Annotated in this window: 199 protein-coding genes and 2 pseudogenes (2 of these 201 only partly in view); 108 read left to right on the top strand and 93 right to left on the bottom strand. The window is 72.4% G+C overall.

What is annotated here, in order from left to right; translation table 11 throughout:
• The 8 genes in view from SD460_RS25835 to SD460_RS25870 are tightly spaced (at most 8 nt apart) and all read right to left on the bottom strand, a layout consistent with a single transcriptional unit that may run on beyond the window.
• Nucleotides 1-71 carry the 5' end (the start) of an L-fucose/L-arabinose isomerase family protein gene (locus SD460_RS25835; RefSeq protein WP_290059282.1) on the bottom strand. 1351 nt of this gene lie to the left of the window's left edge, so only the first 71 of its 1422 coding nucleotides appear in the window; it begins with the start codon at nt 69-71; its stop codon lies off the left edge, out of view.
• Between the two features lie 8 nt (nt 72-79).
• Nucleotides 80-2098 (bottom strand): bifunctional aldolase/short-chain dehydrogenase, encoded by a 2019-nt coding sequence (locus SD460_RS25840; protein ID WP_290059283.1) that lies wholly within the window; start codon nt 2096-2098, stop codon nt 80-82.
• 2 nt (nt 2099-2100) lie between these two features.
• Nucleotides 2101-3267: an L-rhamnose isomerase gene (gene rhaI, locus SD460_RS25845; protein ID WP_290059284.1), complete on the bottom strand. Its 1167-nt coding sequence runs from the start codon at nt 3265-3267 to the stop codon at nt 2101-2103.
• 5 nt (nt 3268-3272) lie between these two features.
• Entirely contained in the window at nt 3273-3608 is a 336-nt protein-coding gene (locus SD460_RS25850) for an L-rhamnose mutarotase (protein ID WP_290059285.1), read from the bottom strand.
• A complete protein-coding gene (gene rhaS / locus SD460_RS25855; protein ID WP_290059286.1) occupies nt 3608-4669 on the bottom strand; it encodes a rhamnose ABC transporter substrate-binding protein in 1062 nt (353 codons plus the stop codon). The genes SD460_RS25850 and rhaS overlap by 1 nt, the downstream gene beginning before the upstream one ends.
• A 5-nt stretch (nt 4670-4674) precedes the next feature.
• Entirely contained in the window at nt 4675-5673 is a 999-nt protein-coding gene (locus tag SD460_RS25860) for an ABC transporter permease (RefSeq protein ID WP_290059287.1), read from the bottom strand.
• The gene (locus SD460_RS25865) at nt 5666-6706 is read right to left on the bottom strand and encodes an ABC transporter permease (protein WP_290059288.1); all 1041 of its coding nucleotides are present in this window, start codon (nt 6704-6706) and stop codon (nt 5666-5668) included. The genes SD460_RS25860 and SD460_RS25865 overlap by 8 nt, the downstream gene beginning before the upstream one ends.
• Nucleotides 6703-8220 (bottom strand): sugar ABC transporter ATP-binding protein, encoded by a 1518-nt coding sequence (locus tag SD460_RS25870; RefSeq protein WP_290059289.1) that lies wholly within the window; start codon nt 8218-8220, stop codon nt 6703-6705. The genes SD460_RS25865 and SD460_RS25870 overlap by 4 nt, the downstream gene beginning before the upstream one ends.
• 150 nt (nt 8221-8370) lie before the next feature.
• Here SD460_RS25870 and SD460_RS25875 point away from each other — a divergent pair, with 150 nt between their 5' ends.
• Nucleotides 8371-9408, top strand: a complete 1038-nt coding sequence (locus tag SD460_RS25875; RefSeq protein ID WP_318306844.1) for a LacI family DNA-binding transcriptional regulator — start codon at nt 8371-8373, stop codon at nt 9406-9408.
• 68 nt (nt 9409-9476) lie between these two features.
• The gene (locus tag SD460_RS25880; protein WP_318306845.1) at nt 9477-11807 is read left to right on the top strand and encodes a glycoside hydrolase family 2 protein; all 2331 of its coding nucleotides are present in this window, start codon (nt 9477-9479) and stop codon (nt 11805-11807) included.
• 358 nt (nt 11808-12165) lie between these two features.
• On the opposite strand, the gene SD460_RS25885 is transcribed toward SD460_RS25880, so the two are convergent.
• Nucleotides 12166-12528, bottom strand: a complete 363-nt coding sequence (locus SD460_RS25885) for a DUF488 domain-containing protein (protein ID WP_290059291.1) — start codon at nt 12526-12528, stop codon at nt 12166-12168.
• 56 nt (nt 12529-12584) lie between these two features.
• Here SD460_RS25885 and SD460_RS25890 point away from each other — a divergent pair, with 56 nt between their 5' ends.
• Both SD460_RS25890 and SD460_RS25895 read left to right on the top strand, forming a co-directional pair.
• The gene (locus SD460_RS25890) at nt 12585-13175 is read left to right on the top strand and encodes a hypothetical protein (protein WP_290059292.1); all 591 of its coding nucleotides are present in this window, start codon (nt 12585-12587) and stop codon (nt 13173-13175) included.
• 235 nt (nt 13176-13410) lie between these two features.
• Nucleotides 13411-16386 (top strand): AfsR/SARP family transcriptional regulator, encoded by a 2976-nt coding sequence (locus SD460_RS25895; RefSeq protein ID WP_318306846.1) that lies wholly within the window; start codon nt 13411-13413, stop codon nt 16384-16386.
• A gap of 9 nt (nt 16387-16395) precedes the next feature.
• Here SD460_RS25895 and SD460_RS25900 read toward each other — a convergent pair whose 3' ends face one another.
• Entirely contained in the window at nt 16396-17601 is a 1206-nt protein-coding gene (locus SD460_RS25900) for a phospholipase D-like domain-containing protein (protein ID WP_318306847.1), read from the bottom strand.
• A gap of 122 nt (nt 17602-17723) precedes the next feature.
• On the opposite strand from SD460_RS25900, the gene SD460_RS25905 reads away from it, so the two are divergent.
• The 4 genes from SD460_RS25905 (at nt 17724) to SD460_RS25920 (ending at nt 22817) form a co-directional block, all read left to right on the top strand.
• On the top strand, nt 17724-19310 hold the full coding sequence (locus SD460_RS25905; protein WP_290059354.1) for an acyl-CoA synthetase: 1587 nt from the start codon (nt 17724-17726) through the stop codon (nt 19308-19310).
• Nucleotides 19311-19511: 201 nt separating this feature from the next.
• On the top strand, nt 19512-19733 hold the full coding sequence (locus SD460_RS25910) for a hypothetical protein (protein WP_290059356.1): 222 nt from the start codon (nt 19512-19514) through the stop codon (nt 19731-19733).
• A 107-nt stretch (nt 19734-19840) separates the two neighbouring features.
• Nucleotides 19841-21913, top strand: a complete 2073-nt coding sequence (locus tag SD460_RS25915) for a putative Ig domain-containing protein (protein WP_290059361.1) — start codon at nt 19841-19843, stop codon at nt 21911-21913.
• A 46-nt stretch (nt 21914-21959) separates the two neighbouring features.
• Nucleotides 21960-22817, top strand: a complete 858-nt coding sequence (locus tag SD460_RS25920) for a GNAT family N-acetyltransferase (RefSeq protein ID WP_318306848.1) — start codon at nt 21960-21962, stop codon at nt 22815-22817.
• On the opposite strand, the gene SD460_RS25925 is transcribed toward SD460_RS25920, so the two are convergent.
• Nucleotides 22742-23098, bottom strand: coding sequence for an MmcQ/YjbR family DNA-binding protein (locus SD460_RS25925; RefSeq protein WP_290059359.1), 357 nt, complete (start codon nt 23096-23098; stop codon nt 22742-22744). The genes SD460_RS25920 and SD460_RS25925 overlap by 76 nt on opposite strands.
• 55 nt (nt 23099-23153) lie before the next feature.
• On the opposite strand from SD460_RS25925, the gene SD460_RS25930 reads away from it, so the two are divergent.
• Complete coding sequence (locus tag SD460_RS25930; protein ID WP_318306849.1) at nt 23154-23918, top strand: fructosamine kinase family protein; 765 nt, start codon at nt 23154-23156, stop codon at nt 23916-23918.
• A gap of 134 nt (nt 23919-24052) precedes the next feature.
• Nucleotides 24053-24622 (top strand): GNAT family N-acetyltransferase, encoded by a 570-nt coding sequence (locus tag SD460_RS25935; protein ID WP_290062721.1) that lies wholly within the window; start codon nt 24053-24055, stop codon nt 24620-24622.
• Between the two features lie 61 nt (nt 24623-24683).
• On the opposite strand, the gene SD460_RS25940 is transcribed toward SD460_RS25935, so the two are convergent.
• Together SD460_RS25940 and SD460_RS25945 are read right to left on the bottom strand one after the other, a co-directional pair.
• Entirely contained in the window at nt 24684-25340 is a 657-nt protein-coding gene (locus SD460_RS25940; protein ID WP_290062720.1) for an HNH endonuclease family protein, read from the bottom strand.
• An 82-nt stretch (nt 25341-25422) separates the two neighbouring features.
• Complete coding sequence (locus SD460_RS25945) at nt 25423-26205, bottom strand: hypothetical protein (RefSeq protein WP_290062723.1); 783 nt, start codon at nt 26203-26205, stop codon at nt 25423-25425.
• Between the two features lie 146 nt (nt 26206-26351).
• Here SD460_RS25945 and SD460_RS25950 point away from each other — a divergent pair, with 146 nt between their 5' ends.
• From SD460_RS25950 to SD460_RS25965, 4 genes are all read left to right on the top strand, one after another.
• Complete coding sequence (locus SD460_RS25950; protein ID WP_290062719.1) at nt 26352-27191, top strand: urea carboxylase-associated family protein; 840 nt, start codon at nt 26352-26354, stop codon at nt 27189-27191.
• 85 nt (nt 27192-27276) lie between these two features.
• The gene (locus SD460_RS25955) at nt 27277-28884 is read left to right on the top strand and encodes a sigma-54-dependent Fis family transcriptional regulator (RefSeq protein WP_318306850.1); all 1608 of its coding nucleotides are present in this window, start codon (nt 27277-27279) and stop codon (nt 28882-28884) included.
• Between the two features lie 89 nt (nt 28885-28973).
• A complete protein-coding gene (locus tag SD460_RS25960) occupies nt 28974-30083 on the top strand; it encodes an NDMA-dependent alcohol dehydrogenase (protein WP_290060074.1) in 1110 nt (369 codons plus the stop codon).
• Nucleotides 30084-30094: 11 nt separating this feature from the next.
• The gene (locus SD460_RS25965; RefSeq protein WP_318306851.1) at nt 30095-30343 is read left to right on the top strand and encodes a hypothetical protein; all 249 of its coding nucleotides are present in this window, start codon (nt 30095-30097) and stop codon (nt 30341-30343) included.
• A gap of 42 nt (nt 30344-30385) precedes the next feature.
• Here the strand turns inward: SD460_RS25965 and SD460_RS25970 are convergent, their stop codons facing one another.
• Complete coding sequence (locus SD460_RS25970; RefSeq protein WP_290060076.1) at nt 30386-32119, bottom strand: pyruvate dehydrogenase; 1734 nt, start codon at nt 32117-32119, stop codon at nt 30386-30388.
• 71 nt (nt 32120-32190) lie between these two features.
• On the opposite strand from SD460_RS25970, the gene SD460_RS25975 reads away from it, so the two are divergent.
• Genes SD460_RS25975 through SD460_RS25985 form a run of 3 tightly spaced genes read left to right on the top strand, consistent with a single transcriptional unit; the run spans nt 32191 to nt 35111 of the window.
• Complete coding sequence (locus tag SD460_RS25975; RefSeq protein WP_290060077.1) at nt 32191-33084, top strand: LysR family transcriptional regulator; 894 nt, start codon at nt 32191-32193, stop codon at nt 33082-33084.
• A gap of 51 nt (nt 33085-33135) precedes the next feature.
• Nucleotides 33136-34230, top strand: coding sequence for a calcium:cation antiporter (locus SD460_RS25980; RefSeq protein ID WP_290060078.1), 1095 nt, complete (start codon nt 33136-33138; stop codon nt 34228-34230).
• Nucleotides 34227-35111: a cobalamin-binding protein gene (locus SD460_RS25985; protein ID WP_290060079.1), complete on the top strand. Its 885-nt coding sequence runs from the start codon at nt 34227-34229 to the stop codon at nt 35109-35111. Before SD460_RS25980 ends, SD460_RS25985 begins: the two co-directional genes overlap by 4 nt.
• On the opposite strand, the gene SD460_RS25990 is transcribed toward SD460_RS25985, so the two are convergent.
• Together SD460_RS25990 and SD460_RS25995 are read right to left on the bottom strand one after the other, a co-directional pair.
• The gene (locus SD460_RS25990) at nt 35098-37464 is read right to left on the bottom strand and encodes a SpoIIE family protein phosphatase (RefSeq protein WP_290060080.1); all 2367 of its coding nucleotides are present in this window, start codon (nt 37462-37464) and stop codon (nt 35098-35100) included. The two genes, SD460_RS25985 and SD460_RS25990, sit on opposite strands and share 14 nt — an antisense overlap.
• Nucleotides 37465-37468: 4 nt before the next feature.
• Entirely contained in the window at nt 37469-42019 is a 4551-nt protein-coding gene (locus SD460_RS25995) for a hybrid sensor histidine kinase/response regulator (protein ID WP_318306852.1), read from the bottom strand.
• 371 nt (nt 42020-42390) lie between these two features.
• Here SD460_RS25995 and SD460_RS26000 point away from each other — a divergent pair, with 371 nt between their 5' ends.
• Nucleotides 42391-43548, top strand: a complete 1158-nt coding sequence (locus SD460_RS26000) for an NAD(P)/FAD-dependent oxidoreductase (RefSeq protein ID WP_290060083.1) — start codon at nt 42391-42393, stop codon at nt 43546-43548.
• Here SD460_RS26000 and SD460_RS26005 read toward each other — a convergent pair.
• A complete protein-coding gene (locus tag SD460_RS26005; protein WP_290060084.1) occupies nt 43526-44497 on the bottom strand; it encodes a magnesium transporter CorA family protein in 972 nt (323 codons plus the stop codon). The two genes, SD460_RS26000 and SD460_RS26005, sit on opposite strands and share 23 nt — an antisense overlap.
• 86 nt (nt 44498-44583) lie before the next feature.
• On the opposite strand from SD460_RS26005, the gene SD460_RS26010 reads away from it, so the two are divergent.
• From SD460_RS26010 to SD460_RS26055, 10 genes are all read left to right on the top strand, one after another.
• A complete protein-coding gene (locus tag SD460_RS26010) occupies nt 44584-45519 on the top strand; it encodes an acyl-CoA dehydrogenase family protein (RefSeq protein ID WP_318306853.1) in 936 nt (311 codons plus the stop codon).
• On the top strand, nt 45516-46799 hold the full coding sequence (locus SD460_RS26015; protein WP_290063201.1) for a bifunctional PIG-L family deacetylase/class I SAM-dependent methyltransferase: 1284 nt from the start codon (nt 45516-45518) through the stop codon (nt 46797-46799). The genes SD460_RS26010 and SD460_RS26015 overlap by 4 nt, the downstream gene beginning before the upstream one ends.
• Nucleotides 46796-47506, top strand: a complete 711-nt coding sequence (locus SD460_RS26020; RefSeq protein WP_318306854.1) for a glycosyltransferase family 2 protein — start codon at nt 46796-46798, stop codon at nt 47504-47506. Before SD460_RS26015 ends, SD460_RS26020 begins: the two co-directional genes overlap by 4 nt.
• Before the next feature lie 115 nt (nt 47507-47621).
• Nucleotides 47622-48566: an AraC-like ligand-binding domain-containing protein gene (locus SD460_RS26025; protein ID WP_318306855.1), complete on the top strand. Its 945-nt coding sequence runs from the start codon at nt 47622-47624 to the stop codon at nt 48564-48566.
• A gap of 57 nt (nt 48567-48623) precedes the next feature.
• Nucleotides 48624-49385 (top strand): MoaF C-terminal domain-containing protein, encoded by a 762-nt coding sequence (locus tag SD460_RS26030; RefSeq protein ID WP_290062263.1) that lies wholly within the window; start codon nt 48624-48626, stop codon nt 49383-49385.
• An 11-nt stretch (nt 49386-49396) separates the two neighbouring features.
• The gene (locus tag SD460_RS26035) at nt 49397-49792 is read left to right on the top strand and encodes a nuclear transport factor 2 family protein (RefSeq protein ID WP_318306856.1); all 396 of its coding nucleotides are present in this window, start codon (nt 49397-49399) and stop codon (nt 49790-49792) included.
• Nucleotides 49789-50961, top strand: coding sequence for an ABC transporter substrate-binding protein (locus SD460_RS26040; protein WP_318306857.1), 1173 nt, complete (start codon nt 49789-49791; stop codon nt 50959-50961). Before SD460_RS26035 ends, SD460_RS26040 begins: the two co-directional genes overlap by 4 nt.
• Before the next feature lie 10 nt (nt 50962-50971).
• A complete protein-coding gene (locus SD460_RS26045; protein ID WP_290062260.1) occupies nt 50972-51832 on the top strand; it encodes a branched-chain amino acid ABC transporter permease in 861 nt (286 codons plus the stop codon).
• A gap of 554 nt (nt 51833-52386) precedes the next feature.
• Entirely contained in the window at nt 52387-54099 is a 1713-nt protein-coding gene (locus SD460_RS26050) for a branched-chain amino acid ABC transporter ATP-binding protein/permease (RefSeq protein WP_318306858.1), read from the top strand.
• Entirely contained in the window at nt 54096-54788 is a 693-nt protein-coding gene (locus SD460_RS26055; RefSeq protein WP_290062258.1) for an ABC transporter ATP-binding protein, read from the top strand. The genes SD460_RS26050 and SD460_RS26055 overlap by 4 nt, the downstream gene beginning before the upstream one ends.
• A 47-nt stretch (nt 54789-54835) precedes the next feature.
• Here the strand turns inward: SD460_RS26055 and SD460_RS26060 are convergent, their stop codons facing one another.
• Nucleotides 54836-55636 carry an SDR family NAD(P)-dependent oxidoreductase gene (locus SD460_RS26060; RefSeq protein ID WP_290062297.1) on the bottom strand — a complete coding sequence of 267 codons (801 nt, stop codon included), beginning with the start codon at nt 55634-55636 and terminating at the stop codon, nt 54836-54838.
• A 13-nt stretch (nt 55637-55649) separates the two neighbouring features.
• Nucleotides 55650-56348 (bottom strand): SDR family NAD(P)-dependent oxidoreductase, encoded by a 699-nt coding sequence (locus SD460_RS26065; protein ID WP_290062296.1) that lies wholly within the window; start codon nt 56346-56348, stop codon nt 55650-55652.
• A 113-nt stretch (nt 56349-56461) separates the two neighbouring features.
• On the opposite strand from SD460_RS26065, the gene SD460_RS26070 reads away from it, so the two are divergent.
• The 4 genes from SD460_RS26070 (at nt 56462) to SD460_RS26085 (ending at nt 61499) form a co-directional block, all read left to right on the top strand.
• Nucleotides 56462-58324, top strand: a complete 1863-nt coding sequence (locus SD460_RS26070) for a primary-amine oxidase (protein ID WP_318306859.1) — start codon at nt 56462-56464, stop codon at nt 58322-58324.
• An 11-nt stretch (nt 58325-58335) separates the two neighbouring features.
• The gene (locus SD460_RS26075; RefSeq protein ID WP_290062293.1) at nt 58336-59112 is read left to right on the top strand and encodes a MoaF C-terminal domain-containing protein; all 777 of its coding nucleotides are present in this window, start codon (nt 58336-58338) and stop codon (nt 59110-59112) included.
• Between the two features lie 3 nt (nt 59113-59115).
• Nucleotides 59116-60726: an amidohydrolase gene (locus SD460_RS26080; protein WP_318306860.1), complete on the top strand. Its 1611-nt coding sequence runs from the start codon at nt 59116-59118 to the stop codon at nt 60724-60726.
• Between the two features lie 185 nt (nt 60727-60911).
• Nucleotides 60912-61499, top strand: coding sequence for a TetR/AcrR family transcriptional regulator (locus tag SD460_RS26085; protein WP_290062291.1), 588 nt, complete (start codon nt 60912-60914; stop codon nt 61497-61499).
• A gap of 3 nt (nt 61500-61502) precedes the next feature.
• Here SD460_RS26085 and SD460_RS26090 read toward each other — a convergent pair whose 3' ends face one another.
• Both SD460_RS26090 and SD460_RS26095 read right to left on the bottom strand, forming a co-directional pair.
• Complete coding sequence (locus tag SD460_RS26090) at nt 61503-62432, bottom strand: alpha/beta hydrolase (protein ID WP_318306861.1); 930 nt, start codon at nt 62430-62432, stop codon at nt 61503-61505.
• On the bottom strand, nt 62429-63403 hold the full coding sequence (locus SD460_RS26095; protein WP_290060461.1) for a methyltransferase domain-containing protein: 975 nt from the start codon (nt 63401-63403) through the stop codon (nt 62429-62431). The genes SD460_RS26090 and SD460_RS26095 overlap by 4 nt, the downstream gene beginning before the upstream one ends.
• 228 nt (nt 63404-63631) lie before the next feature.
• Between SD460_RS26095 and SD460_RS26100 the strand changes: the two genes are divergently transcribed.
• Genes SD460_RS26100 through SD460_RS26120 form a run of 5 tightly spaced genes read left to right on the top strand, consistent with a single transcriptional unit; the run spans nt 63632 to nt 69515 of the window.
• On the top strand, nt 63632-65368 hold the full coding sequence (locus SD460_RS26100) for a dipeptide ABC transporter ATP-binding protein (protein WP_290060462.1): 1737 nt from the start codon (nt 63632-63634) through the stop codon (nt 65366-65368).
• Nucleotides 65365-66942: an ABC transporter substrate-binding protein gene (locus SD460_RS26105; protein ID WP_290060463.1), complete on the top strand. Its 1578-nt coding sequence runs from the start codon at nt 65365-65367 to the stop codon at nt 66940-66942. The genes SD460_RS26100 and SD460_RS26105 overlap by 4 nt, the downstream gene beginning before the upstream one ends.
• A complete protein-coding gene (locus tag SD460_RS26110) occupies nt 66939-67883 on the top strand; it encodes an ABC transporter permease (protein ID WP_290060464.1) in 945 nt (314 codons plus the stop codon). The genes SD460_RS26105 and SD460_RS26110 overlap by 4 nt, the downstream gene beginning before the upstream one ends.
• On the top strand, nt 67880-68785 hold the full coding sequence (locus SD460_RS26115; RefSeq protein ID WP_290060466.1) for an ABC transporter permease: 906 nt from the start codon (nt 67880-67882) through the stop codon (nt 68783-68785). Before SD460_RS26110 ends, SD460_RS26115 begins: the two co-directional genes overlap by 4 nt.
• A 10-nt stretch (nt 68786-68795) precedes the next feature.
• On the top strand, nt 68796-69515 hold the full coding sequence (locus SD460_RS26120; protein WP_438860847.1) for an alpha/beta fold hydrolase: 720 nt from the start codon (nt 68796-68798) through the stop codon (nt 69513-69515).
• Nucleotides 69516-69568: 53 nt separating this feature from the next.
• On the opposite strand, the gene SD460_RS26125 is transcribed toward SD460_RS26120, so the two are convergent.
• The gene (locus SD460_RS26125) at nt 69569-70489 is read right to left on the bottom strand and encodes an aldo/keto reductase (RefSeq protein WP_290060467.1); all 921 of its coding nucleotides are present in this window, start codon (nt 70487-70489) and stop codon (nt 69569-69571) included.
• Between the two features lie 45 nt (nt 70490-70534).
• Here SD460_RS26125 and SD460_RS26130 point away from each other — a divergent pair, with 45 nt between their 5' ends.
• The gene (locus SD460_RS26130) at nt 70535-71269 is read left to right on the top strand and encodes an SDR family NAD(P)-dependent oxidoreductase (protein ID WP_318306862.1); all 735 of its coding nucleotides are present in this window, start codon (nt 70535-70537) and stop codon (nt 71267-71269) included.
• Here SD460_RS26130 and SD460_RS26135 read toward each other — a convergent pair whose 3' ends face one another.
• Entirely contained in the window at nt 71270-72595 is a 1326-nt protein-coding gene (locus SD460_RS26135; RefSeq protein ID WP_290060470.1) for an amidohydrolase, read from the bottom strand.
• A gap of 23 nt (nt 72596-72618) precedes the next feature.
• On the opposite strand from SD460_RS26135, the gene SD460_RS26140 reads away from it, so the two are divergent.
• The 3 genes from SD460_RS26140 to SD460_RS26150 are packed head-to-tail and all read left to right on the top strand — an operon-like array spanning nt 72619 to nt 75549.
• Nucleotides 72619-73722 carry a zinc-binding dehydrogenase gene (locus SD460_RS26140; RefSeq protein ID WP_290060475.1) on the top strand — a complete coding sequence of 368 codons (1104 nt, stop codon included), beginning with the start codon at nt 72619-72621 and terminating at the stop codon, nt 73720-73722.
• Between the two features lie 10 nt (nt 73723-73732).
• A complete protein-coding gene (locus SD460_RS26145; protein ID WP_290060471.1) occupies nt 73733-74680 on the top strand; it encodes an aldo/keto reductase in 948 nt (315 codons plus the stop codon).
• Complete coding sequence (locus SD460_RS26150; protein WP_290060472.1) at nt 74677-75549, top strand: alpha/beta hydrolase; 873 nt, start codon at nt 74677-74679, stop codon at nt 75547-75549. The genes SD460_RS26145 and SD460_RS26150 overlap by 4 nt, the downstream gene beginning before the upstream one ends.
• Before the next feature lie 4 nt (nt 75550-75553).
• Here the strand turns inward: SD460_RS26150 and SD460_RS26155 are convergent, their stop codons facing one another.
• Nucleotides 75554-76990: a GMC family oxidoreductase gene (locus SD460_RS26155; protein ID WP_290060473.1), complete on the bottom strand. Its 1437-nt coding sequence runs from the start codon at nt 76988-76990 to the stop codon at nt 75554-75556.
• A 138-nt stretch (nt 76991-77128) separates the two neighbouring features.
• On the opposite strand from SD460_RS26155, the gene SD460_RS26160 reads away from it, so the two are divergent.
• The 6 genes from SD460_RS26160 (at nt 77129) to hpaD (ending at nt 84219) form a co-directional block, all read left to right on the top strand.
• Nucleotides 77129-78565, top strand: coding sequence for an aldehyde dehydrogenase family protein (locus SD460_RS26160; RefSeq protein WP_318306863.1), 1437 nt, complete (start codon nt 77129-77131; stop codon nt 78563-78565).
• Between the two features lie 72 nt (nt 78566-78637).
• Nucleotides 78638-80059, top strand: a complete 1422-nt coding sequence (locus SD460_RS26165) for a fumarylacetoacetate hydrolase family protein (RefSeq protein ID WP_290056211.1) — start codon at nt 78638-78640, stop codon at nt 80057-80059.
• Nucleotides 80041-80709 (top strand): GntR family transcriptional regulator, encoded by a 669-nt coding sequence (locus tag SD460_RS26170; RefSeq protein ID WP_290056209.1) that lies wholly within the window; start codon nt 80041-80043, stop codon nt 80707-80709. Before SD460_RS26165 ends, SD460_RS26170 begins: the two co-directional genes overlap by 19 nt.
• 17 nt (nt 80710-80726) lie before the next feature.
• Nucleotides 80727-81674, top strand: a complete 948-nt coding sequence (gene dapA, locus SD460_RS26175) for a 4-hydroxy-tetrahydrodipicolinate synthase (RefSeq protein WP_290056207.1) — start codon at nt 80727-80729, stop codon at nt 81672-81674.
• Complete coding sequence (gene hpaE, locus SD460_RS26180) at nt 81671-83179, top strand: 5-carboxymethyl-2-hydroxymuconate semialdehyde dehydrogenase (RefSeq protein ID WP_290056206.1); 1509 nt, start codon at nt 81671-81673, stop codon at nt 83177-83179. The genes dapA and hpaE overlap by 4 nt, the downstream gene beginning before the upstream one ends.
• Entirely contained in the window at nt 83176-84219 is a 1044-nt protein-coding gene (hpaD, locus tag SD460_RS26185) for a 3,4-dihydroxyphenylacetate 2,3-dioxygenase (RefSeq protein ID WP_290056205.1), read from the top strand. The genes hpaE and hpaD overlap by 4 nt, the downstream gene beginning before the upstream one ends.
• Here hpaD and SD460_RS26190 read toward each other — a convergent pair.
• Nucleotides 84197-85960, bottom strand: coding sequence for a S9 family peptidase (locus SD460_RS26190; RefSeq protein ID WP_290056204.1), 1764 nt, complete (start codon nt 85958-85960; stop codon nt 84197-84199). The two genes, hpaD and SD460_RS26190, sit on opposite strands and share 23 nt — an antisense overlap.
• A 95-nt stretch (nt 85961-86055) precedes the next feature.
• Between SD460_RS26190 and SD460_RS26195 the strand changes: the two genes are divergently transcribed.
• Nucleotides 86056-86517 carry an ATP-binding protein gene (locus tag SD460_RS26195; protein WP_290056203.1) on the top strand — a complete coding sequence of 154 codons (462 nt, stop codon included), beginning with the start codon at nt 86056-86058 and terminating at the stop codon, nt 86515-86517.
• A gap of 213 nt (nt 86518-86730) precedes the next feature.
• On the opposite strand, the gene SD460_RS26200 is transcribed toward SD460_RS26195, so the two are convergent.
• Nucleotides 86731-89580: an ATP-binding protein gene (locus SD460_RS26200; RefSeq protein WP_290056202.1), complete on the bottom strand. Its 2850-nt coding sequence runs from the start codon at nt 89578-89580 to the stop codon at nt 86731-86733.
• A gap of 260 nt (nt 89581-89840) precedes the next feature.
• Here SD460_RS26200 and SD460_RS26205 point away from each other — a divergent pair, with 260 nt between their 5' ends.
• A complete protein-coding gene (locus tag SD460_RS26205; protein WP_290056201.1) occupies nt 89841-91379 on the top strand; it encodes a S8 family peptidase in 1539 nt (512 codons plus the stop codon).
• Nucleotides 91380-91419: 40 nt separating this feature from the next.
• Here the strand turns inward: SD460_RS26205 and SD460_RS26210 are convergent, their stop codons facing one another.
• From SD460_RS26210 to SD460_RS26220, 3 genes are all read right to left on the bottom strand, one after another.
• Nucleotides 91420-92865: a trypsin-like serine protease gene (locus tag SD460_RS26210; protein WP_290056200.1), complete on the bottom strand. Its 1446-nt coding sequence runs from the start codon at nt 92863-92865 to the stop codon at nt 91420-91422.
• Between the two features lie 89 nt (nt 92866-92954).
• Entirely contained in the window at nt 92955-93380 is a 426-nt protein-coding gene (locus tag SD460_RS26215; protein WP_290056199.1) for a DUF6292 family protein, read from the bottom strand.
• 72 nt (nt 93381-93452) lie between these two features.
• Nucleotides 93453-94040, bottom strand: a complete 588-nt coding sequence (locus tag SD460_RS26220; RefSeq protein WP_290056198.1) for a TetR/AcrR family transcriptional regulator — start codon at nt 94038-94040, stop codon at nt 93453-93455.
• Nucleotides 94041-94136: 96 nt separating this feature from the next.
• On the opposite strand from SD460_RS26220, the gene SD460_RS26225 reads away from it, so the two are divergent.
• From SD460_RS26225 to SD460_RS26250, 6 genes are all read left to right on the top strand, one after another.
• A complete protein-coding gene (locus SD460_RS26225; protein WP_290056197.1) occupies nt 94137-95186 on the top strand; it encodes an aldo/keto reductase in 1050 nt (349 codons plus the stop codon).
• Nucleotides 95187-95233: 47 nt separating this feature from the next.
• Nucleotides 95234-96625, top strand: a complete 1392-nt coding sequence (locus tag SD460_RS26230) for an FAD-binding oxidoreductase (RefSeq protein WP_290056196.1) — start codon at nt 95234-95236, stop codon at nt 96623-96625.
• Nucleotides 96607-97902: an SAM-dependent methyltransferase gene (locus SD460_RS26235; protein ID WP_290056195.1), complete on the top strand. Its 1296-nt coding sequence runs from the start codon at nt 96607-96609 to the stop codon at nt 97900-97902. The genes SD460_RS26230 and SD460_RS26235 overlap by 19 nt, the downstream gene beginning before the upstream one ends.
• A gap of 90 nt (nt 97903-97992) precedes the next feature.
• A complete protein-coding gene (locus SD460_RS26240; RefSeq protein ID WP_086680104.1) occupies nt 97993-98196 on the top strand; it encodes a cold-shock protein in 204 nt (67 codons plus the stop codon).
• Nucleotides 98197-98545: 349 nt separating this feature from the next.
• The gene (locus SD460_RS26245; RefSeq protein WP_290056192.1) at nt 98546-99478 is read left to right on the top strand and encodes an acyl-CoA desaturase; all 933 of its coding nucleotides are present in this window, start codon (nt 98546-98548) and stop codon (nt 99476-99478) included.
• A gap of 55 nt (nt 99479-99533) precedes the next feature.
• Nucleotides 99534-100076, top strand: a complete 543-nt coding sequence (locus SD460_RS26250) for a polysaccharide deacetylase family protein (protein WP_318306864.1) — start codon at nt 99534-99536, stop codon at nt 100074-100076.
• On the opposite strand, the gene SD460_RS26255 is transcribed toward SD460_RS26250, so the two are convergent.
• A complete protein-coding gene (locus tag SD460_RS26255; protein ID WP_290056190.1) occupies nt 100066-101082 on the bottom strand; it encodes an endo-1,4-beta-xylanase in 1017 nt (338 codons plus the stop codon). The two genes, SD460_RS26250 and SD460_RS26255, sit on opposite strands and share 11 nt — an antisense overlap.
• A gap of 79 nt (nt 101083-101161) precedes the next feature.
• Here SD460_RS26255 and SD460_RS26260 point away from each other — a divergent pair, with 79 nt between their 5' ends.
• Complete coding sequence (locus SD460_RS26260; RefSeq protein ID WP_290056189.1) at nt 101162-102223, top strand: LacI family DNA-binding transcriptional regulator; 1062 nt, start codon at nt 101162-101164, stop codon at nt 102221-102223.
• A 715-nt stretch (nt 102224-102938) separates the two neighbouring features.
• On the opposite strand, the gene SD460_RS26265 is transcribed toward SD460_RS26260, so the two are convergent.
• The 4 genes from SD460_RS26265 to SD460_RS26280 are packed head-to-tail and all read right to left on the bottom strand — an operon-like array spanning nt 102939 to nt 109011.
• Nucleotides 102939-105863: a glycosyl hydrolase 115 family protein gene (locus SD460_RS26265; RefSeq protein WP_318307211.1), complete on the bottom strand. Its 2925-nt coding sequence runs from the start codon at nt 105861-105863 to the stop codon at nt 102939-102941.
• Nucleotides 105864-105923: 60 nt separating this feature from the next.
• Nucleotides 105924-106748: a carbohydrate ABC transporter permease gene (locus SD460_RS26270; RefSeq protein WP_290056187.1), complete on the bottom strand. Its 825-nt coding sequence runs from the start codon at nt 106746-106748 to the stop codon at nt 105924-105926.
• A complete protein-coding gene (locus SD460_RS26275; protein ID WP_318306865.1) occupies nt 106748-107719 on the bottom strand; it encodes a carbohydrate ABC transporter permease in 972 nt (323 codons plus the stop codon). The genes SD460_RS26270 and SD460_RS26275 overlap by 1 nt, the downstream gene beginning before the upstream one ends.
• A complete protein-coding gene (locus SD460_RS26280; RefSeq protein ID WP_290056186.1) occupies nt 107716-109011 on the bottom strand; it encodes an extracellular solute-binding protein in 1296 nt (431 codons plus the stop codon). The genes SD460_RS26275 and SD460_RS26280 overlap by 4 nt, the downstream gene beginning before the upstream one ends.
• Before the next feature lie 133 nt (nt 109012-109144).
• Between SD460_RS26280 and SD460_RS26285 the strand changes: the two genes are divergently transcribed.
• From SD460_RS26285 to SD460_RS26315, 7 genes are all read left to right on the top strand, one after another.
• Complete coding sequence (locus SD460_RS26285) at nt 109145-110155, top strand: LacI family DNA-binding transcriptional regulator (RefSeq protein ID WP_318306866.1); 1011 nt, start codon at nt 109145-109147, stop codon at nt 110153-110155.
• Nucleotides 110156-110187: 32 nt separating this feature from the next.
• Nucleotides 110188-112485, top strand: coding sequence for a beta-xylosidase/alpha-l-arabinosidase (locus SD460_RS26290; protein WP_318306867.1), 2298 nt, complete (start codon nt 110188-110190; stop codon nt 112483-112485).
• Complete coding sequence (locus SD460_RS26295; protein WP_318306868.1) at nt 112482-113705, top strand: SGNH/GDSL hydrolase family protein; 1224 nt, start codon at nt 112482-112484, stop codon at nt 113703-113705. The genes SD460_RS26290 and SD460_RS26295 overlap by 4 nt, the downstream gene beginning before the upstream one ends.
• A 236-nt stretch (nt 113706-113941) precedes the next feature.
• A complete protein-coding gene (locus tag SD460_RS26300) occupies nt 113942-114727 on the top strand; it encodes an Asp23/Gls24 family envelope stress response protein (protein ID WP_290056176.1) in 786 nt (261 codons plus the stop codon).
• A gap of 397 nt (nt 114728-115124) precedes the next feature.
• The gene (locus tag SD460_RS26305; protein ID WP_318306869.1) at nt 115125-116963 is read left to right on the top strand and encodes a ThiF family adenylyltransferase; all 1839 of its coding nucleotides are present in this window, start codon (nt 115125-115127) and stop codon (nt 116961-116963) included.
• Nucleotides 116960-117910, top strand: a complete 951-nt coding sequence (locus SD460_RS26310) for a 3-oxoacyl-ACP synthase III family protein (RefSeq protein WP_290057598.1) — start codon at nt 116960-116962, stop codon at nt 117908-117910. The genes SD460_RS26305 and SD460_RS26310 overlap by 4 nt, the downstream gene beginning before the upstream one ends.
• Before the next feature lie 39 nt (nt 117911-117949).
• Complete coding sequence (locus SD460_RS26315; protein ID WP_290057599.1) at nt 117950-118498, top strand: hypothetical protein; 549 nt, start codon at nt 117950-117952, stop codon at nt 118496-118498.
• Here the strand turns inward: SD460_RS26315 and SD460_RS26320 are convergent.
• From SD460_RS26320 to SD460_RS26340, 5 genes are all read right to left on the bottom strand, one after another.
• On the bottom strand, nt 118495-119049 hold the full coding sequence (locus tag SD460_RS26320) for a dihydrofolate reductase family protein (protein WP_290057600.1): 555 nt from the start codon (nt 119047-119049) through the stop codon (nt 118495-118497). The two genes, SD460_RS26315 and SD460_RS26320, sit on opposite strands and share 4 nt — an antisense overlap.
• A gap of 66 nt (nt 119050-119115) precedes the next feature.
• The gene (locus SD460_RS26325) at nt 119116-122184 is read right to left on the bottom strand and encodes a helicase HerA domain-containing protein (protein WP_290057601.1); all 3069 of its coding nucleotides are present in this window, start codon (nt 122182-122184) and stop codon (nt 119116-119118) included.
• Between the two features lie 2 nt (nt 122185-122186).
• Nucleotides 122187-122813, bottom strand: coding sequence for a hypothetical protein (locus SD460_RS26330; RefSeq protein WP_290057602.1), 627 nt, complete (start codon nt 122811-122813; stop codon nt 122187-122189).
• A complete protein-coding gene (locus SD460_RS26335; RefSeq protein WP_318306870.1) occupies nt 122810-124426 on the bottom strand; it encodes a CATRA system-associated protein in 1617 nt (538 codons plus the stop codon). Before SD460_RS26335 ends, SD460_RS26330 begins: the two co-directional genes overlap by 4 nt.
• A 3-nt stretch (nt 124427-124429) precedes the next feature.
• A complete protein-coding gene (locus SD460_RS26340; RefSeq protein ID WP_290057604.1) occupies nt 124430-124993 on the bottom strand; it encodes a toll/interleukin-1 receptor domain-containing protein in 564 nt (187 codons plus the stop codon).
• 181 nt (nt 124994-125174) lie between these two features.
• Here SD460_RS26340 and SD460_RS26345 point away from each other — a divergent pair, with 181 nt between their 5' ends.
• Nucleotides 125175-126149 carry an SEFIR domain-containing protein gene (locus SD460_RS26345; RefSeq protein WP_290057605.1) on the top strand — a complete coding sequence of 325 codons (975 nt, stop codon included), beginning with the start codon at nt 125175-125177 and terminating at the stop codon, nt 126147-126149.
• A 4-nt stretch (nt 126150-126153) separates the two neighbouring features.
• Here the strand turns inward: SD460_RS26345 and SD460_RS26350 are convergent, their stop codons facing one another.
• Both SD460_RS26350 and SD460_RS26355 read right to left on the bottom strand, forming a co-directional pair.
• A complete protein-coding gene (locus SD460_RS26350; RefSeq protein WP_290057606.1) occupies nt 126154-127197 on the bottom strand; it encodes a zinc-binding dehydrogenase in 1044 nt (347 codons plus the stop codon).
• Between the two features lie 54 nt (nt 127198-127251).
• Nucleotides 127252-127878 (bottom strand): TetR/AcrR family transcriptional regulator, encoded by a 627-nt coding sequence (locus SD460_RS26355; RefSeq protein ID WP_290057607.1) that lies wholly within the window; start codon nt 127876-127878, stop codon nt 127252-127254.
• An 80-nt stretch (nt 127879-127958) separates the two neighbouring features.
• Between SD460_RS26355 and SD460_RS26360 the strand changes: the two genes are divergently transcribed.
• The 6 genes from SD460_RS26360 to SD460_RS26385 all read left to right on the top strand — a co-directional run bounded on the left by SD460_RS26360 (nt 127959) and on the right by SD460_RS26385 (nt 134253).
• The gene (locus SD460_RS26360) at nt 127959-129248 is read left to right on the top strand and encodes a cytochrome P450 (RefSeq protein WP_290057608.1); all 1290 of its coding nucleotides are present in this window, start codon (nt 127959-127961) and stop codon (nt 129246-129248) included.
• Nucleotides 129245-130135 carry an alpha/beta fold hydrolase gene (locus SD460_RS26365; RefSeq protein ID WP_290057609.1) on the top strand — a complete coding sequence of 297 codons (891 nt, stop codon included), beginning with the start codon at nt 129245-129247 and terminating at the stop codon, nt 130133-130135. The genes SD460_RS26360 and SD460_RS26365 overlap by 4 nt, the downstream gene beginning before the upstream one ends.
• A complete protein-coding gene (locus SD460_RS26370) occupies nt 130119-130964 on the top strand; it encodes an SDR family NAD(P)-dependent oxidoreductase (protein WP_290057610.1) in 846 nt (281 codons plus the stop codon). Before SD460_RS26365 ends, SD460_RS26370 begins: the two co-directional genes overlap by 17 nt.
• A complete protein-coding gene (locus SD460_RS26375) occupies nt 130961-132436 on the top strand; it encodes a flavin-containing monooxygenase (RefSeq protein WP_290057611.1) in 1476 nt (491 codons plus the stop codon). The genes SD460_RS26370 and SD460_RS26375 overlap by 4 nt, the downstream gene beginning before the upstream one ends.
• 33 nt (nt 132437-132469) lie before the next feature.
• Nucleotides 132470-133336 (top strand): NAD(+)/NADH kinase, encoded by an 867-nt coding sequence (locus SD460_RS26380; RefSeq protein ID WP_318306871.1) that lies wholly within the window; start codon nt 132470-132472, stop codon nt 133334-133336.
• Nucleotides 133337-133518: 182 nt separating this feature from the next.
• Nucleotides 133519-134253: a DUF998 domain-containing protein gene (locus SD460_RS26385; protein WP_290057613.1), complete on the top strand. Its 735-nt coding sequence runs from the start codon at nt 133519-133521 to the stop codon at nt 134251-134253.
• On the opposite strand, the gene SD460_RS26390 is transcribed toward SD460_RS26385, so the two are convergent.
• Together SD460_RS26390 and SD460_RS26395 are read right to left on the bottom strand one after the other, a co-directional pair.
• Nucleotides 134181-134942, bottom strand: coding sequence for a hypothetical protein (locus tag SD460_RS26390; protein WP_290057614.1), 762 nt, complete (start codon nt 134940-134942; stop codon nt 134181-134183). The genes SD460_RS26385 and SD460_RS26390 overlap by 73 nt on opposite strands.
• Nucleotides 134943-134972: 30 nt before the next feature.
• The gene (locus tag SD460_RS26395) at nt 134973-135326 is read right to left on the bottom strand and encodes a DNA polymerase ligase N-terminal domain-containing protein (RefSeq protein ID WP_290057615.1); all 354 of its coding nucleotides are present in this window, start codon (nt 135324-135326) and stop codon (nt 134973-134975) included.
• Between the two features lie 105 nt (nt 135327-135431).
• Between SD460_RS26395 and SD460_RS26400 the strand changes: the two genes are divergently transcribed.
• The 5 genes from SD460_RS26400 (at nt 135432) to SD460_RS26420 (ending at nt 139676) form a co-directional block, all read left to right on the top strand.
• Nucleotides 135432-135869: a Fur family transcriptional regulator gene (locus SD460_RS26400; protein WP_290057616.1), complete on the top strand. Its 438-nt coding sequence runs from the start codon at nt 135432-135434 to the stop codon at nt 135867-135869.
• Nucleotides 135866-137377, top strand: a complete 1512-nt coding sequence (locus tag SD460_RS26405; protein ID WP_290057617.1) for a catalase — start codon at nt 135866-135868, stop codon at nt 137375-137377. The genes SD460_RS26400 and SD460_RS26405 overlap by 4 nt, the downstream gene beginning before the upstream one ends.
• A 73-nt stretch (nt 137378-137450) precedes the next feature.
• Nucleotides 137451-138419 carry a YdcF family protein gene (locus tag SD460_RS26410; RefSeq protein WP_290057618.1) on the top strand — a complete coding sequence of 323 codons (969 nt, stop codon included), beginning with the start codon at nt 137451-137453 and terminating at the stop codon, nt 138417-138419.
• A gap of 85 nt (nt 138420-138504) precedes the next feature.
• The gene (locus tag SD460_RS26415; RefSeq protein ID WP_290057619.1) at nt 138505-139338 is read left to right on the top strand and encodes a hypothetical protein; all 834 of its coding nucleotides are present in this window, start codon (nt 138505-138507) and stop codon (nt 139336-139338) included.
• Complete coding sequence (locus SD460_RS26420) at nt 139335-139676, top strand: winged helix-turn-helix domain-containing protein (RefSeq protein ID WP_290057620.1); 342 nt, start codon at nt 139335-139337, stop codon at nt 139674-139676. The genes SD460_RS26415 and SD460_RS26420 overlap by 4 nt, the downstream gene beginning before the upstream one ends.
• Nucleotides 139677-139688: 12 nt before the next feature.
• On the opposite strand, the gene SD460_RS26425 is transcribed toward SD460_RS26420, so the two are convergent.
• The 3 genes from SD460_RS26425 to SD460_RS26435 form a co-directional block, all read right to left on the bottom strand.
• Nucleotides 139689-140831, bottom strand: a complete 1143-nt coding sequence (locus SD460_RS26425; protein ID WP_318306872.1) for a DICT sensory domain-containing protein — start codon at nt 140829-140831, stop codon at nt 139689-139691.
• Between the two features lie 83 nt (nt 140832-140914).
• Entirely contained in the window at nt 140915-142411 is a 1497-nt protein-coding gene (locus tag SD460_RS26430; protein WP_290057622.1) for a cryptochrome/photolyase family protein, read from the bottom strand.
• 10 nt (nt 142412-142421) lie between these two features.
• A complete protein-coding gene (locus tag SD460_RS26435; RefSeq protein WP_290057623.1) occupies nt 142422-142880 on the bottom strand; it encodes a MarR family winged helix-turn-helix transcriptional regulator in 459 nt (152 codons plus the stop codon).
• A 54-nt stretch (nt 142881-142934) separates the two neighbouring features.
• Here SD460_RS26435 and SD460_RS26440 point away from each other — a divergent pair, with 54 nt between their 5' ends.
• The gene (locus tag SD460_RS26440) at nt 142935-143378 is read left to right on the top strand and encodes a nitroreductase family deazaflavin-dependent oxidoreductase (protein WP_290057624.1); all 444 of its coding nucleotides are present in this window, start codon (nt 142935-142937) and stop codon (nt 143376-143378) included.
• Nucleotides 143375-144571, top strand: a complete 1197-nt coding sequence (locus SD460_RS26445) for an FAD-dependent oxidoreductase (protein WP_318306873.1) — start codon at nt 143375-143377, stop codon at nt 144569-144571. Before SD460_RS26440 ends, SD460_RS26445 begins: the two co-directional genes overlap by 4 nt.
• Here the strand turns inward: SD460_RS26445 and SD460_RS26450 are convergent.
• Nucleotides 144541-145002 (bottom strand): SRPBCC family protein, encoded by a 462-nt coding sequence (locus SD460_RS26450; protein ID WP_290061977.1) that lies wholly within the window; start codon nt 145000-145002, stop codon nt 144541-144543. The genes SD460_RS26445 and SD460_RS26450 overlap by 31 nt on opposite strands.
• Nucleotides 145003-145079: 77 nt before the next feature.
• On the opposite strand from SD460_RS26450, the gene SD460_RS26455 reads away from it, so the two are divergent.
• A complete protein-coding gene (locus tag SD460_RS26455) occupies nt 145080-145505 on the top strand; it encodes a DUF4383 domain-containing protein (protein ID WP_290061976.1) in 426 nt (141 codons plus the stop codon).
• On the opposite strand, the gene SD460_RS26460 is transcribed toward SD460_RS26455, so the two are convergent.
• Nucleotides 145456-146673, bottom strand: a complete 1218-nt coding sequence (locus tag SD460_RS26460) for a glycosyltransferase 87 family protein (RefSeq protein WP_290061975.1) — start codon at nt 146671-146673, stop codon at nt 145456-145458. The genes SD460_RS26455 and SD460_RS26460 overlap by 50 nt on opposite strands.
• Nucleotides 146674-146769: 96 nt before the next feature.
• Between SD460_RS26460 and SD460_RS26465 the strand changes: the two genes are divergently transcribed.
• From SD460_RS26465 to SD460_RS26475, 3 genes are read left to right on the top strand one after another with little or no spacing between them, the layout of a single operon-like run.
• Nucleotides 146770-146997 (top strand): hypothetical protein, encoded by a 228-nt coding sequence (locus SD460_RS26465; protein ID WP_290061974.1) that lies wholly within the window; start codon nt 146770-146772, stop codon nt 146995-146997.
• Between the two features lie 55 nt (nt 146998-147052).
• A complete protein-coding gene (locus tag SD460_RS26470; protein WP_290061973.1) occupies nt 147053-148186 on the top strand; it encodes an acyltransferase family protein in 1134 nt (377 codons plus the stop codon).
• Between the two features lie 32 nt (nt 148187-148218).
• Nucleotides 148219-149421, top strand: a complete 1203-nt coding sequence (locus SD460_RS26475; protein WP_318306874.1) for a cysteine desulfurase-like protein — start codon at nt 148219-148221, stop codon at nt 149419-149421.
• A gap of 3 nt (nt 149422-149424) precedes the next feature.
• Here SD460_RS26475 and SD460_RS26480 read toward each other — a convergent pair whose 3' ends face one another.
• The 4 genes and pseudogenes from SD460_RS26480 to SD460_RS26495 all read right to left on the bottom strand — a co-directional run bounded on the left by SD460_RS26480 (nt 149425) and on the right by SD460_RS26495 (nt 154712).
• Nucleotides 149425-150345, bottom strand: a complete 921-nt coding sequence (locus tag SD460_RS26480; protein ID WP_290061971.1) for a M4 family metallopeptidase — start codon at nt 150343-150345, stop codon at nt 149425-149427.
• Between the two features lie 311 nt (nt 150346-150656).
• A pseudogene (locus SD460_RS46900) lies at nt 150657-150752 on the bottom strand (hypothetical protein); the annotation flags it as partial.
• 435 nt (nt 150753-151187) lie between these two features.
• Nucleotides 151188-152828 (bottom strand): PucR family transcriptional regulator, encoded by a 1641-nt coding sequence (locus SD460_RS26490; protein ID WP_318306876.1) that lies wholly within the window; start codon nt 152826-152828, stop codon nt 151188-151190.
• Nucleotides 152829-152906: 78 nt separating this feature from the next.
• Entirely contained in the window at nt 152907-154712 is a 1806-nt protein-coding gene (locus tag SD460_RS26495; RefSeq protein ID WP_318306877.1) for a hypothetical protein, read from the bottom strand.
• Nucleotides 154713-154842: 130 nt separating this feature from the next.
• Between SD460_RS26495 and SD460_RS26500 the strand changes: the two genes are divergently transcribed.
• From SD460_RS26500 to SD460_RS26510, 3 genes are read left to right on the top strand one after another with little or no spacing between them, the layout of a single operon-like run.
• A complete protein-coding gene (locus tag SD460_RS26500; RefSeq protein WP_290062106.1) occupies nt 154843-155196 on the top strand; it encodes a cupredoxin domain-containing protein in 354 nt (117 codons plus the stop codon).
• The gene (locus SD460_RS26505) at nt 155193-156416 is read left to right on the top strand and encodes a hypothetical protein (RefSeq protein ID WP_290062108.1); all 1224 of its coding nucleotides are present in this window, start codon (nt 155193-155195) and stop codon (nt 156414-156416) included. Before SD460_RS26500 ends, SD460_RS26505 begins: the two co-directional genes overlap by 4 nt.
• Nucleotides 156413-156577 (top strand): hypothetical protein, encoded by a 165-nt coding sequence (locus tag SD460_RS26510; RefSeq protein WP_290062111.1) that lies wholly within the window; start codon nt 156413-156415, stop codon nt 156575-156577. The genes SD460_RS26505 and SD460_RS26510 overlap by 4 nt, the downstream gene beginning before the upstream one ends.
• On the opposite strand, the gene SD460_RS26515 is transcribed toward SD460_RS26510, so the two are convergent.
• Nucleotides 156570-160160 carry a discoidin domain-containing protein gene (locus SD460_RS26515; protein ID WP_290062114.1) on the bottom strand — a complete coding sequence of 1197 codons (3591 nt, stop codon included), beginning with the start codon at nt 160158-160160 and terminating at the stop codon, nt 156570-156572. The two genes, SD460_RS26510 and SD460_RS26515, sit on opposite strands and share 8 nt — an antisense overlap.
• 192 nt (nt 160161-160352) lie before the next feature.
• Between SD460_RS26515 and SD460_RS26520 the strand changes: the two genes are divergently transcribed.
• Complete coding sequence (locus SD460_RS26520) at nt 160353-160787, top strand: SRPBCC family protein (protein ID WP_290062116.1); 435 nt, start codon at nt 160353-160355, stop codon at nt 160785-160787.
• A 142-nt stretch (nt 160788-160929) separates the two neighbouring features.
• Here SD460_RS26520 and SD460_RS26525 read toward each other — a convergent pair whose 3' ends face one another.
• Nucleotides 160930-161793: a MerR family transcriptional regulator gene (locus SD460_RS26525; RefSeq protein ID WP_318306878.1), complete on the bottom strand. Its 864-nt coding sequence runs from the start codon at nt 161791-161793 to the stop codon at nt 160930-160932.
• Between the two features lie 335 nt (nt 161794-162128).
• Between SD460_RS26525 and SD460_RS26530 the strand changes: the two genes are divergently transcribed.
• From SD460_RS26530 to glgC, 5 genes are all read left to right on the top strand, one after another.
• Entirely contained in the window at nt 162129-162515 is a 387-nt protein-coding gene (locus SD460_RS26530; RefSeq protein ID WP_290063027.1) for an STAS domain-containing protein, read from the top strand.
• A gap of 200 nt (nt 162516-162715) precedes the next feature.
• Nucleotides 162716-164170 (top strand): choice-of-anchor A family protein, encoded by a 1455-nt coding sequence (locus SD460_RS26535; protein ID WP_290063029.1) that lies wholly within the window; start codon nt 162716-162718, stop codon nt 164168-164170.
• Between the two features lie 145 nt (nt 164171-164315).
• Nucleotides 164316-165851, top strand: a complete 1536-nt coding sequence (locus SD460_RS26540) for a glycosyltransferase family protein (protein ID WP_318306879.1) — start codon at nt 164316-164318, stop codon at nt 165849-165851.
• A 96-nt stretch (nt 165852-165947) separates the two neighbouring features.
• On the top strand, nt 165948-167102 hold the full coding sequence (glgA, locus tag SD460_RS26545; RefSeq protein ID WP_290062623.1) for a glycogen synthase: 1155 nt from the start codon (nt 165948-165950) through the stop codon (nt 167100-167102).
• Nucleotides 167099-168316 carry a glucose-1-phosphate adenylyltransferase gene (glgC, locus tag SD460_RS26550; RefSeq protein ID WP_290062625.1) on the top strand — a complete coding sequence of 406 codons (1218 nt, stop codon included), beginning with the start codon at nt 167099-167101 and terminating at the stop codon, nt 168314-168316. Before glgA ends, glgC begins: the two co-directional genes overlap by 4 nt.
• Nucleotides 168317-168322: 6 nt before the next feature.
• On the opposite strand, the gene SD460_RS26555 is transcribed toward glgC, so the two are convergent.
• Complete coding sequence (locus tag SD460_RS26555) at nt 168323-168451, bottom strand: hypothetical protein (protein WP_290062626.1); 129 nt, start codon at nt 168449-168451, stop codon at nt 168323-168325.
• Between the two features lie 100 nt (nt 168452-168551).
• The gene (locus tag SD460_RS26560) at nt 168552-168701 is read right to left on the bottom strand and encodes a hypothetical protein (protein ID WP_290062627.1); all 150 of its coding nucleotides are present in this window, start codon (nt 168699-168701) and stop codon (nt 168552-168554) included.
• A 180-nt stretch (nt 168702-168881) separates the two neighbouring features.
• On the opposite strand from SD460_RS26560, the gene SD460_RS26565 reads away from it, so the two are divergent.
• From SD460_RS26565 to SD460_RS26575, 3 genes are all read left to right on the top strand, one after another.
• Nucleotides 168882-169916 carry an NADPH:quinone reductase gene (locus SD460_RS26565; RefSeq protein ID WP_318306880.1) on the top strand — a complete coding sequence of 345 codons (1035 nt, stop codon included), beginning with the start codon at nt 168882-168884 and terminating at the stop codon, nt 169914-169916.
• A 327-nt stretch (nt 169917-170243) separates the two neighbouring features.
• On the top strand, nt 170244-172109 hold the full coding sequence (locus tag SD460_RS26570; protein WP_290062985.1) for a serine/threonine-protein kinase: 1866 nt from the start codon (nt 170244-170246) through the stop codon (nt 172107-172109).
• Nucleotides 172106-173887 carry a serine/threonine-protein kinase gene (locus SD460_RS26575; protein WP_318306881.1) on the top strand — a complete coding sequence of 594 codons (1782 nt, stop codon included), beginning with the start codon at nt 172106-172108 and terminating at the stop codon, nt 173885-173887. Before SD460_RS26570 ends, SD460_RS26575 begins: the two co-directional genes overlap by 4 nt.
• Before the next feature lies 1 nt (nt 173888).
• On the opposite strand, the gene SD460_RS26580 is transcribed toward SD460_RS26575, so the two are convergent.
• A complete protein-coding gene (locus tag SD460_RS26580; RefSeq protein WP_290062081.1) occupies nt 173889-174839 on the bottom strand; it encodes an alpha/beta hydrolase in 951 nt (316 codons plus the stop codon).
• Between the two features lie 104 nt (nt 174840-174943).
• Between SD460_RS26580 and SD460_RS26585 the strand changes: the two genes are divergently transcribed.
• The gene (locus tag SD460_RS26585; protein ID WP_290062082.1) at nt 174944-175975 is read left to right on the top strand and encodes a helix-turn-helix domain-containing protein; all 1032 of its coding nucleotides are present in this window, start codon (nt 174944-174946) and stop codon (nt 175973-175975) included.
• Here SD460_RS26585 and SD460_RS26590 read toward each other — a convergent pair.
• Both SD460_RS26590 and SD460_RS26595 read right to left on the bottom strand, forming a co-directional pair.
• On the bottom strand, nt 175968-176927 hold the full coding sequence (locus SD460_RS26590) for a TIGR01777 family oxidoreductase (RefSeq protein ID WP_290062083.1): 960 nt from the start codon (nt 176925-176927) through the stop codon (nt 175968-175970). The two genes, SD460_RS26585 and SD460_RS26590, sit on opposite strands and share 8 nt — an antisense overlap.
• A 31-nt stretch (nt 176928-176958) precedes the next feature.
• Entirely contained in the window at nt 176959-177837 is an 879-nt protein-coding gene (locus SD460_RS26595) for a LysR family transcriptional regulator (RefSeq protein ID WP_290062084.1), read from the bottom strand.
• Nucleotides 177838-177951: 114 nt separating this feature from the next.
• Between SD460_RS26595 and SD460_RS26600 the strand changes: the two genes are divergently transcribed.
• Nucleotides 177952-179133 (top strand): MFS transporter, encoded by a 1182-nt coding sequence (locus SD460_RS26600; RefSeq protein WP_290062085.1) that lies wholly within the window; start codon nt 177952-177954, stop codon nt 179131-179133.
• Here SD460_RS26600 and SD460_RS26605 read toward each other — a convergent pair.
• A complete protein-coding gene (locus SD460_RS26605; RefSeq protein ID WP_290062086.1) occupies nt 179118-180446 on the bottom strand; it encodes a jacalin-like lectin in 1329 nt (442 codons plus the stop codon). The two genes, SD460_RS26600 and SD460_RS26605, sit on opposite strands and share 16 nt — an antisense overlap.
• A 47-nt stretch (nt 180447-180493) precedes the next feature.
• Entirely contained in the window at nt 180494-181147 is a 654-nt protein-coding gene (locus SD460_RS26610; protein ID WP_290062087.1) for a prepilin peptidase, read from the bottom strand.
• A 169-nt stretch (nt 181148-181316) separates the two neighbouring features.
• Between SD460_RS26610 and SD460_RS26615 the strand changes: the two genes are divergently transcribed.
• Entirely contained in the window at nt 181317-182171 is an 855-nt protein-coding gene (locus tag SD460_RS26615; protein WP_318306882.1) for a universal stress protein, read from the top strand.
• Between the two features lie 40 nt (nt 182172-182211).
• Nucleotides 182212-182622 (top strand): hypothetical protein, encoded by a 411-nt coding sequence (locus tag SD460_RS26620; RefSeq protein ID WP_290062593.1) that lies wholly within the window; start codon nt 182212-182214, stop codon nt 182620-182622.
• Here the strand turns inward: SD460_RS26620 and SD460_RS26625 are convergent.
• On the bottom strand, nt 182615-183202 hold the full coding sequence (locus tag SD460_RS26625) for a TetR/AcrR family transcriptional regulator (protein WP_290062592.1): 588 nt from the start codon (nt 183200-183202) through the stop codon (nt 182615-182617). The two genes, SD460_RS26620 and SD460_RS26625, sit on opposite strands and share 8 nt — an antisense overlap.
• A 37-nt stretch (nt 183203-183239) precedes the next feature.
• Between SD460_RS26625 and SD460_RS26630 the strand changes: the two genes are divergently transcribed.
• Nucleotides 183240-183575, top strand: a complete 336-nt coding sequence (locus SD460_RS26630; protein WP_290062591.1) for a cupin domain-containing protein — start codon at nt 183240-183242, stop codon at nt 183573-183575.
• A gap of 124 nt (nt 183576-183699) precedes the next feature.
• On the opposite strand, the gene SD460_RS26635 is transcribed toward SD460_RS26630, so the two are convergent.
• From SD460_RS26635 to SD460_RS26685, 11 genes are all read right to left on the bottom strand, one after another.
• On the bottom strand, nt 183700-184704 hold the full coding sequence (locus SD460_RS26635; protein WP_318306883.1) for a pectinesterase family protein: 1005 nt from the start codon (nt 184702-184704) through the stop codon (nt 183700-183702).
• 20 nt (nt 184705-184724) lie between these two features.
• Nucleotides 184725-185495 carry a pectate lyase gene (locus tag SD460_RS26640; protein ID WP_318307212.1) on the bottom strand — a complete coding sequence of 257 codons (771 nt, stop codon included), beginning with the start codon at nt 185493-185495 and terminating at the stop codon, nt 184725-184727.
• Nucleotides 185496-185748: 253 nt separating this feature from the next.
• Nucleotides 185749-187023 (bottom strand): pectate lyase family protein, encoded by a 1275-nt coding sequence (locus SD460_RS26645; protein WP_318306884.1) that lies wholly within the window; start codon nt 187021-187023, stop codon nt 185749-185751.
• 10 nt (nt 187024-187033) lie between these two features.
• On the bottom strand, nt 187034-187966 hold the full coding sequence (locus tag SD460_RS26650) for a DUF6807 domain-containing protein (RefSeq protein ID WP_290060983.1): 933 nt from the start codon (nt 187964-187966) through the stop codon (nt 187034-187036).
• The gene (locus SD460_RS26655) at nt 187963-189240 is read right to left on the bottom strand and encodes a Gfo/Idh/MocA family protein (protein WP_290060984.1); all 1278 of its coding nucleotides are present in this window, start codon (nt 189238-189240) and stop codon (nt 187963-187965) included. Before SD460_RS26655 ends, SD460_RS26650 begins: the two co-directional genes overlap by 4 nt.
• A complete protein-coding gene (locus SD460_RS26660; protein WP_290060996.1) occupies nt 189227-190369 on the bottom strand; it encodes a Gfo/Idh/MocA family protein in 1143 nt (380 codons plus the stop codon). Before SD460_RS26660 ends, SD460_RS26655 begins: the two co-directional genes overlap by 14 nt.
• Nucleotides 190366-190926 (bottom strand): DUF624 domain-containing protein, encoded by a 561-nt coding sequence (locus SD460_RS26665; protein ID WP_290060986.1) that lies wholly within the window; start codon nt 190924-190926, stop codon nt 190366-190368. Before SD460_RS26665 ends, SD460_RS26660 begins: the two co-directional genes overlap by 4 nt.
• A 4-nt stretch (nt 190927-190930) precedes the next feature.
• Nucleotides 190931-191776 carry a carbohydrate ABC transporter permease gene (locus SD460_RS26670; RefSeq protein ID WP_290060987.1) on the bottom strand — a complete coding sequence of 282 codons (846 nt, stop codon included), beginning with the start codon at nt 191774-191776 and terminating at the stop codon, nt 190931-190933.
• On the bottom strand, nt 191773-192735 hold the full coding sequence (locus SD460_RS26675) for a carbohydrate ABC transporter permease (protein WP_290060988.1): 963 nt from the start codon (nt 192733-192735) through the stop codon (nt 191773-191775). The genes SD460_RS26670 and SD460_RS26675 overlap by 4 nt, the downstream gene beginning before the upstream one ends.
• Before the next feature lie 3 nt (nt 192736-192738).
• The gene (locus SD460_RS26680; protein WP_290060989.1) at nt 192739-194037 is read right to left on the bottom strand and encodes an ABC transporter substrate-binding protein; all 1299 of its coding nucleotides are present in this window, start codon (nt 194035-194037) and stop codon (nt 192739-192741) included.
• A 211-nt stretch (nt 194038-194248) separates the two neighbouring features.
• Entirely contained in the window at nt 194249-195430 is a 1182-nt protein-coding gene (locus SD460_RS26685; RefSeq protein WP_318306885.1) for a Gfo/Idh/MocA family protein, read from the bottom strand.
• A 261-nt stretch (nt 195431-195691) separates the two neighbouring features.
• Here SD460_RS26685 and SD460_RS26690 point away from each other — a divergent pair, with 261 nt between their 5' ends.
• Nucleotides 195692-196675, top strand: coding sequence for a LacI family DNA-binding transcriptional regulator (locus SD460_RS26690; protein WP_318306886.1), 984 nt, complete (start codon nt 195692-195694; stop codon nt 196673-196675).
• Here the strand turns inward: SD460_RS26690 and SD460_RS26695 are convergent.
• From SD460_RS26695 to SD460_RS26720, 6 genes are all read right to left on the bottom strand, one after another.
• The gene (locus tag SD460_RS26695; protein WP_318306887.1) at nt 196638-197909 is read right to left on the bottom strand and encodes an FAD-binding protein; all 1272 of its coding nucleotides are present in this window, start codon (nt 197907-197909) and stop codon (nt 196638-196640) included. The two genes, SD460_RS26690 and SD460_RS26695, sit on opposite strands and share 38 nt — an antisense overlap.
• A 41-nt stretch (nt 197910-197950) precedes the next feature.
• Complete coding sequence (locus SD460_RS26700) at nt 197951-198979, bottom strand: Lrp/AsnC family transcriptional regulator (protein ID WP_318306888.1); 1029 nt, start codon at nt 198977-198979, stop codon at nt 197951-197953.
• Between the two features lie 172 nt (nt 198980-199151).
• The gene (locus tag SD460_RS26705; protein ID WP_290060994.1) at nt 199152-199343 is read right to left on the bottom strand and encodes a hypothetical protein; all 192 of its coding nucleotides are present in this window, start codon (nt 199341-199343) and stop codon (nt 199152-199154) included.
• 209 nt (nt 199344-199552) lie between these two features.
• The gene (locus tag SD460_RS26710) at nt 199553-200320 is read right to left on the bottom strand and encodes a hypothetical protein (RefSeq protein WP_318306889.1); all 768 of its coding nucleotides are present in this window, start codon (nt 200318-200320) and stop codon (nt 199553-199555) included.
• Nucleotides 200317-200907, bottom strand: coding sequence for a papain-like cysteine protease family protein (locus SD460_RS26715; protein WP_290062983.1), 591 nt, complete (start codon nt 200905-200907; stop codon nt 200317-200319). Before SD460_RS26715 ends, SD460_RS26710 begins: the two co-directional genes overlap by 4 nt.
• Nucleotides 200908-201104: 197 nt before the next feature.
• Entirely contained in the window at nt 201105-201650 is a 546-nt protein-coding gene (locus SD460_RS26720; RefSeq protein WP_318306890.1) for a DUF6801 domain-containing protein, read from the bottom strand.
• A 332-nt stretch (nt 201651-201982) separates the two neighbouring features.
• Here SD460_RS26720 and SD460_RS26725 point away from each other — a divergent pair, with 332 nt between their 5' ends.
• Nucleotides 201983-202492 carry a hypothetical protein gene (locus SD460_RS26725; RefSeq protein ID WP_290062979.1) on the top strand — a complete coding sequence of 170 codons (510 nt, stop codon included), beginning with the start codon at nt 201983-201985 and terminating at the stop codon, nt 202490-202492.
• A 321-nt stretch (nt 202493-202813) separates the two neighbouring features.
• Here SD460_RS26725 and SD460_RS26730 read toward each other — a convergent pair whose 3' ends face one another.
• From SD460_RS26730 to SD460_RS26745, 4 genes and pseudogenes are all read right to left on the bottom strand, one after another.
• Complete coding sequence (locus tag SD460_RS26730; RefSeq protein WP_290062977.1) at nt 202814-203059, bottom strand: transposase family protein; 246 nt, start codon at nt 203057-203059, stop codon at nt 202814-202816.
• Nucleotides 203050-203706 carry a transposase family protein gene (locus tag SD460_RS26735; protein ID WP_318306891.1) on the bottom strand — a complete coding sequence of 219 codons (657 nt, stop codon included), beginning with the start codon at nt 203704-203706 and terminating at the stop codon, nt 203050-203052. Before SD460_RS26735 ends, SD460_RS26730 begins: the two co-directional genes overlap by 10 nt.
• A gap of 153 nt (nt 203707-203859) precedes the next feature.
• A complete protein-coding gene (locus SD460_RS26740; protein WP_318307213.1) occupies nt 203860-206448 on the bottom strand; it encodes an ATP-binding protein in 2589 nt (862 codons plus the stop codon).
• Nucleotides 206430-206606 (bottom strand): annotated as a pseudogene (locus SD460_RS26745) (AfsR/SARP family transcriptional regulator); the annotation flags it as partial. The gene SD460_RS26740 and the pseudogene SD460_RS26745, both read right to left, overlap by 19 nt.
• Before the next feature lie 236 nt (nt 206607-206842).
• Here SD460_RS26745 and SD460_RS26750 point away from each other — a divergent pair.
• The 4 genes from SD460_RS26750 (at nt 206843) to SD460_RS26765 (ending at nt 211744) form a co-directional block, all read left to right on the top strand.
• Nucleotides 206843-207544 carry a S1 family peptidase gene (locus SD460_RS26750; protein WP_290055867.1) on the top strand — a complete coding sequence of 234 codons (702 nt, stop codon included), beginning with the start codon at nt 206843-206845 and terminating at the stop codon, nt 207542-207544.
• Nucleotides 207517-210042: a P-loop NTPase fold protein gene (locus tag SD460_RS26755; RefSeq protein ID WP_318306892.1), complete on the top strand. Its 2526-nt coding sequence runs from the start codon at nt 207517-207519 to the stop codon at nt 210040-210042. The genes SD460_RS26750 and SD460_RS26755 overlap by 28 nt, the downstream gene beginning before the upstream one ends.
• Before the next feature lie 51 nt (nt 210043-210093).
• Nucleotides 210094-210663, top strand: coding sequence for a TetR/AcrR family transcriptional regulator (locus SD460_RS26760; protein ID WP_290055865.1), 570 nt, complete (start codon nt 210094-210096; stop codon nt 210661-210663).
• Nucleotides 210664-210736: 73 nt separating this feature from the next.
• On the top strand, nt 210737-211744 hold the full coding sequence (locus tag SD460_RS26765; protein WP_290055864.1) for a medium chain dehydrogenase/reductase family protein: 1008 nt from the start codon (nt 210737-210739) through the stop codon (nt 211742-211744).
• Nucleotides 211745-211801: 57 nt separating this feature from the next.
• Here SD460_RS26765 and argG read toward each other — a convergent pair whose 3' ends face one another.
• Nucleotides 211802-213247 (bottom strand): argininosuccinate synthase, encoded by a 1446-nt coding sequence (gene argG / locus SD460_RS26770; RefSeq protein ID WP_290055863.1) that lies wholly within the window; start codon nt 213245-213247, stop codon nt 211802-211804.
• A gap of 91 nt (nt 213248-213338) precedes the next feature.
• Between argG and SD460_RS26775 the strand changes: the two genes are divergently transcribed.
• Nucleotides 213339-214205 carry an aminoglycoside phosphotransferase family protein gene (locus SD460_RS26775; protein WP_290055862.1) on the top strand — a complete coding sequence of 289 codons (867 nt, stop codon included), beginning with the start codon at nt 213339-213341 and terminating at the stop codon, nt 214203-214205.
• A gap of 10 nt (nt 214206-214215) precedes the next feature.
• Here the strand turns inward: SD460_RS26775 and glpD are convergent, their stop codons facing one another.
• The 3 genes from glpD to SD460_RS26790 are packed head-to-tail and all read right to left on the bottom strand — an operon-like array spanning nt 214216 to nt 218287.
• Nucleotides 214216-215925 carry a glycerol-3-phosphate dehydrogenase gene (gene glpD, locus SD460_RS26780; RefSeq protein WP_318306893.1) on the bottom strand — a complete coding sequence of 570 codons (1710 nt, stop codon included), beginning with the start codon at nt 215923-215925 and terminating at the stop codon, nt 214216-214218.
• Nucleotides 215926-215932: 7 nt separating this feature from the next.
• Nucleotides 215933-217450, bottom strand: coding sequence for a glycerol kinase GlpK (gene glpK / locus SD460_RS26785; protein WP_290055860.1), 1518 nt, complete (start codon nt 217448-217450; stop codon nt 215933-215935).
• Between the two features lie 15 nt (nt 217451-217465).
• Nucleotides 217466-218287, bottom strand: coding sequence for an MIP/aquaporin family protein (locus SD460_RS26790; protein ID WP_290055859.1), 822 nt, complete (start codon nt 218285-218287; stop codon nt 217466-217468).
• A gap of 153 nt (nt 218288-218440) precedes the next feature.
• Between SD460_RS26790 and SD460_RS26795 the strand changes: the two genes are divergently transcribed.
• Both SD460_RS26795 and glpK (SD460_RS26800) read left to right on the top strand, forming a co-directional pair.
• Nucleotides 218441-219193 (top strand): IclR family transcriptional regulator, encoded by a 753-nt coding sequence (locus SD460_RS26795; RefSeq protein ID WP_318306894.1) that lies wholly within the window; start codon nt 218441-218443, stop codon nt 219191-219193.
• A gap of 174 nt (nt 219194-219367) precedes the next feature.
• Nucleotides 219368-221311 (top strand): glycerol kinase GlpK, encoded by a 1944-nt coding sequence (gene glpK, locus SD460_RS26800; protein ID WP_290056446.1) that lies wholly within the window; start codon nt 219368-219370, stop codon nt 221309-221311.
• Here glpK (SD460_RS26800) and SD460_RS26805 read toward each other — a convergent pair.
• The gene (locus SD460_RS26805) at nt 221308-222108 is read right to left on the bottom strand and encodes a substrate-binding domain-containing protein (protein ID WP_290056445.1); all 801 of its coding nucleotides are present in this window, start codon (nt 222106-222108) and stop codon (nt 221308-221310) included. The two genes, glpK (SD460_RS26800) and SD460_RS26805, sit on opposite strands and share 4 nt — an antisense overlap.
• Before the next feature lie 228 nt (nt 222109-222336).
• Between SD460_RS26805 and SD460_RS26810 the strand changes: the two genes are divergently transcribed.
• Entirely contained in the window at nt 222337-223788 is a 1452-nt protein-coding gene (locus tag SD460_RS26810; RefSeq protein WP_290056444.1) for a DUF1996 domain-containing protein, read from the top strand.
• A gap of 62 nt (nt 223789-223850) precedes the next feature.
• Here the strand turns inward: SD460_RS26810 and mmsB are convergent, their stop codons facing one another.
• The 5 genes in view from mmsB to SD460_RS26835 are tightly spaced (at most 20 nt apart) and all read right to left on the bottom strand, a layout consistent with a single transcriptional unit that may run on beyond the window.
• Nucleotides 223851-225071 (bottom strand): multiple monosaccharide ABC transporter permease, encoded by a 1221-nt coding sequence (gene mmsB / locus SD460_RS26815; RefSeq protein WP_290056443.1) that lies wholly within the window; start codon nt 225069-225071, stop codon nt 223851-223853.
• Nucleotides 225068-226588 (bottom strand): multiple monosaccharide ABC transporter ATP-binding protein, encoded by a 1521-nt coding sequence (gene mmsA / locus SD460_RS26820; protein WP_290056442.1) that lies wholly within the window; start codon nt 226586-226588, stop codon nt 225068-225070. Before mmsA ends, mmsB begins: the two co-directional genes overlap by 4 nt.
• The gene (gene chvE, locus SD460_RS26825) at nt 226585-227688 is read right to left on the bottom strand and encodes a multiple monosaccharide ABC transporter substrate-binding protein (protein ID WP_290056441.1); all 1104 of its coding nucleotides are present in this window, start codon (nt 227686-227688) and stop codon (nt 226585-226587) included. Before chvE ends, mmsA begins: the two co-directional genes overlap by 4 nt.
• A 17-nt stretch (nt 227689-227705) precedes the next feature.
• Nucleotides 227706-229205, bottom strand: coding sequence for an L-arabinose isomerase (gene araA / locus SD460_RS26830; protein ID WP_290056440.1), 1500 nt, complete (start codon nt 229203-229205; stop codon nt 227706-227708).
• Between the two features lie 20 nt (nt 229206-229225).
• Nucleotides 229226-229821 carry the 3' portion of an L-ribulose-5-phosphate 4-epimerase gene (locus SD460_RS26835; protein ID WP_290056439.1) on the bottom strand. It continues 82 nt past the right edge of the window, so 596 of the gene's 678 nt are visible here — the last part of the coding sequence; its start codon lies beyond the right edge, outside the window; it ends in the stop codon at nt 229226-229228.

Here is a 229821-nt window from a genome sequence, read left to right on the forward strand (position 1 = left end):
CAGTACGCCCCGAGCCCGCCGGAGACGAGGCCGACGCGGGTGCGGCGCGGGGTGATGCGGTCGAGTGTCATCGGATCTCCTAGCGGAGGAACGCGGCGGCCACCCCGGCGTCCACCGGCACGTGCAGCCCGGTGGTGTGGGTGAGGTCGCCGCCGGTCAGGGCGAACACCGCGGCCGCGACGTGCTCGGGCAGCACCTCGCGCTTGAGGATCGTGCGCTGGGCGTAGAACTCGCCGAGCTTCTCCTCCGGGACGCCGTAGACGGCGGCGCGCTGGGCGCCCCAGCCCCCGGCGAAGATGCCCGAGCCCTGGACGACGCCGTCGGGGTTGACGCCGTTGACGCGGATCCCGTGCCCGCCGAGCTCGGCGGCCAAGAGCCGGACCTGGTGCGCCTGGTCGGCCTTCGCGGCACCGTAGGCGACGTTGTTCGGGCCCGCGAACACCGCGTTCTTCGACGAGATGTACACGATGTCGCCGCCGATGCCCTGGTCGATCATCACCTTCGCGGCCGCCTTCGCGACCAGGAAGGACCCCTTCGCCATTACGTCGTGCTGGAGGTCCCAGTCGCGTTCGGTGGTCTCCAGCAACGGCTTCGAGATGGACAGCCCGGCGTTGTTGACCACCAGGTCGAGGCCGCCGAAAGCGAGCACGGTGGCGTCGATCGCGGCCTGGACCGCGGCCGCGTCGGTGACGTCGGCGGTGACCGCGAGACCACCGATCTCCGCGGCGACCCCGGCGGCGGCGTCCCCGTTGAGGTCCGCGATCGCCACGCAGGCGCCCTCGGCCGCGAGCCGGACGGCGATGGCCTTGCCGATCCCCGACCCGGCGCCGGTCACCAGGGCGATCCGCCCGGCGAGCGGCTTGGGCTTCGGCATCCGCTGGAGCTTCGCCTCTTCCAGTGCCCAGTACTCGATCCGGAACTTCTCCCTCTCCGGGATCGGCGCGTACGACGAGACGGCTTCGGCGCCGCGCATCACGTTGATCGCGTTGACGTAGAACTCCCCCGCCACGCGCGCGGTCTGCTCGTCGCGGCCGAAGGAGAACATCCCGACGCCGGGGACCAGCACGATCGCCGGGTCCGCGCCGCGCATCGCGGGCGAATCGGCGACCGCGTGCCGCTCGTAGTAGGCGCGGTAGGAGTCGCGGTACTCGGAGTGCAGTTCCTTCAGCCGCGCGACGACGTCCTCGAGCGGCGCGGTCGCGGGCAGGTCCACCACCAGCGGCCGGACCTTGGTGCGCAGGAAGTGGTCCGGGCACGACGTCCCGAGGGCGGCCAAGGCAGCGAGCTTCTCCCGGGCCAGGAACTCCAGCACGACGTCGCTGTCGGTGTAGTGACCGAGGACGCGCTGGTCGGTGGAGGCCAGGCCGCGGATCACCGGCGCCAGGGCCGCCGCCCGCGCGTGCCGCTCAGCCAGAGTCAACGATTCGAACCCGGGCACGACCGGCCCGAACGGCTCCGGGGCACCGCGCGAGGCGAGGAACTCCTCGGCCGTGCGGATGATCTCGAGTGAGTTGCGCTGACACTCTTCCGAGGTCGCGCCCCACGCCGTGATGCCGTGCCCGCCGAGGATCACACCGATGGCTTGCGGGTTCGCCGCCTTGACCGCGGCGATGTCCAGGCCCAGCTGGAAGCCCGGCCGGCGCCAGTCCACCCAGGCGACGCGGTCGCCGAAGCACTCCTTCGTCAGCGCCGGGCCGTCGGCCGCCGTGGCCAGCGCGATGCCCGAGTCGGGGTGCAGGTGGTCGACGTGCGCGGCCTCGACGAGACCGTGCATGGCCGTGTCGATCGACGGCGCCGCGCCGCCCCGGCCGTGCAGGCAGTAGTCGAACGCGGTGACCATCTCGTCCTCGCGCTCGACGCCGGGGTAGACGTCCACCAGTGACCGCAGCCGGTCCAGCCGCAGCACCGCGAGCCCCGCCTCGGTCAGCGTGCCGAGGTCGCCGCCGGAGCCCTTGACCCACAGCAGTTCCGTGGGCGTGCCGGTGACCGGGTCGACCGCGGTGCCCTTGGCGGAGGTGTTGCCGCCGGCGTAGTTGGTGTTCCGGGGGTCCGCGCCGAGCGCGTTGCTGCGCGCGACGAGTTCTTCCGGGACGGTCATGCTCATGCTCCCCACCCGGCCTGCGTGCCACCGGCGCGCTCGGCCACGATCTTCTCCTGGTAGCCGCTGCGGGCATACGCCGCGACCGGGTCCGGGTCGAGCCCGGCGTCCGCCCGCAGTTCGCCCAGCAGCGGCCGGACGTCGGTGTTGTAGGCGTCCATCAGCACGGCGTTGGCCTCGAGGACGTTGCCCGCCTGCTGGGCGGCGCGCAGCGCGGTGCGGTCGACCAGCAGCGCCTTGGCCGTCGCCTCCTGGACGTTCATCACCGACCGGATGATCGCCGGGATCTTGGCCTCGATGTTGTGGCACTGGTCGAGCATGAACGCGATCCCGTACGAGGGATCGAGGGCTTCGCCGCGGACGATCTCGTACATGATCCGGAACAGCTGGAACGGGTCCGCCGCACCCACCATCAGGTCGTCGTCGGCGTAGAAGCGGGAGTTGAAGTCGAACGCGCCCAGTTTCCCGGCCCGCAGCAGGAACGCCACGATGAACTCGATGTTCGTGCCCGGGGCGTGGTGACCGGTGTCGATGCACACCGTCGCCTTCTCCCCCAGCTCGACGCAGTGCGCGTACGACGTACCCCAGTCCGGGACGTCGGTGGCGTAGAACGCGGGCTCGAACAGCTTGTACTCCAGCAGCATCCGCTGGTCCGGCCCGAGCCGGTCGTAGGTCTCCTTGAGCGCCGCCGCCAGCCGGTCCTGGCGGTCGCGGATGTCGTCCTGGCCGGGGTAGTTGATGCCGTCGGAGAACCACAGCTTCAGGTCCCGCGACCCGGTCGCGTCCATGATCGAGATGGCTTCCAGCAGGTGATCGGTCGCCTTGCGGCGGATTCCGGCGTCCGGGTTGGTCACCGAGCCGAGCTTGTAGTCCTCGTCCTGGAAGACGTTGGTGTTGATGGCGCCGATTTCGATGCCCTGGTCCCGCGCGTACGCGGTCAGGGCACCGAAGTCGTCGACGCGGTCCCACGGGATGTGCAGCGCCACGCTCGGCGCGACCCCGGTGAACCGGTGCACGGTGGCCGCGTCGGCGATCTTCTCCTCCGCGGTGCGCGGGACACCCGGTTGCGGGAACACCTTGAACCGCGTCCCGGAGTTCGCGTACGCCCACGACGGCGTCTCGATGCGCTGGGCCCGCAAAGCCGCTTTGACCGCAGCCGAATCACCCATGGCGATCACTGTCCTTCCCGGACGTCGAGGTGGAAGACCTCGTCGAGCAGCTGGAACCCTTCATCCGGCGGGCGGGAGTCCAGACCGGTGAAGAACTCCGCCATTTCCGCCTGCCAGCGGGCGTTGACGTCGGTCTCCGCCATGGCGGCCCGCGCGGCTTCGAGGTCGTCCGCCTCGACGTACCCGATCAGCAGGCCGTCGTCGCGGAGGAACAGCGAATAGTTGCGCCAGCCGGCGTCGTGCAGGGCCTGCCGCATCTCGGGCCAGACCGACCGGTGCCGCTCGGCGTACGCGGCTGTCCGGTCGGGCTTGACCTGGAGGCAGAAGCAGTACCGGGGCATCAGAAGTTGAACTTGTCGATGTTGTTCGCGTCGAACGTCGTCGGCGGGCCGAGCACGATCTCGCCGCTCGCGCCGATCGTGTACTCGCCGAGCTTGCCCGCCTTGAACTTCTCGCCTTCCTTGCCGGTGATCTGACCCGACTTGAGGGCCACGCCGGCGTACGCGGCGAGGTACCCGATGTCGGCCGGGTTCCAGAGCGCGAACTGCTTCACCGTGCCGTCCTTGACGAACGCGCGCATCTGGTTCGGCGTACCCAGGCCGGTCACCGCGACCTTGCCCTTGTAGCTCGACGAGCTCACGTAGCGCGCGGCGGCGGCGATGCCCACGGTGGTCGGCGAAACGATCACTTTGAGGTTCGGGAACGATTGCAGCAGGCCCTGGGCCTCCTGGAACGACTTCTGGTCGTCGTCGTTGCCGTAGGCGACCTTGTCCAGCTTGATGTTCGCGTACTCCGGCTTGGCCAGTTCCTTCTTGAGCACGTCGATCCAGGCGTTCTGGTTCGTGGCGTTCGGCGTCGCGGACAGGACGGCGATCTCCCCCGACCCGCCGGAGAGGTCCTTGGCCTGCTTGGCCAGCGCCTCGCCGATGCCCTGGGTGGTGGCCTGGTTGATGAAGACGTCGCGGCAGTCCTTCGCCGCGTCGGAGTCGAACGCGACGACCTTGATGCCGGCGGTGCGGGCCTGGTTGAGCGACGGGCAGACGGCGTTCGGGTCGTTCGCGGCGATGCCGATGACGTCCTGCTGCTGCTGGATCAGCGTGTTGATGTAGCTGACCTGCGACGACGCGCTCGCGTCGTTCGGCCCGACCAGCTTGTACTCGCCCTTCAGCTCGCCCAGCGCCTCCTTGCCGCCGCTGACCTCGATGTCGCTGTAGGGGTTGTTGAGCTGCTTGGGCAGGAACGCCATCTTGACGCCTTCCTGCGCCGCGGCGTTGGGGTTCGCCGCGGCGGTGGACTGACTCGCGCCGGCCGCGGCGTTGTCGTTCTTGGTCGTGCCGCCGCAGGCGGCCAGGACCAGCACCAGCCCGGCCGACACTGCGCCGGTGAGGAACCGTCGGGACATCTTCGTCACCTTTCCGGGGATACCGCTTGCCTGCGGCGCCGCACCGAGTCGCGGGCCGAGGACACGATGTTGGGGAGCAGGACCGACACGATGAGGAGCACGCCGGTCACGATGTTGAGGGCTTCGTTGGACACGTCCTGCAGCCGCAGCGCGTTCTGCAGGGACGCCAGCAGGACCACCCCGGCCAGCACGCCGGGGAGCGTGCCCTTGCCGCCGAAGATGGACACGCCGCCGAGCAGCACGGCGGCCACGACGGCGAGTTCGAGGCCGAAGCCGTTGTCGGCGCGGGCGCTGGAGTACCGCAGGGTCCACAGCACCCCGGCGAGCCCCGCGACCGCCCCGCTCACGACGTACAGCCAGAACTTGAGCCGCCCGGTGCGGATGCCGGCGAACCGGGCCGCCTGTTCGCCCGCCCCGGCCGCGAAGACGCCGCGGCCGATCGGGGTCGCGTGCAGCACGACACCGAAGATCAGCGCGACGACCACCAGCGGGATCAGCACGTTCGGGATCGGGCCGTCGCCGATGGTGCCGGTGACCCAGCTCGTGTAGTCGCGGGGGAAGTCGGCGACCGCGCCGTCACCCAGCACGACGAACGCGAGCCCGCGGTAGAGGGCCAGGGTGCCGATGGTGACGGCGAGCGAAGGCAGTTTCAGCACGGTGACGAAGAAGCCGTTCAGCGCACCGAGGACCGCGCCGAGCACGACGCAGAGCGGGATGATCGTCTCGATGGACAGCCCCGCGTCCCACAGCGAGCCCATGACCGCCGACGTCAGCCCGAGCGTGCTCGCCACCGACAGGTCGATCTCGCCGGTCACGATGATGAACGTCATCGGCAGCGCGACCAGCGCGATCGGGAGCAGGTCGAGCAGCAGGAAGGTGAAGTTGCGGCTGGTGCCGAAGTTCTCGACCGCACCGGAGGCCACCACCAGCACGATCACGGTGACGAGCACGACAGCGGCGTCCCAGCTGAGCAGCCTGCCGAACCGGTTCCCTCGCTCAGACATGGGAGTCCCTCTTCTTCAGTGCCTTCGCGACGCGCACGGCCACGAGCCGGTCGGCGCCGATGGCCAGCAGGATCAGCGCGCCGACGATGGCCTGCTGCCAGAACTGGTTGATGTCGAGGACGGCGAGCGCGCTGCCGATGACGGTCAGCAGGAGCGCGCCGAGGCCGGCGCCCCAGACCGAGCCGCTGCCGCCGAACACCGCCACCCCGCCGACGACGGCCGCGGCGACGACGTTGAGCTCGTAGCCGGTGCCGGCGGCCGCGTCCACGGTGCCGAACCGGGCCGCGAACAAGACTCCGGCGAGTCCGGCGAGGGCGCCGCTGACGAGGAACGCGGCGATGGTGTTGCGGCCGACCCGGATGCCGGCCAGCTGCGCGGCCTGCGGGCTCGACCCCATCGCGTACAGCTCGCGCCCGGCCGGGTAGCTGCGCAGCACGATGCCGGCGACCACCAGCACCAGCAGCGCGATGAGGACCAGCCACGGCACGCCGAGCACCGACGCCGTGCCGAAGTCCAGAAAGGACGCGGGCAGCTTGTCGGCGTTGATCTGCTGCCCGCCGGCCCAGAAGTAGCTGACCCCGCGGAACGCGTAGAGCGTGCCGAGCGTGACGACCAGCGCGGGTACCTGGCCGAACCGCACGAGCGCGCCGTTGAGGAGGCCGCACACCGCGCCGGCGGCCAGTCCCGCGAGCACGGCGACGATCACCGGCAGCCCCGGGTTGTCCTTCATCAGCGTGCCGACCGCGAACGCCGACAGGCCGAGCACGGAACCGACCGACAGGTCGATGTTGCGGGTGATCATCACGACCGCCTGCCCGACGGCGAGCACCGCCAGGATCGCGGTGCCCAGCAGGATGTCGCGGATGCTCTGCCCGGACAGGAACCGCGAGTTCTGCGTCGCGGTGAACGCGACCAGCACGACGAGCGCGAGCACGATGCCGGATTCGCGCGCCTTGAAGACGTTCGCGGCCCACGACCGTCGTTCGTGGACGGTCCGCCCGGGGGTCACGGTGGCCTCCTTCGTCGCGGTCATGCGGCGGCTCCCTGGCCCATCGCGGCGAACATGACGGCGTCTTCGGTCGCGCCGGCGCGCGGGAGCTCGGCGACGATCCGGCCTTCCCGCATCACCAGGACGCGGTCGGCCATGCCGAGCACCTCGGGCAGTTCCGACGACACCATGACGATCGCGACGCCTTCGGCGGCCAGCGCCGACATCAGCCGGTGCACCTCGGCCTTCGTCCCGACGTCGATGCCGCGGGTCGGCTCGTCCACGATCAGCACCTTCGGCGCCATCGCCAGCCACTTGGCCAGCACGACCTTCTGCTGGTTGCCGCCCGAAAGCGTCCCGACGGGGTCGCCGAGGCGGCGGTACTTGGTCCGCAGGCGTTCGGTCCAGTGCCGGGCTTCCCGCCGTTCGCTCGCTCCGGTGAGGAAGCCGAGCTTCGCGAGCGCCCGCGACCGTGGCAGCGTGACGTTCCGCTCGATCGACAGGTCCATGATCAGGCCCTGCTGGCGCCGGTCCTCGGGCACGAGGGCCATCCCGGCGGCCATCGCGGCCCGGGCCGAGTGCGGCTTGAGCTTCTTGCCGCTCACCTTCACCACGCCCGCGTCGCGCTCGTCGACACCGAACACGGCCTGGACGACTTCCGAGCGCCCGGAGCCGACGAGCCCGGCGAACGCGACGATTTCCCCCGCCCGCACCGAGAAGGAGATGTCGCGGAACACGCCTTCCCTGGCCAGGCCGTCGACTTCGAGGACGACCGCGCCGGGTTCGACGTCCTGCTTGGGGAACAGCGCGTCGAGGTCGCGCCCGACCATCCGCTTCACCATCTCGTCGACCGTGACGTCGTCGAGCGGGTCGGTGGAGACGTGCTTGCCGTCCCGCATGATCGTGACGCGCTGGCAGAGCGCGGTGATCTCCTCGAAGCGGTGGGAGATGAACATGATCGCCGCACCTTCCTGGCGCAGCGTGCGGGCGACGCTGAAGAGCCGCTCGACCTCGATCTGGGTCAGCGCGGCGGTCGGCTCGTCCATCACCAGCACGCGCGCGTCGGCGCTGAGCGCCTTCGCGATCTCGACGATCTGCTGGTCGGCGATGGAAAGGCCACGAGCGGGACGAGCCGGGTCGATCCGGACGCCGAGGCGGGCGAAGAGGCGCTCGGCCTCGGCGCGGATGGCCGCCCGGTCGATCCGGCCCATGCTCTTGCGCGGATGCCGGCCCATCACGATGTTCTCCGCGACGGAAAGGTCGGGGAAGAGCGTGGGTTCCTGGTAGATCACCGCGATGCCGGCGGCCTTGGCGTCCGCCGGGGAACCGAATTCGACCGGCGTGCCGTCCAGGAGCAGGGTGCCGTCGTCGGGTTTGTGCACCCCGGCGAGCATCTTCACGATCGTGGACTTGCCGGCGCCGTTCTCCCCCACCAGCGCGTGGGCCTCCCCGGCGTGGAGGCCGAAGCTCACGCCGGCGACCGCCGCGACGGCGCCGAACGACTTCGTCACGCCGCGCACCTCCAGCAGAGGGGCTGGACCCGGGTCCTGCCGCGTCATCGCGACCTCCGGATTGAAAGGTTTCACAAACCTGGCGCGGTGACGCTACTATGCGACAGAAGAGCAAGTCAATGAATCGGCCGAACCGTGGCCGAACGGCTTCGTCCGCCGATAGTTCGTGGCGATATTACGTTTCAATGAGGGGGTCCGATGACGGTCCAGGAGTCCGGGGCCGAGCCGAGAGCGGCCGGCATCAAGGACGTCGCCGCGGCGGCCGGCGTCTCCCTCGGCACGGTGTCGAACGTGCTCAACCGCCCCGACCGGGTCAGCCCCGCCACCCGCGCGAAGGTCGAAGCCGCGATGGCCGAACTCCGGTTCGTGCGCAACGAATCCGCGCGGCAGCTGCGCGCCGGGCGCAGCCGCGTGCTGGCCTACGTGATGCTCGACGGCAGCAACCCGTTCTTCACCGACGTCGCCGCCGGCATGGAGGACGCCGCCGACGCCGGCGACCTCTCGCTGTTCCTCTGCAACAGCGCCCACCAGCCCGCGCGTGAGGCGGCCTACCTCGGCCGGCTGGAACAGCAGCGGGTGCAAGGCATCCTCATCACGCCGGTCGACCCGGACGCCCCGCTGCTGGCCGAGATCGCGCGGCGCGGCACGCCGGTGGTCGTCGTCGACCGCACGCCCGGCGGCACCGCGCACTGCTCGGTCGCGGTGGACGACGTCTACGGCGGCGAAATCGCCGTGCGGCACCTGCTCGAGCAGGGGCACGAGCGGATCGCGTTCATCGGCAACCACACCGCGGTGGGCCAGGTCCGCGACCGGCGGCTCGGCGCGCTGCGGGCGCTGAGCGCCGCGGGGCTCGCCCCGGACCGGCTGGTCGACCTGACGACCACGGCACTGACCGTGGCCGACGGCCGCGAGGCCGGCGAACGGCTGGCGGGCCTGCCCGCGGCGGTCCGCCCCACCGCCGCGTTCTGCGCCAACGACCTCGTCGCGCTCGGCCTCCTGCAGACCTGCGCGAGCCTGCGCATGGGCGTCCCGGACGACCTGGCGATCGTGGGCTACGACGACATCGAGTTCGCCGCGGCGGCCGCGGTCCCGCTCACCTCCGTCCGCCAGCCCCGGCGCCGGCTGGGCCGCACGGCCGCGGAGCTGCTCCTGGCCGAGACCACCGAGCCCGGGCACGAGCACCGCCAGGTCGTCTTCACCCCCGAACTGGTGGTCCGCGCTTCGACGTTGCGCTGAACCCCGTGCCGTCGGGTGTCCCGGTGGGACACACTGGGGAGGTCCGCACCGGAGTACGGAGGTCGCCCATGGCCGGTCCGCGGCTTTCGCGGCGCGAGTTCCTCGCCGCGGGCGGGGCCGCGCTGCTCGGCGCCGCCGTCGCCGGTTCGTCCGGGCTCGCCGCGCCCGGCCCGGAAACCGCGCGGTTGAACGATTTCTGGTTGTTCGGGCGGTACGCCGACGGTTGCGCCGACGCCGGGTTCGACGAGGTCGACCTCGACCCGGTCCGGCTACCCCACTGCGTGACCCCGCTGTCCTGGACGGGCTGGGACCCGGCGTCGTGGCAGGACCGCTGGATCTACCGCAAGCACTTCACCGCGACCGCGGGCGACCGGCTCCGGGCGCGCTTCGACGGCGTCATGACGAACGCGTCGGTGTACCTCAACGGCTCGCTCGCCGGCACCCACGAGGGCGGCTACCTCCCGTTCGAGGTCGAGCTGACCGGGGCCACCGACGGCGACAACGTCCTCGCCGTGGTCGTCGACGGGCGGTGGGCGCTGGACGTCCCGCCCAACCTGCCGGGCAGCACCGGCCCGGCGGTTCTCGACTTCTACCAGCCGGCCGGCATCTACCGCCCGGCCACGATCGGGACCGTCCCGCGCGTGCGGCTCGCCGACGTCTTCGCGTGCCCGGCCGACGTCCTGTCGCCCAGCCGGACGCTGCGCCTGACGTGCACGCTCGAAGCGCCGGTCGAGGGCGAGGTGACCGCGTCGGTGCGGCAGGCGGGCCGGGAACTGGCCCGCGGGACCGCGCCGGTCCACGGCTCCACCGCGGCGTTCGACGTCGGCGGGCTGGGCGGCGTCCGGCTGTGGGACGTCGAGGATCCCGCGTTGTACGAGGTGGTGGTGACCGTCCGGGCCGGGGCGGCGGTCGTCGACCAGCGGACGGTGCGGACCGGGTTCCGCGAGGCCCGGTTCACCCCCGACGGCTTCTTCCTCAACGGCAGGCGGCTCAAGCTGTTCGGCCTCAACCGCCACCAGTGGTTCCCGTTCGCGGGCGGGGCGATGCCGGACCGCGTGCAGCGGCGGGACGCGGAGATCCTGCGGCGCGAGCTGAACTGCACCATGGTCCGGTGCTCGCACTACCCGCAGTCGAGCGCGTTCCTCGACGCGTGCGACGAGCTGGGCCTGCTGGTGTGGGCGGAGATCCCGGGCTGGGGGCACGTCGGCGACGACGCCTGGCAGCGGCGGAACCTCCAGGACGTGGCGGGCATGGTCGTGCGCGACCGCAACCACCCGAGCGTCGTCGTGTGGGGCACGCGGGTGAACGAGGCCAACGGCACGACGGCGATGTACGCCAAGACCGGGCGGCTGGCGAAGCAGCTGGACCCGTCGCGCCCGACGAGCGGCGCGCTGGCCAGCACGACGGGCGCCCGGTACGCGGGCGGCGACGTCGAGGTTCTGGCGTACAACGACTACACCGCCCGCCGCGGCGCCCCCTTCCGGCTGCGCCCGCCGCGCCCGGGCGTGCCGTACCTGGTGACGGAGACGATCGGCACGCTCGCCGGCGCCCGCGCCTACCGCCGCACCGACCCGCCGGCCACCCGCCAGCTGCAGGCGGAACTGCACGCGAAGGCCCACGACCTCGCCGCCGCGGACGACCGCTACTGCGGGGCGCTGGCGTGGTGCGCGTTCGACTACCCGTCGGGCTGGCAGCGCTCGATCGGCGGGTCGAAGTTCGCCGGCGTGTCCGACATCTTCCGGATCCCGAAGCCCGCGGCGGCGTTCTACGCGTCGCAGGGCTCCCCGGACGTGCGGGCGGTCGCCGAGCCGGGGTTCGAGTGGGATTTCACCGCCCAGCCGACCGGGCCGGGCCGCGGCGCGACGATCTGGTCGAACTGCGACCGACTGGCGGTGTTCCTCGACGACCGGCCGGTGGGGGACGCACGCAGCCGCCGGGTGGACTTCCCGAACCTGCCGCACCCGCCGTTCGCGGTGGATCTCGTAGTCCCCCGCGGGCGGCGGCCGCAGCTGCGGCTCGACGGGTACGTGGGCGATCGGCTGGTGCTCAGCCGGCGGTTCAGCGGCGACCGGAGCTGGGACGTGCTCATCTGCGTCCCCGACGACGCGACCCTGCGCGCGGACGGCGCCGACGCGACCCGGGTGGTGCTCGCGGCGACCGACCGGTTCGGGACGGTGCGGGCGGGAACGACGGGGGTGGTCTCGGTGACGTTGGCTGGGCCTGGCGAGTTGATCGGGGACGCCAGTCTGGACTTCGGCGCGACGGGCGGCGCGGCGGCGGTGTGGGTGCGTCCGTTCGCGGGCCCGCCGGGGACGGTGGTGGTGACCGCGCACCACCCTGCGCTCGGCACCGCGGGAGCGACGATCACCACCAGCGCGGCAGAGGCACCGCGCTCATGACAGCTGCCGGCCCGGCGCGGCCCCGAGATGACGTGAATGACTCATTCCTGTCGTCGGACGACAGGAATGAGTCATTCACTACGTTCGGGCCCAGGGCTCCGGCCAGGTTGGAGCCGACGCGGCGGATCGTTGCACCGGCGGGCTCGCCCGATGTCTTGAATGAGTCATTCAGGTCGCCGGAGGTCCTGAATGAGTCATTCAAGACCTCCCGGGGGCCGCTCGAACCGGCCCGCCGCTCCCGACCCCGTCCTTGCCGCGACCCTGCCCCCGGCCTGAATGCAGTGAATGACTCATTCCTGTCGCCAGACGACAGGAATGAGTCATTCACGTCGTCGCCCCAGCGCACGGGCCGCCCGCGTCATCCCTCGGTGAGCACCCCCGCCAGCACCGCCGCCTGGCTGATCGACGGCGAACCGCTCGCCGTCAGCAAGGTCAGCGGGCCCTCCGCCATCAGCTCCCGCAGCCGTGCCAGTACCGCCGCCCGGTCCGGCTCCTGCAGCTCCGCGCGGTACCGCCGGGCGAACTCCGCGAACCGCTCCGGGTCGTGGCCGTACCAGGTGCGCAGGTCGTCCGATGGGGCCAGCTGCCGGTACCAGCCGTCCAAGACCACCGCCGTGCGGGCGGTGCCGCGGGGCCACAGGCGCTCCACGAGCACGCGCGTGCCGTCGGCGGGCCCGGCCGGGTCGGTCAGGCGCGCCACCCGGACGACCGTCGGCTGCATGCGCGCATTCTGCGGTGCGCCCGCGTGCGCCGCCACCGGAGCGGGGCGGTGACCTGGTGCGCAACCGCGTGACGCCGGACGGCGACGTCGTCGACATCCCGCTGCGGGGTGCCTGGACCGGGAACCGGGGCGTCCTGCACGAGGGCCGCGAGATCGTCCGCTTCCACGCCGGGAACCTCTGGATCACCTGCGCGCTCGAGTTCCGCGGCCGGTGGCGGGAGCAGTGGCTGCCGAACCGGTGGACGCACCTGTACTTCCACGACGAAGCCGTCTCCTTCGCCGCCGGGCACCGGCCGTGCGCGGAATGCCGGCGGGCCGCCTACAACGCCTACCGCGACGCTTGGCCGGGCCGTCCCTCGGCCGGCGCGATGAACCGCACGCTGCACGCGGAACGCCTGGTCCGCGGCACCCACCTCCGCCGACGGCACGAACTGCCGTGGGCCGGGCTCCCCGACGGCGTCTTCGTGCGGCGCGGCCCGCACCCGGAACTCGTCGTGGCCGGGCACCTCACGGAATGGACGACGGCGGGCTACGGCACCCGGCGGAAGCTGCCCCGGGCAGGGACCGTGCCCGTGCTGACCCCGCCGGCCACGATCGCCGTGCTTCGCGCCGGGTACCCGGTGCAGATCGACGACGCCGCCCGCTGACCGCGCGGAAGACCACCCCGGCGACCGTGGAGGGGTCGCCGGGGTGGTCCTACCCCCAGCTCGTGCCGCGGTGGGAACGAAAACCGAACCCGCCGGTTCCACCGGCGGAGCGAGCCGGCGCGTGGACATCGTCGGGTGGTGTCCCGCAGCCCGGTCAGGATCGCCGACCGGGCCTGCAGGAACCTTGCAGTACGCTTGCACGCCTTGCCCCGGCCGGGTGAACGGAGGTGACCGGGTGGAGTTCCGCGTCCTCGGCGCCGTCGAGGCCACGGCGGACGGCGCCCCGGTCGACCTCGGCTCCCGCAAGCAGCGGCTCGTGCTCGCCGTGCTGCTCCTCGACGCCGGCCGCCCGGTCTCGCGCGACCGGCTCGTGGACCTGCTCTGGCCCGCCGATCCCCCGGCGAGCGCGCGCGGCACCGTCCAGGCGCTGGTCTCCCGGATCCGCGCGGTCTTCCGCGCCGCGGGTGGCCCCGAGCTGGTCACCGAAGGGCACGGGTACGTCCTGCGCGCCGCCCCGGACGCGGTCGACGCGCACCGCTTCACCGCGCTCGTCCACCGGGCGCGCGCGGCCGGCGACGAAACCGCCGTGGCACTGCTGGGCGAGGCGCTCGCGCTGTGGCGGGGCGACGCGCTCGCCGGGGCCGCCGACCCCGACGTCGCCGAGCGGCTCCTCGCCGGCCTGAACGAGGCCCGGTGGAGCGCGCTGGAGGACCGGATCGACGCGCAGCTCCGGCTGGGGCAGGGCCGGGCCGTCCTGGCCGAGCTCACCGAACTGGTCGCCGCGCACCCGCTTCGCCAGCGGTTCGTCGGCCAGCTGATGCTCGCCCTGCACCGCGAAGGCCGCACCGACGCCGCGCTCGCCGCCTTCCGCGGCCTGCGCACCCGGCTCGCCGCCGAGCTCGGGCTCGACCCGGCGCCCGAGCTGACCCGCCTCGAAGCCGCGATCCTGGCCGGCGATCCCGCGCTCGACGCCGCGCCCGAGCCGGACGCCGTCACCCCGGTGCGCCCGGCCCAGCTCCCCCACGACGTCCGCGCCTTCACCGGCCGCGCCGTCGACCTGGCCCGGCTCGACGAACCGGCCGGCCCCGGCGCCGGCCCGGACATCCGGCTGGTCACCGGGACCGCGGGTGTCGGCAAGACCGCGCTCGCCGTCCGGTGGGCGCACCGCGTCCGGGACCGGTTCCCCGACGGCCAGCTCTACCTGGACCTGCGCGGGTTCGACCCCGACCACGAGCCGCTCACGCCCGCCGTCGCGGCCGCGCAGCTGCTGCGGGCGCTGGGCACCGGCCCGCGCGCGATCCCGCCGGACCCGGACGGGCGCACGGCGCTGTGGCGCTCGCTGCTGGCCGACCGGCGGGTGCTGGTCCTGCTCGACAACGCCCGCGACAGCGCGCAGGTGACGCCGCTGCTGCCGCCGTCGGGCACCGTGCTGATCACCAGCCGCCAGCGGCTCGGCGACCTGATCGCCCGCACCGGCGCCCGCGCGGTCCCGCTGTCCGTGCTGCCACCGGCCGACGCCCGGCAGCTGCTGGAAACGGTGCTCGGCCCGGCCGCGGTCGCCGCCGACCCGGCCGCCGCGGCCGAGCTGGCCCGGCTCTGCGGGCACCTCCCGCTGGCGTTGCGGCTGGCCGCGGCGAACCTCGCCGCCGGCGAGGCGTCCGGGATCGCCGAGCTGGCCCGCGAACTGGCCGGGGGCGACCCGCTGGCCGGGCTGAGCGTCGACGGCGCCGAGGAAAGCGCGGTGACGACGGCGTTCTCGGTGTCCTACCGCGCGCTGCCCGCCGAGCACCGCCTGCTGTTCCGGCGGCTCGCGCTGGTGCCGGGGCAGACGTTCACCGCGCCGGTCGCCGCCGAGATCGCCGGGGTCACCGAAAGCCACGCGAGCCGGCTGCTCAAGGCCCTCGCCGCCGCCCACCTCGTCGAGCGGCACCTGCCCGGCCGCTACCGCTTCCACGACCTGCTGCGCAGCTACGCCGCGACCAGGTCCGCCGCCGACGACCCGCCCGCGGACCGGGACGCGGCGCGCCGCCGGTTGTTCGACCACTACCTCGCGACGGCCGACGCCGCGGGCCGCGTGCTGATCCCGCACTTCCTCCGCCTCCCACGCGCAGCACCCGCGCCCGTCTTCGACGGCACGGAAGCGGCCCTGGACTGGCTGGACACGGAGTGGCCGAACCTCGCCGCGGCCGTCGAACACCCCGAGGCGCGCGAGTACGCCTGGCACCTGGCCGACGCGCTCCGGGCGTTCTTCCACCACCGCGGCCACCACGCCGAGTGGCTCGAAACAGCCACGACCGCGCTCGCCGCCGCCCAAGCCGCGGGCGCCCGCCAGGCCCAGGCGGCGATGCGGTTGTCGATCGCGCTCGCCGGCGTCAACAGCGGCCGCTACGCCGACGCCCGCGCGCACCTGACGACGGTCCTGCACGACGGGCTGGCCGCGGACTGGCCCGCCGGCCGCGCGGCGGTGCTGAACAACCTGAGCGCCGTCCACCAGCGCCTCGGCGACCCGCACGAGGCGATCGCGTGCGGCCTGGAATCGCTGCGGCTGTGCGAAGAACTCGGGATCCCGGGTGTGACGATGGCGCTGGCCAACGTCGGCTTCGCCTGCGGCCAGGTCGGCGACCTCGACGAAGCCCTGCGGCACTTCGGCCGCGCCCTGGAGATCGCGGAACGCGACGGCGCCCGGTTCAGCGTGGCGGTGGTCCTGGTCGACCTCGGCCACGTATACCGCGACCTCGGCGACCCGGTCGCGGCGTCGTTCTACGAGCGGGCGCTGACGGCGAACCGCGAGCTGGGCTACCAGTACGGCGAAGCGGCGGCGCTGTCCGGCCGGGCGGTGCTGGAGTCCCGCGCGGGCGACGCCACGCGCGCGTTGACCGACGCGGCGGACGCGGTGGAGCTGACCCGCCGCATCGGCGACCGCGGCACGGAGGCGTCGGCGCTGGCAGCCCTAGGTGAGACGTGCCTGCGGTTGAACCGCCCGTCCGAGGCGGTCCAGCCGCTGTCGGCGGCGCTGGAGATCGCGCGCGAGACGAGCTTCACGTGGTGCGAGGCGGCGGCGTTGACCGGCCTCGCCGAGGCGGCGCTCGCACTGGGTGACGCGGAGGAAGCCCGCACGCACGGCGAAGCGGCGGCCAAGCTGGCGGCCCAGTCCGGCTACCGCCCCCTGGAGACACGAGCCGCCCGCACCCTCGACGAGGGCGCGGGCTGACTCGCGGGCTCAGCAGCTGCCGGTGGGCGGGGCCGAGCACTTCACGCGGGAGAGGATCGTCGCGAAGTTGTCGTGGTAGGCCGTGCTGATGGCCGGGTTCTCCACCTTGATCAGGATCTCGTCGTTGTCGCGCAGCGCCGCGCCCGACACGTTGTGCGAGCCGGTGAAGACGATCGACCGGTGGGCCGTCTCGTTGTAGTGGCCGGTGTAGAGCATGTACTTCGAGTGGACCGTGATCTCGCGGCCGTTCACCGTCGAGCTGTAGCGCTTGAGCGTCACGTTCGCCTTGCCCTTGAGCGCGGCGAGCGCGGCCGTGCCGATGGTGCCGTAGACGATCCGGACCTGGCAGCCCAGCTTCGCGATCCGGGCCAGCTCGGTGACCACCGGGGTGCGCGAGTCGGCGATGTTCGCCTGGGCGACGTCGAGCGCGCAGCCCGCCTCGTACTTGGTGATCCACTTCAGCAGCTGCGCCCACGTGTCGGTGGCGAACTCCTCCGAGGTGCCGCCCTTCGAGTCCGCGCGCGGCGAGAGGTAGCTGGTGACGCCGCTGTCCGGCGACTTGTGGTAGCCGCCGTCGTCGAAGTAGCCGTTGTCCTTCTTCTGCGCCAGCATCTTCCGCACGTGCCCGAGGTAGAAGCCGTACAGGTCGGGGTCGCCGTAGGTGAGCAGGGCGTTGTTGAACATGTTGCCCTGCGCCGTGGTCAGGTTGTGGGAGCCGATGACGACGACGTCCTTCTTGCCCTCGGTCTCGGAGAACATCCACAGCTTGTCGTGGTTGATCGAGTGCGGGCTGCCGCCGTGGGCGATGCACCCGGTGTCGATCCCGCCGGTGCCGCAGAACACCAGCTGGGTGAGCCCGGCGGACTTGAGGATCGGCATCGCGGTGTTCGCCGGGTCGTCGTCGGCGCCGCCGTCGATGGCGATCCGCACCTTGACGCCGCGGGCCTGCGCCGCCTTGATCGCTTCGGCGACCGCGGGGCGGGTCCAGCTGTAGACGGAGAAGTGGATCTCCGCGCCGGCCGGGGTTCCGTCGACCAGCTGGACCAGTCGTTGTTCGATCGAGTGGTCGCGGTCGCCGTTCTCGGCCGGGGTGTTGAAGAGCGCTTCCATCCCGCTCGCGGCGACGTCGGCCGAGGCGGCGGTCGCGACCGCGCCGCCGGACAGCGTGAGCAGCGCGCAGACGGCCGCGGCCAGCGCTTTGATCTTGGGGACCATGTCTTCCTCCCTGTCGGATGGCCCCAAGCTCGCAACCCGGCGTACAAGATCCGTACACCGGGCGCATACCCGGCGAACCGGCCAGGCTTGCGAGTTCGCCCGCCCGGGCCGAGACTGCCGGGATGGATCAGCCGTTCTCCGGGGCGACCACCGCCCTCGTCGGCCGGGCGCGGCAGCACGCGCTCGGTGACCTGCTCCGCCGGACCGCCGCGCGGGTGCCGGGCAAGCTCGCCGTCGTCGACGGGACGCGGCGGCTCACCTTCGCCGAGTTCGAGGCCGCCGCCAACCGGTGTGCCCACGCGCTCGCCGCGCGGGGCCTGCGCAAGGGTGACCGGCTCGCGCTGCTCGGCCACAACTGCTGGCAGTACGGCGCGCTCGCCTTCGCCACCGCCAAGCTCGGCGTGCTGCTCGTGCCGGTCAACTTCATGCTCGGCGCCGACGAGATCGCCTACATCCTCCGCCACGCCGAGGTCTCCGCCTTCATCGCCGAGGACGCGCTCGAACCGACCGCGCGGAAGGCGCTCGAACTCGCCGGCCTGGACGACGTCGTCCGCGGGCGGATCGGGACGGGTGGCGAGTGGGAGGACGTCGACGGCTGGCTGTCCGAAGGGGACACCGCGCCGCCGGACGTCTTCGTCGCCGACGACGACCCGCTGCGGATCATGTACACCTCGGGCACGGAGTCGCGGCCCAAGGGCGTGCTGCTCTCCAGCCGGTCCCTGATCGCGCAGTACGTCTCGTGCGTGGTCGACGGCGGCATGAGCGCCGACGACGTTGAGGTGCATTCCCTGCCGCTGTACCACTGCGCGCAGCTCGACTGCTTCTTTTCCGTCGACGTCTACCTCGGCGCCACCAGCGTGATCCTGCCCGGCCCGGACCCGGCCGCGCTGCTCGCCGCCGTCGAACGGGAACGCGCGACGAAGCTCTTCGCGCCGCCGACGGTGTGGATCTCCCTGCTGCGCCACGAAAACTTCGACCGCACCGACCTCTCCAGTCTGCGAAAGGGTTACTACGGCGCGTCCGCGATGCCGGTCGAGGTGCTGCGGGAACTGCGCCGCCGGCTGCCCGGCGTCGAGCTGTGGAACTTCTACGGCCAGACGGAGATGTCGCCGCTGGCCACGATCCTGCGCCCGCACGAGCAGCTCGACCGGGCCGGGTCGGCTGGGCGGGCCTCGCTCAACGTCGAGACCCGGATCGTCGACGACGAGGACGAGCCGGTCGCGCCCGGTGTGGTGGGCGAGATCGTGCACCGCAGCCCGCACGCCACCCTCGGCTACTACCGCGACGAAGAAAAGACGGCCGAGGCGTTCCGCGCCGGCTGGTTCCACTCCGGCGACCTCGGCGTCGTCGACGAGGACGGCTACCTGTCCGTCGTGGACCGCAAGAAGGACATGATCAAGACCGGCGGCGAAAACGTCGCCAGCCGCGAGGTCGAAGAAGCGTTGTACCTCCTCGACGGCGTCGCCGAAGCCGCGGTGTTCGGGATCAGCCATCCACACTGGATCGAAGCGGTCACCGCCGTCGTCGTGCCGCGGGAAGGCGTCACGCTCACCACAGCGCAAGTGATCGACCACGCGAAGTCACACCTCGCCGGTTACAAATGTCCCAAGTACGTCGTATTCACGGACCGGCTTCCCAAGAATCCGAGCGGCAAGATCGTCAAACGAGAATTGCGGGAACGACACAAAGGACTCGCGACCGAGAGCTGAACCACCGAAAACTGCTTGCGCGACACGGGAGACCGCGGATACCGTCGGCCACCCGCCACCGCCTTCCGAGGAACGCGGGCCGACCGTCCCGCCAGGGCCAACCGGCCCGGAAACGTCGTACCCGCAAGCCATGGCGCGCGCCGTCCGTCGGGTCTAGGAATAGAGGCCGTCCGTCTTTCCCCGATTCGAAGGGATTCGCTCGTGTCCGTTTTCATCGCCGTCCTCCTCGCCCTGGGAGCAGGGCTGGTCGTCGGCAGCCGGGTCCACAGTGCCCGGGAAGCCCGCTCCAACTACTCCGCCTACCGGGCCCGGACCGCGAAGGGGTTCGGCGAGATGATCCGGTCCACCGTTTCGGCCGGTGTCGCGGTGGTCGGCGCGCTCGTGCTCCTCTTCATCCTGCTGAACGTGCTCCAGCAGGCCTGAGCCCGGAACCCGACTCATGGCGGGTTGTTGCCGCCCCGGCCGCGGAGGACGCTTTTCCGTGGCCCCGACGGACGGGGCCGCGAAAGGACTCCCCCATGAGATCGAGGGTGCTTTCTGCTGCGCTCGGTGCGGCCGTAGGCCTGCTGGGCACAGCCGTCACCGCCGCGCCGGCCGAGGCCGCGGCGGTCTGCGGTGACCAGGTCGTCGGCAACGGCGGGTTCGAAAGCGGCACCACGCCGTGGACCCAGACCAGCGGGGTCATCTCCGCCGCCACCACGGCGGAGCCGGCCCACGGCGGCACGATGGACGCCTGGCTCGACGGCTACGGCAGTACGCACACCGACACCCTTTCCCAGTCGCTGACGCTGCCCGCGGGCTGCGCGTCGGCGGCCCTGTCGTGGTGGTCGCACATCGACACCAAGGAGACGACGACCAGCAGCGCCTACGACAAGCTGGTGGTGCAGGTCGGCGCCGACACCCTCGCGAGCTACTCGAACCTCGACAAGAACACCGGGTACGTCCAGCGCACGGTCGACGTGTCGCGCTACCTCGGCCAGACAGTGACGCTCAAAGTCACCGGGACCGAAGACTCGAGTCTGGCCACCAACTTCCTCCTGGACGACTTTTCGCTGACCACGACCGGTTCGCCGAACCCGCAGTCCCCGGTCGTCACCTCGCCCGGCGCCCAGTCCGGCGCCGCCGGCCAGGCCGTGTCGCTGCAGGTCCAGGCCAGTGACCCGCAGGGCGACGCGCTCACCTGGACCGCGACCGGCCTGCCCGCCGGGCTGGCCATCGGCGCGAGCACCGGGAAGATCACCGGCACGCCCACCACGGCCGGGACGTCGTCGGTCACGGTCACCGCCAAGGACCCCGCCGGCAACAGCGGCAGCGCGACCTTCGCCTGGACGATCACCGCGGCGCCGGCCGACTCCACGCGCACCCCGATCAACCCGGCCTACACGGTGAACCTGACGTCGAACACCGCGGGCGACACGTGGAACGGCCACCAGAGCGTCAGCTTCACCAACGGCTCCGCGAGCGCGCTGCCCGAGGTCTACCTGCGGCTCTGGGACAACTACCACGGCAGCTGCCCGACGACGCCGATCACGGTCACCAACGTCACCGGCGGCACGGCGTCGGCGCTCAGCGTGAACTGCACGGCCATGAAGATCACGCTGCCCGCGCCCCTGGCCCAGGGCCAGTCCGCGACCATCGGGTTCGACCTGAAGATCGTCGTGCCCAGCGGCGCCGACCGGTTCGGCCACGACGGCGCGTACAACATGATCGGCAACGCGCTGCCGGTGCTCGCGGTCCGCGACGGCGCGGGCTGGCACCTCGACCCCTACACCAACAACGGCGAGTCCTTCTACACCGTGATCAGCGACTTCGACGTCACGCTGGTGCACCCGACGTCGCTGCTGACCCCGGCCACCGGCTCCTCGACCGAGACGACCAGCGGCACCACGACGACCACGCACGCGACCGCGTCCAAGGTCCGTGACTTCGCCTGGGCCGCCGGGCCGTTCGCGAAGATCACCACGACGTCCGGCAAGGGTGTGCGGGTCAACGTCTACTCGGTCAGCGGGATCTCCACGAGCAGCGCGAACCAGATGCTGAGCCTGGCCGCCGACTCCATCGACGTCCACTCGGGCCGCTTCGGCGACTACCCGTACGGCGAGGTGGACGTGGTGCTGGACAACAACTTCTGGTTCGGCGGCATGGAGTACCCGGGCTTCGTGCTCGACCTCGTGTCGACCACGGCGCTCCCACACGAGCTGGCGCACCAGTGGTTCTACGGGATCGTCGGCGACGACGAATACAACTCCCCGTGGCTGGACGAGAGCTTCACCGACTACGCCACCGACCTCTACCGCGGGGTCACCGGCAGCGGCTGCGGCATCACCTGGCAGTCGAGCGCGGAGAAGCTGACCAACTCGATGGCCTACTGGGACGCGCATTCGTCGCGGTACTCGACGGTCGTCTACAACTACGGCAAGTGCACGCTGCACGACCTGCGGCGGCTGCTCGGCGACACGGCGATGGCGAACCTGCTGAAGTCGTACGCGCAGTCGCACTGGTACGGCGTCTCGACCACCGCGGAGTTCAAGGCCGCGGCGCAGGCGGCGGCCGGGTCGACCGACCTGACGTCGTTCTGGGCCTCGCACCGCGTGGAGGGCTGAGAAAACCGGTTGGAGTTCCCCGTCCACGTCCGCCACTGTGGGGGACATGGACGGGGAACGGCTGTTTTGCGACGTCGCGCTGGCCGAGCGGATCGAACGCGCCGAGGTGCGGCTGGTCGTCGAAAGCAGCGACGCGTCGCGCGCCCGCCGGGGTGACCCGCTCGGGTTCACCCGGCCGCTGGCCGGCGGGGTGGCCAGCTTCGCCGAGGCCGACTCGCCGTTCAACAAGGTCGCCGGTCTCGGCTTCGCCGGTCTGCCTGACGCGCTCGACGAGGTCGAAGCGGCCTTCGCCGAGCTGGGCGCGCCGGTGCAGATCGAGCTGTCGCAACTGGGCGACACGGCGGTCGGCGCGTTCCTGACCGGCCGCGGCTACCGGCTGGAGAACTACGAGAACGTGCTCGGCCGGCGACTCGGCGGCACCGGCTTTCCCGAGGGTGTCCGCCGGATCGGGGACGACGAGCTGGAGACGTGGCTGGCCGTCGTCGCCGACGCGTCGGCCGTCGCCGACACCGAAGGCGTGCTCTCGCACGAAGACTTCCCGCGCGAGACCATCGTCAACGCGCTGCGCGACATGCCGGGAATGCTGCGCTTCGCCGCGGAACGGGACGGCGAATTCGCCGGGGGCGCCGGTCTTCGCGTCGCGGGCGGGATCGCGCAGCTGGGTGCCGCGGCGACGCTGCCCGCCCACCGCCGCCGCGGTGTGCAGACGGCACTCGTGCACGCCCGGCTCGCGGCGGCCGCCGAACTCGGGTGCGACCTCGCCGTGGTCACGACGCAGCCGGGGTCGCGCTCGCAGCGGAACGTGCAGCGGCTGGGGTTCGACCTGCTCTACGCGCGGGCCGTCCTGGTGAAGGGTGTTTCGGCGACGAGCTCCTCGGGCGCCGAGAGCCGCCAGGCTTCGTAGAGGAGCTCGGCCAGCTCGTCGGCGTCGATCTTGTCCAGGTACACCACGACCCAGCCGAACCCGCCGGTGGTGAACTGGACCTCGAAGACGTCCGGGCGCTCCGCGACGAGCGCCAGCTGTTCGGAAATCTCCTGCTTCAGGCCGACGGTCCGGGTGCGCGGCCAGAAGTAGCCGAACCGCTTGCCGCGCACGCTGAACGAGGAGTAGTCACGCGCTTCCGAGCGCTCGACCTCCGCCAGCCGGCCGAGCAGCTGTTCGAGTTTCCGGACCGTCACCGTCACCTGTCGTTCCCCCTGTCTCCGGCGACTACGGTAGCGCGCCGGTACGGTGCGGGACATGAGCATCCGCGAAGCCGTGCTCGACGACGGACGCGTGGTGGTGGTCAAGCGCGGGCACGCCCCCGGCGCGACCGCCGCCGAGGCCGCGGGACTGCGCTGGCTGGCGGCGGCGGCCGAGGTCCCGGTGCCGGAAATCCACCGCGCCGACGACTCGCAGCTGGTCCTGGACCGCGTCCCGGCCGGGCGGCCGACCACCGCCGCGGCGGACCGCTTCGGCCGCGGGCTCGCGCGGCTGCACGCGGCCGGGGCACCGGCGTTCGGCTCACCGCCCCCGGACGGGCCCGCCGACGCGTGGATCGGCCGCGCCCCGATGGCCAACGTGCCCGGGGACGACTGGGCGTCCTGGTACGCCGGGCAGCGGGTGCTGCCCTACGTCCGGCTGGCCGTCGACGCGGGAACGTTCGGCCCGGCCGAAGCCGCGGTGTTCGAGCGCGCCTGCACCCGAATCCCGCCGTCGGCCGAGCCGCCGTCCCGGCTGCACGGCGACCTGTGGAACGGCAACGTCCTGTGGGACGGCGAGCGAGCGTGGCTGATCGACCCGGCCGCGCACGGCGGCCACCGCGAGACGGACCTGGCGATGCTGCACCTGTTCGGCTGCCCGCACCTCGACCGCGTCCTCGCGGCGTACCAGGCGGAAGCCCCGCTGGCCGACGGCTGGGCCGACCGGATCGGGCTGCACCAGCTGTTCCCGCTGCTGGTGCACACCGTCCTGTTCGGACAGTCGTACGCCGGGCAAGCACTGGCGGCCGCGCGTTCGGTCTAGTGCTCGGTCCATGAACGTTGGCTGGTTGGTGTTCCCGGCGAACCCGGGGTAGCGGCCGGAGCCGACGAGCCGATCCATACGGGATCTCCTTACCCGACATGGCTCTGTCGGGAATCGGATTCTACGGTGATTCCATGGTCATCGTTCGTCCCGCTTCGCGCTTCGAAGACGTCGCTTCGATCCTCGACCCGAGCGGGAACGAGCGTGCCTGCTGGTGCCTCGCTTACCGCGTCACGTCGGCCGAGTACAGCGCGCTGCGTGGTGAAGCACGCGCCGAGCGGGTCCGCCGTCTGTGCGCGGGCGAGTTCGCGCCGGGTGTGCTCGCTTACGACGGGGCCACCCCGGTCGGCTGGTGCGGGGTGTCGCCGCGGTCGAGCATGGAGCGGCTGAAACGCTCCCGGACGATGCCGCCGCTCGACGACCTGGCGGTGTGGAGCGTGGTCTGTTTCGTGGTGCGCTCCTCGCACCGTGGCCAGGGTGTGTCCGCGGCGCTGCTGGCCGGGGCGGTCGACTACGCGCGTTCGTGCGGCGCGCCGGCGGTGGAGGGCTACCCGGTCGATCCGGAGGGCGCGCGCATCGGTTCGAGCGCGGCCCACGTCGGCACGACGTCCCTGTTCGAAGCGGCCGGATTCGAGCGGATCCGGCCGACCGGGGCGCGGGCCGATCGCCGCGTCCGCTGGCTGGTGCGGCGGGATCTCCGCTGACCGTGACCTCAGCCGGCTGAAGCCGGAGGCGGGCCGGATCGCCGGCGGCCGCGCGTTCGCTCTAGCAGTGCTGGAGCATCGACTCCAGCGCCGTCTTCTCGGGAACCGTGATCGTCAGGCCGTAGTTGCGCTTCACGACGATCCAGTCGGTGGCGTACGTGCACCAGTACGACACGAGCGGCGGCTTCCACTGGTCGGGCGCCTTGTCGCTCTTCTGCTCGTTGAGGTTGTCGGTGACCGCGTGCAGCTGCGGGCGGACGAGGTCGTTCGCGAACTGCTCGCGGCGCTCCTGGGTCCACGTCTTGGCGCCGCTGGCCCAGGCCTGCCCGAGCGGCACCATGTGGTCGATGTCCACATCGGACGCCTTCTGCCAGGTTTCCCCGTCGTAGGCGCTCACCCAGGTGCCGGACTTCGCGGCGCAGTCGGCGTTCGTGGTGACGTTCTTGCCGTCGCGCTTGAGCACCTCTTCGCGGGTGTCGCAGGCGCCGTCGACCTTGTCCCAGTGCGGGAACTTCTCGCGGCTGTAGCCGTCCATGGTGCCGCGGACGGCGACCTTGAGCTGCCCCAGCTGCGCCCGCGCCTCGGCGGGGGCGATCGGCGGTGCGGCGGCCGTGCCGGTCGGCTGGGCCCCGGCGGCGAGCTCGCCCGGCACCTTGCAGCCGGTGAGGGCGGCGCCGGTGAGGACGGCCAGCAGGACGAGCGCTCGGGTGCGCGGCATCGTGAACCCCTTTCACGTCTACCGGGAGGTGCCCAGCCGGCGCCGCGGGGAAACGGTGCAGATGGCCCAGTTGGCGCGATCTTTACGAGCCGTGGAAGACCTGTGCCACGAACACCGCGGCGATCACGCCCGCGGTGACGAGCAGGAGCAGCACGGTCAGGAGACCCCAGGGCACCTGCCGGATCGGCCGTTGCCGCGGGAAGACGGCCGAATCCGGCCGCCGGGGCAGCGGGACGACCGGCTCGCCGGGTTCCTCGGCGGCGGGCGGGGTTTCGACCGGCACCGGCAGCACCGCAGGCAGCTCCGGCAGCCGCGGGACGACCGGCAGGCGCGCCGGGAAGCCGTCGGCGACCAGTGCGGACCGGGGCGGGGCCAGGTGCGCGAGGGACAGCGCGTAGCAGGCGTCGAGGACGTCGTCGGCCGACCAGACGGTCCGCCACCGGTTGTGCTGAGTGATGATCCGGCGCAGGCTCCGCGGATCGGCGAGGACGACGGCGACCCCGGGCACGGTGGCGGGCTCGTGCCAGTGCGGCTCGGCCGGCGGCACGACCGCGACCAGGCCCGTGACGTACCGGCCGCCTTCGTGCCCGGCGAGCGCCCCCTTCGCCGCGGCCACCGCCGCACCGGCCCGCTCCCCCGATCCCGGGTCCGGGCCGGGCTCGTGCGCCGCGATCACCACCACCCCGGTGCGCGTGAACACGAGCGCGTCGACGAACCGGGGGCCACCGCGGCTGGGCAGGGCGATGCCCGCCAGCGCCAAGCCCGGCAGGTGGTCCGGCCCCCGGCCCCACGAACGCAGCAGCTCCACGAGGTGCTCCGCCGCGGCGGGCAAGGCGCGTTCGGTACCGGGGTGCTGGAGGGCCACGAGCAACGCCGGTCACTCCTCCCACGAAATAGGGCACTTCGACGGTAAAAGCCCGACCGCCCGCGCCCCAGCAGCCGAACGAGTGGTCGAACACCACCGTGCGTGATCGCGGGCATGCTGGGACCCAGCCGACGAAGGAGAACGCCATGGGCTCACCCCCGCCCGCTTACCAGGGCGCCGCACTCGAGGTCGACCGGTCGTTCTACCGGCGGCTCGCCACCGAGCCCGGCCGGGTGCGGGTCGACGCCTTCGAGATCCCCCTCCGCTCCGGCCGCGCGTGGCGGGTCCCGAAGGGGCACCTGTGCCGCCTCCTGACCGTCGAAGGGCCGCAGGTCGGCGACCTCAACCTGTGGCACGCCGACGACCCGCGCGAACGCTTCTGGGCCGCGCGCACCCGCCAGCTCCAGCGCGCGCACGTCAGCACGTTCGACCGCCTCTGGTCGACGCTGCCGTTCCTGCGCCCGCTGGCCACGATCACCGCCGACACCCTGGAACACCACGGCGAAGACGGCGACGGCGGCCGCGTCCACGACCTGCTCGGCACCCGCTGCGACCCGTACGTCAACCGGCTGCTGACCGGTGAGGACTTCGACTTCCACTGCCACTCGAACCTGGTCCGGGCGGTCGCGCCGTTCGGGCTCACCGAGTTCGACGTCCACGACGTGCTGAACGTCTTCCAGTGCACCGGGCTCACCGACGACGACCAGTACTTCATGAAGGCCTGTCCGGCCCGCCCCGGCGACTTCTTCGAGTTCTTCGCCGAGGTCGATCTGCTGTGCGCGCTGTCGACGTGCCCGGGCGGCGACCTGTCCGTCCCGCTGTGGGGCCCGGGCGCGCGCGACCCGATCGACACCTGCCACCCGATCGGCGTCGAGGTGTTGGCACCGCGCGCCGGCCTGCTCGAGGACTGGACGCCGCCGGCCCGCGCGGCTTACCGCGGGCTGCACGGCATGCGGCTTCCCGGGGCTCCGGCGGAAACTCCTTGAGCGGAAAGGCTTGTGCTCCGCGCCGCTTGCGCGCCGTGTGATGATGGGAGCCCGGGGACACCGAGCGGCTCGACGAGGAGTGCGAGTGGACCTGCGGACCGAGATCGCGCAGTCGTGGCGGCGGGCGGAGCTGTCCGGGCTCTCGCCCGCGTCGGCCGTCGGCGGGCTGGACATCGCCGACGTCGACGGCCGCAGCCGGCTCCTGCGGGCCGCCTCGCCCGTGCTCGACGAACTGGCCCGGCAGCTGGCCGGCACCCGGTTCTGCGTCGTGCTCGCCGACGACGAGTGCCGGATCGTCGCGCGGCGGTTCACCGAGCGGTCGGTCGAGCTGGCGCTCGAGAACGTCAGCGCGGTGCCCGGCTGCCAGTTCCTCGAGGAGCGGACCGGGACGAACTCCCTCGCCACGCCGTTCGAGACGCGGCGCGGGATCTCCGTCGACGGCGACGAGCACTTCCTCGAAGCCATGAAGCAGTTCACCTGCTACGGCCACCCGGTGGTGCACCCCGCGACCCGGCGGCTGGCCGGCGTCCTCGACATCACCGGCCCGGCCGACGACGCGAACCCGCTGCTCGGCCCGTTCCTGCGGCGCGCGGTCGCCGACATCGAACGGCGGCTGCTCGACGGCGCGAAGCTCGCCGAGCAGCAGTTGCTGGCCGCGTTCCAGTCGGTGCAGCACCGGGCGTGCGCGGTGCTGGCGCTCGGCCAGGACGTCGTGCTGGCCAACACCGCGGCGACCGAACTGGTCGACACGGCCGACCACCGGTTGCTGCAGGACCTCGGCCGCACCCAGCGCGGGCTCCGGCGCATCCGGCTGACCTCCGGCACGCCGGTGGAGGTGCGGGTCGAAGCCGTGTCGGCGAGCGCCGGGCTGCTGTTCGAGCTGGCGCCGGTGCGCCCGGCGAGCCCGGTGGTGTCGCGGCCGCACGCCGCGCGCGGGCTCTTCCCGGCCCCGATCGAGGACCGCCTCCACCGCGCCGGCCGCGCCCGGCGGCGCGTGCTGGTCTGCGGCGAGCCCGGCGCGGGCCGCAGCACGGCGGCCCGGGTGGTCGCCGGGGACGAGCCGGTGCACGAGTTCGACGCGTCCGACGTCGTCGCGGGCGAAGCCGGGTGGTGCGCGCGGATCGAGGCCGCGGTGGGTAGCCGTGGGCTGCTGGTGATCGACGGGATCCAGCTGCTGCCCCCGCTCGCGGCCGTCCGCCTGGCCCGCCTGCTGGACGAGTCGGCGGCGTGGTTCGCGTTGCTCAGCGGTCCGGCGTCGGAGCTGCACGGCGAGCAGGCGACGCTGGCGGCGCGCGTGCACCGCCGGATCGAGCTGCCCCCGCTGCGGGAGCGCCGCGAGGAGATCCCGGCGATCGCCCGCGAACTCCTGCGCGGCTTCGGTCCTTCGCTGCGCCTGACGCCGGGAGCGCTGGAACTGCTGGGTTCCCAGCGCTGGCCGGGCAACCTGCGCGAGCTCGAGGGGGTGCTGTCGGCGGCGGCCGACCGCCGGTCGGCGGGCGACCTCACCGCGGCCGACCTCGCCCCTGACTGCACGGAGACGGGCACGGCCTTGAGCGGCTGGGAGCAGGCGGAGTACGACGTCATCGTCCGCACGCTGCGAGCGTGCGACGGCAACAAGGTCCGGGCGGCGAAGCAGCTGGGCATCAGCCGCTCGACGCTCTACAACCGCATGCGCGCGCTGCGGGTCCGCTGACCCCGGGTGTCCGGGATTTGGACACTCCACCCCCTCGCGGTCTCCACACAATCGAAAGGACGAGCACGCCGCACGTGGAGGAGATGGCCGTGAAGACGAAGGCAGCCGTACTGTTCGACGCCGGGAAGCCGTTCGAGATCATGGAGCTCGACCTCGACGGGCCCGGTCCCGGTGAGGTGCTGATCAAGTACACCGCCGCCGGGTTGTGCCACTCGGACCTGCACCTCATCGACAACGATCTCGTGCCGCGGTTCCCGATCATCGGCGGGCACGAGGGCGCCGGGGTGATCGAGGAGGTCGGGCCCGGGGTCACCAAGGTCGCGCCGGGCGACCACGTCGTGTGCAGCTTCATCCCGAACTGCGGCACCTGCCGCTACTGCTCGACCGGCCGGCAGAACCTGTGCGACATGGGCGCCACCATCCTCGACGGCCACATGCCCGACGGTTCCTTCCGCTTCCACGGCGGCGGGCAGGACTTCGGGGCGATGTGCATGCTCGGCACGTTCTCCGAGCGCGCCACCATTTCCCAGCACTCGGTGGTGAAGGTCGACGACTGGCTGCCGCTGGAAACCGCCGTGCTCGTCGGCTGCGGCGTGCCGACCGGCTGGGCCACCGCCAACTACGCCGGCGGCGTGCGGGCCGGGGACACCACCGTCGTCTACGGCATCGGCGGCATCGGCATCAACGCCGTGCAGGGCGCCGCGCACGCCGGCGCGAAGTACATCGTCGCGGTCGACCCGGTGGAGTTCAAGCGGGAGGCGGCGCTGAAGTTCGGCGCCACGCACGCGTTCGCCACCGCCGCCGAAGCCGCCGAGAAGGTCGGCGAACTGACCTGGGGCCAGCTGGCCGACCAGGCGCTGATCACCGTGGGCACGGTCGACGAAGAGGTCGTCAGCGCCGCGTTCGACGTCGTCGGCAAGGGCGGCACCGTCGTCATCACCGGGCTCGCCAACCCGGAGAAGCTGACCGTGCACGTGTCCGGCGCCGTGCTGACGCTGTTCGAAAAGACGGTCAAGGGGACGCTGTTCGGCTCGGCGAACCCGCAGTACGACATCGTCCGGCTGCTGCGGCTCTACGACGCCGGGAAGCTCAAGCTCGACGAGCTGGTCACCCGCAAGTACACCCTGGAGCAGGTCAACGAGGGGTACCAGGACCTGCGTGACGGCAAGAACATCCGCGGTGTGATCGTGCACGCGTAGTGGTGTCCACAGTGGACCTCGACGCGCCGTACCGGGTGAACCCGCGCGTGTCGCCCGAGGCGCTCGACCACCGCTGCGAACACCGGGAGGGCTGCTCGCTCGGCACCCCCGACGTGGTCCGGATCGTCCGGGCACTGGCGATGCACGCCACGGCCCGCGACGCGCTCGACTCGGCCGAGTTCAGCCAGACGACCCGGGCCCGGGTGGTGGCGGCGCTCGAGCACCTCGCCGCCACCGGGGTCATCGTCGCCACCCCGTGAACCACGGTGGCCACCACGGTCCCGGCGTGGTGGCCACCGGCCTCACGGGCGCGGGGCGTTGCGCAGGTTGGCCCGGGCCAGGTCGACCATCTTGCCGACCCCGCCGTTGAGCACCGTCTTCGTCGCGCCGAGGGCGAAGCCGCGCACCATCTCGCCGGTGATCCGCGGCGGGATCGACAGCGCGTTCGGGTCGGTGACGACCTCGACCACGGCCGGGCCGGGGTGGGCGAACGCCTTCTCCAGCGCGCCGCGCACGTCGGCCGGGTCCTCGACCCGCTCGGCGAAGACACCGCACGCGGCCGCGATCGCCGCGAAGTTCACCGGCGCGTGGTCGGTGCCGAAGTCCGGGAGGCCGTCGACGAGCATCTCCAGCTTCACCATGCCGAGCGTGGCGTTGTTGAACACCACGACCTTCACCGGCACGTCGTAGGCCGGCAGCGTCAGCAGGTCGCCCATCAGCATGGCGAGCCCGCCGTCGCCGGAGAGCGACACGACCTGGCGGCCCGGTTGGGAAAGCTGCGCGCCGATCGCGTGCGGCAGCGCGTTCGCCATGCTGCCGTGCCGGAACGAGCCGAGCACCCGGCGGCGGCCGTTCGGGGTCAGGTAGCGCGCGGCCCACACGTTGCCCATGCCGGTGTCGACGGTGAACACGGCGTCGCCGGCGGCGACCTCGTCGAGCACCGAAGCGACGTACTCCGGGTGGATGGGGCGGCGCTGCTCGATCTTCCCGGTGTACGCGCCGACGACCTTCTCCAGCTTCCGCACGTGCTCGCGCAGCATCCGGTCGAGGAACGCGCGATCGGTGCGCGGCCGCAGCAGCGGCAGCAGTGCCGTCAGCGTCGCCTTGACGTCGCCGTGCACGGCGAGGTCCAGCGGCGTGCGGCGGCCGAGGCGCGAAGCGTCGTGGTCGACCTGGATCGTGTGTGCCTGCGGGAGGAACTTGTCGTACGGGAAGTCGGTGCCCAGCAGCACGATCCGGTCGGCCTCGTGCATCGCGTCGTAGCAGGCGCCGTAGCCGAGCAGGCCGCTCATGCCGACGTCGAAGGGGTTGTCGTACTGGATCCACTCCTTGCCGCCGAGCGAGTGCCCGACCGGCGCGGCCAGCTTTTCCGCCAGTGCCATGACCTCGTCGTGCGCGCCGCGGACACCCGCGCCGGCGAACAGCATCACCCGCTCCCCCGAGTTCAGCAGGTCCGCGAGCTCCTGGACGGCCTCCGCCGGCGGCACCGGCGGCGACGGCTCGACCAGCGGCAGCCGCTCGGTGAGCGGGCCGGTGGCCTTGCGGTCGGCGAGGTCGCCCGGGATGGTCAGCACGGCGACGCCGCCCTTGCCGACGGCGGCCTGGGTGGCGATGCGCAGCAGCCGCGGCAGCTGGGCCGGATCCGCCACGACCTCGCTGAAGTGGCTGCACTCGGCGAAGAGCCGGTCCGGGTGGGTCTCCTGGAAGAACCCGGTGCCGATCTGGTTCGAGGGGATGTGCGACGCGATCGCGAGCACCGGCGCGCCCGAGCGGTGGGCGTCGAACAGGCCGTTGATCAGGTGCAGGTTGCCCGGCCCGCAGCTGCCCGCGCACACCGCGAGCTTGCCGGTCACCTGCGCTTCGGCCGCCGCGGCGAAGGCGGCGGTCTCTTCGTGGCGGACGTGCACCCACTCGATGCCGCCGGTGCGGCGCACGGCGTCGACGATCGGGTTCAAGCTGTCGCCGACGATGCCGTAGATGCGCTCGACGCCCGCGTCCCGCAACGTCCTGACCAGTTGTTCTGCCACCGTAGCCATGCCTCCAGCCTGCCCCGGGGCCCTGCCATGCGTCCAATGCCTGATTGGCTGAATTTCCATACACTGGCGGCATGGACCTGCAGACGCTGCGGCTCTTCCGCGAGGTGGCCGGCGGCGCGACCGTCACGGAGACCGCGGCCGGGGCCCACCTCACCCAGCCCGCGCTGTCCCGGGCCCTGCGGCGGCTGGAGCACGAGGCCGGCGCCGAGCTGTTCCGCCGGTCCGGGCGGCTGCTGCGGCTCACCCCGGCCGGGCACGCCTTCAAGCGGCACGTCGACGTCGTGCTCGACCAGCTCGACCAGGGCCTGCGCGAAGTCCGCGAGATCGTCTCGCCGGGCACCGGGGTCGTCCCGCTGGCGTTCCTGCACACGTTCGGCACGTGGCTCGTCCCCGCCGTGCTGAGCGGCTTCCTGCGCGAGCACCCGGGCACCCGCTTCGAACTGCGGCAGCACGGCGAAGCCGGGCTCGAGGCGGAACTGCTCGAGGGGACCGCGGACCTCGTCCTCACCAGCGGCGACCCCGGCCACCCCCAGCTGCACTGGGAACGCCTGCTCGTCGAGCCGCTGCGGCTGGCCGTGCCGCCGCGCCACCGGCTCGCCGGGCGCCGCCGCGTCCGCCTCGCCGACGTCGCGGACGAGACGTTCATCCTCCTGCGGCCCGGTTACGCGCTGCGCGAAACGACCGAACGGCTGTGCGCGGAGGCCGGGTTCGCTCCGCGCATCGGGTTCGAGGGCGACGAAGTCGAGACGCTGCGCGGGCTCGTCACCGCCGGGCTCGGCGTGTCCGTGCTGCCGCTGCCGCACACGGCGGCCTTCCCGGCGCCGCACCTGGAACTGACCGATGTGGACGCTGCCCGCGACATCGGGCTCGCACGGGTCGCCGGGCGAAACCTCCCGCCGCCCAGCGAAACCTTCCGGCAGTACGTCCTCGCCGCCGGCCTCGACCGTCCACAAGGGACGATGTGAGAATCGCCGTACGACCACGCGATGTGACCGCTGGTGTGACAGGGTGGAGGCATGGCCGCGCTGAGATCCTCCCTGACGTCCTGGACCTCCGTCACCCCGGTGCTCGGCTTGGTCGTGCTGGCGCTGGCCTGGGGCCGCGACCTCGGCCCCGTCTTCGTGGCGCTCGTCGCGATCGCGCTGGGGGCGACCGTGCTGGCCGCGGTGCACCACGCGGAGGTCGTCGCGCACCGCGTCGGCGAACCGTTCGGCTCCCTCGTGCTCGCGGTCGCGGTCACCGTCATCGAAGTCGCCTTGATCGTCACGATGATGGTCTCGGGCGGCCCGGAAGCCGGCTCACTGGCGCGCGACACCGTGTTCGCCGCGGTGATGATCACGACCAACGGCATCGTCGGCATCTCGCTGCTGGTCGGAGCCCGCCGCTACGGCGTCACCCTCTTCAACTCCGAAGGCAGCGGCGCCGCGCTGGCCACGGTCGCGACGCTGGCCACGCTCAGCCTGGTGCTGCCGACGTTCACCTCCAGCACCCCCGGCCCGGCGTTCTCCTCCGCGCAGCTGACCTTCGCCGCGGTGGCGTCCCTGGCGCTGTACGGCACTTTCGTGCTGACGCAGACCGTGCGCCACCGCGACTTCTTCCTCCCGGTGGCCGCCGACGGCGAGGTCAAGGAAGACGACCACGCCGACCCGCCGACGAACCGGGCGGCGCTGGGCAGCCTCGCGCTCCTGCTGGTGGCCCTGGTCGCGGTGGTCGGCCTGGCAAAGGTGGAATCCCCGGCGATCGAAGCCGGCGTCAGCGCGGCCGGCTTCCCCCAGTCGTTCGTCGGCGTGGTGATCGCGCTGCTGGTGCTCCTGCCGGAGACCCTCGCGGCGACGCGCGCGGCCCAGCGCGACCGGATGCAGATCAGCCTCAACCTCGCCTACGGCTCGGCGATCGCGAGCATCGGCCTGACCATCCCGGCGATCGCGCTGGCGTCGGTGTGGCTGCCGGGCGAGCTGCTGCTCGGCCTCGGCTCGACGCAGATCGTGCTCCTGGCCCTGACGGTGGTGGTCAGCGTCCTGACGGTCGTCCCCGGCCGCGCGACCCGCCTCCAGGGCGGCGTGCACCTGGTCCTCCTGGCGGGCTTCCTGGTGCTGGCCGTCAACCCGTGACGCGGATCGTCTCCCTGCTGCCCGCCGCGACGGACCTCGTCGCGGTGCTCGGGCGGCTGTCCGACGTCGTCGGCCGGACGCACGAGTGCGATTGGCCGCCGGGGCGGGTCGAGGGCATCCCCGTCGTCACCCGCGCGGAGTTCGACCCGGACGCCTTGTCGAGCCGCGAGATCTCCGCGGCCACCCACCGCGGCTCGGGCCTGTACACCCTCGACGGCGAACTGCTCGCCGCCCTCGCCCCGGACGTGGTGCTCACCCAGGACCTGTGCGAGGTCTGCGCGGTCTCCTACCGCCAGGTGTCCGAGGCCGTCCGGACCCTCGACACCGGCCCGCTGGTGGTGAGCTTGGAACCGGCGACGCTCGACGGAGTCCTCGACTGCCTCCGCCGGGTCGGCGAGGTGCTCGGGGTGCCGGACCGGGCCGACGCGGAGATCGCGGCGTTGCGCACCCGCTTGGGCGCGCTTCCGGCACCGGGCCGCCGGCCGCGGGTGGTGGCGCTGGAGTGGCTCGACCCGATCTGGCCCGCGGGGCATTGGGTTCCCGAACAGATCGCGCTGGCCGGCGGCGAACCGCTGCTCGCCGCGGCGGGCGAGCACACCCGGCCGGTCCCGTGGGACGCGGTGGTCGAAGCGCGACCGGACGTGCTGCTGCTGGTGCCGTGCGGCTTCGCACCGGAGCGGACGCTCGCCGAGGCCCCGGAACTGGCGGCCCGGCCCGGCTGGGCGGACCTCCCGGCGGTGCGCACCGGCCAGGTGTGGGTCCTGGACGGCCCGGCGTACTTCAACCGCCCGGGCCCCCGCGTGGTCGACGGCGCGGAACTCCTCGCGGCGGTGTTCCGCGGCGAGGAAACCCCGCAAGCCCGGCGGGTCAGCTCGTCCTGACCTCGATGCCCACCACGCAGGTGTCGTCGTCGGTGTCGGCCGTGCTGTAGGTCAGCAGCGTGTCCAGCTGGTGCTCCAGGCCGCCGTCGTGGCGCTCGACCAGGGTCACCAGCCTCGACACCGTCTCCTGCACCGGGCGGTCGCGGCGCTCGATCAGGCCGTCGGTGTAGATCAGCAGGATGTCGCCGTCGGCGAGGCGGATCTCCTCCTCCTGGTAGGTCACGTCGCGGACCGCGCCGAGCAGGGAGCCGCGGATCAGGGGCAGCGTCGTCACGCCGCCGCCGCGGTGGCGGACGATCGGGGGCAGGTGCCCGGCCCGCGCCCAGCGCAGGGTCTTGGTCGCCGGGTCGTAGACGGCCGCGACCGCGGTCGCCGTGACGTGGTCGGTGAGGTGGTAGGCCACCAGGTTCAGCCACGTCAGCAGCTGCGCCGGGCCGGCGCCGGTCGCCGCGAGGCCGCGCAGGGCGTTGCGGAGGCTGACCATGCCGGTCGCCGCGTCGATGCCGTGGCCGGCGACGTCGCCGACGCACAGCAGCACCTCACCCGTCGGCAGCGCGACGGCGTCGTACCAGTCGCCGCCGACCAGGTGCTCCTTCTCCGCCGGCCGGTAGCGGACGGCGGCGCGCAGGCCCGGCATGTCGATCGGGCCGGTGGCCGGCGGCATGATCGCGTGCTGCAGCTGCAGCGCCAGCCGGTTGCGCTCGATCGCCTGCTGCTCGGTCTCGGCCAGCTTGTCGCGCGTCGCCGCCAGCGCCACCTCGGTCCAGTGCTGCGCCGAGACGTCCTGGTAGGCGCCGCGGACCGCGAGCAGTTCGCCGCGGGCGTCGGCCACCGGCTCGGCGACCACCCGGATGTGCCGGGCGACGCCGTCGGAGCGCTGCAGCCGGAACGCCGTCGACGACGGGCGCTGGTGGTGCAGCACCGCGCGCAGGAACCGGCCGATCGACGGCGCGTCGTCGGGGTGGGCGTTGGTGGCCAGGTCGTGCAGCGAGAGCGGGGTGGCGTTCGGCGGCAGGCCGTACAGCGCGAACAGCTCGGTGTTCCAGGTGATCGCCCCGGTGACGACGTTCTCCTCGAACCCGCCGATCCGGCCGAGCCGCTGGGCGTGCTGCAGCAGCACGGCGAGCTTCGCCGCGTCGTCCTGGATGCGCAGGATCAGCAGCACGTTGCCGGCGAACCGGGTCACGCTGACGTCGGTCAGCACCGTCAGCGGCACCTGGTCGACGACGGTGGTGACCGGCATGCTGTCCGCGCGGAACGGCTCGCCGGTCGCGTAGACCCGGCGGATCTTGTCGAGCAGGCCGCTCTCCTCGGCCGCCAGCGGGTACGTCTCCAGCAGGCGGGTGCCGACGATCCGGCTGCGGGGCCGCCCGCCGGGATCGGCGAAGCGGACGTTGGCGTGGTGGATGCGGAAGTCGGTGAGCCGGCCGCCGTCGACGCACGGCGACAGCAGCACGGCCGGGTCGTGCAGGCCGTCGACGAAGTCCACCAGCTCGCCGAGGAAGTCCCCGGCCCCCGCCGACACCGGGGCGACCACGCCGTCCCACGTGTCGAGCGTGTGCGCGCACAGTTCGGCCAGTGCCTCCAGCTGCCGCAGCTGCCGTCCCGGCTCGGCGGGCAGCGGGTCCGGCCAGCACATCTCGACGACGCCGATGATCCGGCCGCCGGTGCCGGTGGGCACCGCGACCCGGCCGCCGCCGGCCAGGGTGTGCTGCCCGAGCGAGGGCAGCCCGGCGCCCGACAGCGTCGGGTACCAGACGGTGTCGCGGTCGAGCAGCGCGCTGCGGGCGGGCGTCGCCACGCCGGGCGGGACGTACCGCCAGCGCGCGGCTTCCTCGGCCGAGAACCCGGCCGACCCGGCCAGCGTCAGCGACCCGTCCGGCCCGGCGAGCCACACCGCGACGGCGGTCGCGCCGAGCGGGCGCAGCGCGTGCTCCAAAATGGACTCCGCGACGCGCTGGGTGTCCCCCGCCGCGAGCACGCCGCTTTCCGCGGTGCGCAGCCGCACCGCGACGGAGTCTTCCCCGTCGGCGCGGGCCAGGAACTCTTGCGCCACTTCGGTGATGCGGTCCTCGGCCGCTTCGCCGACGACGTCCGCGGCGAACTCCAGCGGCGTCAGCCCGGCCCGCCCGGCGAGGCTTTCCAGCTGCCGGGCGGCGTCGGCGGGCGTGCAGTGCAGCCGTTCCATCAGCACGCCCTTGGCGAGCTCGATCAGCGCGCGGCCGTCGGCGACGGCGTGCGCGTGGTCGACCTCGCCGCGCAGCCGGGTGACGGTGTCGGCGAGCCGCGCCAGGTTGGCGGACAGCTCGGCGGGCGGCGCGAGCACCGGGAGGGTCTCCTCTTCGGCGGTCACCCGATCACGCCGTCACGTGCCGCTTGATGCGGGCGATCAGGTCGTCCGCGTCGACCGGCTTGGTCACGTAGTCGGTCGCGCCGGAGGCGAGGCTCTTCTCGCGGTCGCCCGGCATCGCCTTGGCCGTCACCGCCACGATCGGGATGCCGGCGTGCTCGGGCATCGCGCGGATCTTCGCGGTCGCGGTGTAGCCGTCCATCTCCGGCATCATGACGTCCATCAGGATCAGGTCGATGCCGGGGTGCGAGGCGACCGTTTCGACGCCCTTGCGGCCGTCTTCGGCGTGCAGCACCTGCATCCCGTGCAGTTCCAGGATCCCGGTCAGCGCGTAGACGTTGCGCGGGTCGTCGTCGACGATCAGCACCGTGCGCCCGGACAGCGTGGTGTCGACGTCGGCCGCCCGCACCGGCGCCGCCGGCTCGTCCGGGCGGACCAGCGGCAGCACCGCGCCGGGTTCTTCGGCCGACAGGTGCAGCGCGATCCGCTCGCGCAGCTCGTCCAGCCCGGAGAGCACTTCCAGCGACTGCACGTCCGCGCGGGACTGCACCAGCTGCTCGAGCTCGGAGTCGAGGCGGCGGCTGTTGTGCGCGAGCACCGGCACCAGCCGCAGCGCGCTGTCGCCCTGCATCGCGTCGAGGAACGTGAACGCGGCCCGGTCCGGCAGGTCCAGGTCCAGCACCACGCAGTGGTAGGCGTCGGTGGCGAGCGCGGCCGCCGCCTCCTGCGTGCCGACCGCCGTCACGACCTCGACGTCGGCGGGCGAAAGACCCCTGTCCCGGCTGTCGGAGAGGTCCGCGGCCGCGCTTTCGGCGACCAGCGTCAGCAGCCCGTGCTGGCGCTCCTCCACGACCAGCAGCCGCCGGTACGCGCGCGGCGCCACCGCGGCGAGCGCGGCACCCCGGTCACCCGAGACGACGACGGCGCTGGTGTGCTCCCCCGCGGGCAGCATCGAGAAGTCCGGGCGCGCGACCGGCAGCGAGAAGGTGAACGTGCTGCCCTCGCCCAGCGTGCTCTCGGCGGTGATGAACCCGCCGAGCAGCTGGGCGATCTCGCGGCTGATGGACAGGCCGAGCCCGGTGCCGCCGTACTTGCGGCTGGTGGTGCCGTCGGCCTGCTGGAACGCGCCGAAGATCGACTCCAGCTGGTGCTCGGCGATGCCGATGCCGGTGTCGGTGACCCGGAAGGCGACGGCCGGGCCGTGCGCGCGCAACGGCCGCGGCAGCCGCTCGGGGCCGACCGCTTCGATGTGCAGCTCGATCCCGCCGACCTCGGTGAACTTGACCGCGTTGGACAGCAGGTTGCGCAGCACCTGCCGCAGGCGCGAGTCGTCGGTGAGCAGTTCGGCGGGCGAGCCGGGGGCGACCGTGATCCGGAAGTCGAGGTTGCGCTGGGAGGTCATCGGCCGGAACGTCGCTTCGACGTAGTCCAGCAGGCCGCGCAGCGACACCTGTTCCGGCGTGACGTCCATCTTCCCGGCCTCGACCTTCGACAGGTCGAGGATGTCGTTGATCAGCTGCAGCAGGTCCGACCCCGCGGAGTGGATGATCCCGGCGTACTCGACCTGCTTGGCGGTGAGGTTGCGGGTCGGGTTCTGGGCGAGCAGCTGGGCCAGGATGAGCAGGCTGTTGAGCGGGGTGCGCAGCTCGTGGCTCATGTTGGCCAGGAACTCCGACTTGTACTTCGACGCCAGCGTCAGCTGCTGGGCGCGGGCCTCCAGCTCCTGGCGGGCCTGCTCGATCTCCAGGTTCTTCGTCTCGATGTCGCGGTTCTGCGTGACCAGCAGCGCCGCCTTCTCCTCCAGTTCGGCGTTGGACGACTGGAGTTCCTCCTGCCGCGCCTGGAGTTCTTCCGAGCGGGCCTGCAGCTCGGCGGTCAGCCGCTGCGACTCGCCGAGCAGCTCGTCGGTGCGGGCGTTGGCCACGATGCTGTTGACGTTGACGCCGATCTGCTCCATCAGCAGTTCGAGGAACGCACGGTGCACCGGGGTGAAGCCGTGCACCGACGCCAGTTCGAGCACGCCGAGCACCTGGTCCTCGACCACGATCGGCAGCACGATCAGGCCGGCCGGCGCGGTGCTGCCGAGCCCGGACGAGATGGTGGCGTAGCCGGGCGGCACGTCGTCGACGACGATCGGGCGGCGGCTGCGCGCGGCCTGCCCCACCAGCGACTGGCCGACCCGGAACCGGATCGCCGGGCCGTCGCCGTCGTCCGGGTGGCCGTAGGCGCCGACCAGCCGCAGCTCGGGCACCTCGGCGGTGTCGTCGGCCAGGTAGAACGCGCCGAACTGGGCGTTGACCAGCGGGACCAGCTCGTCCATCACCGCGGCCGCGACGACGGCGAGGTCGCGCCGGCCCTGCATGAGCCCGGTGATGGTGGCCAGGTTGGACTTCAGCCAGTCCTGCTCCTGGTTCGCCCGCGTCGTCTCGCGCAGCGACTCCACCATCGAGTTGATGTTGTCCTTCAGCTCGGCGACCTCGCCGGAGGCGTCGACGGTGATCGAGCGGGTCAGGTCGCCCTCGGCGACCGCGCTGGTGACCTCGGCGATCGCGCGGACCTGCCGGGTGAGGTTCCCGGCCAGCTCGTTGACGTTCTCGGTGAGCCGCTTCCAGGTGCCCGACACGCCCTCGACCTCGGCCTGGCCGCCGAGGCGCCCTTCGCTGCCGACCTCGCGGGCCACGCGGGTGACCTCCGCGGCGAACGCCGAGAGCTGGTCGACCATCGTGTTGATCGTCGTCTTGAGTTCCAGGATCTCGCCGCGAGCGTCGACGTCGATCTTGCGGGTCAGGTCGCCCTGCGCGACGGCGGTGGTCACCTGGGCGATGTTGCGGACCTGCCCGGTGAGGTTGTTCGCCATCGAGTTGACGTTGTCGGTGAGGTCCTTCCAGGTGCCGGCCACGTTCGGCACGCGCGCCTGGCCGCCGAGCATGCCTTCGGTGCCGACCTCGCGGGCGACGCGGGTGACCTCGTCCGCGAACGCCGAGAGCGTGTCGACCATCGTGTTGATGACGTCGGCCAGCGCCGCGACCTCGCCCTTGGCCTCGACGGTGATCTTGCCGGACAGGTCGCCGCGCGCGACCGCCGTCGCGACCTGGGCGATCGAGCGCACCTGGCCGGTCAGGTTGGACGCCATCACGTTGACGTTGTCGGTGAGGTTCTTCCACGTCCCGGACACGCCGCGGACGGTCGCCTGCCCGCCCAGGTTGCCCTCGGTGCCGACCTCGCGCGCCACCCGGGTGACCTCGTCCGCGAACGCGGAGAGCTGGTCGACCATCGTGTTGATGGTCTCCTTCAGCTCGAGGATCTCGCCGCGGGCGTCGACGCGGATCTTCTGCGACAGGTCACCGCGCGCGACGGCGGTGGTGACCTGGGCGATCGAGCGGACCTGCGCGGTGAGGTTGTCGGCCATGACGTTGACCGACTCGGTGAGGTCCTTCCAGGTGCCGGAGACGCCCTTGACGTCGGCCTGGCCACCCAGCCGGCCCTCGGTGCCCACCTCGCGGGCCACGCGCGTGACCTCGTCCGCGAACGCGGACAGCTGATCGACCATCGTGTTCAGCGTGTCCTTGAGCTCCAGGACTTCGCCGCGGGCGGTCACGTTGATCTTCTGGGACAGGTCGCCCTTCGCCACGGCGGTGGCGACCTGGGCGATGTTGCGGACCTGGTCGGTCAGGTTGCCCGCCATGAAGTTCACCGAGTCGGTGAGGTCGCGCCAAGTGCCCGAGACGCCCTTGACGTCGGCCTGACCACCCAGCCGACCCTCGGTACCCACCTCGCGGGCCACGCGCGTGACCTCGTCCGCGAAGGAGGACAGCTGGTCGACCATCGTGTTGATCGTGCTCTTGAGCTCGAGGATCTCGCCGCGGGCGTCGACCGTGATCTTCTGCGAGAGGTCGCCCTTCGCGACCGCGGTCGTCACCTGGGCGACGTTGCGGACCTGGTCGGTCAGGTTCCCGGCCATGAAGTTCACCGAGTCGGTGAGGTCGCGCCAGACCCCGCCGACGCCGGGAACCTGGGCCTGGCCGCCGAGCCTGCCTTCGCTGCCGACCTCGCGCGCCACCCGGGTGACCTCGTCCGCGAACGACGACAGCTGGTCCACCATCGTGTTGACGGTGTCCTTCAGCTCGAGGATCTCGCCGCGGGCGTCGACGTCGATCTTCTGCGACAGGTCGCCCTTCGCCACCGCGGTCGCCACCTGCGCGATGTCACGCACCTGGGTGGTGAGGTTGCCGGCCATGGCGTTCACCGAGTCGGTGAGGTCCTTCCAGGTGCCGGACACGCCGGGGACCTTCGCCTGCCCGCCGAGCTGGCCCTCGCTGCCGACCTCGCGGGCGACGCGGGTGACCTCCGAAGTGAACAGCGACAGCTGGTCGGCCATGCCGTTGAAGACCGTGGCGATCTCGCCGAGCAGGCCGTCGGCGCCACCGGGCAGCCGGATGCCGAAGTCGCCGTCGCGCACCGCGGTCAGGCCGGCCAGCAGCCGGCGCAGCTCCTGCTCCCCCGCCTCGCCGACACCTGCGACTGCGCCTTTGGCACCCGGGCGCGTCCCTTCGGCCATTGCCCCACCCATCCGCCACCCGTTTCTCCGGTTTTCGGCGCCCCGGCGCCGTCCCGGTGTGCGCACCGGGTGGCTCAGCATAGTGCAGCCGCACTATGCTGAGAGGCAACGGTTGAGCATCCAGCCGCGCCCGTGCCCGCGCGCGCTCCCTGGCGGTCCTCGAGAGCCTTTCCTTTTCCCACAGGCCATCCGGTCGCGTTGACCCATTCGGCTGAACACGCTCCCAGACAGCGGTACCCCGCACCCGGCGGCGGCACCGCCCACAGCCGTGCCCGCCCAGTTGTGTCCACAATGGACGTTCCATTGTGGAGGGCCGCGGGGCGCGCGGCACCCCGCCGGTTCCCCGGCGCCCCAGTGGGTACCCCTCCGCCATGGATGCCGAGAACCTGATCGTCGTCGGAAGCGGGCCGGCCGGCGTGTCGGCGGCCCGCGCCTACCGGGAAGCGGGCGGCGCCGGGCCGGTCCGCCTGCTCACCGCGGACCCCGACCCGCCCTACGAGCGCCCGCCGCTGTCGAAGGAATTCCTGCGCGGCGAGGCCGAGCTGTCCCCGCTGGACTCCCTCGACGGGCACGACGTCACCGTGACACTGGACGACCCGGTCACCGAACTGGGTGAGGGCCTGGTCCGCACCGCGGGCGGCGCCGAGCACCGCTTCACCACCTGCGTGCTCGCCACCGGCGCGGAGCCCGTCCGGCCCGGGATTCCCGGCGCCGGGCACCCCGACGTCCGGACCCTCCGCTCGGCCGCCGACTCCCGCGAACTGCGTGCGGCGGCGGCCGGGGTGCGCAGCGCGATCGTGGTGGGCGCCGGGTTCATCGGCTGCGAAGCCGCGATCTCCCTGTCCCGCCTGGGACTGCAGGTGACCGTCGTCTGCACCGGCGACGTCCCGCAGGAGCGGCGGCTCGGCCACGAAGCCGGCGGATTCCTGCTGCGCTGGCTCAAGTCCGAGGGCGTGAGCGTGCTTCGAGGGACGAAGCTGCTGTCGGTCGAGGGCGGCCACCGCGTCCGCACCGACCTGGTGCCGGTCCTCGACGCGGGGCTCGTCGTGCTCGCCACCGGCGTCCGGCCCCGGATCGAGCTCGCCGAAGCGGCCGGGCTCGCCGTCGAACAAGGCCGGATCCGCACCGACGAGCACCTGCGCACCAGCCGCGCCGACGTGCTCGCCGCGGGTGACGTCGCACTGGCGCACAACCCGGCCGCGGGACGCGCGCTGGCCGTCGAGCACTGGGGCGAAGGCCTCGCGATGGGTGAAGTCGCCGGGCGGACCGCGGCCGGCGAAGACGCCACCTGGGACGAGGTTCCCGGCTTCTGGTCGGTGCTCGGCGACCGCGTCCTGAAGTACGCCGCGTGGGGCGACGGCTTCGACCACGCCCGCCCGTTCCCGCGCGACGACGGCGGGTTCACGGTCTGGTACGAACGCGACGGCCGGGTGGCCGGCGTCCTCACCCACGAGGCCGACGACGACTACGAGCGGGGCCGGGAGCTGATCCGCCGCGGGGCCGCGGTCACAGCCAGTCCCGCTTCCTGAAGAGCACGTACAGCCCGACCGAGAGCACCAGCATCACGGTGGTCGAGACCCAGAACCCGCCCACCGTACCGTTCCCCGGGTAGAGGACGTTCTGCCCGTAGAACCCGGTCACCGCGGTGGGCACCGCGATCACCGCGGCCCACCCGGTGACCTTCTTCATGATCAGGTTCAGCCGGTCGCTCTGCAGGTTCAGCTGGGTTTCGCGGATCGTCGTGAGGCGTTCGCGCAGCGCTTCGGTGTGGTCGGCGGCCTGGCGCGCGTGGTCGCGGACGTCCTCGAAGTACGGGCGGGTGGTGTCGTCGGCCAGCCGCAGGTCCGGCCGCATCAGCGACGCGACGACGTCGGGCACGGGCACCACCACCCGGCGCAGCGCGGACAGGTTCTTGCGCAGCCGGAACGAGCTCCGCTGCAGCTCACCGGTGTCGGGACGGTCGTCGAACACCAGGTCCTCCAGGTCCTCGACGTCGTCGTCGAGCGCTTGGACGGCGTCGAAGTGGCCGTCGACGACGTCGTCGAGGAGGCCGTGCAGCAGGAACGGCACCCCGGCCTTCGCGAGGTCCGGCGCCTGGTCCCAGCGGCGCGTGACGCCCTCGATGTCGAAGCCGTCGTCCTTGCGGACGGTCACCAGCGCGCGGGGCGTGATGAACACGGCGAGCTCGGCGGTCGTCGTCGGTTCGTCCGCGGAGCCGGGCCGGACGGCGTAGGCGGTGAGGAACGCGTGGCCGTCGTAGCGGTCGAGCTTCGGCCGCTGGTGCTCTTGGAGGGCGTCTTCGACCGCGAGCCGGTGCAGGCCCAGTTCCCCGGCGAGCTCGCCCAGGTCCGCTTCGGACGGTTCACACAGGTCGACCCACACGACGGTGTCCGGTTCGGCCAGGAAGTCGGAAACGGCCGAGACGGGGAAGTCTTCCTTGCGGAGCTCGCCGTCGTGGTAGGCCCGGGTTCGCGTCATCCCCCCGGGTGCCCGCCCGGGAACGCGTTCACACCCCGCGTAAGCACCGGGGGAAGCGGGTACTCGTGGATCTTGTGGAGACCCTGTTGACGAACGCGCCGCCGAAGCCCCTGCCACCCCCGCGCACCAGCTCGTCGATCGCCGCCGAGCTGCGCACCCTGCACACGGCGGGCGACCTCGACCTGCCGCTGCCCGGTGGTTCTCACACCGCGCGGCGCTGGGCGGCGCTGGCCGCGTTCGGCCGCCGGGACCTGGCGCTGGCCCGGCTCGCCGAGGGGCACGCCGACGCCGTCGCCATCCTCGCCGAGGCCGGGCTCTCCCCGGCCGCGGGCGCGCTCTACGGCGTGTGGGCGGCCAAGTCCGGCGGGACCGGCGCGGTCCTCGAAGGCGGCGCGCTCACCGGGACGGTCCGGTTCTGCTCCGGGTTGTCCGTGCTCGACCGCGCGCTGGTGGCCGCCGGTGACCGGCTCGTCGAAGCCGACCTCGCCGACCCGCGGGTCCGGCGGCACCCGGACGCGTGGCAGGCCGTGGGCATGGACGCCTCCGACAGCGGTGACGTCGTGTTCGACGGGGTGCCGGGCACGCCCGTCGGGCCGCCCGGCTGGTACGTGGCGCGGCCCGGGTTCGCGCTCGGCGGCGCCGGGGTGGCGGCGGTCTGGCTCGGCGGCGCGGCGGGCGTCGCCGACGGCGTCCTGGCCTACCTGCGCGAGCGCGGCGGCGCCGACGAGCACCAGCTGGCGCACGTCGGCGCGATCCACACGGCACTGAGCGCGGCCGACGCCGTGCTCGCCCGCGCGGCCCGGGGCCCGGTGGACCCGCTGGTCGCGGGGACCTGCCGGGCCGCGGCCGAGCGCGCCGCCGTCGAGGTGCTGGAGCGGGCGCTCAAGGTCACCGGGCCGACACCGGCGTGCCGGGACCGGCGCTTCGCCCAGCGCGTCGCCGATCTGCCGGTGTACGTCCGGCAGCACCACGCCGAGCGGGACCTCGCCGCGCTCGGCCGCGACGTCCTGGCCACGCCGTGACCGCGTTCGTCCCGGAAGCCGAGTGGGCCGCGCGGCCCGAGCTCCCGCCGTGGCCGGCGCAGGCGTTCGAGCGGGCGCTGGTCGTCGCCGCCCACCCCGACGACGAGACGCTCGGCGCGAGCGGGCTCCTGCAGCGGCTGCACGCGGAAGGAACCGCCGTGACGCTCGTCGTCGCGACCGACGGCGAAGCGGCGTTCCCGGCTTCGAGCGCGGAGGAACGCCGTGAGCTCGGCCGGATCCGCCGCCTGGAGCTGGCGGATTCCCTGCGGGCCCAAGGGCTTTCCGGGGTCGAGCCGGTGTGGCTGGGCCTGCCGGATTCCGGGCTCTCCGCGCACGGCGACGAGCTGACCGAGGCGGTGCGGCAGCGGGCCGCCGGCCATGACCTGTGCCTGTTCCCCTGGCCGGGCGACCCGCACCCGGACCACCAGGCGGCCGCGCGGGCCGCCATCGCCGCCGCGCCGCTGACCGCGCAGTGCTGGTCGTACCCGATCTGGCTGTGGCACCGGCTGCGGCCGGACGACCCCGCGATCCCGTGGGCGCGGGCCCGGTCGCTCGGGCTCACGGCGGCCGAGCGGGCCGCCAAGGCGGCCGCCATCGCGGCCTTCCCCTCCCAGGTGAAGCCCGGTCCGCGGGGCGAGGACCCGATCCTGCCGGACGAGGTATTGGCCCACTTCGCGCGCGACACCGAGGTGTTCTTCCGCGAACCGCCGCGCGCCTCGGCGCCGGTCAGCCGGTTCGCCGAGCTGTACGCGGGCGCCGAAGACCCGTGGTCGGTCGGGACGAAGTGGTACGAGCGGCGCAAGCGGGCGGTGGCGCTGGCGTGCCTGCCCGACGAGCACTACGGGACGGTCGTCGAGCCGGGCTGCGGCGTCGGCGTGCTCACCCGCGACCTCGCCGCCCGGGCCGGGCGCGTGCTGGCCTTCGACCCCGTGCCCGCGGCCGTCTCGCGCGCCCGCGAAGCCGTCGCCGGGCTGTCCCATGTGGACGTCCACATGGGATCGGTGCCGGCCGCGATCCCCGACGGGCCGGTCGATCTGTTCGTGTACGGGGAACTCCTGTACTACTTGGACGATCTCGCGTTCGAAGAGACCGTCGAGGCTTCGGTGGCCGCCCTGCGCCCCGGCGGGCACCTGCTCGCCGTGCACTGGCTTCCGTGGGCGCCCGAAGCGCCGCGCGACGGGCGGGACGCCCACGCCCGGCTGCTGGCGCACCCGGCGCTCGAGCCGCTGGTCGAGCACACCGACGAGCAGTTCCTGCTGCACGTGCTGAGGCGCCGGTGATCGAGGCGATCGGGGTCGTCGTCCCGGCCCGGGACGAGGCGGAACTGGTCGGCGGGTGCGTGCACGCACTCGGCGAAGCCCTGCGGCGGCTGCCGTCCGGGGTCGCGTACGCGGTCTGCGTGGTCGCCGACCGCTGCCGGGACGCCACCGCCGCGACCGCCCGCGCGGCGTTCGGCGGCCTGCCCGGCGTGGTCGTGACCGCCACGTCGGCGCGGACGATCGGCGAGGTCCGCGACCTCGGGATCGCGCGCGTCCGCGAGCGGCTGCGTGCTCCGGCGGCCGGCACGCTGCTGCTGAGCACGGACGCGGACACGCGCGTGACGCCCGGCTGGGCGCGGGCGCACCTGGCCCGGGCGCGGCAGGGCTACCACGCGATCGCCGGGACGGCCGAGCTGGCGGCGCCGTTCAGCACCTCGGCCCGCGCTCTGCGGCAGTACGAGCACATCCTCGACGACGCCCGCACGGCCACCGGCCACGGCTCGGTGTACGGCGCGAACCTCGGCGTCCGCGCGGACGCGTTCGACGCCGCCGGCGGCTTCGGGCCCCGGGCGACCGGCGAGGACCACGACCTGTGGCGCCGCCTCGGCCAGGCGGGCTTCCGTCGCTGCTTCGAGCCGTCGGCCCCGGTGGTGACCAGCGCCCGCCTGCACGGCCGGGCCCCCGACGGCCTCGCGACCCTGCTCCGCCGCCTGGCCCGGACGCCCTGAAGGGGACGTTCCTGTCATGTGATGCCAGGAACGTCCCCTTCAGAGCATTGTCGCGGAAGATCGTATCGCTTATCGTATACGACGCTGCCCCCTCCCAACGCTGCGAGGTGACCCCGTGCCCGCACCCACGACCCTCATCGCCCGCGACTTCACCGAGTTCCGCACCGCCGTCTCGCAGTCGTTCGTCCCGCTGCACGTGACCGCGGGCGGCGACGGCTTCCGCGGCCGGATCCGCTCGTCGGCCGCCGACGAGGTGCAGGTCTCCGAGGTGACCGCGTCGCCCCACGTCGTGGAGCGCACGCCCGAGCTGATCGCCCGCGCCGAGCGGCGCTACTACAAGCTGAGCCTCATCCTGGCCGGCACCGGGCTGCTGGTGCAGGACGACCGCCAGGCCGTGCTGCGCCCCGGCGACGTCGCCCTCTACGACACGCACCGGCCTTACTCGCTGGTCTTCGAGGAGGACTTCCGGACGCTGGTCGTGATGTTCCCGCAGCGCCTGATCGACCTGCCCGCCGAGCTCGTCGGGCGGCTGACCGCGGTGCGGATGTCGGGCAAGGAGGGCGTCGGCAACGTCGTCGTGCCGTTCCTCGCCCAGCTCGGCGGCAACCTCGAGCAGCTGGCGGGCCCCGCGGGCGCGCGGCTCGCGCACAGCGCCGTCGACCTGCTCTCGACGCTGGTGGCCACCGAACTCGACCTCGCGCACGCCAACGCCGACCCGCACCACGAGCTGATGCGCCGGATCCGCGCGCACATCGACGCGAACCTGCACTCCCCGGACCTCACCCCGGCCCGGATCGCCGCCGGGCACTTCATCTCGACGCGGCACCTGCACGGCCTGTTCCAGGAGCAGGGCACCACGGTCTCCGGCTGGATCCGCGCCCGGCGCCTCGAGCACTGCCGCCGCGACCTGCTCGACCCGGTGCACGCCGGCCGCCCGGTGGCGGCCATCGCCGCCCGCTGGGGGTTCGTCGACGCCGCGCACTTCTCGCGCGTGTTCAAGACCGCGTTCGGCCGGGCGCCCAGCGAACTGCGCCGGGAGTTGACCGTCAGCGTCCGGTAGTTGCCCCGCAGCGCGTGACCGCTCGCCCGGACCGGGCACCCGCCCGACGATGAGGCCATGCCCGAAGCCCCCACCGACGGCTGGCGCACCTACGACGAGTTCGCCGCCGGGATCGCCACCTACCGCCTGCCGGACGCCGACCTCACCGGCCGGGACGTCACGATCACCCTCGACGACGGCGAAGTCCTCTCGCTGAGCTTCACCGACGCCGAGCACGTCGTGTGCAACGGCGTCAAGGACCCGTACGACGCCGTCGCCGTCCGGGACGACGTCTTCTTCGTGAACCTGCCGCTCACCAGCGTCGACGGCGAAGCGCTCACCGTCGTCTACTCCACGACGTCGCACCGCGCGCTCGCCGTCCGTTCGGTGATCGGCGCCGAAAACGTCGTTCCCCGGGTGTCGCAGCACTTCCGCAGCGGCGTCACCGGCGGGGGCACGCCCTCCGGTGACGTGCCGGGGCCGTCGCGGGACCTGATCGGCAAGCGGAACCTCTACCGCTACAGCCCCGACCACCTCTACGAGCACGTCTACGTCTCCTCGGAGCGTTACGCCTGGCAGTGCCTGGAAGGTGTCCAGCGCGGCCACGGGGACATGGACCTGTCGACGGTGTGGAAGTTCGCCGACGGGCTGTACCTGTTCTGCTTCCGCGAATTCCGGATCGCCGTGGCCAGCGTGTGGCTGCACGACCTCGGCTACGCGCTGCGCACCACCGGCGTGTTCCTCGGGCTGACCGGCGACGGCCGCTCCGAGCACTCCCGCGCCGGCGGGCACGTCTACCCGCTCGGCTCGGTCAGCTACCCCGATGCCCAGCCCGTCTGAAGGAGCCGCACGTGTCCAATGTGGACGTCATCCGCACGCACTACGCCGCCAGCGACCGGGGCGACCTGCCCGGCATGCTCGCCCCGCTCGGCCCGGCGACGACGTGGACCGAAGCCGCCGGCTTCCCCTACGCCGGCACCTACACCGGCCCGGACGCGGTGCGGGAGCACGTGTTCGAGCCGATCGGCCGGGACTGGGACGGCTACCGCTTCACCCTCGGCGACCTGCTGGACGCCGGGGACGCGGTGATCGGCGTCGGCACCTACACCGGCACGCACCGCCGGACCGGCCGGTCCTTCACCGCCCGCGTCGCGCACCTGTGGCGCTTCGACGGCGGCGAGGTCGCCTCCTTCGAGCAGATCGTCGACTCCGCGCCCGTCGTGGCCGCGACCCGGGAGCAGCCATGAGAAAAGTCCTGCCCGCCCTCACCGCCGCCGTGCTCCTGGCCGCCACCGGCTGCGCCGGTTCCGACGCCGGGTCGAGCGGCCCGATCGTCGTCGGCTCGGTGAACGCGCTCAGCGGCGCGGCCACCTTCCCCGAATCCTCGCAAGCGGCGAAAGCCGTGTTCGACGCAGCCAACGCCGCCGGCGGCGTCAACGGCCGCCGGATCGACTACAAGGCGATCGACGACAAGGGCGACCCGTCGGCGGCCGCCGCGGCCGCCCGCGAGGTGGTCGGCGGCGACTCGGCCGTCGCGCTGGTCGGGTCGTCGAGCCTGATCGAGTGCGAGATCAACGAAAAGTACTACGAGCAGCAGAAAATCCTGTCGATGCCGGGCATCGGCGTCGACCCGGCGTGCTTCTCCAGCGCGAACATCGCCCCGGTCAACGTCGGGCCCTTCCACGACATGACGCTGACCCTGCTCTACGGCACGGAGGTGCTGAAGCTCGACGACGTCTGCGCGCTGCTGGAGATCGCCGGCAACACGCTCCCCGCGTACCAGGCGGCGATCGGCGAGTGGACGAAGATCACCGGCAAGAAGCTGAAGTACGTCGACTCGACCGTCCCCTATGGAGGGTCGGACTACACGCCCTACATCGTCAAGGCGCGGGCGGCCGGCTGCAAGGCGATCACGGTGAACCCGGTGGAGCCGGACTCGATCGGCCAGCTCAAGGCCGCGCAGGCGCAGGGCTGGACCGACGTCACGTGGCTGCTGCTGACCAGCGTCTACAGCGAGAACTACGCCAAGGCGATCTCGAACGCCGGCGCCGGGGTGTACGTACCCGCGGAGTTCTACCCCTTCACCGACGCCACCGCCCCGGCCAACCAGGAGTGGCGGGACCTGATGACGAAGAACAAGATCCCGCTGACGTCGTTCAGCCAGGGCGGCTACCTGGCGGCGAAGTACTTCCTCGCCGTGCTGCGCGAGATGAAGGGCGACATCACCCGCGAGACGGTGACCAAGGCGCTGCGCGAGATGAAGCCGATCAGCGACCCGATGGTCGGCACGCCGTACGTGTTCGGGCCCGCGCAGGCCCACCACGACAACACCGCGGGCTGGCCGATCAAGCTCGCCACCGGCACGAACAAGTGGGAGCTGTCGGCGCGCGACTGGCTGCGGATCCCGAAGCCGTAGGAGGACGTTCATGCTGCAGGGCGCACTGGCCGGCCTCGCCGCCGGCGGCCTCTACGCGGTGCTCGCGGTCTGCCTGACCCTGATGTCGCGGCTGGTGCGGGTGGTCAACTTCGCCCAGTCCGCGACCGGGATGTTCGGCTGCTACGTCGCCGTCTTCCTCTCCGTCCACCTCGGGTTCCCCGAGTGGCTGGCGACGCTGGCCGGCATCCTGCTCGGCGGCGCGCTGAGCGCGGTGCTCGGCTGGATCGTCTCCACGTGGCTCGCCGAAGCCGACACCGGGACGCGGTCGGCGGTGACGGTGGCCGTGCTCCTGCTGCTGATTTCGCTCGCGTTCATCCTGTTCGGCAACAAACCGCAGCCGTTCCACCCGCTGCTGGCCGGGCCGGCGTTCACGCTGGGTGGCGTGGTGGTCAGCCAGGTCACCGTCGTGACGGTGGCGCTGGCGGTACTGGTGGCGCTGGGCTGCCGCGCGGTGCTGGCCCGCACGTCACTGGGCGTCCGGCTGCGGGCGCTGTCCGAGCGCCCCACGACGGCGGAGCTGCTGGGCATCCCGGCCCGCCCGCTGTCGGTCGGCGTCTGGACGGCGACCGGGGTGATCGCGACGCTGGCGGTGTCGATCGTGGCCCCGTCGCAGTCGAACGACCCGACGTCACTGGCGATGCTGGTGGTCCCGGCCGCGGCAGCGGCGCTGCTCGGCGGCTTCCGCCGGCTGGACCTGGCCGTGACGGGCGGCCTGGTCCTGGGCATGGCACAGGGGGCGGTCGCCCAGGCGGACAAGTTGTCGGTGCTGCGGTACTTCCTCCCGTTCCTGGTCATCGTGGCACTGCTGCTGTGGACGCAGCGCAAGGAGGTGTGGGATGCGGCTCGCTGAACACCACGTCGCCCGGCCCCGGGCGTGCGACGGCACGCGACTCGCCAGACGCCTGTTCGGGCGCACCCGGCGGCCGACGGCCCACGCACCGGCTGCGGCACCGGACCTCGCGCCAGCTCCGGTCGCGGCATCGGCTGCAGCTCCGGCACCGGGCCAGGCCGCCGCTCCGGCACCGGCAGCAGGCCCGGCACCGGCTGCAGCTTCGGCTGCACGTTCGGCGCTACCCGCGGCCCCAGGTCAGGCCGCAGCTCCGACACCGGCAACAAGCCCGGCACCAGCTGCAGCATCGGCTGCACCTTCGGCGCTACCCGCGGCCCCGAGCCAGGCCGCAGCTCCGGCACCGGCAGCAGGCCCGGCACCAGCCGCAACCTCGGCACTGCCAGCGGCCCCAGGTCAAGCCGCAACTCCGACACCGGCAGCAGGCCCGGCACCAGCCGCAACCTCGGCACTGCCAGCGGCCCCGGGCCAGGCCGCAGCTTCGGCACCGGCCCCAGTCCCGGCTCAGGCACCGGCGCCGGGTCTGGCCCAGGCTTCGGCCGTGGAGGAGGCACACCGTGCGGCTCGCTGAACACCGCGTCGCCCGGGCGGGGCTGCCCTTCCTCGTCGCCGCCGCCGCGATCGGCGTCGGGTACGCGCTGAGCGTCGGGCTCGCCGGGTACTTCGTCTACCTCGGCGTCAGTGCCGTCGTCGCGGCCATCGCGCTGCTCGGGCTGGGCGTCGTCACCGGGACCGCCGGCATGATCTCCCTCTGCCAGCTGACCTTCGCCGCGGTGGGGGCGTTCGTCGTCTCCGCCTGCAACGTCGCCGGCGTGCCCGGCGGGTTCGGCACCTGGCTTGTGCTCGGCGGCCTGGCCGCCGCGCTGGCCGGGGTGCTCGTCGGGCTGCCCGCGCTGCGGCTGCGCGGCATCACCCTCGCCGTGGTCACCCTCGGGCTGGCCGCGGCCGCCGACCTCACGCTCGTGCAGATCCAGTTCCCCGGCGCCACCGAAGGCCTCTCGGTCGAACGACCGGCGGCCTTCTCCGACGACCGGTCCTACTTCCTGTTCGCCGTGCTCGTACTCGTCGCCTGCGGGCTCCTCGTGCACTTCCTGCGCCGCGGCCGCTGGGGCAGCAGCTGGCAGCTGGTCGCCTTCTCCGAACGCGGGACCGCCGCCGTCGGCGCGGGGGTGCGGACCTCCAAGCTCACCGCCTTCGCGGTCAGCGCCGCGCTCGGCGGCGTCAGCGGCGGGCTGCTCACCGGCCAGGTCGGGCTGGCCTTCCCGGCGAGCTTCACCGCCATCCAGTCCCTCGCGCTGTACGTGCTGGCGATCATGTCCGGCGCGCACCTGATCGACATGGCCGTCTTCGGCGCGCTGCTCTGGGTCGCCGTACCCGAGCTGCTCAAACGCTGGGGCGTGCCGCAGGACTGGGGTTTCGTCGTGTTCGGCGTGCTCGGCGTCCAGGCCCTCACCGGCCGCGGCAACCTCGGCACGGCCGTGCGGAACCTCTGGTACCGCCGCGGTGCCCCCGCGGGCGTCGGGCTCACCACCGGGGTCGCCGACGTCGAACCCTTGCCGCCCGGTGATCCCGTGCTGGCGGTGCGCGGCCTGAGTGTCTCCTTCGGACACGTCACCGCGCTGTCCGATGTGGACATCACCGTGCCCGAACACGGGATCCTCGGCGTCATCGGGCCGAACGGCGCCGGGAAGTCCACTTTGGTCGACGCGATCAGCGGCTTCCTCCCCCGCGCGACCGGCACGGTCACCCTCGGCGGCAGGCCGCTCACCGGCTCGCCCACCCGCCGGGCCCGCGCCGGGCTGCGGCGGACGTTCCAGCAGGACCGCGTCCCGCCCGGCCTCACCGTCGGCGCGTACGTCCGGTTCGTCGCCCGGCGGCGGCTCACCGGCCGCGAAGCCGCCGAGGCGCTGGAGTTCTTCGGCTGCCCGTCCCCGCGCACGCCGCTGTCCCGGGTGGACGCGGGCGCGCGGCGGCTCGTCGAGGTCGTCGGCCACCTGCTCGCGAAGCCCCGGGTGCTGCTGCTCGACGAGCCGGCGGCCGGCCTGCCGCACGAAGAGCACGTCGCCTTCGGGCGGCGGCTGCGCCAGGTCCCGGCCCGGTTCGGGGTCTCGGTGCTGCTCATCGAGCACGACCTCGACCTGGTGCGGTCGGTCTGCGACACGCTCACGGTGCTCGACTTCGGGCAGGTACTGGCGAGCGGGCCGCAGGCGGACGTGCTGGCCGACCCGGCCGTGCTGAAGGCGTACATGGGCGAAACGGAGCTGTTGTGAACGCGTTGCGAGTCCACGGGCTGACGGTGAAGCGCGGAGCCGGCCCGGTCATCCGCGACGTCGACCTCATCCTCGAGCCGGGCCGGATCACCGCGCTGGTCGGGCCGAACGGGGCCGGGAAGACGAGCCTGCTGGAAGCGGTGTCCGGGGTGGTGGCGCCCTCGGCGGGCAGCGTCCACCTCAACGGCGTGAACGTCACCCGGCACTCCCGGGTCGCGCGGGCCCGGCTCGGGCTGGCGCACATCGAGCAGGGCCGGGCGGTGTTCCCGGGGCTCACGGTGCTGGAGAACCTCCGCCTGACCGCCCGCACCCCGGCGGCCGTGGACGAGGTCCTGGAGTTGTTCCCCGAGCTGGACAAGCGCCGCGACTCCCCCGCGGCCCTGCTGTCGGGTGGCGAGCAGCAGATGGTGGTGCTGGCCCGCGCGTTCGCCGCGCGCCCGGCGTTCCTGCTCATCGACGAGATGTCGCTCGGCCTGGCCCCGGTGGTCTTCACCCGGCTGCTGCCGGTGGTCACGCGGTTCGCCGAGGAGGGAGCCGCGATCCTGCTGGTCGAGCAGTTCACGCACCTGGCGCTCGGCGTCGCGCAGGAGGCGGTGGTCGTCTCGTCGGGCCGCGTCACCTACACCGGTGACGCGCAGACCCTCCTCGACTCCCCCGCCACCCTGCACTCCGCCTACCTCGGCTCGTGAGTGTTCAGTCGGGTTAGAACCCGACTGAACACTCACGAGCCGCGGTGTCACATGCCCGCGCGCTCGAACGCCAGCGTGGGGAGGTCGACGGCGTGGGCGCCGCCGTCGGCGACCAGGACCGCGCCGGTGACGTACGACGACTCCGCCGAGCCCAGGAACCGCACGATCGCCGCGATCTCCTCCGGCTCGGCGGGGCGCCGCAGCGGGACCTCGGCGGTCACCCGGCGGTAGCCCTCGTCGTGGCCGCCGGTGAAGCCCGCCGCCGCGGCGAACTGGGCCATCTCGCCGTCCGCCATCGGCGTCCGGACCCAGCCGGGGCAGACCGCGTTCGCCCGCACCCCGCGCGGCCCGAAGTCACGGGCGATCGACCGGGTCAGGCCGATCAGCGCGTGTTTCGCGACGGTGTAGCCGGCCACGTTCGGCCCGGCGAACAGCCCGGCCAGCGACGACACGACGACGACCTGCCCGCCGGTCTCCACCAGCGACGGCAGCGCGGCCCGGCAGAGCACGAACGCGCTCGACAGGTTCGAGCGCAGCGCCAGCTCCCACTCCTCGTCGCCGGTGTCGACGACCGACGACAGGCCGTGGCCGCCGGCGTTGGCGACCACGACGTCCAGCCGTCCGTACTCGCCGATGATCTCGGCGACCGCGGTTTCGGCGTCCGAGCGCACGCTCGCGTCGCAGGAGATGACGTGCGCGCCGGTTTCCGCGGCGACCTTGTCCAGAGGCTCGCGCCGCCGTCCCAGCACGACGACGTGCGCGCCTTCGCCCGCGTACCGGAGGGCCACCGCCGCCCCGATTCCGGTGCCACCGCCGGTGATCGCGACGACCTTGCCAGATGAGTCCACTGTGGATCCTTTCCTAAGCGGGGAACGCCGAGCGGGCCGACATCCCGAAGTCGGCCAGCAGGGCTTGGCCGTTGACCGGCCGCGAAGCCGGGGACGCGAGGAACAGCACCTGCCGGGCGACGTCGGCGGCGGCCTGGACCGGGAACGCGGGGTCGTCCAGGACGGCGCCGAGGTCCGCGCGCGCCATCGGCGTGTCCACCACCGACGGGCAGACGCAGTTGACCCGGATCCCCGGCACCTCGACGGCCAGCGCCCGGGTCATCGCGACCACCGCGCCCTTGGACGCGCAGTAGGGCACCATGCCCGGCGCGGCCGTGAACGCCGAGTCGCTGCCGAGCAGGACCACCGAGCCGCCCTCGGCCAGCCACGGCAGCGCGTGCTTGACCAGCAGGAACTGCCCCGTGACGTTGACGGCGAGAACGCGGGCGACGTCGGCGGCCGTGGTCGCGGCCAGCGGCGTGCCGACCGGGCCGGAGATCCCGGCGCAGCCGACGACCGCGTCGAGGCCGCCGAAGTCCCGGGCGATCGCCGCCACCGCGTCGGCCAGCGCGGGCTCGTCGGTGACGTCCGCCCGGACGACGCCGGGGCCGGGCTCGCGGTCGATCACGCCGACCCGCGCCCCCTCGGCGCGGAACGCCCGCACGCAGGCCAGCCCGATGCCGGAGGCCCCGCCGGTCACCAGGACCGCCCGGCCGTCGAGGTCTGTTCGCATGCGCCCATCCTCACCGCGGGCGGCGCGGACGTGGTTGGCCCCGAGTGCAGCGTTGTTGTCGGCGCCCGCACGGGCGATGGCGCGCGCCCCGGCCCGGGCCGAGACTGGCCAGGGTGAGCACGCCGCACCCCCTCGACCCGCTGACCGCCGCCGAACTGAGCGCCGGACGCGCGATCCTCGCCGCCGCCGGGCTGCTCGGCGCCGCGGTCCGCGTCCCGCAGGCCGTCCCCGTCGAACCCGCCAAGGAAGACGTGCGGGCCGGCCGGGGCGATCGCCGCATCCGCTACACGCTCCTCGACACCGCCACCGGCCGCGCCGGGGACGCCGTCGTCTCGGTGACCGAAAACGAACTGGTCTCCTGGGACGACTGGGCCGAAACCGAAGGACAGCCGTCTTACCTGTTCGAGGAGTACGCGCTGGCCGAGCAGCTGACGAAGGCGTCGGCGGACTGGCAGGCCGCGATGGCGCGGCGTGGCCTCGCCGACCGGATCGGCCACGCCTTCTGCGCGCCGCTGGCGCCCGGGTACTTCGGGCGGGCGGACGAGACCGGCCGGGTGATGCGCTCGCTGACGTTCCTGCGCGAGGACGAAGGCGACAGCCCGTGGGCGCACCCGGTCGAAGGACTGGTCGTGCACCTCGACCTGACCCGGCAGCGGGTGCTGCGCGTCGAGGACGAAGGCGACGTCCCGGTGCCCGCCGAGCACGGGCGCTACACCGGTGTCCCGGCCCGCACGACGTTGAAGCCGATCGAGATCACCCAGCCCGACGGCCCGAGCTTCACCGTCGACGGCACCGAGGTGACGTGGGAGGGCTGGCGCCTGCGCGTCGGCTTCAACGCCCGCGAAGGCCTGACGCTGCACCGGATCAGCTTCCAGGACCGGCCGGTCCTCTACCGGGCCTCCGTCCCCGAGATGGTGGTCCCGTACGGGGACGTCGCGCCCGGCCGGTTCTGGATCAGCTACTTCGACGCCGGGGAGTACCAGTTCGGCAAGAACGGCAACGACCTGCGCCTGGGCTGCGACTGCGTCGGCGTGATCCACTACTTCCCGGCCTGGGTCGCCGACGACCACGGCGAGCCGGTCGAGATCCCGCGGGCGATCTGCCTGCACGAAGAGGACGACGGCATCCTCTGGAAGCACACCGACCTCGCCGGGCGGCCCGAGGTCCGCCGCTCCCGGCGGCTGGTGGTCTCCTCGATCTCCACCATCGGCAACTACGACTACGGCCACTACTGGTACTTCCACCTGGACGGCTCGATCTCGTTCGAGGCGAAGGCCACCGGCGTCGTCTTCTGCGGCGCCGGCACGCCCGGCGAGGAGCAGCCGCACGCGACCGAGCTCGCGCCCGGCCTGTTCGCGCCGGTGCACCAGCACCTGTTCTGCGCCCGGCTCGACGTCGAGGTCGACGGCGATCGCACCAGCCTGCACGAGGTCGACGTCGAAGGCGTGCCGACCGGACCGGCCAACCCGTACGGCAACGCGTTCACCTGGCGCAGCACGCCGTTGCGGACCGAGCGGGAGGCGATGCGCCGGGCCGATCCCGCCCGCGCCCGCGTCTGGGAGGTCCGGAGCGCTTCGCGGACGAACCGGCTCGGCAAGCCGACCGCCTACCAGCTGGTGCCGAGCCCGTCGGCGACGCTGCTGGCGCAGCCGGACGCGACCGTGCACGCCCGCGCGACGTTCGCGACCCGGCACCTGTGGGCGACGCCGTACCACGAGGACGAGCGGTTCCCGGCCGGCGACCGGCCGAACGCCCACCCCGGCGGCGCGGGCCTGCCCGCCTGGACCGCCGCCGACCGCGACCTCGTCGACGCCGACCTCGTGCTGTGGCACGTGTTCGGCCCCACCCACGTCCCGCGCCCCGAGGACTGGCCGGTGATGCCGGTCGACCGCTCCGGATTCCTGTTCCGGCCGTACGGGTTCCTCGACCGCAACCCCGCGCTCGACCTCCCGTCCGGCGACCACTGCGACCACTGAGGACTTCCACCGTGACCACGCTTTCCGACACCTCGACCTGGCTCCCCCTCGACGGCCTGGCCCCGGGCTTCGACGCGAACAAGGCCCCCGTGGTCGGCGACCTGCACGGCCGCACGTTCGTCCTGCACGACGACGGCGACGGCCCGGACCGCACCGCCCGGTTCACCGGCACGCGCGTGGCGTGGGACGGCTCGACGGTCCTCTGCGAGACGTTCCTGGTCGACGCCGACCTGTACTACGCCCAGTTCCACCCCGCCCCGCGCGAGGCGGTCTCGCTCCTGCTGGACCTGCGCGAGGGCCGCGCGCTGGTCGTCACCACGACGATCGGCGCGGACGGCACCCCGCGCGTCACCCAGGAGTTCCGGCCAGCGACCCTCGACGGCTTCGAGGCGCGCGGGGAGCCGATGGCGCCGAGCACCGCCCTGATCGGCCGCCGGGTGGTGTGGGTCTACAGCCGCGAGCACGCCTACGAACACGTCTACCTCAGCCCGCACTGGTACACCTGGCAGTGCCTGGCCGGCCCGGAGCGCGGGCTCGCCGACACCGACGAGAACACCGTCTACCGGATCCGCCCCGGCATCCACGTGTTCGCCTGGCGCGAGAAGGTCATCCCGTGCGCGTCGGTCACCGTCGCCGACCACCGCGACGCCCGCCGGCTGCGCTCCCACGGCGTCCTCTTCGGACTCGACGGGTCCGGCGAGTGCCCGACGCACTTCACCTTCGGCGCGTACGGGCGGCTGCTGAGCACCACCGTGCACCCGGACGGCCTGGACCCGGCGGAGGACTGAGCCGTGGCCGCCGACCTGGTCCTGACCAACGCCGTCGTGTACACAGTGGACGCCGTGCGGCCGTGGGCGTCCGCGCTCGCGGTGTCCGGCGGGAAGATCGTCGCGCTCGAAGACGCCGAGCGCGGCCCGAAGACCGAGGTGGTCGACCTCGGCGGCGCGTTCGTCCTGCCGGGCCTGGTCGACGTGCACAACCACCACGCGATGGCCGGGCGCGCCGAGCTGTTCGAGCTGACCTTCGGCGCGGACGCGAGCCTGGACGAGATCCTCGGCCTGGTCCGGGCGCGGGCGGCGACGCTCGGCCCGGACGAGTGGCTGACCGGCGGCGCGTGGGCGTCCACTTTGGTCTCGGCGCTGTCGACGACGGTGGCCCGGCGGGCACTGGACGACGCGGCGGGCGGCCGTCCGGTGTCCCTTTCGGACGACAGCAGGCACAACCGCTGGGTCAGCACCCGCGCGCTGGAGCTGGCCGGGATCACGGCGGGGACACCCGACCCGCCCGGCGGCGTGCTCGTCCGGGACGGCGGCGAACCCAGCGGGCTCCTGCTGGAGGCGGCCGGGGTGCTGGTGGAGCGGGTGACCGGCGCCCTGACCCCCGAGCAGCACCGCCGCGCGTCCCGGCGCGCGATCGAGATCCTGCACGGCTTCGGCGTCACGGCGTTCCAGGACGCCGGGGTCTCGACCGACATCCTGGGCGCGCTGCGGTCGCTGGACCTGGCCGGCGAACTCGACGCGTGGGTGGTGTCGTCCCTGCTGGTCAACGACCCGATCTTCGGCGTCGACCCGATCGGCGCGCCACTGCTGGAGGTGGCGGAGTCGTACCGGAGCCCGCACCACCGCCCGGACTTCGTGAAGATCTTCCTCGACGGCGTCCCGCCGACCCGCACGGCGGCGTTCCTCGAGCCGTACCTGCCGGACGAGACCCACGGCGGCTGCTTCCACGGATCGACGACGATGCCCCCGGCCGAGCTGACCGAGTGGCTGCTGACGGCCGCCGCGGCGGGCTTCTCGGCGAAGGTCCACTGCACGGGCGACGCTTCGGTGCGGCAGTTCCTGGACGCCGTCGCGAAGGTGCGGGCCGCGGGGTTCGCCGACACCCGGTTCCAGGTGGCGCACGGGCAGTTCGTGCACCCGGACGACCTGCCGCGGTTCGCCGAGCTGGGCGTGGCGGCGGACATCTCGCCGTTCCTGTGGGTCCCGGGCGTGATCCCGTCGGCGATCGCCGAGGTGCTGCCGGCTTCGCGTGCTTCGCGCATGCAGCCGAACCGGGCACTGCTCGACAGCGGTGCCCTGGTCGCGGGCGGGTCGGACTGGCCGGTGAGCGAGTCGCCGAACGCGTGGGAGGGGATCGCGGGCCTGGTCACCCGCGAGGACCCGTCCGGCCGCCGGCCGGGGGCGCTGTGGCCGGAGCAGGCGATCACCCTGGCGGAGGCGATCGAGGTGTTCACGCTGGGCGGGGCGCGGGCGTGCGGGCTGGACGACGTGACAGGGTCGCTGACGCCGGGCCGGTCGGCGGACTTCGTGGTGCTGGACCGCGATCCCTTCCGGACCACCGACGTGGCCGGCACGAAGGTGACCGAGACGTGGTTCGAGGGCCGGCGCGTGTTCGTGCGCTGACCGGCGCGCCCACTTTGCCGGAACCCCGGGCACGGATGTAGTGAATGACTCATTCCTGTCGTCCGACGACAGGAATGAGTCATTCACTACATCGCCGGACCGGATCACCGGGCCCGACCACCCCGTGCTGTACTCGCGGGTACTTTCTCCTACACTGGTAGAGAAACCAGTGCGGGAGGTGCCGGGTGCCCAAGATCATCGACCACGACCAGCGGCGCAGCGACATCGTCGACGTCACCTGGGACCTCATCGTGCGCGGCGGGATCGAAGCCGCCACCATGCGGGAGATCGCCGCCGCGGCCGGGTTCGCCAACGGGGCGCTCAAGCTGTACTTCCCCAGCAAGGAAGACATCATCGCGGCCACCTACGAGCGAGCGCTCGACATGATGCGGCAGTACGTCGAGCTCGACGGGCTCCGGGGGATCACCGCGCTGCGCGAACTCTGCGTGTCGTCCATGCCGATCGACGACGAGCGGATCACCGCCGGACGGGTGCTGCTGATCTTCTGGCAGATGTCGCTGGGCAACCGGACCATGCACGACAAGTACCTCGAGCACGTCCGCGAGTGGCGCGGGCTGCTCCACCGCTTCCTCGCCGAAGGCCGCGAAGACGGCGAGATCGTCACGAAGACCCCCGACGAGCAGATCGTCGACGAGATCGTCCTGCTGAACGCCGGCGCCAACGTGATGAGCCTGGTGGCGGGTGAGTTCTCCACGATCGACCTCCAGCACCGGCACCTGGAGTCGCTCTTGGACCGCCTCACCCGCCCCTGACCCTCAGGCGAAGATCCCCTTCAGGTACGCCGCCACCTCGGCGTGCGACCGCGGGGACGCCGGCAGATCCGGGTACAGCCCGTAGAACCCGTGGATCTGGCCCTCGTACCGGTGCACGTCCACCGCCACCCCCGCCGCGGACAGTTGCCGGGCGAACGCCTCCCCTTCGTCGCGCAGGACGTCGTACTCCGCCGTCAGCACCAGTGCCGGGGGCAGGCCCGACAGGTCACGGGACCGCGAAGGCAGCACGTACGGGTCGTCCGGCGCCGCCGGGGCGTACTGGGCGAAGAAGAACCGCATCGCGTCGGCCGTCATGCCGTAGCCGGTCGCGTAGTCCACATAGGACTGGTGACCGTCGTCCGGGTGGCCGGACACCGGGCAGATCAGCACCTGCGCGGCGATCGGCGGGCCGCCGCGGTCGCGAGCCATCAGTGAGACCACTGTGGACAGGTTGCCGCCGGCGCTCTCCCCGCCCACCGCGATCCGCGTCGGCGAAACCGCGGGCCCGGCGCCGCCCGCGGCCAGCCATTCCACCACCGCGTAGCAGTCCGACGGCGCGGCCGGGTACGGGTGCTCGGGCGCGAGGCGGTACTCGACCGCCGCCACCGCGACCGACGCCGCCGCGCACACCGCCCGCGACGCGACCTCGTTCTCGTCGATCGAGCCGATCGTCCAGCCACCGCCGTGGATCCAGACGAACGCCGGGACCGGACCGGCCACCTCTGGCAGGTACAGCCGGACACGCAGGGGACCACCCGGACCCGGCACCCAGTGGTCGGCCACCGACGCGACCGCCGCCGCCGGACCCGGCGCGGGCCGGGCGGCGGCGAACGCCGCCCGCAGCTCCACCGCCGTGAGCGGACGCTCGGGCGAGGGTGCCGACGCCGCCCGGTCCAGCAGTTCCCGCACGGCCGGGTCCAGGCCCGCGCTCACACCGCCTCCGCGACCAGCACCCGCGGCGAGCCCGGCAGCGTCAGCCGGTCCACCGGGCGCCAGCCGGCCTCGGCCAGCCAGCCGCGGACGTCGGCCTCCGGGTACACCACCGTGCCGTCGATGACCAGGTACTCCCCCGCGTGCAGTGCGTCGAGCGCCCGCGGCGATGCGTCGTCGTCCAGGAAGAAGTCGAGCAGCAGCAACCGCGCGCCCGGCGCCGCCGCGGCCCGCGCGTGGCGCAGGATCGTCCGGTTCTCACCGGCGGAGAACCGGTGGACGACGTGGTTCACCATCACCAGGTCGAACTCGCCCGAAGGCTCGGCCTCGGGGGTCGCCGCGCCGGCGACCGTCGCCCGGTCCGCGAACTCCGCGACCGCTTCGGTGACCGACGGGACCGACCGCGGGTCGTAGACGAACGTCGCCCGCAGCACGTCGTTCGCGCGCAACGCCTGCAGCGCGAATTCGGCCGAGAGGCCCCCCAGGTCCAGGAGGTTTTTGTACCCACCGAAGTCGAATGCGCCCGCCAGCATCCGGGCGTGTAGGGCGTTATACACCATGACCCCGCCGAGGAAGGTGTCCCAGCGGTCGCCGGTGAGGTCGAGCTCGCCGGGTTCACCGGTGTCGGTGGTGTGCGGGAACTGCTGCCAGTGGGGGTAGCTGATCGTCTCGAGGAAGGTCAGGAAGGGCGCGAGGTCCAGACCTTCCCCGCCGAAGTACGCGGCGGTGTCCTTGGTCAGCGCGTACCGGCCGTCCACGCGGGACAGCAGGCCGAGCGCGGCGAGGGCGTCCCCCAGGATCCGGACGGTCTTTTCGGGCCGGCCGGTGCGCCCGGCCAGCTCCCCCGCCGCGAGCGGACCGGCCGCCAGCGCGGGGAAAAGGCCGATGCGGTTGGCGGCGAAGAGCTGCTGGGCGGCCATGTAGCCGACCGCGATGTCCACGATCCGTTCGGGCGTGGCGGGTCTGGTCGTCACGTCGTCCTCCTTTGTTCGACGCGGACACTCTACATCCGTAGATAAAAGAGTCCAGCGTCGAATTTTCCCCGCGCAGCAACAGAAAGCCGTGATGTTTCAACTTCCTACGTTTGTAGAATAAAACCATTGACACCACCTCCGGCCAGTGTCAACATGCGTAGAACTACCCCTGCCGGTGCCCGGCAGTCCGGCCCGCCCCTTCGCGGCGGGCGCGAGGAAGGGGAATCCATGACGCTGCTCGAAATCCGGGAGCTCACCGTCGGCGTCGTCACCGACGGGACCGAGCGCGAACTCGTGCGGGAGCTCTCCCTCGATCTCGCGCAAGGGCGGACGCTCTGCGTGGTCGGCGAGTCCGGCAGCGGCAAGACCGTGACCGCCCTGTCGATCATCCGCCTGCTCGAGTTCGTCGCCCCCGTCCGCACGCGCGGCGAGATCGCGCTCGACGGCGTGGACCTCACGCGGTTGCCCGCCGACGCGATGCGCGCCTACCGCGGCCCGCGGATCGGCATGATCTTCCAGGAGGCCCTCGACTCCCTCAACCCGAGCCGCCGCGTCGGCGGGCAGCTGGCCGAGGCCTACCGCGAGCCCGGGTCGCTGCCCGGTCAGGCCGCCCGGCGCGGCAGCCCGCTGCGCAAGCGGGCCGAAGCCAAGGCCCGGCGGCTGCTGACCGAGGTCGGGCTCACCGACACCGACCGGATCCTGCGGCTGTACCCGCACCAGATGTCCGGCGGCATGCAGCAGCGCGTGATGATCGCGCTCGCCCTGATGGCCGACCCCGACCTGCTCATCGCCGACGAACCGACCACCGCCCTCGACGTCACCACACAGGCGGAGATCCTCACGCTCTTCGACCGCGTGCGCCGCGACCACAGCACGGCGTGCGTGTTCATCACCCACGACATGGGGGTCGCCGCGCAGGTCGCCGACCGGATCGCGGTGATGTACCGCGGCCGGCTGGTCGAGGTGGGCTCCCGGGACGACGTCCTGACCCGGCCGAAGCACCCCTACACCCGGGCGCTGCTCGGGTGCGTGCCGCAGCTGGGCGTCAGCCGCCGCGACGGCTTCCCGACCATCTCCCCCGCTCGGCTCGAAGCGGCGATGGCGGGTGAAGTGACCGAAGCCGTGGAAACCCGCGCGCTCAAGCCCCGTCCCGAGCGGGACCACGACGGGCCGCCGCTGACCATCACCGCCGTGTCCCAAGTGTACGGACGAAAAGGACGCCGGATCGAAGCCGTCCGGGACGTCTCCCTCGAGATCCCGCCCGGCGAGTTCTTCGGGCTGGTCGGCGAATCCGGCTCCGGCAAGTCCACGCTCGGCCGGCTGGTGACCGCGCTCGAACCACCGGCGTCGGGGACCATCGCCTTCGGCGCGCACGGGATCACGCCCACCGGGCTGGTCGGGGACGAACGCGCGTTCCGCCGCCGCGTCCAGCTCATCTTCCAGGACCCGCAGAGTTCCCTCGACCCCCGCCACACCGCGGCGCGGATCATCGCCGAGCCGCTGAAGGAGCTGACCCCGCTGCGCGGCGCCGAGCTCGACCGGCGGGTGGCCGACCTGATCGACGAAGTCGGCCTGCCGAAGGACTCCGCCGGGAAACTGCCCTCGCAGCTGTCCGGCGGCCAGCGCCAGCGCGTCTCCATCGCGCGGGCGATCGCGGCCGGGCCCGAGCTGATCGTCGCCGACGAGCCGACGTCGGCACTCGACGTCTCCGTGCAGGGCCAGGTGCTCAACCTGCTGCTGGACCTGCGCCGCACTCGCACGCTGAGCCTGCTGTTCATCACCCACAACCTCAGCCTCGTGCTGTCGGTCGCCGACCGCGTCGGCGTGATGTACCGCGGCGAGCTGATCGAAACCGGGACACCGGAAGAGATCCGGCTCTCCCCGCGGCACGACTACACCCGGCGGCTGCTCGCCGCCAACCCCGATCTGCCCGCCCTCCCCCACACAGGATCGACGCGCCCATGAAGAGAACCCCTTTGCTCGCCGCCCTCGCCGCCGCGGCCACGCTGCTCGCCGGCTGCATGGGGAGCGCCGGCACCACGACGGCCGCCGACGGGCCACCGGTCCGCGGCGGCACCCTCACCGTCGCCGTCCCCACCGATCCGCAGTCGCTCGACATGGTCGCCAACCCCGGCCAGGTGACCGCCCAGATCGGCAACATGATGTACGAGAAGCTGTTCGAGGTCGACCAGCACTTCGTCGCCCGGCCGATGCTCGTCGACACGTTCACCACCAGCCCGGACCGGCTCGCCTACACGTTCAAGCTGCGCCAGGGCGTCACCTTCCAGGACGGCAACCCGCTGACGGCGAACGACGTCATCGCGAGCCTCCAGCGGTGGCAGAAGAGCCACCGCACCGGGCAGCTCGTCACCCCGGACATCGACGCCATCACCGCACCGGACCCGGCGACGGTGAACGTCAAGCTCAAGCGGCCGCGCTACCCGCTGATCGACGAGCTGGCCGGCGCGGGCACCGAGATCTACGAGGCGAAGAACCTCGCCGGCCTGCCCGCGACCGGGTTCGGCCAGGACAAGGCGATCGGCACCGGCCCGTACAAGCTGAAGAGCTGGGACATCGGCCAGCAGCTGGTGCTGGAGCGCTACGACGGATACCGGTCGCGGTCCGAAGAGGACTGGGGCGGCCAGGCCGGGGCCAAGCACGCCTACCTCGACACCGTCGTGTACAAGGTCGTCGGCGACCAGGACGCGCTGATCAACGGCCTGCAGACCGGCCAGTGGGACCACGCCATGCCGGCCAACGACCAGTACGAACAGCTCAAGGCCAACCCGAACCTCGTGGTGCACAACCTGCCGGGCGGCAACGAAAACGTCGTCATCCCCAACTTCAACCCCGGCTCGAAGTTCGCCGACCCCCGCGCGCGGCAGGCGCTCAACCTGCTGCTCGACAAGCCCGCCATCAACGCGGCGACCGGTGGCAGCAAGGACCTGACCCTCGAGACCGGCGCGTTCGCCTCGCCGGACAACAAGGCGTCCTACTCGACCGCCGGTGAAGACGTCTACAAACAGCACGACCCAGCCCGCGCGAAGGAACTGCTCGCCGAAGCCGGGATCACCGCCGGGGCGACGATCCACATCGTCACCACCAACTCCTACCCCGAGTTCGGCAAGTGGGCGGTGCTCATCCAGGACGCGCTGGGGAAGATCGGGCTGCAGACCAAGATCGACACGTTCGACTTCGCCACCATGCTCGGCACCCTGACCAAGGACCCGGGCGGCTGGGACATCACGACGCTGTTCTTCGACTCGTCGCTGACTTCGCCCGCCCAGATGCCCGCGCTCACCCTCGGCACGCTCAACGGCTCGTCGTCGCCGGAGCTGGACGGCCTGATGGCCGAGTTCAACGCCTCGGCGACACCCGAGCAGGCGAAGGCCGTCATCGACAAGCTCCAGGCGTTCACCTGGAAGCAGCTTTCGGTGATCACGCTGAGCCAGTCCCGGCTCTACGCCGCCTACACCCCGCGGCTCAAGGGGTACGGCGACTTCTACCGGGTCTTCTGGAACGCCTGGCTGGCCGCATGACCGGGGTGCTGCTGCGCCGGCTGCGCGACCTGGTGATCATCCTGGTCATCGTCGGGACGATGATGTTCTTCGTCATCCGGCTGATCCCGGGCGACCCGGCGCAGGCCATCCTCGGCCCGACCGCGCGCCCGGCCGACGTCGCCGCGCTGCGGTCGAGCATGGGCCTGGACGGCTCGCTCTGGCAGCAGTACCTGAGCTGGGCCGGCCACGTGCTGCGCGGCGACTTCGGCACGTCGATCACCTACCACCAGCCGGTCCTCGACGTCGTCGCCGCGCACATCGTGCCGACGCTGACCCTGGCCGTGCTGTCCACGGTGATCAGCTTCTTCCTGTCGGTCGCGATCACGGCGTGGCAGGCGGTGTCGCCGCGCAACCCGGTGGCCCGCGGCCTCGACCGGCTGTCCTCACTCGGCATGGCGATGCCGGACTTCTGGATCTCGCTCGTGCTCGTGCTCGTGTTCTCGGTGACGCTGCGCTGGTTCCCCTCGAGTGGCTACCACGACCTGCTGACCGACCCGGTGGCCGCGGTGCCCGCGCTGGTGCTGCCGGTGACCGTGCTGGTCATCGGGCAGACGGCGCTGTTCGTGCTCACCCTGCGCGAGAGCGTGCTCGGCGAGCTGCCGCTGGCCTACCTGCGCACCGCGCGCGTCAAGGGCCTGCCCGAACGGCGGGTGCTGCTCGAGCACGTGCTGCCGAACGCGCTGATGCCGCTGATCACGCAGCTGGGCAGCAACTTCGCCATGCTGGTCGGCGGGATCGTCATCATCGAGTCGATCTTCGTCGTGCCGGGGCTCGGCCACCTGCTCATGGGTGCGGTGTCCACTCGGGACTTCCCGCTCATCCAGGGCGTGACGTTGTTCGTCGCGGTGCTGTTCGTCGTGGTCAACCTGCTGGTCGACCTGTCCTACGCGCTGCTCGACCCGAAGGTGCGTGTCTCATGAGCCTGGCCGTCGCCGAACCCGCGTCCACTGTGGATACTCCCCCGCCGCGACGTGCGGGCCGGGCCTTCCGGCGCAATCGCACCTTGGTCGTCAGCTCGGTCCTGCTCGGCCTGATCGTGCTCGCCGTGGTCGTACTGCCGTTCTTCCTGCCGAGCGTCAGCGCGACCGACCCGGTGCACCGGCTGCTCCCGCCGTCGGGCGCGCACCCGCTCGGCACCGACTCCTTCGGCCGGGACGTCCTCGCCCGGCTGGTGTCCGGCGGCCGCGCCTCGCTGGGGCTGTCCGCGCTGATCACGCTGTGCGCCGCCTTCTCCGGCATGGTGATCGGCCTGGTCAGCGGCTTCTTCCGGGCCGCGGACGCGGTGCTGATGCGGCTGATGGACGCGTGGATGTCCTTCCCGGCCATCATCCTCGCGATGGCGCTGGCCATCGCGCTCGGTGCGAGCATCTGGACCGAGCTGATCGCGCTGACGGTGATCTTCACGCCGTTCACCGCCCGCGTCATCCGCAGCCGGGTGCTCGGCATCGCCGGGCGCCAGTACATCGGCGCCGCCCGCGTGTCCGGGATGAGCCGCGGCAAGATCCTGCTGGTGCACGTGTTCCCCAACGTGCTGCCGATGGCGCTGGTCCAGGTCGTCATCCTCGCCGCGGCCGCGATGCTGGTCGACGGCGCGATGAGCTTCCTCGGCCTCGGCATCGCCCCGCCCACCCCGACCTGGGGGAACATGATCGCCGAAGGCCGGTCGTACCTGGTGGTCGCGCCGTGGCTGGTCGTGGTGCCGGGCGTGACGATCATGCTTTGCGTGCTCCTGCTCAACCTCATCGGCTCCGCGCTGCGGGTCGCCGTCGACGCCCGGGCCCGCACGCTCGGCGAACTGCAGCGGCTGCGCCGTTCCTCCTGAAGGGATCTCCTTGACCGTCACCTCTCTCGCCGTGCGCCGGTTCGCCCCCGAAGGCCCGCCCGCCGGCCCGCCGGTGCTGCTCCTGCACGGCTTCGCCTCCGACGGGCACACCGACTGGGTCAGCACCGGCTGGCCCGCGGCGCTCGTCGCCTCCGGGCGTCCGGTGCTGGTCCCCGACCTGCCCGGCCACGGCTCCAGCCCCGCCCCCGCCGACGCGACACCGAAAGCCGTGACCGAAGAACTGGCCATCGCGGCCGGCGACGTGTCCGAAGTGGACGTCGTCGGCTACTCCCTCGGCGCGCGGCTGGCGTGGGACCTGCCCGCGCTGCTGCCCGTCCGGCGGCTGGTGCTCGGCGGGCTCAGCCCGCACGAGCCGTTCGGTGCGGTCGACGTCGAGGCGGCGCTGGCGTTCGCCGGCGGCGGGCGGCTGCCCGCGGATCCGCTGACGGCGGCGATCGCCCGGATGATCACCGCACCCGGCCGCGACCCGGTGGCGCTCGCCCGCTGCATCGAGGGCCTTCGCCGGGAGCCGTTCGCGCCCCGCGTCGGCACCATCACCGTCCCGACCCGGTTCGTCGCCGGCCGGGACGACCCGGTCAGCCAGGGCATCGAGACCCTCGTGCCGCTGGTCCCGGGCAGCGACCTCCTGCACGTCCCGGGCGACCACGGCGGCGCGCTCCGCGGCGCCCCCTTCCGCACAGCCGCCCTCACCTTCCTCGACACCCCCTGACCGCCTCGTGAGTGTTTAGTCGGGTTCTAACCCGACTAAACACTCACGACCGGTCACCAGGAGCCGTCGGGGTTGACGTCGTGGTCGAGGCGGAGGTGGGCGAGGGCCGCACGGATCTCGGCGCCGTGCTCGCGGGCCAGGAGGAGCGCACCGAGGTTGTCGGTCAGTTGCGGAAGGCGGCTGACTCCGAACAGGACGTTCGCGACCGGTTCGTAGGCGAGGCAGAAGGCGAGGGCCAGCTGGGCGGGGGTGGCGCCGAAGTCCGCCGCGATCGCCGCGACTTCGGCCGCGGCGTCCACAATGGACGACCGGATGCCGCCGACGTCCGCACCGATCTTCCGCGCCGGTGCGGAATTGCCCAGCAGGACACCGCCTTCGAAGACGTCGGAGGCCTGCAGCGCCAGGCGTCCGGCGTCGAAGTGCTTCCGGTACGGCTCGCCCTCGGCCATCGAGCGGCGGGCGATCGAGTACTTCAGCTGCGCGAACTCCGGCCCCGGGAGGCCTTCCCGGTCCGCGAACTCCAGTGCCAGGTCCAGGTCGGCCGCGAGCCAGTTGTTGACGCCCCAGCCGCCGATGCGCCCGGCCCGCACCTGCTCCGCGACCTCGGTGACGACCCGCGGGATGTCCGGGCGCTCCCGGTAGTCCCCCACCACGACGAGGTCCGCGCGGTCGGTACCGATCCGACCCAGCGAAGTCTCGAGCTGCCCGGCGAAGCCGCTGCGCGGGTAGTCCCACAGCCAGAGCTTGCCGCACAGCACGTAGTCCTCGCGGGCGATCCCGGCCGCGCGCACGGCCTCGCCGAAGAGGATGTCGGTGCGGGAGTTCTCGGCGTGCGGGCCGAAGTCGTAGTGGGCGACGTCGAACAACGTGACGCCGGCGTCGACGGCGGTCTTGAGCAGCCGGACGGCATCGCCGAAGTCCATCCGGTCCCAGGTGTTCCAGGAGCCGAGACCGAAGGCGGATCTTCCGAGCACGGGTTTTCCTTTCGCCGCAGCACATCTTTCATCTACGATTGTAGAATGAAAACACGGGTTGTGGTGGTCACGGGCGGCGCGAGCGGAATCGGCCGGGGTGTCGCGGAAGCCTTCCTCGAGGCCGGCGACCGGGTCGTCGTCGCGGACGCCGACGCGCGTGCGGCGCACGACGTCGCCTGCGAGATCGGCGCGGAGCACGTCGAACTGGACATCGCGGACCCGGCGTCGGTCGACGCGGCGGTCTCGCTCGTCGCGGACCGGTTCGGCCCGGTGGACGTGCTCGTCAACAACGCGGGACTGGCCGGAGGGGGCGGTCCGCTGACCGGCTTGCCGATCGAGGTGCTCGACCGGTGCCTGAGCGTCAACTTCCGCGGTACGTTCCTGATGACCCGCGCGTTCGGCGCCCGGATGGTCGCCGCGGGCACGCGCGGCGCGATCGTCAACGTCTCGTCGATCGGCGCCCGCCAGCCGACACCCGGCCTCGGGCACTACGAAGCGACGAAGGCGGCCGTCGACGCGCTGACCCGGTCCGCGGCGCTGGAGCTGGCGCCGCACGGGATCCGGGTCAACGCCGTCGCGCCCGGGCCGGTGCTGACGCCGATGACGGCCGGGTTCGCCGCGGACCCCGCCGCCCGCGCGGCCTGGGAGGCCCGGATCCCGCTCGGCCGCATCGCCGCCGTCGACGACGTGACCCCCGCCGTGGTGTTCCTGGCTTCGCCCGCCGCCGGGCACATCACGGGCGTGAGCCTGGCGGTGGACGGCGGCCAGCTGCTGGCCTGACTATCCCTTGTGGACGATCCGGCCGCCGGTCACGGTCAGCTCGACGGTGACCGACGGCAGGTCCGCCACCGCCACGCCCAGCGGGTCGGCCGCCAGGACACAGAAGTCGGCCGCCATCCCCGGCGCGAGGAACCCCTTCCAGGCGGCGGATCCGTCCTGCACGGCGGCTTCGGTGGTGTAGCAGCGGAGCAGCCGCGCGGTCAGTTCGGGCGTGACGCCCCGGGCGCCCAGCAGCTCCCCCGCCGCCGCGAGGTGGACGCGCCAGTCGGGTGTGACGACCGGTGCGTCACTGCTCACCGTCAGCCGCACGCCGAGGTCCAGGATTTCCCGCAGGGGCCACGCCTTCGCGGCGACGTCGTCGCCGAGTGCGGTGGCGACCATCGGCCGCATCGCGGTGGCGATCGCGGGCTGCGTGGTCAGCCCGACGCCGCGGGCGGCCATCCGGCGCAGCTGCGCCGGGGTGACGAGGTCGCCGTGCACGAGGTGGTCACCCTCGCGCAAGTGGTCCAGGGCGGCTTCGATGCTGCGTTCGCCCGTCGCGTGGACCGCGACGACCAGGCCGGCTTCGTGCGCCGAGGCGATCATCGCCGCCAGGTTGGCCGCGCGCTCGTCGTCGCCGGGACCGTCGACGAGCAGTCTTCCGTGGGAGCCGTCGGCGTAGCAGTGGTGGGTCCACGCGGTGCGCATCGGCGGGATGCCGTCGGCGAAGATCTTGACGCCGGGGACGGCCAGCCACTCCGGGTCGGCGGCCGGCACCGGCGTGGCGAGGCCGCGGGCGAAGTCCGGCAGCGAGCTGGCGCCGTCGAGGAGGCCGAACAAGCGCAACACGGTGACCCGCGCCCGCAGGCGGCCCTCGCGGTGCAGGGCCGCGTACTCGGCCAGGACTTCCGCCGAGAAGCAGCCGGTTTCGCCGGGACCGAGCCCGGGCTCGGTGTAGCTGGTGATGCCGAGCGCCGTGCAGACGTCCCCGGCCCGCAGGATCGCCGCCCGGCGGTCTTCGGCGGTGACCACCGGGGTTTCCTCGTGCGGCGCGCCGAGCAGGGGGTGCGGCCACCGGGCGCCGAGCCAGGTCGCGTGCAGGTGGGCGTCGTTGATGCCGGGCAGGACCGTGCGCCCGGCGAGGTCGAGCACCTCGGTGTCCGGTCCGATGTGGGCGGTGAGGTCGCCGCCCACCGCGGCGACGCGGCCGCCGGAGACGGCGAGGCCGCCCGCGACCGTGCCGGCCGGGCCGAAGGTGTGCACCACGCCACCGTGGACCACCAGGTCCGCCGGGTGGATCCGTTGTGCCGTCATGGTTTCCTCCCGGACCTGGACTTTTTCTTCCACGACTGTAGACTAAAAAGATGGCCCTGCCCACCCACACGGAGGCCGCCGTCCTCACCGGCCACCGCGCGCCCCTCGAACGGCGCGAACTCCCGCTCCCGGCGGAACCCGAACCCGGCGCCGCGCTCGTCCGGCTCACCTGCACGACGTTGTGCGGCACCGACGTCCACCTCTGGTCGGGGGAAATGAGCCTCCCCGGCATGCTGCCGATGGTGCTGGGTCACGAAATGGTCGGCGAAGTCGTCGCGACCGGCCCCGGCACCACCGACACCCTCGGCCGCGAGATCCAGCCCGGCGACCGCATCGGCTGGTCCGAGTCGACGTGCGGGAAGTGCCACGGCTGCACGATCCTGCGCGAACCGGTCGCCTGCGAGCGCCGCGGTTACGGTTTCCTCCAGCGCGCCGACCGGTTCCCGTACGCGACCGGCGGCCTGGCCCGCCACTGCTACGTCACGCCGGGCGCGGCGAAACTGCTGCTGCCCGACGACGTCGAGGACACCTGGGCGGCGATGTCCGGCTGCGCGGGCAAGACCGTGCTGCGCGCGGTCGCCCGCTCCGGCGGCATCCGTCCGAACGCAACGGTCGTGGTCCAGGGCGCGGGCGCGCTCGGCGTGTTCGCCACGGCGGTCGCGCGGCTCTGCGGGGCCGGGGTGGTCATCACCGTCGGCGGCCCCGCGGCCCGCTTGGCGGCGGCGGAACGGTTCGGCGCCACGGCCACCGTCGCGGTCGAGTCCACTCCGGACGAACGCGTCGAGCGGGTGCGCGAGCTGACCGGCGGCCGCGGCGCCGACCACGTCTTCGACTTCGCGGGCGGCCCGACGGTCGGCGCGGAGGCCGTCGCCTTCGCCGCCCAGCGCGGGACGGTCGCGATCGTCGGGTCGACCGGCCCGGCGCCGTCGGCCGTTCCGCTGGGCACGGTGATGGGCAAAGAACTCACCATCGCCGGCTCCCTCAACGGCGACATCGCCGACTACCACCGCTCGGTCGAGTTCTTCCGCGCCTTCGCCGGCCGGCTGCCGTGGCACGAGCTGTTCAGCGCGCCGGTCGGGCTGGCCGGCGCGTCCGCCGCCGTCGAGTCGATGTCCCGGCTCGGCGAGCTCAAAGCCGTCATCGATCCCCGGCTGCCCTAGGAGGGTTTTCGTGCGCATCCCCCACCGCCGCATCGGCCGCGACGGGCCGGCCACCGGCGTCCTGTCCCTCGGGTCCTGGCACACGTTCGACCGGATGGACTTCCGCGAGGCCGTTTCGCTGCTGCAGGCCGCCGTCGACGCCGGCATCAGCCTGTTCGACGTCGGCGTGTACGGCCTGCCCGGTGCCCCGCCGGTGTTCACCGACGTGCTGTTCTCGGCGATGGTCCGTGCCGCGGGCCTGCGGCGCGAGGACTACCTGCTCTCGGCGAAGCTCTGGCTGGAGGGCTATCCCGAACGCAGCCTGCGCGCGCAGCTGGAGAACGCTTTCTTCCGCGCGGGCGTCTCGCACGCCGATCTGGTGATCCTCGGTGACCTCCGCCGCGAGGACACCGACCTGCACGCCCTCGTCACGGATCTCGCGGCCCTCCACGCGGCCGGGCTGATCGGGCAGTGGGGCGTCAACAACTGGTCGGCTTCGGCGATCAAAGCCGTCCACGGCCTCGCCGCCGCGGACGGCGTGCCCGGCCCGGCGATCGCCCAGCTGAAGTACAGCGTGGCCCGGCGGTCCATTCCGGACGGTGATCCGTTCGCCTCGGTCTTCTCCCTCGGCGTTTCCCTGCAGTCCTCGGACGTCTTCGAGGGCGGGATCCTGCTCGGGAAGGGCGGCCGCCAGGTCGGCCGCGACCCCGGGGACGTCCGGCAGCGGATCGCGGACTCGGCCGCGGAGCTCGCGAAGGCGGCCGAGAGCGTCGGGGCGACCGCCGCCCAGCTGTGCCTGGCCTTCACGCTCACCCATCCGGCGAACGCGACGACGTTGTTCGGCGCCACCAGTGTCAAGCAGCTGGAGGACAACCTGGCGGCGGTCGCGCTCGCCGAGCGGGTCGGCGCGGCGGAGCTGCGGGCGCTGGTGGAGCCGTTCTGGGCCGACCGGGACGCCGTCGATCCGGAGGGCCCGTGATCGAGCTGTCCGCCGAGACGCTGGCCGCGGTCCGCGCGTCGCTGCGCAACCCCACGCCGGCGGAAGCGATCGGTGACCGGGACATCGTGTCCTCGGAGCACGTCCTCGACGACGGCGTCGCCGTCACGGTCCTGCGGCCCCGGCACCCGCGGCCGGACGCGCCCGGGCTGTACAGCATCCACGGCGGCGGCATGGTGCTGGACGACCGCTTCGCCGACCTCCCGCGGCTGGTGCCGCTGATCGAGGAGTTCGGGTTCGTCTGCGCGACGGTCGAGTACCGGCTCGCGCCCGAGCACCCGCACCCCGTCCCGCTCGAAGACTGCTACGCCGGTCTCGTCTGGTTCGCGGAGACGTTCGGCTTCGCGCGGCTGATCGTGGGCGGCGGCAGCGCGGGCGGCGGGCTGAGCGCGGGGGTGGCGCTGCTCGCGCGGGACCGGGGCGGGCCGGCGCTGGCCGGGCAGCTGCTGCTGTGCCCGATGCTCGACGACCGGACGTCGGCGGACCTCCCGGATCTGGTGTGGACGCGGGAGGCCAACGACTTCGGCTGGCGCAGCCTGCTGGCCGGGCAAACCTCGCCGTACGCGGCGCCCGCGCGGATGGCGGACCTCAGCGGCCTGCCGCCGGCGTTCGTCGAGGTCGGCGGGGCGGAGCTGTTCCGCGACGAAGACGTGGCGTACGCCCAGCGGCTGGCCCAGGCGGGTGTCCCGACCGAGCTGCACGTCTGGGCGGAGGCCCACCACGGCTTCGACCGCTTCGCCCCGGAGTCCGAGGTGACCCGAGCGGCACTGGCAGCGCGCTCCTCCTGGCTCCGGCGGCTCCTCGACGGCGCGGGTGGTCGTGAGTGTTTAGTCGGGTTAGAACCCGACTAAACACTCACGAGCTTGCACCGAGGATGAAGTGCGCGGCTTGTTCGCCGACCAGGACCGCCGGTGCGTTGGTGTTTCCCGTCGTCACCCGGGGCAGCACCGACGCGTCGGCGACCACCAGGCCGGTGAGCCCGTGCACCGCCAGGTGGGGGTCCACCACCGCGTCCGCGCCGGTGCCCATCCGGCAGGTGCCGACCTGGTGGTGGTACGTGATCGCGGTCCGGCGGACGTACTCGCCGACGTCGTCACCCGGTGCCGGGTACAACGGCCGCGCGCCCCACTCGTCCGCCAGCGCCGGGGCCCGGCCGACGGCGAGGCACTGCTCGACCGAGGCCACCAGGCTCTCGAAGTCCGACGGCGCCGCCAACGCCGCGAGGTCGATCAGCGGCGAGCCGTCCGGCGCCAGCCGCAGACTGCCCCGGCTCTCCGGCGACACCATCCCCGCCATCAGCGAAAACCCCGTCGGCGGCCCGGACATCCACGGTTCGTACATCGGCACGCTGAAACAGATCGGCTGGGTGTCGGGCACCGCGAGCCCGGCCCGGCTGCGCCAGAACCAGTGCACCTGCGTCACCGGCCGGCCCGGCTCCGGCACGACCTCGCGGGACGTCGAGAAGAGCACCGGGGAGAGCAGGTGATCGTGCAGGTTGCGCTCCACCCCGGGCAGGTCCGCGACGACGTCGATGCCGAGTGCCGCCAGCTCGTCCGCCGGGCCGACGCCGCTGCGCAGCAGGATCGCGGGCGAAGCCAGCGCTCCCGCGGCGAGCACGACGAGGTCGGCCGGGAGTTCCCGCGGCACCCCGTCGAGGGTGACGTCCACCCCGGTCACCCGGGATCCGGCGAACCGCAGCCGGTGCACGAGCGCTCCCGTGTGGACAGTCATCCGCGATGCCACCGGAGCGGCGTAGGCTTGCCAGGCGGTGAAGCGCCGGCCACCGCGCAAGGTGATCCGCTCGACGGACACGCCATCCAAGGTTCCGCTGTTGTAGTCCGGGTTCAGCGGCAACCCCAGGGAGTGGCACGCGTCCACTATGGACTGCTGGATCGGGTGCAGCGGCTCGTTGGGGACGACGTCGAGGAGGTCCTCCTCGATCCGCTCGAAGACCGGCCGGACGTCGGCCCACGACCAGCCGGGCAGGTCCCAGCCGTCGTAGTCGGCCGGCGCGCCGCGGACCCAGATCATCGCGTTGAGCGCGTGCGAGCCACCGAGCACGCGCCCGCGCGGCAGGTGCAGCCGCCGACCGGCCGCGTGCTCCTGCGGAACCGTGTACAGGTCCCAGTCCTCGGGCCCGTGCCACAGCTCCCCGGCCCGCGCGGGGTCGTGGATCGCCGGGTTGACGTCCGGCCCGCCCGCCTCCAGCAGCGTCACCGCCGCGCCCGCGTCGACCAGCCGCCGCGCCACCACCGAACCGGCCGAGCCGGCGCCCACCACGATCACGTCCATGCGCCCCAGCCTGGCGCGCGTCCCGGACGGCCCGCGGCATCCCTTCGCGGTCGGTCAACGGGCGTGCGGGAGCGGACAAGACCCGCGGCGCCCGCCCGCCCGATACTCGGCTCACCCCAGGCCGAGGAGGACAACGGGATGGCGACACGCCTCTGCATCGACGGACAGTGGACCGAGGCCGGCGGTGGCGCGCTCCCGACCCGCGACCCCGCCACCGGCCGGATCATCGAAGAGGTCGGCACGGCCTCGCGCGCGGACGTCGACGCCGCCGTCGCGGCCGCCCGGCGCGCGCTGACCGCGCCCGAGTGGGCCGGGCTGCTGCCGGTCCAGCGGGCCGCGTTGCTGTTCCGGCTGGCCGACCTCGTCGAGCAGCACCACGAAGAGCTGGCCCGCCTGGAAACGCTCGACCAGGGCCAGCCGATCGGGGTGTCCCGGCAGGTGAGCGCGACCGGCACGGCGGAGCACTTCCGCTACTTCGCGGGCTGGGTGACGAAGCTGCAGGGCACCACGAACCCGGTGTCCTTCCCGGACACCCTGCACTACACCCGCCGCGAGCCGGTCGGGGTGAACGCGCTGATCACGCCGTGGAACTTCCCGCTGATGATCCTCGCCTGGAAACTCGCCCCGGCGCTGGCGACCGGCAACACGGTGGTGATCAAGCCGAGCGAGGTGACGCCGCTGACCAGCATCCGGCTGGTCGAACTGGTCCACGAAGCCGGGATCCCGGCCGGCGTGGTCAACCTCGTCACCGGGGACGGCGCCGTCGGCGCCCTGCTCACCGAGCACCCGGACGTGGACCACGTCTCCTACACCGGGTCCACCGCCGTCGGGAAGCTGATCACCGCGGCGAGCGCGGCGTCCAACCTCAAGCGGCTCACCCTCGAACTCGGCGGGAAGGCCCCGAGCATCATCGCGGCCGACGCCGACATCGACGCCGCCGTCGCGGGCAACCTCGCCGGGGCGACGCTCAACACCGGCCAGGTCTGCGCCGCCTACACGCGCTTCTACGTCGATCGCCAGCGCGAGCAGGAGTTCGTCGAGAAAATGGCGCGCGGCCTCGAAGGCCTCCGGCTTGGGCCGGGCACCGAAGAGAGCACGCAACTCGGCCCGCTGGTGTCGGCGAAGCACCGCGAACACGTCGACTTCCTGGTGAGCACCGGCCGCGAGCAGGGCGCCGACCTGATCACCGGCGGGAGCCCGGTCGAGGGCGACGGCTACTTCTACACCCCGACGCTGTTCGCCGGCGTCCGCGACGACATGGCGATCATGCGCGAGGAGATCTTCGGCCCGGTGCTGGCCGTGACCGCCTACGACGACGGCGACGAGCCGCTCGCCCGCGCCAACGACACCGAGTACGGCCTGGCCGCCACGGTGTGGACCCGCGACCTGCGCACGGCCCAGCGCTACGCCGACGGCATCCGGGCCGGCGCGGTCTTCGTCAACATGCCGCCGATCCCGGACATGGCGGCGCCGTGGGGCGGCTACAAGGCGTCCGGCTGGGGCCGCGAAATGGGCCCGTGGGCACTCGACGCCTACACCGAGACGAAGTCCGTCTGGCTCCACTACGGCGGGTGAAAGGGGTTTCCCCGCGCCCCAGATCGTATATTATTTTAGATACCTTCTCCGAACCGGCAGGCAGGACGACGGATGACGACTCTTCCGCAGCGGCCCGGCAAGATCATCGCGCTGCACCTCAACTACCGCTCCCGCGCCGCCCAGCGCGGCCGGGTGCCGGCACAGCCGTCGTACTTCCTCAAGCCGCCGACGTCCGTGGCGGCGAGCGGAGCCGCGCTCGAACGCCCGGCGGGTACCGAGCTGCTGGGCTTCGAAGGCGAGATCGCGCTGGTCATCGGCCGCACCGCCCGCCGCGTCACCCCCGAAGAAGGCTGGTCGTACGTCGAAGGCGTCACCGCGGCCAACGACTTCGGCGTCTACGACCTCCGCTACGCCGACAAGGGCAGCAACCTGCGCTCGAAGGGCGGCGACGGCTTCACCCCGCTCGGTCCCGCGGTACTGCCCGCCGCCGACCTCGACCCGGCCTCGCTGCGGCTGCGGACCTGGCTCAACGGCGAACTGGTCCAGCAGGACTCCACCGGCGACCTCCTCTTCGGCTTCGGCAGGCTGGTCGCCGACCTCTCGCAGCTGATCACCCTCGAACCCGGCGACGTCGTCCTGACCGGCACGCCCGCGGGTGCGTCGGTCGTCATCCCCGGCGACGTCGTCGAGGTCGAGGTCGACACGCCCGGGCACAGCACCGGACGGCTCGTCACGCCGATCACGGCGGGGACCGTCCCCTTCGGACCGTTCGGCGCGCTCCCCCGCGTGGACGAGCAGCAGCGGGCGGACGCGTACGGGACCGCCGAGCCGGGCTTCGAGCTGACGCCGGAACTGCGCGCGAAGCTCGAATCCGTCGGCACCGCAACGCTTTCCGCCCAGCTGCGCAAGCGCGGCTACAACGCCGTGTCGATCGACGGGCTGACGTCGACCCGCCCGGGCGCCCGGCTGACCGGCCGCGCGCGGACCCTGCGGTACCTGCCCTACCGCGAAGACCTGTTCAAAGCCCACGGCGGCGGGTACAACGCGCAGAAGCGCGCGATCGACGCGCTCGGCCCCGGCGACGTCCTCGTCGTGGAGGCCCGCGGCGAACGCGGCACCGGCACCGTCGGCGACATCCTCGCGCTGCGGGCCCAGGTGCGCGGCGCCGCCGGGATCGTCACCGACGGCGGGGTCCGCGACCTCGCCGCGGTGTCCGCTTTGGACATTCCCACCTACCACGCCGGACCGCACCCCGCGGTGCTCGGCCGGCGGCACGTGCCGTGGGACGTCGACGTGGCGATCGCCTGCGGCGGCGCGGCCGTCTGCCCCGGCGATGTGATCGCGGGCGACGGCGACGGTGTCCTGGTCATCCCGCCGGACCTGGTCGAGGAGGTCGTCGACGCGGCCATCGAGCAGGAGCTGCAGGAGACGTTCATCGCCGAGCAGGTCGCCGCGGGCGAGCGCGTCGAAGGCCTCTACCCGATGGACGAGCACTGGCGCGGGAGGTACGCCGCATGGCTCGCGAAACGGTGAACGGCACCGCGATGAGCAAGTCGCGGATCGCCTACGAGTGGATCAAGGCGAGGATCGCCGACGGCACCTTCTCCCCCGGCTACCGCCTGGTCCTCGGCCAGCTCGCCCAGGAGCTCGGCGTCAGCGTCGTCCCGATCCGCGAAGCGATCCGCCTGCTGGAGGCCGAAGGCCTGGTCACCTTCGAGCGCAACGTCGGCGCCCAGGTCGCGATGGTCGACGAAAGCGAGTACCAGCACACGATGCAGACCCTCGCGCTCGTCGAGGGCTACGCCGCCGCGCTCGCCGCACCCGTTCTCCCGCCCGGCGCGCTGGCCGAGGCCCGGGCGCTGAACGCCGAGCTGGCGGACTGCCTCGGGCACTTCGAACCGGCCCGGTTCACCGGCCTCAACCGCGACTTCCACACCGTGCTCTTCGGCGCCTGCCCCAACCCGCAGGTGCTCGACCTGGTCCGGCGGGGCTGGGACCGGCTCAGCGGCCTGCGCACCTCGACGTTCAGCTTCGTGCCCGGCCGGGCCCGCGAATCGGTCGCCGAGCACGAAACCATCCTCGGCCTGATCGAGCGCGGCGCCCCCGCCGCCGACGTCGAGCAGGCCGTCCGCGCCCACCGGCTGGCCACCCTGGACGCGTTCCTCGCCCACCGCCGCCACTGACGCAGGAAGGACCACCCATGCGATTCCGCTCCGACCCCCAGGCCATCCGCGGGTCGATCGCGCCGCTGATGACGCCGTTCACCGCCGAAGGGGCCGTCGACCACGGCGGCCTCGAGAACCTCGTGCGCTGGCAGCTCGCCTCGGGCTCGCACGGCATCTCGATCGGCGGCTCGACCGGCGAGCCCGGTTCGCAGACCGTTGCCGAGCGCGCCGAGGCGATCCGCACGGTGGCCGCCGCGGTGGACGACCGCGTGCCGTTCGTCCCGGGCACCGGGTCGGCGAAGCTCGACGAAACCCTGGAGCTGACGGGGCTCGCCCGGGACGCCGGGATCGACGCCGCCCTGGTCATCACGCCGTACTACGCCCGGCCGACGCAGGACGCGCTGTTCGTCTGGTACCGCACGGTCTGCCGGGAGTTCCCGGACCTGCCGATCGTCGCCTACAACGTGCCGAGCCGCACCGCGGTCGACCTCGCGCCGGAGACGGTCGCGCGGCTGTTCCGGTCGTGCGAGAACTTCGTCGGGATCAAGGAGACGACGAAGGACTTCGAGCACTTCTCCCGCGTGCTGCACCTGTGCGGGCGGAGCCTGCTGGTGTGGTCCGGGATCGAGCTGCTCTGCCTGCCGCTGCTGGCCCTCGGCGGCGCGGGCTTCGTCAGCGCCACGGCCAACATCGCCCCGGCCGCGTGCGCGGAGATGTACACCGCCTGGCAGTCGGGCGACCACGAGCGGGCGCGGGAGCTCCACTACGGCCTGCACCCGCTGGTCGACCTGCTGTTCGTCGAAACCAACCCGGCGCCCGGGAAGTGGGTGCTCGAGCACCGCGGGCTGATCGCGTCCGGGCACGTGCGGCCGCCGCTGATCACGCCGACCGAGGCCGGGATCGCCCGGATCAAGGACTTCATGGCCGAAGGCGCTCCGTACCTCAGCCCGGCCGAAGGTTTCACTGTGGAGGGGAAGGCATGACCCACTACGTCCCGGCAGGACTGCCGGGCGAACTCAAGCACTACATCGGCGGCGAGCTCGTCGACAGCGTGTCGGGCAAGACGTTCGACGTGCTCGACCCGGTGTCGAACACCCCGTACGCGACCGCCGCGGCGGGCCAGGCCGAAGACGTCGGCCGCGCGGTCGCCGCGGCGCGGACGGCGTTCACCGAAGGCCCGTGGCCGCGCATGCTGCCCCGGGCGCGGGCCCGGGTGCTGAACAAGATCGCCGACGCCGTCGAAGCGCAGGACAACCGGCTGGCCGAGCTGGAGACGTTCGACACCGGCCTGCCGATCACCCAGGCGCTCGGGCAGGCGCAGCGCGCGGCCGAGAACTTCCGGTTCTTCGCCGACCTCGTCGTCGCCCAGGCCGACGACACCTACCAGGTGCCCGGGCGGCAGGTGAACTACGTGCACCGCAAGCCGGTCGGGGTGGCCGGGCTGATCACGCCGTGGAACACGCCGTTCATGCTGGAGAGCTGGAAGCTCGCGCCGGCACTGGCTTCGGGCTGCACGGTGGTGCTCAAGCCGGCCGAGTTCACGCCGCTTTCGGCGAGCCTGTGGGCGGCGATCTTCGCCGACGCCGGGCTGCCGTCCGGGGTCTTCAACCTGGTCAACGGCTTCGGCGAGGAGGCGGGCGACGCGCTGGTGAAGCACAGGGACGTCCCGCTGATCTCGTTCACCGGCGAGACCACCACCGGGCAGACGATCTACCGCAACTGCGCGGCCGGGCTCAAGGGCATGTCGATGGAGCTCGGCGGCAAGTCCCCGGCCATCGTTTTCGCCGACGCCGACCTGGACGCCGCCCTCGACTCGACGCTCTTCGGCGTGTTCTCCCTCAACGGCGAACGCTGCACCGCGGGCAGCCGGATCCTCGTGCAGCGCCCGATCTACGAGGAGTTCTGCACCCGGTACGCCGAGCGGGCGCGCACCATCGTCGTGGGTGATCCGCACGATCCGGCCACGGAAGTCGGCGCGCTGGTGCACCCCGAGCACTACGCCAAGGTGATGAGCTACGTCGAACTGGGCAAGTCCGAAGGCCGGCTGCTCGCCGGTGGCGGGCGTCCGTCCGGCTTGGACAGCGGCAACTACGTGGCGCCGACGGTGTTCGCGGACGTGCCTTCGACCGCGCGGATCTTCCAGGAGGAGATCTTCGGGCCGGTGGTCGCGCTGACGCCGTTCGACACCGAAGCCGAAGCACTGGCGCTGGCCAACGACGTCAAGTACGGGCTGGCCGCCTACCTCTGGACGTCGGACCTGCGGCGGGCGCACACCTTCGCGCAGTCGGTCGAGGCCGGGATGGTCTGGCTGAACTCGCACAACGTCCGCGACCTGCGGACGCCGTTCGGCGGGGTCAAGGCGTCCGGCCTCGGCCACGAAGGCGGCTACCGCTCGCTCGACTTCTACACCCACCAGCAGGCGATCCACGTCTCGCTCGGGCCGGTGCACACCGCCCGCTTCGGGACCGGCCGGAAGGGACAGTCATGACCGCCACCCCGCCGGACGTCATCCGCTGCGCGTACGCCGAGCTCGTCGTCACCGACCTGGCGGCGTCCCGGGCGTTCTACGTCGACGTGCTCGGGCTCGTCGTCACCCACGAAGACGCCTCCGCCCTGTACCTCCGCGCTTTCGAGGAGTACCTGCACCATTCACTGGTGCTGCGCAAGGGGTCCACGGCCGCGCTGGGCGTGCTGGCCTACCGGGTGCGCACGCCCGGCGACCTCGACCTCGCCGAGGCGTACTACCGCGAGCTCGGCGTCCGGGTGGAACGTCGTCCGGCGGGAGCCACGCGCGGGATCGGCGAGGCGGTGCGGGTGACCGACCCGCTCGGGTTCCCGGTGGAGTTCTTCCACGACGCCGAGCACGTCGAGCGGTTCACGCAGCGCTACGACGTCCACGGCGCCGGAGCCCTGTCCCGATTGGACCACTTCAACCTGGACACCCCGGACGTCCCGGCGGCCCGGAAGTACTACGAGGGCCTGGGTTTCCGCGTGTCGGAGGACATCCAGGACGACGAGGGCACGGTGTACGCGGCCTGGATGTTCCGCAAGCCGACGGTCCACGACGTCGCCCTGACCGGCGGCGACGGCCCTCGCCTGCACCACATCGCGTTCGCCTCGCACGAGCGGCACCAGATCCTGCACATCTGCGACCACCTGGGTGCCCTGCGGAAGTCCGGCATGATCGAGCGCGGCCCGGGCCGCCACGGCGTGTCGAACGCGTTCTACCTCTACGTCCGCGATCCCGACGGGCACCGCGTCGAGATCTACACCCACGACTACTACACCGGCGACCCCGACAACCCGGTGATCACCTGGGACGTCCACGACAACCAGCGCCGCGACTGGTGGGGCAACCCGGTGGTGCCGAGCTGGTACACCGACGCGTCGGTGGTGCTGGACCTCGACGGCGCGGTCCAGCCGGTCGTCGCCCGGTCCGAGCCGCGCGAAGCCGACGTCACCATCGGCGCGGACGGGTTCTCGTTCAGCACCGGGGAGGCGGAGTTCAAGCTGGGCGAGCAGGTGTGAGCCACCGGGAGAACCACTCGCGCGAGCGGTCCAGGACGTCGATCTGGTGGTCGCGTTCGCGGATCGAGTGGTTCTCCCGCGGGTAGACGACGAACTCGTGCTCGCGGTCGCCGAGCGCGTCGTGCAGGAGCTCGGCCTGCGAGAGCGGGACGTTGGTGTCGCACTCGCCGTGCAGGATGAGCACGGGCGTCCGGATCCGGTCGGCGAAGGTGATCGGGCTCTGCTGCTTCCCGCCCAGCGCGGCTTCGAACCGGGTGTGCTCCCCGGTGGCGGCGAGCAACGGCCAGTCGATGACCCCGGCCCCGACGACGGCGGCCTTGAAGCGATCGGTGTGCGCGACGGCCCAGGCGGCGAAGAAACCCCCGTGGCTCCAGCCCCCGATCCCGAGCCGGTCCTCGTCGGCGACGCCTTCGGCGACGAGGAGGTCGATCCCGGTGAGGACGTCGGTGAATTCCGCGCCTCCGACGTCTCCGGCGACGCTGAGCGCGAAGGCGTGGCCGTGGCCGAGGCCGCCGCGGGCGTTCGGGTGGAACACCGCGAACCCGGCGGCCGCGAGCCATTGCGCGCAGGGGTACCAGCCGAGGTGGAAGCGGTCGGCGTAGCGGTCGTACGGGCCGCCGTGGACGAGGGTGACCAGCGGGAACGGGCCGTCCGCCCGGGTGGTGCCGGGCGGGAGGACGAGCAGCCCGTCGAGCTCGGTGCCGTCTTCCGCCCGGTACGCGAGGCGTTCCTGACCGGCCCAGCGGATTCCCCCGGGGCCGGCCTGGGTGATCCGGCGGCGGGCCCGGACTTCTTCGGGTTCGCTGCCGACGCTCGCGACGACGGCGTAGGTGCCCTCGTCGCTGACGGTGAGCCCGCTCAGGGCGCCCCGGGCGCGCTCGACGTCGGCGAAGGTTCCGGTGGCGGGATCGAGCCGGCGGATGACGGTGTCCAGGCCGTCGGCGAACACCGCGAGCGGGCCGGCGGCCTGGGCGAATTCGACCGGGCAGGAGGTGAAGCCTTCCGTGAGGTTGCGGTGGCCGGGGACGGCGAAGACGGCGTTGCCGCCGATGAGGCCGGGCGGGGTGAGGCCGAGGTAGCCGAGCTGCCAGGCGGTTTCGTGGCGCCACCAGACGAGGTCGGCGGCTTCGATGGCGGGGGTGCCGAGGTCTTCGGTACTCCCGGTGGCGACGTCGACGAGATGGAGCCCGGGCTCGAAGAGTCCCGGATCCCGGTCGGCCGTCGCCCAGGTGAGGACGGCGAGTGCCTGCCCGTCGGGCCGCGGGGCGACTTCCCGCACGTGGCGGTCGCCGAGGTCACCGGCCGGGCGGACCTCGCGAGTGGGGAGGTCGAGCAGCCACAAGCGGTCGGGACCGGCCTCCGCGGCTGGGGCGATCAGGGCCACCTCGGTGCCGTCCGGCAGGGGCGCGAAGGCCGTCACGCCGCCGGGCAGGTCCGTCAAGCGCTCGGCCGCGCCTCCGGTGAGGTCGAGCCGGTGCAGCTGCGCGTCCGACAACAGGAACACCGACCCCGAGTCGGGAGCCCACCTCGGGCTCGAGTCGTCCGCGGTGCCCGGGGTCACCCGGCGGGGTGGCTCGCTGCCGTCGGCCCGCGCCAGCCACAGGGTGCTCGACCGGCGGCGGCCCACCCTCCCCACCGGGGACGTCACGTAGGCCACCCAGCGGCCGTCCGGGGAGATGCGGGGCTCGGTGGGGACTTCGCGGTCGACCACCTTCTGTGCGGTCAGCTCACCTTCGGTCACCGGTTCCAGTCTGCCCGGGTTCCCCCGACCCATCCACCCGGCCGGCGGCGCCGAACCCCTGCGGAGGGGTGGACCGGCAGAGAGGGTGGGTGCGCATGGCCGGCGGGGAGACGGCGGGCTCGGAGGACCTCGGGCCACTGCCACCGGAGTGGGCGCAGGTGGTGGACTGGCTCAGCCTGCGGGTGGCCGCGTCCGCGGAACTGACGCTCGACCTCAGCACCCGCCCGCTGCTGCGCCGGGTCCGCTCGATCGTCGCGGACTGCCTCGGCTTCGGCTTGCCGCAGGACGAACTGCTCGGGGCACTGCTCCTGGTGGTCGACGAACTCGTCGGCAACGCCTACCGCCACACCGGGCAGCCGGCCCGCCTGCGCATCACCCGCGAACGGCGTGGCCTGCTGGTCGAGGTGTCCGACGGGGATCCGTCGATCGAGCGGGTGGCCGCGGGGAACGGGCACGGGCTGCGGTTGATCGACCAGCTTTCGCAGGGTTGGGGCGTCCGCGCCACCGCGCCGGGGAAGGTCGTCTGGGCCCTGGTGCCCGTCCACCTCTTCCCCTGACCCCGCCGGCTGCGGCCGCTCGACCAGCACTCCCCCGGCTGGGCGTGCGCGCCGCCGCGCCCGGAAGGCCGTCTGGTCGGCCACCTGTGCGCCTGGCCCCGCCGGCCGCTCACCCCGCCGCACCCGCACGAGCTCGCCCCGCGAGCGCACCTTCAGCTTGCGCAGCACGTTGGCGACGTGCTGCTCGACCTCCGGCCTGGCCCCGCCGCCGGCTCACCCCGTCCGCACCCGCACGAGCTCACCCCGCGAACGCACCTTCAACTTGCGCAGCACGTTGGCCACGTGCTGCTCGACCGTGCGCCGGGACAGGAACAACACTTCCGCGATCTCCCGGTTCGTGTGCCCGTCGGTCAGCAGGCGGGCCACGTCGCGCTCGCGCGGGGACAGTTCGTCGCCGTAGCCGCGGCGGCCGCGGCGGGAGGGGGCCGTCGCGCCCGTCGAGCGGAACGTGTGGCGGCAGCGGGCCGCGTCGCGGGTGGCGCCCAGTGCGGCGAACGTGTCGGCGAGGCCGCCGAACTCGCTCGCCGCGGCCGCGTCGCCCGCCTCGAAGCGGCACCTCGCGCGGCGTTCCGCCGCCAGGGCCGCCGGGTAGGGCGCCGAGAGGCGCTCGTAACGGGCGTGGGCCTCGTCGAACGCCTCGATCGCGCTCGCCACGTCGCCGTCGTGGGCCGCGACGATGCCGCGGCCCTCGGTGAGGACCGCGCGGGCCAGCGGGGCCGCCAGGTCGCGGGTTTCGCGGTCGAGCTCGGCGAGCACGTCGCGGGCCTCGTCCGCGCGCCCGGTCCGGCAGAACGCCACCACGGCCGCCGGGATCAGGTCGCCCGACCACGCCCAGACGCCCTTGGTGCGCACCAGGTCCAGGCCGCGCGCGGCTTCGGCGGCCGCCGCGTCGGCGGTGTCCTGGGCCAGCAGCATCCCGGCGATCCCGCCGTGCGCGGCGACCACCACCGGGGTGAACGCGTTCTCCGGCCGCTCGACCCCGGTCGCCGCGAAGCACTCGGCCGCCCGGTCCCACGCGCCGCGGGCGCTCGCGAGCAGGCCCAGCACCAGCGACAGCTCGCTGCTCACCGGCAGCAGGTCGCGGTACTCCGCCAGCAGCGCCCGCGCGCGGTCGTCGAGGCCGGCCCACGCGCCGCTCAGCCAGTCGATGTGGACGCCGGTGGTCCGGGCCGTGCTGACGACGTACGGTGTCCCGGCGTCGGCCGCGAGCTGCATCCCGCGTTCCAGCAGGCCGCGACCCCGGCGGTGGTGCCCGGTCCACGCGCCCGCGTCGGCGGCGTTGCAGTACAGCCGCGCCAGCTGGCGCTGTTCCTCGGCCGACGCGGCGCTCACCGGGGCCGCGTCGAGCGCCGCCCACGCGCGCGGGTCGCCGATGTGCAGGCGGGACGGGATGTTGTTGGCCATCAGCGTCAGCCGCAGCCGCGTGTCTTCGGCGGTGGCGATGAGCCCGTCGACCCGGTCGAGCCAGGGCAGGTGCGCGCGCAACGGCGTCGCGCCGATCCACGGCTGCGCGAGCACCGCCATCGCCCGCCCGGCGAGGTCCGGCCGGTGCCCGAGGCCCGGCAGCGCCACCTCGATCTCGGCGCGCGCCGCCTCCAGGCCACCCGCCTGGCGGGCCAGCAGCAGCCCGAGGCTGAGCCGGATCTCCGCCGACAGCCGCCCGGAGAGCCGGTCGCCGGACAGCAGCCCTTCCAGCGTGGCCACGACTTCCGCCTGCGAGACGCCGTTCGCGGCCACCGAGGCCAGCTTCGCCGCCAGTCTGTCCACATCGGACGGATCGAGGTCCGGCGCGGCCAGCAACCCGCGCAGCAGCCCGATGGCGGTCGCCGGGTCGCCCGCGTCGATCGCGCGGTCGGCCGCGGCTTCGCCGTAGCGGACCGCGTCGGCCGCGTTCCCCGCCTTCCGGCTGTGCTCGGCCAGCCGCAGCCAGGGCTCCGGGCGCCGTCCGGCCAGCGCGCGGGCGGCCCGCCGGTGCAGTTCCTGCCGCACCGGCCCGGGCACCGTGCCGTACGCCGCTCGCCGGGCGAGGTCGTGCCGGAAGCCGTAGCGGCACTCGGCGGCCTCGACCAGCACCGCCCGCTCGAGGGCCAAGACGAGCGCGTACCGGCCGCGAGCCGGACCCAGTCCCGCGACCGCGGCGAGGAGTTCGACCGGCGCGGGCTCGGCGAGCACCGCGGCGGCTTCGGCGATCCGCCGCGCCACGAGCGGCAGCGACCCGAGCCGCTCGACGGTGGCTTCGCGCACCAGCGCGGGCACTTCGACGGTGTCCAGCACCCCGCCGGTGACCGGGCCCGGCAGCGCGTGCACGACTTCCTCGACGACGAACGGGATCCCGGCCGTGCGTTCGTGCAGCCGGGCCGCGAACGCGCCGGACAAACCGGGGTCGCCGAGCAGGGCCGCGGCCAGCTGCCGGACGCCGTCGGGGCCGAGGGGGCCGAGCCGGACCAGCGTGGTCGAACTGCCCGGCGCCGGCCGGTGCGCGCGGCCCAGCGGGATCCCGCCCGGCACGTCTTCGGGCCGGTAGCTGACCAGCAGGACGGTCCCCGGCGGCAAGTCCCCCATCAGGAACCGCAGCAGCCGCCGCGAACCGTCGTCGGCCCAGTGGAGGTCCTCGATCACCAGCACCAGCGGGCCCAGCAGGTCGAGCAGCTCGCGGACCGCGCGGAAGAACCGGTGCGTCTCGGCGCGGCGGTCCCCCAGCCGGTCCGGCGCGGCGGGCAGCAGCGGGGCCAGTTCCGGGAGGTGGCGGCCGAGGACGCCGATGAGCGGGCCCGGCGCCGGAGCCGACGGCAGGTACTTCCCCGCGTCCCGCAGCGCTTCGACGACCACGCCGTACGGGAAAGGCTCCCGCTGCGGACGGCACCGGCCGGCCAGCACCCGGAACCCGGCGAGCGCGGGCCGGGCCAGGAGCTCGGCGGCCAGCCGGGTCTTGCCCACGCCCGCCTCGCCCTCGAGCACGAGGACCGCGGGCGGGCTCAGCGCGGCGGACACCAGCGCGGCCAGCTCGGCCGTCCGCCCGATCAGGACCGGCGAGCCGGTCCTGGCCACGATCCCGTTCGTCATCGCCCGCCCCCCTGAAAAGCGGCATCGCGTACCGAACCACCCTGTCCGGTGCTCGGAGCTTAGGTCCGCCGTTCGGGCGAGCGGAACCCGCGCGACCGGGCACGGAACTTTCGTAGGGGAACCGCGAAAGGCATTAGTTACGTAGGCCTACGGGGCGCTGCCTCGCTTGTTAGCGCAGGTGAGCCCACCCGACAGTGAGACGGCGGTGGCTCTCGGTCACCGCCCCGCGATTCACCTGTTCGAGTGAGTGGAGTCGAAGCATGCGCACAGTTCACCGCAAGGCGGGCGCCGTCGCCGCGGCGGTCGTGGCCGCGCTGGCCACCGCCGGCGTCGCGACCGCCGCGCAGCCGGAGGGCACCGTGGTCCCCGCCCGGCAGCACTACGGCGACCAGTACATCGTGGTGCTCGAGGACGGCCCGGCGCTCAGCGCGCCGGCTTCGCTCGCCGACCGGTACGGCGGCGAGGTCCGGTCGACGTACTCCCGGGTCCTGCACGGGTTCTCCGCCCGGCACCTCACCGCGCAGCAGGCGCGGCGGCTGGCCGCCGACCCGGCGGTGGCGGCCGTCTACGAGGACGGCACCGCGCGCGCCGCCGGGACGCAGACCAACCCGACCTGGGGCCTGGACCGCATCGACCAGGCGAACCTCCCCCGCGACAACTCCTACACCTACCCGAACACCGGTGAGGGCGTCACCGCCTACGACCTCGACACCGGGATCAAGCCGGACAACCCGGAGTACGAAGGCCGCGCGTCGATCGGCAAGGACTTCGTCGGAGGCAACGGGAGCGACTGCAACGGCCACGGCACGCACACCGCGGGCACGATCGGCAGCAAGACCTACGGCGTCGCGAAGAAGGTCAAGCTCGTCGGGCTCAAGGTGCTCGGCAACGACTGCTCCGGCAACGGCCCGGACTCCGCCGCGGTCGACGCGATCGAGTGGGTCACGGCCAACGCCGCCAAGCCCGCGGTGGCGAACATGAGCCTGACCATGGACCAGGTCGGGGTCGGCGACGACGCGATCAAGCGGTCGATCGCGGCCGGGATCGTCTACTCGGTGGCCGCGGGCAACAGCTCCACGGACGCGTGCGGCACCAGCCCGGCGCGCGTCCCCGAGGCGATCACGGTCAACGCCTCCGACGAGAACGACAACCGCGCGTCCTTCTCCAACTACGGCAGCTGCACCGATCTCTTCGCGCCGGGCAACAACATCACGTCGCTCGGGCTGTCCAACGGCAGCAGCGCGAACATGAGCGGCACGTCGATGGCGACCCCGCACGTCACCGGTGCGGCCGCGCTGTACCTGGCCGCGAACCCCGGCGCCACGGCCCAGCAGGTGCGGGACGCGCTCGTCGGCGGCGCGACCTCCGGCGTCGTCAAGAACGCCGGCAGCGGATCGCCGAACAAGCTGCTGAACGTGTCCTTCATCGGCGGTGGCACCCCGCCGTCGAAGTGCGGCGCCCGGTCGAACACGACACCGGTGGCGATCCCGGACGCCGGTGCCGCGGTCACCAGCTCGGTCACCCAGGACGGCTGTGACGGCAAGGCACCGGCCGCGCTGGCGGTGAAGGTGGACATCAGCCACACCTACACCGGTGACCTGGCCGTCGACCTGATCGGGCCGGGCGGCACGGTCTTCCCGCTGCACAAGGCCGGCGGGAGCGGCTCCTCGGCGGGCCTCCACACCACCTACACGGTGAACGCGGCGGCGGAAACCGCGAACGGCACCTGGCAGCTGCGGGTCCGGGACGTCTTCCGCTTCGACACCGGCACGCTGGACGGCTTCACGATCACCTTCTGACGCCGGAACGGGGAGGCCACAGCCTCCCCGTTCCCCGTCCTCATCGGACGGTCAGCGTGTACTTCGCCGTCGCCGTCTTGCCGGTGGAGTCCTTCGCGGTGACGGTGACCGGGTAGGTCCCGCGCTGGAACGGGCCGGCCACCTGCATCCGCGACGTCCCGGCGCCGTTCACCGTGGCGGGGGTGAAGAACGGGGCGAACGCAAGCCCGGACGCCGACAGCGTCACGGTGCCGGTGCCGCCGGACACGGTGACCGTCGCGGTGGTGAAGAAGCCGGGCTGCACGGTCCCGCTCCCCGGGTCGACGCTGACCTCGAGGTCACCGGTGGGCGGCGTCCCGGTGCCGACGGTCAGGGTCAGCTTCGCGGTCGCCGTCCCGCTCGGACCGGTCCCGGTGATCGTGACCGGGTAGTCCCCCCGCGGGGTGCTCGCGGACGTTTCGATCGTCAGCTTCGCGGTGTCGCCCGAGGTGATCGACGCGGGCTGGAACGTCGCCTTCGCACCGTCCGGCAGGCCGGACGCGGCGAGGTCGACCTTTTCCGGGCCGTTCTTCCCGGCGGTGCTCGTCACCGACGCGGAGACGTACTTGCCGGGTTCGGCCTGCACCGTGCCCGGCGTGACCCCGAGGCCGAACGTCTCCGGCGGCGTGCCGTCGCCGATCTGCTGCTTCACCCAGTCGCCCATGTCGTTGTTCAGGCGGCCGTAGACGCTGTACCACTTGAAGTCGCTGCGGCTCCACGAAGCGACGCCGGCGACCTTGCCGTCGACGAGCAGCGGCCCGCCGCTGTCGCCGGGCAGGATCGTGACGTGGCCGTCGGCGTAGCCGCTGCAGATCATGGTGGCTTCCTGGAACCCGGCGCCGACCCCGCTGCAGTTGCTCCCGGCCACGATCGGCAGGCTGAACTTCGCCAGCGTGACGTCGCGGGTGTTGTCGTTGAAGTCCTTCTTGCCGTAACCGAGGCCGAGCCCGGTCTTGCCCGGCTTGTTCAGGTCGGTGTCGGCCGAGGTCGCGACCTTCGCGTACTGCCCACCCGGCACCGGGACGTCCCGGTCGGTGGTCACCACCGCGACGTCGTAGCCCTGGTCGAAGTTGACGTACTTCGGGTGCGTGTCGTAGCTGACGACGCCGATCGGCGTGCCGCCGCCGGCGCTGAGGTCGTCGAGCCCGTAGAGGAACGACTTCTGGCCCTCGGCCGCCTTGCAGTGGGCGGCGATGAGGATCTTGCGCGGGGCGACGACCGAGCCGGTGCAGGTCTGGCCGAGCGGCCGCGACCCGCCTTCGCGCAGCCCGGCGACGATGAACGGGTAGTCCTCGACCGACGCGGGCGTCCCGCCGACCGAAGACGGCGAGACGTCCGCGGGCAGCGGCGTCCCGCCGAGCGGGGTGACCGCGGGTGGCGTGGCGTCCGCGTGCGCGGCGGGCACGGCGAACAGCGGGAGGGCGAGGACGGCGGCGAACGCGCCCAGCAAGCGTTGTCTCGGGTTCACGGCAGCTCCTTTTCGAGGTTGCTGCCGGTCACTTTCCGGTGACGCCGGGTAGAAGAACAACCGGGGAGCCGCCCCGTACGGCTACGGAACTATTGCCGCGCGAGCAGGGCGCTCAGCAGCTGTTCGTGGTCGCCCGCTTCGCGCAGCGCCGGCGCTTCGGACGGGCCCGCGCCCGGGTCGCCCGCGCGCACGGCGGCCAGGAACCGCACCACCGCACGGGGTTCGGGGACGGCTTCGCCGCCGAGGTGGGCCAGCACCGTCGAAGGGTCGCCCGCCGTGCCCTCGATCGCCGCGGCCCAGCCGTGCCGTTCGTCCCAGACGAGGGCGAGGTCGTGGCCGGGGAAACGGGCCGGCCGCCAGTCGAGGGCGACGTAGGCCGCGGCCGGCGTGCCCGCGTCGGAAGCACAGGATTCCGGCCCGACGCCGACGGCCTTGGCGACCGCCTCCACGTAGCCGCGCAGCTCCCGCTCGAACGAGAACTCGGTGTCGGGGCCGAACTCGATCGGAATGCTCAACGCCGCCTCGCTTTCCCCAGTCCGCGGCGGAGCTCCGCGGTTCGGACGGCGAGTACCCCGTCGTGACGGCGGTCAATCGCGCCGCCGGAGTGGGACCGGGGGTGCCGACAGCCCGGTAAACACCGCGGCGATCAGCCGCCGCCCCTGCGCCTCGCCCGCGTCGTCGTCGGCCACCCGCCACAGGAAGCTCATGAGCATGATGATGTCCGCCGGGTCGTGGCCCGGCGCGATCGTGCCTTCCGCCACGCAGGCGTCGACGAGCTTCTTCACCGCCGCGGTCGCCGGCGCCCACGAAGCGCTGATGAGGTCCTGGGCCGCGGCGCTGTGCAGGGCGTCGCCCAGCCCGTGCTTGAGGCGGATGTAGCCGGCGAGGGTCTCGAACCACTCGACGAACGCCGCCTTCGCGGACGCCTGCCGGGCCAGCACGGCGTCCGCCTCGGCGGTCAGGCGCTCGATGTCGTGCTGGTAGGCCGCCAGGATCAGGTCCTCGCGGGACGGGAAGTGCCGGTACAGCGTCCCGGCGCCGACGCCCGCGTGCTTGGCCACCTCGCTCAGCGGCACCAGCGGGTCGGCCGCGAACAGCTCGTGGGCGGCTTCGATGATCGCGACCCGGTTGCGCGCGGCGGCCTTGCGCTGAGTGCCGTACGTCCCGTCGGTCATGCCCCGATCATGCCCCATCTTTGACACGCGGAGAATCCTCCGCTAGTTTCGAACTCGCGGAGAATCCTCCGCATGTTCCTCTGGCAGGAGAACCCCATGCGTTACGTGAAGCTCGGCACCACCGGACTGGACGTCTCCCCCGTCGCGATCGGCGCGATGACCTACGGCGAGCCCGACCGCGGCCACCCGGTCTGGTCACTCGGCGAGGCGGACGCGCGCCCGCTGATCAAGCACGCGCTCGAAGCGGGCATCACCTTCTTCGACACCGCGAACATGTACTCGAACGGCTCCAGCGAGGAGATCCTCGGCCGCGCGCTGAAGGACTTCGCGGACCGCGACGAAGTGGTGATCGCCACCAAGCTGCGGCACCCGATGCGCCCCGGCCCGAACGGCAAGGGGCTCTCCCGCAAGGCGATCATGACCGAGGTGGACCACTCGCTGCGCCGGCTCGGCACCGACTACATCGACCTCTACCAGGTGCACCGCAACGACCACGCCACGCCGCTCGAGGAGACCCTCGAAGCACTGAACGACCTGGTCAAGGCAGGCAAGGTGCGGTACCTGGGCGCGTCGTCGATGCACGCATGGGAATTCGCGAAGGCCCTCCACACGCAGCGGGCGCACGGCTGGGCGCGGTTCGTCTCCATGCAGGACCACTACAACCTCCTGCACCGCGAAGAGGAGCGCGAGATGATCCCGCTGTGCCTCGACGAAGGCGTCGGCACGATCATCTGGAGCCCGCTCGCCCGCGGCCGCCTGGCGCGGGCCTGGGACGACGCCAGGTCCACCGCGCGGTCCGGCACCGACGGCGCCTTCGCCGACCTGCTCTACGCCCCCACCGAGGAAGCGTCGAACCGCGCGATCGTCGACGCCGTCGGGAAGGTCGCCGCGGAACGCGGCGTGAGCCGCGCGCAGATCGCGCTGGCTTGGCTGCGCCGTCAGCCCGTGGTGACCGCGCCGCTGGTGGGAGCGGGTTCGGTGGCCCAGATCGACGACGCCGTCGCGTCGCTGGACGTCGTGCTCTCCGACGACGAAGTGCGCGCGCTGGAGGCGCCCTACACCCCCCGTTACGACTGGCAGGGCATCTCCGACGAAGCGGAGCTGGACGCGATCCGCGCCCGCATCCCCGGTATGGCACTGAAGTAGGCACCCGGCACAGTGCGCCCGCCAGGGACGTGAGGCAGGATCGAGACGTGACCATCGATCAGGCCGGGGTGCCCGAAGCCCGTCCGGGCCCGGCGTTCCCCGAGCACGAAGCCCGCGTCGACGCCTTGCGCCGGCAGCTCACCGAGATCAGCGGCGAAGCCACCGTCCGGCTGGCGAAACGCACCTCGAACCTGTTCCGCTCGCGGGCCGCCACGCGGCACCCGGGCCTGGACGTCTCCGGGTTCAGCCACGTGCTGCGAGTCGACCCCGCGACCCGCACCGCCGACGTCGAGGGGATGGTCACCTACGAGCAGCTCGTCGACGCCACCCTGCCGCACGGGCTGATGCCGCTGGTCGTGCCCCAGCTCAAGACCATCACCCTCGGCGGCGCGGTCACCGGGCTCGGCATCGAGTCCTCGTCGTTCCGCAACGGCATGCCGCACGAGTCGGTGCTCGAACTCGAGATCCTCACCGGTGACGGCCGCATCGTCGTCGCCACGCCGGACAACGAGCACAGTGCCCTCTTCCACGGCTTCCCCAACTCCTACGGCACCCTCGGCTACGCGCTGCGGCTCAAGATCCTGCTCGAACCGGTCAAGCCGTACGTCGAACTGCGCCACGTCCGCTACCACGACCGGGACAGCTTCTTCCGCGCGCTGGGCGAGGTGTGCGCGAACGGCGAGCAGGACTTCGTCGACGGCACGGTCTTCGGTCCCGACGAGCTCTACCTGACGCTGGGTACCTTCACCGGATCCGCGCCGGAAACCAGCGACTACACCTGGCTGGACATCTACTACCGGTCCATCCGGGAGCGGGAGACCGACCACCTCACCGTCCGCGACTACCTCTGGCGCTGGGACACCGACTGGTTCTGGTGCTCGCGGGCGTTCGGCGTGCAGCACAAGCTGCCGCGGCTGCTGCTCGGGCGCCGCCTGCTCCGGTCGTCGGTGTACTGGAAGGCCGTCGCGCTCGACCGCCGGTTCAAGATCGCCGAGCGGCTGCTCAAGCTCCGGCGCCTGCCGCCGGAGGAAACCATCGTGCAGGACATCGAGGTGCCGCTGGCGAGGGCCGCGGAGTTCCTCGAGTTCTTCGAGCGGGAGATCCCGATCAGCCCGGTCTGGATCTGCCCGCTGAAGCAGCGCCCGGGCGGCGTTCGCTGGCCGCTGTACGAGCTCGACCCGGCCGAGCTCTACGTCAACTTCGGGTTCTGGTCGTCAGTACCCCTCGACCCGGGCGAGCGCGACGGTGTGCACAACCGGATGATCGAAGCCGAGGTCACCCGGCTCGGCGGGCACAAGTCGCTCTATTCGGACAGCTTCTACTCCGAAGACGAGTTCTGGCGGCTCTACAACGGTGACGCCTACGCCGAGCTCAAGCGGGCCTACGATCCGGGCGAGCGGCTGCTCGGCCTCTACGAAAAATGCGTCCGCCGCCGCTGAAAGGAACGAACGTGACCCAGGCAAGCACCACGGTCGGCGAAGTCTTCGAGCGGCTCCTCGGCCCTCGCGCCACCGTGTCGATCACCGCCTACGACGGCAGCAGCAGCGGCCCGGCCGACGCACCCGTGGCCATCCAGGTCCGGTCGCCGCTGGCGCTGGACTACCTGATGTCCTCCCCCGGCGACCTCGGCCTCGCCCGCGCGTACGTCGCCGGCGCGCTGGACGTCACCGGCGACCTCTACACCGCGCTGCACGCGCTGTCGGCCCAGGTCGACCAGCTCACCGCGGCCGACCGGCTGTGGCTGCTGCGCAAGCTCGGCCCCGGCCACCTGCGGCTGGTCAAGCCGCCCGCCGAGGAGCACCCGAGCCGGTTCCGCCGCGGGCTGACCGCGCTGCGCCATTCGAAGGAACGCGACAGCGAGGCCATCGCCAGCCACTACGACGTCTCCAACCGGTTCTACGAGCTGGTCCTCGGCCCGTCGATGGCCTACACCTGCGCGGTGTTCCCGACCGCGGACGCCTCCCTGGAGGAAGCGCAGGCCAACAAGTTCGACCTGGTCTGCCGCAAGCTCGGCCTGCAGCCGGGGATGCGGCTGCTCGACGTCGGCTGCGGGTGGGGCGGCATGGTCGCGCACGCCGTCCGGCACTACGGCGTCGAGGCCATCGGTGTCACACTTTCGCGTGAACAAGCGCAGTGGGCGCAGAAGAACATCGTCGCACTCGGCCTCGCGGACCGCGCCGAAATCCGGCACCTCGACTACCGGGACGTCACCGAAACCGGGTTCGACGCGATCTCCTCGATCGGCCTGACCGAGCACATCGGGGCCCGCAACGTGCCCGGCTACTTCCGCTTCCTGGCGGCCAAGCTCAAGCCGCACGGGCGGCTGCTCAACCACTGCATCACCAACCCGGACAGCAGCGTCGCCCACCGCTCGCGCGGGTTCATCGACCGCTACGTCTTCCCGGACGGCGAGCTGGAGGCGCCGGGCGAGATCGTCACGGCCATGCACGACAGCGGCCTGGAGGTCCGGCACTCGGAGAACCTGCGGGAGCACTACGCGCTGACGCTGGCCGGGTGGTGCGAGAACCTCGCCGAGCACTGGGACGAGGCCGTCGGCGAGGCGGGCGCCGGGCGCAGCCGCGTGTGGGCGCTCTACCTCGCGGCCTGCCGGCTGGCGTTCGAACGGCGGGAGATCGAGCTGCACCAGGTGCTCGGGGTGCGCACCGACAGCGCCGGCGGCATGGGTATGCCGCTGCGCCCCGACTGGGGGGTTTGACCCGGGTACGGGGAGTAGTGCGAGAATGGGCTCGAGACCGGGACGTCCGAACGGGACGCTCCGGCTCACTAACAAAGAGTAGGTATTGGTATGGCTCAGGGCAGTGTCAAGTGGTTCAACGGTGAAAAGGGCTTCGGCTTCATCGCCCAGGACGGCGGGGGTCCGGACGTGTTCGTCCACTACTCCGAGATCCAGGGCACCGGCTTCAAGTCGCTCGACGAGGGCCAGCGCGTCGAGTTCGAAATCGGCCAGGGCCAGAAGGGCCCGCAGGCCCAGCGCGTCAGCGTCATCTGAGCCACGAGGCACCTGAAGGCCCCCGCCCACTGGGCGGGGGCCTTCTTTCGTCCGTGCCGCCACGCGCGGCCACACTGCGGATTCACAACGATCGGGTAACGTGGGACGGGACGAGAGCATCCTCGTGAGCCGGCGTCCGGGCCGGCCGCGCTCTCGCGTCCGAGGCCGTCGACCTCGTCCGGCGGCTTCGCCCCGGCCGCGGCGAGGCCCCGGACCACCGGGCCGATCGCCGGCAGGAGCGGCGCAGCGCCCGGCCCACCGCAGACCGCTGATCGCCGGGTGATCCCGCTCCCCGGCCTCCCGCGCGAGGCCCCGTCCCGCGCGCCGAGATCCTCGAATCGAGTAGTGCATGACCGCCTCCGTGAAGGCTCCCCGCCCGGTACCCAAACCCGTGCTCTCCGGCCGCCAGACCGTCGCCGAGCTGATCACCATCCGCACGTTCCTGCTGGTTCCCTTCGTCGCGCTCGCCGCCGCCGTCCCGGTGTTCTGGGGCTGGGGCGTCAGCTGGCTGGACCTCACCATCGGCGGCGCGTTCTTCGTGGTGTCGACGCTCGGCGTGACCGTCGGCTACCACCGCTACTTCACCCACGGCGCCTTCCGCGCGAAGCGGGCGCTGCGGATCGCGCTGGCCATCGCCGGCGGCCTCGCGGCGCAGGGCCCGGTGATCGGCTGGGTCGCCGACCACCGGCGGCACCACGCCTTCTCCGACCGCGAGGGCGACCCGCACTCGCCGTGGCTGTTCGGCACCTCCGCGGTGGCGCTCGCCCGCGGGTTCTGGCACGCCCACATGGGCTGGCTGTTCGGCCGCGACAAGACCAACGTCGACCGGTTCGCCCCGGACCTGGCGGCCGACCGCGACCTGCGCGTCGTCGACCGGCTGTTCCCGCTGTGGGTGGTGGTGAGCCTGCTGCTCCCGCCGCTGCTCGGCGGCCTGCTCACGCTCTCGTGGTGGGGCGCGCTGACCGCGTTCCTCTGGGCGGGCCTGGCGCGGATCTCCTTCCAGCACCACGTGACGTGGTCGGTCAACTCGATCTGCCACATGATCGGCGAGCGCCCGTTCGCCAGCCGTGACCGCTCGGCGAACTTCTGGCCGCTGGCGATCCTGTCGATGGGCGAGTCCTGGCACAACACCCACCACGCGGACCCGACGTCGGCCCGCCACGGCGTCCTGCGCGGCCAGATCGACGTCTCGGCCCGGGTGATCTGGGCGTTCGAGAAGCTCGGCTGGGCGTGGAACGTCCGCTGGCCGACCCCGAAGCGGCTCGCCGCACTGGCCCGCTGACGAAACCCCGCCGAAAGTCCTTGCCACCGCGGCCGCGCCGGGTGACCTTGACCGGGTGAACGCAGTCGCGCTGACCTTCGACGACGGCCCGTACCCGTCGACCACGCCGGCCCTGCTGGCCGCCCTCGGCGAGGTGCGGGCGACGTTCTTCCTGTGGGGCGAGCACGCGGCGGCGCACCCGGACCTGGTGCGGGCGATCGCCGCCGCGGGCCACGGCATCGGCAACCACACGTGGACGCACCCGCGGCTCACGTCGCTGGACACCGCCGCCCGCGACCGGGAGGTCCGCCGGACGCAGGAGCTGCTGACGGCGTTGACCGGCATCCGCCCGGAGCTGTTCCGGCCGCCTTACGGCGACACCGATCCGGCCGTGGCGGCCGTCGCGGCCGGGCACGGGCTCACCGAGGTGCTGTGGAGCGTCGACACCCGCGACTGGGCGGGGTGTTCCGCAGACGAGATCGTCACCGCGGCTTCGGCGGTGGAGCCGGACGGCGTCGTGCTGATGCACGAAGGCCGCCCGGCCACCGTCGAGGCGGTACCCCGCATCCTCGCGGCGCTCGCCGCCCGGGGCCTGCGTCCCGGTCCGGTCAGGGGTTGATGCGGGTGTAGGCCGGTTTCGGGCGCAGGTTCTCGTCGAACAGGCAGGCCGCGCCCTCGCCCGGGAACACGTCCGGCACCCAGGAGTGCCGGTCCGTGAAGCCCCACGTCGTGAACTCGACGCAGCGGCGGACCGCCTGGCAGCCGTCCCACAACTGGCCGAAGTAGCTCGCCTGGGTGGCGAGCCTCGCCGGGTCGGCCGGGGTCGGGATGCGGACGTCCGCCTCCGTGATGGCGACGTCCACGCCGAGCTTCGCCAGCCGCGCCAGGTTGGCCCGGTACTCCGCCGGGAAGCCGTACTGGGTCGACAGGTGCGCCTGGACCCCGACGCCGCCGATCGGCACGCCCTGCCGCCGCAGTGTCTTCACCAGGTCGTACACGGCGTCGCTCTTGGGGTTGCGGCCTTCGATGTTGTAGTCGTTGATGTAGAGCGTCGCCTTCGGGTCGGCCGCGTGCGCCCAGCGGAAGACGTCGGCCACGAAGCCGTCCCCGAGCTTCTGCCGGAACACCGTGTCGCGCCGCGTGCCGTCCTCGTTGAAGATCTCGTTGACGACGTCCCAGGCACGGATCTTCCCGCGGTACCGCTTCACTTCCGTGGTGATGTGGTCCTTGAGGACGCGGCGCAGCTCGTCGGCGGGCAGCGCGGCCACCCAGTCGGGCAGCTGCGAGTGCCAGACGAGCGTGTGCCCGCGGATCGTCTTGTGGCGCTGCTGGGCGTACTGGACGATCGCGTCCGCGCCCGACCAGTCGTACTGCCCGCGAACGGCCTCGACGGTCCCCCACTTCATCTCGTTCTCGGGCGTGACGTTGTCGAATTCCCGGGTCAGCACGGCCCGGTAATCGGGTTCGGACGCCAGGTACGACGCGGCCACCGCGCTGCCGACGTACCGGTTCGTGGTGTATTGCAGCGGAACCGACGCGGAAGCCGCCGGCGCCTGCCACACCGCGATACCGGCGACGGCCGCGAGCACCACCAGCGCGCGTTTCTTCGGAATTCTTCTCAGCATCCTGATCCTTCCGTTGACAATGTCGTGCCGAAACTTTCGAGCATTTCAAATCAGGTTTCGATGACCTAGAATATCCCTCATGACAACGAAGTCCGAGGATCTCGAGCCGACCGCGTCCCGGGTCACGATCGCCAGGATCGCCGCCGAGACCGGCGTTTCCGTGCCGACAGTTTCGAAAGTGCTGAACGGTCGCCCCGACGTCTCCGAAAGCACCCGGGCCCGGGTGGAAGCGGTCATCGGGAAATACGGCTACCGCCGCCGGGCCGACGAACGGTCCCGCCGTTCGAGATTGCTGGAACTGATGTTCCACGAACTCGAAAGCACGTGGGCGCTCGAAATCATCCGCGGGGTCGAGTGCGTCGCCCGCGAAAACGGAATGGCGGTCGTGCTTGCGGAATCGTCGGGACGGCACACGCCCGGCCAGAGCTGGCTGGAGAGCGTCCTCGCCCGCCGTCCGGTCGGCATCGTGTCGGTGTGCTCGGACTTCACCGGCGGGCAGCTGGCCAAGCTGCGCGCCCGCGACATCCCGCTGGTCGTCGTCGACCCGGCCGGCGCCCCGGGCCCGGAGACGCCCTCGATCGGGGCCACGAACTGGCAGGGCGGCCTGACCGCGACCCGTCACCTGGTGGAGCTGGGGCACCGCCGGATCGCGATGATCGGCGGCCCGGAAGGGGTGCTGTGCAGCCGGGCGCGGATCGACGGCTACCGCACGGCACTGGAGACGGCGGGCCTGGCGTTCGACCCGGCCCTGGTCCGCCGCGGCGATTTCCACGTCCGCTCGGGTTACCGCGAGCTGGCATCACTGCTCACCCTCCCCGACCGCCCGACGGCGGTGTTCGCGGGCAGCGACCTGCAGGCCCTCGGCGTGTACGAGGCCGCCCGCGGCGCGGGCCTGCGCATCCCGGACGACCTGAGCGTGGTGGGTTTCGACGACCTGCCGATCGCCCGCTGGCTGACCCCGGAGCTGACGACGATCCGCCAGCCCCTGCAGGAAATGGCCGCGGCGGGCGCGCGCCTGGCGATTTCGCTGGCCCGCGGGGTCCACCCGGAGAGCCACCGGGTGGAGCTGGCGACGAGCCTGGTGGTCCGCCACAGCACGGCGGCGCCCGCCCGCGAAGTCCTTCCGGCCGGCGTGCGGTGACCGGGAGGGGTGGCGAGGGTCGCCCGCCACCCACGAGAGGGTGCGGCCACCCGCGGCACGCCCGCGACAGCAACTCCTGCGCGGCGCCTCGGGTCGGGGCGACGAGCCGCACGAGACCTCACGGAGGGCGAAGCGGAGCGAGCAGACACCCCCACCGCGAACCGCCACCCACGAGCGGGTACGGCCGGACCGCCCAGCCGCCGCACGCCCGCGACAGCAACCCCCGCGCGCCCACTCGCGTCGGTGCCGCGGGCCGCACGAGACCTCGCGGCGGGCGAAGCGGGCCGAGTAGCCACCCCCACCGCGAACCGGCGCCCGCAATCAGATGCGGCCGGACCGCCCAGCCGCCGCACGCCCGCGACGGCAACTCCCGCGCGGCGCCTCGGGTCGGCGCAGCGGGCCGCACGAGACCTCTCGGCGGGCGAAGCGGGGCGAGCAGCCACATTCACCGCGGGCCAGCACCCGCGGGCAGGCGCAGCCGATCCGCCCAGCGGCCGCACGCCCGCGACGGCAACCCCCGCGCGCCCACTCGGGTCGGCGCAGCGGGCCGCACGAGACCTCACGGCGGGCGAAGCGGGCCGAGCAGACACCTTCACCGCGGGCCAGCACCCGCAGGCAAGTGCGGCCGGACCGCCCAGCCGCCGCACGCCCGCGACGGCAACCCCCGCGTCGCGAGGCCGCCCGAAGCCTCCCCCTGGTCGATTCCGGGCCCGGCTCATCCCGGCCACCGCATGCTCTCCGGCGGGCCCAGGTAACTCGGCCGCAGCCCACCCGTGTCCACCACCAGCTTCTGCAGCACCACCGCCGGGTCCACCATCCAGAACTTCAGCACGTGCGGGCCCGCCTCGGTCACCACGTGCGCCGTCGACGTCAGGTTCACGTTGTCCGACGTCGTCCGCTCCCACTGGCGGTTCATCGCCGTGTCGTCGGCGCCCGTGGCCTTCGTGATGTTCACGACCTGCGGGTCCGCGTCGTCGAACGAGACCGCGTAGCGCAGGCCGTCGCCCGTCAGGACGTTACTGCGCGGGGAAAGGCGGGCCCACACCGTGACCGGGCCGGTCGTGAACAGCGTCATCCGGTACTCCAGGCGCGGTCCCGTTCCCGGGGCCCGGCTCGCCGCCGTCACCGGGAACGGGGTCATGCCCAGGTCCGGGATCCGCCGCCACGACGTACCCGACGCGCCGACGTTCGCGCTGCAGTGCCCGGCCTCGACCGACACGTACCCGCCCGCCTCGACGAAGCCGCGGCGCCACGGGGCCGGCAGGTCCTCGTGCCGCACCACCGCGTCCACCACCACCGACGAGCCGGCGCCGGACACCGTGATCGGCACCGTCGTCGTGCCCCGGGGCGCACGGGCCCAGTCGATGCGCACGGTCATCCGCAGCTCCTCCTCCACCCGTCCGCCCCGCGGCTCGACCCGCACCCACGACGCTCCCGGCGTGACCGTGCAGCGGAACGGCGTCCGCCCGCGGTTGAACACGTCGATGTACTGCGCCGGCGCGCTTTGCCACGGGCTGAACTCCGGCAGCACCGGCCGTCCCGCGGCCCCCGGCCACGCCTCGAGGGACCCGTCGACCGCCACCCCCAGCGAAGCCGCCGAAGGGACGTCGATGCGGCGCACCGCCGGGAAGATCACGTCCGGCAGGGCCACGTTGTTCAGCTCCGGCTGCTGCCAGGGCGCGTTCGGGCCGTACCGCTCGACGTCGCCGTAGTCGATGTGCGGCTGGGTCTGGAAGCCCTTCCACTTCCCGCCCGCGACGCCGGTGTTGTACTTCGCCGCCAGCGCCAGGTCGTCGGCGAACCGGGCTTCGGTCACCGCCGCGAGCCCGTTCGCCGAAGCCCGCCCCTGGGCCGCATACAAGAGGTTCGTGAACTCCGCGCGCCGCAGCGCGTAGAGGTTCGCCGACGCCTCGACTTCGTACAAAACCAGTTCGTAGTAGGCGTCCCGGAAGGACGCGGGCACCGAGATCCGGGCGGCCCGCGCCGCCAGGTCCTGCCACTCCGCGGTGACCCGGTCCAGCTCGCCGTAGTTCTCCAGGCTGAACGGCGTCGCCTGGTCGTCGTAGGTGATCGTGCCGTCCGGGGCCAGGGTGATCCGCCGGTTCAGCAGCTCGGGCTTGCGCCGCGACTGCAGCCGCCCGTAGTCGTGCAGCACGCCAGCGATCTCGGCCGCCAGTGCCGGGCCGAAGTTCTCCGCGGCGAACTCCCGCTCCCAGGCGGGCAACCGCGAAACGGGCCAAGCCGACGGGTTCCAGGCGTAATCGAGGAAGAACTGCAGCGGCAGCTCGTTGCCCTTCATGTCGCCGACGTTGGCCACCCACAGCCGGTCGTTCCCGTAGGCGGTGGCCTGGTTCAGCTGCTCCCACGTGTTGGCGAGCAGCGCCGTGTCGACCCACTTGTAGTTGCGCCCGCCCCCGACGTAGTCGAAGTGGTAGTAGAGCCCGTACCCGCCCGGGTGCGGCGGCAGCGAGAGGTCCGGCTGCTTGCGGATGTTGCCCCAGTTGTCGTCGGTGAACACGACGATCACGTCGTCCGGCGGCCGCAGTCCCTTCGCCCAGTACCGCTGGACCTCCTTGTAGAGCGTCCACACCTGCGGGACGTCGGTGCTCAGCTCACGCGCGAGGATGTCCCGCTCGGCCGCGAGGATTTCGCGCATCAGCTCGATGCCGTCGCCGTCGGGCAGGCTGACGTCGCCGTTGCCGCGCATGCCGAGCGTGACGACGCCTTCGAAGCCCTCGCGCGCCATCCGGCGGATGCCGTCGGTCCAGTACGCCTTGATGGCGTCCCCGTTGCGCCGGAAGCTCCACTCCCCCGTGCCGCCGTACGGATCGTGGCCCGGCGTCGCGTGCCGGTTCCACTCCTCGATGCCGCGCATCATCGGCGCCTCGTGCGAGGTGCCCATGACGACGCCGTACTCCTTCGCCGTGGCGTGGTTGAGCGGGTCGTCCTCGGCGAAGGCGCGCCCCCACACCGCCGGCCACAGGTAGTTGGCCCGCAGCCGCAGCAGCGTCTCGAACACCTTGGCGTAGAACAGGCGGTTGAAGCCGCCCGGGTAGCCCGGCGCGAGGCCCGGCCCGAAGTACTCCGGCGCCCAGGTGCCGAGCGCCGGGTTCTCGTCGTTGATGAAGAACCCGCGGTACTTGACGTGCGGGGTGCCGAGGCTGAACCGCTCCCCCGGCAGGTGCAGTTCCGCCTGGCGCCGCGGGGGCACGTCGGCCCACCAGTACCACGGCGAAACGCCGATCCGCCGCGAAACCTCGTAGACGCCGTAGATCACGCCGCGCTGGTCGCTGCCGGTGAGCACGAGCCGCCCGTCGACGACCTGGCTCAGCGACGTCTCCCACTTCCCCGCGATCCCCGCCACGTCCAGGCGACCGGCCGCGACCAGCGCGTCGACCGCCGGGCTGTGCCCGAGCGTGCCGACCAGCACCACCGGCCCGTGGTCCGGGACGGAACCCGACACCACCGGGCGGACGCCGGTGACGCGTTCGACGTCGGCCGCGAGGTCGCCCACGACCCGGCGGACCCCCGGCAGATCACCAGAACTCACGACGATGGTCGCGGCCTTTCCCCGCGACACCAAGGGAAATCCGGTACCGGCCTCGGCGAGGCCCGGCAGGGCCGAACCGGCTCCGGCCACGGCGAGCAACTGCAAGAAGGTACGGCGATGGACCTCCGACAGCACGTCAGACCTCCTGAATCAGCCCTTCACGGATCCGGTCAGCCCGCCGACGATGCGCCGTTCGGCGAGCACGAAGAACGCGAGCGCCGGGATCATCGACAGCGCGGTGAACGCGAGCACGCGGGCGGTGTCCTGGGAGTACTGGGACTGGAAAGTCGCGACGCCGAGCGGGAGCGTGAAGTGCGCGGAGTCGTTGAACACGAGCAAGGGCAGCAGGTAAGCGTTCCAGCTGGTGACGAAGGCGAGCACGGCGACCGTGGTCAGGGCCGGCGTCGAGAGCGGCAGCAGGATCCGCCAGAAGAAGCCGAGCCGGGTGGCGCCGTCGAGCACGGCGGCGTCCTCGAGCTCGCCGGGGATGGCGTGCATGAACGGCCGCAGGATCACGATCGTGACCGGCAGCGAGAACGCCGCCTCGGGGATCGCGACCCCCCAGAAGCTTTCGAGCATGCCCAGCTGCCGCAGCCACAGGTACAGCGGCAGCGTCGCCACGGTGAGCGGGAACAGCAGGCCGAGCGTGAACAGCGTGTACAGCGCCTCCCGGCCCTTGAACTGGTACCGCGAAAGCGCGAACCCGGCCATCGAGCCCAGCCCGACCGCGACGGCGGTGGCGATCACCGCGATCAGCGCGCTGTTGCCGAGGAACGTCCAGAACGCGCTCGAGCCGAGCACCGAAGCGTAGTTGTCCGTGACCCAGGGGCCGGGCAGCCCGGCCGGGTCGGAGTTGATCTGGGCGTTGGTGCGGAACCCGCCGAACACCACGAACAGCAGCGGCACCACGGTCACCCCGAGCACGACGATCGCCGCGAGGTACCCCGTCGCCATGCCGAACCTGCGCGAGCGCATCAGCCCACCATCCTGGTCAGGGCGCCCTGGGTGTCGCGGCGCAGCGCGAACCGCTGGTACAGCAGGGCGAACACGAAGCAGATGACGAAGAGGATCACCGCGACGGCCGAGCCGAACCCGAACTCGTAGCGCTTGAAGCCGTGGTCCACCAGGTAGGTCGCCATCGTCGTCGACGCGTTCGCCGGCCCGCCCGTGGTCATGATCCACACGATGTCGAACAGCTGCAGGGACCCGATCACCGACAGGAAGATCCAGATCCGGATCGTCGGCCCGAGCAGCGGCAGCACGACGTGCCGGGTGATCTGCCAGGCCGACGCGCCGTCGAGCGCCGCCGCTTCGCGCAGCTCGGCGGGCACGCCCTGGAGACCGGCCAGCAGCAGGATGATGCCGAAGCCGACGTACTTCCAGGTGATCACCGCGAACAGCGTGTAGAGCACGATGCCCGGGTCGGCCAGCCACTGGTGGACCAGGCCGCCGAGCCCGGCGCCCTTGAGCACCTGGTCGGCGAACCCGTTCGGCTGGAGCATGAGCACCCAGATCACCGCGGTGATCGCCTCGGACAGCACGTACGGCGCGAACACCAGCGCCCGCAGCACCGCGCGTCCGCGCAGCTTCCGGTTGAGCAGCATCGCCAGCCCGATCGACAGCGGCAGCTGCACGACGATCGACAGGCCGGCGATGATCAGGTTGTGCACGATCGCGCCCTGGAACACGCCGCCTTTGAAGGCGTCGGCGTAGTTGTCGAGACCGATGAAGTCGTCGAGCGGGCCGAAGCCGTTCCACTCGAACAGGCTGTAGAACGCCGCGATCCCGATCGGCACCAGGACGAAGCCGACGAACACCAGCAGGGCCGGCCCGAGCAGGAGCGCCAGCTCGAGCCGTTTGCCGAGGCCGGACCGTTTCGCCCGGCGGCCCGGCGCCGGTGCGGACGGCCGCGCCGCCGTCCGCACCGGCGTCGTCGCCGTGGTCACTTGTTGCCCGCCGCGGCCTGGTTGACGGCGGTCACGATGCCTTCGGGGGTGCCCTGGCCGGCGAACATGTTCGCCACCGCGTCGTTCAACGCCGCACCGACCGCGGTCGGGAACGCCCGGTCGAAGTACATCTGCAGGTACGGCGCCTTCGTGCCGTAGTCGTAGACGGCCCGCAGCGTGTCGGTCTTCAGCGACTTCGCCGCGACGGTGTTGACGGGCAGGCCCGCCCCCTGGGCCGCGAGCTGCGTCTGCACCGGCTCGGTGCCCAGGTACTGCAGGAAGTCCGCGCACGCCTTCGACGCGCGGGTGGTGCAGGCGAACCCGTCACCGCCGCCGAGCACCGCCGCCGGGTCGCCCTGCCCGCCCGCCACGGACGGGAACGGGAACCAGCCGACCTTCGAATCCAGCTGCTTGTCCTCGGTCAGCGACGACATCGTGCCGGGTTCCCAGTCGCCCTGTAGCTCCATCGCCGCCTTGCCGTTGGCGACCAGGCCGGCGGAGCTGCCCGCGCCCTGCTGCGCCGGCGTACCGGCGAACCCGGTCTGGAAGGGCTGCGTGGCCAGGAAGTTCTTCAGGTCCTGCCCGGCCTTCGTCCAGCACGGGTCTTCGAGCTTGACCGCCTTCACCGACTGCTTGAGCACGTCGATGGAGCATTCGCGGATCGCGAAGTAGTTGTAGTAGAAGGCGTCGGGCCAGCGGTCCTTGCCGCCGACCGCGATCGGCGCGATGTTTTTGGCCTTCAGCTGCGTGACGGCGGTGTTCAGCTCGTCCATCGTCTTCGGCGGGGTGGTGATCCCGGCCTGCTGGAAGAGGTCCTTGCGGTACCAGAAGCCGACGAAGTGCTGCTCGAACGGTACGCCGTACTGCTTCCCGTCGACCTGCCAGTTCTCCCCGAACTTTCCGGTGGTCTGGGTGATCCACGGCTTCGTGAACTCGGTGATGTCGGCGACCTTGCCCGAGGTGATCTGGGAGGCCAGGTCACCGGCGCCCCAGGACTGGTAGACGTCCGGCGGCTCGGCACCCTGCAGCGCGAGCGGGACCTTCGTCGGGAAGTCCTCGTTCTGCAGCGGCTGGGCCTTGATCGTGACGTCCGGGTGCGCCTGGTGGTAGTCGGCGACGACCTTCTCCCAGATCGACTTGATCGGGTCGGTGGTGCCGTTGTGCCACCACGTGAGGGTGACCGGCCCGCTCGGCTGCGCGGGCGCTTCGGTCCCGCCGCTGCACGCCGAAAGGGCGAGCGGGACGACGGCGGCCAAGGCCGCGAGGACGGGGATTCTGTGCTTCGCGAACATCGTGGGTCCACTCCTGACGACTTCGGCCGAGTTGGACGGGGCGCGACTGCGCCCGGGTTGGCGAAGAGTTTGCTCCGGGGCAAATCGGATGTCAATCGTTGTCGATAACGTTTTACATGGCTAGTCTGAGCCGATGCAGCCCAGCTCGAGGGTGACCATCCGTGACGTCGCGGCGCGTGCCGGTGTCTCGGTGGCCACGGTTTCCAAAGTGATCAACGAGCGCTACGGCGTTTCCGCCGCGACGCTCGCCCGTGTCCGCGCGGTCATCGAAGAACTCGGCTACGAGGCCAGCCTCGTGGCCCAGAGCCTGAGAAACCACCGGACCAACGTCATCGGGATCCTGGTCGCCGACCTCGAACCGTTCTCGACCGAGCTGCTCAAGGGAGCCGCGGACGCCATCCGCGGCAGCGGTTTCGAGCTCGTCGTCTACTCCGCCGGCGGACGCACCGGCGATCCGGCGGGCTGGGAAAAGCGCTACCTCTCACGCCTTTCCGGCACCCTCGTCGACGGCGCCGTGCTGGTCACGCCCGCCGTGTCGCTGGAAGCCGTGCCCGGCACGCCGGTGGTCGCGGTCGACCCGCACACCGGCCCGTCCCACCTGCCGACCATCGACTCCGACAACCTCCGCGGCGCGCAGCTGGCCACCGAGCACCTGCTGGAGCTCGGGCACCGGCGGATCGCGTTCCTCTCCGGGCGGCCCGACCTCGAATCGGCGTCGCTGCGCAAGGCGGGCTACCTGCGGGCACTCGCGGCCGCGGGCGTGCCCGCCGACGAAAACCTGATCCGGATCGGCGCCTACGACCCGGAGATCTCCGCGGCCTCCGCGCACGACCTGCTGACCGGCCCGGACCGCCCGACCGCGGTCTTCGCCGCGAACGACATCTCGGCCATCGCGACCGTCGGCGCCGCCCGCGAGCTCGGGCTTTCGGTGCCGGACGACCTGTCCGTCGTGGGTTTCGACAACGTCCCCGAGTCCGCGCTCTGCAGCCCGCCACTGACCACAGTGGACCAGCCGATCCGCGAGATGGGCCGCCGGGCGATCAGCGTGCTCATCGCGCTGATCAACGGCGAAGAGGTCGAGCGCACCCACGTCACCCTCGACACCGGCCTCGTGGTGCGGCACTCGACCCGGGCCCTCTCCTGACTCTCTTTCCTGACAAACGGAAGGCGGAAGCCTTGACAACCCAGCCCACCACGGCGCCGGAGCCGTGGCGCGACGCCAACGCCGACCCGGGCGAACGAGTCCGCACGCTGCTTTCGCGCATGACGCTTCGCGAAAAGCTCGCCCAGCTCTACGGCGTCTGGGTCGGCATCGACTCCGGCGGTGAGATGGCCCCGCACCAGCACGAATTCGTCGACCCGGCCCTCGACTTCGACGACCTGGTCCGGCACGGCATCGGGCAGCTGACCCGCGTGTTCGGCACCCGCCCGGTCGACCCGGTGATCGGCGCGCGCAGCCTGGCGCGCACCCAGCGGCAGATCGTGGCCGGCAGCCGGTTCGGGATCCCCGCCGTGGTGCACGAGGAATGCCTGACCGGGCTGGCGGCCTGGCAGGCCACGATCTACCCGGCGCCGCTGTCGTGGGGTGCGACGTTCGACCCGGACCTCGTGCGCCGCATGGCAACGCGGATCGGCCTGACCATGCGCGGCCTCGGCGTGCACCAAGGGCTGGCGCCGGTCCTCGACGTCGCCCGCGACCTGCGCTGGGGCCGCGTCGAGGAGACCATCGGCGAGGACCCGTACCTGGTCGGCACGATCGGCAGCGCCTACGTCGCCGGGCTCGAATCGGCCGGCATCGTCGCGACCCTCAAGCACTTCGTCGGCTACTCGGCTTCACGCGCCGGGCGCAACCTGGCGCCGGTTTCGGCCGGGCCGCGGGAGATCGCGGACGTCCTGCTCCCGCCGTTCGAGCTGGCGCTGCGCGCGGGGGCCCGGTCGGTGATGAACGCCTACACCGACACCGACGGCGTCCCGTCCGCCGCCGACGCCACGCTGCTGACCGGCCTGCTGCGGGACACCTACGGCTTCGACGGCACGGTCGTCGCCGACTACTTCTCGGTGGCGTTCCTGCACCGGCTGCACGGCGTCGCGGCCGACCGCGGCGACGCCGCCGGGCAGGCGCTCACCGCGGGCATCGACGTGGAACTGCCCACCATGGACTGCTACGGCGAGCCGCTGCTCGCCGCGGTGGAGGGGGGTGCGGTCGACGCCGCCGCCGTCGACCGCGCCCTCGAACGGGTGCTGCGGCAGAAGTGCGAGCTGGGCCTGCTCGACGCGGACTGGACACCCGAGGTGCCGGAGGAGATCGACCTCGACGACGCCGCCTCACGGGCGCTGGCACGCGAGGTGGCCGAAAAGTCGATCGTGCTGCTGCACAACGACGGCACGCTCCCGCTCGCGGCGGGCGCGAACCTCGCCGTGGTGGGGCCGCGCGCGGACGCGGCGGGCGCGATGCTCGGCTGCTACTCGTTCCCGCTGCACGTCGGCGTCCACCACCCCGACGTCCCGTTCGGCGTTTCGGTGCCGACCGTGGTGGAGGCCTTGCGGTCTTCGCACGACGTCACCTACGCCCTCGGCTGCCCGGTCACCGGCGGGGACGATGACGGGATCGCGGAAGCCGTGGCGGCGTGCGCCGACGCGGCGGTCTGCGTGGCCGTGCTGGGCGACCGGGCCGGGCTGTTCGGCGGCGGCACGTCCGGCGAAGGCTGCGACGCGCCCGACCTGCGGCTGCCCGGCCGGCAGGAGGAACTGCTGGACGCCCTGCTGGACACCGGCAAGCCGGTCGTCGTGGTGCTGCTTTCGGGGCGGCCGTACGAGCTTTCCCGCCAGCTCCCCCGGCTGGCCGCGGTGGTGTGCGGGTTCTACCCCGGTGAGGAGGGCGCGCCGGCGCTGGCGGACGTCCTCACCGGACGGATCGACGCGGCCGGCCGCCTGCCGGTGAGCTTCCCGGCGGCCGGCGCGAGCCAGCCGTCGACCTACCTCGCGGCGCCGCTCGCCCGGCGCAGCGAGGTCAGCACGGTCGACCCCACTCCCCTGTTCCCGTTCGGCCACGGCCTTTCCTACGCACCGGTGACCTGGCTGGACGTCAGCGCGACGGGCTCGCTCTGGCCGACCGACGGGGTCTGCCGGGTCCGGGTGACGCTGCGCAACGACCACGAGCGCGAGACGTCCGAAGTCGTCCAGGTGTACCTGCACGACCCGGTGGCCGAGGTCGCGCGGCCGGAGCGCCAGCTGATCGCGGCCCGCCGCGTCACGGTGGCCCCGGGTGCGACGGCGGTGCTGGACATCGGGTTGCACGCGGACCTGACGTCCTACACCGGCCGGGCCGGCCGCCGCCAGGTCGACCCGGGCGACGTCGAGCTGCGCGTGGGGACTTCGAGCGAACAGATCGTCGCCACCCTGCACTGCACGCTGACCGGGCCGCGCCGGCACGTCGGCTTCGACCGGGTCCTGGCCCCGGAGTTCTCGTTGTGAGACGCACTTCGCTGATCGCGGTGCTGGCGCTGCTGACCGCGTTGTTCGTGGGCGCCTCGGGCCGTCCGCCGTCGTCGCACTGGGTGGCGACGTGGACGGCCATGCCGCAGCTGACCGAGCCGTCGAACCTGCCGCCGGCGCCGTACACGGGCACGGACCGGGTGCTGGACAACGCTTCCCTGCGGCAGACGGCGCACGTCACGGCGGGCGGGCCCCGGATCCGCCTGCGGTTTTCGAACGCCTTCGGCGGCGCGCCGCTGCCGCTTTCGGCGGTCACGGTGGCACGGCCGGTGGCCGGTGCCGCCGGGGTGTCCTCGGTCGTCCCGGGCAGCGTGCTGCCGGTGACGTTCCACGGCAAGGCGGCCACGGTCGTGCCGGTGGGCGCGCAGGTGGTCTCGGACCCGCTCCCGTTCCCGGTGCGGCCCTTCGAGAACATCACCGTGACGACGTACCTGGCGCGGGGCCAGGCTTCCCTCGCGATCACCTCGCACCCGGGGTCGCGGACGACGTCGTACCTGGTGCCCGGCGACCAGGTGGCGGCGGCGGATCTGACCGGCGCGACCCCGGTGGACCACTGGTACTTCCTGAGCGGAGTCGAAGTGCTGTCCCCGGTTTCGGCGGTGGCGATCATCGGCGACTCGCTGTCCGACGGCCGCGGCTCGACGACGAACGGCAACGACCGCTGGCCCGACGTCCTCGCCGCACGGGTGCCGACGGCGGTGCTCAACCAGGCCGCGGGCGGCAACCGCGTGCTGCAGGACGGCCTCGGCCCGAACGTGCTCGCGCGCCTGGACCGCGATCTGCTAGCCCAGAGCGGTGTTTCCCGGGCGATCGTGTTCGAGGGCGTCAACGACATCGGCACGGCCACCCCGGCCGACGCCGCGGACGTGGCCGGGCAGCTGATCGACGCCTACGACCAGATCCTGGTCCGCGCCCACGCCGCCGGCATCGACGTCTACGGCGCGACGCTGACCCCCTTCGGCGGCAACACGGCTTACGACGCACCGGAGCGCGAAGCGGCACGGCAGCGGGTGAACGCGTGGATCCGCGAGCCCGGCCATTTCGACGCGGTTCTGGACTTCGATCGCGTGGCCCGCGACCCGGCGCTCCCAGCCCGGCTGCTGCCCGCCTACGACGTCGGTGACCACCTGCACCTCAACCCCGCCGGATATCGCGCGGTGGGTTCGAGCGTTCCCGCGCACCTATTCCGGACCGGCTGAAAGAAATGTCCACGAGCCGGAAAGTGGACAATTCTTGGACGCCATTTCCGGCCGGTCATCACGGATCGCCGAACCGGCCCTGACGGACGGTGATCAGCCCGGCGAGCGCCGGATATCCGTTGGGACACAAGCGAGTCTCGAAGGTGGGGGCCTGTGCCGCGCGTCACAGGTTCACCCTATAGTGGCGCCGTCTAGTCGTCCTCACAGTGAGTCGTCGCTCCCCGGGAAGGGAAACCATGTCCGACGTCATCAACAGCATCTTCGGCCGCCCCAAGAACGAAAACCCCAGCTCCGGCGAGTACGCCTACGGCAGCGCCGAGCCCGAACCCGTGGTCGCCGTCGCCCCGGCCGACAGCGCCGAAGACACGGATTCCGCACCCGAGCCCGAGACGGCCGAGGAAACCGCCGAAGACGTCGCCGTCGACAGCGACACCGACGAGGACAGCGACACCGACAGCGCCGAGGACGCGGCGGACTCCGAAGAGGACAGCGCCGAAGCCGAAGAGGACTCCACGGAGGACGACCCGGCCGCCGACGTCGCCGAGGACGACACCGACCCCAACGCCGTCGTCACCGAAGAAGACGCCGAGCCGGTCGCGGAAGCCGAGCCGGCCGCCGAGACCGAAGCGGCCGCCGAAGCCGAACCGGCCGCCGAGGCCGTCGTCGCCGAGGCCGAAGCCGTGATCACCGAAGCGGCCGCCGCCGAGACCGAGACCCGGCCCGCCGCCGGTACCCGCGGCAGCACCACGGTGGCCGACGGGGTGGTCGCGAAGATCGTCACCCGCGTCGCCGCCAAGGCCGAAGGCGTGCACAGCGTCGCCGAAGACGGCATCACGATCGAGCTCGCCGACGACGTCGCCTGGATCACCATCCCGCTGGTGATCGACTTCGGCCACGCGGTCAAGGCACTGGGCGAGCAGATCCGGGTCGCCGTGATCGACGCCGTCGAGCAGTACCTGGGCCTCGACGTCGAGGTCGTGGACGTCCACGTCACCGACATCCACTTCCCGGAAGCGGACTGACTCCCCCGCGCCCGGTCCCGTCATCCGGGACCGGGCGCCGGCCCGGCCGTCCGCTTCGGACGGTCCGGGCGATGATCTCTCCCCCGCCGGGGTGAAGCCGGTGGGGGAACCCGCGATTGCCGTCCTTCGGCCCTGTCGCACTGGGCGAACACCCACCACTCGTTCGAGTGGCGCGACCCCGATGATCTTCACCGGTCACGGGCACGCGATGTCACGCGATGTCGATTTCCCGCGTGGGTAAAGGATTTCCGGAGCCCGTCGAGGCCCTCCGCCGTCGTCGGGCCGGGTACGGCGGTGCGCTGCTACTGTTCCGCCGCTCTGGTCCGGACCACGCCGGCCAGGTCCTCCTCGCGGGCGGCCGTCTCTTCGCCGCCCCGATCTCCGGAAAAGGCGACTCTTGATCCACCTGAACCACCCCGGCCTGCGCGAGCCCGCGCCGGACCTGCCCGACTGGCACGTCACCGCGTTCCCCGGACCGCGGCCGGGCGACGGCGACCTGTCCCTGCTCGACGCCGTCCGCGCGCTGCGGGCCCGCATCCTGTTCGACCACGGCCGCCGCCCCGCGTTCCGCCGCGCGGACGGCTCCCACGCCGACGACCAGGACCTGGACTTCGGAGCCTGGCACTTCATCGCGCGGCGCAGTCCCGGCGGCCCGCCGCTGGGCTACATCCGGCTGTCCACTCCGGACACGAGCGCACGCTTCCAGTCCCGGGACTTCCTCGGTGACGAGGACTACGAAGAACTCCTCGCGGCCGAAGGGTTCCCGGCCGCGGACGTGTTCGAGCACAGCAGGCTCGTGGTCGAGCACCGCGCCCGCAAGCTCGGGCTCGGCCTCCACCTCAACGCGCTGGCCATCGCCGCGGCCCACCACCTCGGCGCGCGGGCGATGATCGGCACCTCCGGCACGAAGGACGGCCAGGACCGCTTCCACGAGCGCTTCGGTTTCCGGCCCGTCCGCGGCACCCGCCGCTACGTGCCGCAGTACACCGAAGACGTCGTGATCATGCTCCACCGCGTCGCCGACGGCGGTGGGCAGCACCACGACCTGATCACCCGGCTGCGCGAGGAGTTCCCGGTCATCGCCGCCGCGGGCGCGGGCCCGCTGCGGCCCGCGCCGCCGGTGCGCCGCCCCGCTCCGGTCACGCTGAGCGGCGCCGCCGCGCCCGACCGCGACACCTTCCGCCCGGTCCTGCACACCGCGGCCGATCTCGACGCGCTGCTGGCGTCCGGTGCCGTCCGCGAAGTCCACGACACGATCGACGAGCAGCTCACCGAACTGGTGCGCAGCCGCGAACCGGCGTGCCGCGACGCGACCGAGGTCGCGCGCAAGAAGCGTGAGCAACTGGCCGGCGCCGAGCCGTGGGAGTACGGCACCTGGGCGTGGTACCCGTGGTCGGGGCGGCTGGTGCACGTCCTGCCCCGCGAAGAGTTCCGCCTGGTCCGCACCGACCGCAACCGCGGCCGCATCGAGCGCCCGGACCAGCGGCGGCTGCTCGGCAAGCGGATCGGCGTCATCGGCCTGTCGGTCGGCAACAGCGCGGCGCTGACGTTCGCGCTGGAGGGCATCGGCGGCGCGTTCAAGCTGGCCGACTTCGACGACTTCGGGCTGTCCAACATGAACCGGCTGCGCGGCGGGCTGCACGACCTCGGCGTCAACAAAGCCGTGCTGTCGGCGCGGCAGATGGCCGAGATCGACCCGTACCTCGACATCGAGATCGAGCGGGCCGGGCTGACCCCGGAGACGATCGAACGGTTCTTCGCCGGCGGGCTCGACCTGCTCGTCGAGGAGTGCGACACGCCGTGGGTGAAGATCGCGGCGCGCGAGTACGCCCGCGACCTCGGCATCCCGGTCGTGATGGACTGCAACGACCGCGGCATGCTCGACGTCGAGCGGTTCGACCACGAACCCGACCGGCCGCTGCTGCACGGCCTGCTCGGCGACGTGAAGTCCGTCGACGTGCTGGAGCTGACCGCGCAGTCCCGGACCGAGCTGATCCTGGCCATGGTGGACGCCGGCCGGATCAGCCCCGAGCTGGCGGCGTCGTTCGGCGAGCTGGGCCGCACCTTGAGCAGCTGGCCGCAGCTGGCTTCGGGGGTCGCGCTCGGCGGCGCCCTGTGCGGCGAAGCGGCCCGCCGCATCCTGCTCGGCCACCCGTGCGCGTCGGGCCGGTTCTACACCGACCTCGACCAGCAGCTCCACCCGTCGCGCGACGTCTACGCGGGCGGTGCGCGGTGACCGCGCTCCCCGTGCCGGTGGCGATCACCGGCACCGGCGTCCACCTGCCGCCGCAGGTCGTGACCAACGCCGAACTGGCGTCGACGCTGGACACGTCGGACGAGTGGATCGTCAGCCGCACCGGCATCCGCTTCCGCCGCCGCCTCGCCCCGGACCGCGCCACCTCGGACATGTGCGCGGCCGCCGCCCGGCCGGCCCTCGACGCGGCCGGCGTCACGCCCCGCGACCTCGACGCGATCATCGTCGGGACCTACACCTCCGACCAGCCCCTGCCTTCGACGGCGTTGATCGTGAAGGAACTGCTCGGCGCCGGCCGCGCGCTGACCCTCGACGTCACGCAGGCGGCGTGCGCCAACGGGGTCCAGGCGCTGTTCCTGGCCGCGCACCTGCTGCAGACCTCGGCGGCGCGCACGGTCCTGGTGCTGGCGGCGGACTGCGCGTCCCGGGTGACGGATCCGGCCGACCGCACGACCAGGGTGTTCTTCGGCGACGCGGCGGGCGCGGCGGTCCTCACCCGGGCCGCGCCGGGAGCGGGCCTGCTGGGCTGGGACTTCGGCGCGGAGCTGTCGTACGACGTCGAGATCCCGGCACCGGGCGAGTACCTGAAGATGAACGGCCGCGCGGTCTGGACCACGGCGACCCGCTGCCTGCCGGACAGCATCCTCCGGGCGGCGGACGACGCGGGCGTGCCGGTGGAGGAGGTCACGCACTTCTTCCTGCACCAGGCCAACCTGAACATCCTCACGGCGGCACTGGACAAGCTGTCCATCCCGCGTTCCCGCGCCCCGATCACCGTCGACACGCTGGGCAACACGGGTTCGGCGGGCGTGTTCACGGCCCTGCACGAACGGTTCGGCTCGGGCGCGGTCCGTCCGGGTGACACGTACGTGGTGTCGTCGATCGGCGCGGGCTTCCAGTGGGGCACGTTGTGCTTCCGCCACGGCTAGACTGCCGTGGCGTTCGGTGACGGATCGGGAAGGCGGGACATGCCCATCGACAAGGTGCGGGTGGATCTGGGCTGGGGCCCGGCGAAGCTGTCCGGCGAATGGCGCCCGGACCAGGCAGAACGCGATGCGGCGTGGGAACTGTACGTCGAACTGGTGACCCGGATCACGGTGGCCCCGCTCGCCCCGGACCACGGCATCCTGCGCGAGGCGCTGGCTTCGCTGTACCAGCTGTTCGGGGTGACGCGGGACGTCCTGCGCCGGTACGGCCCGTCGGTGGCCAAGCCGCCTCGGAAGGGTGAGTACCGCTTCGGCCACCTGGCGATCTGGATGCTGAACGCGGTGCTGCGCCCGGTGCTGGCCCAGTGGCACCCGGCGCTGCAGGAGTGGGAGGCGAGCCGCCCCGACCGCACGTCGATCGTCGCCCACGAAGCGGCGTGGCCGCGGTCGGTCGAGCTGCGCGCCGAGCTGGAGCGGCTGCGGCTGGTGCTGCTGCAGTACGCGGAGATCTTCGCGGAGGTGTGCGAGGCGCCGGCGCTGATCGACGCGACGCACGCCATCCTGGCGCAGTACGAAGCGAAGCAGTCCTAGCGCGAGACCGCGTAGCGCAGGTGCGTGACGCCGCGGTCTTCGAGGCGGCGGGCCAGCCGCAGCTCGACCGGGTCCGACTCGCCGAACAGCCGCCGTCCGCCGCCGAGCAGCACCGGGACCAGGTGGATCTCCAGCTCGTCCAGCTGCCCGGCCGCCAGCAGGGCCTGCGCCGCACCCGCGCCGTGCACCATGACCGCGCGTTCACCGGCGGCCGCGCGTGCTTCTTCGGCGCAGGCCACCACGTCGGTGAAGTACCGCGTGCTGCCGGGCGCCGGGTCGGCCGGGTCGACGCGGTGGGTCAGCACGTGGATCGGCACGCCGTCGTGGTGGTCACCGCCCCACCGGCCGGCGAGCTCGTACGTCCGCCGTCCGGAGATGATCGCGCCGGTCGCCAGCGCCTCGCGGTAGATCTGCGCGCTCGGCCCGTCGCCGTGGCGGTCGTCCAGCCAGTCGAACAGCCGCCCGCCCCCGCGGCCCAGCTCCTGGCCGGGCCGGTCGTCCGGGCCGGCGATGAAGCCGTCGAGGGACATGGTCATGTAGAGGCGGATCATGGGGGTTCTCCTCGGAGTCGTGGTGCATCACCCCTGCGTCGAACGAACCCCGCCCGGATCGACAGCTCAGTCTTCCCGCGCCCGGGCGATCACCTCTTCCAGCCGCAGCGGGCTCGCCGGGTGGTGGGACAGGCACAGCGGCGTCGCCACCTGGCGGAACCCGAACGCCTCCCCGGCCACGTAGAACTGCGCGCGCTCCAGCCGTGAGATGTCCGCGACCGGGCTGCCCTTCGCACGGGCCAGCTCGTTGGCCGCGGCGATCTGGGCCGGGCTGTTGAGGCGGCCGAAGAACTGCGTCATCGCGTTGCCGACCACCTGGTTGTGCAGCCCCTTCGGCGCTTGCGTGGCGAAGAGCAGGCCGAGCCCGTACTTGCGGGCCTGGGAAGCGAGCACGATCGTGCTGCGCGTACTCGCCGTGAGACTCCCCGAAGACGCCATGGTCTGCGCCTCGTCCATCACGAACAACGCCCCCAGCGGCCGGTCCCCCGCCGGGTTGCGCTTGATCCAGGCGAACAGCTCCATCTGCAGCTGGTTGACGAAGTTCTGCCGCTGCTCCTCGGCCTGCAACCCGACGAAGCTGATCACCGAAACGCGCGCCCGCTTCCCGTCGGCGGGGGTCAGCAACACGCCCGGATCGACGGGTTCACCGCCGCCGGCGAAGAGCGGGTCGTTGACCATCGCCGCCTTGAGCACCTCGGCCAGCCCCGCGGCGATGCGCTTGGCGTCGTTGAGGTTGCTGACGTCCTCGGGCAGGTCGGTCAGCAGCTCGATGAGCGCCGGCAGGCTCCGCGACCCGGTCCGCGCGTGCTGCACGACCGCCTGCCGCAGGACGGCCAGCCCGATGTTGGTCTTCGCGGTGGTCCCGGTCAGCCGCGCCTGCGGCGCCAGCGTCGCCACGGCCACCTCGACGGCCGCGGCGAACTCGTCGGAGTCGTCGAGCACGCCGGCGAAGTCCGGCAGCGGCTGGAAGGCGAGCGGCCGCCCGGTCGCCCGCCCCGGCGTCCAGACGACGACGTCCGTCTCGGCCAGGTACCGCTTCGCGAGCTGGGCGTCATCGGGCCCCCAGCTGTCCGGCGGAACGGGCCAGGCGTCACCGAGCCGGGCGAGGTCGTTGTTCGGGTCGAGGACGATCGCGGAGACCCCGAGGAGCGCGCACTCCTCGACGATCCGCCGCAGCAGCACGGTCTTCCCGGACCCGGACCCCGCGAAGACGGCGGCGTGCTTGCGCAGCGCGGAGAGCTCGACCCGAACCGGCTCCCCGGAGCCGACTACGGTCCCGAGCGTGATCTCCCCCTCAGCCGGCGGCGGATGAGTCCCTTCGGCAGGCTGCCCCGACGGCTTCTCCGGCAGGACGGCGGACAAGAGTTCGGAACGGCTGGCGGGCCGTCGATCGATGAGCCACTCGTGCAGCTCGCGGCCGCCGTTGGCGAGCATCTTGTCGAGGGCCCAGAAGATCCGGACGTCGGCCGGGTTCGGCGGGATCGTCTTGCCGCCCGCGGTCGTGAACTTGTCCACCTCTTCCCGTGTCTTGGCGCCCTTCCCCCAGGCGTCCCGGAGGATGACGAGGTGCCGGTTGTCCGCCCCTTGCCGCTGCCCGGCCGCGGACCGCGCCTTCCGGAACCGGCTCAGCGCGGCACGCGGATCGCGCGCGGGGATCGCCCGGAACGCCCAGTGCTCCTGGAGGTCCGCGGCTTCGTCGAGGGTCCGGGTGAGCCAGGCGTGCACCTCACTCCGCGCGTTCTGCCGCTCGCAGGACCACTCGAGATCATCGTCCCCGACTTCGGTGACCCAGCACCGCAAGGCGGCGGAGAGCAGATCCGGCATGGCCTTGTCGACGCTCTTTTCCCCCAGCAGCTTCCCCGGATCGGCTTCGGCTTGCAGCTTCTCGAACTCGGCGTCTAGCTCGGCGAACCGATCGCTTTCGACGGCAGTCCGAACGGGCGGGGTCGGCACCGGGGCCTTCTCGTCGAAGGAGGTCAGCTCCCGGACCTGCCCGCTGCGCAGGCAGGCGTCGATGTGCGCGCCGATCCGCTTCAGCAGCTCGCGCGGGGTCCATTGCTCCCAAGGTCCTTCGAAAGCCGCGGGTGCCACCGGCCAGGTCGGGTGCGGTGGGGCGAAACCCATGGCCTGATAGGCCACCCCGAGCCGTTTCCCCACCAGGGCCCGGCCCGTCTCGGCGCGGGTGATCCGGCCGAGCGTCACCGATTCGCGGAAGCGATCGGGCACGGTTCCCGCTGCTTTCGTCCGGATCTGCTCCCATGTGCTCGGCAGGCACGCGAGCACCGTCAGGGTCTTGTGGGTGACTTCCCGCAAGCCCATGAGCCCGTCTGCGATCTGCGCGACGAGGAGGTCGTCCTGGACGTTCTGGCCGATTTCCTGGGTGCGCTGCGTCGACCGGGCGATCAGGGTGTCGAGCTGGTCGACGGCGATCACGACCGGACCGGTCAAAGCCAGCAGCCGCGTGATTTCCTCCACGAGCACACGAGCGGGCTTGGGGCGCGCGTAGATGTTCCACTGGCGGGCATCGGAGGTCAGCTCGGCGTCGCCGTCGAGGTAGTCCTCGCCGATGTACTTGACGCCGCGGTCCCGGCTCGCGACGAGCACGAGCGCCCGCGCGGTGTCCTCACAGTGCTCGGCGACCATCTCGTCCAGGCGGCGCACGCCGTCGACGAACGCCTCGATGTCGTCGACAGTGAGTCCGCTGCCGCGGCGGATCCTGGCCGTGACCTCGGCGCTGACCTGGGCCCGGAGGCACACGCGCAGGAGGAAGCTCTTCAGCTGCGACTCCCCCGATTCGTCCAGCCGCGCCAAACCGCGACGCAGTGCCTCGGCCGTGTTGTCCCAGAACGCCTCGGCGGCGGTCACGTCGTCGAGGAAGAAGTAGCCCCGCGCGCGGTGCACGTGCCGGCGGACGAGACCCAGGAGGTGCGTCTTGCCGACCCCCTTCAACCCGCGAAGGACGAGCCCGATCGGACTCGGTCCGTCGCTGGCCACGGCATCGCGGATCCCCGTGTCGAGAGCGGCGAGCGCGTCGTCGTGCAGTCCGTCGACGTGGTACGGCGAATCCCGCCAGACGTGGTCGGGCGTGTCGGCCCAGTCGAATCTCAGCGTCGCGAGTGCGGTCAGCTCGTCCATCGTCACGACACCTCGATCGAAATCAGGTGGTTGTCCTCACCGCCGATGCGGATCGCCGCTTCGCGATCCGCGGTGGTGAGCGACTTGCGGTTCTCCTCGGGGACGAGGTGCACCTTCCCCGCGCTGCTCAGTTCCTTCAGCACCGCGTCGACTTCCGCCGCGGACGCGCCCACCTTCGGCCGGAGGTCCACCAGGCCGACCCAGCCGCGAGGCTCCTTGACGAGCTCGTGGTAAGCCGCGCGGATGCGGTCTTCCAGGGATTCGGACCCGGTCGGGGGGAAAACGTCGAACAACCGCAGGTTCGCCCGGCGGAGGTAGTCGTCCAGCCGGCCGAGGATGACGTACAGCGCCGCCGCCAGTGGGCTCTGGCCCCGCTGAGGCGGCGGCCCACCCACCGCGAGCTCCTCCTCGCACCAAGCCCACCCGCTGTCGCTCAGCACGTGGACGAAACTCCGCTTGGGCCCCGTCCGGTCGCTGTCCACATACCCGAGCTTGTTCAACCCCGTGCGCTCAGTGCCCGTCAGGGTGAACCCGACGACTTCCTCCAGCTCTTGGTTGGACACCTCCCGGCCCAGCACCATCAGCGTGAACATCGCCGCGGTCTGCTTCTGTCCCAAGCGGTCCGTCATTCGAGATCCTTCCGGTGCTGCGTCGTGGTTTTCGCGCGGGTTTCGAGGAGGCGCAAGAGCCACTCGATCGCGTGGCGGGTCGGCTGCGGGGCGGCGTCGCGGACGTCGCCGTTCGGGGGGCGGGCTCGGGTGGCCACCGCCAGGTCGGCCGCGAGGTCGTTGGCGCGGGCGTCGTCGCCGGCGCCGATGGCCGCGCGGAGGCCGTCGAGGAGCTCGTCGACCAGGTCCCAGCGGGAGGGGCGCAGGCGCGCGTCGCGGGCCTGGTGCAGGACTTCGGCGACGTCGAGTGCTTCGAGCAGCGGGGTGAAGCCGCGGAGCTGGCCGACCAGGTCGCGGGCCACCTCCGCCGGGCCACGGGCGCCGAGGCGGAGGTAGCGCAGGTTGCCGACGTAGCCCGGGAGGCCCGCGGCCTCCGTGCCGGACGTCAGGACCGGGATGACGCGGCGGTCCTGGCCGAGCGTGCGGTGCAGGAACAGCTCGACCTCCGCCGCCTGCCAGCGGCTCACCTTGCCGTCGACGACCAGGCACAGGTGGCGGGCGTCGTCCTCGGCCCTGGACAGCAGCGTGCGGTCGCCCGACAGGGACTTGACCACCCGGACGTCCAGCTTCTGCAGCTCAGCGATCAGCTCGGCGGCCGGTCCGACCGACGATCTCGGGATGCTGACCCGCAGTTCGTGCTTGAACTCCTGGCGGCTCGCGCGCACCGCCGCCACGTAGGCGTCGCGGTTCTCCGCCAGCAGGTCGGTGCGGTCGAGGCGGCAGGCGATCACCGCGGCGACCGTCTCCAGCGCGAACCCGATCTGGTCCGCGCTCGGGGTCTTCTCCGACAGCACCGGCAGCTGCTCGCCGAAACTCCAGTACGACACGTACGGCAGCGTGAGGTGCCGGGACATCGTCTCCGGGGCGACGCCTTGGTCCAGCCACGTCCGGTACAGCTCGGCCGTCTCCCCGACGACGATCCGGCGCCACTCCTCCGACCGGCCGTACTCCTCCCGGTTGTCGAAGCGCGACAGGATCGGCAGGACGGTCAGCCGGGACCGGTCGAACGGCAGCAGGTTCCGCGCCTTGTCGGCGCGTCCGGCCAGGTCCAGCGCGCCGCGGATGCTCTGCCGGTTCGCCGTGAACAGCAGCACCAGGTGGTCCGGCAGGTGCGCGGTGCAGATGCTCCCGATGTCGGAGATCCCGGTGCGGCTGTCGATGAGCACGAAGTCGTACTCCGCGGTCCACTGCTCCCGGCACTTCTCGAGGTATTCGCCGAACCCCTCGTCGTACAGGTCGTCCCAGTCGATCGCCTGGACCTGGCCGACGTACCCGGGCCCCTCGCTCCCGGCCGCGATGAAGTCGAGCGCGCGGGCGCCCCGCAGCCGCATGACGTGCGCGCCCGGCGCGAACCGGCCGGCCCGGAAGTCCGCGACGAGGTCGACCACGCCGCCGCGGGGCCGGCCCGGCAGCTGCGGCCGGAAGTAGTCGCCGAGGCCGGGTGCTTCGAGGTCCCAGTCCAGGCACAGCACCCGGTGGCCCCAGCGCGCCAGGAGCACGGCGATGTTGGCCAGCGTGAAGCTGCGACCGACGCCGCCCTTGTAGGAGTAGAAGGTGAAGACCGAACCCGGCATCCGTCAGAACCTCGGTATCCGCGCCGGCTTCGGCGGCTCGGCCGCCGGGGTCAGCACCGGCCAGTCCGCCCGCCAATCCGGCGCTCGTTCGATGAGTTCTTCGAGTTCCTTGGCGATTTCCGCGATCTTGTGGTTGAACTCGAGGTACGCCGGCGCCAGCTGGAAGTGCTCGAACGGGTGGTTCCACTGCTGCAGGTCACGCATGCGCCGCTCGTGCGCCCAGTCCGGGAAGTTCCGCGAGTCGCAGAAGATCACCGGGTAGATGAGCGGGCCCGTGGTCAGCTCCTCGCGCTTCGCCATCGAGTACCACTCGGCCAGACACCATTCGTCCCGGAAGTACTTCGGCGAGCACACTGGAACCAGCACGCGGGTGTGCTGCAACGCCGTGCGCCATTCGTCCGGCCAGCTCGTGCCGGTGGGCACCCGGTCGTCGCAGAATATCCGCGCGTCGCGGTAGAGGTTGTTGTCGAGAACCTCCGCCAGCCGGGGGTGGAAATGGTTTTTCACCCACGCGGAAATGTCCCGGCCGGTGCGTTGGTAGCTGATGAACACGTCGTACTCGTACACGCGTGCCTTCGCTCCTTCGCCGCTCCCCACCAGGCATCGGTCATCCTAAGCCGGTCCCGAGCGGCCGGGAAAGGCGCGAAACTGGACAGAACCATGCCAATACCTGGCCACCACTGGACAATATCGGCCGCCCACTCGAAAGCCTTGACAAATGCGGAATCGGCGCATCATCGTTTTGCCGATGACCGACCGTGAAGCGCCCCGGGTGTTCGTCACCTACTCCCACGACTCCCCGGAACACCAGGATCTCGTGCACGAGTTCGCGTCGTTTCTGCGCACGGCCATCGGCTTGGACGTCCACCTGGACCTCTGGTACGACAACGTGCGCCGGGACTGGTCGTTGTGGGCCACCGAGAACCTCGCCGAGGCAGATTTCATCCTCGTGATCGCGTCGCCCGCCTACAAGCGGCGCGCCGACGGCACCGCGATGCCCCACGAGGGCCGGGGAGCGCAGTTCGAAGCGGCGATCATCCGCGACAACCTGACCCGTGACTTGCGCCGGGAGACCGAGCGCGTGCTGCCCGTCGTACTGCCGGGCCGCTCGATCGACGAGATCCCGGCCTTCCTCAACGCCCACTCGACGACGAGGTACACCGTCCCCGAATTCACCGGGCCCGGGGTCGCCGGCCTCGTCGCCGCGATCACCGGACAGGGCCAGTACCCGATGCCCCGTCGCGGAACCTGGCTCGGCGGAGCCCTTGCGCCACGCGAAGTACCCGCGGGTGAGCTGCCGTGGCTGTGCGCCAGCAACGGCGTGCGCCGCGGCCCGGCGTCGATCGGCGGGACGCGGTACGAAGAAAGCATCGTGCTGCGCCCGACGTCGCCGACCGCGACCGGAACCGGGTTCGTGGAGCTGGAACTCGGCGGCAACTACCAGCGGTTCAGCACCGTCGCCGGGGTCCCCGACGACGCCGCCGACGAGTTCCAGGTCGGCCGGGTGCGCGTGGTACTCGACGGGACCCCGCGTGCCCAGCACGACGTCACCGCCGGGAAGCCCGCCACCATCGACCTGGACGTGACCGGCGCCCGGCTGCTGCGAGTCGAAATGTCGCGCCCGGGAGCGCCGGCGTCGCCGTTCGGGTCCTCGGCCGTCGTCGTCACCCGGCGGGGTGGGCGCCCGCCCGAGCTGGCGCTGGGCGACCCCACCATGACCTAGCCGCTCACGGGGTGATGACCACCTTCAGCGCCGAGTTCGCCGCCGCGTTGGCGAACACCTCGTACGCCTCCGTCATCTCCGCGAACGTGAAGCGGTGCGTGCCCATGCGCTCGGCCGGGATGCGGCCCGAAGCCACCATCTTCAGCAGCGTCGGGATCGAGACCGTGTCCACCAGGCCCATCGTCAGCGTCAGGTTCTGGATCCACATGTCCTGCATCGGCAGCTCCACCGGCACCCCGTGGACGCCGATGTTCGCGATGCGGCCGCCCGGGCGGACCAGGGATGCCGCCGTGCGCAGGGTTTCCGGGTAGCCGACCGCTTCGATCGCCACGTCGACGCCGAGGCCGTCGGTCAGGGACCGGACGTCCTCGAGCACGCCGGGGGCGGCTTCGAACGCGTCCGTCGCGCCGAACTCCAGGGCCTTCTCCAGCCGGAACTTGTTGGAGTCCACGGCGATCACCTTCGACGCGCCCCACAGGCCGGTGGTCAGGATCGCGGCCAGCCCGACCGCGCCGGCGCCCACCACCGCCACCGTGTCGCCCGGGCGGACGCGGCCGGCCAGGACGCCGACCTCGTAGCCCGTCGGGAGCGAGTCGGCCAGGAAGATCGCCTGCTCGTCGGTGACTTCCGGCGGCACCGCGTACAGCGACGTGTCCGCGTACGGCACCCGCACCAGCTCGGCCTGCGTGCCGTCGATGAGGTGGCCGAAGATCCAGCCGATCCCGCCCACCGTCTGGCAGTGCGAAGGCATTCCGCGGCCGCAGTATTCGCAGCGCCCGCACTGGGTGATGGCGGGCACCAGCACCCGGTCGCCGACCGCGAACGCGCGTACGGCGTCCCCGACCGCCGTCACCGTGCCGACGGCTTCGTGCCCGAGGATCCGCCCGTCGGTGACCGCGGCGACGTCGCCCTGCAGGATGTGCAGGTCGGTGCCGCAGATCGTGGTCGTGCCGACGCGCACGACCACGTCGGTCGGCTCCTGGACGGCGGCGTCCGGGACGTCTTCCCAAGCCTTCGCACCCGGACCGTGGTAGACCAGCGCCTTCATCGTCGCCTCCGTCGGCCGCCCGGCGCCGGTGGCCGGGCACGGCCGGTTCCGACGCTAGGACCGGGGAAGCGGCCCGGCTGTCGCAATTTGAGACCGCGCCGGGCCCAGCAGAGCGAGTGACGCCCGCACCGCCACCTCGGTGACGTCCCCCGCTCGCCCGCCGTCCTCCACCGTGGTCGCGATCAGCTCCCGCAGCCCGCCCAGCAGCATGATCGCCAGCTGGCGGGACGGCGGGCTGATCCCCGCCGCGCGCAGGGACGGCGTGTCCGTGAGGCGCTGGGTCATCGCGATGAAGCCCTCCATCGCCTCGCGCTGCAGGTCGCGGGCCGCCGCGCCCAGCGCCGGGACGTCGCGGATCCAGCTCAGCGTGATCGCCGGCTCCGACTCCGCGCACGCGATCCACGCCTCGATCGCCTGGCGCACCTGCAGCGCCCACGGCGCGCCGGGGTCCACAGCGTCGGAGATCTGCTGGATCATCGCGCGGTTCGCGTCGGACAGCAGTGCGATCAGGCACTCTTCACGGCTCGAAAAGTGCTCGTAGAACGTGCGGCGGGAGGTGCGGGCGCGTCGGACGACGGCGGCCACCGTCGTGTCGCGGAAGCCGGTTTCGGTGATCGACGCGGCCAGCCCGTCCAGCAGGCGCTGGCGGTGCCGGCGGGTGTCGACGTCCACGGCAGTCACCCCTTCGCTCTTGAAACCAGATGGTACACCGGCGTACCGTACCGACGGTACGCTCGCGTACCACCTTCCCGGGAGGGTCGATGACGACCATGACACGCCCCGCGACGCTGCCGCCGGGGCCCGCCGTGCCCCGCGTCGTCCAGGGCGCCTACGCGCTCACGCAACCGTTGCGGGGCCTGCGGCGGCTCAAAGACCGCTACGGCGACGCCTTCACCGTCGACGTGCCGATCTTCGGCAACGCCGTCGTGCTCAGCAATCCCGCCGAAATCAAGCAGCTGTTCACCTCCGGCCCCGACCTCGTCGACAACCTCGAAGTCAACCTCGGCCGGGTGCTCGGCCCGCGCTCGCTGTTCGCCCTCTCCGGCGAAGAGCACAAGCGGCAGCGCAAGCTCCTGGTGCCGCCCTTCCACGGCCGCCGGCTCGCGGCCTACGAGAAGATCGTCGAAGAAGAAACCGTCCGTGAGCTGGCGAGCTGGCCGGAGGGGAAAGCCTTCGCCACGCTGCCGTCGATGATGCGGATCACCCTGAACGCCATTCTCCGCGCGGTGTTCGGCGCGGAAGGGGCCGAATTCGCGGAGCTGCGCGAACTGCTCCCCCCGTTCGTCACCCTGGGCTCGCGGCTGGCCGTCCTGCCGATCACGAAGAAGGGCCGCTTCAACCCGTGGCGCCGCTTCGAACGGATGCGCCGAGAGTACGACGCGATCGTCGACCGCCTGATCGCCAAGGCCCGCCCGGACGGCGACGACGTCCTCGCGATGATGCTGCAGACCCGCTACGACGACGGCTCCGGGCTCAACCGCGACGAGATCGCCGACCAGCTCCTCACCCTGCTCACGGCCGGCCACGAGACCACCGCGACCACGCTGGCCTGGGCCGTCGAACGCCTGCGCCGCCACCCGGCGGTCCTGCGCGAGCTCGCCGAAAGCGATGACCTCCTCGACGCGACGATCCTCGAGGTCCAGCGCACGCGCCCGGTCATCGACCTCACCGCCCGGCAGGTCAAGCAGGACGGCTTCCGGCTGGGCCGCTGGACGCTGCCCCGGGGGTACAACGTGCTGGTGAGCATCGCGCTGATCCACGACGACGACGCCGTGTTCCCGCACGCGGCCACCTTCGACCCGCACCGCTTCGCGGGCGCGCGCCCGGACCTCTACCAGTGGATCCCGTTCGGCGGCGGCACCCGCCGCTGCCTCGGCGCCGCCTTCGCGACCATGGAGATGACCGTCGTGCTGCGGACGGTGCTGCGGGAGTTCACCCTCGTCCCGACGTCCGAGCCCGGCGAACGCTGGCGCTCGCGGGGCGTGGCCTACGCACCCGCCAAGGGCGGCCGCGCGGTCGTGCGCCGCCGCAGCACCGGAGGAGAGCAGTGACCGAACAGATCGCCGACGCCGGCCGGGGGATTTCCCTGGCCTACGAACGGATCGGGGACGCCGGCGCCGAGCCGCTGGTCCTCGTCGCGGGCCTCGGCCAGCAGCTGCACAGCTGGCCTGACGCCTTCTGCGCGCAGCTCGCCGAGCGCGGCTTCGAGGTCGTCCGGTTCGACAACCGCGACGCCGGGCGCTCGACGCACCCGCGCTTCCGCCCGCCGAGCCTCCCCGGCATGCTCGCGGGCCGGTTCCCCGCGCAGCAGTACGACCTGACGGACCTGGCCGCCGACACCATCGGCCTCTTCGACGCGCTGGACCTCGAAACCGCGCACATCGCGGGCGTGTCGATGGGCGGCATGATCTCCCAGACGGTCGCGGCGCTGCATCCGGAGCGGATCCGCACCCTGACGTCGATCATGTCCACGACCGGGTCGCGCCTGCTCGGCCGCCCCGCGCTCTCGACGTTGCGGATGATGGGCGAGAAGCCGCCGAAGTCCCGCGAAGAGGCGGTCGAAAGCGCGGTCCGGATGTTCCGGCACATCGGCTCGCACGGCTTCCCGTTCGACGAGGCCTGGGTGCGCGAGACGGCCGGCACGGGCTGGGACCGCGACCCGACGGCAGGCGGCGTCGGGCGCCAGCTCGCCGCGATCATGAAGTCCGGCAACCGGACCCGGCTGCTGCGGAAGATCACCGCGCCCACGCTGGTGATCCACGGCGACCGCGACCGGATGGTCCACCCCACCGGCGGCGGCGCGACCGCCCGCGCGATCCCCGGCGCCCACCTGGAGACCGTCCCCGGCATGGGCCACGACCTGCCCGAAGGCGCGTGGCCGACCATCCTCGACCTCATCGACAAGCACGCGAGGAGCAGCGATGTCACGGCCCCGTAGCATTGTCGGCCGCCCGGTGGTGATCACCGGCGCCGCGTCCGGCATCGGCCGCGCGCTGGCCACCCGCCTGTCGCGGCTCGGCTCGCCCGTCGCGCTCGCCGACGTCGACGAAGACGGCCTCAAAGCCACCGCCGCCGCACTGCACGGCCGGGTGCTGACCCGCGTGCTCGACGTCCGCGACGCCGAAGACCAGCTCCGCTTCGCCGCCGAGGTGCGGGACTGGGCCCCGGCCCCGCTCGCCGCGGTGTTCAACAACGCCGGCGTCGCGGTCACCTCCACCGTGCTCGACGCGGTCGTCGAGGACGACGACTGGCTGCACGACATCAACTTCCACGGCGTCGTGCACGGAACCCGCGCGTTCCTGCCCATCCTCGTCGAGCAGGGCGAAGGCGCGATCGTCAACACCTCCAGCGTGTTCGGCCTGCTCGGGATGCCGAACCAGAGTGCATACTGCGCGGCCAAGTTCGCCGTGCGCGGGTTCACCGAGTCGCTGCGGCAGGAGCTGCACGGCTCCGCGGTCCGCGCGATCACCGTGCACCCGGGCGGCATCACGACGAACATCGCGCGCAACGCCCGCGTCCGGCGCGACCCCACCGGGCTGGGCCGCAGCCGCGAGGAGATGGCGGCGCAGTTCGAAGCCATGACCATGACGTCGCCGGACAAGGCGGCGGCGATCATCCACGCCGGTGTCGACCGCGGGAAGGCCCGCATCCTGGTCGGCCCGGACGCCTACCTGTTCGACGCGCTCGCCCGCATCACCCCCACCCACTACAACGCCGTGCTCTCGCGTGTGATGAGGCGCCCGCGGCGGAAAGAGGCCGTCCGATGACCGAGCACGTCGAAGTCCTGATCGTCGGCGCGGGGCTGTCCGGCGTGGGCGCGGCGCACCACCTGGCCACGGCGTTCCCGCGCAAGACGTACGCGATCCTCGAGGCCCGCGACGCCATCGGCGGCACCTGGGACCTCTTCCGCTACCCCGGCGTCCGGTCCGATTCGGACATGCAGACCCTGGGCTACCGCTTCCGGCCGTGGACCGACGCGAAGGCCATCGCGGACGGCCCGTCGATCCTCCAGTACGTCCGCGACACCGCGGCCGACGCCGGGATCGACCAGCACATCCGGTTCGGGCACAGAGTGGTCCGCGCCGCGTGGTCCACAGAGGACGCGCTGTGGACGGTCGAGGCGGTGCACGACGGGAAACCCGTGGAGTTCACCGCGAAGTTCCTCTACCTGTGCAGCGGCTACTACGACTACGCGGGCGGCCACACGCCGGAGTTCCCGGGCCTGGAGAACTTCGGCGGCACCGTCGTGCACCCGCAGCAGTGGCCCGAAGACCTGGACTACACGGGCAAGAAGGTCGTCGTGATCGGCAGCGGCGCGACCGCCGTGACCCTGGTGCCGGCGATGACCGACCGCGCCGAGCACGTGACGATGCTGCAGCGCTCCCCCACCTACATCCTGTCGCTGCCGTCGGAGGACGCGCTGGCCAACCGGCTGCGCGGCCTGCTCGGCCCGCGGCTGGCGTACCCGATCGCGCGCTGGAAGAACGTCGCCGTCAGCACGCTGATCTACCAGCTCAGCCGTCGCCGCCCCGGCGTGGTCAAGGCGCTGATCCGCAAGGCCGCGCTGAAGCAGCTGCCGCCCGGGTACGCCGTCGACACCCACTTCAAGCCGCGTTACCAGCCCTGGGACCAGCGGCTCTGCCTGGTGCCGGACGGCGACCTGTTCCGCTCGATCAAGCGCGGCGACGCCTCGATCGTCACCGACCGGATCGCTTCCTTCACCGAGACGGGGATCCGGCTCGAATCGGGCGGCGAGCTCGAAGCGGACGTCGTCGTCACCGCCACCGGGCTGAAGCTGCTCGCCTTCGGCGGCATCGAGCTGGTCGTCGACGGCGACCAGGTGAAGCTGCCGGAAACCATGGCCTACAAGGGGATGATGCTCAGCGGGGTGCCGAACCTGCTCTTCACGATCGGCTACACGAACGCGTCCTGGACGCTCAAGGCCGACCTCGTCGGCGAGTACTTCGTCCGGCTGCTGCGCCACCTCGACCGCCACGGGTACGACCAGGCCGTGCCGGTCAACGACGACCCGGCAGTCACCGAGCGGCCGCTGCTGGACTTCGACGCCGGGTACGTGCTGCGCTCGATCGACGAGTTCCCGAAGGCCGGTTCACGGGCGCCGTGGCAGCTGGGCATGAGCTACGCGCACGACGTCGTCAAGCTCCGGCACGGCAAGATCGATGACGGTGCGCTGCGGTTCTCGCGACGGACGGCGGGAGCGGGCAGACTGGGCGCATGACGCTCGGAACCGCCCCCGCCCGGGGCCGCTGACATGCACTCCGCGGGACTGGTGCTGCACCCCCGCCGCGACTCGGCGGCCGCCGTCGAAGCCGTGCTGGGCTGGGCGGGCAACCGGGGCATCGAGATCCTCGGCATCGAGGACGAGATCGTCCGGCTGGACTGCGCCGCGATCGGCGTCACGGCCGAAGAGCTCGGCCGCCGCGCCGACCTGGTGGTCAGCCTGGGCGGCGACGGCACGATGCTGCGCGCCATGCGGCTGGCCGACGGGCAGCGCGCGCCGGTGCTCGGGGTGAACCTCGGCAAGCTGGGCTTCCTGGCCGAGGTCGACGTCCCGGACCTGCCCGGCGCGCTCTCGGCGATCGACGACCAGCGGTTCACGGTCGAGCCGCGGCTCGCCGTGGACGCGGTGCTGGCCAGGCGGAAGATCACGGCGTTCAACGACATCGCGGTGGTGCGCGTACCCGGCGACGGCAGCGCGGTGGTCGCGGTCCGCGTCGGCGGCCAGCCGTTCGTGAGCTACTCGGCGGACGCGGTGGTCGTGGCGACACCGACCGGCTCGACGGCGTACAGCTTCTCCGCGGGCGGGCCGATCACCAGCCCGTCGGTGGAGGCGCTGCTGGTCACGCCGGCGGCGCCGCACTCGGCGTACAGCCGCGGCGTGGTGCTCTCGGTGCGCGACGAGGTGACCCTGGAGCTGCTGCCGACCAGCGGGCGTCTGGCGGTGGAGGTCGACGGCCAGGTCGAGGGCTACGTCTCCCCCGGCGACCGGCTCGACCTGAGCGCCCGCCCGAGCGCCGCCCGGGTGGTGCGGCTCGGGATGACGACGTTCTACCAGCGGGCCCGCCGCAAGCTCCGCCTCACCGACTCGGCGGAAATCCCGGACGGCGGCGAGCACTGAAGCCGTCACTTTCCCTACGAAAGCTCCGCTCTCGCCCTCTCGAAGTGGAACTTTCATAGGGAAAGTGACGCTTGTGGGCTGGGCCACATTTCGGGCATGTCGCGCGGGGGTCACGGAATGGTCACGGGTAGCGTCCGCGGCTTCGCCTGAACCAGCCGAGCCGTTCCGGAGTGTTTCCACGCATGCTGTGCCCTTCGCCCACCAGTCCTTCCCTGCGCGCCCGGCTGCTCGTCCCCGGGGCGCTGGCCGCCTTCGCCGGGGCCGTGGTGCTCCTGGCCGTGCTGCACCTCGACCGGCGGGTGGCCCCGCTGGATCCGGTCAGCACGATGCTCAGCGACTACGCGCTGAGCCCGGGCCGCTGGCTGTGGGACGGCGCGCTGCTGCTGACCAGCACGGGCTCGGCGCTGCTGCTGGTCGCGCTCTACCGCCGCGGCCTGCTGGCGAACCCGGCGCTCGTGGCGGCGAAGGCGCTGTGGTGCGTGAGCCTGCTGGCGGTGGCGGTGTTCGCGAAGGATCCACAGGGGGGCGCGATCACCGCGACGGGCAAGATCCACCTCTACGCGTCGGCGGTGACGTGCCTGAGCCTGCCGATCGTCGGCTGGGCGCTGGGCCGCCGCCACCGCGACGACCCCCGCTGGCGCCGCTTCGCCACCTGGTCCCGGCGGCTGGCCCTGGCCGCGATCCCGTTCTACCTGCCGTTCATCATCCCGTTCGCGGTGAACGTCATCCTGGGCGGCCACCTGCCGACGGTGGCGACCGGCCTGGTGGAGCGGCTGATGATGGTGCTGGAGATCGCGCTGCTCGCGGTGCTCGGGCAGTGGGCACACCGGGCGATGCACCCGGGTCAGGCGGGCTCGCCGGCCTGGGCGAGGCTGCCGAGGAAGCGGGAGGGCATGACCTCGGCGACCACCGCCTGAACGATGATGTCCCGCGACCGGATCGCACAGCGGACCCCTTGCCGGAAGAACAACCCACCCGCGACGACGGCGGCCGCGGTGATCGCGGTGGCGAGCCACGCGCCGGCCCCGGAACCCCAGCCGACGACCACGGCCAGCACGACCAGCGGCGGGGTGACGTTGATCCGGAAGGTCGCCTCGGCGAGCACGCGGTCGTAGCGGTTGTAGAGCTCGACGTTGGCGGCCTGCAGCTTGGTGGCCAGCTGGCGCTCCTCGCGCATGATCCCCGACGGCAGGTACAGGCGGGGGTGGTCGGCCGAGTCGAACCGGTACCCCTCGGCGGTGAAGTCGTGCAGGTCGCGCTGGGTCTGATCGGACAGCGGGAAGACGCCGCCGTGGTGGAAGCGGCCCCGCCGGGCCAGGTCGCGCAGGTGGTTGATCCACCGCGGGCGGCCGCCGTGCTCCCACAGGTGCAGCGGATCGACTTCGAGGAACGCCCCGACCAGGTAGGCCGCGAACGACACCACGACCAGCAGGCCGCCCTTGCCGACGTACGAACCCAGGTCCCACAGGGTCGCGAAGACGTGCTGCGGAGGGCGGCTCTTCGGCAGGTGGTCGGCGACCGCGAGCCACGCCACCAGCAGCCACGCGAAACCGCTCGCGATCGGGGTGCGCACCTCGCGCAGGCCGGGCAGCAGTGAAGTCAGCACGCGGGGAAGTCGCGCGAAGGCCGTGGTTCGCTACGCCGCCGGCTGGTCCCGGGTCCGGTGCAGCAGCCAATCCCGCTCGGTCCGGATCAGCGCGTACCGCACCGCCTCCGCCCGGCCGTGCAACGTGAACAAGATCCGCTTCGCCGTCCGGTCGTGCTCCTCCCACCACCCCGTGTCGGCGATCTTCTTAGTCTCGTCCTCGTAGCCGAGGTGGTCCATCGCGTGGTCGGGCACCGCGACCGCGAGCCGGTTGCCGCGGGTGTCCGGGGGCAGGCCGCGCGGGACGGCCCAGGACCTCAGCACGCCGTTCTCCTCCAGGCGGAGGTCGAAGTGGTGCCGGGGCCGCCAGTGCTCGTGCAGCACGAAAGCCGGTTGCTCGCTCACCCCTCCACGATGCCAGAAATCCCGTCCCATACCCGTTTTCCGGGCTCTCAAACAGTCCATCCGTGGACTTGACCCGTTCCGAAGAAGCGCGCACGGTGGGGTGTCATGAGCGATGTGACGACCGCGCTGCGGGCCGCCGGGTTGCGGGTCACCGCGCCCCGGCGGGCGGTGCTGACGTGGCTGGCCGGGCATCCTCACTCCACAGTGGACGAAATCGGCACCGGGGTCCGCTCGGTGCTGGGTTCCGTGTCCGTCCAAGGCGTCTACGACGTCCTCGGCGCGTGCGCGGACGCCGGCCTGATCCGGCGGATCGAACTGCCGGGTCACCCCGCCCGCTTCGAACGGCGGGCCGGGGACAACCACCACCACGTCGTGTGCCGCTCCTGTGGCCGGACCGAAGACGTCGACTGCGTGGTCGGCGCGGCACCGTGCCTGACCCCGGGTGACACACACGACTTCTCGATCGACGAAGCGGAAGTGGTGTTCTGGGGCCGGTGCCCCGCCTGCCGCGCCACCACTTCCCGGAAAGAGGCATCACCGTGACCGAACCGACCACCACCGACGCCGGGATCCCGGTCGAGAGCGACGAGCACTCGCTCACCGTCGGCCCGGACGGCCCGATCCTGCTGCACGACAACTACCTCATCGAGCAGATGGCGCAGTTCAACCGCGAACGCGTCCCGGAACGCCAGCCGCACGCGAAGGGCAGCGGCGCGTTCGGGCGGTTCGAGGTGACCGGCGACGTCAGCGCGTACACCAAGGCGGCGGTGTTCCAGCCGGGGACGAAGACCGATCTGCTGATCCGCTTCTCCACCGTCGCCGGCGAGCGGGGCAGCCCCGACACCTGGCGCGATCCGCGCGGCTTCGCGGTGAAGTTCTACACCAGCGAAGGCAACTACGACATGGTCGGCAACAACACGCCGGTCTTCTTCATCCGCGACCCGTTGAAGTTCCAGCACTTCATCCGCTCGCAGAAGCGCCGCGCGGACAACAACCTGCGCGACCACGACATGCAGTGGGACTTCTGGACGCTGTCGCCGGAGTCGGCGCACCAGGTGACGTGGCTGATGGGCGACCGCGGCATCCCCCGGACGTGGCGCCACATGAACGGCTACAGCTCCCACACGTACATGTGGGTCAACGCTTCGGGTGAACGCTTCTGGGTGAAGTACCACTTCAAGACCGACCAGGGCGTCGAGCACTTCACGCAGGACGAAGCCGACCAGATGGCCTCGGCCGACACCGACTACCACACGCGTGACCTGTACGAGGCGATCGAGCGCGGCGACTTCCCGAGCTGGACGCTGAAGGTGCAGGTCATGCCGTTCGATGACGCCAAGACCTACCGGTTCAACCCGTTCGACCTCACGAAGGTGTGGCCGCACGCCGACTACCCGCTGATCGACGTCGGGCGGATGACGCTCGACCGGAACCCGACCGACCACCACACCGAGATCGAGCAGGCCGCGTTCGAGCCGAGCAACCTGGTGCCCGGCATCGGCGCCAGCCCGGACAAGATGCTGCTCGGCCGCCTGTTCTCCTACCCGGACGCGCACCGCTACCGGATCGGCGCGAACTACAAGCAGCTGCCGGTCAACGCGCCCGTCGCCCCCGTCCACAGCTACAGCAAGGACGGCGCGATGCGGTACACGAAGGTGTCGGATCCGGTGTACGCGCCGAACTCCAAGGGCGGCCCGCACGCCGACGTGGCGAAGTACGGGCAGCCGGCGGGCTGGCACACCGACGGCGACATGGTCCGCACGGCGTACACGCTGCGCGAGGACGACGACGACTTCGGCCAGGCCGGCACGATGGTCCGCGAGGTGCTCGACGACGACCAGCGCGGGCGGCTGGTCGACAACATCGTCGGGCACCTGCTCAACGGCGTCGGCGAGCCGGTGCTCGCGCGCGCGTTCGACTACTGGCGCAACGTCGACAAGGACCTCGGCGACCGGGTCGAGGCGGGCGTGCGGGCCAAGCAGGACGAGAAGGACCCGAAGGCGGCCGACCAGGGGAACCCGGCGCGGTCGAGCATGCAGCACAAGGCTTAGCGGCGCCCCCGGAGCCGGCGGCGGCGCACGGGCTAGGTTGGACCTCCGCGCGGGGAACGACCAGGAGGCCGTAGTGAACGTCGCCGGTGGGGTGCTGCCGGTCGCGGCCGCGGTGGCGCTGCTCGTGTTCGCCGGGCGGGTGGCCCACGAGCCGCGCCGGCTCGGCAACGCCGTCTGGCTGGGCGTCGCGCTGCTGCTGACCACGTTGTGGCTGCTGCGGGAAACGCCGGTGCTGGTGGCGGTGGCCGGGGCCGCGGTGGCGGCCGTCGCGCTGGTGCTGCCCCTCGCGTTGCTCGTCAACGGCGTGCAGATGTGGCGGCGGGAAGGGCGCAGCACCGGCAACCTCCTGTCGCTCGGGCTCGGTGCCGGCCTGCTCGTGCTGGAGGCGCTGTTCTTCGTCCCGCTCGGGCGGTGGGGCTCGGCGCTGGTGGCCGTCGCGGCGGTGCTCGCCTGCTACTTCGGGTTCCTGTTCGTGTCGCTGCTGGTGTATTCGGTGGTGTACAGCCGGATCGGACGGCGCGGCGGCATCGACGCGATCATCGTGCTCGGCTGCGGCCTGGCCGGCGACCGGGTGCCGCCGCTGCTGGCCGGCCGCCTCGATCGCGCGCTGCGGCTCGCCGCGCGGGAGCCCGAACCCCCGCTGCTGGTGGTGTCGGGCGGGTGCGGTCCGGGCGAGACGGTCACCGAAGCCGAAGCGATGCACGCGTACCTGCGGGAGCGCGGGATCCCGGCCGAGCGGATCCGCCGTGAGGACCGGGCCACCACGACCGAGGAGAACCTGCGCTTCTCGGCGGCGCTGCTGCCCGCCGGCGCCCAGCGGGTGGTGGCGGTGACGAGCAGCTACCACGTGTTCCGTGCGGCGGTCGAGTGCCGCCGGATGCACCTGCCCTATCACGCGACGGGCTCCCCGACCGCGGGCTACTTCCTGCCGAGCGCGCTGCTGCGCGAGTTCGCGGCGCTGATCCTGCACTACCGCCGCACGACGATCGCGGCTTGCGTGGCCATCGCCGGGACCGGCCTGGTGCTGGCGATCGCCGCCTAGGCTTCCGCACCACCCCAGCCGTGCGCTAGGTTCACCCGCAGATCTGGTTTGCCCAACAAACCTGTTACGGATCCGGGGAGCCCGCATGACCGACCTGCCACCCGCCGCCCTGCTCGACGAGATGACGCGGCTGCGGGCGCGGACCCGGGCGGACCGGCACGCCTACGTCCCGCCGCTGGTGCTGTTCGGCGTGCTCGTGCTCGCGGCGCCGCTGTGGGCCGAAGGCGGGCCGCCGCGGTTCGGGGTTGCCGGGGTGTGGTTCGGGACGCCGTTGCAGCTGTACTGGCTGGCCGCCGTCGTCGGCGGGTTCCTGGCCACCGCGGCCTGGTACCTCCACCGCGGCCGCCGCAGCGGGGTGCGGACGCCGATCCGCGGCTACCTCGCGATCGGGCTGGTCGGCGTGCTCGCGATCTCGTTCGGGCTGCCGGTGGTGGAGTCCTTCGCCTACCGCGTCGGGCGGTCGCCGTACGCGCAGCCGTCGTTCACCGTCCCGGTCGCGGCCGTCGCGCTCCTGACGGGTGGCGGGTTCCTGTGGCTGCGCTCGCGGCTCGCCGGCCGGGGCGCGCGCGGCGCCGCCACGGCCGTCGCGATGGTCGCCGGCTTCGTCGTGCTGGCGATGCTCGACCTCGCGCTCGCCCCCGCCCGGCCCTACGCGCCGCTCCTCACGATCGCGCTCGGCCTGCTCGGGCTCGCGTGGCTGGAACGCAGCCGGGTGCTCGGCGTGATCAGCGGACTCTTCGCGGCTTCGGCCCTGCTCGTCAACCTCTACAACGTCCAGCACGTGTTCTTCCACCTCGGGCTTTTCCCGCGCTACGACGGGGAAACGACGATGGCGTTCACGAACACGCTGCCCCCGGGGCTGGTGCTGCTCGCGGGCGCCGCCTTCGCGGCCTGGTACGAGCGGCGGGTGCGCGCATGAGCGAGCACCCCGCGGCCGGCCTGGACGAAACCGTCCACCAGCGGCACCGGCTCGGCGTCCTCACCATCGCCGCCGAGGCCGGGAAGGTGGATTTCGGGTACCTGCGCCGGACGCTGGACATGACGGCGGGCAACCTGTCCCGGCACGTCACGATCCTCGACGAGGCCGGGCTGATCGACGTCGAGAAGGGCTACGAGGGCAAGCGGCCCCGCACGTGGATCACCATCAGCCCGGCGGGCCGCAAGGCGCTCGCCGCGGAGGTGGCCGCGTTGCGGGCGCTCGTGTCGGCGGTCGAGCGCGCGGTCCCGGACCACGTAACCCCCCGCCCCGCCGTATAGGTCGTTATACGCTCACTGGAACCACTCGCCCGCGCCCGAGCGCAGCGCCACCGGGCGGGCCTGCGGGAGCGGGAGCGACCCCTGGCTCGGCGGCCACAGCGTCACCGCCGGGACTTCGCGCAGCTGGGCTCGCAGGCTGTGCAGCGGCAGCGGGCGGCGGCGGGTCAGCAACGTCGTCGTGCGGGGGTGCAAGTCCACGAACGGGTAGGTCGCGTGCAGCGCCGCGAGCCGCTGCTCCAGGCGGCGGCTGCGGTCGGTCAGCTCGGCCGGGTGCACCGCGGGCTGGATGACCAGGAACTCCCCCGGCCCGAGCCGGACCGCGCGGTCGAGGGGGCGCAGGCCGTCGCGCAGGAGGTCGGCGATGTTCTGCTCGGTGTGCATGCGGATGCGGGTGCCGTGGCGCCGTTCCACCACCCCGGGGTCGTCGACCGCGACGAAGACCAGGCCCAGCGGGACCGTGTCGGTCGCGTCGCCGAGCCAGGACCGGATGCCCACCATGGTGTCGAGGCCGGTGTCCGGGTCGACGGCCGGGCCGGTCGCCGGACGCGGCTCGGCACGCGAGCGAGCCTTGTCCAGTCTCGACGCCACGTGCCGCAGCGCCGCTTCGGCACGGCTTTCGACGTCGAGCGCCGCCGGGGCCTCGACCGAGGCCAGCACCTCGCCGACCTTGCGGCGGACCGCCGGGGGCAGCCGGTCGCCCATCGCGTCGCGGAGGCGGACCACTTCGGCGTACGCCTCGTCGCGGCGCAGGCCCCAGCGGCCGCGGAACAGGCGGGCCGCCTCGACCGCGGACGCCTGCGGGTCGATCTCGTCGAGGTCCTGCGCGACGACCGAAGCGCCGAACGTCGGCGACAGCACGGCCACCGACCACTCCCGCGCCATCGGCTCGTCCGGGCGCAGCAGCACCGGGGTGACGCCGTGCGGCAGGTCGGGGCGGCCGGAGTCGACCATGCCGACCACCGTCACCGCCGCCCGCCGGGCGATCTTCGCGTACACCTCCCGCTCGCGTTCGAAGTACGGGAGCCGCTGGAACAGCGCGAACACGACCGTGTCGGCGCCCGCGCCTTCGGCCAACGCCGCGCGCTCGACCGCGTGGGACGCGGTCACGAGGGCACGCTTGGACAGCACGCCAGCGCGCGGATCTGCGTCGGGCATGGGGATCGCCTTCGCCGGGGAAAGGGAGACAAACAACCGTACGAGCACCCGCGAAACCCGGCTAGTCACACGATGGTGCGAACTCAGAAGTGGTCGCGGTCCGCCTCCCGGGCGACGACCTCGGCCCGGTCGGCGAGCCGTTCCAGGCCGCTCAACGGCTGCCGCATGCGGTGATTTCCCTTCAGCCGCGCGGCATTGCGATCCAGGAACGCCCAGTAGCCCGCGGTGAACGGGCACGCGTCCGGCCCGGTCCGTTTCTTCGGGTCGAACACGCACCCCGGACAGTGGTCACTCATCCGGTTGATGTAGGCGCCCCCGGCGGCGTACGGCTTGGTCCCGACGACGCCGCCGTCGGCGTACTGGCTCATGCCGATCACGTTCGCCGGCATCACCCACGGGAAGCCGTCGACGAACGCCGTGGCGAACCAGCGGTTCAGCTCGCCCGGGTCGTAGCCGCGCTGCAGCGCGTGGTTGCCCAGCACCATCAGGCGCTCGATGTGGTGGGCGTAGCCGCGGTCGCGGACGCCGGCCAGCGCGGTCCGCAGGCAGGCCGCTTCGACGGCGTCGGCGTCCAGCGAGAGCCACCACTCCGGCACCTTCCGCTTCGCCTGCAAAGCGTTGCGGCGCAGGTACTCCGGCCCGTGGTGCCAGTACAGGTGCCACACCCATTCGCGCCAGCCGAGCACCTGCCGGACGAACCCCTCGACGCTGCTCAGCGGCGCGTCACCGGCCCGGTACCGCGCTTCCGCCTGCCGGACGACGTCGCGGGGGTCGAGCAGCCCGAGGTTCAGCGGGACGGACAGCAGCGCGTGCGCCATCGCCCAGTCGTGGGTCAGCATCGCGTCCTGGTGCGGCCCGAACACGGGCAGCCGGTGCTCGAGGAACCGCTTCAGCGCGCGCTGCGCTTCCTCGTGCCCGACGGCGAACCGCCGCGGCCCGTCCACGCCGACCGGGTGGATCTCCCCCGCGCGCTCGGCCGCGTCCAGGTCGGCGCGGACGCGGTCGTCGATCTCGTTCTCCCGCGGGTGCCACGGCGCCGGGACGTCGAGGCGGGTGGTCTTCGGCGGCGGCTGCCGGTTGTCGTGGTCGTAGTTCCAGTGCCCGCCTTCGGGTTCGCCGTCGGCTTCGAGCAGCACGCCGAACTTCCGGCGCTGGTCGCGGTAGAAGTCCTCCATGACGAACCGGGTGCGCCCCTCGGCCCACTTCGCGAAGTCCGCTTTGGACAGCACGAACCCGGGCGTGGGCAGGATTTCCGTGACCAGGCCTTCGCCGTGCAGCCGCCGGACGAAGGCGTCGGCCGCGTGCGACGTCGGTTCGTGCACCACCACCGGCCGCCCGTAGCGGCGCAGGCCGGTGCGGTAGTCGGGCGCGTCGATCAGCGTGACGCGGTCGCCGAGGTCGGCGGCGAGCCGGTGCAGCGCCGCCTGGACCAGGTGCAGTTTCTGGCGGTGGAAGGGTTTCGCGGCGAAGGCCGCGGCCGAACGGATCACCAGGACGTCCCGGTGCCGGTGCTCGGGTGTGCCGTGGAAGTGCGGCCCGAGCTGGTCGGCGAACAGCCACAGCGCGGGCTCGTCTCGCATGCGGGGAACGCTAGCCCGCTTCCGGCGGCTCCGCAGCGTATGCCCGCAGCACCTCCGTGGTGTCGCCGAGGAATCGCGCCACGACCTCGGCGTGCTCCGGCGCGAGCCCGTCCGTCAGCCGGGTGAGCGCGTCGACCAGCGGGGCGAGCGCGGCCCGGACCTCGTCGCGGGCCGTCTCGCTGAGGACGAGCGTGACCCGGCGCCCGTCACGGGGGTGCGGGCCGCGCCGGACGTGCCCGGCCGCTTCGAGGCGGTCGACCAGCACGGTGGCCGACGCCGAGCGGATCTTCAGCGCGTGCGCGAGGTCGACCGGGCCCATCGGCGGCCCGAACGCCAAGTGCTGCAGCGCCTGCACGTCGGTGGCGCCCAGCCCGAGCCGGCGGGCGAGCGCCGCCTGGACGTCGTGCGCGAGCGAGAGCACTTCGCGCAGGGCGAAGTTGACCCGCAGGGCGACCGGAGCGTCTTCCACCAGGCCATTCTAAGTTAGCTAGAAAATCTAGCGAGTTTTGCTACCGTGGACCGCGTGGACGTCCGAGCGATGAACGCCGAAATGACCGCGAAGCTGATCGGGATCCCGGCCGAGCCGCCGCCCGAAGGCGGGTACGCGCTGCGCGTCGTCGAGACCCGCGGCCGCAGCTCCGGCACGCCGCGGCGGGTGCCGCTGGCCGTGGTGGCGAAGGACGGCGGCCGCTACCTCGTCTCGCCGGTCCGCGACCGCGACTGGGTGGTGAACCTCCTGGCCACGCCGGAGTGCGCGCTGCTGGCGGCGGGCGAACGGGCCGAGGCCCGTGCCGAACCGGCCGGCGGCGACGAAGCCGCGCGAGTCGTCGCCACCTACCTGGCCGCGATGTCCGTGCCGTGGGCGATCAAGGCCTTCCCGGTCCCCCAGGACGCGAGCCACGAGCAGATCCTCGAGCACCTGCCGGGCATGGCCGTGTTCCGGCTGTCCACAGTGGACCCGGCGTGAGCGTCGCCGTGGCGGGCGGCGGTCCCGGCGGGCTGCTGCTCGGCTACCTGCTCGCCCGCGCCGGCATCGACGTCACCGTGCTGGAAGCCCGGTCCGACTTCGACCGCGACTTCCGCGGCGACTCGCTGCACCCCTACACGCTCGAACTGCTCGACCGGCTCGGCCTCGCCGAAGACCTCCTGGAACTCGACCACTTCAAGGCGCGCTCGTTCCGCTTCCACACCCCGGCCGGTGTCTACAGCTGCGCCGACTACGACCGCCTCCGCACGCCGTTCGGCTACGTCGCGCTGATGCCCCAGGTGCGGTTCCTCGACTTCCTCGCCGAGCGCGCCGCCGCGCTGCCGACGTTCACCCTCCGCACGAACGCCAAGGTCACCGGGCTGCTCGAAGCGGACGGCGGCGTCACCGGGGTCCGCTTCCGCGGTGGCGAGCTGGAGACGTCGCTCGTGGTCGGCGCCGACGGCCGGTTCTCGACCGTCCGGCGCCTGGCCGGGCTCGAAGCGCGGCCGCTCGGCGCCACCACCGACCTGCTCTGGTTCCGGCTCCCGCGCTCCCCCGGCGACCCGCCCGACGCGGACCTCGACCTCTACTTCGGCCGCGACGCCTACGTCGGCGTCCTCGGCGGGGTCCGCGACTGGCAGGTGGGCTACAGCATCGAGAAGGGCGCGTACCCGGCGTTGCGCGAGCGCGGGGTCGAGCCGATCCGCGCGTTCGTGCGCGAGCGCGTGCCGTGGCTGGCCGACCGGGCGCACCTGCTCACCGGCTTCTCGCAGACGACGCTGCTGTCGGTGGACATCTCCCGCGTCGACCGCTGGCACCGCCCGGGCCTGCTGCTGCTCGGCGACGCGGCGCACGTCATCTCCCCGGTCGGCGGCAACGGCATCCTGATGGCCGTGCAGGACGCCGTCGCCGCGGCGAACCGGCTGATCCCGGCGCTGCGCCGCGGCGCGGTCACCGGCGAGGACCTCGCGGCCGTGCAGGCCGACCGGATCCGCGCGATCGAACGGGTGCAGGCCGACCAGGTGCGGGTGGAGCGGCGGGCCGCCGCGGCGCGGGCCCGCGGGCGCGGCACCGCGCCGCCGGCGCTGCTCAAGCTGCTGTTCGCGATCCCCGCACTGCGCACCCGCGGGGCCCGCGGCAACGCCTACGGGCCGTTCCCGCCTCAGCTCGACGAATCCCTCTTGGCGTCGTAGTTCGTCCAGCCGCCCTGGCCTTCGGCGGCTTCGACGTCGGCGTCGGCGGTCGCCGCGTGGGTCATCGCGGCGATCGTCTCTTCGAGGCCCCGCTGGACTTCGCCGCCGCCGGCTTCGCGGACGCTGTGCAGCGTCACGGTGATTTCCGAGGCCGCCGGGCCGGACTCGGCGATCCGCAGTTCGCCGTGGTAGTCGTCGGGGCCCTCGGCACCCCACTTCAGCGAGCGAGTGCCCGGGTCGGTGTGCAGCCAGGCCTCGCTCGCGACGCGTTCGCCGTGCACCTCGGCCTCGACGTGCACGGTGTCGCCGCCCCGCGGTTCGGCCACCTTCATCTCCGGGAAGTACCGGGGCAGGTTCTCCGGGTGGCTCAAGAACGCGAACAGCTCGTCGGCGGGGATGTCGGCGGTCGCGGTGTGGCGGTACTCGGTCATCGGTCACCCTTTCGTCGGTACCCCGGTTACCCCGGAAGGCGTGCATTAAAAGGGCTCGCACGGGGAACCTGACCACCATGACGGCCACCGAACCCGAGGCCCGGCGCGGCCCCGCCCCCGTGCAGGGGATGGGCATGCTGATCGGCCTGCTGTTCCTCGTGCTCGCCGCGCTGGAGCTGATGTCGGGCGTCGCCGACGGCGGCGGCCCGCGCGAACTCTTCGGGGTCTTCGCGGTGTCCGGGCCGTGGGCACTCACGCACCTGCTGACCGGCGCCGCCGCGGTGTTCTGCACCCGCTCTTCGCGACTGGCCGCGCGGTTCCTCGTCGCCGCCGGCGGCGTCTACACCGTGGCCGGGCTGGCCGGGCTGCTCCCGCTGCCCGACGCGGTTTCCGAGGTGCTGCCGATGAACAACGCCGGCGTCTGCCTGGCCCTCGGCCTCGGGACGGCCATGCTCATCCTGGGAGCGGGCTGGCTGCCGCACGGGCCGGGACAGCGCCGCTGAAGTCGTCCTCCGGGCCGGGCAACCGCACCAGCACCGCCGTGACCAGCACCGCGAGTCCGAAAAGGACATAGCCGTTGCCGGTGAGCTGCTGCGCGAAGGTCCAGTGGCGCTCCACCTCGCCGCCGCGCGGCCACCACCACTGCGGACCCGCTACGAAGAGCACCGCGCCGGCGCCGGCCAGGACCGCGAGCCCGCGCCGCCGCGTGCGGCGGGCCAGCTCCGCCCACCCGAGCAGCACGACGACGGCCCAGACCCAGTGGTGCGTCCAGGAGATCGGCGACACCAGCAGCCCGCCGACCGCGTTGAGGCCGAGCGCAAGGACCCGCTCCCCCGCCGCCAGCGCGCGCCGCACGCCCAGCGCGGTCAGCACGAGCACGACGGCCACCAGGGGCAGCCACCACGCCGTCCGCGCGCCGGGCGGCACCCCGGCCCTGGCGAGCAGCCCGAGCAGCGACTGGTCGCCGGCGTAGGTCGGCTCGCCGACGCGGCCGGTGTCCCACAGCGCGCCGGTCCAGTAGCGCACCGAGTCCGCGCCGGCCAGCAGGAACCCCAGCGCCGTCGCGGCCACGAACGTGACGCCGGCGGTCACCGCGGCCCGGGTGTCGCGGCGGAGCAGGAGGTAGAGCAGGAACACCGCCGGCGTCAGCTTGATCGCGGCGGCGAGGCCGATCAGCAGCCCGCGCGGCCACTTCGGCGTGGCCACCAGGACGTCGAGGGCGACGAGCGCGAGCAGCAGCAGGTCGATCTGGCCCGCGTAGAGCGTCCGCAGCACCGGCTCGAGCGCCTCGGCCGCCGGCAGGACCGCGGCCACCCGCCGCCAGTCGCACCGCGCCCCGAGCGCGCGGAGCACCGTTCTGAGGACCAGCGCCAGCACCCCGAGCGTCAGCAGGGTGAGGGCCAGGCAGGCGGCCCAGTACGGCAGTACCGCGAACGGGGCCAGCAGGATCGCCGCGAACGGCGGGTAGGTGAACAGCAGCAGCTGCCCGTCGCCGGTGGGCGGCAGCGTGCCGTAGAGCTCCTGGCCGTGCAGCAGCGCGGCCGAGCCGAGCCGGTAGACGTCCAGGTCGACCCGGTAGGCCGGGAACCGGAACCGCCCGTCGTTGTAGGACACCAGCAGTGCCGCCAGCACCAGCACCTGCGCGCCCGCCAGTAGGTGTTTCCCCCGCATCCCCCGCATTCTGTCGGGTCGCCGGGCGAGCGACATCCGGGTATCCCCCGGACCTGGGCCGGAAAAAGCGGTTGCCCGCCGTGCCACCCTGGGCGGATGGGGACCCCGGACGGCTTCGCGCACCGCGCCGACGAGCACGGCACCGTGACGATCACGCACCACGGGCGTCCTGCGGGCACCCTCCGCGGGGCCGCCGCGGTCCGGTTCCTGGCCGCCATCGCGCGCGGCGACGACCCGCAGCTGCTGATGGCCCGCGTGACCGGCAACTACAAGCACGGCAACGAACGGCGGGCCCGCGAGCACCCCCGCAACCGGGGCCGGTGAGTTTCTCCCCCGTTCGGGGCAAGGGCCAGGACTGGATGGGTTAGCATCTGCCCCCGTGCCGAGCTCGCCAAAAATTCACGCCAATCCCAACGTCGGTTTCGCGTGGCTGAGGATGATCGGCGCGATCACCGTCATCGTCGACCACAGCATGCCGCTGCTGCACCCGCAGCGGCTGACGATCTTCCCGGCGTCCTGGCACATGTCGCCGGGGTACATCGCGCTGATGGGGTTCTTCGCGATGAGCGGCTACCAGATCCAGGACAGCTGGGCGCGCGACCCGTCGTGGTGGCGGTTCTCCGCGCGCCGGCTGCTGCGGATCATGCCGCCGCTGGTCGTGGTGCTGCTGGTGACCGTGTTCGTGATCGGCCCGCTGGTCACGACGTGGCCCGCGCACGACTACTGGACGCACATCCAGACGTGGCGCTACCTCGTCGGCACCACCGTGCTCTTCTACATGCAGCACGACCTGCCCGGGGTGTTCGCGGACAACCCTTACCCGTTCTCGGTGAACGGCGCGATCTGGACGCTGCCGATGGAGCTGCTCGGCTACGCGCTCGTCCTCGTCGTCGGGCTGGTCGTGCTGATCGGCCTGCCGCGGCTGGTCCTGTTCCTCGTACTGGGCGGCATGGTCTACACGGACACGATGCTGCACGCGACGTTCGAGCAGCACGGCCTCGGCGGTTCGCTGCTGGTCGTCCCGATCGGCTCGACGGTGTCGTTCCTGGTGCCCTTCGTGATCGGCATGGTGCTGCACGCCTACCGCGACCGGATCCCGCTCAAGCCGTGGGTCGCGCTGGTGCTGTTCGGCGCCTACCTGGCGCTGAGCCAGACGCCCGCGAGCCGGTACCTGCTGGCGCTCAGCGCGGCCTACGGCGCCATCACGCTGGCGATGCACTGGCCGCGGAAGCTGGAGGCCGCCGGCCCGTGGGTCTACGGCAGCTACGGCACCTACATCTGGGGCTTCCCGATCCAGCAGCTCTACATCCTCGCCGGCGTCGGGCAGGTGTGGCTGCTGATCCTGCTCGCCGTGCCGTCCGCGTACCTGGTCGGGCAGCTGTCGTGGAACTACGTGGAGAAGCCGACGCAGAAGCTGCGCCGGCACCTCAAGACCCCGGCGCCGGTCCGGCGGCCGGTGCCCGCGCCGCCGCAGATCCCCGCCACCGCGGCCGCGCCGCTGCGGAGATCTTGAGGTCGCCGTCCGGGAGAAGGCATGCTGACGCCGTGACCTACGACGTGCAGAGCATCCGCAAGCACTTCCCCGGGCTGGCCGACGGGGCCGCCCACTTCGACGGGCCCGGTGGTTCGCAGGTCCCCGACGTCATCGGGGAGGCGGTCGCCGGGACGCTGTGCGCCGCGATCGCCAACCGCGGGGTCGTCACGGCCGCCGAGCGCCGGGCGAGCGCGGTCGTGACCGAAGCCCGCCGAGCCGCGGCCGACCTGCTCGCCGCCGACCCGGCCGGCATCGTCTTCGGCCGGAGCATGACGCAGCTGACCTACGACTTCTCCCGCACGCTGGCCAAGGGCTGGGGCCCCGGCGACGAAGTCGTCGTCACCCGGCTCGACCACGACGCCAACATCCGGCCGTGGGTCCAGGCCGCGGCGGCGGCCGGGGCGACCGTGCGCTGGGCGGACTTCGACCCCGCCACCGGCGAGCTCGACGTCGAGGCGATCACGTCCCTGCTGTCGGACCGGACGCGGCTGGTCGCGGTCACGGCGGCGTCGAACCTGCTCGGCACCCGCCCGGACCTCCCGGCGATCGCGGCGGCGGTGCACGACGCGGGCGCGCTGCTGTACGTCGACGGCGTCCACCTGACCCCGCACGCGGCGGTCGACGTCACGGCGCTCGGCGCGGACTTCTACGCGTGCTCGCCGTACAAGTTCCTCGGCCCGCACCTCGGCCTGGTCGCGGCGGCGCCGGCGCTGCTCGAGACGCTGCACCCGGACAAGCTGCTGCCCTCGACCGACGCCGTCCCGGAACGCTTCGAGCTGGGCACGCTGCCGTACGAGCTCCTCGCGGGCACGACGGCGGCGATCGACTTCCTCGCCGGGCTGGTGCCGGGGACGGGCACCCGCCGTACGCGGCTGCTCGCGTCGCTGACCGCGCTGGAGGAGCACGAGAACGCGCTGCTGGCCCGGCTCGACGCGGGCCTGGCCGCGATCCCCGGGGTGACGCGGTACGGCGCTCCCGGACGCCACCGCACCCCGACGACCCTGTTCTCGGTCGGCGGGGTGCGGTCCCACGCGGTGTACGAGCACCTCGGCGCGCAGGGGGTCAACGCCCCGGCCAGCAGCTTCTACGCGATCGAGTGCTCGCGGCACCTCGGGCTGGGCGACACCGGCGCGGTGCGTGCCGGGATCGCGCCCTACACCACGGAGGGCGACGTCGACCGGCTGCTCGCCGGGCTGGCGTCGCTCCCCCGCTGAGGGCTACTTCGGGTCCTGGTCCAGCTGGGTGGCCTTGACCGCGTTGCCGACCTGGGTGCAGTCGTCGGTGGTGATGCCCGCGGTGCCCGCCTTGGCGAGCGCCGCGCACGACGAGTTGAGGGCGTCGCCGACGTCCTTGAAGGTCGCGCTCTGGGTGAGCGTGTTCTCGACGCCCCACCAGATCTGGACGGACTTGTCGAGGCCGAGGCCGCGCACCGTCTGCCCGTTGAAGGTGTCGCCGTCGGTGATCAGGTAGTCCGCCTTGTTGACGACGCCGTCGTTGATGTGCTCGTCCGGGTTGTTCGTTTCCCAGCCCGGGCCGTTGACCCGGTCGGGCTGCGGGCTGAGCGACGAACGCGGGTCCTTCATGTTCCGGATCGCGCCGAGCGACGAGCCCGCGCCGAGCAGCCAGCGGTTGTCGCCGGTGTCGTTGGGGTCGTTCGACGTGATGCCGATGAACTTGCCGAAGACGTCCGAGAGGCCCTCGTTGATCGAGTCGGCCTGGCCGCCGCTCAGCCCGGAGGTGTGCTGCGTGACGCCGTGCGTGAGTTCGTGGCCGGTGATGTCGTCGGTGGTGACGCCCTCGCCGAAGGCCATCTGCTCGCCGTCCCAGAAGGCGTTGGCGAAGGGGCATTCGCCGTCGACGCAGATCCGGACGGTGCCGCGCAGCGCCTTGCCGGTGCCGTCGGAGTAGTCCGCGCCGATCAGCTCGGTGAGGTCGACGTTGACGTACTTCTGGTAGAAGTCCGAGGCCTGCCCGAAGAAGGTGTAGACGTTGTTGACGTCGGCGACGCTCGACTCGGCGCCGCCCTCCTTGCGGGTGACGTCGAAGGCGGTGCCGCAGCGGACCGACTCGCTGCTGCCGCTGACCACCTTGTGGTTCGCGTCGCAGACGTCGCGGTTGGCCTCGCGACCTCCGACCACGACGTGACGACGTCCTGGGTGCCGGCCTTGACGACCTCGGTCCACTTGTCGTTCAGCTTCTTGCCGTGCACGGTGACCTGGTAGGTCGGCACCGCGACGCCGTCGCCCTTCGCGCCCCCGAGAGTGGCGTCGTACCAGTAGGCGCGCGGCGCGTCGGCCTTCAGCGTGCCCACCGCGAGGCCGGTGCGCTTGGCGACGTCCGCGATGGCGGCCTGGGCGGCGCCCGCGTCACTCGCCGGGAAGGCCCCAGCGGTCTTCTTCGCGGTGCGCCCGTGCGTGGCGAGCACCGCGCCCGCCTTGTCGCGGACCTGGATCAGCTGGCCGCCGAACACCGGCACCCCGCCGATCTCCTGCTGCGACCGCAAAACGCTGCCGAACGGCATCGCGAGGGGGTTCAGCGCGTGCATCGACGGCTGGGCGATGGTCGCGTAGGCGGGCGAACCCGTCGTGAGCAGCGACACCGCGACGACGGCCGCGCTCACCGCCGCCGTCCCTGCGATGACCCGTTTGCGTGACACCCGGTACACCTCCGTGGAAGCTTGATCACCTGACGTGAAGTCCGAGCAGGTTCACATGCCCCGAAGGGGTCGCACACCGGTCGAAAGTAGGTAACCCACCAAGTTGGGTACGGATGTCGGTGGTTAATCACCGACAATTCGGACGGCGATCATGAAGCGGGCGGGGCCACCCGCAGCCGCCGCGAGCCGCCTCGCTTGTGGCGGGCCGGTTCGAGCAGCCCCCTGGACGACATGAATGAGTCATTCAGGACCTCCGGCGACATGAATGAGTCATTCAAGACATCAGGCGGGCCCGCCGATGCAACGATCCGCCAGCCACCACAGTCACGAAGCGGGCGGGGCCACCACCCGCAGCTGCAGCATCGCGGCGAACCGCGCCTCCGGGTCCGCCATGTCGAACCCGCCCACCTCCGCCAGCCGCCGCAAGCGGTAGCGGAACGTGTTGGGGTGCACGTGGACCGCCGCCGATGCCGCGATCACGTCGCCGAACGCGTCGAGCCACGCGCGCAGTGTCTCGACCAGGTGCGCTTGGTGCTGCTCGTCGTACTCGATCAACCGCGCGACCGGCCCGGTCGGGCGGTCGCCGCGGACGGCGACCAGGTCCTGCAGCTCCAGGAGCAACGCCTCCACGTGGACGTCCGCCAGCAACGCCACCCGGCGGCCCGCGCCGCTCCCCGACCGCAGGACCCGCAACGCGCGGTCCGCGCTCGCGCGGGCTTCCGGGAGCTCGGCCGCGCTGCGGGCGACCGGGCCGATGCCGACCACCGCGCGGACGCGGTCGCCCACCCGGTCCAGGAAGTCCTTCGAGATCCGGAGCGCGCGGCGCTCGCCGTCGGCGTCGCGGGTCACCGGGACCAGGCCGTACGCCGTGTCGCCGATCAGGGCCGCCGCGCAGCGGGGGTGCACCGCGCTCAGGTGCATGGCCAGCCCGTCGGCCAGGCGCTGCCGTTCCGTCGCGACTTCCGCGTCCTCGGCGCCGTTCTCCAGCACCGCCAGCGCCAGCACGACGACCGGCTGGTCGGCCAGTCCCAGCCGGCTCAAGGCTTCCCGCGCCGCTCCGCCGCCTTCGAGGGCGGTGCTCAGCAGGTCCGCGCGCAGGCGCCGTTCGACGTCGGCGCCCGCCCGGACGCGCAGCAGGTGCAGCGCCACCAGGCGGGCTGCGTCGCAGAGGGCCTGGGTGCGGTCGGGCGTCAGCGGTTCGCGCACCGCGGCCCAGATCGAGCCGAGGATCTCGTCGCCCGCCCGCACCGCGACCGCCACCCGCGGGATGGTGAACCCGTCCATGCTGTCCGGCGGCCGGTCGACGAACACCGGCTGGTCGCTGCGGTAGAGCTCGCTGAACACCCCGCGGTCGGCCAGCATCCGCGAGAACCGCTCCGGCACCTGCCGCCCCAGGATCGTCTCGACCCGCGACGGGTCGGCTTCGTCCTGGTGCCCGGAGAACGCCAGCACGCGCGACCGGCGGTCCTCGATGGTGACCGGCGCGTCGATCAGCGCCCCGATCGCGTTGGCCACCGCGAAGAGGTCGCCCGAGGGCAGCCCGGCCAGCGTCTCCGGTTCGGCGTCGCCGACGTCGCCTTCGGCCAGCAGCGACCGCAGCATCGCGGCGAGCTGGGCCCAGGACGCGCCGCGGGCCAGGCCCAGCAGCGCGACGCCGGTCTCCTCGACGGCGGCGGTGATCGCCGCGGTCACCGTGACCGGCGCGCGCAGCACGAGCCCGGCCGCGTCGTGGCGCGCCAGCGCGCGCAGCTGCCGCACGACTTCGCCGGGCTCGGCCAGCCCGACCCCGAGCACCAGGGCGTGCTGCGGCAGCGCGGGTTCGTCGAGCGGGTCGTGGATGGCGACGCCGCCGATGCCGCCCGGGCGGTCGCCGTCGCCGAGCACGAGGTCCAAGAGGGTGCCGCCGAGGTCGTCGAGGACGCGGCCGAGGCTGGCGTGCGGGCGCAGGTTCACCGAAACGAGCACCTCCCGAAGCTAGGCGGGGCGACCCCAGCCTAGTTCGTCGGAAGGGACGAAATCACCACCCGATTTCGTCGACCGGCACTAACTCGCGGTTTCCCGTCGCCGGGCCGCGTCCCCGGCCGCCGCGGCCGCGTACAGCCACGCGAACGCGGCCCACATCCCGGCGAAGATCAGCCCGACCAGCACGTAGGCGACCGTCCACAGCACCAGCGGCGTGTCGGTCTTGCGTTCCCGCTGCAGGAACGAGATCTCCGAGACGAAGTCGCGCTTCCCGGACTCGGCGGTGATGACCTTCGCGTTCGCCGCCGGGTCGGCGGGGGCGTAGATCGGCGCGAGCGCCATCAGGCGGTTGGCGACGTGCAGCCGGATCCCCGCCTTCCACTGCCCGAACACCGGCAGCGGCTCGGCCGTGCGGTAGACGCCGGGGCCGAGCTTCTCCAGCGGCGCGGAGTAGAAGTCCCCGCCCTGCCAGGCGAACCCGGTGAGCCAGACGGCGTCGTCGGCGAGGTCGGGCCGGCTGATCGTCACGGTGGCGTCCACCCAGCGGGGCGTCCCGCCGCCGTGCGGGTTCGAGATCTCCTGCCCCACCGCGGCTTCGGTGAGCCGGACGTCGGCGGCGAGCCCCGGCGGCGGGGCGAGCGGCGCCGCCACCGCCGCCATCAGCGCGACGACCCCGAGGGCGCCGGCCAGCCCGGCGGCGTGCCGGGCCCCGAACGCACGCGGGAGGCGGGTGCCCGCGGCGACGTCTTCGATGCGCTGGTACTGCCACGCGCCGATCAGCGCGCCGCCGATGCTCGCGGCCGCGCCGAAGGCGAGGAAGAGGCCGAGGTCCGCGGCGGGCCACGGGTCCGGCATCAGCCACTGCGAGAACGCCCACTCGCCGAGCAGGCCGAGGGTGCCGCTCGCCAGCCCGGCCACGACCGGGAACAGCGGCCCGCGCACCAGCAGCGCGACGACCTCGATCACGACCGCCTCGGCGGCGTACGGCAGCAGCGAAGCGACGTGCAGGTCCGCCACCAGCGGGATGATCGAGAAGACCGCGCGCGAGACCAGCAGCACGGCGACAACGATGAGCGCGCCACCCGGCCCCCACGAGAGGCGGCCGCAGACGAGCGTCCAGCTGCCGATCAGCCCGACGAGCACCACCTGGGCGAGCATCGGGAACTGCGGCACGCCGAGGTCGAACTCCATCAGGAACGCCGACGCGCCCATCATCCAGGCGCCGGCCAGCACCGGCCCGAGCAGCCGGACGAACGGGCCGGTGGCGCCGGCCTGACGGGCTTCGGCCAGCAGCAGCTGCAGGCCGATCACCACGCCGACGCCGCCGCCGATCATCAGCACGTGGGTGGGTCCCCACTCGGTGACGTCCTGACCGAAGAGCCGGTGCCAGACGTCGTCGAGCGGGAAGCCGGCGATGCCGACCAGGCCGGTCAGCATCATCTGGACGCTGCCCATCGGCACCCGCCAGTGCGGACCGAGCTTGAAGGTGCGCTTCGGCAGCTTGCCCTTGGCCAGCGCGGCGCTGAGCACGCCGCTGGCGAAGATGCCCATCAGCCCGAAGTAGATCGGGTAGTGCGACGGGTTGGCCAGCGGCCCTTCGTCGCGGCCGAGCTCCATGTGGATCGGGACGTCCCAGTAGACGCCGATCAGCGCGGACATCCCGGAGAGGAAGGCGACGAACATCGGCAGCGCCGCCCAGCGCGGCAGGCCGGACAGCTCGCCCGACCAGTCGGCGAGGCGGCCCACCAGCGTCCGTTTGCCGGCCCGCGTCCGCAGGACGAAGATCGCCAGCGGGAGGAAGACCAGCAGGAACATCAGCAGCGCGACGACGATCTGGCCGAACTGCGCGCCCCCGGCCGGGGGGCTGTTCTCCTGCGCCAGCAGCATCGCGTGCGCCTTCCTGATTCCGTGAACACAAGTAACTGTTACTGTTCGTCACACGATAAGCCGGGCGAACCGCCCGGGCAACCCCGGGGTGTCCCCTACCGGACAACCCGCACGATCGATAAGGACGGCGATGGCGCGGACCCTCCTGCTGGTGACAATGCTGGGCTTGCTGCTGGGCGGGTGCTCCTCCCCCACGCCGCCGGCACCGGCGGGCCCGGGCGAGCAGGTCGTCCGGTTCACCGTCCAGGACGGCAAGCGCGTCGCGGGACCCGACCGGGTCGAAGTCGCCCCCGGCCGCGCCGTCCGGCTCGAGGTCACCTCGGACACCGCCGACGAGCTGCACGTCCACGGCTACGACAAGGAGGCCGAGCTGACCGCGGGACAGCCCGGCTCGGTGGCGTTCACCGCCGACATCCCGGGCTTGTTCGAGGTCGAACTGCACCACAGCGGGGCGAAGCTGACCCAGCTGCGGGTCGGCGCGTGACGATCGTCCTGGCGCACGGGCTCGGCGGGCGCTCCGACCTGCCGGTCCCGCTCTGGCTCGCGCTCTACGCCGGCGCGGCGGCCGTGCTCGCGTCGTTCGTAGCGCTGACGCTGCTGTGGAAAACCCCGCGGCTGCGGGGCGCGGAAGCCGGCCGACCGCTGCCGTTCGAGCGCTTCCTCGACTCCCGGGCGCTGTCGCACGTCCTCAACGGACTCGGACTCGTGTTCCTCGCCGGGTTCCTCGCGGTCGCGTGGTTCGGCCCGGACACTTCGGCGGCCAACCCGGCACCAGCGTGGTTCTACGTGTGGTTCTGGGTCGGACTGGTGCCGCTGTCGCTGCTCTTCGGCCCGGTCTGGCGCCGGCTGAACCCGGTGCGCACCTTGGCTTCGCCGTTCCGCGGGCGGCGTCCACTGCCCGAACGGCTCGCCCACTGGCCCGCCGTCGCGAGCCTCCTCGCGTTCCTTTGGCTGGAGCTGGCGTCCGGCCACTCGGACTCGCCGCGGCTGATCGCCGCGTTCGTCACCGTGTATGTCGTTATACACGTGGCTTGCGGTGCGGTGTACGGGCCGCGCTGGTTCGACCGCGGCGACGGGTTCGAGGTCTACGCGGTGCTGATCGCCGGGCTGTCCCCGGTCGGCCGCCGCGCCGACGGCCGCCTGGTCGTGCGCTCCCCGCTCGACGGCCTCCTGGCGCTGAGCGGCTCCCCCGGCCTGACGCCGCTGATCCTCGTCGTCCTGGGTTCGACGGCGTTCGACGGCCTGACCCGCCTCCCGTTCTGGAGCGATCTCGCGCCGTCGGTCCCGCTCGCGACGGCCGGCCTGCTCGCCGCGATCGGCCTCACGGCGGCGGCGTACGCGGGCGGCATCCGGCTGACGCGGCCGTACCTGCGCAGGGGCACCGAGCCGTACACCGGGTTCGCGCACACGCTGGTGCCGATCATGGTGGGCTACACCGTGGCCCACTACTTCTCGTTCGCGCTCTTCGAAGGCCAGCGCGGCTTCGACCCCGCCGTCGCCGACTACACCCTGGTGCCCGCGGCGGCCATCGCGCTGGTGCAGGTGGGCGCGATCGTGCTCGGGCACGTCCTCGCGGTCTGCTCGGCGCACGACCGCGCCCTCGGCGTGCTGCGCAGCGGGTACCGGACGGTGGGCCAGTACCCGCTGCTGGCCTTGATGGTCGGCTACACGGCGGTCGGCATCTTCCTGGTGTCGGGCGCATGACCACGGTGGACACCGCGGCGCGGGTGGTGATGATGCACCAGGGCGGCTGGGACGAGATCGCCCTGTTCACCGGCCCGGTGGCGATCATCGGCCTGCTGATCTTCCTCGCCCGGCGGCAGGTGCCCCCGCCGGACGAGGAAGACGACGACGACGTCAGCTAGTCAGCTTCGCCGCCACGTTGTAGGCCTCCACCAGCAGCTTCGCGTTCGGCACCCGGCGCCGCGGCTCGACGCGGACCGTGCGGCTCTCCCCCGGCAGCAGCCAGAAGTAGTTGTCGCCGTACTTCGTCGGCAGGACGCGGTCCGTCCCGTTCTTCTCCCGCAGCGACAGCCGGATCATCGCCGCCACCGTGCGGCCGTCGTTGCGGATCGTCGCGGTGTACGCGTCGCCGTCCGGGCGCCAGGACGTCGTCAGGCGCGCGCCCGGGAGCTGGTTCAGCGCGCGCATCGCCGTGTCCGTCCGGTAGCGCCAGTACGTGTTCTCCGACAGCACCGCGCCGCGGTCGTCGGTCAGGGTCAGGCGCAGCAGGTGCAGGTCCGGCAGAGCGTCGGCGAACGGGACGGTGAACGCCGCCGCGGCCGAAATCGGGGCCACGTCGAGCTTCTGCTGCTGGGCCGGGCCCAGCGCCGTGCCGTCGAGGCCGTACAGCCGCGCGGTCGCGGTCACGCCGGTCAGCGCGCCCGGCGTGTGGTTGACCACCCGGACCTGCCACGTCGTCAGGTCGGCCTGCACGTGGTGGTGCTCGCAGCCCTTGCGCGCGCCGTAGTAGCTGCCGTTGACGTCGAGGTCGTAGTCGTAGGTCTGCCAGACCGTGCTGTGCCACGCCGGGTGCGACATCCACAGCAGCACGCCGGTGGCGTCGTTCCACAGCTTCGCGTTCCACGCCTCGAAGATCGCGCGCATGCTCTCGTAGTTGACGAACTGCGCCTTGCGGCAGAACTCCGCCAGGCTCGTCGAAGGGGCCAGGCGTGCGTCGATCGCCGCGAGGTAGCTCTGCGGGGACTGGTTGCCGTTCGTGGACCAGTCGTGCAGGAACCAGGGCGCGCCGATCGGCCAGCCCGGGTCGTCCTTCCCGACCAGGTTCCGCATGCTTTCGACCACCGACACCGTCGGCAGCCCGATCTCGCTCCAGAACCCGGCCTTGCCGCCGGTCGCTTCGCCGGTGAAGTACCGCTTCGGGTCCTGCCAGTAGTACGGCCCGTCGCCGGTGATCACGCCGCCCGCGGAGTTGCCCTGGTAGAGCAGGTCGGTGCTCGAGTGGACGATGTCGCGCAGCGCGTTGTCGATGACCGGCGGCGGGGTGCCTTCGTTGCAGCCGAACCAGACCGTCGCGCACGCGTGGTGGCGGTAGCGCAGCACGGTGTCCTTCGCCTGCGCCAGGAAGACGTCGTGGTTGGCCGGGTCGGTCGACCAGCCGTCCCAGAACTCGTTCCACAGCAGGATGCCGTACTTGTCGCAGGCGTCGAACAGCTCCTGGCGGTACGACGATCCCACCCAATTGCGGATCAGCGTGAAGTTCATGTCGCGGTGCATCGCGACGACGGCGTCGGTGCGCTCGGCCGGCATCCGGCGCAGCAGCTCGTCCCAGCCCCAGCTGCCACCGCGGGCGAAGATCTTGACGCCGTTGACGAGGAACGTCAGCGGCTTCGGGCTGTTGTCCACCGAAGCGGCGTCGGTCCAGCTGTCGCCGTCTTGGGAGACCTGGATCTTGAACGTCGCGGCGTACGCGGTTTCCCAGGTGAGGACGACCTTCTCGAACGCCGTCGCGGCGCCGAGGTCGACCTGCAGCCACTGGTTGTCGTCGTAGGCCGACGTCCAGCGCGTGTTCGGGTCGCCGTCGAAGGCCCGCTCGGGCGGGTTGCCGTCGGCCACGGACAGCGAGCTCGACGGCTTGCCCTGCGCGACATCGGTGCCCGAGCCGTCCAGGACGGCCATCGTCCAGAGCGAGAAGCCCCAGCCGGTGGCGCGCTTGAGGCCCTGCATCCGGACGTACCGGGCGGTTTGCGCGCCGAGCTCGACGGTCTGCGTGGCGCGGCCGTCGGCGATGACGACCGGCAGGTCGTACTGGTAGCCGATCTCGCGCAGGCCGATCTTGACCGTGCGCCGGTCGCTGGTGCTCGCGCCGATCGCCGCGGTGAGCGTCAGGTCGTAGAGGTCGGGGTCGCCGTAGCCGTTGGGCCACCACAGCTTCGGGTTCTTCACCACCTGTTTCGGGAACACGACGTCGGTGCTCTGCCCGGCCGGGACGGTGACCGTGCTCGACACGCTGACCGGGCCGAACGCGGCGCTGACCTTGACCCGCTGGGCGGTCGCGGCGGCGTTGCGGACCGGGACGGTCAGCGTCACCTCGGCGGTACCGTCGCCCGGCACCTTCGTGTCGGCGCGGACGTCGCCGAGCACGGCGGCGCCGGTCGAGCGCAAGCGGACGTGGTCCCAGATGCCCGAGGCGCGGTCGCGCACCGCCGGCATCCAGTCCCAGCCGGAGACCGCGAGGTACGTCGGCGAGTTGTCGAACATCGTGCCGCCCGCGTCGACCCAGGAACTGCCGTCGGCACCCTTGTCCCCCGGGCTGCCGGGGCGCGGCATCGGCGAGATCTTCACGGCGAGGGCCTGGTCGCCGGTCCGGCGCAGCGCCGCCGTGACGTCGAAGGCGCCGCGGCCGAACGGGTGGCTCTGCGTGCCGATTTCCGCGCCGTTGAGCCAGATCTGAGCCTCGTGGTTGACGCCGTCGAATTCGAGCCAGACGTGCCGGCCGGGCGAGGTGTCGAGGCCGCGCGGGAGGGCGAAGCGGCGGCGGTACCACCAGGCGTGCCGGGAAAGCGCTTCCGGGACGTGCAGCTGGTTCATCCCGGACACCGGGTCGGGCAGCTGCCCCTGCTCGACGAGCGAGGCCAGCACGGTGCCGGGCACCGTGGCCGGCAGCCAGCCGCGGGTGTCCACTTCTGCCCCCGAGAGCGCCTTGCCGTCGCCGGTCGGCGCCCAGTCGTCCATCGTCAGCACCCAGCCGGATTCGAGCGGCACGGTGCCGTCGGGCGCCACGGCGAGCGCGGGCGGGTCGTCGTGCGGGCGGACCGGGAAGCTGGTCCAGCCGTGCACCGCGGGGCGGTTCCGCGGGCCGGCGCCGAAGACCTGGAAGCCGTTGAGGCCCAAGGGGTTGGTCGTCGAGCGGCGGCTCGCGGTGAAGCGGACCCAGCGTGCGGTGACGGCGAGGGGGATGGTCACGACGCCGCCGGTGCCGGCGTCGGTGTGGTGGACCGTGCGCCAGGCCCGGCCGTCGTCGGAGACGTCGAGGTCGAACGCGGTCGCGTAGCTCGACTGGATCTCGGCACCACTGGTGCGGCTGCGGGACGCGCTCGCGTCGAAGGCCGGGTCGCCGGGCTGGGCCTCGAAGGTCAGCACGACGGAGTCGACGCGGCAGGCGGCCTGCAGGTCGACGACGATCCACTGCCCGTCGCCCGGGGCGGCGCGCCAGCCGGAGCCGCGGACGCCGACCTGCGCGAGGCCGTCGACGGCGAACTCGGCCGGGGTGGCGGCGTACGCGGTCGAGGACACCTGGACCGGGCGGAAGAGCGCCAGATCGGTCTTCTGGGCCACCGCGGGCGCGGCCGAGGCGACCCCGGGCAGGACGGCCGCGAGCCCGAACCCGGCGAGCAGCCCGGTCCCGGCGGCGAGAACGTGCCGCCGCGACACGGCGGCGACTTCCGCGGGCTCGACATCTGCGGTGATGCCGTACTCCTCGGCCATGCGAACTCCGTTTCCCGGCTGGCTGACAACGTTGCCAGGAAGCTTCCGCTGAGCGCGTCGGAGCGGTCAAGACGACAAGGTGGACAAGAATTAGGAAAAATGACATCGATGTCGGCGAACCGGTCGCCGTGCCCCGCTGAGCGGTGCTCGGTACGGTTGCATCGAACACGCACCGAATCACGGGGAGGCATCGTGGTCGAGGTCGAACGCACGGTCACGGTGACGGCGCCGGTCGAAGCCGTCGCGGGGTACCTGCAGGACTTCGCGCACACCGAGGAGTGGGACCCGGGCACGAAGTCGTGCACCCGGACCGACGAGGGCCCGATCGAGGTAGGGGCGCGGTGGCACAACGTGTCGGAGTTCCGCGGCCGGGAGACCGAGCTGGACTACCAGTTGACCCGCCGCGAACCCGGACGGGTGACATTCGTGGGTTCGAACAAGACGGCCACGTCGACCGACGACTTCACGCTGACACCGGACGGCGGCGGGACGAAGGTGCGCTACCAAGCGGCAATCGAATTCCACGGGCTGGCGAAGCTCGCCGGGCCGCTGCTCAAGCGCGAATTCGAGCGGCTCGGCGACGAGGTGGTCCCGGAGCTCACGCGCGCGCTCGAGAAATTGGCCTGAACTGGTCTCCGGTCCGCCGCCGCCGAGCGCCCCAATGTGGCGTTCGGTGCGTCCAACGCACCCAATGTGGCGTTCGGTGCGTCCAGCGCACCCAAAGCCACATTGGGGCGCTTCGAGTCGGCGCCAAGGGGGTGCGGGCCGGCTACAGCTCGGCGTAGTCCGCTGCCAGCTCCACCGCCGCCTCGAGGTCGTTGACCCTCGGGTAGCCGCGGTCGCCCAGGTTGTCCCAGCCCGGGCCCGCCGTGCCGACCGGGCGGCCGAGGGCGCGCACCCGCGCCGCCAGGAGGTCGTCGGCGGTCGGCGGGGTCATCGACCACAGGACCACCAGCACCGGGTTCAGGCGGGCCGCCAGGTCCGCCAGCGCCTCCGCCGGGACCAGCTGCCCGAGGTACGCCACCGGGATCCCGGCTTCCGCCAGGGTTGCCCGCAGGGCCTCCATCGGCAGCGAGTGCCGCTCGGCCGGGCAGCACGCGAGCAGCACCGGACGCCCGGAGACCGCGGTCGGGAGGCGGGCGCAGAAGCGCTCGTACGCCAGCGAGATCTCCGTCGTCAGCGACCACTCCGAGCCGAAGCAGACGTCGCCGCGCTGCCAGCGGTCGCCGAGGCCGCGCAGGACCGGGGCGAGGACGTCGGTCCAGGCCGCGGCCGGGCCGAGGGTGCGCAGCGTTTCGTCCAGGAGGCCGGCCACCGTCGCGGACCGCAGCTCGTCGGCCGCGTCCGCGAGTTCGCGGGCCCGGTCGGCCGCCGGGATCTCGGGCGTGTCGGCGTCGCCGCCGAAGGCCGCGGCCGCCGCTTCGCGCACCGGCATCCCCCGCGCGGCCAGCCGCTGCATCTGCTGGAGGCGGCGGACGTCGGCGTCGGAATAGCGGCGGTGGCGCCCGGCGCCGGCGGGCGGGCCGATCCCGTACCGCGCGCTCCAGCTGCGCAGCGTCACGGGCGAGACGCCCAGCAGCTCGGCGACTTTGCCGGGTGCCCAGGCTCCTGCGTCGACGTTCTTGGCTTCCACCGCTTCCCTTCGCCTCACGGACGGCGAACCGACGCAGCTTAGCGACGCCCGGCTCGGGGAGGGACGCGGCGGCGGGGCGATGGCCTGCCGCGTCCCCCGGCCGGCGCTCCGAGGCGCCGGCGACCCGGCCCGCGTCAGCCGGGTCCGACCGGCCGCGGGGCGTGGCTTCCGACGCGGCCGGCGAGGTGCCGTGAAAGGTGGTGCTCGAACGACGCTATACCCGATGCAACGCTTGCGCATCGTTGTCCCCCCGGATGTCGTAGCGACACGCCGCCGACGAGTGATCTCACGCCGCCCGGGGTACTAATCCGCCCAAGGACGACCGGAGGGAACAGATGACCGAGCACCGCCGCACGCCCGAGCTCACCACGGGGACGGACGCCGGAATCGTCACGGTCCGCTGCACCGGCGAACTCGACCTGAGCGCGGCGCGCCGGCTCCGCGACCGGCTGCTGGCCCCGATCCGCGCGGGTGCCCGGGGCGTCGTCGTGGACCTCACCGAAACCACCTTCTGCGATTCGACGGTCTTCAGCGTCCTGGTCGAAGCCCACCACGACGCCGTCGCGCGCGACGTGGCCTTCGCGATCGTGCCGGACGAGACGTCCGTCGCGCGGCCCCTGCACCTGCTCGGCCTGGACCGGCAGCTGCCCCTGTACCCGGGACGGGCCGCCGCTCATGCGGCCGTGACGCGCGCGCCGGTCGAGGACCGCCGGGTCTCCTGACCCCCGCCCGTCCCGGGACGTCTTGAATGAGTCATTCAGGACCTCCCGCGACTTGAATGACTCATTCAAGACATCGGGCGAGCCCCGTCGACGCCGCGACCTCCCCGCGGCACGCCCTGATCGGGTGGATCGGCGGGCACCCGGCCTGAGCTGCCGCTATCGTCCGGCACGGTAAGTCCACTGTGGACAGGGGAGGTCCCGTGCGCGTGACCCATGCCGCCCTCGCGGCGCTGGCGGCCTGCGGGCTCGTGGTCCTTTCGATCCCGGCCGGCCGGTCCGCGGCCGCCGACCCGCTGCCGGGTGGGCTCGGGCCGTGCGTGCCCGGGACGTGTCCCGGCACCTACCCGCCGGTCGGCAACGGCGCGTTCGCCGGCCGCGACAACGCCATCACCGTCTTCGCCGGCGGCGACATGCGCGTCACCGGCAGCGCCGCCGAAGCCGAAGGGCGGGTGGTCGTCGGCGGGGACTTCACGCTGCGGAAGACGGCGGGCTCGTCGATCTACAACGTCGGGGTCGCCGGGGTCGGCTCTCGCGTGCCGCCGCCGGACGGGGCCGACTTCCTCACCGTCGGCGGGGACCTCTCGGTCGCCGACGGCCAGCGCCTCGACGCCGTGGGCGACTCCGGTGGCGGCGTCGTCCGGCACGCCGGGAGCGTCAGCGGCACCGTGATCGGCACGGTCGTCCACGACACCGCCGCGATGAAGCCGTACGCGGGACTGCGGGCCGAGCTCACCGCGGCCAGCGAGTGCTACGCGCGCGCCGCGGCCACCGGGACCGTCGTGAACCAGAACTACCAGACGCTCTTCACCGGCGACGGGAAGTCGGCGCTGCAGGTCTTCACCGTCACCCAGGACATCGCCGGCCCCGGCGGCACCGCACAGGGCATCGCGTTCACCGGCATCCCGGACGGCGCCACGGTGCTGGTCAACCTGACCGGCTCGGCCCGGGTGGTCAACACCTACAGCGGCACCCTCGACGACACCGACCCGCTCAACCGCCTGCGGCCCCGCCTGCTGTGGAACTTCCCCGACGCCCGGACCGTGAGCCTCACCGGCGGCGGCATGTTCCAGGGCAGCGTGCTCGCGGGCCGCCCGGACGGCACCACGACGGTCACCCTCCCCGGCACCAACGGCCGCTTCTTCACGGCGGGCAACCTGGTCCACGGCTCCCCGGCCGGCCAGGGCAGCGGGCAGGAGTTCCACGCGTACCCGTTCACCGGCGACCTGCCCTCGTGCGGGCAACCGCCCGAGCCGACCACCACGACGACGGTCACCACGACCTCGCCGACCAGCACCACGCCGACCACCAGCACCGAACCCACCACGTCGACGACCCCCACGTCGACGACCGAGACCACCACCCCGACCACCAGCACCACCCCCACCGGCACCACCACGGTGCCCACCTCCCCCACGAGCACGGGCACCACCACGACGGCCACCTCGACCACCGACACCACCCCGACCGGCACCTCGCCGGAGGAGACCAGCACCACTCCCGCCGTCCCGAACCCGACCGTCCCGGAAACCCCGGGCGGCCACGGCCCGCTCCCGAGCACCGGCACCGACCTGGGCCCCGTCCTCGGTCTCGGCGCCCTCCTCCTCGCCGCCGGCATCGCGCTCGTCCTGCTCGCGACCCGCCGCCGGACGCGCTGACGCTCCACAATGGAACGGCGTCACACTGCGGTCCGACACGAGCCGTGTCACGATCGGGTGACCCCCGGACGGCTACCCCGGCCCCGGGGGCATTCGATCGTGACGAGGCGGATCCGCGCTGACGGCGCTTCCGCGAGGTGGACAGGTGCTGGCGGAGACTGACGCGGACAGAACGACCGAGGTCCGGACGGACACGCGCGGCCGGTGGCTGCCGATCTACGGGGCCGTCCTGGGGGCGGCCGTCTTCCTGCTGGTGCGCGGGAGCCTCACCGACGACGCCTACATCACCCTGGCCTACGCCAAGAACCTCGCCGTGCACGGCGAATGGGGCATCATCCCCGGCGCGCCCGCGAACTCCGCGACGTCGCCGCTCAACGTCCTGCTCCTCGGCGCGCTGACCCTGGTGACGCGGGTGGCGGGCGGACCGCACCCGGTCGTCGCGCTCGGGATCCTGACCGTCGGGTGCGGCGCCGCACTCGGGTGGGCGTGGCAGCGGCTCGGCCGCCGGCTGGCGCTGCCGCCCGCGGCCGGGGTGCTCGGGGTCGCGCTGGTGCTGCTGAACCCGTTCGTGCTGTCCGCGGTGGGCCTGGAGGTGCTGCTGATCCCGGCGGTGCTGCTGGTGCTCACGGTCCTCGCGCTCGAAGGCAGGCCGCTGTGGTTCGGCGTCGTGGGCGGCCTCGCCGTGCTCACCCGCATCGACCTCGCCGTGTTCGTGGTGGTGATCGCCCTCAGCGCGGCCGCGATCCGCAAGCGGCTGGCGCTCGCGGCCGGCGTAACGGTGCTCACGGCCGCGCCGTGGTTCCTGGTCAGCTGGATCGCCTTCGGCTCGTTCGTGCCCGACACGCTCGCCATCAAGCAGACGCAGGCCGGCCTGTTCGCGCCGTGGAGCTACAGCACCGGGCCGATGATGTACTACCTCGGCTGGCCGGTGACCGTCCTCGTGTCGTTCCTCCCGGCGCTGGTCGGCGTGGTCGCGCTCGCCGCGTGGGCGGCCGCCCGGTTCGCGGTGCGGTGGCCGCTCTTCCCCGCGCTCGGCCCGGTCGCGGCGCTGGCCGGCGGCGGGGTCCTCTACTACCTCGCCTACTCGTTCATCGGGGTCGGCCCGTTCCACTGGTACTACGTGGCGCCGGTGACGGCGACGAGCGCGTTCGCCGTGGCCGCGTTCGGCACCTGGTACGCCCAGGCGCGCGAGCGGGCGGAGCTGCGGACCGGCCCGCCGCTGCTCGCACTCGGGCTGACCGGCCTGTTGGTGCTCAGCGGCGCCGCGGTCGACGCGGCGCAGGGCGTGCCGTGGCCGTCGCCGGTGGTGTTCGGGAACTGGGCCAGCGCTGAGGACTACGCGCGGGTCGGCACCGAGCTCGGCGCGCGGCTGAACGGGGCGAGCGTGGCCAGCCCCGGCGAGATCGGCACCCTCGCCTACTTCTGCGAATGCACCATCCTCGACGAGTTCTCCGACCGCGGCGAGGCGGTGAAGCTGGTCGAGAAGCGGATCGCGACGGCGAGCCCGCTGATGAGCCTCGCGCTGCGGGTGAACTATCACTGGCTGGACACCTCGGTGGCGCCGCGCAAGCCGGACTTCCGCATGCAGTACGCGTCGGGCCCGGCGACCGGACCGGACGACTGGCAGGTCCGGTCCGCGGCGAAGGGTGTCGGCCACTTCGTCTTCACCCGCGAGCCGTGATCGCACCCGCTCGGCTGAGCAGGTGACGGAAAACTCCAGTATTTCCCCTGTACGCCAGACTGCGCGGAACCCCCGTGAGGCCATAGGGTTCCGTTCATGAAGGTCGGCCTGCTCACCCGGGAGTACCCGCCGGAGGTCTACGGCGGCGCCGGGGTCCACGTGGAGTTCCTCGCCCGGGAGTTGCGGCCGCTGGTCGATCTCGACGTGCACTGCTGGGGCGCGGACCGCGCGGACGCCACCGGGCACACGGATCCCCACGGCTACCGCCAGCCCGCGTTCACGACCATGGACATCGCGGTGTCCATGGCGAACGCCCTCGACGGCCACGACCTCGCGCACAGCCACACCTGGTACGCGAACCTGGCCGGGCACCTGGCGAAGATGACGCACGGCATCCCCCACGTCGTGACCGCCCACTCGCTGGAGCCGCTGCGGCCGTGGAAGGCCGAGCAGCTCGGCGGCGGCTACCGCGTGTCGTCGTGGATCGAGCGCGAGGCCTACGAGGCCGCGGACGCGATCGTCGCGGTCAGCGGCGGCATGCGCCGGGACGTCCTCGCCGCCTACCCCGCGGTGCCGCCCGAGCGCGTGCACGTGATCCACAACGGCATCGACACCACGCTCTACCGCCCGGACCCCGGCACCGAAGCACTGGCGAAGCACGGCATCGACCCGGACCGGCCGTACGTGCTGTTCGTCGGCCGGATCACCCGGCAGAAGGGCGTCCCGCACCTGGTCCGCGCGGCCGCGTCGCTCGACCCCGGCACCCAGCTGGTGCTGTGCGCGGGCGGCGCCGACACCCCCGAGCTCGACGCGGAGTTCCGCGGGCTGGTCGCCGAGCTGGAGAAGACGCGCACCGGGGTCCGCTGGATCCCCGAGATGCTGCCGCGCCCCGAGGTCGTGCAGCTGCTCACCCACGCCACGGTGTTCGCCTGCCCCTCGGTCTACGAGCCGCTCGGCATCGTGAACCTCGAGGCGATGGCGTGCGGCACCCCGGTGGTGGCCAGCGACGTCGGCGGCATCCCGGAGGTCGTCGACGACGGCCGGACCGGGCTGCTCGTGCACTACGACGAGCAGGACGCGCGCGGGTTCGAGGCGGGCCTGGCCGCCGCGCTGAACGAGGTGGTGGGCTCCCCGGACCGGGCCGCCGCGATGGGTACCGCCGGCCGCGAACGCGCGGTCGGCGAGTTCGGGTGGAAGGCGATCGCCGAGCGGACGGTCGCCCTCTACGAAGCGTGCGGGAGGTCGTCGTGAATCTTGGAGCCGACGTGCTGGGCATCGTGCTCGCGGGTGGCGAGGGCAAGCGGCTGATGCCGCTCACCGCCGACCGCGCCAAACCCGCCGTGCCCTTCGGGGGCGTGCACCGGCTGGTCGACTTCGTGCTGTCGAACCTGGTGCACGGCGGCTTCCGGCGGCTGTGCGTGCTGACGCAGTACAAGTCGCACTCGCTCGACCGGCACATCTCGACGACGTGGCGCCTCTCGTCGCTCACCGGCGAGTACGTCACGCCGGTGCCGGCCCAGCAGCGGCTCGGGCCGCGCTGGTACCAGGGCAGCGCCGACGCCATCCACCAGAGCCTCAACCTGGTCTACGACGAGGACCCCGACTACATCGCGGTGTTCGGCGCGGACAACATCTACCGGATGGACCCCCGGCAGATGCTGGACGCCCACATCGCGTCGGGCGCCGGCGTCACGGTGGCCGGGATCCGCGTCCCGCGGAAGGAGGCGAGCTCGTTCGGCGTCATCCGCACCACCGACGGGCTGATGATCGACGCGTTCATGGAGAAGCCCGACGACCCGCCGGGCCTGCCGGACTCCCCCGAGGAGTCGTACGTGTCGATGGGCAACTACATCTTCACGACCAAGGTGATGCTGGAAGCACTGCACGCGGACGCCGAGAACGCGGCCTCGCACCACGACATGGGCCGCGACATCATCCCGGCGCTGGTCAAGTCGGGCGAAGCGGCGGTCTACAACTTCAACGGCAACGTCGTGCCCGGCGAGACCGAACGCGACCACGGCTACTGGCGCGACGTCGGGACGATCGACAGCTACTACGACGCGCACACCGACCTGATCTCCACGCACCCGATCTTCAACCTCTACAACCGGAAGTGGCCGATCCTCGCCCACCCGGGCCAGCGCGCGGCGGCGAAGTTCGTCGAAGGCGGCTCGGCGAACCAGTCGATCGTCAGCAACGGCTGCATCATCTCCGGGGCCCAGGTCGTGGATTCGGTGCTCTCCCCCGACGTGCTCGTCGAGCAGGGCGCGGTGGTGCAGGGTTCGGTGCTGCTCGACGGCGCCCGCGTCGGCCGCGGCGCGGTGGTGCGGCGGGCGATCCTGGACAAGAACGTGGTGGTCCCGCCCGGCGCGCACATCGGCGTCGACCTGGCCCGCGACCGCGGGCACTACCACGTCAGCGAAGGCGGCATCGTCGTGCTCGGCAAGGGGGAACGGGCGATCTGAGGCCGCTCAGGAGCGAGCGGCCGAGATCCGCTCGATCACCTGGCGGGGCTCGATCCCCCAGCGCTCGGCGAGCTCGGAGATGGTGGCACCCGCGGCGTACTCGGCGGCGATCATGCTGTTGACGACGCTTGTCACGGGTCCCTCCTCGGCCGCCGGGTGTACGAGCACCGAGATGCTACATGTCCGCTGCGGACGTCGAGCAAAGTGCCACACGTCCGGCCGGGCGGGTGTCCGCTCACCGCCCGGCTTTGTCCGGTTCCCGGTCCGGATTACCGGTATTCGCCTTCGCGCGCGTCGCGCTGAACACCGCGTCGAAGATCGGTGTCGGTTCTCGTTCGTCGCGCTTCGGCCGATCGTCCCCCGGCGTGCGCTTTTCCTCTCCCACGCGCCCAGTTTCTGCGACGGCGGCCGGTTTCGCGCGGGCAAGGCGGAAAATCGCCCGGCCGGGGGATCACCCGCGTGGCGCCGTTTTCCGCTTTTCCCGGCGCCGAAAAACCGATTTGCGGCGACGGCGATTTCGCGGCGCGCGGGGAATAACCGCGGGTCGGGCGGGATTGCACCGGACATGAAAGCAGTCGTCTACCGCCGCCACGGCGGACCCGAGGTGCTGACGCCGACCGAGCGGGCCGTGCCGGAGCCGGGTCCCGGCGAAGTCCGCGTCCGGATCGTGGTGTCCGCTGTCAACCCCACCGACTGGAAGGCCCGCGCCGGCCTCCGCGCCGAACCGGGCGCCGACGTCCCCGAAACGGTGCCCAACCAGGACGGCGCCGGCGTGGTCGACGCGGTCGGCCCGGACGTCACCGGCTTCGCCCCGGGCGACCGCGTGTGGGTGGTCATCGCCGGCGCGTACGGGCCCGGGTCGGGTACCGCGCAGGAGTACACGGTGCTGCCGGCGTCCAAGCTCGTCCGGTTGCCCGACGGCGCCGGCTTCGACGAAGGCGCCGGGCTCGGCATCCCGGCGCTGACCGCGCACCGGGCGCTCACCGTCGCCGAAGACGGGCCGACCCGCCTCGCCCCCGGCGCCCTCGACGGCCGCACGGTGCTGGTCAGCGGCGGCGCGGGCGCGGTCGGCAACGCGACGATCCAGCTCGCCCGCTGGGCCGGGGCGACGGTGATCGCGACGGTCAGCAGCGACGAGAAGGCCGCCCTCGCCCGCGCGGCCGGCGCCCACCACGTCCTGCGCTACCCCGACCCGGAGTTGGGCGCGCGGATCCGCGAGGTCGCCCCCGACGGCGTCGACCTGGTGGTCGAGGTCGCGGCCGGGGTCAACGCGAAGCTGCACACGGAGGTCCTGCGCCCGCGCGGCACGGTCGCGATGTACGGCGACGACCGCGGCACGGGGGCGCTGACCCTCGACTTCGGGGCCAACCTGTGGCTGAACGCGCGGTACCAGTTCCTGGTGCTGTACACGGTGGGCGAGGACAAGCTGAAGGCCGGCACGGAGGACGTCACGGCGGCGCTGGCCGACGGGGCCCTGCGGGTGGGTGCCGAGCGGGGTGTGCCGGTCCACCGGTTCGCCCTTTCCGACACGGCGAAGGCCCACGCGGCTTCCGAGGACGGCGTCACGGGGAAGGTGCTGATCGACGTCACCCCGGCCTGAGCTCCCACCCGGATGTAGTGAATGACTCATTCCTGTCGTCGGACGACAGGAATGAGTCATTCACTACATCGGGACTCGGCCAGTGCGGGCGAGGCGGTAGGCGGCTGACGCCGCGGGTGCGTCGCCGAGGGCTTTGGGCGTCGCGCCGGGCCTGGAGGTCCCGACGCGGACGCGCCCTGAACGGGACTTTCCTGGCATCGGATGCCAGGAAAGTCCGCTTCAGGGCGTCACATGCCGGCAACGTCCCCTTCGGGGCGGCGGGACCAGTGGGGGCGTTCCGGGCCACCGCGGCCGGCCGACGATCTACCATCGCCCGCGGAGGTGGGTGTGGAGCCGTTGGGACCGGGTGAACCGGCGCGGGCTGGGCGGTACCGGCTGCTCGCCGCCGTCGGGGCGGGTGCGATGGGGCGCGTGCTGCTCGGCGTCGCGCCCGACGGCAGGCTCGCCGCCGTCAAGCAGGTGCACCGGCAGTTCGCGCACGACCCCGGCTTCCGCGAACGGTTCCGCCGCGAGATCGAGGTCTCGCGGCTGGTCACGGGTGCCTACACCGCCGCGGTGATGGACGCCGAGCCGTTCGCGCCGGTGCCGTGGCTCGCCTCGGTGTTCGTCGCCGGGCCGTCGCTGCAGGAGGCCGTCGACGCGACCGGGCCGCTGCCGCCCGCCGCGGTCCGGCAGCTCGCCGCCGGGCTGGCGGCCGCGCTGACCGGCATCCACCGGGCCGGGCTGGTGCACCGCGACCTCAAGCCGGGCAACGTCCTGCTCGCCGAAGACGGGCCGCGGGTCATCGACTTCGGCATCGCCCGCGCCGCGGAAGGCGGCACCGACCTGACCCACACCGGCGTCATCCTCGGCTCACCGGCGTTCATGTCGCCGGAGCAGGCCGACGGGCGGCCGCTCACCCCGGCGAGCGACGTCTTCTCCCTCGGCGCCCTGCTCGTCCTCGCCGCCACCGGGCGCAGCCCGTTCGCCGGGGCGTCGGCGCCGCAGTCGCTCTACAACGTCGTCCACACGCACCCGGACCTGCGGGCCCTGCCGCCGGACCTGCGCGCGCTCGCCGAGCCGTGCCTCGCCAAGGACCCCGCCCGGCGTCCGACGCCGGCGCAGCTGCTCGAACGGCTCGGGCCGCTGCCGCCGGTGCAGCGCCCGTGGCCGCCCGCCGTGCACGCGCTGATCGCCCGCCGCCAGGCCGAAGTCGACGCCGTTGTGGCCAAGCCGCCGAAACCGCGACGACGGGGTCTCCGGATCGCGCTCGCCGCCGCCGCGGCCGCCGTCGTCCTGGGCGGCACGATCACCGCCGTCACCCTGCTGGACGACGACGAGAGCGCCACCGCGGCCCCGGCGAGCAGCGCCCCGGCCGCGACGACGTCCGCGCCGAACCCGGACCCGCTGGGCCCGGACAAGCTGCGCGGCGGCGACCCGTGCGCGGTGCTGCCGTCGGTGCCCGGCACCGGGAAGCTCACCCCGAAGATCGGCGTGCACTTCTTCGCCTGCACGTACGAGACCGCGCAGGGCCAGTGGCTCGAGCTGACCATCGGCGGCCCGGTGGCCGCCAAGGGCACGCCCGCCGGGGAGCTCGAAGGCCGTCCGCTCAGCGTCGAAGACGAGTCGACGCGCTGCACCGCGTCGGTGCCCGTCGTGGACCGCCCGGCCGCCACCATCGGCGTCGAAGCCGGTGACGCGGCCGAGAAGTTCGCCAAGCCGTGCGACGCGGCGAAGTCCGCCCTCGGCGAAGCCGTGAAGCGCCTCAAGACCATGAACTCCCCGGCGCCGCAAGGGAGTCTCGCGCCGGTCGACCCGTGCGGGCTCGTCCCGGCGGCGACCGCGCAGCGGATCGTCGGCCCGGTCACCAAGGTCGAGCCGAACGGGCTGCACGAGTGCCACTGGCAGGTCGGCGGCGAGGTGACGCTGACGCTGGAACGCGGCACCCGGCCGTTCGTGTCGAAGGACTCCTACTACGACTCGGCGGGCACCGTCGACCTCGGCGGCGTGACCGCCTTTTACACCACGAAGCGGTTCAACCCGGCGAAAGTGCTGTGCAGCCTGAGCTGGGCGCACCGCGCGATCGACGAAGGAACCTCGGAGAACGTGACCGTCTCCTACAGCACGTCCGCCAGTTCGCTGAGCCCCGAAGAGACCTGCCGGCAGACGCAGGACTTCGCCAAGGCGGCCCGGCCCGGGCTGCCGAAGCTGTGAAGCCGCTCGAAGCGGGCGAGGCCCGCACCGCCGGGAAGTACCGCCTCGTCGCCGAACTCGGCGAGGGCGGCATGGGCCGCGTCCTGCTGGGCGTGGCCCCGGACGGCCGGCTCGTCGCGCTCAAGCAGGTGCACGCCGAGTTCGCGCGCGACCCGCACTTCCGCGGCCGGTTCCGGCAGGAAGTCGTGGCCTCGCAACGGGTTTCCGGGGCGTTCACGGCGGCCGTCATGGACGCCGATCCGGACGCCGAGACGCCGTGGCTGGCCTCGGTGTTCGTCACCGGGCCGTCGCTGAAGGAAGCCGTCGAGGCCACCGGGCCGCTGCCGGCCGAGGCCGTGCGCCGGCTCGCCGTCGGGCTGGCGAGCGCGCTGATCGAGATCCACCGCGTCGGTCTCATCCACCGCGACCTCAAGCCCGGCAACGTCCTGCTCACCGGCGACGGCCCGCGCGTCATCGACTTCGGCATCGCACGCGCGACCGAGGGCGGCGCGGACCTCACCGGCACCGGCGGCATCGTCGGCTCCCCCGCGTTCATGTCCCCGGAACAGGCCGAAAGCCGGCCGCTGACTCCCGCGAGCGACGTCTTCTCCCTCGGCGGCCTGCTCGTCATGGCGGCGACCGGGCGCGGGCCGTTCACCGGCTCCACCACGGCGCAGCTGCTCTACAACGTCGTGCACGCCGTCCCGGACCTGACGGGAGTGCCGCCCGAGCTGCGCGCGCTCGTCGAGCCGTGCCTGGCCAAGGACCCGGCGCGGCGGCCGTCACCCCAGCAGATCCTGGACTTCCTCGGCGCGGTCCCGCCCGGGTCGTGGCCGCCGGCGGTGCACGCGCTGATCGACGCGCAGGACACCGCGATCCGCGCCGCGCTGGCGTGGCCCGTGCCCGAACCGCTGCCCGCCCCGCCCCAGCGGCGCCGCTGGGTGCCGGCCGTCGCGGTACTGGCCGCCGTGGCCGCGCTCGCGGCGGGCAGCCTGGTCGCGATCGGGCTGTTCCGCGCGGATCCCCCGCCGCCGAGCCAGCAGCTGGACCCGGTGAGCCTCGAGACGCTGCGGCGCACGGATCCCTGCAAGGTGCTGGACGGCGTCTCCGTCCCGGACACCGGCAAGCTGCAGGCCGAACCGGATCCGCTGTACTTCGACCGCTGCGACTACAAAACCCGCTCCGGCGCCAAGATCGGCGTCAAGCTGGGCGACCGGATCTACGTCGAGGGCGGCCGGCCCGCCGAGGACCTCGACGGCCGGCCGGTGCTCTTCTCGGAGATCAGCGGCAGCACGTGCGACGCCAGCGTCCAGCTCCCCGCCCAGCCCGAACTCGGCGTGACGGCGCTGGCGAAGACGTGCGCGCTGGCGAAAACCGCGCTCCGCACGGTGCTCCAGCGCCTCCGCGACGGCGGGATCGGCTACGCCCTGCCGCCGGGAACGCTGCTCGCGCTGGATCCGTGCCAGGTGGCCGCGAAGCCCGAGGCCGTGCTCGGGCCCGTCCGCCAGGTGACGCTGAACCGCCTGCGCGAGTGCGAATGGACGGCCACGACGTCGCTGCGGCTGACGTTCGAGAAGCTGACCGTGGTCCCGGAGGAGGGCACCCCGGTCGACCTCGGCGGGGTGCCCGCCACCCGCCGCGAAACCGGCGACAGCTGCACGGTGAGCTGGAACCACCGCCAGTTCGACGCGAAGCAGGCCGAGCACGTCCGGCTCTTCGCGACGAAACCGGGCGGCGGCGCCTGCGACGCGGCGGTGGCGTTCGGCACCACGCTGGCGGGCGAGCTGCCCCGGCCGTGAGTCAGACGCGGAGCCCGCGGCGCAGGGCGTCGACCTCGTCGGCGAACATCCGGCGCGAGATCGCCGCCGCCTCGACCATCCCGGAGCCGTGGAACGTCCCGGGGTAGTGGCGGAGCTCGACGGCGACCCCAGCGTGCGCCAGGCGCTGGGCGTACTCGATGCCTTCGTCACGCAGCGGGTCGAACTGGCACGTCGTCACGAACGCGGGCGGCAGGCCGGCCAGGTCGGTGGCGCGGGCCGGGGCCGCGTACGGGGAAACGCCTTCGCCACCCGGTTCTTCGCCGAGGTAGCTCGTCCAGCTGAAGACCGCGTTCGGGCGGTTCCACACCGGGGTGTCGGTGTACGCCCGCATCGACGGGGTGCCGAGCCGGTCGTCGAGTTCGGGGATGCCGAGGTACTGGAAGGCCAGCGCCGGGCCGCCGCGATCACGGGCCAGCAGGGCGACGGCCGCCGAAAGCCCGCCACCCGCGCTCTCGCCGGCGACACCGAGGCGGGCCGGGTCGACGCCCAGCTCGTCCGCCTTGGCTTCGAGCCAGGTCAGGGCCGCGTAGCAGTCTTCGAGCGGCGCCGGGAACGGGTGCTCGGGCGCGAGCCGGTAGTCGACCGACACGATCACGATGCCCAGCTCGTCGACCAGCCGCAGCAGCGAGGCGTGGAACATGTCCAGGTCGCCGAGGACGAACCCGCCGCCGTGGATGTAGAGCAGGCCGGGGACGGCTTCGGTGCGGCCGGCCGGGGTGTAGACGCGCACCGGCACGTCCGGGGCGTCCGACGGCCCGGGCACGGCGGTGTCCCGGACGTCGATCGCGGTCGTGGGTTCGTAGCTCGGCAGGACGTCGCCCAGCTCCGTCATCGAAGAACGCGCGGCCAGCAGGGATTCGCGGTCGGTCAGGGTCACCGACGGCAGCATGTCCAGCCAGGGCAGCAGCTCGGGGTCGATCGCGTAGGTCATGGCACCGATCATCGGCCGCCCGCCCCGCGCCGGCCACCGCCACGCGGCGGGCGTTGGCGGGACGGAACTCGCCATCCGGCGGCGGGCGCGCCTATCGTGGCGGCATGAAGGGGCTGCTGCTGCGGCTGTCCGGGCTCGACGCCGACGCCGAGAACGCCGTACGGGTGATCGGGTTCTTCGACCGCTTGATCACCGCGCACGCCGGCTTCGACACCCTGGTGCGCACCACGGCCGACCTCGCCGGCTGCCCGGTCGGCGTGCACGCGCCGGGCCGGGGGCTGTCGCTGCGCGCGGCTCCCGGTGCCGGGGTTTCCGCGCCGGGAACGGCTCCGCACGGGGCCGCGGCCCGCGAGCTCGAGGGCGGGGTGGTCGTGTGGGTGGCCCGGGCGGGCGCGCCCGTCCCGCTCGACGACATGCTGCTGGAGCGGTTCGCCATCGCCACCGCGATCCTGCTCGAACACTCCGGCGTCCCGCACCCGGAGCTCGGCGACCCGGCGCTGGTGGAGCTGGCGCTGACGGAGGACGCGGGCACGGCCGAGCGGTCGCGGGCGTTGCACCTGCTCGGATTCGGCCCTTCGGCCCGGCTGCGCGTAGTGGCCACGGCCGGCGGAGAGGTCCCCTCGGGACGCTCGGCGGTGCTGGGCACCGTGCGGGCGGTGCTCACGGCGGAAACGGACCCGCTGCCGGCCGGGCGAGCGAGCAACGGCAGCGGCGGCCGCGTGGGTGTCGGGCCCGGAGTTCCGGCGATCGAGGTGGCCCGGTCCTGGGCTGCCGCGCGCACCGCGCTGCGGCTCACCTCGGACGACGAGCCCGTGGTCCGGTGGGAGCACCTCGGCAGCCTCGCCGCCTTCGACGGCGTGCTGGACCCCGGCGGCCTCCCCGACGTCCAGGCGCTGGACCGCCTCGCGGCCGAGCCTCACGGCGAAGACACCCTCGCCGCGCTCTCGGCGTTGTGCGCGACCGGCTCGGCCCGCAAGGCGGCCGCCGTGCTGCACCGCCACCACAGCACGATGCCGTCCCGGCTCGCGCGGGCCGAGGCCGTCCTCGGCTTCGACGTCGACTCCCCCGCCGGCCGCTTCCGGCTGCACCTCGCGCTGATGTTGCGGCGGCTGCGGGACAACGCCGAGTTCAGCTGACCGTCCTCAATGGACCTCGCACCAGGTTTTCCGCCGCGGCGGGCCACGCCGGGTACTCGAAGGCGAACCCCGCGTCCAGCAGCCGTCCCGGCACCACGAAACGGCTCTTCAGCAGCAGCTCCGGGTCGCTGCGCAGCACGAACGCGCCGATCGACGCCATCCACCGCGTCGCGGGCAGCCCGACCGGGACGCCCGCGGCCGCGCGCAGCGCCCGCAGGAAATCCCGGTACGGCAACGGTTCCGGGGCCGCCAGGTTCACCGGGCCGCTGAGCTCGTCGTGCGCGATGAGGAAGTCGATCGCCCGCAGCAGGTCCGCTTCGTGGATCCACGACATGTACTGCGCGCCGCCGGCGACCGGGCCGCCGAGGCCGAGCCGGGTCAGGCGCAGCAGCATCTCGAACGCGCCACCCGGTTCCGGGCTCATCACCATCGCCGTCCGCAGCGCGACCTTGCGCGTGTGCGGCGTGGCGGCGGCCTCCTGCTCGCGCTCCCACGCCCGGGCGATGTCGACGCTGTAGGCCCAGTACGCGGGCGCGTCCGGCTCGGTGCCGCCCAGGACGCCGGTGGTTTCGTCGTTCGGGGCGTCGTAGCGGTGCGCGTAAATGGTCGCCGTGCTCATCTGCAGCCAGACCCGCGGCGGCCGGGCGGCGCGCTCGATCGCACCGCCGACGACGCGCACAGAGTCGATGCGGGAGTTCCACATCTCGCGCAGGTTCGCCTTCGTGTAGCGGCAGTTCACCGACCGGCCCGCCAGGTTGACGACCACGTCACTGCCGTCGATCTCGCGCGTCCACGGACCCGCGCTCCGCCCGTCCCAGCGGACGTGGCGCACTCCCGGTGCCGCGGTGGGTTCCCCTCGGGTCAGGACGACGACCTCGTGCCCGCTGCCGGCGAGCGCCCGGCTCAGCACGCGCCCGAGGTGACCGGTCCCGCCTGGTATCACGACCTTCATGACCCCACCGTACCGAAAGAGTTGAACGCGTTCAAATACTGTTCGCGACCAGGTCGAGCAAGGTCCTCACCGCCCGGCTGGGCGGTTTCGCCCCGGCGGTGACCAGGTTGAGCGGCCAGTCGAGCCCGGCGCCCGCCAGCGGCCGGACCACGACGTCCGCCTCGGCCGGCCCCGGCGTCTCCGGCACGACCGCGACGCCGAGCCCGGCCCGCACGTACCCCGGCACCGGGCGCAGGTCGGCGACTTCGACGGTGACCCGCCGCGGCGAGCCGAGCGCGTCGAAGGCGCGGTCGAGCGCGACCCGGTTGCCGAACCCGCGTGGCGTGTCGATGAAGTCCTCGCCGGCGAGGTCGGCGAGGCGGACCGCCTTGCGGGCCGCGAGCCGGTGCGTGGCCGGCAGCACCACGACGAACGGCAGCGTGTCGACGCGCAGGACGTCCAGCCCGGCGAGGTCGGTCTCGGGCAGGCCCACCAGCGCGACGTCGAGCCGGCCCTGGCGGACCTCTTCGGCCAGTCCGGTCGACCCGGTGATCGACACCGTCACGTGGATGTCCACCAGCGGGTAGCGCCGGTGGAACGCCCCGAGCAGCGCGGGCAGGTCGACGCCGATCGACGTCAGCGTGCCGATGCGGAGGCTGCCGCGCAGGCCTTCCGACGCCTCCTGAACGGTCGCGCGCGCCCGTTCGAGCGCCTCGATCGCGGCCTTGGCCTCGGGCAGGAACGCCGCGCCCGCCGCCGAAAGCGCGACCCGGCGGGTGGACCGGTCGAACAGCCGCGTGCCGAGCTCGGCTTCGAGCGACCGCACGGCGGCGGACACGGTGGACTGCACCGCGAACACCCGCTGGGCGGCCCGGGTGAAGCTGAGCTCCTCGGCGACGGCGACGAAGTACTCGAGCTGACGCGTTTCCATGGGATCAAGTTATCGGCTGCATCGATAACTGGCACCAGGACTTTTCGTTGGACTTGCTGAGTCGGCGGGGACATCGTGGACAGCGGAAGATCCCTGGCGTCCTGGAAGGTCCCGATGTCCGTCACCCTCTCCCCCGCCCGGCTCCGCGTGAGCCACGGGCTGGGGTTCCGCGTCGTCGCCGTCGCGTTCGCGACCGCGCTCGCGTTCTCCACCGTGCCGACCCCGCTGTACGCGCTTTACCAGCGGCGCGACGGCTTTCCCGCCTTTCTGGTGACCGTGATCTTCGCCGCCTACGCGGTCGGGGTGGTGCTGAGCCTGTACCTGGCCGGGCACGTCAGCGACTGGCTGGGCCGCCGCCGTGTCCTGCTCGCCGGGCTGCTCGCGGAAGCCCTCGCCGCCGCGATGTTCCTGCTGTGGCCGGACGTCCCCGGCCTCATCGTGGCCCGGCTGATCAGCGGCGCCGGGATCGGCGTGATCTCCGCGACGGCGACCGCGCACCTGTCCGAACTGCGGGCCCCGGCCCTCACCGCGACCGTGGTGAACGCCGGCGGCCTGGCCGTCGGCCCGCTGGTGGGCGGGCTGTTCGCGCGCTTCGCCGACCATCCGCTGAGCACGCCGTTCGCGGTGTTCCTGGTCGTGCTCCTGCTCGAAGCGATCGCGGTGAGCCTGGTGCCGGAGACGGTGGAGCGCCGCGAAGAGCGCCCGGCCTACCGCCCGCAGCGGCTGTCACTGCCGCCGTCCGCCCGGCGCGAGTTCACCGGCGCCGCGCTCGGCGCGTTCGCGGCGTTCGCGCTGAGCGGCCTGGTCATGGCCCTCGCCCCGGCGCTGCTGGCGAACGACCTGCACGAGCCGTCCCGCCTGCTCGCCGGGCTGGCGCCGTTCACGATGCTGGGCAGCGCGGCGCTCGTCCAGATCGTGTTCGCGCGCCTCGGCACCCGCTCGCAGCTGCGGTCCGGGTACGCGCTGATGGGCGCCGGCCTGGTGCTGCTGACGGGGTCGGCGTTCGCGGCCTCGCTCCCGTTGTTCTTCGTGGCGAGCGTGCTGGCGGGCGCCGGGTTCGGCCTGGGCTTCCGCGCGTCGGCGGGCACGGTGGCGGCCCTCGCGGACGACCTCACCCGCGGCGAGGTGCTGGCGGCGCTGTTCCTGGTGGCGTACACGGGACTTGTGCTGCCGGTACTGCTCATCGGGCTGGCACTGCTGGTCGCCCCCGGACCGGTGGTGCTGGCCGGGTTCGCGGCGCTGGAGCTGGCCCTGCTCGGCTGGTCGGCGCGACGCACCGCTCAGCGCCGGGTGTAGACGAAGCCGATCTTGTCGACCTCGCCGCCGGCGCGGCCGTGGAAGGCGGCGAGCTGCCAGCCCGCCGGTGCCGTGCGCGTCACGCAGTCCGGCGTCGGCGAGCCGCCCGCCAGGGTGCGGCCGGTGCTGGTCGTGAAGGCCGCCGAGAAGATCCGGGTGTGGCCCTGGTAGCTGCCCTGGCACACCGTCGCCGTCGTGACGTGTTCACCGGCCGCGAGCGTCAGGGTGGCCGCCGTTCCGCCGGCACCTCCGTGGACCAGCGCCGTGCCGTTCTCGAGCGTCACCCCGAGCTGGTCCAGCCGCGAGCCGGCGCGCAGCGACAGCGTCCGGACGCGGGCGCCCGCCGGGACCGCGCCCGCGTCGGTGAAGTAGTCGCCGTGGGGGCCGCCGAACTGGTCGGACAGGCGCAGCGCCGGGTTGCGCGTCCAGCCGAAACGGACGGTGACCGGGTCGTGGTCGGACAGCATCCGGCCCGCGTCGTCGAGGAACTTCGCGTGCTCGTTGTGGTACGCGGTCGCGTCCAGGGACACCAGCGGGCTGCCGCGGTAGAGCACCTTGTCGACGACTTCGCAGTCGTCGGTGACGTTCTGCGGGTCGCACACCAGCGCCGGACTGCCCGGCGCGGGCGCGGCCCCGCCGCGGACGAGCTTCACCCAGGCGTCGGTGAGGCCGTTGTCCGCGGCGAACTCGGCGATCGTGTCCGCCGCGCGGGTGTAGCGCGTGTTCGTGTCGCCCATGACGAGCACGGCGTTGCCCGCCGAACGGCCGCGGATGAACGCCGTCAGCTGCGCCAGGTTCGCCGCGCGGGACGCCTGGTCGCCGTCGTTCGTGCCCGCGTTGGTGTGCACGTTGTAGGTGTCGACGTAAACGCCTTCGGCGAGCCGCAGCCGCATGAAGGTGAAGCCCTTGGGGGTCAGGCAATCGCCCGAGTCGAACTGGCACGAGTTCCAGCGCACGCGCTCGAAGTCGTCGACGTCGTAGGGCAGCGACGACAGCGTGTTCAGGCCGCTGCCGATCCCCGCGCCGCCGCTCGTCGGGGTCCGGTACGCGTGCTGGTCGGCCGCGTAGAGCGTGGCGTGGTAGTTGAAGTCCTCCTCCACGTGCACCACGTCGTACGGGCCCAGCCGCTGCCCGATCGCCGTCGTGGCGGGCGCGCGCGGGGTCGGCGCGCTCGAAATGCCTTCCGGCAGCCCGGCGACGTTGTAGCTCAGCACGGAGAAAGTGCCGCCGTCGGCGGGATCGGCGTGCGCGGTGGCCGGGACGAGCGCGGCGGCCGCGCACGCGAGGACCACGGCGGCGAAGCGGTTCTTCACGGGGTACCTCGATCTCCCGGGGACGGGTGACCGGAATGATAGGCGCGTCAAGCCGCCACCACGAAGACGGCGACGAGCGCGGCGGCGATCATGAACGGCCCGAACGGCAGCGCGGTGTCGCGATCACCCCGCCCGGCCGCCAGCACGACGACACCGGCCACCGCGCCGAGCAGGAAGCCGCCGAACGCGCCGAGCAGCAAGGCCGTCCAGGAGAGGTGGGCGAGGAGCCCGCCCAGGAGGCCGGAGAGCTTGACGTCGCCGAAGCCCATGCCTCGCGGGTGGATCAGGGCCAGCAGCAGGTAGAAGGCGAACAGCGCGGTCCCGCCGATCCCGGCGCGGGCCAGCGACCACCAGTCGTCCCGGCACCAGGCCGAGACGGCCAGCAGGACGGCGAGCACCGGGTAGGAGGGCAGCACGATCGCATCCGGCAGCCGGCGGCAGTCGAAGTCGATCAGCGCGAGCGCGACGCCGATCGCGCCGAAGTAGAGGTAGGCGGGCAGGTGCGGTGGGTCGAGCCGCAGGGTCAGCAGCGCGAAGAGGACCGCGGTACCGAGCGCGACGAGGAAGTGGCGAGCGCTGACCGGGCAGCGGAAAGGCGGACGGACGACCGGCTCGCCCCGCGGCACCCGCTGGACCACGAGGTTGAGGAACGACCCGACGAACAGCCCGAGCACCGCGGCCGCCACGACCAGCACCGCCATCGGTTCCTCCGGACCGTTCGAGGGACCCGGCCGATCTTGCCGGAGCCGGAGGTGGGCCGCGACCGGACGGATCGGGCGGCCGGCCAACCCCTACTGCCGGGCGCGAGCGAACCCCACACATCCCGCGAGACGCTCCCGGCCGCGACCGCGCGGGCCTACAGTCTTGGGAATGACCGGACCGCCGATCGTCACCGGGGTGGACGGGTCGGCCGAGTCGCTCGACGCCGTGCGCTGGGCCGCGCGGACCGCACGACTCCGGGGCGCTCCCCTCGAGGTCGTGCACGCCCTCGACGTACCCGCGCTGCTCGCCGGCGGGGTCGTGCCGCCGCCCGACGAGCTCGTCGACGCCCTGCGGGCGCGGGGGCGGCGGGCGCTGCGGACCGCCCGGGAACTCGCTGCCGCGCAGGGGGTTCCCGACGCCGTCACCCGGCTGGACTCCGATCGCGCGGCGCAGGCGCTGATCGAGGCGTCGCGGTCCGCGGCGCTGCTCGTCGTCGGGTCGGCCGGGCACGGGCGGCTCACCAGCCTGCTGGCGGGCTCGGTCGCCGCGGCCGTCGGGACGCACGCCCGGTGCGACACCGTCGTCGTCCGCGGGGACAGCTGGGACGAGCCGGGCGCGGCGGAGCGCCCCGTCGTCACCGGGATCGACGGCAGCGAAGCCGGCTCCCGGGTGCTCGCCGCCGCGGTGGCCGAAGCCCGTGCCCGCCGCGCCCCGCTCGTCGTGCTGCACGCCTGGGCGGACACCCCACCGCCGCGCCAGGATCCCCGCTGCGTCACCGAGGCCGGGCACCGCCTGCTCGGCGAGCGGGTGCTGGCCCACGACACCGGCGACGTCGAGGTCGAGCGGGTCCTGGTGCACGCCCACCCACGGCGGGAACTGATCGAGCGCAGCGCCGGCGCCCAGCTGGTCGTCCTGGGCGACCGCGGCCGCGGCGGCTTCCCCGGGCTGCTGCTCGGCTCCACCGGCCAGGCCCTGCTGCACCAGGCGGCCTGCCCGGTCCACCTGGTCCGCACCACCGCGTGAAGAGAAGCGGAACGGAAGCGGCTTCCGCCACGATGCCACCATGAAGACTGCGATCCGAGCCGGGCTGGCGGCCGCGCTGGCGAGCGCCACGGTGCTGGCTGCCCCCGCCCAGGCGGGCACGATCAGCCAGAAGACCGGCGTCTGCACCTCCGGGAGCTTCGGCGGCTCGTTCACCCTCAAGTACGAGACGTCCGGCGGCTACCACCACATGATCGGGGCGACGACGTCGTCCGGCCCGTACATCGGCGACGCGGGCAACCTGCTGCTGCGGATCTCCTACCGCGATGGCTTCACGATCCACACGATCTACACCCGGTCGGTCCCGACGTCGGGGACCACGAGCCTGACGCTGCCCTCGGGCCTCGACGTGCCGGTGACCGCGATCGGCTCGGCGGCGACGACGTTCAGCAACGGCACCGACTCGTGCGTCGCGACGGTGCCGATCACGTGAGAGCCGCCCGCAGGATGGCCCGCCCGGACCCCGCCAGCACCTCCGCCGCCCGCGTGCGGTCGAGCCCGCCGATGTCGGTCAGCCACACCAGGGACTCGATGCCGGTCGCCGACCGGATCGCGACGGCGAGGCCGTGGACGTCCAGGTCCGGGTGGGTGTCCGCGAGCGGGGACAGCGCCTCCTCGATCCAGCGGATCGCCCGGCCGCGGCGCAGCACCGGCTGCCGGGCGCCGGGCTCGAGGGACAGCCGGAGCTGGGCACGCAGCTGCGGTTCCCAGCGCAGGGTGAAGGCGATGAACTCGCGCAGCACCAGCTCCAGCCGCACGACGGGGTCGGCGGGCGCGTCCGGGGGCAGCAGACCGGCGTCGTCCTGGATCTCCGGGTAGGCGGCCAGCAGCAGCTCGCGCTGGTTGCGGAAGTACCGGTAGGCCGTGGTGCGGGAGATCCCCGCCGCGGCGGCGGCATCCTCGACGGTCGGCGACCCACCGTCCGCCAGCAGCGCGTGCGCCGCCTCGACCAGCGCGGCCCGGGTCCGGCCCTTCTGCCGCTGTCTGCCGGTGGACTCATATGGTACTGGCATGCCATCATGGTACTCACGTCCCACGAAGGAGGCGGCCATGACCGGTGACCCGGCCGAAACGAACCCCGAGCTGTACCAGGTGGTCTTCGAGAACGAGCGGGTGCGCGTGCTGGAGTACCGCGACCGGCCCGGCGACCGGACCGCACCCCACCGGCACCCCGACACGGTGATGGTCACCCTCAGCGCGTTCAGCCGCCGCATCTCCTCCGGCGGCCGCGAGGTCGGCGTGGACCTGCCCGCCGGGGCGGTGCGCTGGGTCGCGGCGCAGGAGCACTCGGGCGAGAACGTCGGCACCACCCCGACGCACTCCTTCTTCATCGAGCTGAAGGAGCCCGGCGGGGTGGTCGCCGAAGCCGCGCTGGGGCCTGCCTAGCGCACGTCGCAAGCCGGGTGGCGAGCGCCCCAATGTGGCGTTCGGTGCGTCTGACGCACCCAATGCCACATTGGGGCGCTTGGCCGGGCCGGCGGAGCGTCGCCGAGTCGGCGTTGGGGCCGGGTCAGTGCACCGGATTCCACCCGTCGCCGCCCGCGAGGTAGCGCTGCGCGGTGAAGTTCGCCGCCTGCGCGGCGGTGAGCTGCGGCCGGTCGGTGCCGGTGCCCGCGCCGGCACCGGTGTTGCGGTACTCGAAGAACCGGGCGTCCTGCCACGAGAAGCCCGACATGTCCGTCCACGGAGCCGCCTTGATCGCCGCCGGCAGGGCTGTCTCGCGGATGACGACCTGCGCGATCGCGTCGGCGTCCCCGCCGGGGTGCCACGGCCGGCCCAGGTAGAAGCTCGCGGCCGCGGCCGGGCTGAGCACGCGGCTGCCCACGATCAGGAAGCCGTACGGGTTCGCGCGCCGGGTGCTCGCCGCGGTCAGGTAGCCGTTCGGGTTCGAGCCGCGGTCGAGCGCGGTGATCGTCGCCCGGTCGAACACCGCGGTGGCGCGCCCGAAGAGGAAGTCGACGTCGCCGCTGATCGCGCAGTTCCGGTAGTACTGGCGGCCGGGCGTGCCCACGGCCGCGGTGTCGGCGTAGAGCGTGTCCTGGTGCCCGAGGAAGGTCACGTTGTCGAAGACCATCCGGTCGCCGGTCGTCTTGACCGCGACCGCCTGGGTGGCGGTGATCTCGGGATGGGCCTTGCGGTCGAAGGAGTTGCGGAAGGTCAGCGCGGTCGCGGTGAAGCCGTTCGCGGCGATCGTCGCGGTCGCGCTGCCCGTGGTGCCGTAGGTCGACCCGTCCGGTTTCTTCGTCCCGCCGGCGTTGTCGTAGTCGACGACGACGTCGGCCGCCTTGCCGGTGGTCCCCCGCAAGGTGACCCCGGTCTTGGCCGCGGGCACGGTGATCACCTCGCGGTAGGTGCCGGGCTTGATCGACACGGTGCCGCCCGCCGGCACCGCGTCGATCCCGGCCTGGATGGTGGTGTACGTGCCGGTGCCGTCCTTGGCCACGACGACGTCGGCGGCCGCGGCACCCGCCGGCGGGGTGATCAGCGCCGCGACGACGAGCAGGGTCTTGAGCACGACGTCTCCCTGGGAACGGACTACCGGTAGGTGATGTTCGCGGTGGTGTACAGGCAGTTCACCGAATCGGGGCCGGTGCCGATCTTCGTCGGCTCGCCGCTGGTGACGCCCTTGTACTTCTGGCAGGGCTCGATCTTGCGGCTCGAGTCGCCGACGATGGTGATCCGAGTCAGCTTCGCGGTGTCGCCGTAGTTGGTGTTGATGCCGACCAGCGCCTTGCCCGGCACGGTGGCGGTGACGTTGTCGACCACGACGTCGCGCTTGTACTGCGTCTTGCAGTTGCCGCAGGAGCGGTACAGCTTGCCGAAGTCGGTGACCTCGAAGTTCCGGATGTACATGGTGCCCGGGCCGTTGTGCTGGAACACCTTGTCCGACGCCTTGCGGGCGCCGCCGCCGTCGATCGTCATGGTCTGCGAGGCGGCGGTGCCCTTGAAGGTCGCGGCGTCCTCGCCGACGTCCTCCCACCAGACGTTGAGCAGCGTGCAGGTGCCGAGGCAGTGCACGCCGTCGGCGGCCGGGCTGCCGAGGACGACGTTCTTGAGCGTGGTGCCGTTGGCGAGCTGGAAGAGCGGGTCCTGGCCCTCGTCCTGGCCGCCGGACCCGAGGTCGCCGGTGCCGTAGAACCGCTTGAGCCCGCCGTCGTAGGTGCCGCTGGTGACCTTGATCGTCGCGCCCACCGCCACGCTCGAACTCGGGCTGGGCCAGGTGGCGGCCGACGCGCTCGCGCCGGTGCCGGCCGCCGCCGAAACCACGAGCGCCGCGACGGCGGTCACCCGGATCATCCGGGAAATCACTGGGGAAACCATTCACCACTCCCTGGTCTGATTCTTCAATCGGCGCTGAGGAAAACGTCCGACCGGGTTGTGAAAGCGCTTTCTCGTCACCGAGTTTCTGGTTGCGGGCCGTCGGTGTCAACGGCGTTCGCCGCGGGCCGCCGTCAAGTCGCCCGGATGGTCGCCGCCCGCGCGCGTTTTCAGAAAACCCCGAAAGTATCGAACGCGCCCGGTCGTGGGTGGTAAGTCGGGTTCTAACCCGACTTACCACTCACGACCGCGGACCGGCACCGGCGAGCACGCGGGCCGGGACCTGCCACGCCGGGTCGAGGCGCGCCACCAGGGTGGGCGTCCAGCCGGCGTCGGGGCCGAGGTCCGGGTCGTTGGCCGCGTTGTACTCGGCCAGCAGATCCACCGGCCGGGGCCCCGCCGTGCCCGTCGCCACCAGTGTGCCGGTCGCGTGCAGCACCGTGCCCTTCCAGTACTTCACGAGCGCGCCCAAGGGCACCGAAGCGGGAATCCGGAAGAAGTTGTTCTCCGCGTGAATGCGCGATTCCACGCCGACGCCCAGCGAATACGTGTAGGCCGCCGCGTCCCGCACCGCGTACAGGTTGTCGTAGACGTGCACCTGCCCGTACCGCACCCGCGGCGCGCGCTGCCCGATCCCGGAAAAGAGGTTGTGGTGCACGGTGACCCGCAGCTTCCCGACGTCGTGGGTGGGCTTGTCGGTGTTGCCGATCAGCATCGTCTTGTCGTGGTCGTGCAGCCGGTTGTACGACACCGTCACCAGGTCCGAGCCGGTGACGATGTCCAGCAGGCCGTCGTGGACTTCGTACTTGCGGCCGAAGTAGCTGGGCTGCCGGTCGTTCCCGCCGTCGCCGAAGTCGTTGTGGTCCACCCAGACGTGGGTCGCGCCGGCCAGGTCGACGTTGTCGTACTCGGAGTTCCAGTTGCCGTCGGCGCCGTCCAGCGGGTCCCACTGCGGGAAGCAGTCGTGCGCGTCGGCGAAGCTCAGGTTCCGCAGGATCACGTTGTCGCCGGTGACGCGCAGGGTCAGCCCGTGCAGCGTGCCGTGGTCGCCGATGATCGTCGTGTTCGGGCCGACGTCGAGCACCACCCGCGCCGCCTGGTTGGCCTGCGATCGGGCGCGGGCCTCCTCCAGCGGGCCGGACGGCTCGACCTTCCCCCAGGTGGCCGGGTCGTACGCCGCCAGGTACGCGGGCAGGGTGTAGCCGGGGTCGGCGAAATCGGCGCAGCTCAGCGGCCGGTCCTCCGCGTCCGCGTTGCCCTCGATGGTGCCGCGGACGCGGATGATCTTCGGCGCGCCCGGGTCCGCCGCCAGCGCTGCGGCGAGTTCGGAGCGCTTGGTCACCGTGCGGATGCTCCCGGCGGCCGCGCCCCCGGTCGTCCCGGTGGTCGCCGCGGCCCAGCCGTCGCGCGCGCCGAGCACCACGCGGCCGGGATCGTGCCCGTGCGCGGACGCGGGCGCGGCCGCGCAGGTGAGTCCGATCAGGGCGAGGCACCCGGCGAAAGCCTTCCAGCGCATGTCCGTCCCTTCAGTCGGCCGCCCGGACCGCGAGCTCGGACAGCCGGGCGGGGTCCGGCTCGCCGTCGACGACGACGAGGTGGTGGGTCAGCGTCAGTTCGCCGCCCGGTTCGAACCGCCACGGCCGGTGGTAGGTCGTGGCGAAGCTGACCACCGGGAACGGCTCGGCGCGGACGTACCAGGCCGTCGGGTACGCGGGGTTGACCGGGCTGTCGGCGAACAGCAGCGTCGAGGTCCGCAGGCTGACGTCGTGCCGCCCGGTGAAGGCGAGCCACGGCGCCCGGTGCCCCATCGCGCCGGCCGCGGTCCGCCCGTCCGGCGTCCGGACTTCGCCGCCGACGAACGAGCGCGGCCCGCGCCAGAACAGCCCGCCGTAGCCCGCGGTGTCCCGTCCTTCGGTGACCGGGCTCCCCCAGCGCAGCTCGCGGCCGCTGGTGTTGCGCAGCCGGCTGGTCCAGGTGAGCGTCCAGTGCCCGCCGTCGGCGTCGCCGGAGACGTCGCCGAAGCGCAGGGTGCGGTGCTCGGTGAGCCAGCGCCGCCCGGCCGCCGTGTGCCAGGCCAGCTCGTGCCGCAGTTCGCAGTGCCCCGGCGCGGACACCAGGCTTTCCCAGCGGACGTGGCCGACGCCGCCGTGGTTGCCGAGCGGGGTGTACCCGCGGCCGCGCACGTAGGTGCGGCCGCCCCAGAAGTTCTCGCCCGAGAGGTGGGCCATGGTGAACTGCAGGCCGTTGTGCCACGGGTGGTCGTGCGGCCGGACCGCGGTCACGACCTCGCCCGCGGTGGTGCGCAGCGGGTGCAGGTACGGCTTCGGCGAGTCCCCGGCCGGGGTCGGCGGCGCGATCACGTACTCGGCGAGGACGAGCTCGCCGAGGTGGACGCGCACCCGGCTGTCGTCGGCTTCGGCCAGCTCCAGCGTCCCGTCCCCGACCGCCGCGCGGCTCACGCCCGCTCCCCGATTTCGGCGAGCAGCTCCGCGACGGCGATCGGCCGTCCGGTCGCCAGCGAGCGGTTGGCGGCCAGCCCGGTGAGCAGCGCCGCCAGCCCCGCCTCGTGGCCGGCCGCGCACCCGAGCGCGTCCGGCTCGGCCTCCCCGAGCAGCTCGGCGAGCATCCGTTCGTCCCCGCCGCCGTGCCCCTCGCCGAGGGCCTGGTCGAGCACGACCTCGGGCGGTGCCCAGAGCCGTTGCACCGTCAGCCGCGCGCGGCCGGGTTCGGCCCGTGCCCCGGGTGGGAGGTCCCCGATGGACCCCGCGTGCTCGTTTTCCCGGACGTCGAGCTCCAGCCGTCCCTCGCTGCCGGCGAAGGCGACGCGGTAGCCCTCGCGCGGCGAATACGCGTGGAGGTGGTAGTTCAGCACCGCCCCGCCCTCGTGGCGCACGAGGACCGACAGGTCGTCCTCGATCGTGATGCCGGGCGCGAAGACGTTGCGGTCGCGCAGGTAGCCGTCCTCGGTCTCGGCGTCCCGGTAGAGGGCGCGCAGCCGGGGCGAGCGGTCGAGGTCGAGCGCGAACGGGTCGCCGGTGGTGCCGGTGCCCCGCACGTACTCCGTCCGCTGCCCGTGCCGCCGCCCGTTTTCCTCGCCGTAGAAGAACAGCTTCCCCAGCGCGAACACCGTCTCGGGCCCGCGGCCGAGCCACCAGTTGACGAGGTCGAAGTGGTGCCCGGACTTGTGCACGAGCAGGCCGCCGGAGTTCGCCTTGTCGCGGTGCCAGCGGCGGAAGTAGTCGGCGCCGTGCGCGGTGTCGAGCAGCCAGCTGAACTCGACCGAGCCGACCTCCCCGATCGCGCCGGCCGCGAGGAGTTCCCGGACCCGGCGGTGCACCGGGTTGTAGCGGTAGTTGAAGGTGACGCGCACCGAGCGGCCCGTCTCGCGCCGCGCGGCCAGGATCCGCCGGGCGCCCTCGGCGCCGGTGGTCATGGGTTTTTCGGTGACGACGTCGCAGCCGGCCTCGAGCGCCGCGACGACGTAGTCCGCGTGCGTGTGGTCCGGCGTGCACACCACGACGACGTCGATGCGCTCCTTCGCCAGCATGGCGGCGAAGTCGCCGGGCGGGTAACAAGGCACCGCCGTGCCCAGCCAGCCGTTGTGGACGCGCATGCGGGTTTCGCTGGCGTCGCAGAAGGCGGCGAGCTCCGCGCGCGGCGACGCGGCCAGCGCGCCGGCGAACAGCCCGGCCCGCGAGCCCAGGCCGACGATCGCGTACCTACGCACCGGCATCACCTCTCTTTCCGGCGCGCGCACCGGCGCCGGTCCAGGGCAGGGCGAGTTCGGAGAAGAGGGCGAGCCGCTCGGCGGCGGTGTCGACCGCGGCGTCGACGCCCGGCACGACGTAGTGCCGTTCGGCGCCGGTCCCGACGGCCCGGACCCACTCCCCGGCCAGCGGCCGCGGCTCGGGCGCGTCGCGGACCGCCTCGACGAGCGCGGTGAACGCGCGGGTCGCGGACAGGGGCGCCCGCAGCGCGACGCCGTCGCGCAGGTGCTCGACGAGGTTGACCAGGAGGTCTTCGGGCGGGCCGACGGGGACCGGCGTCCCGCGGATCTCGAGGCGGTCGGTCTTGTACTCCCAGCGGATCCGGCCTTCGGTCCCGTGCACGAGGACGTAGGGCTGGTGATCGGCCGCGGCGGCGAGCGTGGCCGCGACGACGACGTCCGGCGCGCCGGCGAACGCGAGCCGCGCGCACGCCGTGTCGTCGGATTCGATGGCACGGGCCCGGTAGAGCTCGACGCTCAGCTGGTCCGGGAGCAGGTGCGCGGTCCCGCCGAGCAGCAGCGCGGTCGCCACGGCGTGCGCGAAGGGGTTGGTGAGGGCGCCGTCGACGACCGCCAGCCCACCGACGCGGCGCCGTCCGGCCCACCCGGTCCGCCCGAAGTACCGGTCCCGCCGGATCCAGGCCCCGGCGGCGGAGATCCCGGTGACCGTCCCGACTTCGCCGCGGTCGACGGCCGCCCGGACGAGCGGGACGGCGGCCGAGCCGAAGCTCTGGAACCCGGTCTGGCAGGCGAGGCCGCGGGCGAGGTGCTCGAGTTCGGCGAAGGCGTCGAGGTCGAGTACCGGGGGCTTCTCGACGAGGAGGTGGCAGCCGGCCTCGAGCGCCAGTCGCGCCAGGGGCAGGTGCGTGTGCGGCGGCGTCGCGACGACGGCGATGTCCGCGCCGGCGACGAGTTCGGCGGGGTCGGTGGTGAGCTTCGCCGAACCCGGGAGGAGCGCACGCGCTTCTTCCGGTGGCTCGCGGACGTCGCACGCGCCGGCGAGGACGACCTCCCCGCGATCGTGCAGCGCCCGCGCGCGGCGCAGGTGGGTGAGGGCGTGCCCGGCGGTCCCGAAGACGACGACGGCGGGGATCACGATCGCCCGCCGGTCGCGACGGCGGCGAGGCACAGCGGCCCGGTGATGACGAAGGCGAGGATGGGCAGCATCCAGACGAGCACGGCGGACACCCCGATGGCGGCGGCGAGAAGGGCGGCGCTGCCGGGCAACGCGACCGACTCACGCGCGGCGGCGAGGGCGGCCCGGCGCCAGGACGATTCACCCGACGAGACCGCCTCGCAGGTCCGCACCGCCACGATCGCCGCCGCTCCGGCCAGCACCCCCAGTACCGGCCGGAGCACACCGGCGCCCGGCAGCGAGCCCGCCACCTCCAGGTCCACCGCGAACACCACCACCGCGGCCAGGCACCCGAGCCCGAACAGCACGCCCTCGCGGGCGACCGACCGGAAGTCCGCCCAGAACGTCGTCCACAGTGGACCGCCCACCCCGCGCCGGGAGCGTTCGACCGCGCGGCAGCCCGCCACCAGTGCTGGTGCCGCCGTCAGCACCGGCACGGAGGCCAGTGCCACCAGCAGTCCCGCCAGCAGGCAGTCCGAGAACTCCCCCAGGCCCGCCCGCCAAGTCGCTTCGCGCATCCCCTCACCCCTTCAGGCCGCTGGTGCTCACGCCCTCCACCAGCAGGCGCTGGAAGGCGAGGAAGAACAGCACGATCGGGACCAGCGCGAGCGCGGACATCGCGAACATCGCGCCGAAGTTGGACTGGCTGCTCGTGTCCACGAACAGCCGCAGCCCCAGCGGGACCGTGAACTTCTCCGTGTCGTTCAGGTACACCATCTGCGTGAAGAAGTCGTTCCACGTCCAGATGAACGTGAAGATCGACGTCGTCACCAGCGCCGGTTTCGACAGCGGCAGCACCACGTGCCAGAACGTCCGGTAGACCGAACAGCCGTCGATGATCGCGGCTTCGTCGAGCTCGCGCGGGATGCCGCGCATGAACTGCACGATCAAGAACACGAAGAACGCCTCGGTCGCCAGCAGCTTCGGCAGGATCAGCGGGACGAACGTGTTGACCAGCCCTGCCTGCTGGAAGATCACGTACTGCGGGATCAGCGTCACGTGGTAGGGCAGCATCAACGTCGTGATCATGAACGCGAACAGCGCGCCCCGGAACCGGAAGTCCAGCCGGGCGAAGGCGTACGCGGCCAGCGAGCAGGACAGCACGTTCGCCACCACCGACAGCCCGGCCACCAGGAACGAGTTCAGGAAGAAGCGGCCGAACCCGACGTCCGCCGCGCCTTCCCAGCCCTTCGTGTAGCCGTCGAAGACGAACCGGGTGGGCAGCAATGCCAGCCGCGACAGGATCTCGTCCGGCGGCTTGACCGACGCGAACGCCAGCCACACCAAGGGGTACAGCACCACGGCCACGATCACCAGGCACAGCACGTGCCAGCCGAACGACCGGGCGGACCTCGGGAGCGCCGTCATCCGCGCTCCTCGGCGTCGTCGTAGAACACCCACAGCTTCGCCGTGCGGAAGACGATCGCCGTCACGATCGCGATCACCGCCAGCAGCACCCACGCCATCGCCGACGCGTAGCCCATCCGGAAGTCCTGGAAGCCGACCTCGAACAGGTAGAGGGTGTAGAACAGGTCCGCGTCGGCCGGGCCGCCGCGGCCGCCGCCGATCACGAACGCCGGGGTGAACGCCTGAAACGCGTGAATGGCCTCCATCACCAGGTTGAAGAAGATCACCGGCGACAGCATCGGCAGCGTGATGTGCCGGAAGCGGCGGAACGCGCCCGCGCCGTCGATCGCCGCCGCCTCGTGCAGTTCCGCCGGGACCTGCTTGAGCCCGGCCAGGAAGATCACCATCGGCGCGCCGAACTGCCACACCCCGAGCAGCACGATCGACGCGAGGCTGAACCGCGGGTCGTCGACCCAGCTCGGCGTGTGCCAGCCGAAGAACGCCAGCACCTCGTTCACCGGGCCGCCGCCCATGAACAGCGCCCGCCACACCAGCGCCGCCGCGACACTCGCGCCGAGCAGCGAGGGCGCGTAGAACGCCGCCCGGTAGAAGCCGTTCGCTCCGCGGCGGGTGTTGAGCAGCATCGCCACCAGCAGCGACACCGTCAGCTTCAGCGGCACCGAAACCAGGACGTAGACCAGCGTGACCTTCACCGACTGCAGGTAGCGGTCGTCGTCGGTGAACATGTGCGTGAAGTTGCCGAAGCCGACCCAGCCCGGCGCGGTGAACATGTCGTAGTCGGTGAACGACAGGTACAGCGAGACGACCATCGGGCCGACGGTCAGCGCCACCGCGCCGAGCAGCCACGGCGTCAGGAACGCGAAGGCTTCCGGCTGGCTCTTGCGGCGGCGCCGGGCCGGCCGGACGCGCACGGCCGCTTCGGCGGCGACCGGCGGGTCCGGGGTGCGCACGATCGTCATCGGCTAGGACAGCCCCTTCTCGGCTTCGGTCATGAAGCGGCTCACGGCGTCGTCCACGCTCATCCGCCCGAACGCGACTTCTTCGTACGTCCGCTGGAGGAGCTTCTGGATCGCGCCGGCTCCCTTCGGCGGCACCGGTGGCGCGGCCCCGAGCTTCGGTTCGAGCGCGGCTTCGAAGTCGTAGAGGGTCTTGTCGTTGCCGGTCGCCGACCCCGCCAGCTGCGCGCGGACCTTGAGGTTCGGGGCGAGCCCGCGGTCGGTCCCGACGATCTTGCCCACTTCGGCGTCGTTCACCAGGAAATCGACGAGCTTCGCGCCCGCCTCCTGCTGCGCGCTGCGGGCCGACACGGCCAGGAACATCGACGGACGGCGGTACTGCCCGGTGTCGCCGGGCTTGTCGGTCGGGTACGGCGCGACGTTCAGCGGCTTGCCGTTCGCCTTCTGGTACGCGGGCAGCAGGTTGTCGTAGGCGAACTCGGAGCTCGTCAGCTTCTTGCCCAGGGGCGACTGCTCGGGCGAGGTGTTGTAGGACGCCGTGACGTCCGCGGGCGAGGCACCCTTGCCGTCCCGGAACCCGCTCGCGAGCTGCCAGTAGCGGCGCAGGTCGTCGGCGGTGAAGCCGAGCTTGCCCGCCGGGGTGTAAAACTGCTTGCCCTGCTGGCGCAGCCAGACCTCCAGTGCCGTGTCGAGGATGCCGAAGTCGGTCGTGCCGCGCGCGGAGAACCCGCCGGCGGCGCTGACCTTCCGAGTCGCTTCGGCGTACTGCTGCCACGTCAGGCCCTGGGCCGGGTCCGCGCCGGCCGCGGTGAAGGCGGCCGGGTCGTAGATCATCGCCGGGGTGTTCTGCGCCCACGGCACGGCGTACCGCTTGCCCTGGTACACGCCGGTGGCGGCCAGCTCGGGGTTGACGTCGGCGAGGGAGATCGCCTTGCCCGCACCCTGGTTCAGGTCGGCGAGCACGCCGCGGCCGCCGTACTCGGCGAGGTACCGCGTGTCGACGTTGAGCACGTCCGGCGGCTTGCCACCGGCCGTCTGCGTCGCCAGCTTTTCCCAATAGGCCGCGTACGCCGAGAACGACGTCTGCACCTTGATCTTCGGGTTCTTCCGCTGGAACAGCTCGACGGCCTTCTTCGTCAGGTTCGCGCGGCCGTCGCTGCCCCACCAGACGAAGGTGATGGTCACGTCCCCGTCGCCGGCGCCGGAGCCCGAGCCGCACGCGGCCACCCCGGTCAGCAGCAGGGGAACCACCACGGCCAGCGCGGCGGCCCCGCGCCCGGTCCCACGCCCAGTTGTCCGCCCCATCGAAATCTCCGTCCTCGGCCGGTCAGCACTTTTCTGAAAACGCTGTCAGCGCGCTCACGGTAGGCAGTGCGCCGCACCGGTGTCAACGGCCGATCGGGACGTACAACCCTTGTGCAGCAAGGGTTTCAACAATTCGGAGGCACGTCGAGAAAGCGCTTACAGCGGCCGGGTGGAATACCGGGGCCGCCAGCGCGATGGGCACCGGCGCGCGCTATCCGGTGCGGTGCGCGGCCCCCGCGGCGGCACTCGCCCACGGGACGCCGATTTCGGAGAACAGCGCCAGCCGGTCCGCGGCGACGGCGACCTCTTCGCCGATCCCCCGGACCACCGGGTGCCGGCCCGCCCCTTCGCCGGCCGTGCGGATCCAGCCCGCCGGGATCCGCGACGGCGACGGCGCGTCCCGGACCGCCTCGACCACCGACGCGAACGCCCGGGTCCACGCCAGCGGCGCGAGCAGCGGCACCCCCGCCGGGTCCCGGTGGTGCGCGATCAGGTTGCGCAGCAGGTCGGCCGGTTCGCCGAGGGGGACGCGCTCGTCGTCGAGCTCCAGGCGGTGGCTCTTGTACCAGAACTTCGCGCGCCCCTTCGTGCCGTGCACGACGACGTAGGGCTCGTGGTCCTGCTCCGCGCACAGCGAAGCGGCCACGACGATCTCGGGGCCGCCGGTGAACCGGATGCGCAGGCACGCCGTGTCGTCGGCTTCGATGTCGCGCGTGCCGTAGAGCTCGAGCGCGATCTCCGCCGGGTCGCGGCCGCCCGCCCCGCCGACGAGCAGCGCGGTGGCCACCGCGTGGGAGAACGGGTTGGTCAGCGCGCCGTCGACGACGGCCTCGCCGTCGAGCCAGCGGCGGCCCGCCCACGGGTTGCGGCGGTAGTAGGCGTCGGTGCGGATCCACGCGCCCGCCGCGCCGACCCCCGTCACCTCCCCGAGCCGGCCCGCGGCGATCGCCGCGCGGAGGACGGGCAGGGCGGGCGAGCCGAAGCTCTGGAACCCGGTCTGGCAGGCCGCGCCGGATTCCGCGGCCAGCAGGCTCAGCGTGGTGAACCCGGCGAGGTCGAGCACCGGCGGCGTTTCCAGCAGCAGGTCGCCGCCCGCCCGCAGGACCGCGCCGCCGGCCCGGACGTGCGCGTGCGGCGGGGTCGCGACCACGGTGATGTCGGGGCGGCACCGGCGGAGCAGGTCGTCGACGCCGTGGTGCGCCGTGGCGCCCTCGGGCAGCAGCGCGACCGCCGCGGCCGACGGCTCCCGGATGTCGGCCATGCCCGCGAACCGCACCACGCCTTCGTCGTGCAGGATGCGCGCGCGGTGCAGGTAGCTGAACGCGTAGCCCGACGTGCCGACGACGGCCAGCCTCGGCGGGTCCGCGGCGGTGCGGCTCCGGCTCCCCGACATGGGTCTCCGATCGGCGGGGCCCGCCCGGGCCGCGCGGAAGGTGACGAACTGGGTCAGGTGTTCGGGAGAAACTTCAGGTCGTCACGGTAAGGCGTTCCCGACAAGGGTGTCAATGTCCGTCGAATCCGTCGAAAAACGGTGCTCCGAATGGCGGTGAGCGATTCGAGATAGCGCTTACTGAAATCGCGTCATGGGTTTGCGAAATTTGTTGACAACACTGACGGGCGTTTCCATCATGGTGCACGAGCTGGAGGAGTTGCCGTGACCGTGACGATTCACGACGTCGCCCGCCTCGCCAACGTGTCGATCTCGACGGTGTCCCGGGCGTTCACGGCACCGGATCTGGTCCGCCGGCAGACCCGCACGCGCGTGCTGGCCGCGGCGACCGAACTGGGCTACCACGCCGCGGGCGCGCCGCAGCCGGTGCCCGCCGCGCGCACCGGGCACCTCGGCATCGTGGTTCCGGACCTGGGAAACCCGTTCTTCACCGGCGTGCTCAACGGCGTCCAGGCCCGCGCGCGCCAGGACGACGTCGCCGTGCTGTTCGCCACCAGCGACGAGGATCCGGCGACCGAGCAGAACCTCGTGCGCCGCATGGCGAAGCAGGTCGACGGCGTCGTGCTCTGCAGCCCGAGCATGACCGACGACCAGCTGCGCGCGCTCGCCGCGCAGACGACCCTGGTGCTGCTCAACCGGGAGGTGGCGGGCATCCCGTCGATCGTGGTGGACGCCGCGGACGGGATGCGGCAGGCGATCCAGCACCTGGCCGCGCTGGGCCACCGCCGCTGCGCCTACCTCGGCGGGCCGCGGGCGTCGTGGGCGAACCGGGCCCGGCGTCACGGCCTGGCGGAGGCGGCCGAGCGGCACGGCACCGACGTCGTCGAGTTCGGCCCGTTCCCGCCGGTGTTCGAGGGCGGGCTGCAGGGCGCGGACCTCGCGCTCGCGGCGGACGTGACGGCGATCGTCGCCTACAACGACCTCGTCGCCTTCGGCGCGCTGGCGCGGCTCAACGCGCGTGGCGTACCGGTGCCGGACGAGATCAGCCTGGTGGGCTTCGACGACCTCGTCTTCGCGGCCATTTCCGCGCCACCGCTGACGACGATCGCGATGCCGACGGAGGCGGCGGGCCGCGCGGCGGTGACGATCCTGCTCGGCCTGCTCGACGGCGAGGCCGGCGAGCACCCGGCGCAGGTGCTCGACACCCACCTCATCGTCCGCGCGACGACGGCTCCCCCGGCGTGTTGAAGACGTGCCGGTCCAGGAACGGGTTGCGGAACTTGCCGTCCGGGTCGAGGGTCGCGGCCAGCTCGCGGAAGTCGGCCAGCCGCGGGTACTCGCCGCGGACGTCGTGGACGAGCTTGCCCCAGTGCGGCCGCGCGCCGAACGGCGCCAAGCGCTCCTCGATGACCGGGAGGATCGCCTCGACCTCGGGCTGGCGCGGCTGCCAGGTGAAGTGCAGCGCGACCCGGTCGCCGCCGTGGCACGGGCTCAGCCACAGCTCGTCGCCCGCGATCGCGCGGATTTCCGACACCAGCAGCACCGGCGCCACCAGGCCGGCGAGTTCGCGGACCGCCGCGATCGCCGCCGTCGCGTGCTCGTACGGCACGAAGTACTCCGTCTGCAGCTCGTCCCCGACGCTCGGGGTGAACGCGAGCGCGAAGTGCGGCAGCCGCTCGTGCCACGGGCCCGGCACCCCTTGCTGCGGCGTGGTGTTCCCGGCCGTGATCCCCGCGGCGCGCGCCGGGTGCCGCGGGCCGTCCGCCGGGACCGCGCCGAAGAGCTCGCGCCGCTCCGTGAAGGCGTCGACGCGGCTCTTGACCCACACCAGGTCGATGTCGTCGTCGGCCCAGTTCGTGAACAGGCTGACGCTGTAGCCGGCGTCCTCGATCTCGTCGAAGTGCCCGTACGCGGCTCCCCACGGCAGGTGGTCGAAGACGTCCTGCCGGACGTCGAACGCGGGCACCACGTCGAGCGTCAGCCGCGTGACGACGCCGAGCGCGCCGAGCCCGACGACCACGCCGGGGAACTCGGCGTCGGCGCGGGTGAAGGTCCGCAGGCCGCCGTCGGCGGTGACCAGCTCCACCGCCGAGACGGCCGCAGCGAGCCCCGGCTGCCGCCGCCCGGAGCCGTGGGTGCCGGTCGCGACGCTGCCGGCCACCGTGATGTGCGGGAGCGACGCCAGGTTCGGCAAGGCGAACCCCGCCGCGTGCAGCTGCTCGGCGAAGTCGCCGTAGCGCGCGGACCCGCTGACGGTCACCGTGCCGTCGCCGATCTCCACGCCGGTGTCGAGGGCGCGGAGGTCCAGCAGCGTCCCGCCCGGGGAGTCCGCGACGTCGTTGAAGCAGTGGCGGCTGCCGAGGGCCTTGACGCGGCTCGCGCCGGCGACAACGTCCCGCACTTCGGCGACCGTGCGCGGGGTCAGCACGCCGGCCGCCGCGTACGTGTGGTTCCCCGCCCAGTTCGACTCGCCCACCCGCATGTTCCTTCCCCGCGCCGGAAATCCCGTTCCCGACCCTACGCTCAGCGGGCGGGGATGATCGCCTGGTGGGTGCCGCCGAGGCCGTGCGGGCTGAGCAGGCGGCCCATCCGCTTCGGCATCCGCAGCGTGATCGCGCGGTCGGCGACGCGCGCGCCCGGTGCCGCGGCCGCCAGCGCCGCCTCGTAGGCCGGGCAGCCGGCGGGCTCGCGCAGCCACGCCGACACGACCAGGTTGCCCTCCCCCACGACCGCCGCCGAAAGCCGGGTTTCCGGCAGCTGCGCGATCGCCGTGCCCGCGCGGTCGAGGTCCGCCGCGGGCACGTCGAGGCGGTAGCCCGCGATCACCGGCCAGCCCGCCGGGACGTGCGCGAGGTCGCAGCGGAAGTCCAGCTCGTGGTTGCGCAGCATCCGCGCCAGCGCGCGCCGGACCGCCGACTCGCTCATCCGGCAGTCGCGGGCCAGCTCGGCGTAGCTGCGCCGCCCGTCCTCGCCGAGCGACTCCACCAGCGCGCGCAGGTCCCGGTCGTTCCACTGCTGCGGGACGAGGAGCCGGGCCTGCTCCGCGGTGTCGTCCAGCGCCGCCCGCTGCTCCGGGGCCAGCGCGTTGACCAGCCACCCGCTGCCCTCCCGGTAGACGCGGGTCGCGACGGCGAACCGCACCTCGAGCACCCCGGGCAGCGCACCGATGCGGCCGGTGACCAGGGCGTCCAGCGCGTCGAGGTCACGCGCGGCCAAGGAGAGGAACAGCCCGAAGCGGCTGGTGGTGCGCTCGACGCTGAACACCGGCGGCCAGCCGCAGAGCTCCTGGGTGAGCGCGGCGAGCGCGTCCGGCCGGCAGGCCACGTCGACGTAGCCGACGGTGGTGGTCGGAGCGGTGACGTACGCGGTGAGCCAGGCCAGCCCGGCGGCCTGCAACCGATCCCAGCGGCGGGCGGCGGTCGTCGCGTCGGTACCCACGGCGGCGGCGATCCGCGTCCACGGCGCCCGCGGGTCGCGCTGCAGCGCCTCCACCAGCGCGAGGTCCGAAGCACTCGGCCGCGCCGGCTCCGGCGGGGCCGAAGGAACGGGCATGGCGCATTGTGCCCTGATCATGATCACCTGCCAAGGGCCGCTGCCGGTCCGGTGGTGGGGGCCGCACCGAGGTCGCGAATGACTCATTCGGGACCGGTGAGGTCCCGAATGAGTCATTCGCGACTCCACGGCAGCGCGGCCTACGGCACCGGACCGGCAACCCTGCGCCGTCCTACCGCCGCCCCAACCGGGGTGCCGCGACCGCGCCCGCCGCCAGCAGGAGAACCCCTCCGACCGCGAACGGCAGCACCGGCCGCCAGCGCCGCACGGTCCTACCGCCCCACAGCCGGGGTGCCACGACCGCGCCCGCCGCCAGCGAGAGGACGCCGCCAAGCACGAACGCCAGCACCGGACCGGCAGCCATCCGCCGCCCTACCGCCGCCGCAACCGAGGTGCCACGGCCGCGCCGGCCGCCAGCAGCAGGACGCCGCCGAGCACGAACGGCCGCACCCGCCGGCAGCCCTGCGCCGCCCTACCGCCCCCACAGCCGGGGTGCCACGACCGCGCCCGCCGCCAGCAGGAGGACGCCGCCGAGCACGAACGCCAACACCGGACCGGCAGCCCTGTGCCGCCCTACCGCCGTCGCAACCGGGGTGCCACGACCGCGCCCGCCGCCAGCAGCAGGACCCCTCCGACCGCGAACGGCAGCACCGGAACAGCAGCTGGGTCCGTGGCCGGCACTGCGCGCTCGCGGCCGCCGTAGCCGCCGCCCGCGCCGTCGCGGTCGTAAGCCGAGCCGGGGAGCTTGTCCGCGTAGCGCCGGTGCAGCGCCGCCCGGTAGTCCGCCAGCGCGAGCTTCGTGCCCGCGGCCAGGCCGGTGACCGAGCCGTCGAGGACCGTCACTGCGTCGCCGTGCACCGCGTACCAGGCGTTGACCTGCGGCTCGTGCAGCAGGTAGCCACCGGCCGCGGCCTGGGCGTAGCGCTGCTCGTAGTCGCCGGAAGCGACGTTCACGACGGTCCAGGCCGGGCCCTGCCGCTCGGCCCAGACCGTCGCTTCGGCGCCGTCGCCGGTCCGGGCCGGCACGGCGACGTAGGCGAGCTCGGCCGGGACGCCGGACTTCCCCGCGACGAACGCCGCCGTCGGCTCGTACACCGCGACCTGGGTGCGCGGGTCGGCCTTCGCGGTGCTCGCCGCGGCCGCCGCGCGGGCGCCGGGGAACTTCGTCGAGGCCAGCCGGTCCGCCGTGGCCGCGCTCCCGGTCAGCTGCCCGATCGCGGCGGTGTCCGCGGCGGTCGGGGTGCCGGCGGGCCCGTCCGCGGCGCTCGCGGCCCCGGTCGTGGCGAGCATCGCGGCGCCGGCCAGCACGGCCGCGCCCATCGCTTTCCGCAGCACGCTCATCCCTCGATTCCGTACACGGTGTGGGTCCACTGGAACTGGGTGTTCGAACGGTAGGTGTCGTAGTTCATCGAGTTGTAGCGGCTGTTGTTCGGCCACGGGTCGCCGTATTCGACGCGGGTGGCGCCACTGGAATTGTCGTAGCCGTAGAGCACGTGCATGTGCCCGCCGCCGGAGCGCCAGCCGATGCGGGTGCCGATCGGCTGCCCGGCGTCGATCTGGCTCTTGATCGAGGTGAAGGAAAGCGTCTGCCCGTTCGAGTTGTACGTGCCGGCGCTCGCGAAGCCGAGGTAGCGGAACACCCGCTGCTGGTCGGACAGATAACCCTGGTTGTTGGCGCAGTCGCTGCCGGATTCGTTGTGCGCGATCTGGCAGAACCGGGTCTGGGACAGCGAATGGCCCCAGAAGTCGGCGATCGTGTTGCCGCTGGCGTCCCAGCACCACTGGTCCTTCTGCTGGGCCTGCATGGTGATGCCGAGGTCGGTGCGCGCGGCGGCCGCCGCGGTGGCCGGCGCCTGTACCGCGACCACGGCGGCCGTGGCGGCCGAAAGGACCGCGAGTCCACGTAGGACTCCTGGAATGGTTTTCACGAAGGTGAACCTCCAGCCGGGGAGAGGCGATGTGGTGGCACGGAATACTCCGCGCCCGCCTGTGCATCCGGTACCTACTAAGGGAGGAACACGTTGGGAAGGAACGACTTCGGGTGGATCCCGGCATTTCCCGTGCTGCCGGATTCCGGCGGCGGCGCACCCCCGCCGGACGGATTCCGGCGGGGGTGCGCCCGGCGTCAGCTGACGGTGGTCGTACCCAGGGTGGCGTCCTGGTCCGGCGGGTCGAGCGTCAGGTCGACGTCGAACTCGCCGAGGCTGCTGTCGGTGACGACGTGGGTGGTCGCCGCCGGGTCGACGCTGCTCGTGGCATCACCGGCCGGGGTGCCGGCCGGGACGGTGAAGTCGACCTGGCCCTGCGCGGTGAACTTCAGGGAGCCTTCGCCGGGCACGGGCGTTTCGGGAATGGGCAGCTCGACGGGGATGGCCACCGACTGGCCCGCGATGGCGACGTTCACCTTCGACTTGATCGCGCCGGAGACCTTGGTGGCGCCGACGAGCCGCAGGCCGTCACCGGCGGCCTGGCCGGCGTCGACGTCGAGGCTGAACGGCACCGAGATCGGCGTGCCCGCGGTGGCGGTCGCCGGGATGTCGGCCTTGACGACCACCGAGACCTGCTGGTCACCGATCAGCGGGAACCCGCCCTTGAAGGTGAGCGCTTTCTCGGCCGCGGCGGCCGTCCCGGCGCCCGCTACGGCGATAGCGCCCGCCAGCACCGCGGCCATTCCCATTCCGAGGAATCGCCGGCCGGTTTTCCGAACGAGGGTTTCCGTCATATCGGATCCTTTCATCGTCGAACGGACATTCGGATACTAGGGGGAAACTACCCAACCGGCCATTTTCGTTTTCTGTTACCGGGGAATTTGTCATGCGGGTTTGCGGGCGGCTCACCGGTTTTTGTCACCGGCCCGCGCGCGGGTGACAATTCTTTCCACCGGGACGCTCATTCGCGTCAGCACCCGCGAGAGCGGCGGTGTAGTGGCGGTGTAGCGGCCGCGCGCAGGGTTCTCCCCGACGCCGGGGCACGCCGTCCCGGTCTACTGAGGGAGACACACCCATGCGAACCATCTGCCAGGCGGCCGCGCTGTCGGCCGCCCTGCTGTTCGGCGGGGCCACCGTCGCTTCGGCCGCCACCGCGCCGCCGTCGGAGGTGTACGCGGAGGTCACCGCGGCCGACATCGCCGACCCGGGCGCCGTCCTCACCGACTCGGCCGCCGACCTCGCCGCGGCGCGGACCGCGAACCAGGCGATCGCGTGGTACTCGAACCGCAACGGCAGCACGGCCTACCAGGGTTACTGCGAGAAGGCCGCGCGCCTGGCGTGGGACCGCGTGACCCACCACGCGAGCGCGATCGAGCACTGGCGCTCCTCTGACGGCGCCCGCCACACGACGGGCACCCCGCCCCGCGGCGCGTTCGTGTTCTGGAACATCTCGGCCTACGGCCACGTGGGCATCGCCGACGGCAGCGGCGGCGTCTGGGCGACGAGCGTCAACGGCGCGATCGGCCACGCCCGCCAGGGGTACTTCGCGAACTACCTGGGCTGGAAGCCGGGCAACAGCAACTGATCGCCGGCCCCGCCGGGGCTAGGCCCGGCGTCGGCCGGCTCGCCCCGAACACCCGCGCGACCATGCCCGCACCGAGCGCCCATCGCTGCGGGCATGGTCGCGCATCCGGGCTTCGGCGACGGCATGGAGTGCGCCCCAATGTGGCGTTCGGTGCGTCAGACGCACCGAACGCCACATTGGGTGCGTTGAATGGGCACCGCGGCGCGAAGTGCCTCCGTTGAGGGTGGTGGCGGGGGCATGGATGGAGCACCCAACGCCACATTGGGGTTGTTTCATCGTGGTTTGGGCTGGTCACGATGGGTTGACCCGGTCTGATAACGCTCATCCCGGGCCTGACCGGGCAGCATCGCGGACGCTTTGCTCGTGCTGGGTCAGCACCAGCAAAGCCCGCAGCACCGTGGTGGCGTGGCGGGTGTCGAGGCGGAGTTTGTCGAGGATGTGCCAGTGTTTGAGGGCGGCGAAGCCGCCCTCCACCGCGCACCGCATCGCCGAGAACACCGCGTTCGCCTGCTTCTGGCCCTTCGTGAGAGGCCTGTTCGCTTCGGCCTTGAACGGGGTCAGCACCACCTGCTCGCACCGGCCCTCGCAGACCGGGCAGTCGCGGGTGGTGCGGACGTCCTGTGCCAGCCCTGGAAGCCCTTGTCCCCAGCCGGGGTCAGACCACGCGCGTGCAGCCGCTCCCGCAGACCCAGCCGGCGAGCGGCGGTGATGTCAGCCGTCCGGCCGGGCAGCGCCGCCGACACCCACAACAACCGGCCGGTCTCATCGGTCAAGGCGAGCACCACCAGGCCGTGCTGTTTGTGTTTGCCGCTGTAATGGGCCCGGTTGGCTTTTCCGGTGCGGCGGCGGGTCCGGATCAAGGTGCCGTCCACCAGCACCACAGCCGCCTCGCCAAGGGCGGCCTGGCGACGCAGCACCCGGTTCAGGCGGGTCGCGCGGGCGGCGAGCAAGGTGATGGCTTCCAGCACCCACCGCCGCACCGTGGACGCGGATATGCCCATACCGCCACCGAGGTGAGCCAGGCGCGGGTCGTCGCGCAGCACCGCGAGGACGACCAAGGCCTGCTCGGCGGGGGTGGCTTTGCGCCAGCGGGACCGCAGCTGACAGCGATGGACACGGATCAACCCGGCCAGCATCTGCAGGGTCGAGAGGGAGAGGGGAAGGGTGACCTGGTAGGAAATGGAGGTGAAGCCCTCGGCGGGTTGTTGACTCACATCTCGATCGTGCCGAGGGCTTCACCTATGTCCGGGCCGCCACGCCGGTCCCGCCGCGACTTCCCGCTGCGTCAGCGAAACAGGCCCCACCCGCTCCCTCCGACCAGCCACAACCACGATGAAACAACCCCATTGGGGCGCTCGGCCCGGGACTCAAGCGCGGGTCGCCGACGGGCTTCGTCGTCGCTGGGCTTGCTCCAGCAACGCCAGTCCCGTCGTCTCCCCCTGCCGGTTCCCGGTTTCCCGGAACACCCGCAGCGCCCGGTCGCACACCCCGCGGGCCTGCACCGGCTCCCCTGCCGCCAGCAGGGTCTGCCCGATGCCCAGCAACGCGTACGCGCTGCAGCGCTCGTCGTCGAGGTCCTCCAGGATGCTCAGCGCCAACCGCAGGCACGCCAGCGAATCCGGCAGCCGGCCGGCGTCGCGGTGCAACGTGCCCAGCTCGGTCAGGACCTTGGCCTCCCGGTGCGGGTCGCCGATCTCGCGCGCCAGGTCGCGGGCGCGCAGGAGCCACGTGCCCGCCTCGGTGAACTCGCCCAGCAGCGCGTGCGTCGAGCCGATCGCGTTGCGCATCTGGGCGACGCCCGTGCGGTCGCCCGCCCGCTCCAGCCCGGTCAGGGCCCGCCGGTAGCACTCCAGCGCCTCCTGCGGGCGGTCGCGCACCCGGGCGACCGTGCCGAGGCCCGCCACCGCCAGCGCTTCGCCGCGGACGTCGCCCAGCGAGCGAAACAGCTCCGCCGAGCGCTCCATGTCGTGGACCGCCGCCTCGTATTCGTCGTGGTACAGCCGGACCTGACCGAGGCCGCGGTGCAGCACCGCCGCGCCCGCGCGGTTGCCCGCCGCCTCGACGGCCGCCAGTGCGATCAAATGGCTTCGGCGCCACTCGTCGTACGCGCCGCGCAGGTCGTAGAACGGGACCGCGGCCGCCGTCAGCTGCCAGGACAGTTCGTCGAGGCCCGCGTCCGCCGCGAGCTGGACCGCGCCGGCGATGAGCTTGCGCTCGGCGGTGAACCACTCCAGCGGCTCGGCGGGCAGTTCCGGGCTCGCCGCGGGCACCTCGGGTCCGGTCATCGCGCCGAACGCCGGGGGCAGGCCCGCGGCCGCCGTCTTCGCCAGGGCCAGCAGCACCGACAGCACGCGGTGCAGGGTTTCCCGCCGGAGGGCGACCGGTTCCTCCGCCAGCAGTTCCGCCGCGTAGCACCGCAGCAGGTCGTGCAGCCGGTAGCGCGGCTGCCCGCCGGCGTCCCGGCCCGCGAGCGAAACCAGATTGGCGTCGACGAGGACGTCGAGCACCTCGTGCGTGCCGTCGCGGCCGAGCACCGCGTCGACCACCCAGCTCGGGAAGTCCTGCGCGCCCAGCACCGCCGCGCGGCAGAACGCGGTCCGCGCCCGCGCGGGCAGCTGCCGCAGGCTCAGCTCGAAGCTCGGCCGGACGCCGAGGTCGCCGACGCGCAGCTCGCTCAGCCGGCTCGACTCGTCGGCGAGCCGGTCGTGCAGCGTCCGCAGGCTCCACGCCTGCCGCCCGGCCAGCCGCGCCCCGGCGATCCGGATCGCCAGCGGGAGGTATCCGCAGCAGCGCGCGATCGCCGCCGCGGCGGCGGGCTCGCCGACGACCCGGTCCGCGCCCGCGATCCCGGCCAGCAGCGCCGAAGCCTCGCGCTCGCCGAACACGCCGAGCTCGACGTGCTTCGCGCCCGCCAGCTCCGGCAGCCGCCCGCGTGCCGTCACGAGCGCGGCGCACCCGGCGTCGGCGGGCAGCAGCGGCCGGACCTGCGCGCCGGTGGCGGCGTCGTCGAGCACCAGCAGCATCCGGCGCCCGGCCAGCCGCGAGCGGAACAACGCCGCCCGCTGGCCGAGCCCGGCCGGCACGGCGTTCCCGGTGACGCCCAACGCGTGCAGGAAGTCGGCGAGCACTTCGGCCGGGTCGCGCGGGGTGCCGGTGCCCGCCAGGTCGACGTACAGCTGGCCGTCGGGGTAGCGCGCGGCGAGGCGGTGGGCGACGTGCATGGCGAGCGCCGTCTTGCCGGTGCCCGGTGCGCCGGTCAGCACCACCGGTGCCGGGCCCACGGCGGCCTCCAGGTCCCGGACGTAGTCTTCGCGGCCGGTGAAGTCGGGCAGGTCCGCCGGGAGCTGCCGCAGCGGCCGCGGGTCGGCCGCGGGCGCCTCGAGCGGCGCACCGGAGAGGATCGCGGCCTGCAGCGCCCGCAGTTCCGGGCCCGGTTCGACGCCGAGTTCGGTGACCAGGCGCTCCCGCGCCGTCGAGTACGCCCGCAGCGCTTCGGCCCGGCGGCCCGCGCCGGTCAGCGCGCGCAAGTACTGCTGCCACAGGCGTTCCCGGTACGGGTGTTCGGCCAGCAGCACGGTCAGCTCGGCGATCGCGAGGTCGTGCCGGCCCAGCGACACCTGCAGGGCCAGCCGTTCCTCGACGGCGGCCAGCCGGTTCTCGACGAGCCGGCCGAGTTCGGCGTCCCACGCGGGCGCGGTGGGCAGGTCCGCCAGCGGCTCGCCGCGCCAGAGCGCTCCGCCTCGGCCAGCAGCGTCAGCGCGGCTTCGGGGTGGTCCGCCCGCTCGGCTTCGCCGACGAGCCGGGTGAACCGGTGCGCGTCGACGGCGTCCGGGTCGACGGCCAGCGAGTACCCGGGGCAGTGCGTGCGCAGGAGCGTGTCCGGCAGCAGGCGGCGCAGGCGCCAGACGTAGGTCTGCAGGTTGGCGGTGGCCGACGTGGGTGGTTCCCGCGGCCAGATCGTGTCGACGAGCTGGCCGGGCGGCACCGTCCGGTTCGCGTTCAGCAGCAGGTGCGCGAGCAGCACGCGCTGCTTCGCCCCGCCGAGCGGCAGCGGCTGCCCGCCGACCGTCACGGTCAGCGGTCCGAGCAGGTGAAACCGCACTTCTGGCCCCATCGCGCCGGACTCTAACGAGGGGCCGGCGACCGCGTGGGCGATTCGCTGACATCACGGGCACCGCTGTCACTCGGTTGGCAGCACGCTGCGCCGGTCGGCTCACGACGAAAGTCGCGTCCTTGATCAACCGACTATCGGCGGGTTTCGGAGAATCACCCACAACGGTGACGGTAGGTGTGTCCTTGACCACCCCGTCACCGCGAGACCCCGGTCCGCGGCTGGAGGTTGATCGTAAAGTGCGTATCGCGCGAACCGGCGTAGTCGTCTCCGGTGTTTTCCTTTCGGCGTTCGTGGCCGCGGCGCCGGCCCTGGCCGCCCAGCCGGCCATCATCGACGGCAGCAACGCCGACTCGCTCCACTCCGCGGCCCGGATGTTCGCCGGCGGCCAGGAGATCTGCTCGGCGACGATCATCGCGCCGGACTGGATCCTCACCGCCCGCCACTGCACGCAGGGTGCCGACGGCCAGCCGATCAGCTTCCACGTCGGCGACCTCGACCAGACCAAGGGCACCACGGTCAACGCGACCTCGGTGCACGAGGCGCCGGACTCGGACATCGCACTGGTGCAGATCGACCAGCAGGTGCAGACCGACTACGCGCCGCTGGGCAGCGAGGGCGACGTCAAGGTGGGCGACCAGGCCGAGGTCTACGGCTGGGGCGCGACGTGCACCGACAAGCCCGAGATCGAGTGCCAGTCCCAGCTGCTGAAGGTCGCGAAGGTCAGCGTCAGCTCGATCGACTGCCCGGACGGCGCGGCGGGCGTCTCGGTCTGCGCGAACCGCGGCGACGGCATCACCGCGGGCGGCGACTCAGGCGGCCCGATGTACGCGAACGGCAAGCAGGTCGGCGTGGCTTCGACCAGTGACCGCCAGTCCTACACCGCCTACATCAACATCACGAAGTACCGGGATTGGATCTCGCAGACCGCGGGCGTCTGAGCCTTCCCGTCGAAACGCCCGCCGGCCAGTTTGTGGACACGGCGGGCGTTTCGCGTCGGGAGCCGTTACAGCGGCGACACCTCCGGCGACTCATCTCGCGACACGGCGTCTTTCGTGGCGGGAGGTGGACGATGGCGAAGCGGGAAGCGATGGTGATTTCGGTCGGCCGGTTCGACGACCGGGACCTGGCTCCGCTCCCCGCCGCGCCCGCCTTGGCCGAGCTGCTGGCCGACCCGGAGGTCGGCGACTACGAAGTCGAGACCGTGGTCAACCCGGCCAGCCACGGGATGCGGATCGCCATCGAGCAGTTCTTCGCCTCGGCGCGCCCCGACGAGCTGCGGACCTTGTACCTCTGCAGCCATGGGATCAAAGACGTCGAGGGCAGGCTGTACTTCGCCGCGACAGACACCCGCAGCGAACTCTTGGCGGCGACCGGCGTCTCCGCCACCTTCCTCGGCGAAGCCGTGAGAACGAGTCGTTGCCTCGCGATCGTGATCATCCTGGACTGCACGTTCGCCGGTGCTTTCCAGCACGATTTCGGCAGCCTGCAGGCCCACCCGGCCGCGATCGACCCGGACATCGGCGGCACGGGCTGGGTCGTCATCTGCTCCTCGGGCGCCTACCAACACGCTTTCGCACCTTCCAAGTCCCTGGCATCGGCCTCCGGCTCGGTTTTCACCGACGCACTGATCGAAGGGCTGCGCACCGGCGCCGCCGACCTCGACGGCGACGGGACGATCGATGTGGACGAGCTGTTCGACTTCCTGCACAGCAGCGTGGTCGAGGCGAGCAAGGGCGACGGCTTCCTCCAGACACCGAGCCGGCTCACCGGACTGACCGGCAAACTCGTCTTCGCCCGCGCACCTGGAACGCCGCATGCTCCCCGAGAGCTCCTCCAGCGGGCCACCGCTGAACTCGCGGGCGACGTCGACATCGAAGCCGCCGCCTCGGTCGAGGCGGGACGGCCGGAACCGGAGACCAAGGTCGATTGGGCGACGGACGCACCGGCGAGGGAAGACCACTTGAATCGCGCGCCACTCGCCGAGGTACTGGCGAGCCAACTGCGCGAAGTACGCCGGAAGGAGCCGTCGACGTCCTTCCTGGTTCATCTCGACGGACCTTGGGGAGTCGGGAAGAGCTCCCTGCTCAACTTCCTCGAAGAACGCCTGGAACACGAGTTCACGATCGTCGCCTTCGATGCCTGGCGGCAGTCCAGGCTCGGCCCGCCGTGGTGGGCGCTCCTCAGCGCGACCCGCAAGGCGGTCGCCTCCGACCGTCGCCGCGTTTCCGCCGCTTGGCTCCGCGCGGCGGAAACCATCGCTCGCGCTCGGCGCTCCGGTTCCGCCTTCGTCCTCGCCGTACTGCTGCTGATCACCTCCATCGGCGTGCTCGCGGCGTTCGTGCTGCCCCGCGTGCCCGGGACCGAGGCCATGGCGACGCTGGCGAAGACGCTCACCACCCTGCTCGGAGCGGCGGGATTGCTGTGGGCCGGCGCCCGGGTGGCAGCCAAACTGCTCCTCTGGGACTCCGCGCGCGGCGCCCGGCTCTTCGAGCAGTCGAACCCGAACCCGATGGACCAGGTGGCGGCTCACTTCCGCTGGCTGCTGCACCGTTCCCGCAGACCGGTGCTCGTCTTGATCGACGACCTCGACCGGTGCCAAGGAACCTACGTCGTCGATCTGCTCGACGCGGTGCAGACTCTCGTTCGCGACCACTCGCGACGAACGACCGAGGCTCAGGAACGCGCAGCGGCCTACTTCGTCGTCGCCGCGGACGGCGCCTGGTTGCGCCGGAGCTACGAAGACTCGTTCCCCACTTTCCACGACTGCGTGCCGGCGCCCGGTTCCTCGCTCGGCCACCTCTTCTTGGACAAGATCTTCCAGCTCACCGTGCCGGTACCGGCTCCGAGTGCCCGGGCCCGCGCCGCCTACCTCGACCAGTTGCTTCACGTGGCGGACCCGGCATCCGCCGAACGGGTCAGGCTCGAGGTCGAAGCGGGAAAGGCCGAGATCGCCCGGGTCGACGACGAGGCCGCCATCCTGCGGGTGGTCAGCGCGGCCAGTCCGCCGGCGAGGGAGGAACTCGCCGGTCGAGCCGCGCTCGCCCTCGTGTCACCGCAGACACGTACCCGTACCGACCACGCTCTGAGCAAGTTCCTGCCGCTCCTGGAGGCCAATCCCCGGACGATCAAGAAGTTCCTCAACACCTACAACGTGTTGCGCTCCGTCCGCACCCTCGAACAGAACACCGTGCCGTCCGATGTCCTGGCACTCTGGACGATCCTCCGGATTCGCTGGCCGTCCGTCGCAGACCTCCTCGAAGCCTCGCCGGACGCGATCCGCGGCATCGTCGAACCGCTGTGGGCGTCCGAGTGCCTGCCGCCGCACCTGCGCGAACTCGCCGTCGACGCGGGACTGCGCGCGGTCGTCCTGTGCCCCGAAGGCGGGCCGCTCACCGCGGACATCGTCCGCCAGTGCAGCGGCGCCGGTTCGGCGTGAGGACCACCGGGGGCTTGCTTCGCCGACAAGAGTGAGTGTACAGTCACTCACATGACGAAACGCGGTGCCACCCTCTCCACCTCCGACGCCCGGCGGGACGTCGTCGTCGACGCCGCGATCGCCGAGTTCGCGCGGGGCGGGTACCACGGGACGCCGATCAGCGCGGTGGCCGAACGGGCCGACATCTCCCCCGCTTACGTCTTCAAGTTGTTCCCCGGCAAGGTTTCCCTCTTCGTCGCCGCGCTCGATCGGTGCTACGAACTCGTCACGCACGCCCTCTCCAACGGGGCCGCCCGCGCCGACGGTGAGGACCCCGACAAGGTCCTCTACGAAATGGGTGGCGCCTACGCCGAGCTGATCGCCGACCGGAATCTGCTCATGTTGCAGGTGCACGCCCAGTCGGCCGCCGACACGCCGGAGATCGCCGACGCCGTGCGGCGCGGGCTGGCGAAGGTGACCGAGTTCGCCCTGTCCCGCTCCGGCGCCGAGGCCGAGCAGGTGCAGCGGTTCATCGCCTACGGCCAGCTCTGCCACCTGATCGCCACCCTGGACCTGGACGAGCACACCGGCGAGTGGGCCGCGGTCCTCTCCGCCGGCATCCGCCACCCCGGCAAAAACTGACCCCTGACCAGCCTATTCCTTTTTCACGCCCGCCGAGTGATTGACCAGTCACTCACATTCGGAAGGAACTACCGTGACCGTCACCGAAATCGTCCTCCCCGGCCTCGTCGAGCCGGACGGTCTCCGCGTCGAACACCGTGCGCTGCCGTCCCTCAAGACCGGCGAAGCCCTGATCCGCGTCGAAGCGACCGGGATCTCCTTCGCCGAACAGCAGATGCGGCGCGGCAAGTACTACGACCAGCCGCCGTTCCCGTTCGTGCCCGGTTACGACGTCGTCGGCACGGTGCTCGAGGCCGAGGACGCCGCGCTGGTCGGGCGCAGGGTGGCCGCCATGACCAAGATCGGCGGCTGGAGCAGCCACCTCGCCGTCGCCGCCGCCGACCTCGTGCCGGTGCCCGACGGGCTGGACGCGGCCGACGCGGAGACGTTCGTGGTCAACGGCATCACGGCCTATCAGATGCTGCACCGGCACGCGAAGGTGAAGGCGGGCGGCACGATCCTCGTCCACGGCGCGAGCGGCGGCGTCGGCACCACCCTCGTGCAGCTCGCCCGCGCGGCCGGCATCACCGTGATCGGCACCGCCTCGGCCCGCAACCTCGACGCCGTGACCGCGCTCGGTGCCACCGCGCTCGACTACCGCGGCGACGTCCCGGCCCGGGTGCGCGAGCTGGCGCCCGGCGGGGTCGACGCCGTCTTCGACCACGTCGGCGGCCCCGGCATCGTCGACTCGTTCCGCCTGCTCGCGCTCGGCGGCGCCCTGCTCGCCTACGGCAGCGCGTCCACGAAGGACACCGGCGGCAACCCGAAGCCCGCGGTGCTGAAGCTGGTCGCCCGGCTGTTGTGGTGGAACGTCGCCCCGAACCGGCGCCGGGCGCACTTCTACAACGTCTGGGGCGGCAAGCGGAACCTCGCCCGGTTCCGCGCGCGGCTCGCCGAAGACCTCACCGCCGTCTTCGCGCTGGCGGCGAAGGGACAGCTCAAGGCGCAGGTCGCCGCGCGGATCCCGCTGACCGAAGCCGCGAAAGCGCTGGCACTGGCCGAATCCGGCACGGTCACCGGCAAGGTCGTGCTCGTCCCCTGACGCCGCGCGGCTCGTGAGTGTTCAGTCGGGTTAGAACCCGACTAAACACTCACGAGGTCAGTCCGTGCCGAACTCCATCGCGGCGCTGTCGAGCAGCTCGACGTCGTCGGTCTTGCCGCGCGAAGCGATCACCTCGGCGCCGCCCTCCGGCATCGCCCCGATCAGGCCGGTCGACGCGGCCTGGGCGGCGCCGATCAGCTTCGGGTTCGAGCCGCCGACCATGCCGAGGCTCGCGTACTGCTCCAGCTTCGCGCGCGAGTCGGCGATGTCGAGGTTGCGCATGGTCAGCTGGCCGATGCGGTCCACCGGGCCGAACGCCGAGTCCTCGGTGCGCTCCATCGACAGCTTGTCCGGGTGGTAGCTGAACGCCGGGCCGGTCGTGTCGAGGATCGAGTAGTCCTCGCCGCGCCGCAGCCGCAGCGTCACCTCGCCGGTGATCGCGGTGCCGACCCAGCGCTGCAGCGACTCGCGCAGCATCATCGCCTGCGGGTCCAGCCAGCGGCCTTCGTACATCAGGCGGCCGAGGCGGCGGCCCTCGTTGTGGTAGCTGGCGAGGGTGTCCTCGTTGTGGATCGCGTTGACGAGCCGCTCGTAGGCGGCGTGCAGCAGCGCCATGCCCGGCGCCTCGTAGATGCCGCGGCTCTTCGCCTCGATGATCCGGTTCTCGATCTGGTCGGACATGCCGAGACCGTGGCGGCCGCCGATGGCGTTGGCCTCCAGCACCAGGTCGACGGCGGTGGCGAACTCCTTGCCGTTGATCGTCATCGGCCGGCCGTGCTCGAAGCCGATCGTGACGTCCTCGGCCGGGATCTCGACCTCGGGGTCCCAGAACGCCACGCCCATGATCGGCTTGACGATCTCGATGCTGGTGCCGAGGTGCTCCAGCGACTTCGCCTCGTGGGTCGCGCCCCAGATGTTCGCGTCGGTGGAGTAGGCCTTCTCGGTGCTGTCCCGGTAGGGCAGGTCGTGCGCGGCCAGCCACTCCGACATCTCCTTGCGACCGCCGAGTTCGGTGACGAAGTCGGCGTCGAGCCACGGCTTGTAGATCCGCAGGGAGGGGTTGGCCAGCAGGCCGTAGCGGTAGAACCGCTCGATGTCGTTGCCCTTGTAGGTGGAGCCGTCGCCCCAGATCTGGACGTCGTCCTCGAGCATCGCGCGCACCAGCAGCGTGCCGGTGACCGCGCGGCCGAGCGGGGTGGTGTTGAAGTAGCTGCGGCCGCCGCTGCGGATGTGGAACGCGCCGCAGGTCAGCGCCGCGAGCCCCTCTTCGACGAGGGCTTCCCGGCAGTCGACCAGCCGGGCGATCTCGGCACCGTACTGGCCGGCGCGCCCGGGCACCGAGTCGATGTCGGGCTCGTCGTACTGGCCGATGTCGGCGGTGTAGGTGCAGGGCACCGCGCCCTTGTCGCGCATCCACGCGACCGCTACGGAAGTGTCGAGGCCACCGGAGAAGGCGATACCGACACGCTCGCCGACGGGCAGGGAAGTGAGCACCTTGGACATGCGAATGATTATGCACGGCGATGCATCACCGTGCAATCCGGGGTGCCTGGCGTCACGGATATCGCGTTGACGAGGGTGGTTCGGTGGGTGCATGGCCCGGATGCACGCCGACGAGCACGCGATCGACACCGCGCTGGTGCGCCGGCTCGTCGACGGCCAGTTCCCGCGGTGGGCCGGCCTGCCCCTCACTCCTCTGGCGTCCGGCGGCACGGTCAACGCCGTCTACCGCCTGGGTGACGACCTGACGGTCCGGCTCCCCCTCGCCTCCGCCGGCGTTGGGGACCAGCGGGTCCTCGCGGCGCTCGGCGAGCTCCCGGTGGCGGTCCCGGCCGTCGTCGCGCGGGGCGAGCCGGCCGAGGGCTACCCGTGGCCGTGGGCGGTGCACCGCTGGCTGGAGGGCTCACCGGCGGTCGAGGGCGAGCCCGCACCGGCCGGTGACCTGGCGGAGTTCGTGCTCGCCTTGCGGGCGCACCCGGCGTCCGGTCCCCCGGCCTACCGCGGCGGCCCCCTGTCCGCGGTGGACGACGCGACCCGCCGGGCGATCGCGGAACTGGACCGCACGGGCGAGCCGTTCGACGCGCCGGCGGCACTGGCGGACTGGGCGGCGGCGCTCGACGCTCCACAGTGGACCGGGCCGCCGTGCTGGGTGCACGCCGACCTGATGCCGAGCAACCTCCTGCTGCGCGACGGCCGCCTGACCGGCGTCCTCGACTGGGAGACCGCGGGCCTCGGCGACCCGGCGTGCGACCTGATCCCGGCGTGGAACCTGCTGACCGCGGCCACCCGTCCGCTCTTCCGCTCCGCCGTCGGTGCCGACGAAGCGACGTGGGCCCGGGGCCGCGGGCGCGCACTGTCGATGGCGCTGATCCAGCTGCCGTACTACCGGCACACGAACCCGGTCATCTCGGCCAACGCCCGGTACGTGCTCACGGAGCTCGGCTGCGTGCCGGCTCCGTGAGCACGCCGGATCAACTCGGCAACAGGGCCGGGGCGGCGAGGCGGGTGGCGTTCGCCGCCTCGTCGTCGGGTGCCTCCTGGGCCGAGCGCTCCGCCTCGACGCGCGCGAGGTAGTTCGCCACCTCCCGCTCGGTGCGGTGCGCGTCCCAGCCCAGCACCGGGGCCATCAGCGCGGCCACCTCGGGCGCCGCCGTCACGCCGCGGTCGCGTTCCTCGATCGAGATACGCGTGCGGCGGGTCAGGACGTCCTCCAGGTGCAGCGCGCCCTCGTGCGAAGCCGCGTACACCGCTTCCGCGCGGAGGTACTCCGACGCGCCCGGGATCGGCGAGCCCAGGTCGGGCTCGTCGCGGATCAGGTCCAGGAGGTTCCAGATCCGCGTGCCGTAGCGCTGCAGCAGGTGCTCCACCTGCGGCACCGTGAGGCCCGCCCGCGACGCGACGCCGAAGCGGTCGTCCCACAGCTCGTGGTAGCCGTCCGCGCCGACGATCGGGAGCCGGTCGGTCCACGACGGCGGGGCCGGGCGGCCGACGTCCTCGACCACCACGTCGACCGCGTCCGCGGCCATCACCCGGTACGTCGTGTACTTGCCGCCGGCCACGATCACCAGGCCCGGCACCGGGTGCGCCACCGCGTGTTCCCGCGACAGCTTCGTCGTCGCGGCCGCCTTCGCCGCCAGCAGCGGGCGCAGACCCGCGTACACGCCCTCGATGTCGTCGTGCGTCACCGGCGTCCGGAGCACCTTGTTGAGGTGCTCCAGCACGTAGTCGACGTCCGCGCGGCTGGCCGCGGGGTGCTCGCGGTCGAGGTCCCACTCGGTGTCGGTGGTGCCGACGATCCAGTGGCGGCCCCACGGGATCACGAACAGCACGCTCTTTTCGGTGCGCAGGATCAGCCCGGTGTCGAGGTCGATCTTCTCCCGCGGCACCACGAGGTGGATGCCCTTGGACGCGCGCACGGTGAACGGCGCCGGGATCCCGGCCGCCGCCGCCATGTCGTCGCTCCACACGCCCGTCGCGGCGACCACCGTCTTCGCGCGGATCTCGAACTCGATGCCGCTCTCGCGGTCGACGACCTTCGCGCCCACGACCCGCTCACCGTCGCGCAGCAGCGACGTCACGCGAGCCCGCGTCAGCACCGAAGCACCCTGCTCGGCCGCCGTCCGCGCGATCGTCATCGTGTGGCGGGCGTCGTCGACCTGGGCGTCGTAGTACTGGATCGCGCCGATCAGCGCGTCGTCGGCCAGCGCGGGCGCCGCCTTGAACGCACCGCGCTTGGACAGGTGCCGGTGCCGCGGGAGCGCGCGGGCGCCGCCGAGCGTGTCGTACAGCGTGACGCCGGCGCCGATGTAGCCGCGCTCCCACACCCGGTGCTGCAGCGGGACCAGGAACTTCACCGGCCGCACCAGGTGCGGGGCCAGCTTCTGCAGCAGCAGCCCGCGCTCCTTCAGCGCCTCGCGCACCAGCTTGAAGTCGAGCTGCTCCAGGTAGCGCAGGCCACCGTGGATCAGCTTCGACGACCGGCTGGACGTGCCGGCGGCGAAGTCCCTCGCCTCGACCAGCGCGGTCGAGAGCCCGCGGGACGCGGCGTCGAGCGCGACGCCGGCCCCCGTCACTCCCCCGCCGACGACCAGCACGTCGACCTCTTCGCGCGCCAGCTGCTTCAGCGTCTCCGCCCGGTACAGCGGGGACAGCGGCACGGCTTCCACCGAACTCCTCTTCATCGGATCCTCACTCCACATCGACCCAGTCGAGCGTGCGGCCGACGGCCTTCTGCCAGCCCGCGTAGCCCTCGGCGCGCTGGTCGTCGTCCCACGACGGCGTCCAGCGCTTGTCTTCGTTCCAGTTCTGTTCGAGCTCGTCGGTGGACCGCCAGAAGCCGACGGCCAGCCCGGCCGCGTAGGCGGCGCCGAGCGCGGTGGTCTCGGCGACGACCGGCTTCGACACCGGCACGCCGAGGATGTCCGCCTGCAGCTGCATGCACAGCTCGTTGGCGGTCACACCGCCGTCGACCCGCAGCACGTCGAGCGTGACGCCGGAGTCGTTCTGCATGGCCTCGACGACGTCGCGGGTCTGGTAGCAGATCGCTTCCAGGGTGGCCCGCGCGAGATGGGCGTTGGTCGTGGCGCGGGTGAGCCCGACGATCGCGCCGCGCGCGTCGGAGCGCCAGTACGGCGCGAACAGGCCGGAGAACGCCGGGACGAAGTAGACGCCGCCGTTGTCCTCGACCTGGCGGGCCAGGCTTTCGCTCTGCGACGCGCCGCTGATGATGCCCAGCTGGTCGCGCAGCCACTGCACGGCCGAGCCGGTGACGGCGATCGAGCCTTCCAGCGCGTAGACCGGCTTCTCGTCGCCGAACTGGTAGCACAGCGTCGTGAGCAGGCCGTGCTTCGAGCGGACCAGTTCCTGGCCGGTGTTCAGCAGCAGGAAGTTGCCGGTGCCGTAGGTGTTCTTGGCCTCGCCGGGCCGGAAGCAGACCTGCCCGACGGTGGCCGCCTGCTGGTCGCCGAGGACGCCGGTGATGGCGACCTCGCCGCCGAGCGGGCCGTCCGCACGGGTGGTGCCGAAGAAGCCCGGGTTCGACGACGGCCGGATCGCCGGCAGCATCGCGCGCGGGACGTTGAAGAACGACAGCAGTTCGTCGTCCCAGTCGAGGGTTTCGAGGTCCATCAGCATGGTGCGCGACGCGTTGGTCGGGTCGGTGACGTGCACGCCGCCGTCCGGGCCGCCGGTCAGGTTCCAGATGAGCCACGAGTCGGTGGTGCCGAAGAGCGCGTCGCCCTTCTCGGCGTCCTCGCGCACGCCGTCGACGTTTTCGAGGATCCACTGCAGCTTGCCGCCGGAGAAGTACGTCGCGGGCGGCAGGCCGGCCTTGCGGCGGATGACGTCGCCCTTGCCCGCGCGCTCCAGCGCGGAGGCGATCCGGTCGGTGCGAGTGTCCTGCCAGACGATCGCGTTGTGGTACGGGCGGCCAGTGCGGCGGTTCCACACGACGGTGGTTTCGCGCTGGTTGGTGATGCCGAGCGCGGCCAGGTCGCCGTGCGTCAGGTTGGCCTTGTTGAGCGCGGTCGCGATGACCGAGCGGGTGCGTTCCCAGATCTCGGTGGCGTCGTGCTCGACCCAGCCCGGCTTGGGCAGGATCTGCTCGTGCTCGAGCTGGTGGCGGGCGATTTCGTTGCCGCCGTGGTCGAAGATCATGAACCGGGTGCTGGTGGTGCCCTGGTCAACGGCGCCGACGTAGTCAGGCATCGGTGTTCTCCTCACTCAGTTGGCGGGTTCGAGGTCCTTGGCGGGCATGGCGTCCAGCGGGTCCCCGGCGGGCAGGAACCGCTCGATCAGGTACTTGTAGACCGCGCCGCCGACGAGGGCGCCGATGATCGGTCCGACGATCGGGATCCACCAGTAGGGGAAGCCGTACTGGTCGGACCACGCCGTGTCGTAGCCGGTCAGCCAGGAGGCCAGGCGCGGGCCGAAGTCGCGGGCGGGGTTGATCGCGTAGCCGGCGTTGGTGCCCCAGGCCATGCCGATGGCGACGACGAGGAACCCGACGACGACCGGGGCCAGGTTCGCGCCCGGCGAGGTGTTGCGCAGGTCGGTGATGGCGAAGAGCACGATCAGGAGGATCGCGGTGCCGATGATCTGGTCGCGGAAGGCGCCCCAGTCACCCACCGGGAGCGTGCCGTTGCCCGGCAGGGTGGAGAAGACGCCCTGGGTCTTGATCGTGAGCCCGGGGTCCTTGGCGTTGAGCACCTCGGTGTAGTTCCAGCGCACCAGCAGGGCGGCGAGGAACGCGCCGGCGGTCTGCGCCACGGCGTAGGGGGCGACCTTGCGCCATTCGAAGCCCTTGAACACCGCGAGAGCGATGGTCACGGCCGGGTTCAGGTGCGCGCCGCTGATCCGCGAAGCGACGTACACACCGAGCGTGACGCCGAGCCCCCAGGCCCAGGCGATGCTGTCGTGGTCCCCGATGCCCGCGGCGGCGACCTGCGCCACCACCCCGCACCCGAACAGGATGAGGATCATCGTTCCCACGAACTCGGCGGCCATCTCGCCGCCGAGCCCGCGGGCCTTGAGGTTTCGCACCATTGCTTTCCTCCACAAAGGACCGTTGTTCCCCCTGGTGGATGAAAGTTAAGTTCGGGTTTCGGGGTGGTCAACGGACGGCGGTCGGCATTGTCGAACGGCCGATGTGGATGTTCGACATTGTCGAATCAGGGCCGGTCGGGTTAGGGTCGCGCCGTGCCCGGTCCGATCCAGTCCATCGAGCGCGCCGCCGCGATCCTGCGGTTGCTGGCGCGCGGCACCGGCCGTCTGGGTGTCGGCGAGATCGCCGAATCCCTCGAACTGGCCAAGGGGACGGCGCACGGGATCCTGCGCACGCTGCAGGGCGTCGGGTTCGTCGAGCAGGACCGCGACACGGGCAAGTACCAGCTCGGCGCGGCGCTGCTGCACCTGGGCACGAGCTACCTGGACGTCAACGAGCTGCGCTCCCGGGCGATCAACTGGGCGGACGCGCTGGCAGCCCGCAGCGGCGAGGCCGTCCGGATCGGCGCGCCGCTGGAGGGCCGCGTGCTGGTGGTGCACCACGTGTTCCGCCCCGACGACAGCCTGCAGAGCCTCGACGTCGGCACGCTGCTGCCGTTGCACGCGACCGCGCTCGGGAAGGTGCTGCTGGCCTACGACACGACGTTGAAGGCCGACGCCGAGTCCTACACTCGCCGCACCCTGGTCACCCAGACGGCGATCAAACGGGCGTGTGCGAAGGTACGCGAAGCCGGCTGGGCGGCGGAGAACGGCGAAATGATCTCGGGCGAGGCCGGGATCGCGGCGCCGATCCGCGGTCACGGCGGCATCGTGGTCGGCGCGATCGGCGTGTCCGGCGCGGTGGAGCGCATCTGCGAACCGGACGGCAGCCCCAGCCCGAGGCTGCTGGGCCACGTCCGCGACGCGGCGCGCGCGGTGTCGCGTGACCTGGGCGCGTCGCGATGGTGAAGGGAGTGCTCGGCATGGACCCGGCCGGCCTGGCTTCGGCGTCGCGAATGACTCATTCGGGACGCCGGAGGCCGCGAATGAGTCATTCGCGACCTCCCGGCTCGCTGCCGGCCGCGAGCACAGCAGGACTTCGCCGGGCCGGCCACCCGGCCCGGCCGGCACGGAGGTGAGCACGTGGTCCAGCGGTACGTGATGTCCATCGACCAGGGCACCACCTCCACCCGGTGCATCCTGTTCGACGCCCGCGGCCGGCTCGTGTCGGTCGTGCAGCGGGAGCACCAGCAGCACTTCCCGCGGCCCGGCTGGGTCGAGCACGACGCCGTCGAGATCTGGCGGAACCTCTCGCGGATCGTCCCGCAGGCGCTGGCCGACGCCGGCGCCACCGCCGAGCAGGTCGTCGGGCTCGGGATCGCCAACCAGCGCGAGACCACCGTGCTGTGGGACCGGCGGACCGGCAATCCGGTCGGGCGGGCCATCGTCTGGCAGGACACCCGCACCGACGCCATGCTCGAGCAGCTCGCCCGCGAGCCCGGCGCCGACCGCGTGCGGCAGCTGTGCGGGCTGCCGCTGGCGACGTACTTCTCCGCGCCGCGCATCCGCTGGCTGCTCGACCGCACGCCGGGCCTGCGCGAGCGCGCCGAGCGCGGCGACGTGCTCTTCGGCACCATCGAGAGCTGGCTGATCTGGAACCTGACCGGCGGGGCCGAGGGCGGCGTGCACGTCACCGACGTCACCAACGCCTCGCGCACCATGCTGATGAACCTGCGCACGCTGGCCTGGGACGACGAGCTGCTCGACTTCTTCGACGTCCCGCGCGCGATGCTGCCGGAGATCCGGTCCTCGACGGAGGTCTACGGCACGACGTCGCGGGTGGTCCCCGGCATCCGGATCGCCGCCGCGCTGGGCGACCAGCAGGCCGCGCTGTTCGGCCAGACCTGCTTCGCGCCCGGCGAGGCGAAGTGCACCTACGGCACGGGCAGCTTCCTGCTGCTCAACACCGGCCCGACGCCGGTGCTGTCCACCCACGGCATGCTCACCACAGTCGGCTTCAAGATCGGCGACGAGCCCGCGGTGTACGCGCTGGAAGGGTCGATGGCCGTCACCGGGTCGCTGGTGCAGTGGTTCCGCGACGGGCTGGAGCTGATCGGCAGCGCACCGGAGATCGAGACGCTGGCCAGGACGGTCGAGGACAACGGCGGCTGCTACATCGTGCCCGCGTTTTCGGGGCTGTTCGCGCCGCACTGGCACAGCGAGGCCCGCGGCGTGATCGCCGGCCTGACGTCGTACATCACGAAGGGCCACCTGGCGCGGGCGGTGCTGGAGGCGACCGGCTGGCAGACCCGCGAGGTCGTCGACGCGATGAACGCGGACTCCGGGCTGGCGCTGTCGTCGCTGAAGGTGGACGGCGGGATGACCGCCGACAACCTGCTGATGCAGTTCCTCGCCGACGTCCTGGACGTCCCGGTGGTCCGCCCGATGGTGGCGGAGACGGTGTCCCTCGGCGCGGCGTACGCGGCCGGGTTGTCGGTCGGGTACTGGCCGGACCTGGAGGGACTGCGCCGCAACTGGCACCGGGCCGGCCAATGGCTGCCGGCGATGGACCCGGCCCGCCGGTCGTCCGAGTACGGCCACTGGCGCCAGGCGGTGGAGCTGACGTTCGGCTGGATGCGCCCCGGCCCGGCGGCGGCCGCCCCCGGCTCCGACCTGGTCGAGGTCCTGCTGGCCGACCACCGCCGGTTCGAGCAGCTGCTGCGCGACCTCCGCAACACCGAAGCCGACCGTGAGTCCCTGCTCGCGGAACTGGCGGCACTGCTGGTCGCCCACGCGACGGCGACCGAGCGGATCGTCCGGCCGGACTCCCCCGGCGTACCGTTCGCCGAAGATCTGCTGGCGGTGCTGGAGGACTTCGAGAAGGCGTTGCCGGACCTGGAGAACGTCGTGGACGCGCACGTGCGCGGGGAGGAACGCGGACTGCTGAACGACTTGCGCCGCACGATGTCCACTTCGGACCGGACGGGGCTGGGCCGGGCGTTCGTGGCGGAGCGGCGGCGTCAGCTGGATCTGGACTGCGGGAATGCCGACCACATCCGCGAACTGGGTGACCGGCTCACGCTTTAAACCGCTTTGAGGCAGCGGCTGCTTTCCCGGACCACCAGCTCCCCCTCCACCGTCCCCCGCGCCGGGCCCGCGACACCGTCGATGCGGGCCACCAACGCTGCCAGGGTCTGGCGGCCCGCCGCCACGAAGTCTTGGCGGACCGTCGTCAACGGCGGGGCGTAGTAAGCCGCCTCGGGGACGTCGTCGAAACCGACCACGTGGGCGTCTCGCGGGACCCTCATGCCCGCTTCCGCGAACGCCGCCAGCAGACCCAGGGCCATGTGGTCGTTGGCCGAGAACACCGCGCGCACGCCGGGTTCGGCCGCCAGGGACTGGCCCGCCCGGTAGCCGGACTTCGCCGACCAGTCGCCGCGGACCACCGGGGGGACCTCGGCGCCGTGGCGCTCCAGGGTTTCGCGCCAGCCCCGCTCGCGGGCGCGGGCGGCGGGGCCGTCCTCCGGGCCGCCGAGGTGCCAGACCGTCAGGTGGCCGAGGTCCAGGAGGTGCTCGGTGGCGCGGCGCGCGCCCGCGTACTGGTCGGTCGACGCCGCCGGGACGAGCGGGAGCGGGGCCGGGTCCGGGGCGAACCGCCCGTCCAGCACGACGATCCCCGCCACGCCCTGCAGCCGCAGGCCGGCCACCGCGGCCGGGACCGCCGCGCCGCCGTGATCCGGGACGCTGAAGACCGTCAACGAGTATCCGCGCTCCCGGGCCGCCGCACGGAGGCCGTTCAGGGCCGGTCCGGAGGCGGTGGAACCGGTCGCGATCACGCCGAGCGTGCCCTGGTGGGCGAGCGAGGAGCCGTCGTCCAGGGGCATGGGGGCGATGTTAGCGATCACACGGCAAGACGTGAACTTTGTTCACCTTCCATAAATAACGAAACGGTAACGCGGGACGCGCTGCTTGAACCAGCCCCCGAACAGGGCCGTTCCTGCCAATGCCGGAACCAGTGCCCCGGACGCGGCGGCACTCCCCCGGGTTCCGCGCGTCTCCCCACCGGGCACGCAGCTTTCCCCGGCGTGCCCGGAAAACCGAACGAGGTGACCATGGCCCGGAAAACCACCCGCACCCCCGCCACGGGCAGGCATCGCATCACCCGCCGCACGAAGATCGCGACCGGCGGCCTCGCACTCGCGCTCGCCGTCGGCGGCATCGTCGTCGCGACCACCGCCGGGCGCACCGGCGAGGCCAGCGCCGACGAGGCCGACCCGTCGTTCTTCCTCGACATCGCGAAGGTACCCAGCGGTGTTAACGTGAACAAGGCGCTGCAGAAGCAGGGCGCGCGCGGCACGTTCACCGTCGACTGCGGACGGAACGAAAACCAGCACTTCAACCCCGACAACTTCATCGCGCAGCCCGGCATCCGCAATGGCGCGCAGCACCTCCACGACTACGTCGGCAACCTCTCGACGAACGCCGATTCGAACAACAAGAGCCTCTCGAAGGCCGGGACGACCTGCAAGAACGGCGACAAGTCCGCGTACTTCTGGCCCGTCGTCCGGATCGACACCGGCGAGGAAGAGGAGGCGAACCCGCCCGCCACGCAGCCCGACCGGGCCGGCAGCGCCCAGGACAAGGCGAGCACCCAGGTCGACTGCCCGGACGTCGCCAGCAAGCTCCCCGACGTCCCCGACCAGGCGATGGACGAGGTGAACCGCAACCTCGACCTGCTCGACAAGCAGATCGACGAAGCCAACGCGCGGATCGCCAAGGGTGACCTCAAGACACCGCAGGACATCCAGAACGCCGTCGTCGGCCCGCTGAAGGACAAGCGGGCGGCGACCATCGACCGGATCGCCATCGCGATCGGCCGCCGCGCGGCGAAGCCGACGGACCTGGGCGGGCTCGCGGCGTGCGTGCTCAAGCAGAACGGCCAGGGCGGGCTCGACAACGGCGGCCAGAACAGCGGCGGCGGCCAGGCCACCGAACTGCCGGGCGTCAACGACCAGAACGAACTGGCCGGCAACGACGGCGAGATCCAGCGCGTCCGGTCGGCGACGATCACGTTCACCAGCGGCGGCGCGCGGAAGGTCGTGGCGATGCCGCAGTTCCTCCGCGTCCTCTACGGCGACGCCAAGCAGAGCACCAACGGCCCGGCCAACGCCCGGCCCAGCTGGACGTGCACCGGGTTCGAGGACCGGCTGACCGACCACTACCCGATCTGCCCGCAGAACAGCCGGGTCGAGCGGATCCACGCGTTCCCGAACTGCTGGGACGGCAAGAACATCGACAGCGCGAACCACCGCACGCACATCGTGTTCGCCGACCAGCAGGGCAAGTGCCCGCAGGGCTTCAAGAACGTGCCGCAGCTGGTGATCAAGCTGGTCTACGACATCCCGCACGACATCCAGGTGAAGGGCCAGTACAAAGTGGACGCCTTCCCGCAGGAGAGCCACAACCCGCGCTCGGACCACGACGACTTCGCCAACGTCATGGGCCAGCGCCTGATGAACCAGGTGGTCAACTGCATCAACACCGGCCGCACCTGCCGCCAGTAGAGCGTCGTGAGTGTTTAGGGCGGTTAGAACCGCCCTAAACACTCACGACCGGTGCGGCGGGGTCAGGAAGCCGCGCGGCGTTTCGTCCAGATGTCGTAGGCCACCGCGGCCAGCAGCACAACGCCCTTCACCAGCATCACCCGCTCGCTCGGCGCGCCGATCAGGGACATGCCGTTGTTGATGACCGCCATGATCAGCCCGCCGGTGATCGCGCCGACCACCTTGCCGACGCCGCCCTGGACCGCCGCGCCGCCGATGAACGCCGCCGCGATCGCGTCGAGCTCGAAGTTGACGCCCGCCGTCGGGCCCGCCTGGTTGAGGCGGCCCGCGAAGATGATCCCCGCCAGCGCCGCCAGCACGCCCATGTTGACGAAGATCCAGAACGTCACCGACTTGACCTTGACGCCGGACAGCGTCGCGGCCTGCAGGTTGCCGCCCACGGCGTAGATGTGCCTGCCGAACACCGACTTGCCGGCCACCAGCGAGTAGCCGAGCACCAGCACCGCCAGCAGGATGAGCACCCACGGCAGGTTCTTGAACCGCGCCAGCTGCACGACCAGCGCGAGCACCAGCACCGCGATCCCGGCGATCTTCAGCACGAACACCGGCAGCGGGTCGACGTCCTGGCCGTAGCCCAGCCGCCCGGCGCGCTTGCGCCACTGGGTGAACGCGATCCCGGCCACCGCCGCCACGCCCGCGAGCAGCGAGACCAGGTCGGCGCCGCCCAGCGGGCCGAGGCCGATGTTGCCGAGGTAGCCGTCGGTGAAGCCGTTGGACAGCGTGCGGATCGCGTCCGGGAACGGCCCGATGCCCTGGTTGCCCAGCACCGTCAGGGTCAGCGCCCGGAACGCCAGCATGCCCGCCAGCGTGACGATGAACGCCGGGATCCCGAAGTAGGCGACCCAGTAGCCCTGCCACGCGCCGATGACCGCACCGACGACGAGGGTGATCAGCACCGCCCAGAACCACGGGAGCTGCCAGTTCACCATCAGCACCGCCGACACCGCGCCGGTCATCGCGACGACCGAACCGGCGGACAGGTCGATGTGCCCGGAGATGATCACCAGGATCATCCCGATCGCGAGGATCAGCACGTAGCTGTTCTGCACGATGATGTTGGAGATGTTCTGCGGTTCCAGCAGCGCGCCGCCGGTGAGCACCTCGAACAGCACCACGATCAGCGCGAACGCGACGTAGATGCCGCTCTGGCGCGGGTTGATCGAGATCCTCCGCTTGGAGCGCTCAACCGGGGGCGCGTCGGGCCGCGCTTCGGTCGTGGTCATTCCCGTTCCTTAGTCATGTACTGCATCAGCAGTTCCTGGGTGGCTTCTTCGCGCGTGGCTTCGCCGGTGATCCGCCCCGCCGAGAGCGCGTAGATCCTGTCGCAGAGCCCGAGCAGCTCCGGCAGCTCGGAGGAGATGACCAGGACGGCCTTCCCCTGCGCGGCCAGCTCGTTGATGATCGTGTAGATCTCGAACTTCGCGCCCACGTCGATGCCGCGGGTCGGCTCGTCGAGGATCAGCACGTCCGGATCGGTGAAGATCCACTTGGCCAGCACGACCTTCTGCTGGTTGCCGCCGGAGAGCTTGCCGGTCACGCTCTGCACGCTCGGCGCCTTGATCCGCAGGTCACGGCGGTAGGAGTTGGCGGTGTCGTGCTCGGCGTGCTCGTTCACCCACCCCCGCTTCGCCAGCTTCCCGAGCCCCGCCGCGGACACGTTGCGCTGGATGTCCTCGATCAGGTTGAGCCCGTAGCGCTTCCGGTCCTCGGTGGCGTACGCGATGCCGTGGCGGACGGCGTCGCGCACCGTCCGGACGTCGATCTCCTCGCCGTGCTTGAGGATCCGCCCGGAGATGTTCTTGCCGTAGGACCGGCCGAAAACGCTCATCGCGAGCTCGGTGCGGCCCGCGCCCATCAGCCCGGCCAGCCCGACGATCTCCCCTCGCCGCAGCGAAAGCGACGCGCGGTCGACCACGAGCCAGTCGGGCTGGTTGGGGCTGTAGACCGTCCAGTCCTCGATCCGCAGCACCTCTTCGCCGATGTCCGGCTCCCGGGGCGGGAACCGGTGTTCGAGGTCGCGCCCGACCATGCCGGTGATGATCCGCTCCTCCGTGAGCCCGGCCGCGTCGAGCGTTTCGATGGTGCGGCCGTCGCGCAGGATCGTCACGGTGTCGGCGATCGCCGTCACCTCACCGAGCTTGTGCGAGATGATCACGCAGGTGACGCCCTCGTCACGCAGTCCGCGCAGCAGGTCCAGCAGGTGCGCCGAGTCCTCGTCGTTGAGCGCCGCGGTGGGCTCGTCGAGGATCAGCAGCCGGACCTCTTTGGACAGTGCCTTCGCGATCTCGACCAGCTGCTGCTTGCCGACGCCGAGCTCCTGCACCGCCCTGGTCGGGTTTTCGGCGAGGCCGACGCGCTTGAGCAGCGCGCCGGCCTCGTGGTTGGTGCGGTTCCAGTCGATCCAGCCGCGCTTCTGCTGCTCGTTGCCGAGGAAGATGTTCTCCGCGATCGACAACTGACCGCACAGCGCGAGCTCCTGGTGGATGATCACGATCCCGCGCCGTTCGCTGTCGCGCACCGACCCGAACTCGCACCGGTCCCCGTCGAAGGTGATCTCGCCGTCGTAGCTCCCGTGGGGGTAGACGCCCGAGAGCACCTTCATCAGGGTGGACTTCCCGGCGCCGTTCTCCCCGCAGATCGCGTGGATCTCCCCGCGGCGCACGGAAAGCGTGACGTCCGACAGCGCCTTGACCCCGGGGAAGGTCTTGGTGATCCCGCGCATGCCGAGCAGTTCGGTCATTTCAGCTGACCTGCCGTGTAGTAGCCCGAGTCGACGAGTTCCTTCTGGTAGTTGGCCTTGTCCACGGTCACCGGCTGCAGCAGGTAGGACGGGACGACCTTCTTGCCGTTGTCGTAGTCCTTGGTGTTGTTGACCTCGGGCTTGCCGCCCTTGAGCACCGCGTCGGCCATCTTCACCGTGGTGTCGGCGAGGATGCGGGTGTCCTTGAAGATCGTCGAGTACTGCTCACCGGCGATGATGGACTTGACCGAGGCGACCTCGGCGTCCTGCCCGGTGACGATCGGGTACGGCTGGCCGGCGGTGCCGTAGCCGTTGCTCTTCAGCGCCGAGAGGATGCCGATCGACAGGCCGTCGTACGGCGAAAGCACGCCCGCGACCTTCGCGCCGCCGGTGTAGGTCTTGGTGAGCAGGTCTTCCATGCGCCGCTGCGCGGTGGCCGGGTCCCAGCGCAGGATGGCCGCGCGGGCGAAGTCGGTCTGGCCGCTCTTGACGACGAGCTTGCCGCTGTCGATCAGGGGCTTGAGCACGGACATCGCGCCGTTGAAGAAGAAGGTCGCGTTGTTGTCGTCCGGCGAACCGGCGAACAGCTCGACGTTGAACGGGCCGGCGCCGTTGCCGAGGCCCTTGACCAGCGAGTTCGCCTGCTCGACGCCGACCTTGAAGTTGTCGAAGGTCGCGTAGTAGTCGACGTTCGGCGAGTTGCGGATCAGCCGGTCGTAGGCGATGACCGGGATCTTGCGGTCGGCCGCCTCCTGCAGCTGGGTGGTGATGGCGGTGCCGTCGATCGAGGCGATGACCAGGATCTTCGCGCCCTTGGTGATCTGGTTCTCGATCTGGTTCACCTGGGTGGGGATGTCGTTCTCGGCGTACTGCAGGTCGACCTTGTACCCGAGCTTCTCCAGCGCCGACTTGATGTTGTCGCCGTCGTGGATCCAGCGTTCCGACGACTTGGTCGGCATCGTGACGCCGACCAGGCCGCCCTCGGCGCCGGCACTCGACGCCGCCGCCTGGTCCGCGGTCTTCTGGCTCGAGCCGCACGCCGAAAGCGTGAGCACGAGCCCCGCGGCCGCCAGCGCCGCGATTCCTCTGGTGAACTTCATTGTTCCTTCTTCCTTTCTCAGAAGCCCTGAGCGAGCCGGTGGTACGCCTGGTTCCAGCGGATGCGGTCGGCGAAGTCGTGCGGCGTGGTGCCGGAATCGATCACCAGCAGCTCGACGCCGAGCAGGTTCGCGAAGTCGCGAAGGGTTTCGGTGCCGACGGCCTGGGTGAGCACGGTGTGGTGCGGGCCGCCGGCGGTGATCCACGACTCCGCGGACGTCGAAAGCGACGGCTTCGGCTCCCAGACCGCGCGCGCCACCGGGAGGTTCGGCAGCGGCTCGTCCGGCGCGACGACCTCGATCTCGTTGGCCACCAGGCGGAACCGGTCGCCGAGGTCGACCAGGCCGAGGGTGACGCCCGGGCCGGGCTGGGCGTCGAACACCAGCCGGACCGGGTCCTCGCGGCCGCCGATGCCGAGCGCGTGGATCTCGCACGACGGCTTCGCGGCGGCGATGCTGGGACAGACCTCCAGCATGTGCGCGCCGAGGATCTTCGGCGTGCCCGGCCCGAAGTGGTAGGTGTAGTCCTCCATGAAGGACGTGCCGCGCTCGGCGCCGGCACCCATCGCCTTGACCGCGGCGAGCAGGGCGGAGGTCTTCCAGTCGCCCTCGCCGCCGAAGCCGTAGCCGTCGGCCATCAGCCGCTGGACGGCCAGGCCGGGCAGCTGGCGCAGGCCGCCGAGGTCCTCGAAGTTCGTGGTGAACGCGCCGAAGCCGCCGTCGGTGAGGAACTTCCGCAGCCCGGCCTCGATGCGGGCGGCGTACCGCAGCGACTCGTGCCGCGCTCCCCCTGCCGCCAGCTCCGGGACGACGTCGTAGTCCTCGGCGTAGCGGGCGACCAGGCCGTCCACATCGGACACGGCGTCGACGACCTCGACGAGATCGTTGACGCCGTAGGTGTTCACCGAGACGCCGAACCGCAGCTCCGCCTCGACCTTGTCCCCTTCGGTGACGGCGACGTCGCGCATGTTGTCGCCGAAGCGGGCCAGCCGGAGGTTGCGCAAGTGGTCGGCGCCGATCGCGGCCCGGGCCCACGCGTCGATCCGCGCGACCACGGCGGGGTCGCCGACGTGGCCGGCGACGGTCTTGCGCGGCACGCCGAGGCGCGTCTGGATGAACCCGAACTCGCGGTCGCCGTGCGCGGCCTGGTTGAGGTTCATGAAGTCCATGTCGATGGTGGACCACGGCAGGGCTTCGTTGAGCTGGGTGTGCAGGTGCAGCAGCGGCTTGCGCAGCGCGTCCAGGCCGGTGATCCACATCTTCGCGGGCGAGAAGGTGTGCATCCACGCGATCACCCCGACGCAGGCCGGGTCGGTGTTGGCTTCCTGCAGCACGCGGCGGATCGACGCGGACTCGGTCAGCACCGGCTTGCCGACGACCTCGGCGGGCAGCCCGCCGGAAGAAGCCAGCAGCTGCTGGATGCGCAGGGACTGGCCGGCGACCTGTTCGAGGGTCTCCTCGCCGTAGAGGGCCTGGCTCCCGGTGAGGAACCAGAGCTGGGGTTTCGACGCGCGGGTCATCGTTTTCTCCTGGAAGCGTTTTAGTGCTGGCCGTAGACGTTCTGGTACCGGGCGTAGAGCCGGTCGACGTCCTCGGGTGGGAGGGGTTCGGGCGTGCCGAGCTCGAAGGCCTTGTGCACGGTGCGGGCGACGTCCTCGACCATCACCGCGGCCTTGACCGCGTCGCGGGCGGTGCGGCCGACGGTGAACGGGCCGTGGTTGCGCATCAGCACGGCCTTGGACCGGCTGGTGCGCAGCGTTTCGACGATGCCGCGGCCGATGGAGTCGTCCCCGATCAGGGCGAACGGCCCGACCGGGATCTCGCCGCCGAACTCGTCGGCGATCATCGTGAGCACGCACGGGATGGGCTCGCCGCGGGCGGCCCACGCCGTGGCGTACGTCGAGTGGGTGTGCACGACCCCGCCGATCTCCGGCATTTCCCGGTAGACGTAGGCGTGCGCGGCGGTGTCGGACGACGGCGCGAGCTCGCCGTGCACCAGCTCGCCGTACAGGTCGGTGACCACCATCGTGTCGGCGGACAGGTCGTCGTAGGACACCCCCGACGGCTTGATGACCATCAGCTCGCGCCCGGGCACGCGGGCCGAGACGTTGCCCGCGGTCCAGATGACCAGTGCGT

The sequence above is a fragment of the Amycolatopsis solani genome, assembly GCF_033441515.1.
Lineage (GTDB): Bacteria > Actinomycetota > Actinomycetes > Mycobacteriales > Pseudonocardiaceae > Amycolatopsis > Amycolatopsis solani.

Excerpts from the sequence above, each read along its gene's own strand:
- SD460_RS26045 (WP_290062260.1), top strand. The coding sequence starts at position 50,972 with ATGCTGCAGGGCGCACTGGCCGGCCTCGCCGCCGGCGGCCTCTACGCG.
- SD460_RS26460 (WP_290061975.1), bottom strand. The coding sequence starts at position 146,673 with ATGCGGGGGAAACACCTACTGGCGGGCGCGCAGGTGCTGGTGCTGGCG.
- SD460_RS26270 (WP_290056187.1), bottom strand. The coding sequence starts at position 106,748 with ATGCGCTCGCGCAGGTTCGGCATGGCGACGGGGTACCTCGCGGCGATC.
- SD460_RS26005 (WP_290060084.1), bottom strand. The coding sequence starts at position 44,497 with ATGACGCGAACCCGGGCCTACCACGACGGCGAGCTCCGCAAGGAAGAC.
- SD460_RS26465 (WP_290061974.1), top strand. The coding sequence starts at position 146,770 with ATGGGGACCCCGGACGGCTTCGCGCACCGCGCCGACGAGCACGGCACC.
- SD460_RS26360 (WP_290057608.1), top strand. The coding sequence starts at position 127,959 with ATGACGACCATGACACGCCCCGCGACGCTGCCGCCGGGGCCCGCCGTG.
- SD460_RS26760 (WP_290055865.1), top strand. The coding sequence starts at position 210,094 with ATGACGAAACGCGGTGCCACCCTCTCCACCTCCGACGCCCGGCGGGAC.
- SD460_RS25870 (WP_290059289.1), bottom strand. The coding sequence starts at position 8,220 with ATGACGCGGCAGGACCCGGGTCCAGCCCCTCTGCTGGAGGTGCGCGGC.
- hpaD (WP_290056205.1), top strand. The coding sequence starts at position 83,176 with ATGACCGCCACCCCGCCGGACGTCATCCGCTGCGCGTACGCCGAGCTC.
- SD460_RS26630 (WP_290062591.1), top strand. The coding sequence starts at position 183,240 with ATGACCGGTGACCCGGCCGAAACGAACCCCGAGCTGTACCAGGTGGTC.
- SD460_RS25860 (WP_290059287.1), bottom strand. The coding sequence starts at position 5,673 with ATGTCTGAGCGAGGGAACCGGTTCGGCAGGCTGCTCAGCTGGGACGCC.
- SD460_RS26420 (WP_290057620.1), top strand. The coding sequence starts at position 139,335 with ATGAGCGAGCACCCCGCGGCCGGCCTGGACGAAACCGTCCACCAGCGG.
- SD460_RS26115 (WP_290060466.1), top strand. The coding sequence starts at position 67,880 with ATGAGCCTGGCCGTCGCCGAACCCGCGTCCACTGTGGATACTCCCCCG.
- SD460_RS26130 (WP_318306862.1), top strand. The coding sequence starts at position 70,535 with ATGAAAACACGGGTTGTGGTGGTCACGGGCGGCGCGAGCGGAATCGGC.
- SD460_RS26665 (WP_290060986.1), bottom strand. The coding sequence starts at position 190,926 with ATGCGCGAAGCGACTTGGCGGGCGGGCCTGGGGGAGTTCTCGGACTGC.
- SD460_RS26280 (WP_290056186.1), bottom strand. The coding sequence starts at position 109,011 with ATGTTCGCGAAGCACAGAATCCCCGTCCTCGCGGCCTTGGCCGCCGTC.
- SD460_RS26200 (WP_290056202.1), bottom strand. The coding sequence starts at position 89,580 with ATGACGAACGGGATCGTGGCCAGGACCGGCTCGCCGGTCCTGATCGGG.
- SD460_RS26385 (WP_290057613.1), top strand. The coding sequence starts at position 133,519 with ATGCTGTGCCCTTCGCCCACCAGTCCTTCCCTGCGCGCCCGGCTGCTC.
- SD460_RS26450 (WP_290061977.1), bottom strand. The coding sequence starts at position 145,002 with ATGACCGAGTACCGCCACACCGCGACCGCCGACATCCCCGCCGACGAG.
- SD460_RS26040 (WP_318306857.1), top strand. The coding sequence starts at position 49,789 with ATGAGAAAAGTCCTGCCCGCCCTCACCGCCGCCGTGCTCCTGGCCGCC.
- SD460_RS26195 (WP_290056203.1), top strand. The coding sequence starts at position 86,056 with ATGGCCGGCGGGGAGACGGCGGGCTCGGAGGACCTCGGGCCACTGCCA.
- SD460_RS26400 (WP_290057616.1), top strand. The coding sequence starts at position 135,432 with ATGAGCGATGTGACGACCGCGCTGCGGGCCGCCGGGTTGCGGGTCACC.
- araA (WP_290056440.1), bottom strand. The coding sequence starts at position 229,205 with ATGACCCGCGCGTCGAAACCCCAGCTCTGGTTCCTCACCGGGAGCCAG.
- SD460_RS26600 (WP_290062085.1), top strand. The coding sequence starts at position 177,952 with ATGTCCGTCACCCTCTCCCCCGCCCGGCTCCGCGTGAGCCACGGGCTG.
- glgA (WP_290062623.1), top strand. The coding sequence starts at position 165,948 with ATGAAGGTCGGCCTGCTCACCCGGGAGTACCCGCCGGAGGTCTACGGC.
- SD460_RS26625 (WP_290062592.1), bottom strand. The coding sequence starts at position 183,202 with ATGCCAGTACCATATGAGTCCACCGGCAGACAGCGGCAGAAGGGCCGG.
- SD460_RS26615 (WP_318306882.1), top strand. The coding sequence starts at position 181,317 with ATGACCGGACCGCCGATCGTCACCGGGGTGGACGGGTCGGCCGAGTCG.
- SD460_RS26415 (WP_290057619.1), top strand. The coding sequence starts at position 138,505 with ATGACCGACCTGCCACCCGCCGCCCTGCTCGACGAGATGACGCGGCTG.
- SD460_RS26430 (WP_290057622.1), bottom strand. The coding sequence starts at position 142,411 with ATGCGAGACGAGCCCGCGCTGTGGCTGTTCGCCGACCAGCTCGGGCCG.
- SD460_RS26610 (WP_290062087.1), bottom strand. The coding sequence starts at position 181,147 with ATGGCGGTGCTGGTCGTGGCGGCCGCGGTGCTCGGGCTGTTCGTCGGG.
- SD460_RS25865 (WP_290059288.1), bottom strand. The coding sequence starts at position 6,706 with ATGACCGCGACGAAGGAGGCCACCGTGACCCCCGGGCGGACCGTCCAC.
- SD460_RS26325 (WP_290057601.1), bottom strand. The coding sequence starts at position 122,184 with ATGGACGAGCTGACCGCACTCGCGACGCTGAGATTCGACTGGGCCGAC.
- SD460_RS26565 (WP_318306880.1), top strand. The coding sequence starts at position 168,882 with ATGAAAGCAGTCGTCTACCGCCGCCACGGCGGACCCGAGGTGCTGACG.
- SD460_RS26315 (WP_290057599.1), top strand. The coding sequence starts at position 117,950 with ATGCCCATCGACAAGGTGCGGGTGGATCTGGGCTGGGGCCCGGCGAAG.
- SD460_RS25840 (WP_290059283.1), bottom strand. The coding sequence starts at position 2,098 with ATGACCGTCCCGGAAGAACTCGTCGCGCGCAGCAACGCGCTCGGCGCG.
- SD460_RS26790 (WP_290055859.1), bottom strand. The coding sequence starts at position 218,287 with ATGGTGCGAAACCTCAAGGCCCGCGGGCTCGGCGGCGAGATGGCCGCC.
- SD460_RS26255 (WP_290056190.1), bottom strand. The coding sequence starts at position 101,082 with ATGCTGAGAAGAATTCCGAAGAAACGCGCGCTGGTGGTGCTCGCGGCC.
- SD460_RS26285 (WP_318306866.1), top strand. The coding sequence starts at position 109,145 with ATGCAGCCCAGCTCGAGGGTGACCATCCGTGACGTCGCGGCGCGTGCC.
- SD460_RS26205 (WP_290056201.1), top strand. The coding sequence starts at position 89,841 with ATGCGCACAGTTCACCGCAAGGCGGGCGCCGTCGCCGCGGCGGTCGTG.
- SD460_RS25920 (WP_318306848.1), top strand. The coding sequence starts at position 21,960 with ATGGACGGGGAACGGCTGTTTTGCGACGTCGCGCTGGCCGAGCGGATC.
- SD460_RS26500 (WP_290062106.1), top strand. The coding sequence starts at position 154,843 with ATGGCGCGGACCCTCCTGCTGGTGACAATGCTGGGCTTGCTGCTGGGC.
- SD460_RS26455 (WP_290061976.1), top strand. The coding sequence starts at position 145,080 with ATGACGGCCACCGAACCCGAGGCCCGGCGCGGCCCCGCCCCCGTGCAG.
- SD460_RS26585 (WP_290062082.1), top strand. The coding sequence starts at position 174,944 with ATGAAGGGGCTGCTGCTGCGGCTGTCCGGGCTCGACGCCGACGCCGAG.
- SD460_RS26155 (WP_290060473.1), bottom strand. The coding sequence starts at position 76,990 with ATGGACGTGATCGTGGTGGGCGCCGGCTCGGCCGGTTCGGTGGTGGCG.
- SD460_RS26065 (WP_290062296.1), bottom strand. The coding sequence starts at position 56,348 with ATGCGAACAGACCTCGACGGCCGGGCGGTCCTGGTGACCGGCGGGGCC.
- SD460_RS26300 (WP_290056176.1), top strand. The coding sequence starts at position 113,942 with ATGTCCGACGTCATCAACAGCATCTTCGGCCGCCCCAAGAACGAAAAC.
- SD460_RS26810 (WP_290056444.1), top strand. The coding sequence starts at position 222,337 with ATGGCCCGGAAAACCACCCGCACCCCCGCCACGGGCAGGCATCGCATC.
- SD460_RS26225 (WP_290056197.1), top strand. The coding sequence starts at position 94,137 with ATGCGTTACGTGAAGCTCGGCACCACCGGACTGGACGTCTCCCCCGTC.
- SD460_RS26105 (WP_290060463.1), top strand. The coding sequence starts at position 65,365 with ATGAAGAGAACCCCTTTGCTCGCCGCCCTCGCCGCCGCGGCCACGCTG.
- SD460_RS25885 (WP_290059291.1), bottom strand. The coding sequence starts at position 12,528 with ATGCAGCCGACGGTCGTCCGGGTGGCGCGCCTGACCGACCCGGCCGGG.
- SD460_RS26110 (WP_290060464.1), top strand. The coding sequence starts at position 66,939 with ATGACCGGGGTGCTGCTGCGCCGGCTGCGCGACCTGGTGATCATCCTG.
- SD460_RS26590 (WP_290062083.1), bottom strand. The coding sequence starts at position 176,927 with ATGAAGGTCGTGATACCAGGCGGGACCGGTCACCTCGGGCGCGTGCTG.
- SD460_RS26370 (WP_290057610.1), top strand. The coding sequence starts at position 130,119 with ATGTCACGGCCCCGTAGCATTGTCGGCCGCCCGGTGGTGATCACCGGC.
- SD460_RS26320 (WP_290057600.1), bottom strand. The coding sequence starts at position 119,049 with ATGATCCGCCTCTACATGACCATGTCCCTCGACGGCTTCATCGCCGGC.
- SD460_RS26725 (WP_290062979.1), top strand. The coding sequence starts at position 201,983 with ATGCGAACCATCTGCCAGGCGGCCGCGCTGTCGGCCGCCCTGCTGTTC.
- SD460_RS25905 (WP_290059354.1), top strand. The coding sequence starts at position 17,724 with ATGGATCAGCCGTTCTCCGGGGCGACCACCGCCCTCGTCGGCCGGGCG.
- mmsA (WP_290056442.1), bottom strand. The coding sequence starts at position 226,588 with ATGACCGAACTGCTCGGCATGCGCGGGATCACCAAGACCTTCCCCGGG.
- SD460_RS26240 (WP_086680104.1), top strand. The coding sequence starts at position 97,993 with ATGGCTCAGGGCAGTGTCAAGTGGTTCAACGGTGAAAAGGGCTTCGGC.
- SD460_RS26685 (WP_318306885.1), bottom strand. The coding sequence starts at position 195,430 with ATGTCGGGGAGCCGGAGCCGCACCGCCGCGGACCCGCCGAGGCTGGCC.
- SD460_RS26775 (WP_290055862.1), top strand. The coding sequence starts at position 213,339 with ATGGCCCGGATGCACGCCGACGAGCACGCGATCGACACCGCGCTGGTG.
- SD460_RS26220 (WP_290056198.1), bottom strand. The coding sequence starts at position 94,040 with ATGACCGACGGGACGTACGGCACTCAGCGCAAGGCCGCCGCGCGCAAC.
- SD460_RS26710 (WP_318306889.1), bottom strand. The coding sequence starts at position 200,320 with ATGAGCGTGCTGCGGAAAGCGATGGGCGCGGCCGTGCTGGCCGGCGCC.
- SD460_RS26330 (WP_290057602.1), bottom strand. The coding sequence starts at position 122,813 with ATGACGGACCGCTTGGGACAGAAGCAGACCGCGGCGATGTTCACGCTG.
- SD460_RS26345 (WP_290057605.1), top strand. The coding sequence starts at position 125,175 with ATGACCGACCGTGAAGCGCCCCGGGTGTTCGTCACCTACTCCCACGAC.
- SD460_RS25930 (WP_318306849.1), top strand. The coding sequence starts at position 23,154 with ATGAGCATCCGCGAAGCCGTGCTCGACGACGGACGCGTGGTGGTGGTC.
- SD460_RS26700 (WP_318306888.1), bottom strand. The coding sequence starts at position 198,979 with ATGCCCGTTCCTTCGGCCCCGCCGGAGCCGGCGCGGCCGAGTGCTTCG.
- SD460_RS26245 (WP_290056192.1), top strand. The coding sequence starts at position 98,546 with ATGACCGCCTCCGTGAAGGCTCCCCGCCCGGTACCCAAACCCGTGCTC.
- SD460_RS26375 (WP_290057611.1), top strand. The coding sequence starts at position 130,961 with ATGACCGAGCACGTCGAAGTCCTGATCGTCGGCGCGGGGCTGTCCGGC.
- SD460_RS25940 (WP_290062720.1), bottom strand. The coding sequence starts at position 25,340 with ATGCCGCGCACCCGAGCGCTCGTCCTGCTGGCCGTCCTCACCGGCGCC.
- SD460_RS25875 (WP_318306844.1), top strand. The coding sequence starts at position 8,371 with ATGACGGTCCAGGAGTCCGGGGCCGAGCCGAGAGCGGCCGGCATCAAG.
- SD460_RS25850 (WP_290059285.1), bottom strand. The coding sequence starts at position 3,608 with ATGCCCCGGTACTGCTTCTGCCTCCAGGTCAAGCCCGACCGGACAGCC.
- SD460_RS26695 (WP_318306887.1), bottom strand. The coding sequence starts at position 197,909 with ATGCGGGTGGGCGAGTCGAACTGGGCGGGGAACCACACGTACGCGGCG.
- SD460_RS26680 (WP_290060989.1), bottom strand. The coding sequence starts at position 194,037 with ATGGGGCGGACAACTGGGCGTGGGACCGGGCGCGGGGCCGCCGCGCTG.
- SD460_RS25935 (WP_290062721.1), top strand. The coding sequence starts at position 24,053 with ATGGTCATCGTTCGTCCCGCTTCGCGCTTCGAAGACGTCGCTTCGATC.
- SD460_RS26645 (WP_318306884.1), bottom strand. The coding sequence starts at position 187,023 with ATGCGCTGGAAGGCTTTCGCCGGGTGCCTCGCCCTGATCGGACTCACC.
- SD460_RS26000 (WP_290060083.1), top strand. The coding sequence starts at position 42,391 with ATGGATGCCGAGAACCTGATCGTCGTCGGAAGCGGGCCGGCCGGCGTG.
- mmsB (WP_290056443.1), bottom strand. The coding sequence starts at position 225,071 with ATGACCACGACCGAAGCGCGGCCCGACGCGCCCCCGGTTGAGCGCTCC.
- SD460_RS26170 (WP_290056209.1), top strand. The coding sequence starts at position 80,041 with ATGGCTCGCGAAACGGTGAACGGCACCGCGATGAGCAAGTCGCGGATC.
- SD460_RS26705 (WP_290060994.1), bottom strand. The coding sequence starts at position 199,343 with ATGGCTGCCGGTCCGGTGCTGGCGTTCGTGCTTGGCGGCGTCCTCTCG.
- SD460_RS26510 (WP_290062111.1), top strand. The coding sequence starts at position 156,413 with ATGACCACGGTGGACACCGCGGCGCGGGTGGTGATGATGCACCAGGGC.
- SD460_RS26235 (WP_290056195.1), top strand. The coding sequence starts at position 96,607 with ATGCGTCCGCCGCCGCTGAAAGGAACGAACGTGACCCAGGCAAGCACC.
- SD460_RS26720 (WP_318306890.1), bottom strand. The coding sequence starts at position 201,650 with ATGGCCGCGGTGCTGGCGGGCGCTATCGCCGTAGCGGGCGCCGGGACG.
- SD460_RS26515 (WP_290062114.1), bottom strand. The coding sequence starts at position 160,160 with ATGGCCGAGGAGTACGGCATCACCGCAGATGTCGAGCCCGCGGAAGTC.
- SD460_RS26380 (WP_318306871.1), top strand. The coding sequence starts at position 132,470 with ATGCACTCCGCGGGACTGGTGCTGCACCCCCGCCGCGACTCGGCGGCC.
- SD460_RS25950 (WP_290062719.1), top strand. The coding sequence starts at position 26,352 with ATGGGCTCACCCCCGCCCGCTTACCAGGGCGCCGCACTCGAGGTCGAC.
- SD460_RS25880 (WP_318306845.1), top strand. The coding sequence starts at position 9,477 with ATGGCCGGTCCGCGGCTTTCGCGGCGCGAGTTCCTCGCCGCGGGCGGG.
- chvE (WP_290056441.1), bottom strand. The coding sequence starts at position 227,688 with ATGAAGTTCACCAGAGGAATCGCGGCGCTGGCGGCCGCGGGGCTCGTG.
- glpK (WP_290055860.1), bottom strand. The coding sequence starts at position 217,450 with ATGCCTGACTACGTCGGCGCCGTTGACCAGGGCACCACCAGCACCCGG.
- SD460_RS26675 (WP_290060988.1), bottom strand. The coding sequence starts at position 192,735 with ATGACGATCGTGCGCACCCCGGACCCGCCGGTCGCCGCCGAAGCGGCC.
- rhaS (WP_290059286.1), bottom strand. The coding sequence starts at position 4,669 with ATGTCCCGACGGTTCCTCACCGGCGCAGTGTCGGCCGGGCTGGTGCTG.
- SD460_RS26620 (WP_290062593.1), top strand. The coding sequence starts at position 182,212 with ATGAAGACTGCGATCCGAGCCGGGCTGGCGGCCGCGCTGGCGAGCGCC.
- SD460_RS26530 (WP_290063027.1), top strand. The coding sequence starts at position 162,129 with ATGACCGAGCACCGCCGCACGCCCGAGCTCACCACGGGGACGGACGCC.
- glpD (WP_318306893.1), bottom strand. The coding sequence starts at position 215,925 with ATGAAGAGGAGTTCGGTGGAAGCCGTGCCGCTGTCCCCGCTGTACCGG.
- SD460_RS26165 (WP_290056211.1), top strand. The coding sequence starts at position 78,638 with ATGACGACTCTTCCGCAGCGGCCCGGCAAGATCATCGCGCTGCACCTC.
- SD460_RS25900 (WP_318306847.1), bottom strand. The coding sequence starts at position 17,601 with ATGGTCCCCAAGATCAAAGCGCTGGCCGCGGCCGTCTGCGCGCTGCTC.
- SD460_RS26425 (WP_318306872.1), bottom strand. The coding sequence starts at position 140,831 with ATGCCCGACGCAGATCCGCGCGCTGGCGTGCTGTCCAAGCGTGCCCTC.
- argG (WP_290055863.1), bottom strand. The coding sequence starts at position 213,247 with ATGTCCAAGGTGCTCACTTCCCTGCCCGTCGGCGAGCGTGTCGGTATC.
- SD460_RS26335 (WP_318306870.1), bottom strand. The coding sequence starts at position 124,426 with ATGCCGGGTTCGGTCTTCACCTTCTACTCCTACAAGGGCGGCGTCGGT.
- SD460_RS26495 (WP_318306877.1), bottom strand. The coding sequence starts at position 154,712 with ATGCTGCTGGCGCAGGAGAACAGCCCCCCGGCCGGGGGCGCGCAGTTC.
- SD460_RS25980 (WP_290060078.1), top strand. The coding sequence starts at position 33,136 with ATGGCCGCGCTGAGATCCTCCCTGACGTCCTGGACCTCCGTCACCCCG.
- SD460_RS26655 (WP_290060984.1), bottom strand. The coding sequence starts at position 189,240 with ATGCCGGTGCGTAGGTACGCGATCGTCGGCCTGGGCTCGCGGGCCGGG.
- dapA (WP_290056207.1), top strand. The coding sequence starts at position 80,727 with ATGCGATTCCGCTCCGACCCCCAGGCCATCCGCGGGTCGATCGCGCCG.
- rhaI (WP_290059284.1), bottom strand. The coding sequence starts at position 3,267 with ATGGGTGATTCGGCTGCGGTCAAAGCGGCTTTGCGGGCCCAGCGCATC.
- SD460_RS25970 (WP_290060076.1), bottom strand. The coding sequence starts at position 32,119 with ATGGCTACGGTGGCAGAACAACTGGTCAGGACGTTGCGGGACGCGGGC.
- SD460_RS26260 (WP_290056189.1), top strand. The coding sequence starts at position 101,162 with ATGACAACGAAGTCCGAGGATCTCGAGCCGACCGCGTCCCGGGTCACG.
- SD460_RS26580 (WP_290062081.1), bottom strand. The coding sequence starts at position 174,839 with ATGACCTACGCGATCGACCCCGAGCTGCTGCCCTGGCTGGACATGCTG.
- SD460_RS26030 (WP_290062263.1), top strand. The coding sequence starts at position 48,624 with ATGCCCGAAGCCCCCACCGACGGCTGGCGCACCTACGACGAGTTCGCC.
- SD460_RS25975 (WP_290060077.1), top strand. The coding sequence starts at position 32,191 with ATGGACCTGCAGACGCTGCGGCTCTTCCGCGAGGTGGCCGGCGGCGCG.
- SD460_RS26100 (WP_290060462.1), top strand. The coding sequence starts at position 63,632 with ATGACGCTGCTCGAAATCCGGGAGCTCACCGTCGGCGTCGTCACCGAC.
- SD460_RS25995 (WP_318306852.1), bottom strand. The coding sequence starts at position 42,019 with ATGGCCGAAGGGACGCGCCCGGGTGCCAAAGGCGCAGTCGCAGGTGTC.
- SD460_RS26595 (WP_290062084.1), bottom strand. The coding sequence starts at position 177,837 with ATGGAAACGCGTCAGCTCGAGTACTTCGTCGCCGTCGCCGAGGAGCTC.
- SD460_RS26670 (WP_290060987.1), bottom strand. The coding sequence starts at position 191,776 with ATGACGGCGCTCCCGAGGTCCGCCCGGTCGTTCGGCTGGCACGTGCTG.
- SD460_RS26160 (WP_318306863.1), top strand. The coding sequence starts at position 77,129 with ATGGCGACACGCCTCTGCATCGACGGACAGTGGACCGAGGCCGGCGGT.
- hpaE (WP_290056206.1), top strand. The coding sequence starts at position 81,671 with ATGACCCACTACGTCCCGGCAGGACTGCCGGGCGAACTCAAGCACTAC.
- SD460_RS26350 (WP_290057606.1), bottom strand. The coding sequence starts at position 127,197 with ATGAAGGCGCTGGTCTACCACGGTCCGGGTGCGAAGGCTTGGGAAGAC.
- SD460_RS26805 (WP_290056445.1), bottom strand. The coding sequence starts at position 222,108 with ATGCCCCTGGACGACGGCTCCTCGCTCGCCCACCAGGGCACGCTCGGC.